The 227,633-nt window shown below is 65.5% G+C and carries 198 protein-coding genes, 3 tRNA genes and 9 pseudogenes (2 of these 210 only partly in view); 124 read left to right on the forward strand and 86 right to left on the reverse strand.

Annotated features, from left to right (window positions below):
* Both AC1DES_RS00800 and AC1DES_RS00805 read left to right on the forward strand, forming a co-directional pair.
* On the forward strand, positions 1 to 375 hold the 3' portion of the coding sequence (locus AC1DES_RS00800; protein WP_476893795.1) for a VOC family protein. 33 nt of this gene lie to the left of the window's left edge; 375 of the gene's 408 nt are visible here — the last part of the coding sequence; the start codon falls outside the window, past its left edge; it ends in the stop codon at positions 373 to 375.
* A gap of 142 nt (positions 376 to 517) precedes the next feature.
* The gene (locus AC1DES_RS00805; protein ID WP_476893796.1) at positions 518 to 877 is read left to right on the forward strand and encodes a hypothetical protein; all 360 of its coding nucleotides are present in this window, start codon (positions 518 to 520) and stop codon (positions 875 to 877) included.
* Between the two features lie 16 nt (positions 878 to 893).
* Here AC1DES_RS00805 and AC1DES_RS00810 read toward each other — a convergent pair whose 3' ends face one another.
* The 3 genes and pseudogenes from AC1DES_RS00810 to AC1DES_RS00820 all read right to left on the reverse strand — a co-directional run.
* The gene (locus AC1DES_RS00810; protein ID WP_476893797.1) at positions 894 to 1,499 is read right to left on the reverse strand and encodes a TetR/AcrR family transcriptional regulator; all 606 of its coding nucleotides are present in this window, start codon (positions 1,497 to 1,499) and stop codon (positions 894 to 896) included.
* A 91-nt stretch (positions 1,500 to 1,590) separates the two neighbouring features.
* Positions 1,591 to 2,931, reverse strand: coding sequence for an AMP-binding protein (locus AC1DES_RS00815; protein WP_476893798.1), 1,341 nt, complete (start codon positions 2,929 to 2,931; stop codon positions 1,591 to 1,593).
* A gap of 214 nt (positions 2,932 to 3,145) precedes the next feature.
* Positions 3,146 to 3,535: pseudogene (locus tag AC1DES_RS00820) on the reverse strand (hotdog fold thioesterase); the annotation flags it as partial.
* 212 nt (positions 3,536 to 3,747) lie between these two features.
* Here AC1DES_RS00820 and pta point away from each other — a divergent pair.
* Complete coding sequence (gene pta / locus AC1DES_RS00825; RefSeq protein ID WP_476893799.1) at positions 3,748 to 5,859, forward strand: phosphate acetyltransferase; 2,112 nt, start codon at positions 3,748 to 3,750, stop codon at positions 5,857 to 5,859.
* Between the two features lie 15 nt (positions 5,860 to 5,874).
* Here the strand turns inward: pta and AC1DES_RS00830 are convergent, their stop codons facing one another.
* On the reverse strand, positions 5,875 to 6,138 hold the full coding sequence (locus AC1DES_RS00830) for a hypothetical protein (RefSeq protein ID WP_476893800.1): 264 nt from the start codon (positions 6,136 to 6,138) through the stop codon (positions 5,875 to 5,877).
* A 210-nt stretch (positions 6,139 to 6,348) separates the two neighbouring features.
* On the opposite strand from AC1DES_RS00830, the gene AC1DES_RS00835 reads away from it, so the two are divergent.
* Together AC1DES_RS00835 and AC1DES_RS00840 are read left to right on the forward strand one after the other, a co-directional pair.
* Positions 6,349 to 7,518 carry an acetate kinase gene (locus tag AC1DES_RS00835; protein ID WP_476893801.1) on the forward strand — a complete coding sequence of 390 codons (1,170 nt, stop codon included), beginning with the start codon at positions 6,349 to 6,351 and terminating at the stop codon, positions 7,516 to 7,518.
* A gap of 60 nt (positions 7,519 to 7,578) precedes the next feature.
* Complete coding sequence (locus AC1DES_RS00840; protein ID WP_476893802.1) at positions 7,579 to 8,148, forward strand: GNAT family N-acetyltransferase; 570 nt, start codon at positions 7,579 to 7,581, stop codon at positions 8,146 to 8,148.
* A 96-nt stretch (positions 8,149 to 8,244) separates the two neighbouring features.
* Here the strand turns inward: AC1DES_RS00840 and AC1DES_RS00845 are convergent, their stop codons facing one another.
* The 3 genes from AC1DES_RS00845 to AC1DES_RS00855 all read right to left on the reverse strand — a co-directional run bounded on the left by AC1DES_RS00845 (position 8,245) and on the right by AC1DES_RS00855 (position 14,152).
* Positions 8,245 to 10,875, reverse strand: coding sequence for a hypothetical protein (locus AC1DES_RS00845; protein ID WP_476893803.1), 2,631 nt, complete (start codon positions 10,873 to 10,875; stop codon positions 8,245 to 8,247).
* Between the two features lie 7 nt (positions 10,876 to 10,882).
* Positions 10,883 to 11,656: a peptidoglycan-binding protein gene (locus tag AC1DES_RS00850; protein ID WP_476893804.1), complete on the reverse strand. Its 774-nt coding sequence runs from the start codon at positions 11,654 to 11,656 to the stop codon at positions 10,883 to 10,885.
* 279 nt (positions 11,657 to 11,935) lie between these two features.
* Positions 11,936 to 14,152, reverse strand: a complete 2,217-nt coding sequence (locus tag AC1DES_RS00855; protein WP_476893805.1) for a S9 family peptidase — start codon at positions 14,150 to 14,152, stop codon at positions 11,936 to 11,938.
* Positions 14,153 to 14,646: 494 nt separating this feature from the next.
* On the opposite strand from AC1DES_RS00855, the gene AC1DES_RS00860 reads away from it, so the two are divergent.
* Complete coding sequence (locus AC1DES_RS00860; protein WP_476893806.1) at positions 14,647 to 14,997, forward strand: hypothetical protein; 351 nt, start codon at positions 14,647 to 14,649, stop codon at positions 14,995 to 14,997.
* A gap of 20 nt (positions 14,998 to 15,017) precedes the next feature.
* On the opposite strand, the gene AC1DES_RS00865 is transcribed toward AC1DES_RS00860, so the two are convergent.
* Both AC1DES_RS00865 and AC1DES_RS00870 read right to left on the reverse strand, forming a co-directional pair.
* Complete coding sequence (locus AC1DES_RS00865; RefSeq protein ID WP_476893807.1) at positions 15,018 to 16,085, reverse strand: LCP family protein; 1,068 nt, start codon at positions 16,083 to 16,085, stop codon at positions 15,018 to 15,020.
* A gap of 86 nt (positions 16,086 to 16,171) precedes the next feature.
* Positions 16,172 to 16,804 (reverse strand): arsenate reductase/protein-tyrosine-phosphatase family protein, encoded by a 633-nt coding sequence (locus tag AC1DES_RS00870; RefSeq protein ID WP_476894207.1) that lies wholly within the window; start codon positions 16,802 to 16,804, stop codon positions 16,172 to 16,174.
* Positions 16,805 to 17,136: 332 nt separating this feature from the next.
* Here AC1DES_RS00870 and AC1DES_RS00875 point away from each other — a divergent pair, with 332 nt between their 5' ends.
* On the forward strand, positions 17,137 to 18,201 hold the full coding sequence (locus AC1DES_RS00875; RefSeq protein ID WP_476893808.1) for a S1C family serine protease: 1,065 nt from the start codon (positions 17,137 to 17,139) through the stop codon (positions 18,199 to 18,201).
* Between the two features lie 47 nt (positions 18,202 to 18,248).
* Here the strand turns inward: AC1DES_RS00875 and AC1DES_RS00880 are convergent, their stop codons facing one another.
* The 4 genes from AC1DES_RS00880 to AC1DES_RS00895 all read right to left on the reverse strand — a co-directional run bounded on the left by AC1DES_RS00880 (position 18,249) and on the right by AC1DES_RS00895 (position 22,663).
* Positions 18,249 to 20,066, reverse strand: a complete 1,818-nt coding sequence (locus AC1DES_RS00880; protein ID WP_476893809.1) for an Hsp70 family protein — start codon at positions 20,064 to 20,066, stop codon at positions 18,249 to 18,251.
* Positions 20,067 to 20,117: 51 nt separating this feature from the next.
* Entirely contained in the window at positions 20,118 to 20,411 is a 294-nt protein-coding gene (gene grpE / locus AC1DES_RS00885) for a nucleotide exchange factor GrpE (protein ID WP_476893810.1), read from the reverse strand.
* A gap of 85 nt (positions 20,412 to 20,496) precedes the next feature.
* Positions 20,497 to 22,311: a hypothetical protein gene (locus AC1DES_RS00890; protein WP_476893811.1), complete on the reverse strand. Its 1,815-nt coding sequence runs from the start codon at positions 22,309 to 22,311 to the stop codon at positions 20,497 to 20,499.
* Entirely contained in the window at positions 22,295 to 22,663 is a 369-nt protein-coding gene (locus AC1DES_RS00895; RefSeq protein WP_476893812.1) for a hypothetical protein, read from the reverse strand. The genes AC1DES_RS00890 and AC1DES_RS00895 overlap by 17 nt, the downstream gene beginning before the upstream one ends.
* Positions 22,664 to 22,796: 133 nt before the next feature.
* On the opposite strand from AC1DES_RS00895, the gene AC1DES_RS00900 reads away from it, so the two are divergent.
* A complete protein-coding gene (locus tag AC1DES_RS00900; RefSeq protein ID WP_476893813.1) occupies positions 22,797 to 23,315 on the forward strand; it encodes an RNA polymerase sigma factor in 519 nt (172 codons plus the stop codon).
* 11 nt (positions 23,316 to 23,326) lie between these two features.
* On the opposite strand, the gene AC1DES_RS00905 is transcribed toward AC1DES_RS00900, so the two are convergent.
* A complete protein-coding gene (locus AC1DES_RS00905; RefSeq protein ID WP_476893814.1) occupies positions 23,327 to 24,754 on the reverse strand; it encodes a dynamin family protein in 1,428 nt (475 codons plus the stop codon).
* Positions 24,755 to 24,920: 166 nt separating this feature from the next.
* Between AC1DES_RS00905 and AC1DES_RS00910 the strand changes: the two genes are divergently transcribed.
* The 8 genes from AC1DES_RS00910 (at position 24,921) to galU (ending at position 31,646) form a co-directional block, all read left to right on the forward strand.
* Positions 24,921 to 25,556 carry a hypothetical protein gene (locus tag AC1DES_RS00910; RefSeq protein ID WP_476893815.1) on the forward strand — a complete coding sequence of 212 codons (636 nt, stop codon included), beginning with the start codon at positions 24,921 to 24,923 and terminating at the stop codon, positions 25,554 to 25,556.
* A gap of 231 nt (positions 25,557 to 25,787) precedes the next feature.
* Positions 25,788 to 26,828 (forward strand): 1,2-phenylacetyl-CoA epoxidase subunit PaaA, encoded by a 1,041-nt coding sequence (gene paaA, locus AC1DES_RS00915; protein ID WP_476893816.1) that lies wholly within the window; start codon positions 25,788 to 25,790, stop codon positions 26,826 to 26,828.
* The gene (gene paaB, locus AC1DES_RS00920; protein ID WP_136321706.1) at positions 26,825 to 27,130 is read left to right on the forward strand and encodes a 1,2-phenylacetyl-CoA epoxidase subunit PaaB; all 306 of its coding nucleotides are present in this window, start codon (positions 26,825 to 26,827) and stop codon (positions 27,128 to 27,130) included. The genes paaA and paaB overlap by 4 nt, the downstream gene beginning before the upstream one ends.
* The gene (paaC, locus tag AC1DES_RS00925) at positions 27,127 to 28,059 is read left to right on the forward strand and encodes a 1,2-phenylacetyl-CoA epoxidase subunit PaaC (RefSeq protein WP_476893817.1); all 933 of its coding nucleotides are present in this window, start codon (positions 27,127 to 27,129) and stop codon (positions 28,057 to 28,059) included. Before paaB ends, paaC begins: the two co-directional genes overlap by 4 nt.
* Positions 28,060 to 28,070: 11 nt before the next feature.
* Positions 28,071 to 28,625 carry a 1,2-phenylacetyl-CoA epoxidase subunit PaaD gene (gene paaD / locus AC1DES_RS00930; RefSeq protein ID WP_476893818.1) on the forward strand — a complete coding sequence of 185 codons (555 nt, stop codon included), beginning with the start codon at positions 28,071 to 28,073 and terminating at the stop codon, positions 28,623 to 28,625.
* Positions 28,626 to 28,640: 15 nt separating this feature from the next.
* Positions 28,641 to 29,867 (forward strand): 1,2-phenylacetyl-CoA epoxidase subunit PaaE, encoded by a 1,227-nt coding sequence (paaE, locus tag AC1DES_RS00935; RefSeq protein ID WP_476893819.1) that lies wholly within the window; start codon positions 28,641 to 28,643, stop codon positions 29,865 to 29,867.
* Between the two features lie 24 nt (positions 29,868 to 29,891).
* A complete protein-coding gene (locus AC1DES_RS00940) occupies positions 29,892 to 30,671 on the forward strand; it encodes an enoyl-CoA hydratase/isomerase family protein (RefSeq protein ID WP_476893820.1) in 780 nt (259 codons plus the stop codon).
* A gap of 84 nt (positions 30,672 to 30,755) precedes the next feature.
* Entirely contained in the window at positions 30,756 to 31,646 is an 891-nt protein-coding gene (galU, locus tag AC1DES_RS00945; RefSeq protein WP_476893821.1) for a UTP--glucose-1-phosphate uridylyltransferase GalU, read from the forward strand.
* 21 nt (positions 31,647 to 31,667) lie between these two features.
* Here galU and AC1DES_RS00950 read toward each other — a convergent pair whose 3' ends face one another.
* From AC1DES_RS00950 to AC1DES_RS00985, 8 genes are all read right to left on the reverse strand, one after another.
* Positions 31,668 to 32,024 (reverse strand): VanZ family protein, encoded by a 357-nt coding sequence (locus AC1DES_RS00950; protein ID WP_476893822.1) that lies wholly within the window; start codon positions 32,022 to 32,024, stop codon positions 31,668 to 31,670.
* A gap of 202 nt (positions 32,025 to 32,226) precedes the next feature.
* Positions 32,227 to 32,832 carry an LPXTG cell wall anchor domain-containing protein gene (locus AC1DES_RS00955; RefSeq protein ID WP_476893823.1) on the reverse strand — a complete coding sequence of 202 codons (606 nt, stop codon included), beginning with the start codon at positions 32,830 to 32,832 and terminating at the stop codon, positions 32,227 to 32,229.
* A 172-nt stretch (positions 32,833 to 33,004) separates the two neighbouring features.
* Entirely contained in the window at positions 33,005 to 34,891 is a 1,887-nt protein-coding gene (locus tag AC1DES_RS00960) for a DUF4012 domain-containing protein (RefSeq protein WP_476893824.1), read from the reverse strand.
* A 3-nt stretch (positions 34,892 to 34,894) separates the two neighbouring features.
* Complete coding sequence (locus tag AC1DES_RS00965; protein ID WP_476893825.1) at positions 34,895 to 36,208, reverse strand: UDP-glucose dehydrogenase family protein; 1,314 nt, start codon at positions 36,206 to 36,208, stop codon at positions 34,895 to 34,897.
* A 45-nt stretch (positions 36,209 to 36,253) separates the two neighbouring features.
* Complete coding sequence (locus AC1DES_RS00970; RefSeq protein WP_476893826.1) at positions 36,254 to 37,690, reverse strand: sugar transferase; 1,437 nt, start codon at positions 37,688 to 37,690, stop codon at positions 36,254 to 36,256.
* A 56-nt stretch (positions 37,691 to 37,746) separates the two neighbouring features.
* Positions 37,747 to 38,721: a GDP-L-fucose synthase family protein gene (locus AC1DES_RS00975; RefSeq protein ID WP_476893827.1), complete on the reverse strand. Its 975-nt coding sequence runs from the start codon at positions 38,719 to 38,721 to the stop codon at positions 37,747 to 37,749.
* The gene (gene gmd, locus AC1DES_RS00980; RefSeq protein ID WP_476893828.1) at positions 38,721 to 39,749 is read right to left on the reverse strand and encodes a GDP-mannose 4,6-dehydratase; all 1,029 of its coding nucleotides are present in this window, start codon (positions 39,747 to 39,749) and stop codon (positions 38,721 to 38,723) included. The genes AC1DES_RS00975 and gmd overlap by 1 nt, the downstream gene beginning before the upstream one ends.
* A 50-nt stretch (positions 39,750 to 39,799) precedes the next feature.
* On the reverse strand, positions 39,800 to 41,044 hold the full coding sequence (locus tag AC1DES_RS00985; RefSeq protein ID WP_476893829.1) for a glycosyltransferase: 1,245 nt from the start codon (positions 41,042 to 41,044) through the stop codon (positions 39,800 to 39,802).
* A 707-nt stretch (positions 41,045 to 41,751) separates the two neighbouring features.
* Between AC1DES_RS00985 and AC1DES_RS00990 the strand changes: the two genes are divergently transcribed.
* From AC1DES_RS00990 to AC1DES_RS01000, 3 genes are all read left to right on the forward strand, one after another.
* On the forward strand, positions 41,752 to 42,615 hold the full coding sequence (locus AC1DES_RS00990; protein ID WP_476893830.1) for a glycosyltransferase family 2 protein: 864 nt from the start codon (positions 41,752 to 41,754) through the stop codon (positions 42,613 to 42,615).
* Positions 42,616 to 43,120: 505 nt separating this feature from the next.
* Positions 43,121 to 43,711, forward strand: coding sequence for a glycosyltransferase (locus AC1DES_RS00995; RefSeq protein ID WP_476894208.1), 591 nt, complete (start codon positions 43,121 to 43,123; stop codon positions 43,709 to 43,711).
* Positions 43,712 to 44,007: 296 nt separating this feature from the next.
* Positions 44,008 to 44,292: a DapH/DapD/GlmU-related protein gene (locus AC1DES_RS01000; protein ID WP_476894209.1), complete on the forward strand. Its 285-nt coding sequence runs from the start codon at positions 44,008 to 44,010 to the stop codon at positions 44,290 to 44,292.
* 141 nt (positions 44,293 to 44,433) lie between these two features.
* On the opposite strand, the gene AC1DES_RS01005 is transcribed toward AC1DES_RS01000, so the two are convergent.
* Positions 44,434 to 45,438: a transposase gene (locus AC1DES_RS01005; RefSeq protein ID WP_476893831.1), complete on the reverse strand. Its 1,005-nt coding sequence runs from the start codon at positions 45,436 to 45,438 to the stop codon at positions 44,434 to 44,436.
* Between the two features lie 111 nt (positions 45,439 to 45,549).
* Here AC1DES_RS01005 and istA point away from each other — a divergent pair.
* Together istA and AC1DES_RS01015 are read left to right on the forward strand one after the other, a co-directional pair.
* Positions 45,550 to 46,917, forward strand: a pseudogene (gene istA / locus AC1DES_RS01010) (IS21 family transposase); the annotation flags it as partial.
* A complete protein-coding gene (locus AC1DES_RS01015; RefSeq protein WP_476893832.1) occupies positions 46,914 to 47,663 on the forward strand; it encodes an ATP-binding protein in 750 nt (249 codons plus the stop codon). The pseudogene istA and the gene AC1DES_RS01015, both read left to right, overlap by 4 nt.
* 179 nt (positions 47,664 to 47,842) lie before the next feature.
* On the opposite strand, the gene AC1DES_RS01020 is transcribed toward AC1DES_RS01015, so the two are convergent.
* On the reverse strand, positions 47,843 to 49,135 hold the full coding sequence (locus tag AC1DES_RS01020; RefSeq protein WP_476893833.1) for an ISL3 family transposase: 1,293 nt from the start codon (positions 49,133 to 49,135) through the stop codon (positions 47,843 to 47,845).
* Between the two features lie 183 nt (positions 49,136 to 49,318).
* Positions 49,319 to 49,861: a helix-turn-helix domain-containing protein gene (locus AC1DES_RS01025; RefSeq protein ID WP_476893834.1), complete on the reverse strand. Its 543-nt coding sequence runs from the start codon at positions 49,859 to 49,861 to the stop codon at positions 49,319 to 49,321.
* A 121-nt stretch (positions 49,862 to 49,982) separates the two neighbouring features.
* Between AC1DES_RS01025 and AC1DES_RS01030 the strand changes: the two are divergent.
* Positions 49,983 to 50,249, forward strand: a pseudogene (locus AC1DES_RS01030) (ISL3 family transposase); the annotation flags it as partial.
* A 72-nt stretch (positions 50,250 to 50,321) separates the two neighbouring features.
* Here AC1DES_RS01030 and AC1DES_RS01035 read toward each other — a convergent pair.
* The 4 genes from AC1DES_RS01035 to AC1DES_RS01050 all read right to left on the reverse strand — a co-directional run bounded on the left by AC1DES_RS01035 (position 50,322) and on the right by AC1DES_RS01050 (position 55,682).
* Positions 50,322 to 51,548, reverse strand: coding sequence for an MATE family efflux transporter (locus AC1DES_RS01035; protein WP_476893835.1), 1,227 nt, complete (start codon positions 51,546 to 51,548; stop codon positions 50,322 to 50,324).
* 466 nt (positions 51,549 to 52,014) lie between these two features.
* Entirely contained in the window at positions 52,015 to 52,878 is an 864-nt protein-coding gene (locus AC1DES_RS01040; protein WP_476893836.1) for a glycosyltransferase, read from the reverse strand.
* Between the two features lie 212 nt (positions 52,879 to 53,090).
* Positions 53,091 to 53,981 (reverse strand): glycosyltransferase family protein, encoded by an 891-nt coding sequence (locus tag AC1DES_RS01045; RefSeq protein ID WP_476893837.1) that lies wholly within the window; start codon positions 53,979 to 53,981, stop codon positions 53,091 to 53,093.
* A gap of 186 nt (positions 53,982 to 54,167) precedes the next feature.
* Positions 54,168 to 55,682, reverse strand: a complete 1,515-nt coding sequence (locus AC1DES_RS01050; RefSeq protein ID WP_476893838.1) for a tyrosine-protein kinase domain-containing protein — start codon at positions 55,680 to 55,682, stop codon at positions 54,168 to 54,170.
* A 278-nt stretch (positions 55,683 to 55,960) separates the two neighbouring features.
* Between AC1DES_RS01050 and AC1DES_RS01055 the strand changes: the two genes are divergently transcribed.
* Positions 55,961 to 56,329, forward strand: coding sequence for a transposase (locus AC1DES_RS01055; RefSeq protein WP_476893839.1), 369 nt, complete (start codon positions 55,961 to 55,963; stop codon positions 56,327 to 56,329).
* 53 nt (positions 56,330 to 56,382) lie between these two features.
* Entirely contained in the window at positions 56,383 to 56,511 is a 129-nt protein-coding gene (locus tag AC1DES_RS01060) for a hypothetical protein (protein ID WP_476893840.1), read from the forward strand.
* On the opposite strand, the pseudogene AC1DES_RS01065 reads toward AC1DES_RS01060, so the two are convergent.
* A pseudogene (locus AC1DES_RS01065) lies at positions 56,457 to 56,716 on the reverse strand (transposase); the annotation flags it as partial. The gene AC1DES_RS01060 and the pseudogene AC1DES_RS01065 overlap by 55 nt on opposite strands.
* A 237-nt stretch (positions 56,717 to 56,953) precedes the next feature.
* Positions 56,954 to 57,418, reverse strand: a complete 465-nt coding sequence (locus AC1DES_RS01070; protein WP_476893841.1) for an Lrp/AsnC family transcriptional regulator — start codon at positions 57,416 to 57,418, stop codon at positions 56,954 to 56,956.
* A 158-nt stretch (positions 57,419 to 57,576) separates the two neighbouring features.
* On the opposite strand from AC1DES_RS01070, the gene pdhA reads away from it, so the two are divergent.
* The 4 genes from pdhA (at position 57,577) to AC1DES_RS01090 (ending at position 62,818) form a co-directional block, all read left to right on the forward strand.
* Entirely contained in the window at positions 57,577 to 58,818 is a 1,242-nt protein-coding gene (gene pdhA / locus AC1DES_RS01075) for a pyruvate dehydrogenase (acetyl-transferring) E1 component subunit alpha (RefSeq protein WP_476893842.1), read from the forward strand.
* Positions 58,815 to 59,927, forward strand: a complete 1,113-nt coding sequence (locus tag AC1DES_RS01080; RefSeq protein WP_476893843.1) for an alpha-ketoacid dehydrogenase subunit beta — start codon at positions 58,815 to 58,817, stop codon at positions 59,925 to 59,927. The genes pdhA and AC1DES_RS01080 overlap by 4 nt, the downstream gene beginning before the upstream one ends.
* 2 nt (positions 59,928 to 59,929) lie before the next feature.
* Entirely contained in the window at positions 59,930 to 61,378 is a 1,449-nt protein-coding gene (locus AC1DES_RS01085) for a dihydrolipoamide acetyltransferase family protein (protein ID WP_476893844.1), read from the forward strand.
* Between the two features lie 228 nt (positions 61,379 to 61,606).
* Complete coding sequence (locus tag AC1DES_RS01090) at positions 61,607 to 62,818, forward strand: hypothetical protein (protein ID WP_476893845.1); 1,212 nt, start codon at positions 61,607 to 61,609, stop codon at positions 62,816 to 62,818.
* 630 nt (positions 62,819 to 63,448) lie between these two features.
* Here AC1DES_RS01090 and AC1DES_RS01095 read toward each other — a convergent pair.
* The 3 genes and pseudogenes from AC1DES_RS01095 to AC1DES_RS01105 all read right to left on the reverse strand — a co-directional run bounded on the left by AC1DES_RS01095 (position 63,449) and on the right by AC1DES_RS01105 (position 66,275).
* Positions 63,449 to 64,595 (reverse strand): annotated as a pseudogene (locus AC1DES_RS01095) (IS3 family transposase).
* A 61-nt stretch (positions 64,596 to 64,656) separates the two neighbouring features.
* Entirely contained in the window at positions 64,657 to 64,938 is a 282-nt protein-coding gene (locus AC1DES_RS01100; protein WP_476893846.1) for a hypothetical protein, read from the reverse strand.
* Between the two features lie 137 nt (positions 64,939 to 65,075).
* Entirely contained in the window at positions 65,076 to 66,275 is a 1,200-nt protein-coding gene (locus tag AC1DES_RS01105) for an IS110 family RNA-guided transposase (RefSeq protein ID WP_476893847.1), read from the reverse strand.
* A gap of 318 nt (positions 66,276 to 66,593) precedes the next feature.
* Here AC1DES_RS01105 and AC1DES_RS01110 point away from each other — a divergent pair.
* The 7 genes and pseudogenes from AC1DES_RS01110 to AC1DES_RS01140 form a co-directional block, all read left to right on the forward strand.
* Positions 66,594 to 66,869: pseudogene (locus tag AC1DES_RS01110) on the forward strand (2-oxo acid dehydrogenase subunit E2); the annotation flags it as partial.
* Positions 66,870 to 67,450: 581 nt separating this feature from the next.
* Positions 67,451 to 68,245 carry a LysM peptidoglycan-binding domain-containing protein gene (locus AC1DES_RS01115; RefSeq protein WP_476893848.1) on the forward strand — a complete coding sequence of 265 codons (795 nt, stop codon included), beginning with the start codon at positions 67,451 to 67,453 and terminating at the stop codon, positions 68,243 to 68,245.
* 164 nt (positions 68,246 to 68,409) lie between these two features.
* The gene (locus AC1DES_RS01120; protein ID WP_476893849.1) at positions 68,410 to 68,604 is read left to right on the forward strand and encodes a hypothetical protein; all 195 of its coding nucleotides are present in this window, start codon (positions 68,410 to 68,412) and stop codon (positions 68,602 to 68,604) included.
* Between the two features lie 174 nt (positions 68,605 to 68,778).
* The gene (locus AC1DES_RS01125; protein ID WP_476893850.1) at positions 68,779 to 69,594 is read left to right on the forward strand and encodes an MBL fold metallo-hydrolase; all 816 of its coding nucleotides are present in this window, start codon (positions 68,779 to 68,781) and stop codon (positions 69,592 to 69,594) included.
* A 654-nt stretch (positions 69,595 to 70,248) separates the two neighbouring features.
* A complete protein-coding gene (locus AC1DES_RS01130; RefSeq protein WP_476893851.1) occupies positions 70,249 to 71,556 on the forward strand; it encodes a MinD/ParA family ATP-binding protein in 1,308 nt (435 codons plus the stop codon).
* A 74-nt stretch (positions 71,557 to 71,630) separates the two neighbouring features.
* Positions 71,631 to 72,368 carry a GAF and ANTAR domain-containing protein gene (locus AC1DES_RS01135; RefSeq protein ID WP_476893852.1) on the forward strand — a complete coding sequence of 246 codons (738 nt, stop codon included), beginning with the start codon at positions 71,631 to 71,633 and terminating at the stop codon, positions 72,366 to 72,368.
* Between the two features lie 101 nt (positions 72,369 to 72,469).
* Entirely contained in the window at positions 72,470 to 73,684 is a 1,215-nt protein-coding gene (locus AC1DES_RS01140; RefSeq protein ID WP_476893853.1) for an MFS transporter, read from the forward strand.
* Between the two features lie 6 nt (positions 73,685 to 73,690).
* On the opposite strand, the gene AC1DES_RS01145 is transcribed toward AC1DES_RS01140, so the two are convergent.
* Positions 73,691 to 74,920, reverse strand: a complete 1,230-nt coding sequence (locus tag AC1DES_RS01145; protein WP_476893854.1) for an aminotransferase class I/II-fold pyridoxal phosphate-dependent enzyme — start codon at positions 74,918 to 74,920, stop codon at positions 73,691 to 73,693.
* Positions 74,921 to 75,184: 264 nt separating this feature from the next.
* Complete coding sequence (locus tag AC1DES_RS01150) at positions 75,185 to 76,141, reverse strand: phosphatase PAP2 family protein (protein WP_476893855.1); 957 nt, start codon at positions 76,139 to 76,141, stop codon at positions 75,185 to 75,187.
* A gap of 119 nt (positions 76,142 to 76,260) precedes the next feature.
* Between AC1DES_RS01150 and AC1DES_RS01155 the strand changes: the two genes are divergently transcribed.
* On the forward strand, positions 76,261 to 77,643 hold the full coding sequence (locus AC1DES_RS01155) for a glycoside hydrolase family 32 protein (RefSeq protein ID WP_476893856.1): 1,383 nt from the start codon (positions 76,261 to 76,263) through the stop codon (positions 77,641 to 77,643).
* A gap of 1,235 nt (positions 77,644 to 78,878) precedes the next feature.
* Here AC1DES_RS01155 and AC1DES_RS01160 read toward each other — a convergent pair.
* Complete coding sequence (locus AC1DES_RS01160; RefSeq protein WP_476893857.1) at positions 78,879 to 80,639, reverse strand: hypothetical protein; 1,761 nt, start codon at positions 80,637 to 80,639, stop codon at positions 78,879 to 78,881.
* Positions 80,640 to 81,326: 687 nt separating this feature from the next.
* On the opposite strand from AC1DES_RS01160, the gene AC1DES_RS01165 reads away from it, so the two are divergent.
* The 5 genes from AC1DES_RS01165 to AC1DES_RS01185 all read left to right on the forward strand — a co-directional run bounded on the left by AC1DES_RS01165 (position 81,327) and on the right by AC1DES_RS01185 (position 87,656).
* Positions 81,327 to 82,388 (forward strand): LacI family DNA-binding transcriptional regulator, encoded by a 1,062-nt coding sequence (locus tag AC1DES_RS01165; protein WP_476893858.1) that lies wholly within the window; start codon positions 81,327 to 81,329, stop codon positions 82,386 to 82,388.
* A gap of 206 nt (positions 82,389 to 82,594) precedes the next feature.
* Entirely contained in the window at positions 82,595 to 83,848 is a 1,254-nt protein-coding gene (locus AC1DES_RS01170; RefSeq protein WP_476893859.1) for an ABC transporter substrate-binding protein, read from the forward strand.
* A 3-nt stretch (positions 83,849 to 83,851) separates the two neighbouring features.
* Positions 83,852 to 84,754: a carbohydrate ABC transporter permease gene (locus tag AC1DES_RS01175; RefSeq protein ID WP_476893860.1), complete on the forward strand. Its 903-nt coding sequence runs from the start codon at positions 83,852 to 83,854 to the stop codon at positions 84,752 to 84,754.
* A 131-nt stretch (positions 84,755 to 84,885) separates the two neighbouring features.
* Positions 84,886 to 85,668 (forward strand): carbohydrate ABC transporter permease, encoded by a 783-nt coding sequence (locus AC1DES_RS01180; protein ID WP_476893861.1) that lies wholly within the window; start codon positions 84,886 to 84,888, stop codon positions 85,666 to 85,668.
* Positions 85,669 to 85,859: 191 nt separating this feature from the next.
* The gene (locus tag AC1DES_RS01185; protein WP_476893862.1) at positions 85,860 to 87,656 is read left to right on the forward strand and encodes a class I mannose-6-phosphate isomerase; all 1,797 of its coding nucleotides are present in this window, start codon (positions 85,860 to 85,862) and stop codon (positions 87,654 to 87,656) included.
* 414 nt (positions 87,657 to 88,070) lie between these two features.
* Here the strand turns inward: AC1DES_RS01185 and AC1DES_RS01190 are convergent, their stop codons facing one another.
* From AC1DES_RS01190 to AC1DES_RS01200, 3 genes are all read right to left on the reverse strand, one after another.
* A complete protein-coding gene (locus AC1DES_RS01190) occupies positions 88,071 to 88,997 on the reverse strand; it encodes an ROK family protein (RefSeq protein WP_476893863.1) in 927 nt (308 codons plus the stop codon).
* 355 nt (positions 88,998 to 89,352) lie between these two features.
* Positions 89,353 to 91,434 (reverse strand): DUF5054 domain-containing protein, encoded by a 2,082-nt coding sequence (locus tag AC1DES_RS01195; protein WP_476893864.1) that lies wholly within the window; start codon positions 91,432 to 91,434, stop codon positions 89,353 to 89,355.
* A 515-nt stretch (positions 91,435 to 91,949) separates the two neighbouring features.
* Positions 91,950 to 92,741 (reverse strand): DeoR/GlpR family DNA-binding transcription regulator, encoded by a 792-nt coding sequence (locus AC1DES_RS01200; protein WP_476893865.1) that lies wholly within the window; start codon positions 92,739 to 92,741, stop codon positions 91,950 to 91,952.
* A gap of 100 nt (positions 92,742 to 92,841) precedes the next feature.
* Here AC1DES_RS01200 and AC1DES_RS01205 point away from each other — a divergent pair, with 100 nt between their 5' ends.
* From AC1DES_RS01205 to AC1DES_RS01215, 3 genes are read left to right on the forward strand one after another with little or no spacing between them, the layout of a single operon-like run.
* Positions 92,842 to 93,744, forward strand: a complete 903-nt coding sequence (locus AC1DES_RS01205; protein WP_476893866.1) for a PfkB family carbohydrate kinase — start codon at positions 92,842 to 92,844, stop codon at positions 93,742 to 93,744.
* Positions 93,741 to 94,676: an aldolase gene (locus tag AC1DES_RS01210; protein ID WP_476893867.1), complete on the forward strand. Its 936-nt coding sequence runs from the start codon at positions 93,741 to 93,743 to the stop codon at positions 94,674 to 94,676. Before AC1DES_RS01205 ends, AC1DES_RS01210 begins: the two co-directional genes overlap by 4 nt.
* On the forward strand, positions 94,673 to 95,665 hold the full coding sequence (locus tag AC1DES_RS01215) for a zinc-dependent alcohol dehydrogenase (protein WP_476893868.1): 993 nt from the start codon (positions 94,673 to 94,675) through the stop codon (positions 95,663 to 95,665). The genes AC1DES_RS01210 and AC1DES_RS01215 overlap by 4 nt, the downstream gene beginning before the upstream one ends.
* Before the next feature lie 551 nt (positions 95,666 to 96,216).
* Here the strand turns inward: AC1DES_RS01215 and AC1DES_RS01220 are convergent.
* From AC1DES_RS01220 to AC1DES_RS01260, 9 genes and pseudogenes are all read right to left on the reverse strand, one after another.
* The gene (locus AC1DES_RS01220) at positions 96,217 to 96,636 is read right to left on the reverse strand and encodes a transposase (RefSeq protein WP_476893869.1); all 420 of its coding nucleotides are present in this window, start codon (positions 96,634 to 96,636) and stop codon (positions 96,217 to 96,219) included.
* Positions 96,637 to 96,879: 243 nt separating this feature from the next.
* Positions 96,880 to 97,620 (reverse strand): TSUP family transporter, encoded by a 741-nt coding sequence (locus tag AC1DES_RS01225; RefSeq protein WP_476893870.1) that lies wholly within the window; start codon positions 97,618 to 97,620, stop codon positions 96,880 to 96,882.
* Between the two features lie 4 nt (positions 97,621 to 97,624).
* On the reverse strand, positions 97,625 to 99,055 hold the full coding sequence (locus AC1DES_RS01230; protein ID WP_476893871.1) for an NAD-dependent succinate-semialdehyde dehydrogenase: 1,431 nt from the start codon (positions 99,053 to 99,055) through the stop codon (positions 97,625 to 97,627).
* 288 nt (positions 99,056 to 99,343) lie between these two features.
* Positions 99,344 to 100,267, reverse strand: a complete 924-nt coding sequence (locus tag AC1DES_RS01235) for an SMP-30/gluconolactonase/LRE family protein (protein WP_476893872.1) — start codon at positions 100,265 to 100,267, stop codon at positions 99,344 to 99,346.
* Positions 100,267 to 101,205: a dihydrodipicolinate synthase family protein gene (locus tag AC1DES_RS01240; RefSeq protein ID WP_476893873.1), complete on the reverse strand. Its 939-nt coding sequence runs from the start codon at positions 101,203 to 101,205 to the stop codon at positions 100,267 to 100,269. The genes AC1DES_RS01235 and AC1DES_RS01240 overlap by 1 nt, the downstream gene beginning before the upstream one ends.
* On the reverse strand, positions 101,199 to 102,368 hold the full coding sequence (gene dgoD / locus AC1DES_RS01245; protein ID WP_476893874.1) for a galactonate dehydratase: 1,170 nt from the start codon (positions 102,366 to 102,368) through the stop codon (positions 101,199 to 101,201). Before dgoD ends, AC1DES_RS01240 begins: the two co-directional genes overlap by 7 nt.
* Positions 102,365 to 103,222: an SDR family NAD(P)-dependent oxidoreductase gene (locus tag AC1DES_RS01250; RefSeq protein ID WP_476893875.1), complete on the reverse strand. Its 858-nt coding sequence runs from the start codon at positions 103,220 to 103,222 to the stop codon at positions 102,365 to 102,367. Before AC1DES_RS01250 ends, dgoD begins: the two co-directional genes overlap by 4 nt.
* 508 nt (positions 103,223 to 103,730) lie before the next feature.
* Positions 103,731 to 103,877 (reverse strand): hypothetical protein, encoded by a 147-nt coding sequence (locus tag AC1DES_RS01255; protein WP_476894227.1) that lies wholly within the window; start codon positions 103,875 to 103,877, stop codon positions 103,731 to 103,733.
* A gap of 26 nt (positions 103,878 to 103,903) precedes the next feature.
* Positions 103,904 to 104,002: pseudogene (locus tag AC1DES_RS01260) on the reverse strand (IS481 family transposase); the annotation flags it as partial.
* Between the two features lie 418 nt (positions 104,003 to 104,420).
* Here AC1DES_RS01260 and AC1DES_RS01265 point away from each other — a divergent pair.
* From AC1DES_RS01265 to AC1DES_RS01295, 7 genes are all read left to right on the forward strand, one after another.
* The gene (locus AC1DES_RS01265) at positions 104,421 to 105,476 is read left to right on the forward strand and encodes an o-succinylbenzoate synthase (RefSeq protein ID WP_476893876.1); all 1,056 of its coding nucleotides are present in this window, start codon (positions 104,421 to 104,423) and stop codon (positions 105,474 to 105,476) included.
* 131 nt (positions 105,477 to 105,607) lie between these two features.
* Positions 105,608 to 106,132 carry a DUF6993 domain-containing protein gene (locus tag AC1DES_RS01270; RefSeq protein WP_476893877.1) on the forward strand — a complete coding sequence of 175 codons (525 nt, stop codon included), beginning with the start codon at positions 105,608 to 105,610 and terminating at the stop codon, positions 106,130 to 106,132.
* 155 nt (positions 106,133 to 106,287) lie between these two features.
* Complete coding sequence (locus AC1DES_RS01275) at positions 106,288 to 107,028, forward strand: class E sortase (RefSeq protein ID WP_476893878.1); 741 nt, start codon at positions 106,288 to 106,290, stop codon at positions 107,026 to 107,028.
* A 290-nt stretch (positions 107,029 to 107,318) separates the two neighbouring features.
* Positions 107,319 to 108,158 carry a COG4705 family protein gene (locus tag AC1DES_RS01280; RefSeq protein WP_476893879.1) on the forward strand — a complete coding sequence of 280 codons (840 nt, stop codon included), beginning with the start codon at positions 107,319 to 107,321 and terminating at the stop codon, positions 108,156 to 108,158.
* Positions 108,159 to 108,325: 167 nt separating this feature from the next.
* A complete protein-coding gene (gene argS / locus AC1DES_RS01285) occupies positions 108,326 to 110,179 on the forward strand; it encodes an arginine--tRNA ligase (RefSeq protein WP_476893880.1) in 1,854 nt (617 codons plus the stop codon).
* Complete coding sequence (menD, locus tag AC1DES_RS01290; RefSeq protein WP_476893881.1) at positions 110,176 to 111,909, forward strand: 2-succinyl-5-enolpyruvyl-6-hydroxy-3-cyclohexene-1-carboxylic-acid synthase; 1,734 nt, start codon at positions 110,176 to 110,178, stop codon at positions 111,907 to 111,909. The genes argS and menD overlap by 4 nt, the downstream gene beginning before the upstream one ends.
* 200 nt (positions 111,910 to 112,109) lie before the next feature.
* The gene (locus tag AC1DES_RS01295) at positions 112,110 to 113,063 is read left to right on the forward strand and encodes a hypothetical protein (RefSeq protein WP_476893882.1); all 954 of its coding nucleotides are present in this window, start codon (positions 112,110 to 112,112) and stop codon (positions 113,061 to 113,063) included.
* A 123-nt stretch (positions 113,064 to 113,186) separates the two neighbouring features.
* Here the strand turns inward: AC1DES_RS01295 and AC1DES_RS01300 are convergent, their stop codons facing one another.
* The 4 genes from AC1DES_RS01300 to AC1DES_RS01315 form a co-directional block, all read right to left on the reverse strand.
* Entirely contained in the window at positions 113,187 to 113,963 is a 777-nt protein-coding gene (locus AC1DES_RS01300; RefSeq protein WP_476893883.1) for an amino acid ABC transporter ATP-binding protein, read from the reverse strand.
* Complete coding sequence (locus tag AC1DES_RS01305; protein ID WP_476893884.1) at positions 113,960 to 114,931, reverse strand: amino acid ABC transporter permease; 972 nt, start codon at positions 114,929 to 114,931, stop codon at positions 113,960 to 113,962. The genes AC1DES_RS01300 and AC1DES_RS01305 overlap by 4 nt, the downstream gene beginning before the upstream one ends.
* 35 nt (positions 114,932 to 114,966) lie before the next feature.
* Entirely contained in the window at positions 114,967 to 115,920 is a 954-nt protein-coding gene (locus tag AC1DES_RS01310; protein WP_476893885.1) for an ABC transporter substrate-binding protein, read from the reverse strand.
* Between the two features lie 163 nt (positions 115,921 to 116,083).
* On the reverse strand, positions 116,084 to 117,442 hold the full coding sequence (locus AC1DES_RS01315) for an isochorismate synthase (protein ID WP_476893886.1): 1,359 nt from the start codon (positions 117,440 to 117,442) through the stop codon (positions 116,084 to 116,086).
* Between the two features lie 87 nt (positions 117,443 to 117,529).
* On the opposite strand from AC1DES_RS01315, the gene AC1DES_RS01320 reads away from it, so the two are divergent.
* From AC1DES_RS01320 to AC1DES_RS01340, 5 genes and pseudogenes are all read left to right on the forward strand, one after another.
* Positions 117,530 to 118,309, forward strand: a complete 780-nt coding sequence (locus tag AC1DES_RS01320) for a demethylmenaquinone methyltransferase (RefSeq protein WP_476894210.1) — start codon at positions 117,530 to 117,532, stop codon at positions 118,307 to 118,309.
* A 12-nt stretch (positions 118,310 to 118,321) separates the two neighbouring features.
* The gene (locus AC1DES_RS01325) at positions 118,322 to 119,740 is read left to right on the forward strand and encodes a geranylgeranyl reductase family protein (RefSeq protein WP_476893887.1); all 1,419 of its coding nucleotides are present in this window, start codon (positions 118,322 to 118,324) and stop codon (positions 119,738 to 119,740) included.
* Positions 119,737 to 120,837, forward strand: coding sequence for a polyprenyl synthetase family protein (locus AC1DES_RS01330; protein WP_476893888.1), 1,101 nt, complete (start codon positions 119,737 to 119,739; stop codon positions 120,835 to 120,837). The genes AC1DES_RS01325 and AC1DES_RS01330 overlap by 4 nt, the downstream gene beginning before the upstream one ends.
* A 626-nt stretch (positions 120,838 to 121,463) precedes the next feature.
* Positions 121,464 to 121,598, forward strand: a pseudogene (locus AC1DES_RS01335) (type IV toxin-antitoxin system AbiEi family antitoxin domain-containing protein); the annotation flags it as partial.
* A 204-nt stretch (positions 121,599 to 121,802) separates the two neighbouring features.
* Entirely contained in the window at positions 121,803 to 122,300 is a 498-nt protein-coding gene (locus AC1DES_RS01340) for an endonuclease domain-containing protein (protein ID WP_476894211.1), read from the forward strand.
* A gap of 530 nt (positions 122,301 to 122,830) precedes the next feature.
* Here the strand turns inward: AC1DES_RS01340 and AC1DES_RS01345 are convergent.
* Complete coding sequence (locus tag AC1DES_RS01345; RefSeq protein WP_476893889.1) at positions 122,831 to 123,259, reverse strand: hypothetical protein; 429 nt, start codon at positions 123,257 to 123,259, stop codon at positions 122,831 to 122,833.
* Between the two features lie 20 nt (positions 123,260 to 123,279).
* The gene (locus tag AC1DES_RS01350; protein WP_476893890.1) at positions 123,280 to 123,945 is read right to left on the reverse strand and encodes a trimeric intracellular cation channel family protein; all 666 of its coding nucleotides are present in this window, start codon (positions 123,943 to 123,945) and stop codon (positions 123,280 to 123,282) included.
* A gap of 61 nt (positions 123,946 to 124,006) precedes the next feature.
* On the opposite strand from AC1DES_RS01350, the gene AC1DES_RS01355 reads away from it, so the two are divergent.
* The 9 genes from AC1DES_RS01355 (at position 124,007) to AC1DES_RS01395 (ending at position 134,872) form a co-directional block, all read left to right on the forward strand.
* Positions 124,007 to 124,753, forward strand: coding sequence for a sirohydrochlorin chelatase (locus AC1DES_RS01355; protein WP_476893891.1), 747 nt, complete (start codon positions 124,007 to 124,009; stop codon positions 124,751 to 124,753).
* Positions 124,754 to 124,884: 131 nt separating this feature from the next.
* Entirely contained in the window at positions 124,885 to 126,633 is a 1,749-nt protein-coding gene (locus tag AC1DES_RS01360; RefSeq protein ID WP_476893892.1) for a nitrite/sulfite reductase, read from the forward strand.
* Positions 126,630 to 127,340, forward strand: a complete 711-nt coding sequence (locus AC1DES_RS01365; protein ID WP_476893893.1) for a phosphoadenylyl-sulfate reductase — start codon at positions 126,630 to 126,632, stop codon at positions 127,338 to 127,340. The genes AC1DES_RS01360 and AC1DES_RS01365 overlap by 4 nt, the downstream gene beginning before the upstream one ends.
* Positions 127,337 to 128,455, forward strand: coding sequence for a sulfate adenylyltransferase subunit CysD (gene cysD / locus AC1DES_RS01370; RefSeq protein WP_476893894.1), 1,119 nt, complete (start codon positions 127,337 to 127,339; stop codon positions 128,453 to 128,455). Before AC1DES_RS01365 ends, cysD begins: the two co-directional genes overlap by 4 nt.
* Positions 128,455 to 129,882 (forward strand): sulfate adenylyltransferase subunit 1, encoded by a 1,428-nt coding sequence (locus AC1DES_RS01375; RefSeq protein ID WP_476893895.1) that lies wholly within the window; start codon positions 128,455 to 128,457, stop codon positions 129,880 to 129,882. The genes cysD and AC1DES_RS01375 overlap by 1 nt, the downstream gene beginning before the upstream one ends.
* A gap of 192 nt (positions 129,883 to 130,074) precedes the next feature.
* The gene (locus AC1DES_RS01380; RefSeq protein ID WP_476893896.1) at positions 130,075 to 131,241 is read left to right on the forward strand and encodes an RtcB family protein; all 1,167 of its coding nucleotides are present in this window, start codon (positions 130,075 to 130,077) and stop codon (positions 131,239 to 131,241) included.
* Between the two features lie 695 nt (positions 131,242 to 131,936).
* Complete coding sequence (locus AC1DES_RS01385) at positions 131,937 to 133,139, forward strand: ABC transporter substrate-binding protein (RefSeq protein ID WP_476893897.1); 1,203 nt, start codon at positions 131,937 to 131,939, stop codon at positions 133,137 to 133,139.
* A gap of 67 nt (positions 133,140 to 133,206) precedes the next feature.
* Entirely contained in the window at positions 133,207 to 133,932 is a 726-nt protein-coding gene (locus AC1DES_RS01390; protein WP_476893898.1) for an ABC transporter ATP-binding protein, read from the forward strand.
* Positions 133,922 to 134,872 (forward strand): ABC transporter permease, encoded by a 951-nt coding sequence (locus AC1DES_RS01395; RefSeq protein WP_476893899.1) that lies wholly within the window; start codon positions 133,922 to 133,924, stop codon positions 134,870 to 134,872. Before AC1DES_RS01390 ends, AC1DES_RS01395 begins: the two co-directional genes overlap by 11 nt.
* Positions 134,873 to 135,128: 256 nt before the next feature.
* Here AC1DES_RS01395 and AC1DES_RS01400 read toward each other — a convergent pair whose 3' ends face one another.
* Positions 135,129 to 135,593 (reverse strand): RES domain-containing protein, encoded by a 465-nt coding sequence (locus tag AC1DES_RS01400; protein ID WP_476893900.1) that lies wholly within the window; start codon positions 135,591 to 135,593, stop codon positions 135,129 to 135,131.
* A 137-nt stretch (positions 135,594 to 135,730) separates the two neighbouring features.
* Here AC1DES_RS01400 and AC1DES_RS01405 point away from each other — a divergent pair, with 137 nt between their 5' ends.
* Both AC1DES_RS01405 and AC1DES_RS01410 read left to right on the forward strand, forming a co-directional pair.
* Positions 135,731 to 136,186, forward strand: coding sequence for an N-acetyltransferase family protein (locus AC1DES_RS01405; RefSeq protein WP_476893901.1), 456 nt, complete (start codon positions 135,731 to 135,733; stop codon positions 136,184 to 136,186).
* Between the two features lie 455 nt (positions 136,187 to 136,641).
* Positions 136,642 to 137,184: a hypothetical protein gene (locus AC1DES_RS01410; RefSeq protein WP_476893902.1), complete on the forward strand. Its 543-nt coding sequence runs from the start codon at positions 136,642 to 136,644 to the stop codon at positions 137,182 to 137,184.
* Positions 137,185 to 137,936: 752 nt separating this feature from the next.
* Here AC1DES_RS01410 and AC1DES_RS01415 read toward each other — a convergent pair.
* Positions 137,937 to 140,636 (reverse strand): RCC1 domain-containing protein, encoded by a 2,700-nt coding sequence (locus AC1DES_RS01415; RefSeq protein ID WP_476893903.1) that lies wholly within the window; start codon positions 140,634 to 140,636, stop codon positions 137,937 to 137,939.
* A gap of 181 nt (positions 140,637 to 140,817) precedes the next feature.
* On the opposite strand from AC1DES_RS01415, the gene AC1DES_RS01420 reads away from it, so the two are divergent.
* Both AC1DES_RS01420 and AC1DES_RS01425 read left to right on the forward strand, forming a co-directional pair.
* Entirely contained in the window at positions 140,818 to 141,222 is a 405-nt protein-coding gene (locus AC1DES_RS01420; protein WP_476893904.1) for a VOC family protein, read from the forward strand.
* Between the two features lie 363 nt (positions 141,223 to 141,585).
* On the forward strand, positions 141,586 to 141,963 hold the full coding sequence (locus tag AC1DES_RS01425) for a hypothetical protein (protein WP_476893905.1): 378 nt from the start codon (positions 141,586 to 141,588) through the stop codon (positions 141,961 to 141,963).
* 944 nt (positions 141,964 to 142,907) lie between these two features.
* On the opposite strand, the gene AC1DES_RS01430 is transcribed toward AC1DES_RS01425, so the two are convergent.
* The 3 genes from AC1DES_RS01430 to AC1DES_RS01440 form a co-directional block, all read right to left on the reverse strand.
* Complete coding sequence (locus tag AC1DES_RS01430; RefSeq protein WP_476893906.1) at positions 142,908 to 143,303, reverse strand: hypothetical protein; 396 nt, start codon at positions 143,301 to 143,303, stop codon at positions 142,908 to 142,910.
* Positions 143,304 to 143,460: 157 nt separating this feature from the next.
* Positions 143,461 to 144,240 carry a DUF4386 domain-containing protein gene (locus AC1DES_RS01435; RefSeq protein ID WP_476893907.1) on the reverse strand — a complete coding sequence of 260 codons (780 nt, stop codon included), beginning with the start codon at positions 144,238 to 144,240 and terminating at the stop codon, positions 143,461 to 143,463.
* A gap of 177 nt (positions 144,241 to 144,417) precedes the next feature.
* On the reverse strand, positions 144,418 to 145,137 hold the full coding sequence (locus AC1DES_RS01440; protein WP_476893908.1) for a DUF4389 domain-containing protein: 720 nt from the start codon (positions 145,135 to 145,137) through the stop codon (positions 144,418 to 144,420).
* 197 nt (positions 145,138 to 145,334) lie between these two features.
* Here AC1DES_RS01440 and AC1DES_RS01445 point away from each other — a divergent pair, with 197 nt between their 5' ends.
* From AC1DES_RS01445 to AC1DES_RS01455, 3 genes are all read left to right on the forward strand, one after another.
* Entirely contained in the window at positions 145,335 to 145,613 is a 279-nt protein-coding gene (locus AC1DES_RS01445) for a helix-turn-helix transcriptional regulator (protein ID WP_476893909.1), read from the forward strand.
* Positions 145,614 to 145,900: 287 nt separating this feature from the next.
* Positions 145,901 to 146,806 (forward strand): hypothetical protein, encoded by a 906-nt coding sequence (locus tag AC1DES_RS01450; RefSeq protein ID WP_476893910.1) that lies wholly within the window; start codon positions 145,901 to 145,903, stop codon positions 146,804 to 146,806.
* Positions 146,807 to 147,035: 229 nt separating this feature from the next.
* Positions 147,036 to 147,398, forward strand: coding sequence for an ASCH domain-containing protein (locus tag AC1DES_RS01455; protein WP_476893911.1), 363 nt, complete (start codon positions 147,036 to 147,038; stop codon positions 147,396 to 147,398).
* 1,189 nt (positions 147,399 to 148,587) lie between these two features.
* Here the strand turns inward: AC1DES_RS01455 and AC1DES_RS01460 are convergent.
* Positions 148,588 to 148,779, reverse strand: coding sequence for a hypothetical protein (locus AC1DES_RS01460; RefSeq protein WP_476893912.1), 192 nt, complete (start codon positions 148,777 to 148,779; stop codon positions 148,588 to 148,590).
* Positions 148,780 to 149,115: 336 nt separating this feature from the next.
* Between AC1DES_RS01460 and AC1DES_RS01465 the strand changes: the two genes are divergently transcribed.
* Positions 149,116 to 149,718 carry a GNAT family N-acetyltransferase gene (locus AC1DES_RS01465; RefSeq protein ID WP_476893913.1) on the forward strand — a complete coding sequence of 201 codons (603 nt, stop codon included), beginning with the start codon at positions 149,116 to 149,118 and terminating at the stop codon, positions 149,716 to 149,718.
* On the opposite strand, the gene AC1DES_RS01470 is transcribed toward AC1DES_RS01465, so the two are convergent.
* The gene (locus AC1DES_RS01470; RefSeq protein WP_476893914.1) at positions 149,699 to 150,631 is read right to left on the reverse strand and encodes an aminoglycoside phosphotransferase family protein; all 933 of its coding nucleotides are present in this window, start codon (positions 150,629 to 150,631) and stop codon (positions 149,699 to 149,701) included. The two genes, AC1DES_RS01465 and AC1DES_RS01470, sit on opposite strands and share 20 nt — an antisense overlap.
* 83 nt (positions 150,632 to 150,714) lie before the next feature.
* Here AC1DES_RS01470 and AC1DES_RS01475 point away from each other — a divergent pair, with 83 nt between their 5' ends.
* Positions 150,715 to 150,951 carry a hypothetical protein gene (locus AC1DES_RS01475; protein ID WP_476893915.1) on the forward strand — a complete coding sequence of 79 codons (237 nt, stop codon included), beginning with the start codon at positions 150,715 to 150,717 and terminating at the stop codon, positions 150,949 to 150,951.
* A 157-nt stretch (positions 150,952 to 151,108) separates the two neighbouring features.
* Here AC1DES_RS01475 and AC1DES_RS01480 read toward each other — a convergent pair whose 3' ends face one another.
* A complete protein-coding gene (locus AC1DES_RS01480; RefSeq protein ID WP_476893916.1) occupies positions 151,109 to 151,543 on the reverse strand; it encodes a bleomycin resistance protein in 435 nt (144 codons plus the stop codon).
* Between the two features lie 96 nt (positions 151,544 to 151,639).
* Between AC1DES_RS01480 and AC1DES_RS01485 the strand changes: the two genes are divergently transcribed.
* The 3 genes from AC1DES_RS01485 to AC1DES_RS01495 all read left to right on the forward strand — a co-directional run bounded on the left by AC1DES_RS01485 (position 151,640) and on the right by AC1DES_RS01495 (position 153,542).
* Positions 151,640 to 152,398, forward strand: coding sequence for a phosphotransferase (locus AC1DES_RS01485; protein WP_476893917.1), 759 nt, complete (start codon positions 151,640 to 151,642; stop codon positions 152,396 to 152,398).
* Positions 152,399 to 152,457: 59 nt separating this feature from the next.
* Complete coding sequence (locus AC1DES_RS01490; RefSeq protein WP_476893918.1) at positions 152,458 to 152,913, forward strand: N-acetyltransferase family protein; 456 nt, start codon at positions 152,458 to 152,460, stop codon at positions 152,911 to 152,913.
* Between the two features lie 104 nt (positions 152,914 to 153,017).
* The gene (locus AC1DES_RS01495; protein WP_476893919.1) at positions 153,018 to 153,542 is read left to right on the forward strand and encodes an N-acetyltransferase family protein; all 525 of its coding nucleotides are present in this window, start codon (positions 153,018 to 153,020) and stop codon (positions 153,540 to 153,542) included.
* 173 nt (positions 153,543 to 153,715) lie between these two features.
* Here AC1DES_RS01495 and AC1DES_RS01500 read toward each other — a convergent pair whose 3' ends face one another.
* Together AC1DES_RS01500 and AC1DES_RS01505 are read right to left on the reverse strand one after the other, a co-directional pair.
* Positions 153,716 to 153,988 carry a DNA gyrase subunit A gene (locus AC1DES_RS01500; RefSeq protein ID WP_476893920.1) on the reverse strand — a complete coding sequence of 91 codons (273 nt, stop codon included), beginning with the start codon at positions 153,986 to 153,988 and terminating at the stop codon, positions 153,716 to 153,718.
* Positions 153,989 to 154,184: 196 nt separating this feature from the next.
* Positions 154,185 to 155,299: pseudogene (locus AC1DES_RS01505) on the reverse strand (IS110 family RNA-guided transposase).
* A gap of 422 nt (positions 155,300 to 155,721) precedes the next feature.
* Here AC1DES_RS01505 and AC1DES_RS01510 point away from each other — a divergent pair.
* The 4 genes from AC1DES_RS01510 to AC1DES_RS01525 all read left to right on the forward strand — a co-directional run bounded on the left by AC1DES_RS01510 (position 155,722) and on the right by AC1DES_RS01525 (position 160,227).
* Entirely contained in the window at positions 155,722 to 156,018 is a 297-nt protein-coding gene (locus AC1DES_RS01510) for a putative quinol monooxygenase (RefSeq protein WP_226759316.1), read from the forward strand.
* Positions 156,019 to 156,308: 290 nt separating this feature from the next.
* The gene (gene cobA / locus AC1DES_RS01515) at positions 156,309 to 157,601 is read left to right on the forward strand and encodes a uroporphyrinogen-III C-methyltransferase (RefSeq protein WP_476893921.1); all 1,293 of its coding nucleotides are present in this window, start codon (positions 156,309 to 156,311) and stop codon (positions 157,599 to 157,601) included.
* Positions 157,602 to 157,698: 97 nt separating this feature from the next.
* Complete coding sequence (locus AC1DES_RS01520; protein ID WP_476893922.1) at positions 157,699 to 159,177, forward strand: FAD-dependent oxidoreductase; 1,479 nt, start codon at positions 157,699 to 157,701, stop codon at positions 159,175 to 159,177.
* A 60-nt stretch (positions 159,178 to 159,237) separates the two neighbouring features.
* Positions 159,238 to 160,227 carry a DNA topoisomerase IB gene (locus AC1DES_RS01525; RefSeq protein ID WP_476893923.1) on the forward strand — a complete coding sequence of 330 codons (990 nt, stop codon included), beginning with the start codon at positions 159,238 to 159,240 and terminating at the stop codon, positions 160,225 to 160,227.
* Positions 160,228 to 160,266: 39 nt separating this feature from the next.
* Here AC1DES_RS01525 and AC1DES_RS01530 read toward each other — a convergent pair whose 3' ends face one another.
* Positions 160,267 to 161,118, reverse strand: coding sequence for a DUF1206 domain-containing protein (locus AC1DES_RS01530; protein ID WP_476893924.1), 852 nt, complete (start codon positions 161,116 to 161,118; stop codon positions 160,267 to 160,269).
* A gap of 225 nt (positions 161,119 to 161,343) precedes the next feature.
* Here AC1DES_RS01530 and AC1DES_RS01535 point away from each other — a divergent pair, with 225 nt between their 5' ends.
* Positions 161,344 to 161,880, forward strand: a complete 537-nt coding sequence (locus AC1DES_RS01535; RefSeq protein WP_476893925.1) for a hypothetical protein — start codon at positions 161,344 to 161,346, stop codon at positions 161,878 to 161,880.
* A 177-nt stretch (positions 161,881 to 162,057) separates the two neighbouring features.
* Here AC1DES_RS01535 and AC1DES_RS01540 read toward each other — a convergent pair whose 3' ends face one another.
* The 3 genes from AC1DES_RS01540 to AC1DES_RS01550 all read right to left on the reverse strand — a co-directional run bounded on the left by AC1DES_RS01540 (position 162,058) and on the right by AC1DES_RS01550 (position 165,596).
* The gene (locus tag AC1DES_RS01540; protein ID WP_476893926.1) at positions 162,058 to 162,738 is read right to left on the reverse strand and encodes a FadR/GntR family transcriptional regulator; all 681 of its coding nucleotides are present in this window, start codon (positions 162,736 to 162,738) and stop codon (positions 162,058 to 162,060) included.
* Positions 162,735 to 164,042 (reverse strand): MFS transporter, encoded by a 1,308-nt coding sequence (locus AC1DES_RS01545; protein ID WP_476893927.1) that lies wholly within the window; start codon positions 164,040 to 164,042, stop codon positions 162,735 to 162,737. Before AC1DES_RS01545 ends, AC1DES_RS01540 begins: the two co-directional genes overlap by 4 nt.
* 111 nt (positions 164,043 to 164,153) lie before the next feature.
* Positions 164,154 to 165,596 (reverse strand): PucR family transcriptional regulator, encoded by a 1,443-nt coding sequence (locus AC1DES_RS01550; RefSeq protein WP_476893928.1) that lies wholly within the window; start codon positions 165,594 to 165,596, stop codon positions 164,154 to 164,156.
* Between the two features lie 167 nt (positions 165,597 to 165,763).
* On the opposite strand from AC1DES_RS01550, the gene AC1DES_RS01555 reads away from it, so the two are divergent.
* Positions 165,764 to 167,194, forward strand: a complete 1,431-nt coding sequence (locus tag AC1DES_RS01555; RefSeq protein WP_476893929.1) for a gamma-aminobutyraldehyde dehydrogenase — start codon at positions 165,764 to 165,766, stop codon at positions 167,192 to 167,194.
* Between the two features lie 147 nt (positions 167,195 to 167,341).
* Entirely contained in the window at positions 167,342 to 168,706 is a 1,365-nt protein-coding gene (gabT, locus tag AC1DES_RS01560; protein ID WP_476893930.1) for a 4-aminobutyrate--2-oxoglutarate transaminase, read from the forward strand.
* Positions 168,707 to 168,765: 59 nt separating this feature from the next.
* Here the strand turns inward: gabT and AC1DES_RS01565 are convergent, their stop codons facing one another.
* Entirely contained in the window at positions 168,766 to 169,560 is a 795-nt protein-coding gene (locus AC1DES_RS01565; RefSeq protein ID WP_476893931.1) for an AMIN-like domain-containing (lipo)protein, read from the reverse strand.
* A gap of 190 nt (positions 169,561 to 169,750) precedes the next feature.
* Here AC1DES_RS01565 and AC1DES_RS01570 point away from each other — a divergent pair, with 190 nt between their 5' ends.
* Positions 169,751 to 170,623 carry a universal stress protein gene (locus AC1DES_RS01570; protein WP_476893932.1) on the forward strand — a complete coding sequence of 291 codons (873 nt, stop codon included), beginning with the start codon at positions 169,751 to 169,753 and terminating at the stop codon, positions 170,621 to 170,623.
* Positions 170,624 to 170,642: 19 nt separating this feature from the next.
* On the opposite strand, the gene AC1DES_RS01575 is transcribed toward AC1DES_RS01570, so the two are convergent.
* The 4 genes from AC1DES_RS01575 to rarD form a co-directional block, all read right to left on the reverse strand.
* Positions 170,643 to 171,464, reverse strand: a complete 822-nt coding sequence (locus AC1DES_RS01575) for a methyltransferase domain-containing protein (RefSeq protein ID WP_476893933.1) — start codon at positions 171,462 to 171,464, stop codon at positions 170,643 to 170,645.
* Positions 171,461 to 173,041, reverse strand: coding sequence for a putative bifunctional diguanylate cyclase/phosphodiesterase (locus AC1DES_RS01580; protein ID WP_476893934.1), 1,581 nt, complete (start codon positions 173,039 to 173,041; stop codon positions 171,461 to 171,463). The genes AC1DES_RS01575 and AC1DES_RS01580 overlap by 4 nt, the downstream gene beginning before the upstream one ends.
* Positions 173,028 to 173,417, reverse strand: coding sequence for a DUF7793 family protein (locus AC1DES_RS01585; protein WP_476894212.1), 390 nt, complete (start codon positions 173,415 to 173,417; stop codon positions 173,028 to 173,030). The genes AC1DES_RS01580 and AC1DES_RS01585 overlap by 14 nt, the downstream gene beginning before the upstream one ends.
* Before the next feature lie 136 nt (positions 173,418 to 173,553).
* Complete coding sequence (rarD, locus tag AC1DES_RS01590) at positions 173,554 to 174,588, reverse strand: EamA family transporter RarD (protein WP_476894213.1); 1,035 nt, start codon at positions 174,586 to 174,588, stop codon at positions 173,554 to 173,556.
* Positions 174,589 to 174,753: 165 nt separating this feature from the next.
* Here rarD and AC1DES_RS01595 point away from each other — a divergent pair, with 165 nt between their 5' ends.
* The 4 genes from AC1DES_RS01595 to AC1DES_RS01610 all read left to right on the forward strand — a co-directional run bounded on the left by AC1DES_RS01595 (position 174,754) and on the right by AC1DES_RS01610 (position 179,676).
* On the forward strand, positions 174,754 to 176,223 hold the full coding sequence (locus tag AC1DES_RS01595) for an FAD-dependent oxidoreductase (protein WP_476893935.1): 1,470 nt from the start codon (positions 174,754 to 174,756) through the stop codon (positions 176,221 to 176,223).
* Positions 176,224 to 176,395: 172 nt separating this feature from the next.
* Positions 176,396 to 177,895, forward strand: coding sequence for an amidase (locus tag AC1DES_RS01600; RefSeq protein WP_476893936.1), 1,500 nt, complete (start codon positions 176,396 to 176,398; stop codon positions 177,893 to 177,895).
* Between the two features lie 12 nt (positions 177,896 to 177,907).
* On the forward strand, positions 177,908 to 178,195 hold the full coding sequence (locus tag AC1DES_RS01605) for a hypothetical protein (RefSeq protein WP_476893937.1): 288 nt from the start codon (positions 177,908 to 177,910) through the stop codon (positions 178,193 to 178,195).
* Between the two features lie 101 nt (positions 178,196 to 178,296).
* Positions 178,297 to 179,676 (forward strand): GAF domain-containing protein, encoded by a 1,380-nt coding sequence (locus tag AC1DES_RS01610; RefSeq protein WP_476893938.1) that lies wholly within the window; start codon positions 178,297 to 178,299, stop codon positions 179,674 to 179,676.
* 122 nt (positions 179,677 to 179,798) lie between these two features.
* Here the strand turns inward: AC1DES_RS01610 and AC1DES_RS01615 are convergent, their stop codons facing one another.
* Positions 179,799 to 183,116 (reverse strand): lamin tail domain-containing protein, encoded by a 3,318-nt coding sequence (locus tag AC1DES_RS01615; RefSeq protein WP_476893939.1) that lies wholly within the window; start codon positions 183,114 to 183,116, stop codon positions 179,799 to 179,801.
* 391 nt (positions 183,117 to 183,507) lie between these two features.
* Here AC1DES_RS01615 and exaC point away from each other — a divergent pair, with 391 nt between their 5' ends.
* The 4 genes from exaC (at position 183,508) to AC1DES_RS01635 (ending at position 188,009) form a co-directional block, all read left to right on the forward strand.
* On the forward strand, positions 183,508 to 185,031 hold the full coding sequence (gene exaC / locus AC1DES_RS01620) for an acetaldehyde dehydrogenase ExaC (protein ID WP_476893940.1): 1,524 nt from the start codon (positions 183,508 to 183,510) through the stop codon (positions 185,029 to 185,031).
* Positions 185,032 to 185,130: 99 nt separating this feature from the next.
* A complete protein-coding gene (locus tag AC1DES_RS01625; RefSeq protein WP_476893941.1) occupies positions 185,131 to 185,538 on the forward strand; it encodes a DUF779 domain-containing protein in 408 nt (135 codons plus the stop codon).
* A 152-nt stretch (positions 185,539 to 185,690) separates the two neighbouring features.
* Entirely contained in the window at positions 185,691 to 187,265 is a 1,575-nt protein-coding gene (locus AC1DES_RS01630) for an APC family permease (RefSeq protein ID WP_476893942.1), read from the forward strand.
* 138 nt (positions 187,266 to 187,403) lie between these two features.
* Positions 187,404 to 188,009 (forward strand): TetR/AcrR family transcriptional regulator, encoded by a 606-nt coding sequence (locus AC1DES_RS01635; RefSeq protein ID WP_476893943.1) that lies wholly within the window; start codon positions 187,404 to 187,406, stop codon positions 188,007 to 188,009.
* 6 nt (positions 188,010 to 188,015) lie between these two features.
* Here AC1DES_RS01635 and AC1DES_RS01640 read toward each other — a convergent pair whose 3' ends face one another.
* The 3 genes from AC1DES_RS01640 to AC1DES_RS01650 all read right to left on the reverse strand — a co-directional run bounded on the left by AC1DES_RS01640 (position 188,016) and on the right by AC1DES_RS01650 (position 190,864).
* Entirely contained in the window at positions 188,016 to 188,651 is a 636-nt protein-coding gene (locus AC1DES_RS01640) for a DUF2461 domain-containing protein (protein WP_476893944.1), read from the reverse strand.
* Positions 188,652 to 188,850: 199 nt separating this feature from the next.
* Positions 188,851 to 190,332 (reverse strand): catalase, encoded by a 1,482-nt coding sequence (locus AC1DES_RS01645; protein ID WP_476894214.1) that lies wholly within the window; start codon positions 190,330 to 190,332, stop codon positions 188,851 to 188,853.
* A 64-nt stretch (positions 190,333 to 190,396) separates the two neighbouring features.
* Positions 190,397 to 190,864, reverse strand: coding sequence for a Fur family transcriptional regulator (locus tag AC1DES_RS01650; RefSeq protein ID WP_476893945.1), 468 nt, complete (start codon positions 190,862 to 190,864; stop codon positions 190,397 to 190,399).
* Between the two features lie 102 nt (positions 190,865 to 190,966).
* On the opposite strand from AC1DES_RS01650, the gene AC1DES_RS01655 reads away from it, so the two are divergent.
* Both AC1DES_RS01655 and htpX read left to right on the forward strand, forming a co-directional pair.
* Positions 190,967 to 192,235, forward strand: a complete 1,269-nt coding sequence (locus tag AC1DES_RS01655; RefSeq protein ID WP_476893946.1) for an MFS transporter — start codon at positions 190,967 to 190,969, stop codon at positions 192,233 to 192,235.
* 64 nt (positions 192,236 to 192,299) lie between these two features.
* Positions 192,300 to 193,169, forward strand: coding sequence for a zinc metalloprotease HtpX (htpX, locus tag AC1DES_RS01660; RefSeq protein WP_476893947.1), 870 nt, complete (start codon positions 192,300 to 192,302; stop codon positions 193,167 to 193,169).
* A 114-nt stretch (positions 193,170 to 193,283) separates the two neighbouring features.
* Here the strand turns inward: htpX and AC1DES_RS01665 are convergent, their stop codons facing one another.
* Positions 193,284 to 193,775, reverse strand: coding sequence for a YajQ family cyclic di-GMP-binding protein (locus AC1DES_RS01665; RefSeq protein ID WP_476893948.1), 492 nt, complete (start codon positions 193,773 to 193,775; stop codon positions 193,284 to 193,286).
* Positions 193,776 to 193,975: 200 nt separating this feature from the next.
* On the opposite strand from AC1DES_RS01665, the gene AC1DES_RS01670 reads away from it, so the two are divergent.
* Positions 193,976 to 194,224: a hypothetical protein gene (locus AC1DES_RS01670; protein ID WP_476893949.1), complete on the forward strand. Its 249-nt coding sequence runs from the start codon at positions 193,976 to 193,978 to the stop codon at positions 194,222 to 194,224.
* 150 nt (positions 194,225 to 194,374) lie between these two features.
* Positions 194,375 to 194,456 (forward strand) — tRNA-Tyr (locus tag AC1DES_RS01675).
* A gap of 65 nt (positions 194,457 to 194,521) precedes the next feature.
* Here the strand turns inward: AC1DES_RS01675 and AC1DES_RS01680 are convergent.
* Positions 194,522 to 194,989, reverse strand: coding sequence for a sensor histidine kinase (locus AC1DES_RS01680; RefSeq protein ID WP_476893950.1), 468 nt, complete (start codon positions 194,987 to 194,989; stop codon positions 194,522 to 194,524).
* 178 nt (positions 194,990 to 195,167) lie between these two features.
* On the opposite strand from AC1DES_RS01680, the gene AC1DES_RS01685 reads away from it, so the two are divergent.
* From AC1DES_RS01685 to AC1DES_RS01700, 4 genes are all read left to right on the forward strand, one after another.
* Positions 195,168 to 195,773 carry a DinB family protein gene (locus tag AC1DES_RS01685; RefSeq protein WP_476893951.1) on the forward strand — a complete coding sequence of 202 codons (606 nt, stop codon included), beginning with the start codon at positions 195,168 to 195,170 and terminating at the stop codon, positions 195,771 to 195,773.
* Positions 195,774 to 195,898: 125 nt separating this feature from the next.
* Positions 195,899 to 196,075 carry a DUF1059 domain-containing protein gene (locus tag AC1DES_RS01690; RefSeq protein WP_476893952.1) on the forward strand — a complete coding sequence of 59 codons (177 nt, stop codon included), beginning with the start codon at positions 195,899 to 195,901 and terminating at the stop codon, positions 196,073 to 196,075.
* Entirely contained in the window at positions 196,072 to 197,220 is a 1,149-nt protein-coding gene (locus tag AC1DES_RS01695; RefSeq protein WP_476893953.1) for an EAL domain-containing protein, read from the forward strand. The genes AC1DES_RS01690 and AC1DES_RS01695 overlap by 4 nt, the downstream gene beginning before the upstream one ends.
* A 43-nt stretch (positions 197,221 to 197,263) precedes the next feature.
* Positions 197,264 to 197,965 carry a HEAT repeat domain-containing protein gene (locus AC1DES_RS01700; RefSeq protein WP_476893954.1) on the forward strand — a complete coding sequence of 234 codons (702 nt, stop codon included), beginning with the start codon at positions 197,264 to 197,266 and terminating at the stop codon, positions 197,963 to 197,965.
* A gap of 44 nt (positions 197,966 to 198,009) precedes the next feature.
* Here the strand turns inward: AC1DES_RS01700 and AC1DES_RS01705 are convergent, their stop codons facing one another.
* A complete protein-coding gene (locus AC1DES_RS01705; protein WP_476893955.1) occupies positions 198,010 to 198,447 on the reverse strand; it encodes a DUF1810 domain-containing protein in 438 nt (145 codons plus the stop codon).
* 129 nt (positions 198,448 to 198,576) lie between these two features.
* Between AC1DES_RS01705 and AC1DES_RS01710 the strand changes: the two genes are divergently transcribed.
* From AC1DES_RS01710 to AC1DES_RS01745, 8 genes are all read left to right on the forward strand, one after another.
* Entirely contained in the window at positions 198,577 to 199,524 is a 948-nt protein-coding gene (locus AC1DES_RS01710; RefSeq protein WP_476893956.1) for an ABC transporter ATP-binding protein, read from the forward strand.
* Positions 199,517 to 201,109 carry an ABC transporter permease gene (locus AC1DES_RS01715; RefSeq protein ID WP_476893957.1) on the forward strand — a complete coding sequence of 531 codons (1,593 nt, stop codon included), beginning with the start codon at positions 199,517 to 199,519 and terminating at the stop codon, positions 201,107 to 201,109. The genes AC1DES_RS01710 and AC1DES_RS01715 overlap by 8 nt, the downstream gene beginning before the upstream one ends.
* Positions 201,106 to 201,543, forward strand: a complete 438-nt coding sequence (locus tag AC1DES_RS01720; RefSeq protein ID WP_476893958.1) for a DUF1801 domain-containing protein — start codon at positions 201,106 to 201,108, stop codon at positions 201,541 to 201,543. Before AC1DES_RS01715 ends, AC1DES_RS01720 begins: the two co-directional genes overlap by 4 nt.
* A gap of 47 nt (positions 201,544 to 201,590) precedes the next feature.
* Positions 201,591 to 202,166 (forward strand): GNAT family N-acetyltransferase, encoded by a 576-nt coding sequence (locus AC1DES_RS01725; protein WP_476893959.1) that lies wholly within the window; start codon positions 201,591 to 201,593, stop codon positions 202,164 to 202,166.
* A 9-nt stretch (positions 202,167 to 202,175) separates the two neighbouring features.
* Positions 202,176 to 202,718: a GNAT family N-acetyltransferase gene (locus tag AC1DES_RS01730; protein WP_476893960.1), complete on the forward strand. Its 543-nt coding sequence runs from the start codon at positions 202,176 to 202,178 to the stop codon at positions 202,716 to 202,718.
* Positions 202,719 to 203,077: 359 nt separating this feature from the next.
* Positions 203,078 to 203,812, forward strand: coding sequence for a Type 1 glutamine amidotransferase-like domain-containing protein (locus tag AC1DES_RS01735; protein WP_476893961.1), 735 nt, complete (start codon positions 203,078 to 203,080; stop codon positions 203,810 to 203,812).
* A gap of 142 nt (positions 203,813 to 203,954) precedes the next feature.
* Positions 203,955 to 204,500 (forward strand): acyl-CoA thioesterase, encoded by a 546-nt coding sequence (locus AC1DES_RS01740; protein ID WP_476893962.1) that lies wholly within the window; start codon positions 203,955 to 203,957, stop codon positions 204,498 to 204,500.
* An 88-nt stretch (positions 204,501 to 204,588) separates the two neighbouring features.
* On the forward strand, positions 204,589 to 205,002 hold the full coding sequence (locus tag AC1DES_RS01745) for a thioredoxin family protein (RefSeq protein WP_476893963.1): 414 nt from the start codon (positions 204,589 to 204,591) through the stop codon (positions 205,000 to 205,002).
* A gap of 124 nt (positions 205,003 to 205,126) precedes the next feature.
* Here the strand turns inward: AC1DES_RS01745 and AC1DES_RS01750 are convergent, their stop codons facing one another.
* Complete coding sequence (locus AC1DES_RS01750; RefSeq protein ID WP_476893964.1) at positions 205,127 to 205,405, reverse strand: putative quinol monooxygenase; 279 nt, start codon at positions 205,403 to 205,405, stop codon at positions 205,127 to 205,129.
* Between the two features lie 102 nt (positions 205,406 to 205,507).
* Here AC1DES_RS01750 and AC1DES_RS01755 point away from each other — a divergent pair, with 102 nt between their 5' ends.
* Entirely contained in the window at positions 205,508 to 207,184 is a 1,677-nt protein-coding gene (locus AC1DES_RS01755; protein ID WP_476893965.1) for an AMP-binding protein, read from the forward strand.
* A gap of 153 nt (positions 207,185 to 207,337) precedes the next feature.
* Here the strand turns inward: AC1DES_RS01755 and AC1DES_RS01760 are convergent, their stop codons facing one another.
* On the reverse strand, positions 207,338 to 208,318 hold the full coding sequence (locus AC1DES_RS01760; protein WP_476893966.1) for a DNA-3-methyladenine glycosylase family protein: 981 nt from the start codon (positions 208,316 to 208,318) through the stop codon (positions 207,338 to 207,340).
* A gap of 173 nt (positions 208,319 to 208,491) precedes the next feature.
* On the opposite strand from AC1DES_RS01760, the gene AC1DES_RS01765 reads away from it, so the two are divergent.
* Positions 208,492 to 208,911: a VOC family protein gene (locus tag AC1DES_RS01765; protein ID WP_476893967.1), complete on the forward strand. Its 420-nt coding sequence runs from the start codon at positions 208,492 to 208,494 to the stop codon at positions 208,909 to 208,911.
* A gap of 28 nt (positions 208,912 to 208,939) precedes the next feature.
* Here the strand turns inward: AC1DES_RS01765 and AC1DES_RS01770 are convergent, their stop codons facing one another.
* Positions 208,940 to 210,118, reverse strand: coding sequence for an ArsB/NhaD family transporter (locus tag AC1DES_RS01770; protein WP_476894215.1), 1,179 nt, complete (start codon positions 210,116 to 210,118; stop codon positions 208,940 to 208,942).
* An 86-nt stretch (positions 210,119 to 210,204) separates the two neighbouring features.
* Here AC1DES_RS01770 and AC1DES_RS01775 point away from each other — a divergent pair, with 86 nt between their 5' ends.
* The 6 genes from AC1DES_RS01775 (at position 210,205) to AC1DES_RS01800 (ending at position 217,658) form a co-directional block, all read left to right on the forward strand.
* Positions 210,205 to 211,590: a cystathionine beta-synthase gene (locus AC1DES_RS01775; RefSeq protein WP_476893968.1), complete on the forward strand. Its 1,386-nt coding sequence runs from the start codon at positions 210,205 to 210,207 to the stop codon at positions 211,588 to 211,590.
* Between the two features lie 57 nt (positions 211,591 to 211,647).
* Positions 211,648 to 212,847: a cystathionine gamma-synthase gene (locus tag AC1DES_RS01780; RefSeq protein ID WP_476893969.1), complete on the forward strand. Its 1,200-nt coding sequence runs from the start codon at positions 211,648 to 211,650 to the stop codon at positions 212,845 to 212,847.
* 6 nt (positions 212,848 to 212,853) lie between these two features.
* A complete protein-coding gene (locus tag AC1DES_RS01785; protein WP_476893970.1) occupies positions 212,854 to 214,131 on the forward strand; it encodes a glycosyltransferase family 87 protein in 1,278 nt (425 codons plus the stop codon).
* 65 nt (positions 214,132 to 214,196) lie between these two features.
* On the forward strand, positions 214,197 to 214,751 hold the full coding sequence (locus tag AC1DES_RS01790; protein WP_476893971.1) for a winged helix-turn-helix transcriptional regulator: 555 nt from the start codon (positions 214,197 to 214,199) through the stop codon (positions 214,749 to 214,751).
* Positions 214,748 to 216,100, forward strand: coding sequence for an MFS transporter (locus AC1DES_RS01795; RefSeq protein WP_476893972.1), 1,353 nt, complete (start codon positions 214,748 to 214,750; stop codon positions 216,098 to 216,100). The genes AC1DES_RS01790 and AC1DES_RS01795 overlap by 4 nt, the downstream gene beginning before the upstream one ends.
* A 112-nt stretch (positions 216,101 to 216,212) precedes the next feature.
* Positions 216,213 to 217,658, forward strand: a complete 1,446-nt coding sequence (locus tag AC1DES_RS01800) for a glycosyltransferase 87 family protein (protein ID WP_476893973.1) — start codon at positions 216,213 to 216,215, stop codon at positions 217,656 to 217,658.
* Here AC1DES_RS01800 and AC1DES_RS01805 read toward each other — a convergent pair whose 3' ends face one another.
* Positions 217,659 to 218,849: an acyl-CoA dehydrogenase family protein gene (locus AC1DES_RS01805; protein WP_476893974.1), complete on the reverse strand. Its 1,191-nt coding sequence runs from the start codon at positions 218,847 to 218,849 to the stop codon at positions 217,659 to 217,661.
* Between the two features lie 217 nt (positions 218,850 to 219,066).
* Here AC1DES_RS01805 and AC1DES_RS01810 point away from each other — a divergent pair, with 217 nt between their 5' ends.
* The 7 genes from AC1DES_RS01810 to AC1DES_RS01840 all read left to right on the forward strand — a co-directional run bounded on the left by AC1DES_RS01810 (position 219,067) and on the right by AC1DES_RS01840 (position 227,559).
* On the forward strand, positions 219,067 to 219,720 hold the full coding sequence (locus AC1DES_RS01810) for an MOSC domain-containing protein (protein WP_476893975.1): 654 nt from the start codon (positions 219,067 to 219,069) through the stop codon (positions 219,718 to 219,720).
* Positions 219,721 to 220,174: 454 nt separating this feature from the next.
* The gene (locus tag AC1DES_RS01815) at positions 220,175 to 222,346 is read left to right on the forward strand and encodes a DEAD/DEAH box helicase (protein ID WP_476893976.1); all 2,172 of its coding nucleotides are present in this window, start codon (positions 220,175 to 220,177) and stop codon (positions 222,344 to 222,346) included.
* A 231-nt stretch (positions 222,347 to 222,577) separates the two neighbouring features.
* Positions 222,578 to 222,649, forward strand: a tRNA-Thr gene (locus tag AC1DES_RS01820).
* A 62-nt stretch (positions 222,650 to 222,711) separates the two neighbouring features.
* Positions 222,712 to 222,785: transfer RNA gene (locus tag AC1DES_RS01825), tRNA-Met, on the forward strand.
* A 366-nt stretch (positions 222,786 to 223,151) separates the two neighbouring features.
* Positions 223,152 to 225,281: an acyltransferase family protein gene (locus AC1DES_RS01830; RefSeq protein ID WP_476893977.1), complete on the forward strand. Its 2,130-nt coding sequence runs from the start codon at positions 223,152 to 223,154 to the stop codon at positions 225,279 to 225,281.
* A gap of 41 nt (positions 225,282 to 225,322) precedes the next feature.
* Positions 225,323 to 225,979 carry an NAD(P)H-binding protein gene (locus AC1DES_RS01835; RefSeq protein ID WP_476893978.1) on the forward strand — a complete coding sequence of 219 codons (657 nt, stop codon included), beginning with the start codon at positions 225,323 to 225,325 and terminating at the stop codon, positions 225,977 to 225,979.
* A gap of 8 nt (positions 225,980 to 225,987) precedes the next feature.
* A complete protein-coding gene (locus tag AC1DES_RS01840) occupies positions 225,988 to 227,559 on the forward strand; it encodes a Na+/H+ antiporter (RefSeq protein ID WP_476893979.1) in 1,572 nt (523 codons plus the stop codon).
* A gap of 14 nt (positions 227,560 to 227,573) precedes the next feature.
* Here the strand turns inward: AC1DES_RS01840 and AC1DES_RS01845 are convergent, their stop codons facing one another.
* Positions 227,574 to 227,633, reverse strand: the 3' portion of a protein-coding gene (locus tag AC1DES_RS01845) for an ROK family protein (protein ID WP_476894216.1). Its footprint extends 1,176 nt past the window's final position; the window shows 60 of its 1,236 coding nt (coding positions 1,177–1,236); its start codon lies off the right edge, out of view; its stop codon occupies positions 227,574 to 227,576.

A 227,633-nucleotide genomic window follows, 5' to 3' on the forward strand; every position in this document is an offset into this window, starting at 1 on the left:
CTGCCCGTGGATGACAGGGAGCGTGCCCGCCGTTTCTACGCGGAAACTCTTGGACTCCCTCACCGCGGCGTGGCGGAGGACGGCAGCGAGATGTTTGGCTCAGAAGGCGGCCCCATGCTGCAGCTGATGCCTGTCACGGATGGAAAGCATTCCGATCACACCACCCTGAGTTTCGAAGTCAGCGAGATCGAACGCACGGTACGGGAGATGGAGTCCAAGGGCGTGAAGTTCGAGGATTACGATCTCCCGGATCTCAAGACCGAGAATCACATTTGTACGACCGATTCGGAGAAGTGCGCCTGGTTCATGGACTCCGAGCACAATATTCTCTGCGTCCACGAGAACATCACCACAAAGGCTGACTACCAGCTCTGAAGTCCAGCTCCGGAGCCTGATCGGCGGACAGTAAGGCGTCCCGGCCCGCCCGGGGCGCCTTTTCGCTGCCCGGGGACCCGGTCGATGGTGTTCGGGGTACGCTGGGCTCATTTTCAACGCAGGCGGCAGGAGGTGCGCGGCCATGGGCAATCCAGCGGCGCGCGGCCGCAAAAGGGCGTGGCTGCCGCGTACCAGAATCGGCAAGGTGGCGCTGGGCCTGGACCTGGCCATGGTGGCCTTCCCGGTCTGGGTCCTGCCGTCGTGGTACCTCGTCACGTTCCTGGTGGGCGCCGGCGGCATGTTTGAGTCGCCCCGAGCGGTGGCGGCGAACAGCCTATTCCAGGCGGTCGTCGTGGCCGGGACCCTCGGGGTGAACCTGCTGGCTCTGCTCCGCGCCAAGGACCACGCGCTGCTTCTTGGCCTGGCTGTGGTGCTGCTGTGCGCCGTGATCGCCTACATGACCTGGTTTGCCGCCACCAAGGGTTTTCCGGGAGCCTTCTGACTGGCTCCTCGGGCCGTTAGCTCGGGGCGTGGAGGCCGTGGAACGCCATGGTGATGACGTCGTCGGCCAGTTTCTCGGGGGACAGGGAGCCGCCCGGCTTGTACCACTCCACGATCGAGTTGATCGTGCCGAAAAGAAGCCGCGTGACGGTGCGCGGATCGATGTCCTGGCGGAGCGAACCCTCGTCGCGGGCGGCCGAAATGAGGGCCGCCACCTTGTGGTCGAACGTGCGCCGGCGTTCCAGTGCGTCGCGCTCGATCTCGGTGTTGCCGCGCAGCCGCAGCAGCAGCGTAACGAACGGCAGCCGTTCCACGAGGACCGAGATCGTCTGGCGGACCACGAACTCCAGGCGCTCCTCGGCGGAGCCGTTCCGCGCCTCCGGCTTGTCCAGGATGGCCTCGAGACCGCCCAGGGCGTGGTCCAGGGCCAGTTTCAGGAGATCGCCTTTGGAGGGCACGTGGTGGTAGATCGCGGACTTGGAGATGCCCAGGTTCTCGGCAAGGATGCCCATCGAGGTGGCGTCGTAGCCGTGGCGGTTGAAGACGTCGACGGCGATGACCAGCACCGACTGCTGGTCATAGCCGGGGCGGCCGCGCTTGGTGGTGCTTGCTGTGCTGGGCATACTCGCTAGTTTCTCATGAACGGTCGGTCAGCCCGGCCAGGCCGCCCTTGGGGGACGGGACCGGCCAGGCTGCTGAACCTGCGGGACTGGCTCAGGCTTTCGGCCGCAGATCGTAGATCCGGCGCAGTTTGCCGTTGGAGCGTTCCAGCGTGCCCGGGTCGACGACGTCGACGGTGCAGGAGGAGCCGACGTGGATCTTGATCTGCTGCTGCAGGATCTTGGCGGCGGCCGCGCCGCCCTCGATCGTGACGGCGTCGCGGCGCTCGATCTTGACGGTCATCTGGTCCATCCGATGGCCCTCGGGCCGGGTGAGTTCGAGCTGGAAGTGCGGGCTGAGCTCCGGGATGCGCAGGGCGATTTCCTCGATCTGCGACGGGAACAGGTTCACGCCGCGCAGGATGATCATGTCGTCGCTCCGCCCGGTGATGCGGCCCATGCGGCGGTGCGCCGGACGCGCGGTGCCCGGCAGCAGCCGGGTGAGGTCCTTGGTGCGGTACCGGATGATCGGCAGCGCTTCCTTGGTGAGCGAGGTGAAAACCAGCTCGCCTGGTTCGCCGTCGCCCAGGACTGCGTCCACGCCGATGGCGGGGTTGAAGGCGTCGATGATCTCCGGGCGGAAGTGGTCCTCCCAGATGTGGCTGCCGTCCTGCGTTTCCACGGCCTCGCCGGCGACGCCGGGGCCCATGACCTCGGAGAGGCCGTAGATGTCGCAGGCCTTGATGTTCATGGTCATTTCCAGCTCATGCCGCATTTCCTCGGTCCACGGTTCGGCACCCAGCACGGCGTACTTCAGGGAGGTGGAGGCCGGGTCGATGCCCTGTTTGATCATGGCGTCGGCGATGGTCAGCAGGTACGTGGGGGTGGCCAGGATGGCGTCGGGCTTGAAGTCCTGGATGAGGGTGATCTGGCGTTCGGTCTGGCCGCCCGAGATCGGGATCACGGTGCAGCCCAAGGCCTCGGCGCCCGCGTGGGCGCCCAGGCCGCCGGTGAACAGGCCGTAGCCGTAGGCGTTGTGGACCTTCATGCCCGGACGGACGCCGGACGCGCGCAGCGACCGTGCCACGAGCTTGGCCCAGTCGGCGAGGTCCTTCTTCGTGTAGCCCACCACGGTGGCCCGGCCGGTGGTGCCGGAGCTCGCGTGGATGCGGGCCACCTCGTGCTGCGGCACGGCGAACATCCCGAAGGGGTACTCCAGGCGCAGGTCCTCCTTGGTGGTGAAGGGGAACTTTCCGAGGTCCGAGAGCTCGCGGAGGTCCGTGGGGTGGACGCCGGCCTCGTCGAACTTGCGCTTGTACAGGGGGACGCGGTCGTAGGCGTACGCCACGGTGTGCTGCAGGCGGCTGAGCTGCAATGCCTCGAGCTCGTCGCGGGAGATGGTTTCTTCGCGGTCCAGGACAGCATCACTGGTGGGGGCGACGGTTTCTTGGGTCATCTGGGGTTCCCTGTTTCTATTTCTTGGAGATGGTGCGGCTGCGGCCGCGGAACTCGGCGACGAGTTCGCCCGGGGCGACGTCGGTGGGGAGTTCGCCCGGGACCGTTGCGGTCGGGACGGTGGCGGTCGGGACGGTGGCGGTCGGGACGGTGGCGGTCGGGACGGTGGCGGCTTGAGCCGGGCCGGCGGGTGACGCCGTCGGCGTCGCAGGCGCACCTGCGCCCGGATCGGCGGCGTAGATCTGGATGTCGTAGAGGCCGCTGCGTCCGGTGCTGGCGCGGCGGTTGGCGACGGCGGTCAGGACCTGGCCGCGGAAGGCCGGCTTGAGGAAGTTGATGTCGACGCCGGAGGCCACGGTGATGGTGTCCTCGCCAGAGGGGTTCGGGCTGGCCGGGTTGCAGGCCAGCGCGAAGGCTGTGTCGCCGAAGGCGAAGATCATTCCGCCGTGGGCCATGCCGAATCCGTTGAGCATTTCCTGCCGGAGCGTCATGCGGATCGTGGCGTGTCCGTCGTCCAGCGCCACAACTTCGATGCCCATCCATTCCGAGGCGTAGTCGTCTTTCAGGATGGGGTGGGTGTCACCGGAAATCGTCAGTTCAGACATGCGTCATTGCCTCCAGCTTTATTTACCGAATGTTCATTAGGTAATCCCATTGTGATACCTGCTGTCAAGAGCCGGCGACCTCTACGCCCGTACTGCAGACACATTTCGGGACCAGTCCTGCGGGCAGGCTCCGGGCGTCATGGAGAAACCACGGAAACAAGTGGAAGTATGGAGGAACGGAGCACCACCACGACACGACCTAAGGGCGGATCATGGCCAAGGGGATTTACGTCAGCGCGACCACACCGGGATCCGGGAAGTCGCTCATAGCGCTGGGGCTGGCGGACACGCTGCACCGGCATGCGGACCGCATCGGCTTCTTCAAGCCGGTGGTTCACGGCAACGACGCCGCGGCGGACCCGATGGTGGCCCTGATGAAGGCCCGGTTCGATCTTGACGACCAGCGCTGCCGCGGCGGCCTGACGTTCGCCGAGGTCCGCGGGCTGCTGGCCGAGGGCAACAGGGCCGAGATCGACGCCCGCTGCGTCGAGATCTTCGCCGAGATGTCACGCCACTGCGATGTGGTGATCGTGGAGGGAACGGACCTCACCGGCCAGGACGCCGCCGTCGAATTTGACCTCAACGCCCGCCTCGCGAACAACCTGGCCGCCTCCATCGTGGCCGTCGTGGGCGCGAAGGGGCGGACCGTCGCGGAGGCGGCCGACGCCGTCGAGGTTGCCCGGAAGGAACTCCTCGCCGAACGCTGCACGCTCCTGGCAATCATGGTGAACCGGGCCGATCCGGAGGACCTGGACGGCATTGCCGCGGCCGTCCGCCCCGGCGCCTCGGGCCGGCCCGTGTACGTCCTGCCGGAGCTGGAGTCGATCGCCAGGCCGACCACCGGCGAGGTCGCCTCCGCGCTCGGCATTGGCCAGGTCGCCGGGCTGCCGGACCTGGAACGGGACGTGCATTCGGTCAAGGTGGCGGCCATGAACGTCGCCAACTTCCTGCATGTGCTCGACGACGGCGCCCTGGTGATCGTTCCCGGTGACCGGGCCGACGTGCTGGTCGCCTGCCTGGCGTCGTCCTTTTCGCCGGAGTTCCCGGTCCCGTCCGCACTGATCCTGACCGGCGGCCTGGCTCCCGATCCCACGATCTACTCGCTGCTGGCGCAGGCCCCGTTCCCGATCTTTGCCGCCCCGGACGACACCTACGTAACCGCCAAGCGGGTCTCCGAGGTCCGGAGCGAGATCTGGTCCGGGCACCGCCGCAAAGTGGCCTCCGCCCTGGGCCTGTGGGCCAAGCGCGTGGACGAGGCGGAGCTGCTGGAACGGCTGCACCTGCCCCGGCCGGAACGGATGACGCCGCTGCGGTTCCTGCACGACCTCATCGAGCGGGCCCGGCTGCAGCGCCGGCACATCGTCCTGCCGGAGGGGAACGACGTGCGGATCCTGCGGGCCGCCGAGATCCTGCACCGGCGGGACGTCTGCGATCTCACGATCCTGGGCAACGAGTCCGCGGTCCGGGAGCTGGCGTCCACCCAGGGCATCGACCTCTCCGGCATAAGCATCGTGGACCCCGCGACGTCGGGGCTGCGCCAGGAGTTTGCGGAGAGGTACGCGCAGCTGCGGGCACACAAGGGCGTGGACCTCGCCCGGGCGCTGGAGGCCATGCTGGATGGCAGCTACTTCGGCACCATGATGGTGCAGCTGGGCGTGGTGGACGGCATGGTATCCGGGGCCGCGCACACCACCGCCCACACCATCCGTCCCGCGCTGGAGTTCGTCAAGACGCGCGACGGCGTGAAGATCGTCTCGTCGGTGTTCCTGATGCTGATGCCGGACCGGGTCCTGGTGTACGGCGACTGCGCGGTCAATCCGGACCCGAACGCGGAGCAGCTGGCGGACATCGCGCTGGCCTCGGCCGAGACCGCGGCCCAGTTCGGCGTTGAGCCCCGCGTGGCCATGCTCTCCTACTCCACGGGAGGCTCCGGCACCGGCGAGGCGGTGGACAAAGTCCGGCAGGCCACCGAACTGGTGAAGGCGCGCCGTCCGGACCTTGCCGTCGAGGGCCCCATCCAGTACGACGCCGCCGTGGACGCCGCGATCGCCAAGTCCAAGATGCCCGGCTCGTCCGTCGCCGGGCAGGCCACCGTGTTCATCTTCCCGGACCTCAACACTGGCAACAACACCTACAAGGCCGTGCAGCAGTCCTCGGGGGCGGTCGCCGTCGGGCCCGTCCTGCAGGGACTGCGCAAACCGGTCAACGACCTCTCCCGCGGCTGCACCGTGGAGGACATCGTGAACACGGTGGCCATTACGGCGATCCAGGCCCAGTCCGTGGAATCCGCCACCGAGCCGGCACCGGCGGCTGTCCATGCATAGTCAGCTGTTCTCCCGTCAGCTGTTCTCCGGCTTCGCCGGGTTGTCGGGATCTTCCTGCTTGGCGGGCTCATCGGCCAGGCCCGCCGGCGTGAGATCCAGGTCCTCCAGATTCTCGGGGGCCTCAGCGGCTTCCCCGGTCTCGGCGGCCTTGAAGTTGCCGGTGTCGTCCAGGGCCGGGTTCGCGCCTTCGACGCCGGTGGGATCCGCTTTGCCGGCCCCGCTCTCCGGCTTGGTGCTCTCGGGCTCGGTGCTCTCTGGCTGGGTCGCGTCGTCAGTCATGGAAGTCCCTTCGTGAGTTGTCGAGGTGGTCCGCCGACTCTAGGCGCCCGCCGCGGCTTTCGCAACGGATTGGCGCGCTCGCCCGTCCGGCAAGAAACGGTCCGGCAATTTATAGTGGGTCCCATGGAGTGCTCCGCCAGGCTCCGGCGTGATGCCACTCCCGATGCGCCCACACGGGTTAGCGCAGAAGCCAAGGCGTAGGAGGCCCCCATGCTCGTGCTCGTTATCAACTCTGGCTCGTCCTCGCTCAAGTACCAGGTCCGCGACGTCGAGGCCGGAAGCGTGCTCGCCGAAGGACTGGTCGAGAAGATCGGAATGGGCAACGGCGGGGAGGGCGACGGCCAGATCGAGGGACCCCGCGACCACGCGGAGGCCCTGGAACTGGTGGACACCGAGATCCACGCCGCGCTGGGCGACCGTGCGCTCGACGCCGTCGGGCACCGCGTGGTGCACGGCGGGGAACGCTTCTCCGCCCCGGTCCTGATCAACAACGAGATCACCCGCGCCATCGAAAGGCTCAACCCTCTGGCGCCCCTGCACAACCCGGCGAACGTGCTCGGCATCCGCGCGATCTCGAAGAAGTGGCCTGACATGCCGCAGGTCGCGGTGTTCGATACTGCCTTCCACCGCACCCTGCCCGAGCATGCCTGGCGCTACGCGGTGCCGGACGAGCTCTATACCAACCACGGAATCCGCCGCTACGGCTTCCACGGCACCTCGCACGAATACGTCGCGCACCGGGCCGCGGCCCTGCTGGATGTCCCGCTGGACGAGTTCGACGCCGTCATAGCGCACCTCGGCAACGGCGCCTCCGTGACCGCGATCCGGGGCGGCCAGTCCGTTGACACCTCGATGGGCTTCACGCCGCTGGAGGGCCTCGTCATGGGCACCCGCTCCGGTGACCTGGACCCCTCCATCCTCGTCTTCCTTGGCCGGGCCGGCTGGTCCCCGGAGGACCTCGATGCCATGCTCAACCGCCAGTCCGGGCTCAAAGGCCTGGCCGGCAACAACGACATGCGCTCCGTCGTGGAAGCAGCCGAGGCCGGGGACGCCAAGGCGGCCATGGCGCTCGCCGTCGCCTCCTACCGGCTTGCGAAGTACATCGGCGGGTACCACGTGGCCGTCGGCGGGGCCAAGGCACTCGTGTTCACGGCGGGGATCGGCGAAAACTCGCACCAGTTCAGGACGCTCGTTGCGGAGCGGCTCGGCGCCCTGGGCGTGCAGCTCGACGCCGGCCTGAACCGTGAGCGGTCCAAGGAACCCCGGGTGATTTCCACACCCGGCTCGGCCCTGCCCGTGCTCGTGGTGCCCACGGACGAGGAACGCGCGATCGCCGAGGCAACTGCCGACGTCCTCACCCACCCGTCGACTGCTCCGTAGCGGCCCTTTTCGCGGCCCAAAACGGCACCTGCGGAGCAATCGATGGGTAGCCTTGGGGCCATGACGGAACTGAATCTTCCCCTCCGCACCGAACGGCTCGTGCTGCGCCGTTTCGCAGCCTCCGACCTCGACGCTTTCCACGCGTACCACTCGCTGCCCGAGACCGCCCGGTTCCTGCCGCGTGAGGCCAAGAGCTACACCCAGTCGATGGAGACGGTCGGCAAATACGCCAACTTCGAGTTTGAAAAGGAGGGCGACTGGGTTGCCCTGGCCATCGAGGCCGCCGACTCGCCCGGCCTCCTCGGTGAAGTGGTACTGAAGTGGCTGCCCGGTTGCGGGCAGGCCGAGATCGGCTGGAGCCTGGCCCCGCAGGCGCGCGGCCGGGGGATAGCCGCGGAGGCGGCCGGGGCGCTGCTCAAGCTCGGATTCGACGACCTCGGCTTCCACCGGATCGACGCCAAACTCGATGCCCTGAACACCGCCTCCGCCGCACTGTGCGAACGCCTCGGCATGCGCCTGGAGTCCACGCAGGTCGACAAGTGGCACTACAAGGGGGAGTGGGCCACGGAAGTGGTCTACGCCATCCTCGCGGAGGAGTGGCAGGCCCGGCAGCAGGTCTCCGGCGGCTGAACGCCTAAACGGCGCTCCTGCCCAGTTGCTGCTGCCCGGACCACCCCGGACCCAGGGAATCCCGCGGATCCATGGGCCCGGGCCCAGGTGCCAGGCCTAGGGAGCGGGAGGCGCCGTAGCGGTCGGGGCGGGCGACGCCGTTCCCGGTGCGGGAGCCGGCGCAGTCGCAGGTTCCGTACCCGTGCCCGCCCCCGTTCCTCCGGACGGCGCGGGCGGCGCGGACTGCGCAGGCTGCGCAGTCTGGGCCGGTGCCGGCGCTGCGGCCGTGCCGGCCGGAGCGGGTTCCATCGTGGGCGCTCCACCGGCCGGAGGGGCCTGCTCCGTGACGCCCGGCGACGGCGCCGCAGTGCTCCCCGGCGTGGGTTGCGTGGTTGCGCCCGGCGTCTGGGACGTACCCGGGGCCGTGCCCTTGGTGGCGCTGGGGTCGGCCTTGATGACCTCCACGATCTGTGCCTTGAAGGCGCTCAACCGGTCCTGGATTTCCGCGAGCGGGACGTTGCGCAGGTTCCGGCCGAAGTCGGCGATCTGCTGCCACAGCGCGTCCAGCTTTGTCATGCCATCGGCGCTCAACGGGCCGTCGAGGGTCAGGACCAGCTGGCTCGCCAGGGCATAGGTCAGGCATCGGACGCAGTTGTAGTTCGCGGCCGCGGAGAGGTTCTCCGGGACGATCACATCAGTCTGGCCCACGATCAGGACCACCTGGAAGCCCACCGCTACGGCAGCACAATCGGCGCAGCTGGCGAAGGCGTAGGCCTCGTTGCGGGTCTGGACGTCCTGGCCGTCGTCGGCCCAGACCAGCGCAAAGGCAACGTCATAGGTCACCGATCCGTTAGTGGTGTTGACCGCCAGCGCCTGGTTGTTGCCCTCTTGAGGTGCGGGGGGCTTGTCGAACGGGAAGACCCAGGAAGGGGCAGGCGGCGCAGCCGGTGAGGAACCCGCAGCACCCGCCGGAGCGGCCGCGCCGGACTGTCTCGGGACGAGGACCATGCTCAGCTGGGGGTCTTCGCGGGTAGGCTTCCTGGCATCCTTTGGCCACAGGGCGACGGTCCGGCCGGCCTGGCCCTCCTTCATCCGGCCCGCGGAGGATGCCGGGAAGATGGCGGTGGTGGCGTCGGACAGGGTGCCGCGCTCATAGGACTGGACCGGACGGTACGTCTCGGCGCCGGGCCACCAGGCCCAGGCGAGACCCGCGATCAAGGCAGCGATTGCGGCGACCGCGGTCCCTCGCTGGAGGGCCTTGCCCCGGGTCCTTGTCCACAGTCCGGTGACGAACTGGCGGACCAGGCGCAGCAGGATGTAGAAGATGCCAAGGATCGGGAGGGCGATGCACGCGATCGCGATTATCCGCACGGCGGCGTCGGCAAAGTCCCCGGTGGAGACGCTGTGGGAGAGCATGGCCTGCTGTTTCCAGCCGTTGTCCCAGGCAGTGCCCAGCACGCGCGGCAGGGTGAGCACCATGGTCGCCATGCTGAACACCAGCAGGGGCACCGTCACCAGGACCCAGATCGTGACGACTGCCCGGGCCCAGGGCTTGAGGAGCTGGGCCTCGGGGTCGGTCCGGCGCCACGGCAGCAGGCCCAGCAGGGTGGGTTCGATCCGCTGGAAGAGGTCCGGGACCCCGGTGGCGTCGGCCAGGATGTGGTAGCCGTCGAAGCGGACCATGGGCATGAGCTGCCGCACCATCTGCAGGATTTGGGTGACCACCACCAGCAGCAGGGCGTCGTAGCCGGTGGCCCACCAGATGCCCATGATGGCTACGGCCACGATCGCATTGAAGTACAGGCCGCCGAGGTCGGTGCGGATCCGGCCGCCCCGGCCCAGCCGGTAGGAATCCGTGACGTCGGTGTAGAACGCAGGCCACATCAGGTACAGGCCAGTGCCCATGGCCCCGGGGGTGGCTCCGCCGCGGCGGGCGGCGGCGGCGTGGCCGAATTCATGGAAGCCGGCCGAGAGCACCGTGACCGCCAGGATCAGCAGCACCAGGCCCGGGTTGGCGAATGCTTCATGGGTGGCCGAGGCGAGGCCCTTGACCATGAGCACCCACCAGCAGGAGGCCAGGAAGGCGGCCGTCACGGCCACAACGATCAACGGGTTGAACAGCCTGGCGAACGGGGCCGTGAGCTTCCGGGTGCGTTCCGGATCCGTGACCGAGTACCGGAAGCGCATGCCCAGAAGCGGGTTGGACTTCCTGACTTCGGGCTGGGAACCGTCAGCGAGCTGCAGCAGCCCCAGCGGCAGGAGCTGTGAGGTGATCAGGGTCTGGACGTTCTCCGCGCTGACCAGTTTTCCGAAGCCGTTGCTGGCGTGTTCGGCAATGGAGTCCAGGCCACGGCGGCCGTCGATCGCCTCGAGGACCAGGTAGAGCAGCCGGGTGAGCTGGATCGTCTGGCCGTCGGCGCGGCGCACCAGGGACGGGGCCTCCTTGTAGCCCGAGCCCTTCGTCTCGCCGAGGAGCTGGACGCCGTCCGCCCGGACAGGAACAGGTTTTTGGGCGAGCGCCACCACCGACGCCGGATGGGCCGCCGACGCCGGATCGGCAGCGTGCGCCGGATGGGCCGCCGACGCCGGATGCGCCGGATGCGCCGCAGGTGCCGGATGCGCCGCAGGTGCGCCGGGAACAGCGCCGGCAGGCGCGCCGGATACGGCGTCGCCGGGTACTTCGCCGCCGGGCGCGGAAGAACCCGGAGGGCCGTCCTGCCGGGACGGCCCTCCGTGCAGAGTGCTCATCTAGGTGCTACTGCTTCAGGGTGGACTGCTGGTCCGCCGAGGACGTGGCGTTGCCGTGGATGTCCTGGTTGATGATGGCGTCCTGGTGGGCAACAGCGTATGCGTTGCTGTCGATCGAGCCGATGTTCGCTCCGACGGCCGCGTCGATGGGTGCTGCGACGTTGGCGTTGGCAGCAACGGCCCCGTTGATGGGTGCTGCGATGCCCGCGTTGGCGTCCAGGTTCACATTGACGTTAAGAAGGTTGCCGTTGAGGGCTCCAGCGGCACCCGCGCCCGCCGCACCCAGGTCCGGGGTGGTGCCCTGCGGCAGGACGCCGCCGGGGACGAGACCGCCGTCGGTGGTGCCGGCCGGAACGGTGCCGGCCGGAACAGTGGCAGCCGGAGCCGCTGCCGCAGCGGCGGGATCCGTCGTTGCCGGGTCCGTCGTGGCGGGAGCGGCCGAGGCGTCGGTGCCCGTGCCCTGGTCGATGCCGCTGTCCTGCACGGAATGCGCCGTGGCGTCGCCGGTGATGCCCTGGTTGATGAGGGTTCCCTGATCGGCCAGCGCCTGGGATTCGGATCCGAACGAAAGGACGTTCGCGGACGCGCCGGCGTCAATCGGTGCGGCGACGTTTGCATTGGCCGCGACGCCGAGGTCGATCGGTGCCGCAGCGCTGATGCCCAGGTTCAGGTCCGCGTTCAGGTCCAGTACGGACGCCACTTCCTTGTCCGGCAGGGCGGTTCCGCCCTGGGACATGAGTTCTTCGTCGGACAATGCGGCCATTTCCCGCTCAACGCTCATAAGAAACTCCATCTCCGGCACCTTGGTGCCCGGTCACAGTGCTCCGACGCCCCGCCCCCAGCGGACGGGTTTTACGTCGAAATGCCTATCATGCCAGTAAATAGTAAGCATGATGACCATTTATGCGATAGAGGGCTCCCGGACATCGGATGTCCCTGGTCCGGCCGGGTCCAGCCAAGAGTGGCGCCGCGCCGCCGGATAGCCCCATCGATTGCTCCGCAACGGCCCTTATGGGCGACCAAAAGGGCGCCTACGGAGCAATCGATGGGGTAACGGGTCTTACCGAACTCCGGCGCCCGGCAGCAGCGAGGTGGCGCCGAGTGAATCCGCGACAAACGCGTAATCCCAGGCCCGTTCGCGCCACTGCACGTAACGGCCTGAGCCTCCGCCGTGGCCGCCTTCCATCTCGATCTTCAGAACGATCGGCTCGCTGCCGGTGTTGACCTCGCGCAGCCGCTGCACCCATTTGGCGGGCTCCACGTAGAGCACCCGAGTGTCATTGAACGAGGTCACCGCGGCGATTTTAGGGTAGGCCACCGCGCGGACGTTTTCGTACGGCGTGTACGACTTCATGTAGGCGTACACGGAAGGGTCCGTGATGGGGTTTCCCCATTCCTCCCATTCGAGGGCGGAGAGCGGCAGTTCGGGGTCCAGGATGGTGGTAAGCGCGTCCACGAACGGAACTGCAGCAACAACCGCCGCATACTTTTCCGGGGCCAGGTTGGCGACGGCGCCCATCAGCAGGCCGCCGGCGGAGCCGCCCATGGCCGCGATCCGGGCAGGATCCACCCAGCCCGAGGCCGCCAGCCAGTCCGTGGCGGCGATGAAGTCGGTGAACGTGTTCTTCTTGCGCAGTTTCTTGCCGTCGTCGTACCAGTGCCGGCCCAGCTCGCCGCCGCCGCGGATGTGCGCGATGACGAACACGATTCCCCGGTCCAGCAGGGAGAGCCGGGGGATCCCGAACCCCGGATCCATGCTCATTTCGTAGGAGCCGTAGCCGTACACGAGGCCGGCCGCCGTCGAATCCTTTTGCACGGAGGCGTGGCGCAGGACGGAGAGCGGGATCCGGGTCCCGTCCTCCGCGGTGGCCCATTCCCGCGTGGCGACATAGTCGGAGGCACTGTAGCCGCCGAGCACCGGGCTTTCCTTGCGCAGCAGGAGTTCGCCCGCCGGCTGCTCCGGGGTGGGCAGCACGAAGTCGTAGACCCTGGAAGGGGTGAAGTACGAGGTGTAGCCCATGCGAATCACGGGGGCCTCGTAGTCGGAGCCCGCGACGCCGGCCGTGTACAGCTCCTCCTCGAAGGATGGCTCCACCGGTGCGCCCTGCTCAGCGCTGCCCAGCCCTGCCAAAGCGATGACCTGCACGCGCTCGATCGTGTCCTTGCGGACGGAGACGATGAGGTGCGTCGAGGTTACCCCGGCACCGTTGACGCGCACCTGGTCGGAATGCGCGACGACGGTGGTCCAGTGCTGCTCGACGAGCGGCTTGGCGAGTTCGGCCGGGTCCACGAGGGAGACCATGGAGTTGATGGCGTCCCTGTTGTGGGTCAGCAGGATCTGCTCTGTCTTCCCGCCCTGCGGGCCGGCCAGGAGGAACGGTTCGGCCTCGTACAGGATGCGTTCGTCCCGGGAGATCACGGTGCGGAGCCCGGCGTCGGGGGCGTCGAAGCGCAGCAGCCGCGTTTCGCTGAATTCTGAACAGCCGATGCTCAGCACGAGGTGGCGCCGGTCGGCGGAGAGTTCGAAGCCCAGCCACATGGCGACGTCGTCCTCCTGGTACACCACCTCATCCTCGGCGACCGGCGTGCCAAGCACGTGCGACTTCACCTGGTACGGCCGCCACGAGTCGTCCACGACCGTGTAGAAGATGCGCGTGCCGTCGGGGGAGAAGGAGATTCCGTAGAAGACGTTCTCGATGACGTCCGGGAGGAGCTCGCCGCTCCGCAGATCCTTGACGCGCAGCGTGAAGCGCTCATCGCCGGCGTTGTCCACCGCGTAGGCGTAGAGGTTCCCGTCGATGGTGGTGGCAGCCCCGCCGACGGCGAAGAACGGTTTGCCCTCGGCTTCGACGTTGCCGTCCAGCAGGATTTCTTCCCCGGGGATATCGACGCCGACCTCGACGGCGGGCGGAGTCCAGTCCGCGACGCGGTCCCCGGTGTCCTGGCCGCGCACGCGGCAATGGATGCCGTACTCCTTGCCCTCGACCGAGCGGGTGTAGTACCACCAGCCGTCCTTGCGGTTGGGGACGGAGAGGTCGGTCTCCTGGGTGCGGCTCTTGATCTCCTGGAAGACGGCCTCACGCAGCGGCTCCTGGTGGGCGGTCACTGCCTCCTGGTAGGCATTTTCTGCCTTGAGCAGTGCCACGACCTCAGCCGATTCCTTGTCCCGCAGCCACTCGTAGTTGTCTTCGAACTCGTCACCGTGGTGGGTGCGCACGGTGCGGACCTTCTTGGCGACGGGAGGCTGCGGGGATGGCTGCACGGGAGTCTGGGTCATGGACCCAATATATAAACGTATTCACCTGCGGGCGGTCCGCGTTCGCTACCGGGGTATCGCGTCGAGATCCCGGTCCGCGTAGTGCCGGCCGGAATTGCCGCACGGGGCCCGGAAAGACAGGTAATGGCTACTCGCGCGGAGGCTGTATCGGGTCAATAGCCTTGGCTTGTCGGCCGCTGGTCATCCTGTCCCCCGAAGGGGCCAGGCGGCAGGACAGGGGCCCGGAAATCAGCCGGACCGCATTGAGCGGGGCCGGCGGTGACAAGCCTTATGAGACCGAGGCTTCCCCAGGCACCGCCGGCCCTCAATGCGGCATACCCGCCGCTGCGGCAGAGCGGTACAGCAGCGTGTGCCTCCAGGCAAGGGCTGCCGCCGTTCATAACGCGGGGTTTCCGGATATGACGGTAAATGTTGCCTACGTCACATCCGCTCCCTAGGCTGGGAACCGGCCGCAGCGTCGCGGCCGGCACCAAAATGCGTGACAGGGGAAGCATTTGAATGACAAGCTCAAGGTTCTTGTACGGCTCGACCTCGATTGCGGAGAAGCGGAAGTAGCAGCCCAAGGCCATGTGACGGCGAAAAGCCTCCAGGCCCTGTATGTGGTTGTGAAGCGGGCCAACAACCTCAGGGAAGGCCTCCACCTGGTTCTGGATGTAAGCCATGCCCGCGTGGAAGCGGCCGCCCTCGAGCAGCTGCACGCGTGTTCGGAATCCCACCATCTGCCCGCTTCCATCGATCCGCTGCAGTCGGAGTGCAGGCTCAGCATCCTGGCTCCTGCCGAGGACGTCGCCACTTTCGGGTTTACCTCAGGGACCAGGGCCGCAGCCCTCCGCCTGGCGGCGTAGTCCGCCTCGGTTTCCGTGGCTCAGTTGCCATGTTCGAAGCCGTTGGCGGCCACATAATCTGCCAGCTTGCCGTCGGCCAGTGCGGCAGAAATCGCGGCGATCGCGGCGTTGTCCGGGAGCACAATGGACTGGCCGTCCGCTGAAAATCCGGTGCCGGCCGTGGGCAGCGTGAAGAACACGCCGTCCTCCGGGCGCAGGCCGCGGAGGCTTGACCCGAGTCTGACCAGGGTTTCAGCAGTGAAGCCCTGGTCCACGCTCATGAACGGAAGCACCGAGACCACCATGTTGCGGACGGTGTCGCGACTTCCCAGCGTGCCCGCGCTCATGGCCTTGGCAATGACGGAGCGCAGGAACTGCTGCTGGTCGCGCACCCGCTGGTAATCGCCGTCGGGAAATGCGTAGCGTTCGCGGACGAAATCCAGCGCCGCGGCGCCGTCCAGCCTGTTGACCCCGGCAGGGAACGCACGGCCGCCCGGGAGTGAGGACGTGAACGGCACTTGGACGTCCACATCGATCCCGCCAAGTGCGTCGGTCAGGCCCTTGAACCCCTCGAAGTCCACCATGACGGTGTGGTCGATGTGCAGCTTAAACATGGATTCCACGGTCCTGACCGCCAGCGGTATGCCGCCAAGCCCTAGTGCGGCGTTGATCTTGGACGGCCCGTGGCCGGGGATGTCCACCCACAAGTCACGCATGATGGAAATGCCGTAGATCCCCTGCCGGCCCGCAGGGACGTGGACCAGCATGATGGCGTCCGAACGCTGGTCGGCCGGTGTGCCGGCGGCGGCCTGGGCTTCCTGCTGGCGTGCGTCCGCGCGGCTGTCGCTGCCCAACAGCAGGATGTTCAGATCGACGGCGGGAGGCTCCGGGGTGGGGGAGGGGGCCGGGCTTGCCGAGGGCTCCGCGGACGGGGTGGCCGCCGTCTGGGCTTGCTGCGGCTCGTCGGCGCGGGGCCGGGTGAGCACGTACGCCCCGATGGCGAGCGCAAGGGCCAGCGCCGCTGCAAGCGCCACCAGCATTCGACGGCGGCGCGTCCGTCCGGGTTTCGGCGCGGACCGTACCCTTGCGGGATCTGGCGGGGTGACCATAAGCGGACGCTACCACCGCCGGATGGTGGGGCAAAGAGACGCGCTGCCCCTACGCCCGCCGCCCCGGCAAAGGCCCGACGGCCGCGTCAGCTGTGGAGCCGGGCGAACCGCAGGATGGTGCGGATGGCCGGCGCGAGCTCGTCCTCCATCTGCCAGTAGATTTCCTGGCCGCGGCGGTAGGGGTCAATGACGTCGTTGTCCGAGGCGTCCGCGGCTAGCGCCAGATGCCGGACGGAGGCCGCACGGGCCGGAAGCCCGCGCCACACGGCAGGCAGATCGGCCGGGGCGGGCGCTGTACCGTCGCGCTGCTCCAGGATTTCCAGCATCCGGGCAAACTCACGGATCGTCAGCGTCCGTTTCAGCAGGGAAGCGTCCATCTGCAACACTTCGCCGCGGTGCTTGGCGGCCATCGTCAGCACCAGATCGGTGTCGCGCAGGATAGCCGGGGTCAGCTGCCTGGCCGCAAAGCCGTCGGGCGTTCCGCCGTAGGTCCGGATCATGTCAGCCGAGAGCGGCTGGACCGGTTCTCCCACCATGGCCCTTGTCCCGGCGCTCCGCACGCGGAAGGCGCCCGGTTGCACCTGGTCCAGACCGGCCTGGAGCAGGCGCTCTGCGACGGGGGAGCGGCAAATGTTTCCGGTACAGACGGTGAGGATCCGGATGGGCAATGACGCTGCATCGCTCTTGGCTTCCGGCTCGGGGATTCGTGGCTGCCACATAGGGTCCGAGTCTATCCCCGCCGCTGCGATCGTGATTTCCTCGATCAGCGAGACATCGAGCTGGGCACCTTCGGCAGTCAGTGCGGGCGTCGCTCGCGACCCCCGCACCCTATTGCCTTCCATTCCGAATACATGATAATGAGTCATCGCCCAGTAGCGGTCTCCAGGAGGAAATCATGGAACCACACACGTCCGGCCAGGCGCTCCCGCGGTACATTGCGGTGTTTGGGGTCATAGCGCTGCTAGTCACAGGGTGTCAGCCACCTGGCACGCCGGGTCAACCACCCTCATCCCCGTCCTCAGCCAGCGCCTCTGCTGGGCCGCCTGCGGACATGCATCACATGGATGGCGGAGTCGCTACGGCTGACCCCCTGCCGTCAGGCGCGCAGAATCCGGCCGACTTAACCCCACAACAGTTGTACGCGATCGGCGAAAAGTCGGTGTTCTCGATTGAGGGACGCCGGCCCGATGACTTCATCGGATCTGGCACCGGCTTTCTCGTGGACAAAGAAGGCTCGATGGGTGTCACCAACGCGCACGTGGTAGCAGGTCTCTCGGCCATCTCGGGTCGCTTTAACACCGGGGAGAAGGCGGCCCTCCATGTGATCGCTTCAGACCCGTGCACCGATCTTGCAGTCGTTCACTTCTCGTCCGAATTGCCGCCGCAGGCTGAGGCTCTCATCTTCGGCAACTCGTCCGAGGTCATGCCGGGCGATTCAGTTGCCGTGCTCGGCTACCCGGCCACTCTTACCCAGAATCCTGCGGAGCAGAAACTGGTGATCACCTCGGGTCTGGTAAACGCGACAAAGGTGCCGGCGAGGCCGGCCGGGTTGCCTGAATACGCAGAAACCATCCAGCACGGGGCAACCGTTAACCCCGGAAACTCCGGTGGCCCCTTGCTGGACCACCATGGCCGTCTCGTCGGGATAAACACCTTGATCAACTTCGGCTCGCGGGATCAACCCGCGCAGGGCCAGTACTACTCCATATCGAGCGATTCGGCCAAGCGGGAGATCGTCGACAAGCTGCTGAAGGGTGATTCCCCGAACAACATGGGATGGGCGGTCGAGGAGTATTACCCCGGATACTTCGCGGGCCTGGACAGCACCCGGGGTCCTGCCCTTGACGCCCAGCTGGCGCAGGCGGGAGTCAAGGGAGGTCTCTACGTCAAGGCTGTTGATCCCGGCTCGGGAGCCAGCAAGGCCGGGATCAAGACGGGCATGCTGCTGACGAGATTGCAGAACACCTCCGTCGCTAGCCTCCAAGAGATGTGCGCCATCGCTGAGTCCATCCTCCCCGGTTCAGCCGCAGAGGTTGATGGACTCAATCTCCTCTCGGACCCGGCTCATTTCGGACAGCAGTTCCATGTGGAGTTCGCTGTGCCTGGGAAGCACTGAAACCACAACGCCCAACGCCGGGCGGGAGGACCGTCCGGCCACCGGGCCTACTGGTGCCACCAGTCATAAAGCTTCGGGAGATCGGCGTCCTTGGACTCGGCCGATACCATCATGAGTGATTCATCGTCGGTCCAGATCAGGTAGTTCATATCCGCCTCGGATGCACTGAGGACGCGTCCCTTGACCGTCTGCGCCTTGTCATCCGTCAGGTGCCACGTCTCCCATCCGGGAGGCTTCGTCGCCGATCGCGGGGAGGCGTTGAACCGTTTGATGGCCTCGTCGAACGCCGCCGTCAGTGACTGGGGGGACGGGTAGCCGTAGACGTTCACCGCGGGACGTTCGGATGAGCTGAATTTGCTGTCGGCGTTCGGGTCGCAGATGAGGCCGGAGCTGGCTCCGGCCAGGTCCTTTTTGGCGACACAGGTATCCGGGGACACGCGTCCCATGCGTGCGACGTTGGTGAGCAGGTTACACTCACCAGCCCGCAAGTCCGGCCGTTCCTTGCCCGCGCATTCCCTGGCCGGCGTCACAGTGGTTCCCTTTGATGCCGGCGGGGACGGCGGCGGTGTCCCTCCTCCGGAACCCAGCGCTAACGCTGCAACAAGGACTGCCACCGAGGCGGCCACTCCGCCTCCGATCAGCACTTTCTGGGGCAGACCTCTGGAACGGTGCTTTCGGCTGGAGGCCTGATTTCCGGCCGGACCGCGGGCCGGTGCCTTAGCCTTCAGACCGGGCACATCGACCGGTTCGGTGCCGGCGCCGGTACCGGTGCCTCCGGACGCGGGCGCCTCCAGCGCGCCGATGCTGGTGACTTGCTTCGGATCGCCCATCAGCCCGAGCTTCATAGGCAAGATCTCACTGAGCTTGGCCTGGAGGGCCGGAATGTGGCTGGATCCGCCTGTGAGGTAGACCCTGTGCAGTAGTTCCGCCGATGGCAGGGCCTCCTGGATGACGCGTTGAACGAGGTCCGTCGCCCTGGCTAGCTCCTGTTCAATCAGCTGCTCAAACTCGGCGCGCGTGACCGTACAGACCCACTCGTGCTCCCCCGAACGTACGCCGATGGGGGCTGAACCGTGAAAGCTCAGGGCATGTTTGGCCTCTCGGATCTGGTCGCGAAGCACGGCTCGGTCTGCGCCGGAATGCTCCGATGCCAGGCCTTTCAGCAGTTCGTTCTTGCCTTCAGCGGCCAGCTGCGAGTACACCCAGCGCTCCAGCTGGGCATCAAAGTCGTGGCCGCCCAGGGGGTCGATTCCGCCTGATGCGACGACGTGGAAGCCGGGCCCGTCCGGCGTCTGTGCAAGTTCGAGCACGGCAGCGTCACAGGTGCCGCCCCCGAAATCCAGCACGGTGACGTATGCTCCCGGGCCGACGTCGGAAGTGTCTGCGTAATGCCAGCCGGCCGCCACGGGTTCGGGCATCAGGAGGATGCTCTCCTCGGGTATGCCCGCCTTAAGGGCGGCAGCTGCCAGACGTCCCTTCAGGTATTCGTCCCAAGCTTCCGGATGGGTCAGAACCACCTGGACCGGGGGGCCGCCGCCCATGAACCGGATGGCCTGGCCAACAATGAACTCCAACACCGCCGCGACAAGGTCCACGGGATCGCAGATGTCGCCCCCCAAGACCACTGCTTCCTCGCCCAGGCGCCGCTTAGGCGTTGGTTCGAAGGCAGCCGGATAGATACCCGAGATTCGGAGGGCTGCTTCCCCAGTGAGGATTTCGCCGTTATAGGCAGCCACGCAGGAAGGGATGGCGTCAGAGCGGGCTCCCAACCGCAGGGCATGCACGCCGCCATTGTCTGGCGCGACGGCGGCAGCCGAGTTTGACGTGCCAAAGTCGATGGCCAGGCGCCAGGGGAGTCTCTCCATAGCAGATCCGCCTTCCTTCGTTGTGGCTGGAGTTTCTGGTCCATTGATGTTTCATCTGGTCTCATCCTTGTACACCTCAACCTCGGCCGGGCGCAGCACTCCGTCGTCCGAGCGCCAACCTGGCCTGAGGACCCGGGCAATCCGGAAGACCAGGCTTGGCGACGGTGCCGCGACCCCGGCGACCCCGTTATGCAGCCCGACGTCGAAAGGATCGCCCGGATCGGGGGTGATGGGCGTGATGCCAACAGCCCGAAGGGACTTTTGGACGTGGGCCCTCACCACGTCGCTGGAGGACAGGTCGTAGGTTCCCACGAGAGCCTGCAGCAGGATTTTGTAGTGTTGCACATCGGCGGCGTCTGGGGTTGCGTTCGTGAGTTTCTCCTGGGTTCGATGGCGGCTGCTGGGGCCGGGTTGTAGGCGAAGAATTCCGTCAGGGCCGGCGGAGGTTTGCCAGGCTGGCGTCAATGTCGGTCAGTAGTTTGTCGATCATGGCCACGTCGTGTTTCAGCGCGTCGATCCGCTGCATGGACGCTTGGGCAGAAAGTTGCTCCTGGGCCTGGCACTCTTGGATAAGTTGCTGCAGATGCGCCAGGGAATCCTGCAGTTTCGCGCGGTATGTCACGACGATTTCCGGTTTCAGATGACGGAGCCGTGAATCCAAGTAGTCCGAGATGACGGCACGCTCACTCTGTGCCAGTCGCGGAATTTCCGTCAGGAGGCGCGTTTTTTCCTGCATGTTCGGGCGGTAGTACCGGTTGACGGCATACCATCCGCCTGCCCCCGCTACCGTAAGCGGGATGCCCACGGCGGCAATCGGGATGCCAAACAGAACGCCGCCCATGCCCAAGGCGGGAAGCAGGGCGGCGACCGACCTTCCCATGCTGGATCCCATGACCAGGGACATGGCAACTGCGGGGTCGAATCCGCCGTGGTGCTTTTCGCTGCCCATATGGGGACTGGCTGCCGGGCGCTCATCCGACGCCAGGAGGTCGTGCAGCACCGCCGGAAACGGAATTTCCTGGAACAACACATGCAACAGCTCGCCGAGCTGTTCCTCGGCATCATCGATGACGTCAGCGCGGAGCACCAGGAGATCGGCGAAGATGTCGTTCGTAAGTTGCTGCGTCAACTTCCCCATCCGAAAACTTGGCATCGACTGGACGCGGCTTCGCCACTGGGCAGCCCAGTCGTCAAGCTTTGCAACTACAGTGCGCATCACGCCGGCACGCAGGTCCCCGAGGTCCCGCTCCAGATCCAAAGTCCAGCGCTGCTGTTGTTCTTTCAGCTCGGACAGCCGCTGCCTTTGGGCCATGATGCCCGCCCGCGCTTCGGCGGGGGCCTCGGTTATGGCCAATTGGGTCAGCAGAGCCTGCCGGTCTACGTCGAGGACGGTGCGCGCAAGCCGGAGGGCATTGGCTGTTGGGGCAGCGCCGGCGCGGGCGAGCTCCCGCTTCAGGGCCTGGACCAGACGCGAGAGTCCTGAGGCGATAAAGAGGCCCTCGCGCACGCTGGGGTCCGTCGCGGAGTTGGCTGCCTTGGCGATGACGGGCGAAACGCCGAGGACGAACGAGTCGGCCAGCCGTGGAATGCGGGCCCTGAGCAGTGCCGCATTTCCCGCCACGACGTCCTGCCAGGAGCCCGGGTAGAGATCCGTTTTGGTGACGACCACCCCAACTGATTCCACTTGGGCGGAGCATTGCTCCAGATAAGCAATCTCTGCACTCGAGAGCAGCGCACCGGCGTCCGTGACAAAGACCGCCACGGATGCCGCCTCAAGAATCTTCAGGTTCAAGAGCGATTGGGGCGCTGTCAGCCCTCCCGCGCTGGGGGCGTCGAGCAGAATCACTTCACCCAGCAACCCGTTGTGCGTTTCCAGTTCAACGCCAATGGGGTGGTCCGCCGCACGGTCCGCTGAACGGGAGCCATCCGGATAGACCCAGACGGTGCCGGCACCGTTGCCGCCTTCCGTGGCCGGATTGATCACCCGGTAGAGCGCCAGTCCACCTTCTTCGCCGCCGGTATCGTCCAGCTCTGGGACCAGCAGGTTGACCAAGGAGGATTTGCCTCTCCCGCTTTCCCCGAGAAATACGACGACGGGGGTGCTGCTGGTACCGGTGGCTTGCCGGATGATCCGGTCCGCGGCATCCGCGCGTCCCGCGGATCGCAGCACCCGCGTGGACGTACTGAGCACCGCCCTGGCCGAGTTCAAGGCAGACAGCTGCTGCGATTCAGTATCCGGCGTCATCACCGGTACCCGTAAATCCGTCGCCACTGTCCGTAAGTCCGTGGCCGCTGTCGGGGATTCCGTCCCCGGCATCGTGGCCGCCGTCCGGGCCTCCGTTCCCGTCGTCCCAGGCGGTGCCCGCAGAACTGTCATCGTGCGTCGTCGGGTGGGAGTCGACGGCATGGTCGTCGTTTGGCAGGAAGTCCACGGCCGGATCCAGCACCATGCCCGGCCCGGCAGATTCCGCGAAAGCATCGTCCGGGACGTCGTCCTGGTCAGGATGGGTGAACGCAGCGTCCAGGGCGCGTTCCCAGACGGATTCCGGCGGTCCCCCGGGGACCAGCAGCATGTCCTTGAATGATATTTCAGGCATCTCAGCGCTCATTTCAGATTTCCATCGGGTAGGGGTAGTCGAACATTTCGGTCAGGTCTAGAGTGGCCCCTATATCGGCTAGTGCGGGGGGCACGGCGACCTGAACCCAAGCGGGGGACCTATGGACGCGACCGTGGCCCAGAAGCAACTCTTGGATGCCGCCATCCGGGGAGATGCGAAATCTTTTGAGGCTTTGGCAACTCAGTACCGGACCATGATCTGGTCTGTGTGCCTGCGGATTACCGGGAACACTTACGACGCCGAAGATGCCCTTCAGGACACCCTGCTGGCTGCCTGGCGCGGCATGGCGCGGTTTCGCCGTGAATCCGGTTTCGGGACCTGGGTGTACCGGATTGCGGCCAATGCGGCGTTGGGCATCGTCCGGTCGAGACGGAGCACGGAGATCGAGGTCAACGACGCTTTCGCCCCGGAACGTGACTTCGCGGAAAAGCTCGCGGAGGCTGACCTTGTCCAGCAGACGCTGAAGACCATGCCCGTGGACCTCCGCGTGGCCCTCGTGCTCCGGGAGCTGTGCGATTACACCTATGCGCAGATCGGAGAATACCAGGGCGTGGGTGTCCCTACGGTAAAGAGCAGGATCAGCCGGGCGCGCCAGGCTTTCGAGGCAGCGGTTGCCACGGGTCCCCGCTGATGCCGGGCCGGTCATGGCCGGGTCCCGGCAGTTCCGGAGCGGATGAGCAGGGAACGCGCTATTACCCTGGCAGCCCGCGCCTCTGCACCGGTTGACGCTGTGCCGACCATCGATTGGTAGTGCGCGGCCAGCCCCAGGTAGCCGCTGCCTTCGCGCGCCGTCGGCAGGACTGCCTCCAGGTCGGCATCTGGCTGTGTCAGGTGCTGCAGAACCGCTACGAATTCGTGCCCCGGCGCAGCGGCCCTCAGCAGGTCCAGCGCGGCTTCTTCCTGCAGGCGGTGAAACGCCGGTGCATGCCTTGCCGATTCGATCAGTCGCCGCGCTTCAGGCCGCCAGGACTGGGAGCGCGCCGCGGCGAGGAGGCCGGTGAGCAGTTCTTCCACCCGGGCAATCCCGGCCGGGCCTGTCACTGCGGTCTGCAGGGTCCGCTCCAGCTGGGCCAGCCCCGACCGTTCGTGCAGCCACTCGGTGAGTTGGCCGGCAGAACCGCAGTGTCCCCTCCCGTACCTGATCCCGTACGCTCCGATCAGCCCGGTGAGCCGCCGAAAATCCTCCATGGGCATGCCGGGGGGAGGGCCAAGATGTTCGGCAAACTGGAGGTGGGGATCGTCCGAGCCCTGAAGCAGGCGAAGGTTCCGCACATCCTGCTCCCGTAAGACCCCGGTCCTTACAGTTTCGGCGAGCAGACCGGAGACTGGAAGGACGGCGGTGAGCGCCGGCATCCTGCCGGCGAGTGCAGCCGCTGCCCTCGTTGCCTCGTCCACCGGCTCTGGGCTGTGCCACGGACCTCCGCCATAGTTATCGGCATGCGCCACGAGGCCAATGACAGGCGCTGGTCCGTGGCCCGGCCGGCTGGCGTGCCGGTCCCTGAAACGGGCAATGAACTCCACATCGTCCGGGCGGAAAGAATCCCGGATGAGGTACAGCAGCGCGTCCGGGCCCCCCTGGGGATCCCGGCCCCCGAGGATCCGGGACTCGGTCCTTGCGGAGTTGTCCGTCACCGCGGAGCCCAGCCCGGGGGTATCCACGATCGTGACGGGCCGCAGGGCCGCAGCCTGCACGTAGACCCGCAGGTAATGGATGGTCTCGGGCCGGATGGTCCCGATCACGGGCCCGGAGTCGCCGAGCGGAATCGGCGTCAATTGCCCTGAGTCCAGCACGGCTTCCGCGCGGGCCGGTGCGCCGTACACATAGCAGCAAAGCAGGGCGGTAGTTTCCTGGGCCGAGGTGGGCGCCAGTTTGGCGCCGACCAGGCTGTTTACCAGCGTCGACTTGCCCGTGTTCACCCGGCCCGCCACAGCGATGACGGCCGGCCTTCGCAGGGCGCTTCGGAGGTCGTCAAGCACCGGCGCCGCGGACAGCCCGAGCATTGATTCGACGTCGTCCAACAACTGCTCTGCACTGGAGCGCAGATCTTCGTAGCTAGTAAAAGCGTCCATCGCAAACCTCCTTCCGGACGAATCTCCTTGTCAGTTTGATGCGCCAGCGGCCGGGAAAGTTCCCGGAAAATTCAAGTCTTTTTCAGGGAACTTTCCCGGGGGGCGGGGCCTCTAATCATCATCAGCAAATAAGGAAGACCCACTTCCGCTTCCGAAGGAGATCATCATGTCACTGGAAAACTACTCCTGGACCGACAACAACGGCGACGGTCAGGGCGACGTCGGCACGGCAGACCTCAATGGCGACGGCCGGATCGACTCGGTTGCCGTCGACTCGAATTACGACGGCCGGATTGACGGTTTCGCCGACGACTCGAACTACGACGGCGTTTTCGACACGTACCGCCTCGACGGCAACGGGGACGGGTACACGGAAACCATGGTCCAGGACGGTAACCAGGACGGAGTCGTCGACAGCCTCAGCGTTGATTCAAACGGCGACGGCGTCTTCGACGCCACGGTCCTCGACCACGACCAAAACGGAGTTGGCGAAACCGTGCTGATTGACCGGAACGGTGACGGCATCGCGGACGTAACCTTCACGGACGAAAACCAGGACGGACAGCTGGACTACTACACGACGCCGGAGTCCGGTGACGTCATGTTCATGCTGGATGGGCCTACTGCGGTGGTGGGAGGTTCCACGACCGGAGGGCCTTGGGACCAGTTGCTCAATAGCCCTGCCGTGAAGAACGACCCTGCGGGTTTTGCCAAGTTCTCTGACCTCGTGAAAGCCCAAAGCGAGATCGGCACGCTGTGGGCGCTGCCGGACAATTTCGAACTCGTGAAGCGCCTGCCATAGAGCCGGCAATATGGCCCGGGCGCTGCCCGGCCGAAGGGAGGGGTGCGCACAAGGTGCGCATCCCTCCCTTCGTGCGCGCCTTGTGCGCGGGGCGGCTTCCGACGCCGCCATCTGAACGCCGTCGCGCCAGCAGCGAGGCTGGCATGACCAGGTGCTTGACGCATCTCCCGCCTTCCGCATATCCTGAACGAACGGTCGGTAATTATTTATCGGAAACGCATAGGAGCAACCATGGCATCGCAGACCCTGCAGTCAGTGCCCGCCGAGCCCTCTCCGGCCCGGCACGAAACGCGGCATGAACAGAGCCTCGAGGACGTGGCCCGGCGTGACGCCGAAGGCCAGGCCTACTTTGACAAGGTCATGGCGGAGGATTCGCGGATCGAGCCGCGCGACTGGATGCCCGCGGCCTACCGCAAGACCCTGCTGCGCCAGATCTCGCAGCACGCGCACTCGGAGATCATCGGCATGCAGCCGGAAGCCAACTGGATCTCCCGCGCCCCGAGCCTGAAGCGCAAGGCCATCCTCATGGCCAAGGTCCAGGACGAGGCGGGCCACGGCCTGTACCTGTACTCCGCCGCCGAAACCCTCGGCCAGCCGCGGGATCAGATGATGCAGGACCTGATGGACGGCAAGGCCAAGTACTCCTCCATCTTCAACTACCCGGCCCGGACGTGGGCGGACATGGGCGCGATCGGCTGGATGGTCGACGGCGCCGCGATCGCCAACCAGGTGCCGCTGTGCCGCGCCTCCTTCGGCCCCTACGGTCGGGCCATGGTCCGTGTGTGCAAGGAAGAATCCTTCCACCAGCGCCAGGGCTTCGAGATCCTGCTGGAACTTTCCCACGGCACGCCCGAGCAGAAGCAGATGGCCCAGGAGGCCGTGAACCGCTGGTACGCCCCGGCGCTGATGATGTTCGGCCCGCCGGATGATGATTCACCCAACTCCAAGCAGTCGATGGCCTGGAACATCAAGCGTTTCAGCAACGACGAACTCCGAAACCGCTTCGTCGGCATGATGGTGGAGCAGGTCAGGGTCCTCGGGCTGACGCTGCCGGACAAGGACATCCGCTTCAACGAGGAAACGAAGAAATGGGAACACGGCCCGCTGGACTGGGATGAATTCCACGAGGTCCTCGCCGGCCGCGGCCCCTGCAACGCCCAGCGCCTGGAACGGCGCCGCGAAGCTCACCAGAACGGCGCCTGGGTGCGCGAAGCCGCAGCGGCCTACGCGGACAAGCAGGCAAAGAAGCAAGCAGAGAAGGTATCCGCATGACCACCCCCGAACCCCACGCAGGCAACGTCTGGCCGATCTGGGAAGTCTTCGTCCGCTCCAGCCGCGGCCTGTCGCACGTCCACGCCGGGTCACTGCACGCCCCTGACGCGGCGATGGCCCTGCGCAATGCCCGAGACCTCTACACCCGCCGCAACGAGGGCGTGTCCATTTGGGTTGTCCCGGCAGACGCGATCGCCTCGAGTGATCCGGACTCGAAGGGCGCGTTCTTTGAGTCACCCCAGGGCAAGGACTACCGCCACGCGACGTATTACACCAAGAGCGAGGGCGTGAAGCACCTGTGAGCACCCCCGAAGCAGCCACCCAGACAAACGACGCGCACGACGGCGGCCACGGGGACATCTCCGTCGGCGTCAAGGGCGCCAGCGGCAGCGGCGAGGCCACGGCCAGCGCCACCCGCATCACGCCGGGCAACGCGCTGCGCCCGGAAGACATCGCCCTGGCCGTCAGCCGCGGCACCGCCAAGCCGAGCGAGGACGTCGCCGAACTCGCCCTGCGCCTGGGCGATGACGCCCTGATCCTCGCCCAGCGCCTCGGCCACTGGATCTCCCGCGCACCCGAGCTTGAAGAAGACATCGCGCTGGGCAACATCGCGCTGGACCAGTTGGGACACGCCCGGTCCTTCCTCAGCTACGCCGGCGGACTGGACGGCCGGAGCGAGGACGAGCTCGCCTACTTCCGCCGCGAGCCGGAATTCCGCTCGGTCCAGATCTTCGAACAGCCCAACGGCGACTTCGCACACACGATCGCCCGGCAGTTCGTCGTGAGCTACTACCAGTTCGAGCTCTACCGCCGGCTTGCCCAGTCCACGGACGCCACCCTGGCCGGGATCGCCGCCAAGGCCGTCAAGGAAGTGGACTACCACCGCGACCACAGCGCCCAGTGGGTCCTGCGCCTTGCGCTCGGCACGGACGAGTCCCGCCAGCGCATGATCCACGCGTTCAGGACCATCTGGCCGTACGTGGACGAGCTCTTCCGCGGTGACGAGCTCACCGGCCGCCTCAGCGCCTCCGGTGCCGGCGTCGAGCCTTCCAGCCTGCGGGCGGACTTTGACCGCCTGACCGGCGAGGTCCTCGCCGAAGCGGAACTTGAGGTCCCGCAGGTGCGGCCGGCCCCCGGGGGCGGCCGCCGCGGCCTGCACTCGGAGCACCTCGGGTACATCCTCGCGGAAATGCAGGTGCTCGCCCGCGAGTACCCCGGAGCGAGCTGGTAAGGAACATGGACATGTACGTCAGCCACCCGACGGCCGGCACCGGCACTTTGGCGGATCACCCCACTGCCGAGGAGAAGGCACGGGCCATCGCCGCAACCGTCTGTGATCCCGAGATCCCGGTCCTCACTATTGAGGACCTGGGCATCCTGCGCAGCGTCCGGCTGTACGACGACGGCGGCATGGTTCCCGCCGTGCAGGTCACCATCACGCCCACGTACTCCGGCTGCCCGGCGATGGACGCGATCCGGGATGACCTCACGGCGGCCTTCCGGCGGGAAGGCTACCCGAGCGTCAATGTGGAGCTCGTACTCTCCCCGGCGTGGACGACCGACTGGATGAGCGACTCCGGCAAGGCCAAGCTGGAGGAGTACGGCATCGCGCCGCCGTCCGGCCACTCGGCCGCCATGCGGCATTCCGGGCCGGTCCGCCTGTCCCTGGCCGTCAAATGCCCGCAGTGTTCCTCGCTGAACACCAAGGAACTCACCCGCTTCGGTTCCACCTCCTGCAAGGCCCTCTACGTGTGCCAGGACTGCAAGGAACCGTTCGACTACTTCAAAGTTTTGTAAGGAACAGGTGCCCCCATGACTGTTGTCCGCCAGACCGCCGCCGAGTCGGCCGCAGCCACCGGTCGCCGTCGCGCGTCCTTCCACTCGCTGACCGTGGACGAAGTCCGCCGGCTCACCGACGACGCCATCGAGGTCACGTTCGGGGTACCGGCCGCACTCGCAGGACAGTTCGACTACCTCCCGGGCCAGTACGTTGCCCTGCGGACCACGCTGCCGGATGAAGACGGCGAGCCGCACGAGATCCGCCGCAGCTACTCCATCTGCGCCGAACCCCGGAGCTTTGCGGACGGCAGCAGCGAAATCAGAGTCGCCATCAAGAAGGACCTCGGCGGGCTGTTCTCCACCTGGGCCAACGCCGAGCTCAAGGCCGGGGACGCCCTGGACGTCATGAGCCCCATGGGCGCGTTCGTCTCCAAGCACGGCCGCGACGGCAAGGCGATCGAACAAAATGTGATGACCTCGATGAATGATCCGAAGGACCTCGCGGGGGAGCCGGGATCATTTGTCGCCATCGCCGCCGGTTCCGGCATCACCCCCGTCATCGCCATCGCCAGGACACTGCTGGCGGCGCACCCGGACACGCGCTTTGACCTGATCTACGCCAACAAGGCGGCGATGGACGTCATGTTCCTCGAAGAACTGGCCGACCTCAAGGACAAGTATCCGGCCCGCTTGGCGCTGCACCACGTACTGTCCCGCGAACAGCGCATCGCGCCCCTGCTGAGCGGCCGGATCGACGCCGAGAAGCTCCAAGCGCTCCTTGGCGCGGCCATCCACGCGGACGACATCGACGAGTGGTTCCTGTGCGGGCCCTTCGAGCTCGTGCAGCTGTGCCGCGACACCCTTGCCGCCCGCGGCGTGAAGCCCGAGCACATCCGCTTTGAGTTGTTCACCTCCGGCAAGCCCGACCGGCCCGAGGGCAATATCGGCCGCCCTGTCATTGCCGACGAGTCCAAGGACACGTACAAGATCACGTTCAAGCTGGACGGGCTGCAGGGCGAGGTTGCCAGCCCCACCCATGCCCGCGAATCCATCCTCAACGCGGCCCTGCGGGTCCGCCCGGACGTTCCCTTCGCGTGCGCCGGCGGCGTCTGCGGCACGTGCCGCGCCAAGGTGGTCACCGGTGCGGTCACGATGGACGAGAACTATGCGCTGGAGCAGGATGAACTGGACAAGGGCTATGTCCTGACCTGCCAGTCGCACCCCACCACCCCGGAAGTCACCGTCGACTTCGACGTCTAGGCCTTTTCCCATCCAAGGAGCTCCATGATTTCCCTCTCCATCGCCGGCGGCATCGCCGAGGTCGTCCTCAATGCGCCCCACAAACTGAATTCGCTCGACGAGCAGGCGCTGGCGGATTTGGCACAGGCGTACGACGACGCCGCTGCCGCCGCCGCCCGCGGGGAGGTGCGGGCGCTGCTGCTCCGCGGTGAGGGGCGCGCCTTCTGCGCGGGCCGCGACATCGCGGGAGTCACACCGGAGGACGACGACGCGCAGGCCTACCTCGGCGGGCTCGTCCAGCCCCTGCTGAAGAAGCTGAGCGCCTTCCCCGCCCCGACCTTTGCGGCGGCCCAGGGCGCCTGCCTCGGCGTGGGCCTCGGGCTGCTGCTCGCCACGGACGTGGTGTACGTCGCGGAGAACGCGAAGTTCGGTTCGCCCTTCGCCAAGTTGGGCGCCACCCTCGATTCCGGCGGGCACTGGTACTTCACCGAGCGCCTCGGCATGCACCGGACCCTGGACCTGATCTACACGGCCGAGCTCATGAGCGGCGCGGAGGCCGTGGCACAGGGAATGTTCAGCAGGGCCATGCCGTCGGCTGAACTGCTGGACGCCACCCGGGCCATCATCGCGACCGTGGCCGCGGGCGCCACCGGCGCGTTCAACGCCAGCAAGGAACTCGTGGCCCATATCCGGGACCAGCGGCTGGGCCTCTGGGAAGCCATGGAGGAAGAGAACGCCGAGCAGGCGCGGCTGTGCAAGAGCGAGGACTACGCCGAGGGTTTCCGCGCTTTCCAGGAAAAGCGCAGCCCGGTCTTCAAGGGCTAGGCGCCGGGGGAGGACAGCGGGTCCGGATACTTGTCTTTCGGTGCAGGCATTCTCATTTTGAATGCCCACTTGTAAGGTTCGGTTATGACTCTGGGGAACTCTATACGAAAAGCCGTCATTCCTGCCGCCGGATTGGGCACTCGCTTCCTGCCCGCCACGAAGGCGATGCCCAAGGAAATGCTGCCGGTCGTCGATCAGCCTGCCATCCAGTACGTGGTGCAGGAAGCGGTCAATGCCGGCCTCACTGATCTCCTCATGATCACAGGACGCAACAAGCGCTCCCTGGAGGACCATTTCGACCGTGAACCGACCCTGGAGCGCACGCTGGAGTTGAAGGGCGATACGGCCCGCCTGAACGCCGTGCAGGAGGCCTCCGGACTCGGGCCCCTCCACTACGTGCGGCAGGGCGAGGCGAAAGGCCTGGGACATGCGGTCTTGTGCGCGCGCCAGCATGTGGGCGACGAGCCCTTCGCCGTGCTGCTGGGCGACGACCTGATCGACGAGCGGGACGAGTTGCTCACCCTCATGATGGATGTCCAGGCGCGGACCGGCGGCTCGGTGGTCGCCTTGATCGAGGTGGATCCCTGCCAGATCAGTGCTTATGGCTGTGCAGACATCACGGCCGTGGCGGGCGAGAACTACGTCCGGGTCAACCGTCTGGTGGAGAAGCCGTCCGTAGCGGAGGCCCCGTCGAACCTGGCTGTGATCGGCCGGTACGTGCTCCACCCCGCAGTCTTTGACGTCCTGGAGCGGACGGAGCCCGGCCGCGGCGGAGAAATCCAGCTGACGGACGCGCTCCAGACCCTGGCGGTCGCTGGCGGCGATGGGCCCGGGGTCTTCGGGGTTGTCTTCAAGGGCCGCCGCTATGACACCGGGGACAAACTCAGCTACCTGAAGGCCGTTATAACGCTCGCCTCCGAGCGGGCTGAGTTCGGCGAGGAGCTCAGGATCTGGATGAAGGATTTCCTCGACTAGCAGGTCACTTTTCGGGCAGGCTCAGCGCTGAGGGTGCTGGGCCTGTTTTCGTTGGCGGAGACGGAATGCTGCCGCCACCGCCACGGCTCCTATGACAGCTCCCGTTGAGTTAGTGACAACATCAACGAGGGTCGAAAAACGGTTGTGAAGAAACAGCAGCTGCCCTAGCTCCATGCAGCCGGAGACAGCTGTTCCGAGTGCGGCGTTCTGCCACCACTGTTTTTTCGGGAATGCCAATGAGGCTGCGATGCCGAAGGGGATGAAGAGCGCGACATTCGCGGACTTTTCGACGAACGGGTAATCAATCCAGCCGGGGATGCCGAGGGCGTGGAGGAAGGCCAATATTTCTGCAAGTCCGCCTTGGATGGGCTGATCCACCGGAGTGGGCCAAAACCCAATGAGCGCCAGGAAGGCGAAGGACCCGGCCAAGACTCCACGCCAGAACCTGGGTTTGTCTAAAAGCGTCACATGGGCCTCTTGCCGGGGTCTTCGTGCGTTGTCGTCGGGAAATGCAAAAGGTGGGTGGTTCTCCGGTTTCCCGGAGAACCACCCACCTCCTTTGTGCTTAGTGTTTCAGTGCTTACGCAGCGGCTTCAGCCTTGGCGCGGCGGCGAACCACAACTACCGACGTAACGCCTGCAGCCAGTGCGCCTGCGCCCACGAGGGACCAGAGAACCAGGCTGGCGTCCGCACCGGTGTTGGCGAGGGCAGTGCCGCCGCCGGTGTTGGCCAAACCGGTGCCCGTGCCGACTGCGGCACCGGCCACAGTCACGCTTGCGTTCGCGGTGTGACCCGAGGTCTGGCCGGTTGCGGCCAGCGCGTACGTTCCGGCGTCGCTGATGTTCATCGGAAACGCGAAGTTTCCGTTGGCGTCGGCCTTGGTGCTGAACGTCTGCGGTGCCATCGGCAGGTTGATCTTGACGGGGGCGGCCATGCTGGCGCCGCCACCGGAGAAGCCGCCGCCGATTGCCTGCGGAGCGCGGGTCAGCGTGACCGTGATGGTGATGGTTTCACCGGCCAGGAAGCCCGTGCCGGAGAACGTGAAGGTCGCGCCGGGTGCAACGGTTCCATCGGAAACCGTGCCCTGCGACGGAGCGGCCGGGTAAGGAGTTTGTGCCATTGCCGGCACTGCGCCGGCGAGTGCGATGGATCCTGCGAGTGCTATTACTGCAAGTGACTTCTTCAAGTGTCCCCCTGAGACCGTAAATTCGAATTTTCACGTGATGTGGAGATTTCCGAGTCCCCCCGAGTGGCCTCAAGGCTGAAATCTCATTTGTTAAGCCCAAGCAGACGATAGCACCCTTAACGGGTGTTACCAAAGTGAGTGGAGTCGTCTTTACCTACTGTTAACATTGCGGCTATTTCCCCGAGCCGCATTCGGCCGGTTTTGAGTCCAAAACAACGTCCTTAACGTCCTGGACGGAGGGCGTGACAACCACGTTAGGTTCCGTGTGCTGGACAATCTTCCCGAATGTCAGCTCCACCGTGCTGCTCTGGCCCGGTGCCAGGGTGAGGGTCACAGATCCCACCGGTCTGTTGGCGTGCTGGTTAGCCGCAAAGCTCACTTTCTTGCCATCGATCATGGCCGTCATCACGTTAGCTTGGACGGGGCCGTAGGCAATGACGTTCGTCTGGACTGTTCCCGCCGGAACGCCGAAGTCGCCGCCGCCGGTGACATACGCAGGAAGTGACGCTGCTGCGTCCGCAGGGGCCGTGTTGGTGCTGGTGATGCGGACCTTGACCTGCCCGTAGGCATCGCCTGTGCACTCCTGGACGAGCTGCACAGTGCGCTTGACGTAGTAGTCCATCTTTGCGCCGGTGCCATCGTTGAAGTAGACGCCGAACTGTGCAGGAGTGACGCTGGGGCCTGCGATGGATCCGCTCACAGGATATTTCGCAATAACTGACTGTTCGTCACCAATGCCGGACCAGACGAGGACGCGGCCCTCCGCCGTTCCGCGCGAGAGGCCTTCGATCAGGCCCTTGGCTTCTCCCTTTCCGCTTGAAAGGGCTGCGAAGATTTCCTTTGCCACCCCGGCGAAGTACAGGTCCTGAAGTTGGGGCTGTGCGATTTTGGCGTAAACGTCGGAAAGCAGCGTCGGCACAACATTCTTGCCGTTCAGCTCAGCCGGCAGGCCGGTCTTGGTCAACGCAAGCAATTCTGGACTGGTGATCTTTACCGGCCCGGTCGCGTCGAGGACATAACCCAGCGCCACGGGATCCAAGGAAATCACCCCGTCCACGTGCTGGCCGGTCTTTTTCTCCCACATGGCCTGCGCCGTGCTGGCCGCGGTGGGGAAGTCCGGCGTCAGGTTGACGTCCTGCATGTACATGCCCAAGCGTGTGGAGTAGATCTGCTGCTGCTCCGGATCCACCGGCAACGTCGGGGACATGATCCCCACCTCGGCTGCGCTGCTCTGCGTGCCCAGCGTCAGCTTGCCCTTGTCCAGCGTGAGAACCGCCAGCGCTCCGGGAATGCCTCCGGATGCCCGGGTCTCAGCGTTGTTCTGGATCATGAGCAGATAGTTCCGTTGCCCGTCCGCTCCCAACATGCCGGGCGCGATATTTGCGATGCTCGCCGAGGCATCCAAGGCTCCGGTCACGGCCTGCAGCTGCTCCCGCGCGCGCGTCAGCGGTTCAGCTACTTGCGGCCAGAGACTGCCGGCATCGATGTTGCCCAGCCGTTCGGCAGAGGCCCGGACGGCGTGGGCTGCGGCCGAAACACTGGGGGAGGCGCCGCGGATGGGACCGAGGTCCGTTCCCCCGCTGCTTGGCAGCAGGCTGTCCCAATTGAGGGATTCAAACACCTTCACCAGCGGTGCGACACCCAATGTGGAGACATCGTCGGCTGAACGGGCAACTTCAGCGACGGCGCTGAAGTTCGCGCCGAGTCCGGGGACGGCCGACGCCAAGGTCCAGAGCGGATCCCCTGCAGCCGCGCGGGCCGCCGTTGTGTGGGAGCGCAGCTGTTCAACGGTGGCGCTGGCCTCCCGCTGCTTGTTGCCGGCAATGTCCTCCTTGAGCACGGGGATGAGCTGGTTCGAGGCTTCAAGTTCAGTCTTGATAATGCTAGCCCTGGAGCCGAGCCACGCCGCGGCTGCAACGGCCAGGATGACCACGACGGCGAGCGAGGCCAGGCCGATAATCAATCGACGACGGCGGATTCGGCGAGGGGTTGTGCCCTTGCGGTCCCGTGGTGCGGGGCCCGAGGCGCCGGCTTCCGGGAAGTTCTTGGTGTCGGTCATGGCCTACGGACGCCCAAGTCCGCGGTAGGTCCATCCGGCCGCGCGCCATTTTGCGGCGTCAAGCACGTTGCGGCCGTCAAGGATCCGGGGAGAACCCACCATCCCGGCAAGTTCGTAGGGGTCCAGGGCGCGGTATTGCGACCATTCGGTGAGGAGCAGCAAAGCATCTGCTTGCTGTATCGCCTCGTCGGTATCGAATTCATAATGCAACTCCGGGAATCTTTTGGCGGCGTTTGGTAGCGCCTTCGGGTCGGTAACCGTGACTACGGCTCCTTGGAGTTGGAGTTGGGCGGCAATGCTCAGCGCGGGTGAATCCCGTACATCGTCGCTCTCTGGTTTGAATGCCGCTCCCAACACGGCGATTCGTTGCCCCATCAAGGTTCCGCCGCAGAGCTCTCTTGCGAGTTCCACGACCCGTGTCCTTCGCCGCATGTTGATCGCATCAACTTCCCGGAGAAACGTCAGAGCTTGGTCCGCGCCCAGCTCGCCTGCACGGGCCATGAACGCCCGGATGTCCTTGGGCAGGCATCCTCCGCCGAACCCAATTCCTGCGTTGAGGAATTTCCGGCCGATGCGGTCATCCAGGCCGATTGCGTCGGCCAGCTGGGTGACGTCCGCGCCAGCAGCTTCGCAGACCTCAGCCATGGCGTTGATGAAGGAGATCTTGGTGGCGAGAAATGAATTGGCGGCTGTCTTGACTAGTTCCGCGGTTGCCAAGTCCGTCACCAGCCGCGGCGTGCCGGCGGACAGGGGCACGGCATAGACCTCGTCAAGAATTGCCACGGCCGGATGCTCTTCGAAGCCGCTCTCTACGCCGTAGACGAAGCGGTCGGGCTGCAGGGTGTCAGAAACTGCGTGGCCTTCACGAAGGAACTCCGGGTTCCACGCTAGATGCGCCGTTGGATCAACGTCCCGGACCAGTTCTGCGAGCCGTGCGGCCGTACCCACTGGAACCGTGGACTTTCCGACGACGACATTGCCGGGCTGGAGGTGGGGGAGAAGCGCGACGGTCGCGGCGTCAACGTAGCTCATGTCAGCACCGTTTTCGCCTTTCAGCTGCGGGGTGCCCACACAAATAAAGTGGACGGCGCTTCCCGTAGCGGCCGCCATGTCCGTAGTAAACGTCAGCCGCCCAGTTCTTTGGACGTCGCGAAGTAAGTCAGCCAGTCCAGGCTCGTAGAACGGTGCTTCCGCCTGGGACAGCTCGGAAATTTTCCGCTCATCGACGTCGATGCCCACTACCTCGTGGCCGAGTTTGGCCATGCAGGCAGCATGGACAGCACCCAGATACCCGCAACCAATGACTGAAATGCGCATGCTACTTCGTTCCTTCCCCTGAGGGGTTTTTAATGCCGGTGCTGTTTAGTACGCGCCCGTGCGGCCGAAGACAGCCCGAAGGGTCCGCAGAAGGATGATCAAATCGCCGGCTAGCGACCAATTCTCGACGTAGTAGAGGTCCAATCTGACCGCATCCTGCCACGACAGATTCGAGCGGCCGCTTACTTGCCACAACCCTGTGAGGCCTGGCTTCACGAGCAGACGGCGGCGCACGTCTTGTTCGTACGCCTCGACTTCCGATGGCAGCGGTGGCCGAGGACCCACGAGGCTCATGGATCCGGCAACAATGTTGAACAGCTGAGGAAGCTCATCCAAACTGAACTTCCGCAGCACAGCGCCGACGCGGGTGACTCTTGGATCGTTCTTCATCTTGAAGAGCACGCCCGTTCCTTCGTTGTAGGCAGCGAGACCTTCAAGTTGTTGTTCCGCATCAACGCCCATTGAGCGGAATTTGAGCATTCCGAAACGTGCGCCTTCGATTCCCACGCGCTCCTGTTTGAAGAGGACGGGGCCGGGACTGTCCAGCTTGACGGCAAGGGCCACGCACGCCATGACCGGGGACGCCACGATGATCATGGCCGTGGCGGCCAAGATGTCGAACAGACGCTTGGCCACCCCCTGGCCGCCCTCCAACGCGGGCGTTGTGACGTGAATCAGTGGCAGCCCGGCAACCTGCTGGGTATGGATGCGTGGGCCCGCGATATCGGTCAGGGCCGGAGCCATGATGAGGCCGATGTTTCGGGCGGCCAGTTCCCAGCCCAAGTGCCGCAGCGTCTGGGGATGCAGCTGGACTCCTGCGGACACGGCCACCGCGTCGGCGCTGCAGGCGTTGATGGCCGCCAATATCGATGCAGTGTCCGGGCGGTGGCCAAGAATCGGGAGGCCGGACTCCGGTTCGGCATCGAGTCCATCGTGGGCGCCTGGAGTGTAGGCAGCCACGGGCAAATAGCCGGCGCCTTTGGCGCGCTCCAGGGATGAGGCAAGGTGCGCCACGGAGCTTGGGCCTCCGACGAGCAACAACCGTGACATGCTCCGGCCCCCCTGGCGCTCGACGTTCAGGTGCTGTCTAAGGAGCCAGCGTGACAAGAGGAGGCCGCCCAGTCCGACGGGCAGCGCGATCCCAACGTATCCGCGGGCCGTGTCCATCCGGAGGACATAGGAGAATGTGGCAACCAATCCAAAGAGCCACAGCGACGCAGCGGCGACCCTCTTATACTCGTCGGGTCCAGCGCCGAGAATGCGGCTTTGCCTGCTGTTCCATCCGCCGAGCATCAGCCACCAGGCGATGGCCAGAGCGACGGAGACCCAAGTGTAGTTGAAGTCCTGGCCGGAAACAGCAGCGCCGGGTTCTACGCCAAACCGCACGACGTATGCCCCGATAATGGCCCAGGTGACCACGAAGGCATCCACGGCGCCCAGGAGGCGGGAGGTGCGCCTCCGCCAATGCGCGTCTCCGCTCAACTGAATTCCCCCAACTTGTTCAATGTACTTCGCGGACCCGCCATGCGCGGCGTCGGCTAGCTCCGTATGGTCGCCATGTTCGCCCGGTACCACTGCACCGTCTCCCGGGTGCCCTCATCGAGCCCGATCGACGCGGTCCAGCCGGCTTCGGCGAGTTTGGAAACATCAAGGAGCTTGCGCGGTGTGCCGTCCGGCTTGGAGGAATCCCACTCGATGGCTCCCTGATATCCGACAGCTTCAGCCACAATCGACGCGAGTTCCTTGATGGTGACGTCGGTTCCGGTGCCGACGTTCACTTGTGACGGTCCGTCATAGTGTTCGAGCAGGTGAAGGCAGGCCGTGGCCATGTCATCGACGTGGAGGAACTCTCGGCGCGGGGAGCCGCTGCCCCAGTTCGTCACACTCGTAGCCCCGGATCTGGCGGCTTCGTCGTAGCGGCGAATGAGGGCGGGCAGCACGTGCGAACCTTCCGGCGAGAAATTGTCCCCCGGCCCGTAGAGATTGGTAGGCATCGCGGAGATCCATGGAAGGCCGTACTGGCGGCGGGTCGCCTGGACATGCATGATGCCAGCGATCTTGGCGATGGCGTACGCGTCGTTCGTCGGTTCCAGGTGTCCGGTGAGGAGCGCGTCTTCCCGGATTGGCTGCTCGGCGAATTTCGGGTAGATGCACGATGAACCGAGGAACAAGAGCCTTTCGACGCCGTGCTCGCGCGCGGCATCGAGGACGTTGACCTGGATTCGCAGGTTGTCGCTGAGAAAGTCCACCGGATGCGTATTGTTGGCGAGGATCCCGCCGACTTTGGCTGCTGCAAGGACCACATAGCGCGGGTTGGTCTCTGCAAAAAAGGCAAAAACGTCATCGCGATTCTTCAGGTCCAGTTCCGAAGAGGACCGTCCTACGAGGTTCGTGAAGCCCTCTGCCTCTAGGTTCCGCCAGATCGCGGAGCCGACGAGTCCGCGGTGGCCGGCGACATAGAACTTTGACGAACGTTCCAGTTTGGCCGGAACGAAATTGATTTCCGCGGTCACTAGTTCTTCCAACTGTCGAGACTCACGCTGTCAATCCAGTGATTGCCGGCGTGTTTGAGGGCTTCAATGTCTGCGTCCACCATGATGCGTGCCAGCTCCGGTGTGTGAACGGAGGCCTTCCAGCCCAGTTTTTCCTGGGCCTTTGAGGCGTCTCCTACCAGGGCGTCGACTTCGGTGGGGCGCAGGTAGCGCTCGTCGAAGCGCACGTGGTTCTCCCAATTGAGGCCTGCATGCTCGAACGAGATCTGCAGGAAATCCCGGACGGTGTAGTTGCCGCCGGTTGCGAGGACAAAGTCATCGGGCTCATCGGCCTGGAGCATGCGCCACATGCCTTCCACGTATTCTGCTGCGTATCCCCAGTCACGCACGGCGTCGAGGTTTCCCATGTAGAGCAGATCCTGTTTTCCGGCCTTGATGGCCGCCACTGCGCGCGTGATCTTGCGGGTCACGAACGTCTCCCCGCGTCGGGGCGATTCATGGTTGAAGAGGATGCCGTTGACCGCGAACATGCCGTAGGCCTCACGGTAGTTCTTGGTGATCCAGTAGCTGTAGACCTTGGCTGCCCCGTAGGGGGACCGCGGGTAGAACGGGGTTTCTTCGTTCTGCGGGGGAGGGGTGGCACCGAACATTTCAGACGACGACGCCTGGTAGAACTTGGTCTCGATCCCTGACATGCGCACTGCCTCAAGGAGGCGGATCGTCCCGACCCCGGTGGTGTCCGCGGTGTGCTCCGGTTCGTCGAATGACACCCGGACATGGGACTGGGCCGCCAGGTTGTAGACCTCGTCCGGCTTGATCTGGGCCAGCAGGGTGACCAGCCGTGCACCGTCGCTCAGATCACCGTAGTGAAGGAATAGCCTGGCTTCGGGATCGTGCGAATCGACGTACAGGTGGTCTACACGTGCCGTATTGAATGTAGAGGCCCGGCGGATGAGGCCGTGCACCTCGTAGCCCTTTGACAGCAGGAGTTCGGCCAAGTAGGAGCCGTCCTGTCCTGTGATGCCGGTGATCAGCGCGCGCGTAGCCATGGAACCCCCATAAAAAAGTAAACTTGGTGTGGCAAAAAGAGTCGCCCGGCCTATCGGCCGTGCGACGATGCCAGACGTGTAATGAAGTCATCATAGTCGCCCACGGCGGCTGTTTCGGACAATATTTCATTTCTGAATCGGAGACCGTTGGTGCCGAGGGACGCGGCACCTTCCCGATCGCGGCCAAGCTCTTCCGCAGCTTCAAGGAGCGCTTCCGGAGCGGCGGCATCGATCCTGATGCCGCCGCGGGACGCGCTAATTTCCATGGCGGTGACGCTTCCGCCATCCGTGGCCGCAATCACAGGAACTCCGGCGTTGAAATACGAGGTTAGTTTGCTCGGGACCGCCATGTCCTTGACGCCGGGCAGTTCATTAACCAGAAGGACGTCAGCGGTGGCCAAGGCTAGCTGAAACTCCTCGGCCGGTAGCGGCGCGACGAATTGGATGTGGGTGATCCCTTCGGCGCTCTCTTGAAGCCTCTTGCGTTGGTTTCCGTCACCCATGAGGACGAATTTCACTTTGCTGTTTCGCTCCTGCGCCAAGCGGGCGGCTTCGACGACGTTTTCCAGCCCCTGCTTCTTGCCCATATTTCCGGCGTGGAGGACCACCACATCGTCCGCAGCCCATCCGAGCCGGGCACGGATCTGTTCGTTCCCGGACGCCCGAGACGGGGGGAGATGCGTCCAGTTGCGAATGACCTTTGTAGCTTCGGGCGGTACTCCCAGGGAGTTGACGATGTACTCGCGGAAACGGTCATGGATCACCACGACACCATCCGTGGAGCGCAAGATCAAGGATTCAACCTTGCCTATGAGTCCTCCAAGCTTCTTGCCTCCTGTCCCCGTCTCGACCACGCCGAGACTGTAGAGGTCCTGGACCCACAGTCCAACCGCTGGCCGGCGTGGGCTGAGGCGTACACGGAGAAGGGCGAGGGCGGATGCGAACAGTGCCGGGCTGACCATCAAAACCACGTCAGGCCTACCCCAGTGCGCAAAGACCAGGCGCAAACCGAAGCTGAGTTCCATGTGCATCCGGTGAACTGCGGTTGGGGCGGTAGGTATGAAGTGCCTGCGCCGCTTGACGCTCACTCCGCCCATCAACTCATCGTGAGACCAGCCGCTGTACCCTTCCTTCAGCTGCCATTCGGGGTAATGGGGGTAGCCCGTGATCACCCGGACGGTGTGGCCCGCAGCGACGAGCCCTTCGGCCAGGCTGGCCGTGTACGGCGCGTTGCCAGTGGGTTCAGGGGCGTAGTTCAGGCCGAGCACTGTGATGCGCAGTTTTGGTTGGTTCACAGGTGCAACAATAGTGCGAAACGTCTATATCAGACCAAGTCATAGACACACAGGGGAGCAAACGAGCGCCGATGGAATCAACATGAACATGTCACCGAGGGTTATTGATCTGTCCCGCGCGCCAGGGGAGCGGGCAGCCTGGGATCGGCCGAAGGCAGTGGTCTATCTCTGGGCAGCGGTTGAACTGATTTTCGTTACCAATCCGTGGCAGGTGAATTCCGGTCTTAGAGCCGCGGTTCTTCGCCTATTCGGCGCGCACATTGGAAAAGGCGTCATCATGAGACCAAGGACGAGAGTCAAGTTTCCATGGAAGTTAAAGATCGGAGACCGTTCTTGGATCGGAGAAGGCGTGTGGATTCATAACCAGGATGAAGTAGTTATTGGTCATGACACTGTCATTTCGCAGGAAACCATGATCACGACTGGGAGCCACGCACATAGGCGCGATATGGCGTTAATCACAAAGCCAGTGAGAATCGGGGATGGTGTCTGGATAACTGCCAGATGTCTTGTGACTGGGGGTGTTTCTATTGGCGACTCAGCACTAATCAAGCCCATGACCCTCGTGTCGGGCGATGTTGGACCCAATTTGATCGTGGGGTCTGGCCCTTCCAAGATTGAGGGCCCCCGATTCACTAGCAGCTAGTAAATTGGAAACAAGCAGCGAAAAAAGTAAAAGCCAGCATAATTTACTAAGGACTGTCAGTATGAAATCCACTAAATTGCCAGTTTCTGTCCTCGTTCAGACTAAAAACGAGGAGGCTGGGATTGGTCATTGTCTTGAAAATCTGGCCGCTTTTGATGAAGTCATTGTCGTGGACTCGAATAGTACGGACCGAACCAAGGATATTTGTTCAGCTCTTGGCGTTCCTGTAGTTAATTTCACTTGGAACAAAAGATATCCAAAGAAGAAGCAGTGGCAATTGGATAATGTTCCCACGCGGAATCAATGGGTCCTGTTCCTAGATGCCGACGAGTCGCCCACTGTCGAACTTTTGGAATCAATCAGGTCTTTGGTTTGTTCGCAGCAAGCCGTCGCGATTGCTGCATGTGACGTGGAGTTAGATTATGTTTTCGCAGGGCGTGTATTGAAATACGGACACCGTGTTGTGAAACGGGTCCTCTTGAATCGTGAGTTCGTCCGCTATGCAGAAATTGATGACTTGAATGCCCCCGGAATGGGAGAACTCGAGGGGCACTATCAACCAGAGGCTTCTGGCCGTGTGCTGAAAATTGCTGGGAGACTCGTCCACGAAGATAAGGACCCTGTTCGGACATGGTTCGACAGGCACAACCGATACTCAGATTGGGAAGCTTACCTGCGGACTAATCCGCACACAATGGAAGCGACAAGGAGTAGGCGGAGTCTCCAAGGCCGAATCTTCGATGCTGTTCCCCTCAAGCCGCTGGCGTTCTTTCTTTACTCTTACGTCTTGCGAGGGGGACTCTGCGATGGCCGCGCGGGTCTCGACTACGCCATTGCTTTGTCGACATACTACTGGCAGATTGGGCTCAAAGTTCGCGAGCTCAGAGCATCGATCCGAAAGGGGCAAGTTAGTGAGCGACTCTAATGGTCCGAAATTTGTTCTTTTCCTGGCTGTATTACCCGCCTACAGGCTAGAGTGCGTTCGGCTGGTCAGAGAGCAGCTGGGTGAATCGGTCAAATTACTTGTGAGTGCTGCGCATTTGGACTCGTCTGTGAAGACAGGGATACCAGCGAGCTATTTTCAGCGAGTAAGCATGCTCAGGTTAGTCCGGAACCGTGCATTCATTCAAGTGACATCCAGTCCCGTGGTCCTGACGGCGGACGCAGTTATTGTGGACCTTAACCCGCGAAGTCTTACTGCTTGGTGGATCTTGCTCGTGCGACGAACGTTGGGGAGGAGGACGCTGGTGTGGGGGCATATCCATCCGCAGGCAGGTGCCGGTGCGCGGAGTGCAAGGCTCCGAATAGCCATGAGGAAGCTTGCGCAAGGAACCATTTCGTACACTTATAACGACATGCAGAAAGCGCGAACAGATCTGCCGGGACGTCCGGTTTGGGTGGCACCGAATGCCCTCTACCGAAGCGCCGACATGGTCCCAGGGCTGGATAGTCTGAAGACAGAAAGGACCGATTTACTCTACGTCGGTCGATTTGTGAACGCCAAGAAGGTTGAGTTGTTGGTGGAAGGGTTCGCAATTGCGGCGGAGTCGAATGAGAATATTCGGCTTCGGCTAGTTGGGAGCGGGCACGCGGAGGAGTCTATCCAGGCCCTCGTGAGCCGTCTAGGAATCTGCGGCAAAGTCACCTTCGACGGTTGGGTCGAGGGTGCCGACAGACTCCGTTCAGTGTATGCGAACGCGTTCTGCAGCGTGTCCCCAGGATTCGCGGGCTTGGGGTTGACGCAGAGTCTCGGGTTTGGAGTGCCAATGATTGTGGCCGATGAAGAACCACACTCGCCAGAGATTGAGCTTGCAGACTCGGGCGGGGTGACGTGGTTCTCCTCCAACTCGCCACACGGACTTGCAAGCGCAATAGCCGAATCTTGGGCCCGACGCCACCAAGTTCCAGATATTCATTTATCGGAATTTATTAGAAACAGATATTCGGCTGAGTCGATGGCCAATGGAATAATCGATGCGCTTCTGAATCGGAAGCACGACGGGAATGATACTGAGGTCTGATGAGAGTTAGCAACGCCGCCAAAAGTACTGGGCTCCCTCGTTCATTGGTCAAAATTGCTCGAATAGTCTCAAGGAGACTTGCGGTCCACGAAAACGTCACAATTGGGCAAGAGCTCAGGGCGGGGCGAGGATCGGTGATTAGCTCCCCCCACGGTCTCGTAATTGGCAACTGCGTCTCAGTGGGTCCCCGATCCATTATCCAAGTGGATGGAGAAATCTGTGATTACGCGCTCATTGGCATGGGCGTCCAAATAGTCGGACGAGATGATCATGCAATCGATGAAATAGGCGTTCCTATGTGTGAAGCGACGCGTACCTCGGAGCGGGTGGGGACGCAACGAGACGTCGTGACGATTGGTCGGGACGTCTGGATAGGGGGCGGGAGTGTAGTCCTAAGCGGTTTGTCGATTGGAGAAGGAGCCATCGTTGCCGCGGGTGCCGTGGTCACCAAGGACGTACCCGCTTTCTCCATAGTTGGGGGAAATCCTGCACAGATTCTCGGGCAGAGATTCGCCAACGATGAAGAGCGCACGTCACATTCACGCGCCCTGGACTACCGCCAGAGGCGGAGTGGGTTCTAGTGAACCGTTGGTTCTCACATGGTTGGATGTAGGGCATCATCGTCCGATGGCTGCATCAGGACTGCGGGACCGCCGCCGGTTCTATTGACTCCTTGGCCTATCGAACTGGTGTTCATGGAAAGTTGTGGTCATGCTAGCGGCTTATGGGGCCTCCGCAGATGACACGGCTTGGAGTTTGCCGGTCGGGTCGTCGGCGGCGAAGACCTCAGCCAGGCGGTGGGCCGCCTTCTCGGAGAGCGCGCCGCCAGCCCGCAGGAGCAACATCCGGTGCGCCCAGGCCTTGTCGACGCCGCGGCCGCGGCGGCCCTTGACCTGCTGGGAGAGGTTCTGCCGGGCCTCTGTCACAGCCTGATTGGCCAGGGAGACCAGATGAAAATGATCGACCGCGACAGCGGTGCGCGGCAGCCACATCCTCAGGGCTTTCCGGAATGCGGCCGAGGGGTCGATTGCGACGACCTGCACGCCCAGCCGCCAGTCCAGCGGCCGGGCGAAGAGCCAGTCGCCGACGCCCCTGTGGTCCCGGCCATCGACCACGCCCAGGACCTGTCCGGTGTCCAGGTCAACGATGGTCGTCATCCACGGCTCGTGCCGGATCCACGAGCTGGAGCCGGGGTCGCGGAAGAACCGCACGGACCGGAACCGGTGCTCGTCGATGCCCAGCATCCGCGGACTGAGCTCATCCACGTTCGGCAGGGTGAGGAGACAGGCTTCGGTCAGCGCGGCCCGGACCGTCCACCACGAGACCCCGAACGCGGCCGCCGTCTCCGAGACGGCACGGCCGGACCGGATGACCGCGTCAACGACCTGGTCCCGGAGCCAGCCGGTGGACCGCGCACGGCGGGGGACCTGGGTGGTGGATTCGAAGAACGAGAGCCGCGGGCAGGCAGGTTCCTCGCAGTACCAGCGGTACTTGGACCAGAGGACCTCCACGGCCCCGGCCACGGGAATGTCGCGGATCCGCTGGAAGCGGCGTTCCTTCCGCCGCGTCGCAACGACACCGCAGCTCGGGCACCCCGGTGGCTGGTCCGTTTCCACAACGACCCGGCGCCTGCCGTCGTCCAGAACGGTCGCGGAGATGACGCGGTAGTCAGGCAGATTGAAGATGCTGGTGGCAGCGTCGCACGCCACAACGATAGGCTCAGTCAAGGCTCGTGGTCCTGTCCCTGGTTGAATGCTTAGACACACTCATCCCAGCAGGGCCACGGGCCCCTTTTATAGCTACGACACGGAATCAATTCCCCACGAACCACGAAGAGCCTGTTTCCCGGTCGCGGGGTGCGGGAGAGCGTGTTCGCGCAGCCGGACTGGGTCCAGGTGCACCGTGAGCTGGCCAGGGTCGGGGTGACGTTGAAGCTGCTGCACCAGGAGTATCTCGACGGGTGCAGTCGGACCGGGCAGGCGGCGATGAGTTATGACCGGTTCTGCAGGCTTTACGGCGATTACGCCAACGTCACTGGCGCGTCGTCCCGGGTCGGCCATAAGGCCGGCCGCAGCGTCGAGGTCGACTGGTCCGGGCCGACGATGCAGCTCGTTGACCCGGCAACGGGAGAGGTCTCGAAGGTGTATTTGTTCGTCGCGTGCCTGCCGTTCAGCAGGTATGCGTTCGTGGAGGCGACGTTGGATATGCGGCAGGAGTCGTGGCTGCGCGCGCATGCGGGTATGTTCGCATTCTTCGGCGGCACGGTCCCCCGGCTCGTCCCCGACAACCTCAAGACCGGGGTGATCTCTCACCCGCGCGAGGGCGAAGTCGTCCTCAATGACGCCTATCGCGAGATGGCGGCGCATTATTCGGCGGCGGTACTCCCGGGCCGGGTGCGGCACCCGAGAGACAAAGCCAGTGTCGAAAACACTGTCTCCCACGTCGCCACCTGGGTGATTGCGGGTCTGAGACAGGAGCAGTTCACGTCCCTGGTGCAGCTGCGGGCCCGGATTCGGGAGCAGATCGACGCCTACAACCGACAGCCGTTCCAGAAGCGGGAGGGCTCCCGGCTGAGCGTGTTCACGGCCGAGGAGAAGCCGCTGCTGCAACCGTTGCCGGCGGCGACGTTCGAGATCAGCACCTGGACCTATGGGCGCAAAGTAGGCCGGAACGGACACGTGGTCTGGGCAAAAAACTTCTACTCCGTCCCGTTCACCCACATCGGCGCGCAAGTTGATCTTCGCGTCACGGACACCATGGTCGAGATCTATCGGGGTGATGAGCGCCTGACCAGCCACCTGCTGCTGCCCGTGACGACGACGAATCAGTATCGGACGAACGAAGCCGACCTTCCCGAGGGGCACAGCTGGCAAGCCTGGGACCGGGCCCGGATCGACGCCTGGGCGTTACGGATGGGACCGGCGACCGGGACCGTGATCGAGAAGATCTTCGAGTCTGTCCGCATCGAGGAGGCCGGCTACGACCCGGCCCTGGCGGTCCTGCGCCTGTCTCGCAGGTTCTCACCAGCCCGGGTGGAAGCCGCATGCCAGCTCGCGCTGCGCGGGCCGATACGATCGCCCCGTTACGCCCACCTGAGGCCGATCCTGGACACCGGGCAGGATAAGACCGGGCACGTCGAGGACCCTGATGACGAAGATGGCGGATACGTGCGCGGCAGCTCCTACTACGCAGGAGGGACCCGATGAGCCGTCTGGACACGGAAACCAAACGCAAGCTGCGGGAGATGAACGCGGGCGAGCTGCTGGAGGCCATCGATACCCAAGACGAGACGCTGAGCATCAGCCTGCCGTTCGAAGACCGTATCCGGCTGGTCGTCGACGACGCCTACGCGTCGTTCACCCATGCCAAAGTCACCGGCCTGATCCGGCGGGCGGGGCTGCGCTACCCGAACGCTGACCTGCGCCGCATCGACCTCCTTGACGAGCGAGGTCTTGACCGGCCGCTGTTGAGCCAGCTCGGCACTTGCTCGTTCGTGGCCCGGCAGCAGAAGGTTGTCTTCCAAGGGTTCACCGGGTCGGGGAAGTCCTACCTGGGATGCGCGATTGCTAAACGCGCATGCGAACACCGCATCCGCGCGCATTACGTCCGCATGCCCGACCTCGAGGAAGCCTGGGTCGCCGCCCAGGACACCCTTGGCGGATCCGGCAAGTTCCTGCGCAAATATGCGGCGTTTACCCTGCTGGTCATTGATGAGGGGCTGCTGGATCGACCCACGGAATCGATGCGCACCATGCTGCTGGAACTGATGGAACGCCGCTACGGGGAGACGTCAACAGTGTTCTGCACCCAGTACTCCCAGAAGGACTGGCACCAGCGGCTCGGCTCCGGCGTTCACGCCGACGCGATCATGGACCGGATCATCCACAACACGATCTGGGTCGAGACAGGCAGCTACAACATGCGCGAGCACACGGCACTCGTAACCGCCTAGCAACCGTCACGGAGGGCGTCAGCGGCGCCAGGCCACGCAACCGCTGGCGCTCTCTCGCACGAAGCCCGGCGCTGAACCACACGAACATGTGGCGCTCAAAGCTTCAAATACTCAAGCAGGGCCACGGGCCCCTTTTTTGGCTCTTCACGGTTCATGGGGAATGGGTTCCCGGATGAGTGTCATGCCGCCGTCCGGACGGCACTTCTCATGAGAATAACCGATTTGTAATTGCCAGGGTTCCGGTAGCCGCGCGCGGTGCGTTTGATGTGTTTGATGCCGGTGTTGTTGGCCTCGACTTTTCCCGTGGTGGCGCCGGTGACGATGAGGACTCCAATCTCCTTCCACCATCGGCACACGGTCCGGTAGAGCTTGTTCGTCTCCGGCCGTGCGGCGGCCTCAACAAGGACTTTGAGGTCCTCCTTCGCGGTGGCGGCGTCGGAGAGGGAGCTCGTGCGCAGCAGTATCCGCAACTGCTCCTTGACCTTCCACACCGATTCAAGCTTGCCGGTCGGGTCGTCGGTGGCGAAGACTTCCGCCAGGCGGTGTGCCGCGTTCCCGGTGAGAGTGTCGCCGGCTCGCAGGAGCAGCATTCGATGGGCCCAAGCCTTGTCCACGCCGCGGCCGCGGCGGCCCTTGACCTGCTGGGACAGGTTTTGCCTGGCCTCGGTCATGGCCTGGTTGCCAAGGGAGACGAGGTGGAAATGATCAACCGCGACGGCGGTGCGTGGAAGCCACATCCTCAACGCCTTCCGGAACGCCGCCGACGGGTCGATCGCCACGACCTGCACGCCCAGACGCCAGGCCAGGGGGCGAGCGAAGAGCCAGTCTCCGACGCCCTTGTGGTCCCGGCCATCGACGACGCCCAGGACCTGTCCGGTGTCCAGGTCAACGATGGTTGTCATCCACGGCTCGTGCCGGATCCACGAGCTGGAGCCGGAGTCGCGGAAGAACCGCACGGACCGGAACCGGTGTTCATCGATGCCCAGCATCCGCGGACTGAGCTGATCCACATCGGGCAGGGTGAGCAGGCAGGCCTCGTTCAACGAGGCTCGGACCGTCCACCACGAGACTCCGAACGCGGCCGCCGTCTCCGAGACGGCACGGCCGGACCGGATGACCGCGTCAACGACCTGGTCCCGGAGCCGGCCGGTGGACCGCGCACGGCGGGGGACCTGGGTGGTGGATTCGAAGAACGAGAGCCGCGGGCAGGCAGGTTCCTCGCAGTACCAGCGGCACTTGGACCAGAGGACCTCCACGGCCCCGGCCACGGGAATGTCGCGGATCCGCTGGAGACGCCGCTCTTTCCGCCGCGATGCCACGACACCGCAGGTGGGGCAGCCCGGGGGCTGGTCGGTTTCGACAATGATCCGGCGCCGGCCATCAGCCAGCAGACTGGCGGAGATGACGCGGTAGTCGGGCAGGTTGAAGATGCTGGTGGCAGCGTCAGGCGCCACCCCGGTAGGCTCGTTCAAGGCTCGTGGTCCTGTCCCTGGTTGAATGCTTAGACACACTCATCCCAGCAGGGCCACGGGCCCCTTTTTTAGCTACGACACGGAATCATTTCCCCACCAACCACGAAGAGCCCCTTTTTTAGCTACGACACGGAATCATTTCCCCACCAACCACGAAGAGCCCTCATACCGGATCCACGACGTTTAGCCAGGGTCACGGAAGTACCGCACGGACCGGAACCGGTGTTCATCGATGCCCAGCATCCGCGGACTGAGCTCATCCACGTCCGGCAGAGTGAGGACGCAGGCTTCTGTCAGCGCGGCACGGACCAACCACCAGGACACCGCGAACGCGGCAGCGGTCTCGGACACGGCCCGTCCGGACCGGACGACAGCATCAACGACGTGGTCGCGAAGCCGGGTTGTGGACCGGGCACGGCGCGGGACCTGGGAGGTGGATTCAAAGAACGAGAGCCGGTGACACTCGGGTTCCTCGCAGTGCCAGCGGTACTTAGACCAGAGCACCTCCACGGCGCCGGCCACGGGAATGTCGCGGATCCGCTGGAAGCGCCGTTCCTTCCGCCGCGTCGCCACCACACCGCAGATGGGGCAGCCCGGAGGCTGATCGGTTTCAACGATGATCTGGCGCCGGCCATCAGTAAGCACGGTGGCCGAAATGACGCTGTAGTCGGGCAGGTTGAAGATGCTGGTGGCAGCGTCGGCGGCCGCCCCGGTAGGCTCAGTCAAGGCTCGTGGTCCTGTTCCTGGTTGAATGCCAGACACACTCATCCCAGCAGGGCCACGGGCCCCTTTTTTAGCTACGACACGGAATCAATTCCCCACCAACCTTGAAGAGCCGGTGATCGCGTCGTTCCCGACCTGCCCCATCCCGGAAGTCGCCCGCCTCGGCCGGACACTCAAACAATGGAAAGCCGCGATCCTGGCCTACTTCGACACCAGCGGCGCCTCCAACGGACCCACCGAAGCGATCAACGGCGTCATCGAAACCACCCGCAGAATCGCCCGCGGCTTCCGCAACTTCACCAACTACCGGCTCAGATGTCTACTCGCAGCCGGCGGCCACCGACCCTACCGGGCGAAACAACCAACCATGCCTAAATGCGAAGGGCCCTAAATCCTAAGGCCGAGAGGGGTAGTCCGGTGGGAATGACAATGCTGAGAATTTTAGGATTCAGCTTGGGAACAGTTATCGCCTCAAAATTTGAGTCACGCGCATGACGCCCGGGACGAGTTGAAATATTATTACGCCGCTTGCCGTTGCTAATAACGGACCGGACGCGCCGAGGAATGGAGTGGCCCACCAGCCCACTCCAATAGTCCAAAAACTCAACAATACGATACAGACAGCTTGGAACCAAAGCCCCGATGTGTCAGTCAAGAACATTCCGGGAACCTGTTGCAGACCCTGGACGAATAACAGTGCCGAGGCTGCAATTAACACATTGGATTCGAGTTCTATCTTCCCGTGAGAGACAATACTTCCAATCCACGAGCCAAAGCCGCTAAGAAATAACGCGAACGCGGCGCCCAGCAAACCAAGAACAATCGCACTATGTACGACGGTTCTAGACTGGGATTTGCCGTCGCTGCGTCCCCGGGAGAATACGGGCCACAGGCTCGTTGCAGCGACCGATATAAAAGACCAGAGCGGTAAATAAAACTGCATGGTAAGGCTATATTCAGAAAGTTCCAAGGGGCTAGATCTTAGGGAAAGCAATATTCGATGGGTCTGAAAGGCAAGAGGTATGCCAATCATAATTAAGATCATAGGGGTGGCCTGACGAAAAAGGCCACTTACTACTACCGACTTATAGTCATCCACGATGCGCGGATTGGGGCTCAGCATTCTCCGCGCCGAGATATAGGCTGTTGCCGCACCCACGAAACTCGCTGCGGCAGGGCAGACGGCGAGAAAAATAGGGTTCACTGGTGTGAGGGACATCAGCCAAGTGAACGACAGCGCGCTCAAACTTGTGACGATGGCGATTGCCACTCCGATGTGATTCTTGCCGAGTCCGACTAGAACTCTTTGGCCGAGCCCGAGGGGAATCGATAGGCCGAAAATTGCGATCACGAGAGATGTCACTAAATTAATATCTTTTACCGACGTGTCTGCGAGACCTAATAAGTCTCCCCATGAGAAAAATATTGTACCAGTGGGCGATAGTAGAAGCACCACAACCATTGGAATCAGTAGTTTCTTCGTCGCGGTGCGCAGCACCGCCTTTCGTCGACGCGCGTCGGTGGTACCGGAAATTTCGTTAATTACCGCTGCCCCTAACCCCAAATCTGCAAATGGGACGAGCTGGGCAATTGTGGAAATCAACGCGATAATGCCGAATAGTAATCCACCGGCTGATTGAACAACAATAGAAGTCGTCAATAGGGCTGTCGCGGCCGTAATTGGGAACACTATTATCCTTGTTAGCAAGCTCTTCCCCATGGGGCCCGCTATCGACATTGATGTCTCACTCTCAAAATCTCACTCGGCATTACTTACTGAAATCCTAGGTCGCGAATTATCGATTCCGGCTTCGCTATTTCTTATCCACTCAACTCGCAAGTGCCATCCTGTTGGGCTCTGGGTACCGAAAAGGATGCGGTGGCTGTCGACCAGGGCGCGCGCAAACTGACTTCACGCGACTATTGCAATAGAGGAAGCCCAATCCCCGAACTTTTTCGAATATAGCCGTTGCGGAACGTTCATGTACCGCGAGAAAACCAGTAAAAGCCTACTACCCGCGCATCGAGGTGATTCTATCGACACCTCGATCTGAGCCGCCACTCCGATACAGGAACCCTCCTACACATGTCAATCCGTTCTATATTGGCTTCGGGCGTGGGGCTAAGGGCGCCTAGGTATTCGCGTATCCGGGCAGTCAGGTCGCTTGGTTGCTGACGATATCCTCGTCTGGTGCTCCATGGGCAACCGTGTACGGTCGTCCATTCAACGTAGCAGGCGATCCATATGGCCATCGACGGATCAGCGCGTAGATCATCCGGTCAGATATTAGTGTCAGTCGCCTTATCATTGGGTAAAACTTTCCAGCATGGCGGCCGCGAATCCGTTCCCCTTCGTCGGCGCCGTTCTCCCCTTTCGTGACGGTGATGTTCGAGTCGTGCATGCGGAAAGCAGCTACCTCCCGCCGCACGTAGGAAAAGGAACCGCAGTCCAGAAGACGTGAGAACAAGTCTTGATCCATTGCTGACCTGAAGGATTCGTCAATGCCGCCTGCGGAAATCACGAACGATCTCCGCAGCAGGCTCCCTTGTTGTGGGACCAAATTCTTGCCGTATTGCAAGTACCACGCGGCGAATCGCCCAGGCCTTTGTAGCCACAGGGAACCTCCGTCGGCGTCTATGTAGCGAACTGCGCCGTACACCATAGCTATGTTGGGACTAGCAGCCAAGGCCGCGCTTGTTGCTGCTAGCGAGCCCGGGGCCAGGAGATCGTCGTCTCCGAGCCAGGTGACAAATTCGGCTCCGCCGGCGTCTTTCCATCCTTCATTAATTGCGACAGAGAGCCCCTTTTGGTCGCACTCGACTAACTCAACCCCGAGGGCCGAGCAGAGAGATCCGAGCGATGCATGAGACGGCGCTACGACGCGCACTCTAACGTTGACGCCCTCTTGGCTGAGTATGGACCGAATGCTAGCGCGCAGCCAGCCTTTCCGGGTACCAAGTGTGGGAACTACTACGAGAATTAACGGGGGCAACCAATACTCCAAGTTTGATAGGGTCATTTGCGATAGTATAAAAAGTCTGCAATCTAAGTCATATATTTCCTCGCTCTATCGCTCCGCTTCTCTACGTTAGAAAGAGGCAGTGACTCTAGGTTCGACACCAGACTGCGCTTGGGGAAGCGAATAATTCTCTCTTGCCCATCGGAAAGCATTCAGACAGAGGTCTCCGGCGGTTAGTCGGGCGCGGCTCTCGATTTTCGCTCCTCCAAGCGTCAACTGAGCGGGGGCAGCTTGCCCAAAAGATCGAAATGTTCCATAACCGCTCTGAATTGCAGATCATTCTGACCGGCCTGAACGTTTTCGTGGTGCAATGCCGTCTTTTGGGATGAGCGGACAACCGGAAAGTTTCCGGACGCCCAGCCGATTTTAGCTACGGGTGTCCCTTTAAGAAGCGTCATCGCCTTAAACCAAATGTCATCCGTCGTCGGGCAAAGCTTCATCGCCAACTTTTCGTCGACCGCTATGGCCGGCAGTGCTCCAGGCGGGTACAGTACACCGCCCATGCCCGTCAGGAAGACAAGTGTGGACGGCGTATCAGGACGAGCCCGGGACCATCGGATGTAAGGCGCGACTTCCGTGCCTTCCCTGCGTATCGATGCGCCCCGGTGTCCCAGAACGTAGTCGGGCCTTTCGTGGTGTGCGTTTACAAGTTTTTTGAACCAAGTGCGGGGATAAATGACGTCGTCGTCGGCCGTCACAATGACCTTGTCGGCATAATTATCGAGCAGAGGTATCAATTTCTTAAAGCTTCGTATGTTGCCGTCATGGAAAATGATCTTCAGTCCGCGACGAACAAAGGCTGAGACGCTTGGCGGGACTCGGTCGTCAGGGAATTCTTCCTTTGACAGGACCAGCACAATTTGCTCTGGTCGAACTTTTTGCCGATATATTGACTCTAAAGTTATCCAAAGGGTCTCGATCCGTCCCGGGTACGACGTCAAACTCACAATGACTCCGGGTTCCATTCGGCCTGGGCGAAATAAACCAGCCGGTAAACGGACTGTGAGATTCGCCACTAGCAGGCGTCCCGCACGGCCAACTCTTGCCAGAGATCGTTTGACAGATGTTGATAGGCCTCTCAACCGCACTTCTGATTTGATCATCTTAAAAACCTATCTGCGGGGTTCGCAAGCCAAAACGCTGTAATTGCAAGTAGCGATGATCGTGGCCGACGATTAGAACTCCGGCGGCACACATGGAGGTTAATACTTGCGACACAAGAGGGTGGGCAGGGCCGAGATACTGACCAGTTGGCGGTCGCGATTAGCTCGCACTTTTAACTCGGGCATCTACTCATGATCCAATTTGGGCTCAAGAAAGCGCCGGGCTGGTTGTGGAGCTGAGGCCAAAATCGCGCGATCGAATTCGTCAAAGTCATTACTGGAGTAAGGACGGTCTTCTGGCGCATGCAGGCTCCCAGAGGAGACCTTTCTGCCAGGCTTGGTTGTAGCGGCGTCGACGTGGCTGTAGTAACCATATGAATATGCATCAGGTCCCCTAGCGGGAAGCCGGTTCAGCACGATTCCCAGAATGTTCGAGCCGACCAATTCCAAAGCACCAATAGATTTCTTGAGATCCTGTTGACGAAGTTTTTGGGATCCGACTATCACTACGACGCCTCCAACATGCTGTGATAAGACGGCCGCGTCTGTGACAGGCAGCAACGGTGGGGCATCAACCACGACGGTGTCGAAAGCTTGCTCGAGACGAAGGATTAGGTCTTTCATTTCGGCAGAGCCAAGAAGCTCGCTCGGGTTTGGCGGTATCTGACCGGAAGTCAGAACATAGAGGTTGTCGTCGCCCCATGGCTGAAGCAAGTCGTTGATATCGGCTCGCCCGACCAGTGCCGTCGTGAGTCCAGCGCTGCGGTCCAGACCCAGATACTCGCTAATCATCGGTCGTCTTAGGTCGGCATCAATCAGACAAACGGATTGGCCGGCCTGGGCGAGGGCGATGGCCAAGTTTGTTGCGGTCGTGCTCTTGCCCTCGCCAGGGAGCGACGAAGTAACCAGCACGGTCTTGGCCTTGTCTGAAACGTTGGCAAACTGCAGATTGGTTCGCAACTGACGGAACGACTCCGCTCGGGGACTTTGCGGGCCCGCCTGGGTCAGTAGGGGCTTCTTAGCGGCATCTTGGTCATAAGAAATGCCGCCCAACAGCGGGGCGGTTGTCACATCTCGGAGATCGGCCTCACCTCGTATTCGCGTGTCGAGTGTTGTTCTCAACACGGAGGCGAGAACCCCGATGGCAAGTCCGATAAGGAGTCCTAGAATTAGGTTCAGGCGGGTGTTCGGGCTAGATGGTGAAGCCGGCGCCGTCGCTGGGTTTATGACCGAGAGACTTACTGGCGACGAATCACCAACTTTTGGTTTTTCGAGTCTGTCAACCCCGCTAATGAGACTACTTGCGACCGCCTGAGCGATTGCCGCCGCCTGCACGGGGGATTCATCCACAACGGAAATGTTAATGAGAACCGTATTTAGGTCCGTACTTGCCTTCACGCGATCGGACAGCTGCTCTGCAGTCAATGAGAGCCCCAAAGTGTCTATTGCCGGCTGAAGCACCATGGGGGAGTTGACCGTCTTGACGTAAGACTGAACCCGCGCTTGACCGAACGTGTTGCCCTGCTGGAGCTCCTGGATGGACCCGGAACCCTGTATAGCGACAAACAGCTGAGTCTCAGCGGTGTATGTAGGCTTGGCGAGCACGGACACCATTCCTCCGGCGAGGAGGCCTGCCAGCGTCGCTGCAACGATCAAGATCCAGTTTCGTCGCAGAATGCGCAGATAGTCGCGTAAGTCCAAACCGGTTTCCCCCTGTGTCGATTACCGGGAAGACCTAGCGGCCCATTCCCCTGAACGGCGGTATCGCACGCTCTCGCCAATTGTACCTGTGGAATTTCGAGTTCGCCTTCGATGGTCACATGTGTGCCGGGCTCGAGCTCGAAGTCACATAGCGGTTTCGACTGGGCTATAGGTCATGTCGGGTGCATGCCGCGGGCTCTGTGTCGACGGGTGTTCTGAAGGGTCTGTGCGGTGGCGGTATGTTGTTGCCTGCTCCGTTGCGGTTCCCGGGTGCCGCAATGACGCTTCCGACCTCGGCGGATGCCCGGGGTGAGGTGTACTACTGCTGTGAGAGACAGTTTGAAAGGATTGTGCCCTTTTCCTCCCGTCCCAGTTGTTCCGATGAGTTCAAAACCGACGCTGTGAATCTTGTCATTGCCTCTGGCCGTTCGCCCGCCTCAGTTGCCCCCGAGCTGGGGATCTCCGTTGCGGCGCTGAAGCGGTGCGTGCAGCTGCATCGGGAAGTGGAGGCCGGGGCCGGCGGCAGGCCTGATGATCCGTTGGATCCCTCGAATTACAAGGCGTTGGAGGCACGGCTGCGGGAGCTGGAAAGGGAGAATGATTTCCTGAAAGAAGTTCCGGCGCTCTTCGCCCAAGAACAACGGTAGAGGACCTCTACCGCCTTGTTCAGGAGAAGAACGCCGGATTCCCTGTCACCTCGATGTGCGCCCGGCTGGGCATTCCGCGGGTCTCGTACTACCGGTGGCGGGACCAGGAAGAATCACCGACGGCTGCCCGCGGCATGGCCAGACCCACGTCCCTCGCCGAAGTCCCGAGAGTCTTCGGATAGGGCCCGCTCCGGGCGTTAGGCAGGAACCGCCCGACCGGATCACCCTTGTCATAACCCAGGTACCCGGACAGCTCGGCCTGCAGCCCGCGTTCCAGCGAGGCCTTGATCAGCTGCTGGATGAAGCCGTCTCTGCCATCGAGTTCCAACTGCCCGAATCGATCTGCGCCAGTTCATCAAAGGCGCCGGAGGCCTTCAAAGCATCCATGCTCCCGGCCGCAACCGCCCTGCGGCCCAGCTCCTCAGGGAGCAGTTCACGGGGTTCATTCATAGCCACAATGATTCTCCGATTAATCAATGACTACAGCCCTCCTGCACAAAGTATCTGACACCCCCTCCCGTTCGGAAAGTGCACATGTTCGACTGGATCAACGACAAACAGGACTGGCAGCTGGCCCTGGACCAGCACGGGCCCGACCGGACCGACACATGGGTCGTCAACGCCTTACCGCGTATCTACATCCTCGAACACCAAAAACGTCTGGGTGTCCAGCACCCCCGGCATGGACTGAAGCTGGTCGAAGATCACCCGGCGCAGGTCGATGTTGTCCACGGCGCGCACCAGCAGGATGACGTCGAAGTCCCCGCCCACCAGGGCGATGTGGTGCACCTCGGGGATGGTCCGCAGCAGTTCGCGCAGTTCCCGCCAGGAATGCTGCCGGACTTTCAGCGTCACATACGCCGAGGACTTAAGGCCCGCCTTAATGGGGTCCACGAGTGCCGTGAACTTGGTCAAGACGCCCTCGCCCGTCAGCCGGGCGATCCTTGTGTAGGCGTGGGCGCGCGAAATGTGGACGTTCTCTGCCACCTGCGTCACGGACATCCGGCCGTCCCTGGTCAGCTCGGCAATGATGTTCCGATCCACATCATCCAGCGGGACCGCCGCCTGTTCGGACTCAGGGTCTGCCATTTGTCTTCAACTCCCGCCGGTAATCCAGCTCACACTTACAATCTGTCTTCCAGATTTGGCCCAAATTTTGGACTTCTCCACGATTTCTCCCGGAGGTGGATACGAAACATCGCCCGGGCCATACTGGGAAAGACTAGTGGCTACAGAAGGACGGACCAATGACGATCTCCGCAGACCACACTGCGCACCACCCCGAGGCGGGCGAGCCGGCGGAAAACGCGGCAGGCACCATGCCCGGCCAGGGGGCAGAAGACGCCGCCAGCGAGGCCGTGCGCAAGTTCGGCATCACGGTCGAGGACTACATGCTGCCCGCCCGGCACCAGATCCAGATGGTGGGCCCGGACGGCACCCTGAACCCGCACACCGAGCAGGGCACCCAGCCCGGCCACGAGTACAGCCTGCCCAGCGAGGCGGAACTGCTGGCCGCCTACGAACAGCTCGTCGTCGGACGCCGCGTCAACGACCAGAACTCAGCCCTCGTCCGCCAGGGCCGGATGGCCGTCTACCCCTCCAGCCACGGCCAAGAGGCCTGCCAGGTCGCCGCTGCGCTGTGCCTGTCCGAGGGCGACTGGATGTTCCCGACTTACCGCGACTCCGTGGCCGTCATGGCCCGTGGCGTCGACCCTGTCCAGACCATGACGCTCTTCCGGGGCGACTGGCACGGCGGCTACAACCCGGCCGAGCACAAGGTGGGCATCCAGTGCACGCCGCTGACCACCCAGCTGCTGCACGGCGTCGGCGTGGCCCACGCCGCCAAGTTGCGCGGCGAGGACACCGTGGTCCTGGCCATGTGCGGCGACGGAGCCACCAGTGAAGGCGACTTCCACGAGGCCCTGAACTTCGCCGCCGTGTTCCACCTCCCCGTGGTCTTCTTCGTCCAGAACAACCAGTACGCCATCTCGGTGCCGCTCGCGCACCAGTCGGTCGCACCGTCGCTCGCCCACAAGGCCGTGGGCTACGGCATGGCCGGTGAACGCGTGGACGGCAACGACATCGTCGCCCTCCTCGCCGTGCTGGGCCGCGCCGTCAAGCTGGCCCGGGAAGGGTCCGGCCCGCTCCTGGTCGAGGCCCACACCTACCGCATGCAGGCCCACACCAACGCCGACGACGCCACCCGCTACCGCCAGGACAGCGAGGTGGCAGAATGGGTCGCCAAGGACCCGCTGAGCCGGATGAAGAAGTATCTGACCGACCGCGGGGTGCTCGATGACGACGTCGCCGCCCGGATCGCCGACAAGGCCGAGGCCGTTGCCACCCAGCTCCGCGAAGGCCTGGGCGAAGACGTCCCGGTGGACCCGCAGGACCTCTTCAAGCACGTTTTCTCCACCCCCACTCCGCAGCTGAAGGAACAGTCCGCCATGCTCGCCGACGAGCTCGCCCGGGAAGAGGCCGCGAAATGAGCCCCACCATCACCACCTCGTCCGAGGCGAACGGCAACGTCAGCGCCGCGACCGCCCGCGCCGCCGCCAAGGCAGCGGCCACCGCCGCAGAGACCGGACCCCAGAGCATCACACTGGCCAAGGCGCTGAACACCGCGATGGCCGACGCCATGCACGCGGACCCCTCGGTTCTGGTCTTCGGCGAGGACGTCGGCATGCTCGGCGGCGTGTTCCGCATCACTGACGGGCTGACCAAGACGTTCGGGAAGACCCGCTGCTTCGACACCCCGCTGGCGGAGTCCGGCATTGTGGGGATGGCCGTGGGCATGGCCATGAACGGCATGCGCCCGGTCATCGAAATGCAGTTCGACGCCTTCGCGTACCCTGCCTTCGAACAGATCGTCAGCCACGTGGCCAAGATGCACAACCGCACCAAGGGCGCTGTGAAGCTGCCCATCGTGATCCGGGTCCCGTACGCGGGCGGCATCGGGGGAGTGGAGCACCACTGCGACTCCTCCGAGGCCTACTATGCCCACACAGCAGGTCTCAAAGTCTTCACCCCGGCCACGGTCGCGGACGGCTACCGCATGCTCCGCGAAGCAATCGACTCCGATGATCCTGTGATGTTCATGGAGCCGAAAAAGCTTTACTGGTCCAAGGACCAGGTGGACCTGGACGCGCTGCGGGCCGAGCATGCGGCGAACACCGAAAGCGGGACCTCCTCGGAGGGCCGCGCCGCCGTCGCCCGCCCCGGCACCGACGCCACGCTGATCGCCTACGGCCCCTCCGTCCCGACGGCACTCGCGGCCGCTGCAGCGGCCGCCGAGGAAGGCCGGTCGCTGGAAGTGGTCGACGTCCGCTCGATCGTGCCGTTCGACGACGAGACGGTCTGCGCCTCGGTCCGCAAGACCGGCCGCGCCGTGGTCATCGCCGAAGCCCACGGCTTTGCCTCCGTGTCTTCCGAGATCGTGGCCCGGGTCCAGGAGCGCTGCTTCCACTACCTGGCCGCGCCAATCCGGCGCGTTACCGGCTTCGATGTGCCGTACCCGGCGCCGAAGCTTGAGCACTACTATCTGCCCGGCGTGGACCGCATCCTCGACGCCGTTGACGACCTCCAGTGGGAAGACTGACCATGAGCGAACCGAAAGTATTCCTCCTTCCGGACCTGGGCGAAGGGCTCACCGAAGCCGAGCTCGTCAGCTGGCTCGTGAAGGTGGGCGACGAAATCCGCGTCGACCAGCCGATCGCCGAGGTCGAGACCGCCAAGTCCATGGTGGAGGTGCCCTCCCCGTACGCCGGCACCGTCGCCGTCCTGCACGGCGAGCCCGGCCAGACGCTCGACGTCGGCAAGCCGCTGATCTCGGTGACGCCGGCCGGCTCCCGCGTTCCCAATGAGATCACCCGCGATGATGCCGAGTCCGCTGCTGACGTCGCGGCCGAGGTCTACCGCGAGGAAGAAAAAGCCGGCTCCGGCAACGTCCTCATCGGGTACGGAACCCCCGGCGGGCACGGGGTTGCCCGACGGACCCGGGCCCCGAAGCGTCCGGAGGCCTCTCCCGTTGAGGCGCTTGGTGCTGACACCACGGTGTCGGCCCAGGAGAAGGCCGCCGATGACCTGCTGCTGATGCGGACCCGCGTTCCCGGGAAGCTGGGCGCCGTTATTTCCCCGCTGGTCCGGAAAATGGCCCGCGATCATGGAGTTGACTTGGGGGGACTCCAGGGATCGGGTGCCAGCGGACTCATCATGCGCCGCGACGTCGAGGCCGTGATCAAGCCCGCCGCCGCAGTGGAGCCCGTCGCCACCGGACGGCCCGCGGCGCTGGCAAGTTCAACAACCGGCGACACCGACGCCCGCACCGGCCTGGGCATTGCCGGGCGGACGGCCGTCCGCGGCGTGCGCAAGGCCGTGGCTGCGAACATGACGCGCAGCCGGTCCGAGATCCCCGAAGCCACCGTGTGGGTGGATGTGGACGCCACGGCGCTCGTGGAGATGCGTGCGGCGCTGAAGAAGGCGGACCCGCACGACACGCCGGGGCTGCTTGCGTTCATCGCCCGCTTCGTCACCGCCGGGCTGAAGAAGTTCCCGGAGCTGAACACGCGGGTCGTCACCACCGAGGACACCGCCGGCGGCGCCATGCAGGAGATCGTCGCGTTTGACGGGGTCAACCTTGGCTTCGCGGCGCAGACCGACCGCGGACTCATGGTCCCGTCCGTGCGCAACGCGGACAAGCTCAGCGCCCGCGAACTGGACGCCGAGATCCGCCGGCTCACCGCCGTCGTCCGCGAGGGCAAGGCGACCCCTGCGGAACTGGGCAGCGGCACCTTCACCCTGAACAACTACGGTGTTTTCGGGGTGGACGGTTCCGCCGCGATCATCAACCACCCGGAGGTGGGGATCCTGGGTGTCGGCCGGATCATCGACAAGCCCTGGGTGGTCAACGGGGAACTCGCCGTCCGCAAGGTTACCGAGCTGACGCTCACGTTCGACCACCGCGTCTGTGACGGCGGAACGGCCGGCGGGTTCCTGCGCTACGTGGCCGACGCCATCGAGAATCCGGGGACCGTGCTGGCGGATATGTAAGAACGAAAGAACGGGATGCGCCTCACACCGTCTTGGCTAATCGCCATGGGCGTCGGGAACATTGGCGGACGTCGTCACTTAACCGGTCTTTAGTGACCGTAGACTTAGCCGGTACGCCCGCAGAGTGCCAAGCGGGCACCCGGGGACGATGCGAGGTATTCAGGAATGGCGACAACTTCCGTGCGGCCAGTACATATTCCCGCTAAACCACGGGATAAGCGATGGTTCTTGGAGACAGCCATCGGCGTCACGCTTCTAGCAGCGATCAGCTTCAGAGGATTTGGCTGGGCTACCGCACTTGAGATTTGCGCGGCCGCCATTATTTTCCTGCTCATATCGTGGGCGTGGAAGCACCAAGACATGCGACGGTTCCTGGTAACTATCGTGCTCTGGCTCGCATCCATAGTGGTCTCGGACCAAATCCACAGCGTTGGTGTGCGCGACACCCTGAGCAGCCTCGCTCTGCCTGCATTGCTGGGGCTAAGCACTTTGATGCTCGGCTGGATCGCGAGGGGCAGCCGCACTCAGCTCCGGGCAGTGATCATTGGGGCCGTGTTGTCCCATCTGATCTTTGTTCTCGCCAACGGAACTACTGACTATGACGTGAATCCATGGAAGTATGGGCTGGCGCTGCCCATAACCCTGCTGGCACTGGCGCTGGTGGCCGGCCCCACCAAGGCGTCTTCTGCCCTTTCCGGTGCAGTGCTGGCAGTTTCAGCGGCTTACAGCTTCTTCAACGGCTTCCGCAGCATGGCCGGCATAGCTCTCGCAGCCCTTGTGATCATGCTAGTGATGCGGCGCCCTCGGAAACCCGGCCGGAAGCATCCGATGATCAAGCTATTCCTTGGCTTGCTGGTGTTTGTCTACGCGAGTTACGGGCTCTACGCATTGGCTGCCAGCGATGGCCTGCTGCCTTCTGAGGCAGCCGCAAAATATCAGACGCAGATCCAGGAGGGAAACCTGCTGGTTGCAGCCCGGCCCGAGATCGTCGGGTCCCTTTATGCTGTTGGCTCCGCCCCGCTTTTTGGCCTGGGCACGCATGGTCACCTAGACCCGGATTCGCAGACTTCAGCGCTTAATCTGCTTTACAACTCGGGCGCCATGATAGCCAAGGAGCAGCAGATACGGCTGTTCGGCGACGGTGTCAACAGCCATTCGCTACTCTTTTCGGGATGGACGTTGTCAGGAGTTCTTGGGGCGCTCCCATGGGCCTTCATGATCTACCTTGGGATGCGTGCGATAGCACATCGGAGGCCTGGTGGGGAGCTACTGCCCCTGTCGGTTTTCTGGGCACTCGCGGCTTCATGGGACATCCTGTTTTCCCCCTACCAGCCTCACCTTCACGTCGTCTTGGCCGCATTTGTTGTGCTCGTGACATGGAAGGAGCCGGACGAAATTCACTCGGTCTCTACTCTTCCCGCCAAGCTGACCATAACCTAGCCGGACGAGTACAATCCGCCCCCTCTCCATCGTTGGAGAGCGCGGCTCTTAGGTGTCCGGACCTTTGCGCCTTGAAGATGCCTACGCGGTCCAGCTTGTACGTGCCTTCGGTCATGTAAATCCCGAGCAACACCGCCGTGTCCCCGTCTGATGGGACTACAAACGACGGTGTGCGGAACACCCCGGTCCGGTCAAAGACTGGGTAGTTTTGGCTGACTTGCAAAATAGCCCAGTCATCGGAACGCGGCCCACTTGCTGTCAGGGCAGTAGCTGTGGAAAGGATCAATCCCAAACCGCTCGTGCCGCCACGGGGATTGGGGCAATGCGGATGCATCGTACTCCACGGTGGCGTATACGGTGTCACCAGGCATGATGGTGCCAGCAGCGTAAGGGTATGAGAACGCTTCAATCTGACCCTTCGAACCTGGCTGGGACGACCATCTTCTGCCATTTGCCCGGGATGGTATCCGTGCGTGTTTCACCGGAAATGGTCTGCGTGGTGTACCGGTCCATGATTGCACCCAGCCTGACGGCGGGCCAGCGGTCATGTCGGTGGCGAGTCGGAGCGTGTTCCAGTTCTGCATGAGGTTGCTGGACCCGTTGGTTGGGCCCCCGTTAGCAGTCCAGCGTCTATGCGATATCTGATTGGATTTCTTGCGTCCAGTTTTCCCAGTAGCGTTTCGGCGTCATGCCGTCCAGGGATCCGTGGGGCCGTTCATGATTGTAGATAGCTTTCCATTCCTCGGCCAAATACTTCGCTTCGGCCATGCTGTCCATGATTTCTCCGGAGAGTTGTTCCCTTCTGAATTGGGCGTTGAAGGATTCGATGAAACCGTTCTGCCAGGGTGATCCCGGGTCGATGAAGGCAGTGTCGACCCCGGCCGTGTTGCACCACTCGATCAGGGCGGCGGCGGTGAATTCCGGGCCGTTGTCACACCTGACGTAGGTCGGAGCGGTGCCGGTTTCGGCGATGATGTTCTCCAGAACTGCGACCACGTCCGTGGCTTTGAATGACCGGCGCGGGATGATCGCCAACGCGGTCCGGGTGTATTCGTCGAGACGAAAGAAGAAGCGGATGTTCCGGCCGCAGGAGGTCACATCCGATTGGAAGTCGAAGCTGACCACGTGCATCGGGTACTCGGCGGTGAGGCGCTTCTGCTCCCCGGCGCCGGGCCCGGTCCGGCGCTTCTTCCGCGCCCTGGTTTACAGACCAGGCCTTCGTCGCGCCAGAGCCGGCGCACCCGCTTCCTGTTCAGCGCCACGCCGCCCCACTCCGGCTGGGCCAGCAGATGCCAGCGCACCTTCCGCCAACCCCATGCCGGATGCTTGCCGGCGACTGCGCGCAGGGCTGCACGAAGCCGGGCTTCCTCGACACCCATGTCGGGCTTCTTTTTGCGGAACGCGGACCGGTTCTGCCCAATGACCTTGCAGGCGAAGCGTTCGGACGCCCCGAACTTCTCCACCGCCATGCGCACGGCACGGCGGCGGGGTTCGGGGCTCAGAATTTTCCCTTGGCCACCTCGTTGAGGATGTCGATGGCCAGTTCCTTCTCCGCCAGCAGCCGCTTGAGGCGGGCGTTCTCCTTCTCCAGCTCCTTCGTCCACTTGGACGCCTCGGCGTTCTTCTCTGACCCGTACTGGTTCAGCCAGCGGTACCAGGTCGCTTCGGTGACTTGGAGCTCCCTGATGACCTCGACCATCGGGCGCCCGTCATTGAGCATTTTCTGGCCCTGCCGGACCGTGGCGATGACCTGCTCGGGGGTGTGTCTGCGTGCCATGATTCGTGAATTTCCTCCTGTGTCCATTCTCGGACACGAAACTCACACAAACACTGGACTTCTATCTGGGGACCCAACCACCGTCAATTTTTTCTGCTGTGGACAGGTCGAACGATGCCGGAACAAGCCCCGATATGACAGTGGCAAGCTCCCGCCCTGCGATGCCTGCGCCCGTAGCCGTGAAGCGGATATTGTCTGTTGAATCGATCGCCGTTACGTCCGTGCGGGCGGTTGCCAGACCAGGGGCGACGATGGTGGAGAAGCAGCCAATGACGGCGAGGTTGCGGCGCGTGCGTCCCTGAGCCCTCATCCACTGGTTCAGGATCAGTGTGTCATTCTGCATGGTCCCGGTATAGCTGAGCCGGGACGGGTTAGTCCCGGTCAATATACGGATTCCCCCAGCATCGATGGCGTTCCAGAAGGCGGTCAGGTTCGCTTGGGTTGTGGCCAGGATCGGGGGGGGTGTCCCTATGCTTTTGGTCAAGCGGCCTGGGGAGTCTCTGCCTGGTCGAGAGTTCCGTTCTTGAGCATGGCGAAGATGACGTCGCAGCGGCGGCGGGCCAGGCAGATGACGGCGGCGTTGTGTTTCTTTCCTTGGGCGCGTTTCCGGTCGTAGTAGGCCTTTGAGAGCGGGTCGTGGCAGGACGCTATCCAGGCGGATCTGAACAGGGCGTTCTTGAGTTGTTTGTTGCCGGAGCGGGCCGGGAATTCGCCGCGGATGGAGGTGCCGGAGCGGCGGGTGACGGGTGCGATGCCGGCGTATGCGGCGAGGTGCCCGGCGGTTTTGAAGCTGCTCGCGTCGCCGATGGTCAGGAGTATCGTCGCTGCGGTCTTGATGCCGACTCCCGGCATGGACATCAAGACCCGGGAAAGAGGGAAGTCATCGAGGAGTTTTTCGACTTCGGCGGCGACGATCGTGCGCTGGTGTTTGAGTTCCTGAATCTGGGCGGCAACGCGGGGGATGACGAGCTCGACGGCTTCGGTTCCGGCGACCGTCACGGTCTGTTCTCCGAGCGCGGCAAAGATGGCGTCGATGAGTTTGGCCGGGTCCTTCCGGCTGTGGTGGCGGGCCCAGCGCAGCACGTTGGTGCGGCCTGCGGTGCGCAGGCCCGTGGGACCGGCGTATTTGATGAGCAGGTCCAGGACCAGTGGTCGGGTGAGGACCGTGCCGGGAAAGGCGCGTTCCAGAGCCGGGAAGATCTGCAGCAGCAGGGACCGAAGCCGGTTGATCGCCCGGGTGCATTCGTGGGTCAGGTCGGCGTCAAACCCGGAGAGCACCTTCAGCGCCGAGAGGACCTCGCTGTCCCGGTCAACGGCCCGCAGCGCGTGAGGCATCGCCCTGGCCGTCTCGGCGATGATGAACGCGTCCCGGGCATCCGTTTTTGAATTCCCGGGATACAGATCCGCCGCTTTGCGCATCGCCAGGCCCGGCAGGTAGGCGACCTCGCAGCCGCAATCCCGGGCCACCGCCACGGGCAGCGCCCCGACGGTGTTGGGCTGGTCCACGACCATCAGCACGTTCCCATGCTGCTGCAACGTCGTGAAAAGCTCCCGAAGCCGGGCTTCATCCTGCGGCAGCGGCTTATCAAAAAGGCGTTCGCCGGCGCGGCTCAGCGCAGTGGCGTGGTGTTCGCTCTTGCCGACATCAAGTCCGCAGTAAACATCGAATCCCTGATCCATACTGGCGCTCCTTTGCACCACTATATGGCCGCAGTCACGACACCCGATGCCGGCACCCACGTTACGAAGAGACCTGAACCCGCTGGCCCGGGCCTTGTCCCTATCAGCGGTCAACAAGTGCCTCCGGACCCGGCGACAACACCCCCCGGATCATCAATGACAGGGCAGGAAAGTCATACCGGGTCCAGCGACCATGTCCCCGGCCATCGGGAACCCAATAAATGTAACGGGGCGGTCGCCTTGCCCTCGCGGACGACGGCGGTGAGCCGACGGCTCTCGGCCTCCAGCTCGCGGGCGCTGAGCTTGTCGGCATCCGTGGAGCTGGGGAGCGGCACGTTAAACCTGAACAACTACGGCGTGTTCGGTGTGGACGGTTCCGCCGCGATCATCAACCACCCGGAGGTGGGGATCCTCGGTGTCGGCCGGATCATCGACAAGCCCTGGGTGGTCAACGGGGAACTCGCGGTCCGCAAGGTCACCGAGCTGACGCTGACCTTCGACCGCCGGGTCTGTGATGGCGGGACGGCCGGCGGTTTCCTGCGCTACGTGGCGGACGCGATCGAGAACCCGGGGACCGTGCTGGCAGACATGTGAGGCTGCGTCAAGTAGCGACCCGGTGCGAATAATGGAGACAGCCGGAACTCTGCTTCGGGAATTTCCGGTTCAATTGTTACGCGAGCACTGGCAACATTCTGCTCAGTGTGGGCGAAGTTGTTCGATGATCGTGTTCTTCTTGGAGAACACCATGCGGCACAGGGGGTCGCATCCTCCGACATTTCTTCGGCACTTCGGCACCATGCGCGTAGCCCGATCCCGGATACCGGGTAATTCGCCAGGATCATTGAGGCGCGGGCTACGCGTGTGAAGCAAATTCCGCGTCCCTAGACTCGGCATTAATCCGGCGCTGGGCCCGGGCTATCCCTAACCGCATCTTGGACCATAGGCCATCGGGTCTGGACCGAACAGTCTGGACACCTTGAGCGGGATTCCAGGATATGGTCTCCGGTTAGCCGCCGAGTCACGGGATCGGGCTGGTTCAGATGGACCCGAAGGAAAATGCGCTTCCGAGAAGCCGCCGGTTTGCACGAAATACTCTCACTCTGCTGATCACCACTGCAGGCCTCCTGCTCGTATGTGCCATGGCAGGGTTCCTGGCGATTCAACCGGCCGCTCGAATGACGGTTGCAGCGACCACTCAGAGCCCTTCGGCCACAAGCGTGGAGCCCACGAAAGACCCTCCGGCCCCGGCCCCGAGCTCTCCGGCTGCCGCTGTCCCGGCGACCACACCCGAGGCCGTTCCTGAGGAGGTCCCGCCTCCGGCTGCCGACGATACGGGAGCCGTCCCAGCTGCGGTGGTGGAGCCCGCGCCCGCAGCCGTGCCGGACGGGGCCGCATCAAGTGCACCTGCCACCAACGAGTACGTGGTGGCGCCCGGCGATACCGTCAGTGCCATCGCAACCCGTTTCGGTGTCGATGCCTACCAGATGCTTGCCGCCAACGGGCTGGGCGTGTACACCCTGATCTTCCCCGGCCAGACGCTGAAACTTTCGGGCCCTCCACTCGATGTTCCTGCACCTGCTCCCGAGCTCACAGTTCCCTATCAAACCACAGCTGTGCCGGCGGCCGCCGCTGTCGCTCCGACGGTCCGGACCATCTACGTCGCCGGAGCAGGAGGCCAGGCCATGGTGGACCGCTGCATCGGCCCGATCCACTTCACCCCGACAGACGCATACTCGCTGTTCATCACCGAACACGACTTTTGCGGAGGATGGGCGCGCTTCTCCGGGATTTGGGTCGGTGAGACGGTGGCCATCCCCGGCTTCGGAACCTATACGGCCACGGGCCGCGGGCAGGTTCCCCAGAACGGAACCACCAACGACGTTGCCGCCGTGTTCGGCGGCTTCCCCCGGGCGATCCTGCAGACGTGCATCCCGGGAACGAACCAGATGCTGCTCATCGCACTGAACTAGCCCTGATTTCTTCGCGTGCAGCCCGGATGATTGCCATGCCCTGAGGCGCCGTCCGCACGGGAACTGCCGCCGCCGCGCAAGCCTGAGGATCCAAGTATTGTCCGGGCCAAAGACAAGTAGTTGGCACTCTGACCCCGTCTCAAACCAAACGATAGCTTCGGCAAATGACGACAAACAGCATGCCGGGGCGGAACCTGGCCAGCGCGCACCCATCGAAGGCGGCCAACGTGAGTGGACACTATGAACCGTACGTCAAACGCGAGCTCCGCCGGCGTCGGCTCCACGCGATGGCCTACGTGGGCCTGGCCCTGTTGGCCGCCGTGACCGCCGTCGTTGTGGTCATGGCACTGCAGCGTTAGCGGCGGCCCCGCGACGAGTGCGAGAGAACCAGCACTGGCCACCGGCCGGGCGTTGGTCCTCCCGCGCGAATTCCGGGGTGGTGTTCAGCCGTTGCCTCCAGCGAATTGCCAGCGGTGCGTTGGTAGAATCGAGGCCAGAACACCGCAACGCCCACGCCGGAATACGGAGATTTAATGTCACGATGGCTCGAGGTTGGCCCCGACAACTACGTGTTGACAACCCAAGGTTCCCTGCTCAACACCGGCCTGGTTGTCGGCACCGAACGCGCCATGGTGATTGACACCGGCGGCGGGCCCCGGCAGGGCCGGGAGATCCTCGATGCCGTGCGTGAAAAGACCCAGCTGCCGCTCGTCGTCGTCAATACCCACGCCCACTTCGACCACTTCTTCGGCAACGCGGTCTTCGCCGAGGACGGGGCCGCGGAGTTCTGGGCGCACCAGAACTGCGCCTCGGAGATCGAGGACAACGGCGACAGCCAGCGCCCCCTCGTCGCCGTCGAGGAGCCGGAAATGGCCGTCGGGGATGGCAGCAACGTCGAGCTCGTCGTGCCGAACGCCATCGTCAAGGACCAGCCTGTCCTTGTCGATCTCGGCGGCCTTAACGCAACTCTTTTCTATCTGGGACGCGGGCACACCGACGGGGATCTGCTGGTGGGGACGGCCACCACCCTCTACGCGGGCGATCTGGTGGAACAAGGCTCGCATCCGTCCTTCGAGGACTCCTACCCAGAGGAATGGGCCGATGCGTTGCGGCATCTCTCCGCGCTGCGCCACCGCTACGAATTCCTGATTCCGGGGCACGGAGAGCCGTGCAGCGACCAGTTCGTCAAGACCATGGCCAACACCATGACCACGGCGGTGCGGCAGGCGACCCAGGCCACCCGGGAAACCCCCGACGACGCCACCAAGGCCATCCCGATCCTCCCGTACGGTCCGGAACAGTCCCGGTGGTTCATCAAGCGGCTGCAGGAGACGCGGGCCCACCACTGAGCCGCTGCCTGCGGCTGACACCCTCCGTGTTTCCGGGTAACCTCACCGAGGCAAACACTAGGAAGTGCAAGGATTTCCTCAGGGTTTCCTGAAGACGTCAATGCTCGGGTATCTTGGTCCGGTCCTACGGTAACTTCTTGGGGGGAGATCAGGATCTCACCAAGCTTTTCAATTCTCGTTAGCGCTCAGCTCGCCCGGTGGATGGGGATCCGCGGCACGCCACAGACGATGTCGCTGAATCCAGGAGGTCTCACCTGTGACTTTGCTCGACTATTTCCTTGCCCTGTCCGCTTTGCTGGGGATCCTTATGCTTCCCGGTGCTGTTTTCTACGCGATGCTTCGGCTCAAACGCCGGCGCCTTGCACCCACCCCTCAACACCAGGAGCCTTGACCGTGCCGTACCTCGACATCAACCCCCACCGTTCGCGCCCCAAGTGGCCTGCGTACGTGGGCCTGGTGGTCCTGGCCGTAGCCACGGCCGCTATCGTCGTGCTGGCGCTCGGCATCCTCTAGCTCGGTCAATACGCAACCCTTTTCCCCGCTCCGCAACGCTTCCTTGTCGGGGGCCGATGCGTCTTGCGCCTAGACTTGCTCTTTGGACCTATTCAAACGAGCGCCGCAGCGGTCTGCGCTGTCAGTCCTAGGGGAACACTTATGCCGGAACCGGTGGACAACACTTCTGCTAACGCTGCCCTCGAGGCGGAGCTACCCGAGCTCCGGCGACGGCGGGACCGCCGGCGCGATGACTCCGACCCCCCGACAGGAACCATGCCAAGCATCTCGCCCGACGACGTCGACACCCCGGTGGCCAGCACGGTCCGCAGCGGATCCTGGGCCGAAGCCGCAGCCGCCGCGGACGCGACCCAGGCTCCAGCGCGGGCCGCCACCGGCCGCACTGCTCCTGATCCGGCTCCGCCGCTTCCCCCGCGTGCAGCCATGCCCGCCGCGCCCGAAACGGCCCCCTCCGTGCCCGCCCAGCCCGCACGCTCCACCCGGTCGGCCAGCCGGGCGGCGGCCCTGGCCTCGGGCCCGGTGCCCGACTTCATCAGCTCCCCGGGCCTGTTCGTCCGGGAACAAAAGCCACGCCCCGTCGGCGGCGTCCGCGGCGCCCTCTACAAGCTCACCGGCGGCGGCCTGAACCTTGGCCCGAGCGCCCGCCAGCGGGAAGAGGACGAGCTCGCCCGGCGCATCTCGCGGCAGCTCCAGGGCAGCTACAACACGGCCGTCCTGAGCCTGAAGGGCGGTATCGGCAAGACCTCCACGACCGTCGGCGTCGGGCTGACCCTCGCCGAGTTCCGCGGGGATCCGCCGTGCGCGATCGACGCGAACCCCGACTCCGGTGATCTCGTGGAGCGTGCGCTCGGCGAGGGCATCTACCAGCAGCAGACCCCGCGCACCATCACGGATCTGCTCAAGAACATCGAGTCCGTCGACTCCCTCACGGCACTGGCACGGTACATGCACCACGCCGGCCGGCTGCACCTGATCGCCGGCGAGCAGGACCCCGAGGTCTCCGACTCGCTGACCGCCGAAGAGTACCTGCGGATCCGCAAGCTCATCTCCGGCTACTATTCCGTGGCCCTGACCGACTGCGGCACCGGCGTCACCCACAATGCGATGAGCGGCATCCTGCAGTCCGCGGACAACCTCATCATCGCGGCGGGCTACGCCGTCAGCGGTGCCAAGCGCGCCCGCAGCACGCTGCACTGGCTCGCCAGCCACGGCTACGAGGAACTGGCGCGCAACGCCGTCGTCGTCATCACGGACAAGGACGAAGTCTCGTCACGGGTGGACAAGGATGCGATCGAGGACCACTTGTCCGGTATCTGCCGCCAGCTGATCGCGGTTCCGCATGACCGCGGAGTGGCCGACGGCGACCTCGTCACCCTGGATGTGCTTCGACCGGAAACGCGCCGCGCCTACCGTGAGATTGCGGCCGCGATCGTGGACGGGTACGCCTAGCCAGCGACTGCGCCGACGGCGTAACGGCGGCGATCCGTGTTGTGTGCCCTTCGGGCGCCGCTTTACATTTAGGCATGGCCAACAACTACGCCGGGGACGAATCCGCCCTGCACCTTCAGGACCTTCTCATGGGGACGGAGAGCGTCGAGGACTTCCTGGGCCGTCTCGCGGAGTTCTCCGCAGCCACACTGAGCAAGATGGTCGGTGCCGAGATCGAGTGCGGCGTGACGCTCCAGCGCCGGAAGCGGACCATGACGGTCGCCGGCAGCAGTCCGCGGGCCCTCACGCTTGACCGGATTGAGCAGGCCCTCGGCGAGGGGCCCTGCATCGAGGCCTTGCGGACCAAAAGCGTGATCCTGCTGGCCGATGTCAGCACGGACCCCCGGTGGCCCGCCTACCAGCGGCAGCTCGCGGAACACGGCTGCCGGAGCACGCTCGGGGTGCCGCTGGAGATCGGTGAGGACGCGGCCGCCGCATTGAATTTCTTCGGCGCGGACACGGGGCTTTTTACCGAGCAAATCATCACCGAGGCCGCAGGATTCGCGGACCTTGCCGGCCGCGCCCTGCGCCTGGCAGTCAGGATTGGAACTGTCCAGTCCCGGGCCGAGGACCTGCAGGCCGCCATGGAAAACCGCACGTCCATCGATCTTGCCTGCGGGGTCATCATGGCCCAAAACCGCTGCTCCCAGGACGAGGCCATGGCCATCCTTACCCGCGTCTCCAGCAACCGGAACCAAAAGCTCCGGGCCGTCGCCGCGGAAGTGCTGCGGAACCTCACCAGCGGCGACGTCCATACCCACTTCGACGCCTAGCCGGTTGGCCGGCGCGGTGACGAGGTTGGCCGGCACGCTGGAGCCACGGGTGTCGCCTTGGGTGCGCCACGGGTTGGTCCGCCAGCCCTAGGATGAAGGGGATGACCACTACACGCCAAGCTTCCTTCAGCCTCCGCAGCATCGCCGTCCCCGCCTTCGGCCCGGCGCTGCTGTTCAGTATCGGCGAAGGGGCGATCCTGCCGGTGGTCGCCTTGTCCGCCCGCGACCTGGGCGCCTCCGTGGCCGTCGCAGCCCTGATCGTCACGCTGATCGGCCTCGGCTCCTGGTTCTTCAACCTGCCGGCGTCGCTCATCACGCTGAAATTCGGCGAACGCTGGGCGATCGTGGGCGCCGCCGTCGCCAGCGCCTTCGCACTCGCGGCAGCAGCCATCTCGCCCTTCGTCCCCGCGGGCCTGTGGCTACTGGCAGCGGCGATGGTCGTCGTCGGGATGGCCGCGAGCGTATTCAGCCTGGCCCGGCAGAAGTACCTGACGGAAGCGGTGCCGGTGCTCCTGCGGGCGCGGGCCCTGTCCACGCTTGGCGGCGTCAACCGGATCGGCATCTTCATCGGGCCCTTCATCGGCGCCGCCGTGATGCACTTCTCCGGCATCACCGGCGCGTACTGGACCGGCGTCGTGGCCATGGCGGCCGCGGCGGCGCTGTCCGTGACCATCCCCGATCTGGTCGCGCATCCGGCACCGGCGGACGGCGTTCCCATGCAGCAGCCCACGCTCCGCAGCGTCGCCGTTTCCCATTCCGGGGTGTTCCTGACCGTGGGGATGGGCGTGCTGCTGCTGAGCGCGATCCGGGCCTCCCGCCAAGTGGTGATCCCGCTGTGGGCCGAGCACCTGGGCATGGACGCCACCCAGGCGTCCCTCATCTACGGAATCTCCGGCGCGATCGACATGCTGGTCTTCTATCCGGCAGGAAAGCTGATGGACCGCAAGGGCCGGCAGTGGGTTGCGGTGCCGTCCAACATCATCATGGGCGCCGCCATGTTCCTGATCCCGCTGAGCACCGGCTTCGCAAGCCTGATGCTGGCGGCGCTCCTGATCGGCTTCGGCAACGGGATCAGTTCCGGGCTGAACATGACCCTCGGGGCCGACTTTTCGCCCGACAACGGCCGCGGCCAGTTCCTGGGAATCTGGCGGTTCATGGCCGACGCCGGCGCCACCGGCGGTCCCGTGCTCCTGTCAGGCGTCACCGCCATAGCCTCGCTCGGGGCCGGCGTGGCCGCCACCGGCGTGCTCGGCTTCGCTGCCGCCGCCGTCTTCGCCGTCACCATTCCCCGGCTCAAGCACCGCCGGAACTACTGACCCCGTTCACAGCGCCCCAGCACTGCCCTGGCTTCCCTGCTCGCTGCGCGCGATTGCCGCGGCGAACACCGGGAGGCTGCGCTCGATCATCTCCTGGCTGGCCGTCAGCGATATCCGGAAATAGCCCGGGGTTTCGAACAGGACACCCGGCAGCACGAACACCCCGTCTTCCGCCAGCGCGTCAACGAACGCCTCGTCGTCGGCGACGGGGGAGTGGACGAACAGGTAGAACGAGCCCTCCGGCGACTGGAGCCGGTATCCCATCCCGGTCAGCGCATCCACGAGGAGGTCGCGCTTTCGCCGCAGCTCTTCGATGTCGATCGAGAACTGCTCCAGCAGCGGCAGGGCGTACTGCATGAGGGCATTAGGGTAGATCCAGCCCAGCGCCATTTGGAGCGCCGCCAGCACCTCCCGGAGACCGTGGCGGTCCGGCATGGCCGGCGGCAACGCGAGGTAGCCGATCCGCTGTCCCGGCGCGAGATGGGTCTTCCCGAGGGTGTAGGAGATCACCGTGTACGGGTACAACTCGGCCGGGCTGTGGAACCGGGTCCCGTCGAAGACAATCCGGCTGTAGGCCTCATCGGAGAGAATGTAGATCCTGCGTCCGTTGCGGACGGATGCCTCCTCCAGCAGCGCGGCGAGTTTGGCGAGCTCGGTCGGCGGATAGATCCGGCCCGTCGGGTTGTTCGGCGTATTGATGATGACCATCCGCGTCCGCGGGGAAATTGCCGCGCCGATGGCCGCCAGATCGAGGTCGAACGTCTCGGGGTCGACCCTGACTTTGACGGGGACCAGCCCGGCCTCGATGAGCAGGGGCTCGTAGAAGAACCACGGCGGAAGGCTGAAAATGACCTCGTCGCCGGGGTCGGCGACCGCCTTCAACGCCAGGGGAATCGCTGTGAAGGCGCCGGTCGTCAGGAAAACGTCCTCGTCCTCGAACGGCAGGCCGAGGAGGCGGTGCAGCGAGGCCGCGGCCGCCGCCCGCGCCTCGGCAACATTGGTCTTGTAGGCAAACCACTGCGCGTTGCGGGGTGTCAGCACGGTCCTCAGCGACTCGACATACCGCTCGGGCGGCATCTGCTGGGGATTGCCGAACGCGAAGTCGCAGATGCCGGGCTCGTTCTGGTGCCGGGCGAAGGCCGAGGATTCCAGGAACTCGGTGATTCTGCGCTGCGATGGCACCGACGCGATCGCCTTCGCCCGTGCTGACGCCGTTGCCCCGCCGCCTTCGTTCATGCCGCTTCCGTTCATGCCGCAGCCCCCTGCTCGTCAATACAGCTGGTGTGCCAGCGCGCTGCTGAGCCAGTGGAGGCTGTGGTTCGACCCATTGTGGCCTCGCGGATTCGCACTGTAAAGGGCACTGCGGGGAGGGGAGGGGCGACGCGCATCCTGCTCCTCGACGCGCAAATGCCCTGACGCTCCAGGAATTCCGGGTGCGACAGGGCATTTGCGCAGCGACAGGTCTTTTGCGCGTCGCCGGGCACCCGCTCGGCCGTGCCGTCAGCCCAGCGGTGCGTCCCGCCGTCGGACCGCGTGTCCGAACAGCCACATTCCCGCAACCGTCGCGAGGTACCCGGCGATGACGATCAGCGAGGTTCCGGCCCAGAAGTAGTTGGTGGTGCTGCCTTCCTGGCCCGGGCCCGGTGCAATCTTCAGCAGGGAATACGCGGCCACGGCGGCCGAGGCGAGACCCGCCAGCACGGGAAGCGCGACCCACAGCCGGGCTGCGGCCCAATGCTCCCCGTAACCTTCCCAGACGTTCCAGCTCGGGCCTGTGCGGATGATCAGCCAGCCGGCGGGAAGCATGAAGGCGCCCACCACCAGGAATGCCGCGACGACGTCGGCGGGCCGGTGCCACTGGTTGATCAAGGTGGACACCCCGGTGGCGACGGCGAAGCTGCCGCCCAGGAAGCCGGCCAGGGGCCGCCAGCGGGGAGACACCATGAGGAACACCGCGGCCGCGGCCGACGCCGCCATGGTGGTGTGGCCGGAGGGCAGCGAATTGAGCTCCAGTGTCTGGATGCCGCGGTCCGGCCGGACCGGTACCAGGTCTTTGAGGACCTGCGTGGCCACGTTCGCGCCCACACAGGCCGCGACGGCGATGCCGGCGGCGGCCCACCGGCGCCGCAGCACGGTGACGAAGAGGACCACGATCGTGGAAATCAGCACGGACAGTGCGGGCAGCCAGTCGAGGAGCCCGGTGGCGGCCTTGCCGGCGGTCCCGTTGAGGCCTGCGGATTCCACGAGCGCCGATTCGTCGATGAACTGGCCCGTGGTGGTGCGCACGAAGAAGTAGTACGTGACGGCCAGCGCGGCGACGCAGCCCAGCGTCGCCAGCAGGAACAGGGTCCCGGTGCCGCGTCCGGGGATCCGCTGCTGGCGTGCCGGGGCGCGCGTCGGAGCCTGCGGGTACTCCGCAGACGGGTCCGTGCTGGTGCGTTCCTGCCGAAAAATCATCGCTAACAGGTTCCCACAGAACTCTGCGAGCCGCCTGACCGGTCCGGATGGGGCGTCGCGGCAAGGATTCCCGGCATCGTCGCTGCGACAGCGGTTCCCCGCGCGGGTAGTCTGTGGCCATGGACATGGTGGCCAGCCATCCCGACGCAGCTTTCCCGCGGTTCCATCCGAGACCCGCGGCGGGCTGGATCAGTGATCCCTGCGGACTGAGCTACGTTGGCGGCCGCTATCACGTGTTCTTCCAGTTCAACCCGGAATCGGCGCGTCACCACGCGATCTGCTGGGGGCACCTGAGTTCGACCGACCTCCTCCGGTGGATGGAAGAACCCGTCGCGCTCCGGCCGCAGCCCGGCGGCCCTGATGCGCTCGGCTGCTGGACGGGTGTGGTCACTGACGACGGCGGCGTTCCGGTCGCCGCGTACTCGGGCGGCGTCGAACCGGGCGGGCAGTCCCCGGTGGTGCTCGCGAGCGCCGTCGAGGCCCTCACCGTCTGGCGGCAGGACGGCCACGTGGCCGCGGCGGCACCCCGGGAGCCACCGCTCACCGAGGTGCGGGATCCGTACATTTTCCGCTTTCAGGGCCGCCGTTTCGCCATCCAGGGCGCGGGCCTGGCCTCCGGTCATGCGGCTGTGCTGCTCTACAGCGTCGACGACATCCGGGCCTGGAAATACGAAGGCATCTGGCTCACGTCCAGGAACGAAGTCGCGGCCCGGCATCTTCCCGCGGGGATCTGGGCGTGTCCCCAGCTGGTGCGGGTCCCGGATTCATCCGGCGCGGAAACGTGGCTGTTGATGGCCTCGCTGCGGCGCTCCCCGGACCCCCCGACGCCGGCCGGGCGCCCCGGCGCCGACCCCCAGACGCCGGCCGGGCACTCCGGCGGGGTCGGCTACCTGCTCGGATCCCTCGCCGCGGACTCCTCCACCGAGTTGCCGGTCTATGTGCCGGACTCCGGAGGCAGGGCGGACCTCGGACCCGACTTCTATGCCCCGCAGATTCTGTCGCTCCCGGACCGGGCCCTGTTGTGGGGCTGGTCCGCTGAGGCGAGGAGCAGTGCGGAACGGGTCGGACGCAGCCAGCAGGAGATCGACGATGCCGGCTGGGCCGGGGTGCTGACGTTCCCGCGACGGCTGATGGTGCATGGCGGCGTGCTTGCCGTCGAACCGGCGGCCGAACTTGCCGTCTTGAGGGGCCGGCAGCTGTTCACGAGCGCCGCCGGAACCCTTCCCCTGCCGGCACACGCCGAAGCCGCGGTCACCGGCGGAGAGGGCGGACTCCGGCTGGTCCTCGTTTCGTCGACGCAGCGCCGCACGGTCTTCGCCGATACCGTCGCCGGCGGGGACGAGCTCCGGATCTTCGTCGATTCCTCGGTGGTGGAGGTCTACCGCCACGGATCCGTGGCCGCGACCGTGCGCGAATACCCAGCGGCCGGGGAGGAGTGGCAGCTCGAGTTGCCCCATGGCGCGGCGGCCGACGTCTGGGAACTCCGGCATCCGGGCAAGTGACGGCCGACGGCGGTAAGTGGCGTGCCCGGCATCCGGGCAAAGACAGGTAGCGACTACTCGTGCCCGGCCGGCGTGAGGTTCGTAGAGTCGTACTCAACGGTTGGTTTTATCACCGGAACACGCTCCTTGAGCGGGGCCGGCAGCGACGAGTCACCTGAACCCAGGGTCTCACCCCCAGTCGCGCCGGCCCATCAAGGCGCCTACGGGCCTCCTGCGAGGTTACCTACCGGGCCTGCGGACTGGTCTGTGGATCACAGTGTTAAGCGACGGTGTCTTCGTAGCGCTAAATGTCGCCCTGGCGCCCGTAGGTTGGTCCCCATGTTGGCCGGTCTATCGTAAGCAGCGCTTCAGTGGCCATGCGCTTGTGGAGCCTTCGATCCAGTCGCCTCTGGGGCAGGGTCAGCGCGGTGTTTCGTGGCAGCGCCGCCTGGGACGGCTTCGTCCTGGTACTCCCGGACCTGCTAAGGGGGCTACGGCTACGCGCCAAGCCACGCCCCGTCCGTGTCCGGGGGCAAGGGCACCGGACTATGGCAGCGGAACACCAGTGTTGCCGGTTGGAGGGCCTTGCATGCGTGCGGTCCCGACGAAGGCGGCAGCAATGGTGACCACGCTACGATTGCCATCCGCACGCACGACTGCGGCTGCCAGGTAACGACGTCGGATCCGGAAGTCCTTGCCGAATTAAGCACGTCGGCTCGAAGGATGGGAAGTAAACCGCGCCAGGTGACCGAATCGGACAGGGGTTGTTCGTCCTCCCCATACACGATGACGACAACGCCGCTGTCTGACGTCAGTTTCAGCCGCTGGCCGTTATTGGAACCTAACTATCCAGCTGAACGTGTGCCTCAGCAGCGGTCGGCACCCCGGTCCACTCCAGTTATCGTTACTACGCCACGTGAGGCGGCGGCAGGCGTAACCTGCGCGAGGGCTTTCTCCGGGACGGGGCATCCTCAAATGAATGAAGCTCCGGCGGGATGGTTTCATCCAGCCGGAGCTTCATTATTTGAGACTTCAATGATCAGGCGGGTTCATCCTTGTCATCCCCGACCCCGGACCAGACAGAGAGCCGGAAGGCACTGGACGCCCCAGCGACAACGGTCGCCGTCACCGCCTGCAGCTATGGCACGTACATGACCGAGGACCAGGCCGTCCTACCTTCGCACCAGCCCCTCACGACCAGGGCATGCTCGGACTTCGCATCTGTGGGGTGTCGTTACTCTTCGGCTCCCCCTCACCTATCGGTGGAACCGTATGACGGCGGCAGTGGTCGCTCGAACGTTCAATGCGAGATGGCCCCGGACAACAGGACTGAGCGGAGCCCACTTTCCCTGCCACGGGCCACTGTTTGTGATCGCCTCGCCTCCGATCGTTGCGGTCTCCGATGTAGGATCTCCTGGCTCACCCGATTCGAGGATGAGAACTGCCGCTTCGGTCCACCCGAAGTTTCGGGGTTCGATATTTACCCGCGCGTCGGTGGCGCCGGCACCGTGGGTCTTGTTGATCACGGTCACGTAGAGATCGCGATCGTCTCCGACTGCGTACGCGGTCACGTTGACTTCCGGGGGCTTGGCCATCTTGATCGGCTTCACTCGTCCCTGCGCACCCAGATCGAATGCCTTGATGGCATATCCCTTGGGGCTGACTCGGTAGCCGCCGCATCCCGATGGGCCGCAGGAGCCGGCGAGGGGAGTGTAGGTTCCGAGTGCGGGAGTGATGGTGTCGGTGTAGATCCATTGCTTGTTGTGGAAGTTCACTCCACTCACACCCCGGGCTGCCCACCAGTGCATGTAGTCAAGTGCCCACAGGGCGGCGGCGAACCTATCGCTGGCCCCTGGAACGCCCGTCAAATAGTCGTTTGATTCGGACAGCCGGACGGGCAGTCCTGCAGCGACCGTCGGCGAGACGATGCGCTTGTCCAGCCAGGGTAAGGGGGCGTATGAGGTGACGTCGGATCCGGATCCCGCGGGTTGCGTGCCGATCTGGTCGCTTTCGACCCACTCCCGGGACAGCATGTTGTCGATCGCTTGGGCAGCGGTCGTACTCAGTGGACTGCCGCCCACGTAGACATGCTGTGTTGCGTCCTTGATACGGCGTGAAGCGAGTTCATCCTCGGCGAACTTCTGGGTCCAGGAGATACCAGAGACGGCATCCGGGGTGAAGGTTACATAGGGCACACCGCCACGAGTACCGTAATTGCCAGTGTCCGGACCTGAGATCAATGCGCCAGGCGCAGCGTCTTGGACAGCGGCCGCGAACCTTCGCCAGTCCTCCAGGTAGGACGGATATGCCGAACCTGGGGTTCCCGGGGTAGTTTCGAAGATCGCTGGATCGCCAACGTGGAACGAGTGCCAGTCAGTTTCATTGCCAATCGAGAACGAACTGAGGGCGCCGCTGTAGCGCTGCCAGATGTATCGGGCGGCCGCCGCGTCGTCAGACACAAGGTCCGGAATTGGCTGGTTCGACGGATTGTAGAGGCGCATACCGTAGCTCACGGATGTATTCGCCGCGGCGGCGAACTGGAACAGCTTATCTATACCTGTGTAGCCATCGGGGCCGGTGCCCGGCGGGATCTGCTGGTCTGCCGTCCCGGCGCCTACACGGACGTTCCTGATACCTGCGTTCTGGAAGAGCGTAACCAACTCGGTGTTATCCGGGCTGAAAAAATATCCGGGAACCCCTGCGTTGCCCGGATTCAGCGCGCCACGTTCGAAGCTCAACCCCGTGAAGTCGCGTGGTATCAGGCGGCCGGTGGCGGCCCCGTCCACGACCAGATTGACGGGGGCGCCCACGGCCCCTGACGAGCCGCCGGGGGAGGCTGCCGCGGCCGAAGCGGTTGCCGGCAGCATCGCGCCCACTGCCAGGAGGCTGCTGCCGCGCAAAAAATTGCGGCGCGGAAAACCAGGCGCCTTCGCCATCTCCGAGCCATGGCCCGCTGCGCGGGACGAGTGCTGTTCCTCTGTCTGGTCTGCATTGTCAGAATTGTCGGATGAGTACATGCCAGCCTCCTTGAAGGCCTAGGTGTTTGGGTGAGTTCGTCAACGCGACGGGAAAGCGGGCGGCATGAATTCGTTGTTGGTAACGTTAACAGCCACCTTGGTGCGTTACTCTAATCCGCCCCTAAGCACCGCCGCAACCCCCTTTGACGGCTTGATGGCAAGGCTCCTCCTGAGGGAGGCCGGCCCCGATGTGCGCTCATCGCGACTGGACCGCTTCGCTGCCCACCGCGAGCCTTAGGCTCCCGACCGTGCCGTTTGTCTTCCCGGCCGTAGGACTCATGCCCCTCCGGCAACTTGCTGCACCGACCGCAAGGAGCGCGGTCCGGGTGCGCAGAACCCCTGCGGGTTGGCAGAAGCGGGGACGGCTCAGGGCATGACGGCAGCGCCAATCGAAGCTGAGCCGCTCCGGCCGTGTCGGTCTCCAAGGTTCACGCCTCACGGGCGAGGGCGGCGACATCGCGACCCGGGACCCGGACTGTTCGACATCTAATCCGCCCGCTCCGCGCTCCACCGAGGCCCGCGACGAATCTCGCCAGAAGGGGCACCACGCCGCCCTGCATCGGGCAGTTGCCGGGGGATAGCTCGCGAGCAGGATGTCCGCGAATCGCCTCGCTTCATGGCGGGGTCTGCCCAGGCCGGACGATACCGACTCCCGTCCGAAGCCGCAGCTGGTATAGCGTTCCACTTATGCAGAAGACCGGAACGGACGACGGTACGCCAGCGCGACGTCGCCAAAGCTCGCGGCCCACGGTCCAGGACGTGGCGCTTCGCGCGGATGTGAGCCCCATGACGGTTTCGCGGGTACTCTCCGGGGGCAAGAATGTGAGGCCTCCAGTGCGCGAACGGGTCGAACAGGCTGTCGCCGAGCTGGGCTACCACAGGAACGAGAACGCGCGCAGTCTCCGCCCGGGGCATCGATCAGGCTTGATCGGCGTAGTCATCACCAATATCGCGAATCCCTACTATGCCGACATGCAGCAGGGCATAGAGGAGGTGGCAACGGCGCATTCGCGAAGAATTCTGGTTGGCAATTCACGCGAGGACGTGAGCCTCGAGCAGCAGCTGGTTGCCGACTTCCTCGGCAGACGCGTCGAGGGACTCATTGTGGTGCCGGCCGGTCCGGGCCCGAGCGAGCACCTTTCCGCAGCTTCACTGTCCGGGACCCCCTTGGTGCTCGCTTCCCGCGCCGTGGCCGGTCTGGATGCCGACACGGTTCTGATCGACGACGTGGGGGGAGCATTCCAAGCGACCGCGCTGCTGCTCGCGGAAGGGCATCGGCGCATCGCATTCCTCGGTAACCGCAACTCGCTGTTTACCGGACGCCGTCGCTACCAAGGATTCCGTCAAGCGCACAAGGCACACGGGGTTGCCGTCGTTCCAGAGCTCCTCCGGACCGGCCAGCAAGACGTGAAGTCTGCTGAGAAGGCCATGCTTGAGCTTCTCGCCCTGAAGGAGCCGCCGACCGCCGTCTTCAGCGCCAACAACCGCAATACGGTTGGAGCCATTCGTGCCATCGTGTCAGTCCGTCGGGAATCCCCCGGTGCCAGCAGCGCGGCTGCGCAGAAAATCCGCCTCTTCGGGTTCGACTCCTTCGAATTCGCGGACCTGTCGCCGGTGCCCCTCTCGATCGTCGCACACGACCCACGCGACCTCGGGCGCCAGGTGGCGAGCCTGCTGTTCGAGCGCATCGATGGAACCGTCGAGGGGCACCCCCCGCGCTACATCGAACTCCCGGTGTCGCTCGAATGAGTACGCCCTCCGTCCCGAAGCCCCGGGGCGAAGACTTTCCCCTGCCGGGGCCCGTCGTGTTCCGAATCCCCCAGGTGTCGAATGCCGGCAACCGTGGGTGCGGACGGCTCTCAATTCCAATCTCTGATATCCATTGTGGTCGGGCCTGCCCCGTGTTAGCTTATTTCTGGTAACGATACCAACCCTCGGAACAAGGGAGTTCGCAAGTGAGGCTTCGGAAATTTCTCGCATCTATCGCAGTACTGGCGGTCGCGGGCGGCGCGTTGACAGCGTGCTCCTCCGCCGGCGCTCCAAACGCATCAACCGGCAAGCTGAACTTTGCCAACGACAAGAACTGGAAATTCGGCGACTTGTCGGACCTCTCCAACAAGAACATCCAGATCAGCCTGGATCCGAAGACGTATCTCCCCGAGACGGCCTACACCGCATTCGTGAAGCAGTCCCTCCGGACGTCCGAGGCGCCGGGCATGTTCACGTGGCACACCGGAGATCAGCTCAAGCAGCTCGTTGACCAGAACCTGGTGGCAGACACCTCCAGCATTTGGGACAAGGCCGTCACCGACGGTGATGTCTCGTCCGCGATCAAGGATCTGTACACGGTGAACGGCAAGCAGTATTGCACGCCTATTAGCGTGGACGACTGGGTGATGTATTACGACAAGCAGACCTTTGCGAAGTACAACCTCACACCGCCCACGACTTGGGACGACATGATGAAGGATGCGGCCGTCCTCAAGGACCACGGTGTCTCACCTTTCTGGAGTTCGGGAGGCACTTGGTCGTTCGTCTGGTTCCAGATCCTTGTCGCCGGGACGGACTTGCAACTCTACAAGGACCTCTCGTCGGGCAAGGCGTCCTATACGGACCCCCGGGTGGTCTCCATCATGAACCAGTGGCTCGAGATGGAGAAGGAAGGCTACTTTAGCGACCCGGGCTCTAAGACCGCTCCTGCAACGCAAATGAAGGACGGGAACGTCGCCATGATCCCGTACGGGACGTGGTTCTCTACCACCCTTGACCAAGTCGGCCTCAAGAGCGGCACGGACTGGGGCGTCTTCACCATTCCCGCCACCAAGAGCCAGGGCGGCGCGGCGCCGGTCGCGATCGAGACTTCCGCCACGTGTGCAACCGAACACTCGACCCAGCGAGACCTCGGCCTTAAGTACTCACAGTGGTGGATGGGCGCCGAAGCCCAGACCGCGTGGTCGAAACAGCAGGGAAACCTGCCCTTCAATCCCAAGGCCCAGGCCTCGACCACGACCTTCCAGGATCTAGGCAAGGAACTCTCCGACACGGCGAAGTACCAGTTCTATGTGCGCTACTACGACGCGACGCCCACACCGGTTCTCACTGCGGCACTCGACCAATTCACAGGATTCATGACGAATCCGGGAGATCCGGCAAAATATCTTCAGGGCATCCAGAGCGCTGCGGACACCTACTGGGCAGCGAGCAAGTAAGCGGTGGCCCGATCCTCGACGAACTACCAGCGCGCCGCATGGGCATTCGTAGGACCAGGTGCCGCGGTGGTTGTCCTGGTCCTCTATCTCCCGGTCGTCTACACCGTCATCCTTAGCTTCACGAAGTATGACGGCCTTATCAGTCCGCAATTCGTCGGCCTGGCCAATTACGGCACGATGTTCACCGACCCTGCCTTCCTGACGTCCCTGACAAATACCGCCATCTGGGTGCTTGGAACCTTGCTCGTCCCAGTGGGGGCGGGCCTGGCTGTCGCGTCGCTTTCGTTCGGGCTGAAATGGGCGGCGTTCCTGCGCATCCCATTCCTGCTGCCCTACGCCCTCTCAGGGGTCGGAGTGGGCGTCGTATTCGGCTTCATCCTGCAGAACGGGGGGGCACTTTCCCAGGCGCTGGCCTTCTTCCAGCTGCCCGGCGCAGACACGCGATGGCTCTCGGACGCGCCGGGGAACACGCTCGTCATGATCCTTGCCGCAGCCTGGCAGGGGGCAGGAGTGAACGCTCTCCTTTTCACCGTCGGACTGCAGTCAATCCCGAAGGAACCCCTCGAAGCCGCTCGCATTGATGGAGCGACGGGTTGGACGCTGTTCCGGACGATGATCTGGCCCCTCCTCCGCCCTTCTACGACTGTCGTGGTCGGACTGGCCATCGTCAACAGCCTGAAGACGTTCGACATCGTCCAGACGATGACTCAAGGAGGTCCCAACCGAGTCTCCGAGACACTTGCCGTGACGATGTATAAGGACACCTTCGTGAACAGCTACTACGGCCTCGGATCGGCTGTCGCCATATTCCTTAGCATCATCACCGTGGCGGCCTCGCTGATCTACCTTCGCAGGCAACTGGCCATAGGCGACTCTACCGGAGCGCGGAAAGGGGCCCGAGCATGATTTCTCAGCTATCTAGCGCCAACGTATCCCAGGTATCTTTGCAGGCAGCCGAGCACAAGCAAGCCCACCGGAGTGCCGAAAAAGGCCGGAAACTGGTCTCCGGAATAATCCGACCAGCAATCCTGGCGATCATGGGACTGCTCTGGCTGGTTCCCGTGTACCTGCTCCTTGCCAACGCCGGCAAGTCCGACGCCGACTACTCCGGCGATCAACTCTGGCTTCCGGGCAATATCGCCGACCTTGGGGCGAATCTGGGTAAAGTTCTGACCACCACCGACGTGCCCGCGGGCCTGGGAGCCAGCCTCGTCTATTCGGTGGCCGCACCGCTCATTGCGGTGGTACTGGGCGCGGCCATCGGATTCGCCGTTGTGGTGCTCAAACTCAAGCATGGATTCGCATGGTTCTTCGTAGTCTTCTGCGGCAGCGTATTCCCCTTGCAGATGATGGTGATCCCGTGGTTCGACGTCTACGCCCGAACCGGACTGTACGACACGACCGGCGGCATGATAGCTGTCTACTCGGCCGTGACTCTGCCCTTCTCAGCATTTGTGATGCGCAACTTCTTCAGTGGCATCGCCGAAACCGTCTTCGAGGCCGCGGTGGTCGATGGAGCCAGCGCGTGGCAGATCTTCACCCGCATATTCCTGCCGATGTCGACCAGCGCCCTTGCCGTCGTCTTCATCCTGCAGGCGACCTGGGTATGGAACGACCTCCTGGTTTCGCTGATCCTGACGCAGAGCCCTTCAACTCGGCCGGTCATGCCGCTACTCAACGCACTGCAGTCAGTCGAAGGAGGAGGCCCCGGCTACACCGTCGTCCTTACTGCAGCGCTTCTGGTCTCCGTTCCTACCGCTGCCCTGTTCCTGCTCAGTCAGAAGTTCTTCCAGCGAGGGCTCTCCCTCGGCCAGTACTGACCCACCCCAAGGATTACCCGACCGGTGGGCCGCCTGAAGGCCATGAATCGCCGATGATAGGCGTCCCGACCTGTAGCCGAACAGGGACGCGCAGGCCCCGCGGCAGGGGAAAAGGCCAAATGGTAACGTTAACATCTCTTCGGCTTGGACAAGCTGAAGGGTGAAAGCTCTGAGAACACGAGGATGCCCATATGAAGAGTCCAACGGAGAGCGCGAGCAAGTACCTGCCCGGCCTGGTGCCATCAGGACTGTACGACAAGGCGCCGGTCATCCGGATCCCGGGAGGTCACGAAGCGTGGGCGGGGGAACATGCCTGGCGGGTCCTGCGCGAGGAGGTTGGCGCCGGGCGGTCCACGATTGCCATCGATACTTACCCGGGAACCGACGTGCCCGCGCTCATCGCTGCGTTGGAGGCGGCGATCCCCGACGCCCTCGTTCTCGATTTCGAGTCCGAGGCGGCGCTGCCAAAGGAAGAGATTGAGGCGCTAATCGCTGACAATCTCACCGATGACCGCGTCTTCGGGGTCTTGAGCCACCGTAGTCTCGAGGAGTTCTACAGCCCTGCACGCCTTGCAGCCCTGGCGAGACGTATCGCTTCTGCCGAGACTCCCGTGCTGCTCGTGGGCTGGGGTGCTGCACTGACACCGCATTCGTTCGACCGGCTCGTCCTTGCAGACATGGCCCGTTGGGAGATCCAGCGCCGACAGCGCGCCGGGGCGCCCAACTGGAGGGCCGACAACGGAGAGCAAGAAGCGCTGCTCAAATTCAAACGCGGCTACTTCGTCGACTGGAGGATCGCCGACCGGCACAAACGCACGTTATTGGACCGTTTGGACTATGTGCTCGACACCAACGGGCCCATTGCTGAGGCCAAGCTCATACGCGCAAGCACCTTCAACCTGGGAATGAGCATGGCCGCCACCCAGCCGTTCCGCGTCGTCCCCTTCTTCGACCCCGGTGTCTGGGGAGGACAGTGGATGCGGGAAGTATGCGGACTCGAGGACCGGCAGAATTACGCCTGGTGCTTCGACTGCGTTCCGGAGGAAAACAGCGTCCTTCTCGAGGTCAGTGGTCAGGTGGTCGAGCTTCCCGCCATCGACGTCGTCTTCTGCCATCCGCGAGAGCTACTCGGAAAAAAGACTTTCGACCGCTTCGGCGCTGAATTCCCGATACGCTTCGACATGCTCGACACCATGGAGGGGGGAAACCTCTCCCTTCAGGTGCACCCGCTGACAGAGTACATCCAGAACACTTTCGGGATGCACTACACCCAGGACGAGAGCTATTACCTCCTCGACGCCTCGGACGACGCTGTTGTCTACCTTGGGCTCCGCGACGGCATCGACCGTGATGAGATGGCGGCCGACCTTCGTTCGGCTGCGGCAGGGGAGCAACCGTTCCCGGTCCAACGCTTTGTGAACAGCTTTCCGGCCCGCAAGCACGACCATTTCTCGATTCCTGCAGGTACGGTGCACTGCTCGGGGGAGAACTCGATGGTGCTTGAGATATCGGCCACGCCATACATTTTCACGTTCAAGATGTGGGACTGGGGGCGCGTGGGCCTCGACGGCGTTCCCCGTCCAATTCATGTCGACCATGCTCTGAACAACATCGACTGGAACCGCAACACCCAGTGGACCGACGAGAATTTGATCGGCCAAGTCAGAGAGGTCGGCCGGGGGCCCGATTGGATCGAGGAACAGACGGGCCTGCACGAGCTGGAGTTCCTTGAGGTGAGACGGCACTGGTTCACCGGAACTGTGCAGCACGACACCCAGGGCACCCTGAATGTTCTCAACTTGGTCGAGGGCGCGCAGGCCATTGTCGAGAGCCCCGTCGACGCGTTTGAACCCTTTGTCGTTCATTATGCCGAAACCTTCATTGTCCCGGCAGCGGTCGGCGCCTATACTGTTCGTCCGCACGGCCCCGGTGAAGGACAGCGGCTGGGGACAGTGAAGGCATCCGTGCGGGGGACCACGACGGACTGACTGCTGCCGCGGCTCGGTCCCCAGCTCGACACGGGAAGGTCGAACGCGCTGCGACCGACCTCGGTAGGTGAAGGTCGGGCAAGTGCGGCTCGTGCAAGCTCAGTGAAGTCGTGGTCTGTAGTCTGTCTGCCAGGGTCTGGGATGCGACCAAACGTCGGACCTGGTTCAGGGAACCCAGGGGCGGCATCCGGACAAGACCGCCGGGCGTCAGCGACACCGGCGCGGTAGCCGGCCGCATGCGGGCAGCTCGCGGGTCCGGCCTTCAGCAATGTGATCGCATCCGACGCCGAAGATACCAGGGAGGCTGACCTCGCCGCCCTGGTAGCATGTCCGGATCAACCGGGGCAGGGCCCAGGCTCTGGCTCGGGTCCGGGGCGCGGAGTTCGGCTGGCGGGCTCCCTCGGTCAGCGAATCTCAGTCGCCGCCGCTTGGAAGAGCTCGGTCTCCTGCCCGCAGGACCCAGTCGGCCGCACCGACGAGCGGTGCGCTGTCGAGCAAGCGGGATCTGCGGAGTGCAGGCGGCCTCCCGCGCGGCCCATTTGTCTCGGTGATCGCCTCCCGTAGAGGCGCCTCGAGGAGGTCCCAGGAGCGCGACATCGACCCGCCGATGACGACCTCGTCTGCGGCGAATCGCTGGAACCATGGCGCGAGGGCGCTGCCCAGTTCTCGCATTGCCGTATCAAGGACCTGGAGAGCGTCTCTGTCGCCTGTCCGCGCTGCGTCCGCGATGGCCCGGACGTTGCAATGCGATCCGGTCGCTGCGGCGTAGGCATTCTGTATAGCATCGGTGGACACGGTCTCTTCAAGCGGGCGCGCCCCGATCTGCAGAAGATGGACCCAGCCTTTCGGTGGGACCGTTGGGCTGTCCTCAACGGGGCGACCGTTTTCGAGGAAGACAGACCCTACTCCGGTCCCGAGCGTGATGCACACGAGGCGCGCGGGCCGGTGGACGGACGAAGTCCACTCTCCGATTCCGTAGGCAACCGCATCGTTCAAAAATCCGATCCGGTCCGGTTCCGTGGACACGGCCGCCGAGAAGGCGGCGCGAAGGTCGACGTCTTGCAGCGACTGGAACTTGCCCACCCCCTCGAACGTCCCCGCACCCCGCCCGTAGTCGAACGGCCCTGGCAGCGCGATGGCCCAGTCGAGGCCCGGCGGCGGCTCCAGTCCCTGGATCGTTCCGAGGATGCTTCCGAGGAGCTGGGGAAGGGGCGCTTGGGAATCCAGGTCACCGCCGGCCCGCCGGGTCATGACCAGACTGCCGGCCGTGAGCTCGAAGAGGGCCGCAGTGGCATGCGACCCGCCAATATCGACAGCGGCAACGACACGACCAGCGTTCATTTCAACATTCCTTTAAGCAAGTGTCCCCGGAAGGCTGACGCACGACCTCGGATGTTAGCAACTTTCAACGATATCGCCCTGGGCGAAGTCTGCGTCCAGGCATCGAAGAGCCCTGGTTCCAATCGGCCACTGACACTTCAAAGCTCAGCCAAAAAGACCCGCCACCGCCACCGGCGCCGGCAGGCCCCAGACGCCCTGGCCGGCCCGGGGCCGCCACCCGCTCGACTACCGCGCGGGTGGCGTTACCCCGGAGGCCATGAGCTCCGCCCGCGAGACGGTTCACTACGTGCTGGATGAAGTTCCAGAACAATGAATCTGGTGGATACTCGCGGGTGTGGCTACAGCATCAACGGATTCACGACGTGAGGTCGAGAGTGAAGCGATATTTCATATCCTCGTCGAACCACATGCGGAAGTTCGTTCCCCAAACATTGTTGTGCAGGTTGAAATGGAATCCGTTCTCCAAGTCCGCGAACGTGTTGTCGAACTGCAGCAGCCGCGGTGCACCTGGGGCGACGACAGGGGCGTCCAGGGTCGTCAGAGAGACCTGGCCGTCACTTCCGCGGTAATGCAGGCCGTGGCCGACGGAGTGCAGTGAACGGTTTCCGTTCCGGACGACCGAGAGGGGACTCACGCGGGTGCCCAGTTTGTCCATGTGCCAGAGGTTGGGGTTTCCGACCTTGGGGCAGAATGAGAACCAGCTTGCTTCAGGAAGCCGATTTGCCTCCTTACCGAATGTCTTCAGCTCGATATCGATGGCATTCGATTCCTCTCGGAGCCGATAGGTGACCTCGATTTCCCGCGGAGCACCGAAATCAGAGACGGCGTGCTCCGGCATGGCGCATCGTACTGAGATGCCTTCTCCGTCACCCGCTGGCGTCCGGGAGATGCCGACGAGGCTCGGGCGGAGGACGGCGTGCCGGGGTTCGGGGGAAGAATACTCGATCCCTGGTTTGCCAAAGTCTGCAAGAACCCATGCGGTATTGATTTCCGTGGTCCGGCAGTAATCGCGGATCCACCGCTGGTACTCGGCGAGCCCGAACGTCTCGTAGCGATACTCACCGAGTCGATGGTGCTCGTCAGCCCACACTCGGCCGCTGGAATCCAGAAGCGACACGATCGAGCCGTCGGGCCCGAACCGGAGAGTGAACTGGCCGAGTTGATACTCCTCAAGGGGGCCCGCCGCGATGGTTGCCTCAGGGTTCCGCCGGGGCGTGAGATTATCCAGGGACCGCTGCGCCTCATTCCGCTTCTCGGGCGCAAGCGCCTCGAGGGCCGCGTCGATGTAACCCCGCTTCTCCTCCCACGAGCGTTCGAGAGCGCTGTAGGAATAAGAGTCCAGCGGCTCTTCGTCAGAGCGCTGCAGAGCGAACGAGTAAATATCGTGTGCGAGCCGCGGTTTGATCACATCCCGTTCGTGTGCGGCGCCGAACGCTGCCTTGGAGTAGCTCACGAAATCAGGAAGGAACCTCTTGGTGTCCGCGCCCCAAGTGTGCTCGGCCACCAAGAGCAGGTTGTCGTGAAAGGCGTTGTATTCGGTGGTGCCCGGGGTGATTGTCCCCTCGGCGAGCCAGCGATCTCGCAGCCTGAAGAGTTCGCGCATGCGTGCTACCAGGAACGGGTCGCTTGCGACACCGTGAATCCACGAGTCGCCTATTTCTTCCTCGACCACCGGAAGAGTGTGCCGCACCTCCCAGAGCCGCTCCGCGAACGCGTCGAGCGTGGAAGCTTTGATCTCGGCTCCCGGGTACCGCCGCTTGAGGAGCACGAAGAGGTCGTCCACGTCGGCTGCGGTCGGAGGCCCCAAATTGTCGCTGGTGTGGGCGACGTACAGTGCATCGGCGAGGCCCGGGACGGTGAGCGCTTCCCCGGGCCGCGCGGCTCCGTAGGCGGCGTCGTAGTTCATGACGATCTCCTCCCCGCCGGGAGCACGCCAGAGGAACGTCCGAGGGACCTCGGGCATGGCAGAACCCGAATTCACCCCGATATGCATATATTTCAGGCCGGAGCGGGCCATGACCGGCACGAGGCCAAGCGTGTGTCCTGGTACGTCCGTCATCTTGGCGGCAATCGTGCTTTTGCCGAACTCGGCATCCAGTGAACGCGCAATGGAGATCCCGTACTCCAGCAGCCTTTCATCCATCAGCTCACTGTGGGAAGAACAGGGGAGCCCGTGCCACGCAATATGCCCGTCGCGAATGGCCTTTTCCATTAGCTCGCGCTGCTCGGCCGGCACGTTGGCCAGATAATGCCGGATGAGCCATGATCCGGTCGTCCACACGAACCGTTCCGGTCCGCCGCGGGCGGCCAACTGATTGGCCAGCGCTATCGCGCTGGGGATGTAGTGGTCAATGTACTTTCGAATGACGGTCGGCGCGTAGTCGGTGAACCCTAGGTCGAGGTGCGTCTTGTAGACGACGTGAACAGTTTCAATCATGCGCGGTCCCATCCCTTGGTCGAGCTTTTCGAGTGCTGCAAGTGAATCTGACAATGGTCTTTGGTGAAGACCAGCAAGCTTTTGGTAACGATACCATCGGGTACTTTTCCGTACAAGGATTTCTGGGCACCCGGTTTCCGGAGTTGGAAACCTCTGGGCAAGGTCCCGTGAGTTCAATCCGCCTCGCCTGTGCCCGGCCGCACTTCGGGCCAGCTGCCGACAGTCGTGACCAGGTGCCGGGCCGGTGCGGGAGCATGGCGCCTGAGCAGTCCCGGCCTTGCCGGTTCCCTGCTGCCGGCGGACTATCCGGCGCTCCGCAGATACCTGGGGAGAAACTCGCGGCCAGTGGCGTCGCGTGGTTCGCAGAGAGCGGGCCTGCCGCCATAAGGCCGCATGTTCCCACCTGCGCGACGTCCCCACGTCCTCATCGGGAAGTACGACGAGACGCGGGGCGCCAAGCTCCTGCTCCGGCGGGAGGCTGGCAACGATGCAGGTGGAAAGCGCCGCCCGGAACGCTAGTGCGCCAGAATGAAGGGAACTCCGGAGCGCTGGAGCTCGGCGGCCGCGTCGGCTGCCGGCTCGGTGTCGCTGATGATGAAGTCGACTTCGGACAACTCGCACAGCCGGACCGGGGCCGAGCCTGCAAATTTGGTTGAGTCGACCAGCAGGACGATGCGATCGGCCATGGCCATCATCGCCCGCTTGGTCGGTCGTTCGATGCCCGTATCGACATAGACCCCGCGGGCGTCGACGGCTGCAGCACCCAGGAAAAGGGTCCTCACGCGCAGGGATTCGGCCGCCTGGACGGAGAGCGGACCAACCAGCGCCTGACTCTCAACGGCCAGCTCCCCCCCAAGCATGAGCACCGAGAGATTCGGCCTGCTCAGGGACAGTTGCAGGACGGGAACCGAATTGGTCACCACAGTTACAGGTGCCTCGACGTCTATCGCCTCGGCCACGGCAAAGGCTGTCGTCCCCGCATCGAGGGCAACGGTGTCTCCCGCTTGGATGAATTCCAAAGCTCGCCGGGCGATAGTGCGCTTGGCGTCCGAGGCGACTCGTGCCCGCGCCACAAAGTCCGAGGTGCGGAGCGTTCCGTGGGTGAGTGTGGCACCTCCGTGCACCAGTCGAACGTCGCCGTCCTTGGCCATCTGACGAAGGTCCCGGCGGACGGTCATGTCGGAGACCGCAAGTTCATCGGCGAGAGTCCGCACCGAGACGTAGCCGCGAAGTTCAAGTACCGAGGCGATGCGCGATCGGCGCTCCAGCGGCGGAAGCCCGGCAGCAGCTGCAGTCTGGGACATCATTAGCACTCCTTCCGGGTGGAATGATGATACCAGATCAGGTTATGGCTTAATAAGAACACGCAATGTTAGACTTCCAACATATCTCGGAAGGGAAACAAGAATGCCCCTCAAGTTGGTGTTCGTCGGAACCGCCGCGTACGACACAGTGGCTCTGGTCCCCCGATATCCTCATAACGATGAGCGGATCGTTGCGGAGGCGATCATATCCGGTGGCGGCGGTCCGGCTGCGACTGCGGCCGTCGCCGCAGCGCGTCTCGGGGCTGACGTGAGCCTGATCGCCCCGGTCGGAGACGACGACGAAGGACATAGGGTGCGCCAAGGCCTCGAGGAAGAAGGGGTGGATGTCTCGCTCGTGTGGTTCGAGAGGGACCGCCAGACGCAGACCACTCTGGTCACTTGCTCGCGGGACACCGCCACCCGGGCGATCGTCACCCGTTACGCTAGGCCGTTCACGCTGGGTGAGGAGGCCCGTGCCGCTGTCTTGGAGGCCGACTGGGTCCATGCCGACCACCTCGGATGGCCGGCGGTGACGAAAGGCCTGAAGGGGATCAATAAGAAGGACCGGCCGCTACTGAGTGTCGATCCCGGTAACAGCATCGTCGGTGACGACGAGGGGCTGTGCCAGATCCAAGACGTCCAGCTGTACGCACCTCCGCTGATTCGGATGCAGACCGACCTCGGTCATAATCCACGAGAGATTTTGGCAGCATGCCCCGCCGAAACGGCGGTCGCCACGATGGGGCCCGCCGGATCCGTCGGACGCACCAGGGACGGGCTGTTCCTTCGGGTGCCCGGATACAGCATCCCCGACCTGCAGACCACCCTCGGCGCCGGCGACGTATTCCACGGCGCTCTGGTCACCGCGTTCAGCAGGGGGGACAGCCTCGGCCAGGCCCTTCGCTACGCCAATGCCGTCGCGGCCCTCTCCTGCCGAGGAATCGACGGCCGCTCGGCAATACCAAACCACCAAGAAGCCCACCGATTCATCAAGGAGAGCCTGTGAACAACCCAACAACCGATCCGACCGCCCCGCTCCGCCGACCTTCGGGTGCGTTCGCGATGCTGGCACTCGACCAGCGGGAGGCCATGCGGCTGATGTTCGCCGGCGACGCTTCGCCGGAAGCCGACGGCACCGCGCCTGCGTGGGTGGACGAGCAGTTTCCCGACTCCATGCTCACTGAGTTCAAGCTCGAAGCCACCCGGATCCTGTCCCCCTACGCTTCTGCTGTCCTCCTCGACAAGCAGTTCTCCCTCGACGCGGCGGTCGAGCAAAACGTCGTGGCCCCTGGATGCGCCCTGATTGCCGGCGCCGACCTCTTCATCCCGGGCAACGGAGAACCGGTCACGAGCGTTGTCATCGACCCGGACGTCGACCCCGAGACCGTCCGCAGGCAAGGCGCGGTCGCTATGAAGCTGCTCGTCGTCTGGCGCGAGGATGAACCCGCGGAACAGCGGATCGCCATGGTTAAGGATTTCGTCCAGAGCTGCCGCGCACACGGGCTCGTCAGCATCATCGAACCGGTGGCGAAGGCCCCCCGCCGAGGAGGTGAATGGGACTGGAACAGCGACGTACTCAAGGCCGCCCAGGAACTCGGGGATCTCGGTGCAGACCTATACAAGGCAGAAGTGCCTCGAAAAGGCCACGGCCCTGATGATGAAATCCTCGCCGACTGCCGGGCCCTCGACGGCGCAATTACATCCCCCTGGGTAGTACTCTCCAGCGGAGTCCCCGCGGACGAATTCCCCCGTGCGGTCAAATTGGCATGCCTCGCCGGTGCCTCGGGGTTCCTCGCCGGCAGAGCAGTATGGCGCACTTGCATCAATGCCGAGGACCGTACTCGCGCGCTCCAGGAAGACGGCTTACAGCGCCTCCAACTTCTCGCCACGATCGCTGACGGCATCGTCCAGGAACGCACGGTCGGAGCCCGCTCATGATCGTAAAGGAAGTCCGCTTCACCGGTATCGACGAGGTCCAAGTGATGGAGGTCGAAGAGGAACTGAGCCCCGGCCCGGACGAGCTGCTGGTGGCGCCTCTCCGAGTGGGCATCTGCGGCTCCGACCTGCACCTCCTTCACGGAAAGCATCCGTTCATGAAGCCCCCGGTCGTGACAGGACACGAGATGGTTGGACAGGTTCTTGCCGCTGGAGCAGGCCACCAGGAGCTGGTCGGGTGCCAAGTTCTGGTCAACCCTCTAGTCGTCCCGCTGCGATCCGCGGGCAGCTGGCGTGAAACGGTCAACTATCAGGAAGATGCCAAGGTCATGGGCTTCCGGCTTCCTGGGCTGGCCCGCACGAGATGCATCATCCCGGCTGCACAGGCCCACCCGATCCCCGCGGGGCTCGACCCGAGCACAGCGGTCTTCGCGGAGCCGCTCGCCGCCGGCCTGCACGCGGTGCGGCGGGCCGGCGGCCGTCTCGACGACATCCTGATCATCGGAGGAGGGACCATCGGACTCTGCGTGCTCCTTGCAGCGCGCGCACTCGGTGCACGCAGCATCACCGTCATAGAACCCATAGCCAGCAAGCGCAACGTCGCCCGCGGCCTCGGTGCCGATCAGGCTTTCTCCCCAGATGACATGCCAGAGCTGAGCGGCTTCGGCGCCAGCTTCGACTGCGTTTCGACGCCCAGGACGCTTAGGACGGCCATCGACGCCACCGTCGGCGGCGGTGCGGTTGTGGCCGTTGGAGTTCCGCGCGAGCAATCATGGGACATCCCGTTGGCCCGCATGCAGCGTTTCGAGGTCGACCTGCTCGGCAGCGGGATGTACACCGCGGAGGACATCAACGACGCCATCTCGCGGCTCGCTAGGGGGGAGATCGACGTGGCCCCGCTTCTTTCTGGGATATTCCCACTCTCTGCAGCCGAGGACGCCTACCGGGCCGCGGCCCAGCCCGAAACCATCAAGACCCTGCTCGAAATCTGACCCAGCCGATGTTCCCGAGGTTCCGCCCGTGAGCGCCGGGAACATCGGGCCTTCCTTGCAAGGGAAACGGCAATGCTGTCGCCGCCGACCAGAACTGCGGCGGAACAAACCGAACCTCCCTGGATTTTCGGGACCCTGAAGGTGGAATGCCCGTCCCGGGCATTGCTCCCGTGATGCACAATAGCCCATCGTGGGCGGCCAGGGTGGCGGTCAATTCTGGTCACCTGGGCGCCGCCGTCGTGCCTGGGCGCACATCTCACGTGGCTGGCCGCGACTCGGCGAAGGCTGAAATTGACTACCTGAGCCGTTAGTTTTTACCTTGGGCGAGATGCCTTGGGGACGATCTGTGCTGAGCTGGAGATTTGCCCGATCTCGGCTCCGCCCGTGCGTCCTTTGGGGGAGTCCCTATGCTTTTGGTCAAGCTACTTGGGGAGTTTCTTCCTTTGTAGCGGATTCCGTTCTTGAACATGGTGATAATGACGTCGCAGCGGCGCCGGGCGAGGCAGATGGTGGCTGCGATGTGTTTCGTGCCTTGGACTCATGGCACGAGACTATCCATGCGGATTTGAACAGCGCGTTCTTGAGTTCTTCATTGCCCGAGCGTGCGCGGAATTCACCGCGGATGGCGATGCCGGGGCGGCGGGTGACGGGGCGTTGCCGGCGTAGGCGGCGGGGTGAGCGGCGGTTTTGAAGCTGCTCGCGTCGCCAATGGTCAGGAGTATCGTCGCCGCGGTCTTGATGCCGACTCCCGGCATGGACCTCAATACCCGGAAAGAGGGGAGCCGTCGAGGAGCTTTTCGACTTCGCCCGCCATGATGGTGCCCTAGCGTTTGAGTTCCTTGATCTGGGCGGCAACGCGCGAAATGACGAGTTCGACGACTTCCGTACCTGCGACCAGTCACGGTCCGCTCTCCGAGCGCGGTAAAGATTGCGTCAACGAGTCCGAAGTAAACGTCAAAGCCCCGATCCATACTGGCGCTCCTTTGCACCGCAATATGGCCGCAGTAACGACACCCGCTGCGGGCTCCCACTTTCGAAGAGGCCTGGAGCCGTGGGAGCCGCCTTGTCCCTATCAGCGGTCAACAAGTGCCTCCGAACCAGGCGACAACGCCCCCGGGATCATCACCGACCGGGCAGGAAAGCCATGTTGGGTCCAGCGACCATGTCCCGACGGTCGGGACCAAATCGATGCAAAAGGGGAGACCTGAACCGGCTCAGTGGACGAGGTCTGAGATCCCCCGCACGATCGTGGCCGCCGATCCAACATAGGCCAGGATGAGCATGAGCCGGCGGGCAGTATGGAGACCGGTTCTTTGGGCGAGAAAATCGCCAGCGAAGAGCCCTCCGAGAATCGCGGCAAAGATCAGCGCCCAGACTCCGATGGACAGGTCCGGGGCCGAGGACGGGCTGGCCAGGAGCTTGGCGCCGATGGAGGCTACCCCGATTGTGAGGAAGTAAGGCTGCATCGTGGCGGCGAACTCTGTCTGTCGCCACCGGGTAGTGATGGCGTAGACGCTGAGAGCGGGGCCGCCGACTCCTGCGGTCGCGTTCATGAAGCCGCTCACCGAGCCGGCGACCAGGAGGGTTCTCGCTCCTGGTCGTCGGCGTGACGCGCCCATTGCTGTGGCCGTTGCCAGTCCCGCAATCACGGTGGCGCCGACGAAGACCTCGAGCCAGGGGGCGGGCACGTGCTGAACGGCCACGGCTCCGGGCACGATGCCGACTAGAGCTGCTGGGACGAGCAGCAGGTACTTCTTCCACTCCACATGGGCGAGGACGCGCACGAGCACCATGGCCGCCGTGAGCGCTCCGCAGACGTTCACCAGGATCACGCCCGTCACAGGGCCGGCGATCAGGACGATGAACGGGGCGGCCACGAGGGCGAAGCCCATCCCGGTGATCCGTTGGAGCAGGGAACCTGTGAAGATCGCGACAATGAGCAGGAGAGTCTCCATGGTGTCACGGGCGCCAGGCGAGGTAGCGAGTATCGAGGAATTCCTCCAGACCCTCCGAGGCTCCTTCACGGCCCAGTCCCGACTGCTTCACACCGCCTAGCGGGGCGAACGCCACGGAGGGCACTGGGTCGTTGATGCCGACGATGCCTGCCTCGACCTTCTCCCCGAAGATCCAAGAGCGAGATGGGCTGCTGGTCCACACATAGGCTGCCAGTCCCATCTCCGTCGAATTCGCCATAGTGAGTGCTTCGTCATCAGTGCGGAATCGGACGATACCCGCGGCGGGGCCGAAGACTTCGGAGGTAAGAAGGGGCGCGTCCTCCGGAACGTCCGCCACGAGGGCGGGAGCGACGTACGAGCCGACGCCTGGGATCTCCTGCGGAGAGGTAAGGAGGACCCCTCCGCGTGCGACCGCGTCCTCGACGAGCTCCATCACGGCCCGGGCGCGCGCGATGTCGATGACGGGGCCCAGGCCTGGCATCTCGTTGCCGGCATCTGGAACCCCGTGACCCAGAGTGAGAGCGTCGAAGCGGGACGCGAGGCGTGCACCGAATTCCTCGGCCACGCTCTCGTGGACCAGGAACCGGTTCGCCGCGACGCAGGACTGGCCTGTGTTCCGCAGCTTGGCGGTGACAGCGCCTTCCACGGCAGCATCGAGGTCCGCGTCACCGAAAACGATGAACGGCGCGTTGCCGCCGAGTTCGAGCAGCGGCCGCACGATACGCGCGGCACCCTGCGCCATAAGCGCTGAGCCCACCTCGGTAGATCCCGTGAAGCTCATGATACGGACCGCAGGGTGATCCAGGAGTCCGGCTGTCACTTCCCGCGAGGGCCCGTGGACAAGGTTCACGACCCCGTCAGGCACTCCCGCGTCGATGAGGACGCGGAAGAGTTCCGTTGCGGCCAATGGTGATTTTTCGGAGACCCGCGCGACGACTGTACATCCTGCGGCCAGCATCGGCGCGAGCTTGCGGGCCTGGATGGATACGGGGAAGTTCCATGGCGTGAGACTTAGTGCTACTCCAGCAGGACGGCGTATCGCGAGATGTCGCCGCCCGGTCGCCTCAGGGGCCCGAACGGAGCCTCCGACGCGGCGGGCCTCCTCTGCGAACCAACGGAAGTACTCGACAGCGAAACTGACTTCGGCTTCGGCCTCGGGGAGGAGTTTGCCGGCCTCTCGGGCCAGAGTGCGGGCAAGGTCGGGCTTGCGCTCGGCGAGGATATCGGCAGCATCGCGGAGGATGTCGCCGCGCTTCCTTCCAGTCAATTCGGACCAGGCGTCAAAAGACTTTGCTGCCGAATCGGCTGCCCTAAGGGCCTCCTTACGGCCGCCCCAAGCGACTTCCCCGACAGGAGTGCCGAGGCCCGGGTCGAGGACGGGACGCGTAGCCGCGCTCGACTCCCAGCGGCCGGCGATCAAGTGTTCGGCATGCATGGAATTTTCCTTTTCATTAAAGTGGGCCCCACCGGGCTGACGCGGACGCGAAGACCTCGTCCACGAAGTAATACGTTCTCTCGAGCCCGCTCGAAGGGGCTAGCCCGGTTCAGCGGCTTCGGCCTAGGTTCCTTGCTGTCTTGGGCGCAGCTGCCGCGGCGGCCTGTCTCGATGAAGTTGTCCTCTTCGACAGTCCGTCTGTCCTGCGCGCGAAACGACAGGACACATGCGATCGTGTCGACGGTGCGGAAACTGTAGGAGGCCAGGCCTCTCGCTGATGCTCCTCCGTCATGCGATGCACCCCGGCCGGCGATTGGACCGGCTCGGCGTCCCGAACCGGTGACTTGGGGCGCCGCGGGCGCCCGTCCCGGTGAGTCGAAAGATCGCTCCTGCGTGCGGCCAGTCGGGAAGTTCCTCGGGGGTCGCCGGCCACTGACCGGTTGTGATGTAGAGATCGGAGAAATCCGGGCCGCCGAAGGTGCAGCTTGTGACGACCGGTGCAGGAACGTCCACGTGGTACTGAAGGCGGCCCCGCCGGTCGTAGCAGCGCACCGCGCGACCCCGTGCCATCGCCACCCAGAGGTTCCCATCCGCGTCCATCGTCATTCCGTCCGGACGCCCCTTCACCTCGTGGAGGTCAACGACCACCCGCCTTGACCGGGCTTCGATCTCGCCCGTCTCCAGGTCGTAGGCGAAGGCATCGACGCTTTCAAGGAAGGTGTCTATGTAGTACAGGGTGTGGCCGTCCGGACTCCACGACAGGCCGTTAGAGAGGGTCACATTGCCAAGCACCCGACGGATTCGCCCGCCGGCCTGCGGGCCCGGCTCCAGGCTGAAGAGCGCGGACGCACCCTGAGTGAGCGGCTCAGTCAGGGTGCCGGCGAGGTATCGGCCTGAGGGGTCGCACGCGCCGTCGTTCATCCGGTCGCCTTCGCGCACGGTGTGCCATGCAGTGAAGGAGGCCGTCTCTTCATCGATTCCTCCCACACTCATCCCCACCGCCCCGACGAGGCCCCCGTCCTCGCGCAGGGCCACAGAGCCGACAGGCTGGTCCAGAGCGAAGGACTGGTCAACCGATGTTGTCGGATCGAAGCGATGAACCTGCCGCCGGTGAACGTCGACCCAGAGGAGCGTGCCCGTGCGGTCGTCCCAGACGGGGCTCTCCCCTAAGGACGCGCCAGACTCTAGGACCGGCTCCAGCGAGGTGTGCATCAGTGCGCACCGAGTCTTGCGACGCGGAGAGCCTCCACTGACAGCAGGTCTTCTCTCATTCGACGGATGGCGTCCTCGCTTAGCGGACTAGCGGGAGCCACGGGCACAGGGGAGCAGAGCCCAGCGATGGACAGGGCAGCCTTCCAGCCCGAGGGTGGAGTGCCCTTTCGGCAGACGGCTACGATGTCGATGAGGTGTCGCTGCAGTGTGAGCGCCTCCGGAAGGTCCGTCGAGACGAGCTCGAGCATGCGCACGCCCAGTTCAGGGACGAGGTTAGCACTCGCTGCGATGGAGCCGTCCGCGCCGGCCAGCGCGCTGGCCACCAGCAGCGTGTCGGTGCCTGTGTAGACGCGGAAGTAGTTCGCCAGCTCGCTCTGACCGGTCTGTAGCAACTGAACGGCCTGCACTGCGGCCTGCAGATACTCGAGGTCCCGGCTGCTGTCCTTGAGCCCCACAATGTTGCCGTGGGTGGCCAACCGTCCCACGAGCGACGGGGGCAGCGGGACGCGCGTGAAGGCGGGGATGTTGTAGAGGACGATCGGGACGGGTGACCTGTCGGCGAGTCCACGGTAGAAGCCTTCGATCTCGGCATCTGACATCGGGAAGTAGGCCGGAGGCGCGACGAGGGCAGCGCGCGCTCCGAGGTCGCCGAGCTTCCTCAGTTCCATCTCGGCGTCGGGAACGGCGGAGACTGGGACGCCCGGGATCACCGGAAGGGCTCCGGCTCGAGCGATCACACGACCCGTCACGGAGAGGCGCTCACGGACGGTGAGCCGGGCACCCTCTCCTGTCGACCCGCACGGGGAGATGCCGACGATTCCCCCCGCGACGACGTGATCGACCAGACGATCCAAGGCGACGAGGTCGAGTTCGCCAGCCGTCGTCATTGGTGTTGCGAGGGCGACCAGCGCCCCCGAAGGCAGAGTTGGACTTACCATTCCGCGATCCTTCCGTCCTGGTGCCGCCACTGGGGGTCGCGCAGCTCCCACTGCGCCGACGCCCGCACGGCTTCCTCGTTGATGTCGATGCCCAGTCCGGGCCTGGAGTTGAGTGCAAGATGCCCCTCGATTGGCTGCAGGGGGCCGGGGTCGCGCACGTAGTCGAACATCTCCGCGGGAGGGAGGCCCTCGTAGCCTTGGTTGTAGTGGAGGCCCACGCTCTGCTCCTGGACCACGACGTTGGCCGTGGAGAATCCCACCTGCAGCGACGCCGCCAGGGAGATCGGGCCGTTCGGGCAGTGCGGTGCGACCGCGACGTCGTAGGCCTCCGCCATGTGCGCGATCTTAGCGAGCTCGAAGATGCCCGTGAGGGAGACGTCCGGCTGAACGATGTCAACGACACCTTGCCGGAAGAGCTCCCGGAACTGGGTGCGGTGCACGAGACGCTCTCCAGCGGCGATGGGAATTGAGCAGTCCGGACTGAGAATATGGCGCAATTCGCTTTCGAACCCCGGGCCGAGCGGTTCCTCGATCCAGGCGAGGTGGAAAGGCTCGAGTTCGCGAACCAGGACCTTCACCATCGCGCGATGGACCCTCCCGTGGAAGTCCAAGGCGATCTCGACGCCGTCGCCCACCGCGTCGCGGATGCTCGCCACTCGGTCCACGACCTCGCTGACCCGCGCCCGCGTTTCGATGTGGTCGAACTCCTCCGTCGCGTTCATCTTGACCATGGTGAAGCCCTGCTTCATTCGCTGGCGGGTGTGCTCAACGACGTCATGGGGTCGGTCCCCGCCTACCCAGGCGTAGAGGCGCGTGCGTTCGCGGACAGCGCCACCCAGAAATTCGTAAACGGGAAGCCCGTAGCGGTGCCCCTTGATATCCCAGAGCGCCTGCTCGATGCCGGCGGCGGCCGATGCGACCGCGCTCGTGCCGCGGAAGAACCCGCCGTGCCCCATCCTGAGCGCAAGCTCCCCGATGCGATCGGGGTCCGCTCCGGAGACGTTGAGGGCAAGGTCCTCAACCGCCCCGACGACGGCGTTCGCCCGCTTCGGCACGATGGCTTCGCCCCAGCCCACGAGCCCCTGCGCGGTCGCGACCCGGATGAGCAGCCAGCGAGGCGCCACGAGGTAGGGCGTCACGGAGGCTATCTTGTCCCGGTTCACTTCGACATTCCTTCCACGCGGGGCCCGGAAGCGCCGAAGGGTGAGGACGCCCGCGAGTTCAATCCCTCGGCGAGGGGATCTGTCTTCCTGCTCAGGCTGCGGCCGCCGTCCACCGTGACGGTCGACCCTGTGATGAAGCCCGCATCGGCGGAGCCGAGGAAGGCGACGGCTCCCGCGACGTCCTCAGGGAGGCCTGCTCGCGGAAGCAGCCACGGCTGGCTTACGTCATGCATGGCCGAGCCGAGCCCGACATGCTCGCGCTCCTCGGCCATGCCCGCTGTCTGGATGACCCCCGGGACCACGGCGTTGACACGGATCCCATAAGGGCCAAGCTCGATAGCGAGGGACCGGGTCAGGGCCGAGACGCCACCTTTGCTCGCGACGTAAGAGACGTGGGCGGGCAGCGGCAGGCGCTCCTGGATAGTGGCGAGGTTTACGATGGCTCCGCCGCCGTCGAGCATCGCGCGGGCAGCGTCCCGAGCAAGGAACGCCGACGCGGTCAAATTGGTCTCGATCACCCGGTCCCAGTCCTCCTCCGTCAGGTCGAGCAGGCTGAGTCTGGCACCGATGTCGGCCGCGTTGTTCACGAGGAAGTCCAGACGGCCCCAAGCCTCGAGGGTCTTCGCCACCAACTCATTCCGCTGGCTGCGGTCAGCGAGGTCCGCGCACTCGAATTGGCACTGACCGCCCTGCTCGTGGATCTCTGCGGCCGCCGCCGCACCGGCGTTCCGGTCCCGGTCGACAAAAGTAACGGCCCACCCGTTGCGGACGAGTCGTTCGACGATCGCGCGGCCAATTCCGCTGGCACCGCCTGTGACGAGAGCGACGGGGAGGGATGATCTGGTTTTCTGCACAGGCGGCCCTGCCTTTCAGGAAGTAGTTCTGGACAGACGTCTGCTGATGGCGCCCTTGCGGACGCGGTAAGGGGAGCGGCCGCTGGTGAGCCGAGATAGCTGCTCTCCTGCGGGTGGAAACACACCAAGCGGCGGACGGGATGCTCCCGACTCCCGTGAGGTGGAACACATGATGTAAGTACTATCACATGAAGTGTTGGGTTTCCAACAAGGTTTGGTGATATTCAGGCGTACGGTGTCTGCGCTGACGGTCGGCGTCGGTCATGCGTTGCCTCAAGCGGGGAAGAGCAGCATCAATCACCTCGATGAGAACACCGACGCGTGGCCCGGTGCACGTCGGTCGCGCTGCACACTGCATCGACACTCCCGAGGATGGGCGGCAGGTCTTCAGCCCCAGCCACTGTGGCGGCCCGGCTGTAATACGTAGTGCAGAAGTTCGGCCCGCAGTTTGTCGCGACCTTGGGGCTGTCCCCCGGAATTTTTTCAAGCTGAACGGTACCAACGGTAGTTAGGCGGCTGACTGTTCGATTTTGTCTTTGGGTTGGTTGATCCACGCGGGTCCGGGGAGCGAGAGGATTTTGGGGTAGGACGTCGTGAAGCGTTCGGGGTGTTTGGCACGGGCTGAAGAGAGGGCTGCCGAGCGTTCTTTGGCCACGGCGGCGGCGTGAGCGGACGCGAGGAACGATCCTTCATGCCGTCCCAGCCGTGCTCCAGACAGCGCCGGAACCACCGGGGCGCGCAGGTCCGGGAAACACCCATTTCCTTGGCCACGTAGGCCACGTTGGGCGACGGCCCGCGCTCGCAGCTGCAGGTCTAGCTATCCATGTAGCCTTCAAGGAGCGTGGTCGTTGATATATAACTGGACCTCGGATGCAGATGGCATACGACATGTGGGAATCGATGCAGGCGTTGCCGACCAGCCCTTGCCAGGTACGTGCTCGTCGTGTGCTCTGCTTTGTCTAGTACCTCGTAGAAGAGTGCCGCAAAAAGGGCTCCTCGAGTAGCTCCCGGTCCCAGCCTGGCCTAGCGCCGATTCCGTCGAGAATCGGCAAACAACTGCGCGAAGACTTGCCCGTAAGCCGGCCGACCGCCGTGCTGCGGACCCCCCAACTGGCCTTCCACGTGCCAGCCAGATTGGTGCCACCCAGATTGGCACCACCCAAACTGGGGCCCGCCGAGTCGCCGGTAGAGTGCAATTATGCCCACCGAAGCCGCCGCCGCCCCCGATCCCTTGGGAATCGACGTGGGGCCTCTCCCTGACCTGGACGAACTCCTCGCCGGCGCCCATGTGGTCAGTTTGCCGATGCGCGTGAAATTCCGCGGCATCTTGCAGCGCGAGGCCCTGCTGCTCCGCGGCCCGCTGGGCTGGGGGGAGTTTTGCCCCTTTCCCGAATATGCCGACGCGGAGGCCTCCCGCTGGCTTGCCTCCGCGGTCGAAGCCGGCTGGCTGGGCTTCCCCGAACCCCTGCGCGACACCATCCCCGTCAACGCCACGGTGCCCGCGGTGCCAGCGGACCGTGTGCCGGAAATCCTCGCCCGCTTCGGCCGGGTGGACGTCGTCAAGGTCAAAGTGGCCGAGCCCGGCCAGAGTCTCGACGACGACGCCGCCCGGGTGGAGGCCGTCCGCGCGGCACTCCCGGACGCGGCCATCCGCGTGGATGCCAACGGCGGCTGGGACGTCGCTGAGGCCGTCGACGCACTGACCCGGCTCGCCGTCGTCGGCCTGGAATACGCCGAACAGCCGGTGCCGGACATCGACGGCCTGGCCGAGGTTCGGCGCCGGCTGCGGGCTGCCGGGGTCCCCGTGCTCATCGCCGCGGACGAGAGCGTGCGCAAGGAGGATGACCCGCTCAAGGTTGCCCGCGCCGGCGCGGCCGACCTGATTGTCGTCAAGGTGGCACCGCTCGGCGGCGTCCGGCGCGCCCTGGACATCGTGGCCAAGGCGGGCCTCCCCGCCGTCGTCAGTTCGGCGCTGGACACCTCGGTGGGGATCCGCGCCGGCCTGGCGCTCGCCGCCGCGCTCCCCGAACTTCCCTACGCGTGCGGGCTCGGAACGGTGTCCCTGTTTGCCGCCGACGTCACCCGGGACTCCCTGGTCCCCGACGACGGCGGCATCCGCCTCCGCGACGTCACCCCCGACCCCGGTCTGCTGGCGGCCCATGCCGCCGCCCCGGACCGCCGGGACTGGTGGCTGGACCGGCTGCGGCGCGTCCATGCGGTGCTGGCCGCGGGGCAACGGCCTCCCCGACAGTGACGTTCGCAGTCCGTAACGTTCGCAGTCCGTGACGCCCCGGCAACCTGGCGACCGCCGGGCGGGCTCCTGCCAACGCCGCCCGGCGCGGAGCAGCACCCAACGGGCCCGATCCGATATGACAAGATGTTCCAATGACTTCCCGCCACGCTGAACGGCTCCGCAAAAACAGCCGCCGTTGGGGCGCTGGTCCGGCCTGCATGGCCTTGCTGATCATGATGGGCGTCGCTGGGTGTTCGGCCCCGGCTGCCCTGCCGTCCTCCGCCGCGCCGAGTACCGTGGCAACGCCCGGGGTGACGGCGTCGCCGTCGGGTCCGTCCCGGAGCGTTCCGGAGGCCGCGAGCACGGCGTCCCCAACAGCAGCGGCGGAGGACGCTCTGCACAAGGTGCAGGTCGCTTTGCAGGCGTTGGCTCGATCGACCCCGCAGCCGAGCCGGGAGCAGGTGCTGGCGAGCCTTTCCGGCGCTGGGTTTGCCCCGGCCGCCGTGGAGGTTGCCGCGTCGCGGACACCGACGGGGCTGGCCGTGGACGCGGTGGAAGCCGGAGTGCTGAGCGGGGGGCAATGCGTGATGGCGCAGATCCGGTCCGGAAACCTGGAAACATCGGTGTTGCCGGCTCTGACGAACGGGCGCTGCTTCATTGGCCGGGTTGACGGCTAGTTTGGCGCGTTCAGTGGTGTTCAGACGGAGATCCAGCGTGCCGCCGGGAGCGGCGCTGACAATCGGGACGGTTCGGCAACAGGAGTGGAATGTCTAGGGTACTGAGCCGAGGCTCCGAGGTTCGGGCAGGAACGAAACCCGCCCGACGGAGCCGCATGTTGGTGATCGTGCAGATCGTGGGTGAACTGCTCATAACCGCCGGCGTGATCGCCCTTCTCTTCGTCGCCTGGGAACTGTGGTGGACAAACGTTGAAGCCGATGCCGTCCAGGGGGCCGCCGTGAAACAGTTTGTCCAGGAGCACCCGGCACCCGCCACGACGGTCCAGCCCCCGACGGCGGCTGGCGGCACTCCAGCGGCGTCGGCGCTGCCGTCGGCCCCGCCGGTGGGCGCGGCGCCGGGCCACGGCCAGGCAATCGGTGTCATCTACATCCCCCGGCTCGGAGCCGACTACAGCAGGCCGGTCATCGAGGGCACCAGCCAGGATGTCCTGGACACGCTCGGCCTGGGCCACTACCAGGGGACGGCGATGCCGGGCGGCGTGGGGAACTTCGTGCTGGCTGGCCACCGTCAGACCCACGGCGCTGTGCTCGACAACATCCATACGCTCGTGCCCGGCGACAAGATCTATGTCCAGACTGCCGACGGGTTCTACACGTACGTCTTCCGGAACCAGGAGATCGTGCTGCCGGACCGGACGGATGTCCTGGCGCCGGTGCCGACTGAGCCCGGCGCAAAGCCCGAGCAAAGAATCCTGACCCTGACCAGCTGCAATCCGCGCTTTGGGTCCCAGGAGCGCATCATCGCCTACTCCGTCTTCGATTCATTCCAGCCGCTCAGTGCCGGACCGCCGGCGGCCATCGCCAAACAGCTTGCCGACCTGCAGGGAAAGGGCTAAACAATGTACGGCTGGGTTTTTCGACACCTTCCCGGGCCTCTTTGGGTTAGGACGGCCATTTCCGTGGCCATCCTCGCGGGGGTCCTGGTTGGGCTGGTTCAGGTGGTCTTCCCGTGGATTGCCGACGTGACCAATCTGACCAACGCAACCGTCGGGTAGGACCGGGCGCGGTCTTCGGACGCACAGCCGGAGTAGCTGCGACGGGTGCGTGCGGTGCCGGCTGCAACTGCGGGGTGGCGGGCCCAGTCCTTGAGTCGGGAACGCCAAGGTTCATCTGCGAGAATCCCTCCATGACTGAGCCGGTTCAAGAACTCCTCCACAACAGCGTCCAGACGACCCGCCAACCCCGCGGCTTTCGTCGCGGCGCCGGGTATGCCGCCAGCAAGGTCCCGGAAGTCTCGGCCTACTTCTGGATCACCAAAGTACTCACTACAGGGATGGGCGAGACGACCTCGGATTTTTTGGTTACCCGGCTCGATCCCATGATCGCGGTCGCGCTCGGGGCGGCAGGACTGATCATCACGCTGGTGTTGCAGTTCGCCGTCCGGCGTTATGTTCCCTGGATCTACTGGTCCGCCGTCGTAATGGTCAGCGTCGTCGGCACCATGGCCGCCGACGTCGTCCACGTGGGGCTCGGCGTGCCGTATGCGGCATCGACGGCGTTCTTCGCGGTGGTCCTCGCCGTCGTCTTCCTGGTGTGGCACCGCACGGAACGAACGCTGTCCATCCACAGCATCCGTTCACCGCGGCGGGAATTCTTCTATTGGTCAGCCGTCATGACCACCTTCGCCCTCGGAACGGCCGCGGGGGACCTCACCGCCATGACGCTGCAGCTCGGATATCTTCCCTCGGCATTTCTGTTTGCGGCGATTATCGCGGTTCCGGCCATCGCCTGCTGGCGGCTGGGGCTGAACCCCGTCCTCGGGTTCTGGTTTGCCTACGTCACCACACGGCCCCTGGGGGCTTCTGTGGCCGACTGGATGGCAGTCTCCCCGGTCCGCGGCGGACTCGACTGGGGTTCCGGACCCGTCAGCCTCGGATGGGCCGCAGCCATCCTCGGATTCGTCGCCTACCTCGCCGTTACCGGCAAGGACGTCCAACGCGAAGACGCCCCCTCGGGCCGCCGATAGCGGCACTCCCAGGGAGCATGGTGCCTGCCCAGCGGCCGGCGGCGCAGCCGGCCCGGGCCCGGGCGGCCGGCGGCGGTGGGCTGGACTCCGCGGCGGCGAGGGCTGGTGTCCGGCTCCGGGGGAGCCCCCGGGGAACTGATCATCAGCCGAACTGATAATTTGGGACTGTGAATAATCCGGCCGAATTGGTTGTCCCCAGAGTCCAGGCTGCTATTGCCAGCGCGTTCGGCGAAGAATTCCGGCAGACGGACCCGGTGATCAGGCCCTCGCAGTTCGCGGACATCCAGATCAACGCCGCCATGGCCCTCGCCAAGAGAGTCGGACTGCCGCCGCGGGACGCCGCCGCGCGGATCGTGGACGCCCTGGACATCGACGGCATCTGCACCACGGCAGAGATCTCCGGACCGGGCTTCATCAATCTCACGTTCGACGGCACGTGGATCGAGGAACTGCTCAATGCACAGGCCGCCGGTGCCGCATCCCTGGCAGCGGCCTCTCCTGCAGAGGCAGCCTTAGGCGCAGCGCAAGGCGCCGCCGAAGCGCAGGGGCAGCGCGTCGTCGTCGACTATTCCTCTCCGAATGTGGCCAAGGAAATGCACGTGGGGCACCTGCGCACCACCGTGGTCGGGGACAGCCTGGTGAAGGTCCTCGAAGCGCTGGGGGACACCGTCATCCGGCAGAACCACATCGGCGACTGGGGCACGCCCTTTGGCATGCTGATCGAGCACTGGCTGGAGATCGGCGAGGACTCCCCGGAGGCCGCGCTGCTGGTGGATGACCCGAGCGCGTTCTACCAGGCGGCCCGGACGAAGTTCGACGCTTCCGCCACGGACGAGGACGGCTTCGCGACCCGTGCCCGGCTCCGCGTCGTGGCGCTCCAGGGCGGGGACCAGGAAACCTTTGCAGTGTGGCAGCGGCTCGTGGCGCAGTCAAAGCGCTACTTCAACGCCATCTACTCGATGCTGGGCATCAGCCTCACCGACGACCACATCGCCGGCGAAAGCTCCTACGACGCCCATCTGGCACAACTGTGCCAGGAACTGGAGGACCGCGGAATCGCACGGGTCAGCGACGGCGCCCTCTGCACCTTCCCCGCCGGCTTTACCGGGCGCGACGGCCAGCCGCTGCCCCTCATCATCCGCAAGTCCGACGGCGGCTACGGGTACGGCACCACAGACCTCGCCACCATCCGGTACCGCGTCCGCGACCTCTCGGCCGACCGCGTCCTCTACGTCGTGGGCGCCCCGCAGAACGTCCACCTGCGCATGGTCATGGCAACAGCGCGCGACGCCGGCTGGCTGCCGGACACCGTGGAGGCCACACACGTGCAGATCGGCAACGTGCTGGGCGAGGACGGCAAGATCCTGAAGTCCCGCTCCGGTGCCCCGGTGAAGCTCATGGCCCTCCTGGAGGAGGCCGTGGACCGCGCCCGTGCCGTCATCGACGCCAGCCGTCCCGAGCTGACCGAGGCGGAGCGTGCCGTGACGGCCCGCCAGGTGGGGATCGGCGCCGTCAAGTACGCCGACCTGTCCACGGGCCATGACACCGAGTACGTCTTCGACTTCGACCGCATGCTGGCCCTGACCGGCAACACCGGACCCTACGTGCAGTATGCCGCCGCGAGGATCCGGTCCATCCTGCGCAAGGCCGGCGTGCTGGAGCTCCACACTGGTGCCGGCAGCGGGGGCGCCGGCGCCGGGGATGCCGGCAGCGGGGGTGCCGGCGCCACCGGTGTGGCCGCGGCGATCGCCGTCGTCGAGCCTGCCGAACGCGCGCTCGCCCTTCACCTCTTGGAATACGGCGCCACGCTGCGCAAAGTGGGCGAAGCGCTTGAGCCGCACCGCCTCTGCGGCTACCTGTTTGAGCTCGCCCAACTGTTCACCGCCTTCTACGATCAGTGCCCGGTTCTGAAGGCCGAGGAATCGGTCCGGGAGTCACGGCTTGCCCTGTGCGCCCTGGCCCTGCGGCGGCTGTCCAACGGCCTGGAACTGCTGGGCATCGAGACGCCGGAGAACATGTGACAGCGCCGGACTCCGCCGACGCTGGCGGCGCTGGCGCCCTGGGATCCGTCGCCGCCGCACGCCTGGCCGTCGACTCGCTGCTCCAGGCCGGGGTGCGCTACGTAGTGGTTGCGCCCGGCTCACGGTCCGCCCCGATGGCCTACGCCCTGGCCGAGGCCGCCGCCGCCGGCCGGGTGGAGCTGCTGGTCCGGATCGACGAACGCTCCGCCGGGTTCACGGCGCTCGGCCTGGCCCTGGCAACCGGGGCGCCCGCGGCAGTGCTGACAACGTCGGGGACCGCCGTCGGAAATCTCCTGCCGGCGGTCATGGAAGCGAATCACGCCGCCGTGCCGCTCGTCGTCATCTCCGCGGACCGGCCCCAGGAGCTGCGCGGGACCGGCGCCAACCAGACCACGATCCAGCTGGACCTCTTCGGCGAGCACGTCCGCTTCGCCGTCGACGTGCCCGCCGGCAGCGACCCGCAGCGCGCCGTGGAGACAGCACTGAGCGCCGCGACCGGGGCCTTCGAGGACTCCCCGCCGGGACCGGTGCAGCTGAATCTGGCCTTCCGCGACCCCCTCGTGCCGGCGCCCGGGGAGGCGCTTCCTGCCGAGTCGGGGCGCCGGGTCTACCGGGCCGCCCATGTCCCGCTGGCCCTGGACTTTCCGGCGGCCTCCGCTGCCCTGCCTGAGCGGCGCACCGTCGTCCTTGCCGGGCACGACGCCGGGCCGGTCGCGGAGGCGTTTGCCCGTGCGCACGGCCTGCCGCTGCTCGCCGAACCCTCGTCCAATGCCCGGTTCGGGCCCAACGCGGTGGGGCCGTACCGGCTGCTGCTGGAACATTTCGGGCCGGATTCCCCGCAGCCGATCGAACGCGTGGTCCTGTTCGGCCGGCCCACGCTCTCCCGGCCGGTCAGTGAGCTGCTGGCGCGTGCGGACGTCCCCTCGGCCCTTTACCAGCCGGTTCCCGTGGCCTGGTACGAACCCGGCCGCCGCACCGAGCTGCCGCTGGAGAACCTGGCGGACCTCGGAGACTTTGCCGGCCGCGGTTCCCCGGCCTGGCTGGATGCCTGGCTCCTGGCCGGCGCCGCAGCACAGCACGCGGTGGACCTCGTCCTGTCAGGGACCCCCGCCGCAACCGGCCCGTCCGTGGGCGCGCTGGTCTGGGCGCACGCCCGCGGCCAGCTCGTGCTCGGATCCTCCAACGGCATCCGGGACGTCGACCTCGCCGGTGCACCCTCGCCGGAACCGCGCGCCACGGTCTTCGCAAACCGGGGCCTGGCCGGGATCGACGGCACCACGGCCACCGCTACCGGCATTGCCCTGGGCGGCCGCCAGGAAACCACGGTGCTGATGGGGGACGTCACGTTCCTGCACGACGCCGGCGGGCTTCTGCTCGGGGCAGGGGAAGCCGTGCCCGCCCTGCGGATCGTGGTGCTTAACGATGCCGGCGGGGCCATCTTCGGGCTCCTGGAACACGGCGCGGTCGAGGCGGCCGGCCGCTACGGTGACGCCGTCGAACGCCTTTTCGGCACCCCGCACAGTGTGGATATTGTGGCACTCGCGGCGGCGTACGGCGTCGCCCACCGCGTGGTCGGCACGACGGCGGGACTCGCCGAGGCGCTCGGCGAGCCGGTGATGGGCCGCAGCATTGTTGAGGTCCGCACTGACAGGCACGGACTCAGGGAGCTGCACCGCCGCATCCGGGCCGCCGTCGGAGCCGCGGTCTCCGGCGTTCCCGCCACGGACTGACGCACTCTTCGCTGGGTCCGGGCGACGCGCTTTGGGCCGGGCGACGCGCTGCGTGCCCGGCGACGCGCAAAATACCCCACGCCGCCGGAATTCCTCGGCGCCAGGTAATTTGCGCGTCGCGGAGCACAAGCTGCGTCGGATTATCCACATGGCCGCGGCAGGGCATCGAATTGGTGTCCGCGGGCTGGGATCTTGGGTCCATGAACGAGTTGCCCAGACTGATATTGGCCCGTGAGCACATCCAGCAAGGCCTGACGCCGAAACAGCTGGCCGCCAAGTGCAGCTCCGGAGTGCTCGTCCGAATCCGGCACGGCGTATACGTCGACCGGACGTCCTGGCAGGCACTGGAGGAGTGGGAACGGCACCGCGTCCGGGTCAGCGCCGCGGCCGAGATGTTGATGGCGCCGACGGTTTTCGGCCGGCACTCGGCGGCCTCCGTCTGGAAGATTCCAACCATCGGTCGCCGCCACCCTGTCTGCGCCCTGACCACGCAGAACGACGGCGGGCGCTCGCGTGCCGGGATCAAGAGGCACTACGCCGCACCGGCCGGGTTGGAGGTCGTCCGGCGCGAAGGGCTTCTGGTCACCGGGAGGGTGCGGACCGTGCTGGACCTTGCCGCGTTCGCGCCGTTTGCGGAAGCGGTCGTTCCGCTGGACCATGTGCTCAAGGCAGACCGGGTCCAGGGTCTGCCGGCGCTCACGAAAGACACGCTCCTGGCTGGGATCGACGGCAACTACACCGCGGCTGCGGAACGGCGGATCCGGGTGGCGGTGGACTTCGCCGACGCGCGTTCGGGCTCGGCGGGGGAGTCCTACGGCCGGGCCCTGATGTGGATAGCCGGATTCGAACCGCCCGCGCTCCAGCACGAAATCCGTGACCACTCCGGGACCGCGGGCTACACGGACTACTACTGGGATACTGCCCGGGTGGCCGGTGAGTTCGACGGCGTCGTGAAGTACCTGAAGCCCGAGTACCTGAGGGGCCGGACCCCTTCGCAGGCCGTCGTCGACGAAAAGCTGAGGGAGGACCGCATCAGGGCCTCGGGGATCGGGGTCATCCGCTGGGTCTGGGCCGATCTGATGGCCGCCGGACAGCTGGAACGCAAGCTTGTCGCGGCGGGTGTGCCCCGCCGTCGTGCCCGCACTGCGCAGTGATTAGGACGCGCACCTTGCCCCTCGACGCGCAAATGCCCTGTCGCTACCGGAATTCCGGCAGCGACAGGGCATTTGCGCGTCGCCAGGCGATGTGCGCGTCGACAGATGGTTTGCGCGTCGGAACTACAGCACCCGGCTCAGGAACTCCTTGGTGCGCACATGCTGGGGGTTGGCGAGAACCTCGCGGGGATCGCCCGTTTCCACCACCACACCGCCGTCCATGAACGTCAGCCGGTCGCCCACTTCCCGGGCAAAGCCGATCTCGTGGGTCACCACGATCATGGTCATGCCCGACTTGGCGAGGTCTTTCATGACGTTCAGGACGTCGCCCACGAGCTCGGGGTCCAGCGCGGACGTGGGCTCGTCGAAGAGCATGAGTTCCGGATCCATGGCCAGGGCCCGGGCGATCGCCACCCGCTGCTGCTGGCCGCCGGAAAGCTGCGACGGATAGTGGTCGGCGCGGTCCGCCAGGCCCACCCGGTCCAGGAGCTCCAGGGCCCTCTTCCTGGCCGTTTCGCGGGACTGGCCCTTGACCTGGACCGGCGCTTCCATGATGTTGTACAGCGCGGTCTTGTGCGGGAACAGGTTGAACCGCTGGAACACCATGCCGATTTCGCGGCGCTGGGCGGCGATTTCCTTGGTCTTGAGGTCGTGGAGCCGGCCGTTGACCTCGCGGTAGCCGATCAGCTGGCCGCCCACGGAGATCCGGCCCGCGCTGATGGTCTCCAGCAGGTTTACGCACCGGAGCATGGTGGACTTGCCGGACCCGGACGGGCCGATCACCACGGACACCTCGCCCTGGTTGACCTCCAGGTCGATGCCGCGCAGCACGTGGTGCTGGCCGTAGTACTTGTGAAGGCCTTCGATCCGCACCAGCGGCTTCTCAGCTGTGATCGTCACTTTGCCTCCTCCTCGGGGAAGTCCATCTTCAGGGCCGTCTCCGCCTCGGCGCTCGGCGCCACAGCGGCGGCTGCCTTGGCGGCGGCCGGGTTGATCGCGGCAGGAGCCAGGTTGTCCACACCCTTGCCGTAGTAGGCCTCAATGTAGTGCTGGCCCACCATCAGCAGGCTGGTGATGACGAGGTACCAGATGGCCGCCACGATCAGCAGCGGCACGGGCAGATACGTCCGGTTGGCCAGGGTGTTCGTGGCAAACGTCAGATCCAGGGTGAACGGCACGGCCAGGACCAGGGACGTGGTCTTCAGCATACCGATGGTCTCGTTGCCGGTCGGCGGCACAATGACGCGCATGGCCTGCGGCAGGATGATCCGCCACATGATCTTGGTCTTGCCCATGCCCAGGGCCTCGGCGGCTTCCATCTGGCCGCGGTCCACGGACTTGAGGCCGGCCCGGAAGATCTCGGCAAGGTAGGCGGACTCATTCAGGCCCAGGCCCAGGATGGCCGCCGCCAGCGCGGTGATGACCGCGCTGGTGTCCATGCTGAACAGCTGGGGGCCGAACGGCACGCCGGCGCTGATCTTGGGATAAAGGACCGCGATCAGGCCCCAGAAGATCAGCTGGGTGTACACGGGGGTTCCGCGGAAGAACCATACCCAGGCCCAGCTGGACCAACGGAAGACCGGGTTCTCCGACTGGCGCATGAACGCCAGGAGGATGGCAAGTACGATGGCCAGGACCATCGAGGCTACTGTCAGGATCAGCGTCCAGCCGACGCCCTGGACCACTTTGACGTCAAGGATGTAGGTCCCGACGATGTCCCAGCGGAAGTTGGGGTTCGTGACCAGGCTCTGGACGAAGAGGGCCAGCACGCCGAGGATGATGATCGCGCTGATCCACCGGCCCGGATGCCGCACCGGGACCGCGTTGTTCAGTACCGGAGCTGCGGGGGTCTGCTGGTGGTCGTCCATCTGAGCACCTGATTTGTGGCTGGTAGCGGGAAGACTCAAGATCCGGCCGCCGGGTTGACCTCGGACTTGGTGAGGGCGCCGTCAGCGTTGCCCCACCCTGCCAGGATCTTCTTGTAGGAACCGTTCTCCATGAGCTTGGTGACGGTCTTCTGGATGACGTCGGCCCAGGCAGTGTCGGACTTGGCCACGGCGATGCCCTCGGGAGCAGCGTCATAGACGTCGCCGAGCTTCTCGATCTGGCCGTTGGTCTGGGTGACGGCGTAGCCAATGATCGGCGAATCGGCTGCCATGGCGTCGATGCTGCCGTTGACCAGCCGGGTGGTGATGTCCGTCTGGGTCTTGAGCGTGATCACGTTGATGGGCTGCTTGCCCTCCGCAGTGCATTTCTTGTTGCGGCCGGCGACATCGGGGTCCTCCTGCGTGGTTCCGGTCTGGACACCGATGGACTTGCCGCAGATGTCATCCAGGGAGAACTTCTTCGGGTTGCCCTTCTGCACGGCCCAGGCGGTCCCGGCGTTGAAGTAGCTGACCATGTTCACGGCGCTGAGCCGCTCGGCGTTGATGGTGAAGGAGGAGATGCCGAGGTCGTACTTCGGGCCCAGCGCCGGAAGGATGCCGGTGAACTCGGCGGTCTGCACCTGGACCTTCAGTCCCAGCGTGGCACCGATGGCCTTGGCGATGTCGACGTCGTAACCGACGGGGGTCTGTCCGTCGGTGCCGAGGAATTCCGCCGGGGCGTAGCTGGTGTCTGCTCCCACCGTCAGGGTGCCCTTGGCCTTGATGGCCGCGGGGACCATGGCCGCCAGGGCATCGTCCTTCTGGATAGTGGTGGGGTCAAAGCTGGCATTGGCGCTGCCGGACGGCGAGGCCGCGCTTGACGGGCCGGTTTCGGAGGCGTTGGTGCAGGCCGTGAGGGCCAATGCACCGACTGCGAGCACGGTGGCGGCCTTGAGCTTCGAGCTGCTCAGGAGCGAACGGGAAATCTGCATTTTCTTACCTTTTGTTTCAGGAGGGATGCGAAAACAAGTCGGTTCATAGTGTATCGCCGAACAAGAGATGTACGTCACAGAAAACTAAGTTTCACTATTGGATAACTAATTGGGGGTGAAAAGCAAGGGTTCCATGCGGGGCCATGTCTGCAATCCCGGACTTCTAGCTGTTGATGCCCAGCGATTCGAGCATCGGCCGGAACTTGGCCCAAGTTTCCGCGAGCTCGGCCTCGGGCACCGAGCCTTCGACGATGCCGCAGCCTGCATACAGCCGGACCGTCTGCTGCGATTCGATGACCGCGCCGCGCAGCGCGATGCCCCATTCGCCGTTGCCGGCAGCGTCGAGCCAGCCCACCGGTCCGGCATAGGGGCCGCGGTCCAGGTGTTCGAGTTTCCGGATGAGGGCCCCCGCCACGGTGGTCGGCGTCCCGCACACGGCGGCCGTGGGGTGCAGCGCGTTGATCAGCGCGAGGCAGGTGGGTACGTGCCCCTCCACCTCGGTCAGTTCGGCTTTCACATCCGAGGCCAGATGCCACACGTTCGGCAGTTCCAGGATGAACGGCTCGCTGTGGGCGTTCATCGCCTCGGAGAACGGGGCCAGCTGGGTGGTGAGCGACTGGATCGCAATGTCGTGTTCGTGCCGCTGCTTTTCGGAGCCGGCCAGCACGCGCTCGGCGAATTCCAGCGGCGAGCCGGCCATCCCCTCAGCGTCGCGGCGGTCCAGCGTCCCGGCCAGGACCCGGGCCTGGGCCGTGCGCCCCTCCACCTGGATCAGCATTTCGGGCGTGGAACCGACTAGGCCGTCGACGCCGTAGGTCCAGCATTCGCGGTAGCGCACGGCAAGCTGGCGCAGGATCTCGGCGGAGTTCACGCCGTCGGGCACGGTGGCGACGATATCGCGGGCCAGAACCAGCTTCTCCAGGGCGCCCGTGCGGATCTCCGCGACGCCCGCGGCCACGGCCGCCATCCAGTCCGCTTCGTTCAGTGAACCGGTGCTCAGGCTCGCTGCCGTCGGGTCAGCAGGGTCAGCGGGGGCGCCGGGGTCAGCGGGGACGACGTCGGATCCGGCCGCTGCGTCGGTCGCGGCGGGGGGTGCCTCCAGCCAGCGCTCCAGCGCCGCCCGGGCGCCTGCTTCGGTGAGTTCGCCGTCGTCGAACGTCAACTGGGTGAGCCAGGCGTTGCCGTCACGGAGTCCCACAACGATTTCGGGGACGATCAGCCGGGACTCATGCGCGGAAACCTTGGAGAAGGCGAAGGAGCCGAAGGCCACGGGGCCGGTACCGGGGCAGTCCACGGCGTCTTCGACGTCGGCCTCGAGGACCAGGTGGCGCCACCAGATGTCCGCTTCCAGGAAGCGCTCGGGGCCGGTGGCCGTGAAGCGGGCGATCTCCCCGAAACCCACCAGGCCGGCTTCGCGGCGGGTCCAGCAGAGGAGGTCGTCCCGGACCAGAAACGACGGCAGCCCCCCGGGGAATGTGTCTGCATCGAGGGGGACTGTCAAGGTACGGAACGTGCTCGTCATGATGAGACAACACTACTCCCGCCCCGGCCTGCGGCCCTGTTCAGCGCGTGGTTCGTGGGGGAGCCGATCATTTGAGACAATGTCATGGTGAACCGAGCATCCTTGGATAAGCGTCCCGACGAAGTAGCCACGATGTTTGACGACGTGGCCCCCAAATACGACGTCGTCAACGATGTCCTGTCCATGGGCCAGACCCGCCGCTGGCGCCGGATCGTGGTCGAGGCCATGGGCGTGTCGGCCGGCCAGCGCGTGCTGGACCTCGCCGCCGGCACCGGAACCTCCAGCGAGCCGTATGCCGACGCCGGCATCGATGTCATCGCCTGCGACTTCTCCCTCGGCATGCTCAAGGTCGGCAAGCGCCGCCGCCCGGACATCGACTTCATCGCCGGGGACGCCACCCGCCTGCCGTTCGCCGACAACACCTTTGATGCCAGCACCATCTCCTTCGGACTGCGCAACGTCAACGAGCCCAAGAAGGCCCTGGCCGAGATGCTCCGGGTCACCAAGCCCGGCGGCAAGGTGGTCATCGCGGAGTTCTCCCAGCCCGTCGTGCCGCTGTGGCGCACCATGTACACGGAGTACCTCATGCGGGCCCTGCCGGCCATCGCCGTCAAGGTCTCCTCCAACCCGGACGCCTACGTCTACCTCGCCGAGTCCATCCGCGCCTGGCCGGACCAGGACCACCTGGCCGCCTGGCTGCAGGAAGCCGGCTGGGAATCCGTGACCTACCGCAACCTGAGCGGCGGAATCGTCGCCGTGCACCGCGCCCAGAAGCCGGCCGGCCCGGCTGCCGGCGCGGCCGCACTCGCCGCCCACACGGGTCCCGTTGCCAAGCTGCGCCGCAACATCACCCGGCCCGCGCGTTAGCTGATACCTGCCGTGAAAGTACTGATCGTCGGAGCAGGCCCGGCCGGGTCCACCGCCGCCTACTACCTTGCGCGGGCCGGCGTCGATGTCACGGTGCTGGAGAAGACCAGCTTCCCCCGCGAGAAGGTCTGCGGCGACGGCCTCACGCCGCGTGCCGTCCGCGAAATCCAGAAGCTCGGGCTCCCGCATCCGGAAGCCGACGGCTGGCGCCGGAACAAGGGCCTGCGCCTGATCGCCGGCGGCCGCACGATCGAGCTTCCCTGGCCCGAGGTCTCCGATTTCCCCCAGTACGGGCTGATCCGCACCCGCCTGGGCTTCGACGAGGAACTGGCCCGGCACGCCCAGTCCGCGGGCGCCGTCGTGCTGGAACGCCACAGCGTCACCGAAGCTCTGCGTTCCGACGACGGCCGGGTCACCGGGGTCCGGGCCGCGCTGCTGGACGAATCCGGCCGCAAGAGCGGCGAGACGCGCGACTTCAGCGCCGACGTCGTCCTCGCCGCCGACGGAAACTCCAGCCGCACCGCGGTGTCCCTGGGCATCCGGAAGCGCGATGACCGCCCGCTCGGCGTCGCCGTCCGCACGTACTTCACCAGCCCGCGGCACGACGACGACTGGATGGAAGGCTGGCTGGAGCTTCGTTCGCCGGCTTCCCACGCCTCGCACGCTCGGCGCGGGGCCCGCGCCGGCTCTCTTGGCCGCGACGGCAAGCTCCTGCCCGGCTACGGCTGGGTGTTCGGCGTCGGCGACGGCACCTCCAACGTCGGGCTGGGCATCCTGAACTCCTCCAAGGACTTCGGCAAGCTCGACTACAAACAGGTCCTGCGCGAATGGACCGCCGGGATGCCCGCAGAGTGGGGCTTCACGCCGGAGAACCAGGTCGGCGAAATCCGCGGCGCCGCGCTGCCCATGGGCTTCAACCGCACGCCCCACTACTCGCCTGGCCTGCTGCTCCTCGGCGACGCCGGCGGCATGGTTTCCCCGTTCAACGGCGAGGGCATCTCCTACGCCATGGAATCGGCCCGGTTCGCGGCCGAGTTCATCATCGACGGCGCCGCACGGCAGCGCGCCGGCGCTTGGGCCTCCGGCTCCGCGGCCGACGCCCACCTTTCCCGGTACGCGGACTATGTGCGGGACCAGTGGGGCTCGCATTTCACGCTGGGCCGGGCCTTCGCAGCCCTGATCGGCAAACCTGCAGTGATGAAACTGGCCCTCCGGACGGGCATGCCCATCCCTGTGCTGATGCGGTTCGTCGTGCGGATGCTGGCCAACCTCACGGATCCTGCGGCGAAAAGCTTCGAAGACCGCGTCATCCGGATGCTCGAACTGCTTGCCCCCGCCACGTCCAACCAGGCACTGTCCAGCGCGGACAGCTCTTCGCACTCCAGCACCAACTCCGCGGTTTCCGCAACAAAAGTTAGGGTTAACCCGTGACCAACTCCGCAGACCAAAGCTGGACGCACGCCGGGCACGGCCTGCCGGGCGCTGAACCCGACCTCAACACCACCGCGATTGCCACCGGGCTCCAGCTGCCGGCCGGGTTCGCGGCCATCGCGGGGGACCCGGAACTGGGCCCCGCGCTCACCACCAATCTCGCGCGGGTGGAAAAGAAGCTGCGCGAAGCCATCGCCAACTCCGATCCGCTGGCGGACGCAACGTCGCGTCACCTCGTGGAAGCCGGCGGCAAGCGTATCCGGCCCCTCCTGACGCTGCTCTGCGCCCACCTTGGCGACGCCTCCCTGCCCGCTGTGGTGCAGGCCGCCGTCGTCGTTGAACTGACGCACCTCGCGACCCTGTACCACGACGACGTCATGGACTCCGCTCCCTTCCGCCGCGGCGCCCCCACGGCGCACGAGGTGTGGGGCAACTCCGTGGCGGTCCTCACCGGGGACCTGATCTTCGCCCGGGCGTCGATCCTGGTCTCCGAGCTCGGATCCCGCGCGCTCGGCATCCAGGCGCGCACCTTCGAGCGGCTGTGCCTGGGCCAGCTCCACGAGACGGTCGGACCGCGGCCGGACGAGGACCCGGTGGAGCACTACCTCTCCGTCATCGCAGACAAGACCGGCTCGCTCGTGGCCGCCTCCGGGCAGCTCGGCGCGATCTTCTCCGGCGCCGACGAGGCTTACGAAGCCCTGCTCGTCGAATACGGCGAGAAAGTGGGCGTCGCCTTCCAGCTGGCCGACGACGTCATCGACGTCACCGGTATCAAGGTCAAATCCGGAAAGTCCCCGGGCACGGACCTGCGCGAAGGCGTTCCGACCCTGCCGGTGTTGCTGCTGCGCAACGCCGCCCGCGACGGCGACCAGTCCGCCGTCGAGCTGCTGCAGCTGATCGACGGCGACCTCAGCTCGGACGAGGCTCTCGCCGCAGCTGTGGCCGGACTGCGCGAACACCCCGTCACCGCCCAGTCCTGGATTGTGGCACGCACCTGGGCCGACGAGGCCATCGCCGCCCTCGCCCCGCTGCCCGAGGGCGTCGTGAAGGCGTCGCTGACCAGCTTCGCCCGGGCCGTGGTGGAACGCAGCAGCTAAGCGCCTCCGCCGTCGACGTCGGTCCGCGACGGCACAGCCGTTTTGCCGCCGACGAGCGGGTTCTGCCGGTCTGGTGCCCGCGTTAAGGTCTGGTGCCCGCGTTAAACGGAATGGCCCCGGTTCTTCACAACGTTCGAGTCTTCCGTTGTGTGGAACCGGGGCCATTTCTCCGTTCGCATCAGGTCCACCGGAGGCATTTGATGAACCTAAGAAAGAGACTATGACAGTTTTGTCATGCTGTCTAGCGGTTTTGTAAATTGATTGACAGGGGTTTCCTGGCCGGGGCTTACGCCTTCCCGGGGCACTTTGAGTGCCTCTGAGCCCTTGCCCGGCTGGTCCGCGGGCGTTTCCGTGCCTAAGTTCCCCTCGGCCGGGCCTGGGTTGTCTGGCGGCATGCCTTTCCCCAATTGATCCCGCAGCATACCGGCGGCAGAGTGCTCCTCGGCCGCGCAGTTTGTTGGCTGGCACGGCCGCGGTCCAACACAGCTGTGCGGGGCCCGGCGGCCCCGGGGCGCTTTGCCAGTGTCCATCCGCCCTGGCCGTGTCAGGGTTTGTTCGGCCAGTCGTTTTCCACATATCCCAGCCGCGGTCGGCCCGACGGGCCTTCGGCAGGGCACATTGGCGGAATGAACGTTGCCAATTATCTTGCCGCACGGGGAGGCACCGCCACCGCTGCTGACCTTGGAAAGGCCGGACTGAGCCGCCACCGGATATCCACAGCCGTGGCAGACGGGACCATAGTGCGAATTCGCCGCGGTCAATACGGACTGCCGCAGGATCCCAGCGCATACCGGGCCGCGTGCGAAGTGAAGGGGCTGCTGACTTGCTTGTCGGCGGCTCCGGACTACGGTTTGTGGACTTTGGTGCCGGCGCAACGCCTGCATGTGTGTGTCGGCCACCGGACGGCGCCGCCCGACTCCATGGCACATGGCCGTTGCCGGCATCCTCGACACCCGTGGCTACCTGTGGCCGGACTAGCAGACGTCCTGATCCACGCACTCCACTGCCTTCCTGAGCTGGAAGCCCTAGTCATGGTGCAGTGTGCTGTGGGACGCGGAGACATCAGCCTGGCTTTCCTGCGCAGCAAACTCGGAGGTAACCGAAATGGCCGGGCAAGGGCGGTGCTGGACCTGGTCATTCCCAGGGCCGATTCGCCGCTGGAAGTTCTGGCAAACACCGCGTTTTGCCGGGCCGGCCTGTATGTCCGACGGCATGTGGAGATCCCCGGGGTGGGCGAGGTGGACTTTCTTGTTGAGGACTTCCTCGTGGTGGAAACGGACGGCGAATCGCATCTAGCGCCCGGGCAGGTGAAGAAAGACCGCGGGCGGAACAACGCGAGCATCGTCGGCGGCTACCTGGTTCTCAGGTTCGGCTACGACCTCGTGGTCCACCACCCCGAGAGGATGCTTGCGCAGGTCCTCGCGGTGCTGGAGTTGTGGCGTCGGGGTGGCTTCCACCCGTGAAGAGCCGGCCGTGGTGGCCGTCTGGGGGTGGCCGTCTGGGCCCGTGATACTCCAGCAGCGACGGTCGCGGCCGCCGTCCGGGGGATACTTTGACACCTGACTCGGGATTTCTGGGCTCAGTGGCGGTGTGTTCGTGCCAAAGTGCCCCCGGGCGGTCGGAGGTTGTCATCAGGGACGTGTGCTGCGAATGAAGTTCAGATTGAGGGGAGACCCCGGGGTAGGCGTCTTTCAGGTCGAACCCGCTGGAGAGGATCGAGACTAGCCGGCGCCACACCAGGGCCTCAGAAGTGATGCCGCCCCTGTACCGCGAGGACATTTGAGACTGACGGCCTGTCTCGTTGCGGGTTGTCGACCGGTAGGTGGAAGCCGCCGTCCGGGGCTACATTGGCGCATCAACCGGGGATTCCCGGGCCAGGCGTCGGCGTGTCCGTGTCAAAGTGCCCCCGGACCGCCAAGCCCCCGGACCGCCCGGACCGCCGAGCCCCCGCCGAGCCCCCGCGAAGCCCCCGCCAAGCCCGGGGGAGGAACGGCTAGTCCTCGTCCTCGTCGTTGAAGGCCCACTCAAACATGTCAAACACGAACTCGGAGAACGTGCCCTCTTCGCTCTTCCACTGGCCGCGGGCATTGTTGCGGCGCCACACGATGGGATCCGGAACCCCCAGGTCCCCGACACGGAAGCCCCAGGTGAACTGCTCTTCCTCGTCCTCGAGGAACATCAGGAAGCCCTCGTCGTCGACTTCGAGCTCTTCGGGGTCCCAAAAGTAGTGGTAGGCCTCCATGAGGTCCTCGCAGCCGCCGAGGGCCTGGTAGAACTCGCGCAGCACCAGCGGGATTTCGAACTGGTGCTCGGCGAGGGCCGAGTCGAGCTCGTCAGCCGGGAGGCCGTCTTCTTCCTGCCATTCGTCTTCGAGATACTTCGGGACAAGCGCGCGGAATTTCTCGAGGAACATGTCAGTCATGCTCTTATCCTAGCCAATTCTCAGCTGTCGGATTCCGCAGGGTCCAGGCCGAGACGGTGCCAGCCGCGGACCGCCAGGGGAACGTACCAGTGACGCCGCCAGGCCGTGACCCGGAACGCGAAAACCACGGCCGCAACGGCGCTTGCCGTCACCGCATTGAAGGCGCCGGAAATGGACAGGACCGCCGTCAGGGCCGCCCCCACGAACGCCGGCAGCGCATAAAGATCCTTGGGGTCGAACAGCCGGGGTACCTCATTGGCCGTGATGTCCCGCAGCAGGCCCCCGCCCACCGCCGTCGTGACCCCCAGCAGGACCGCCGCGAGGGGGTTCATCCCCGCGGCGAGGGCCTTCAACGTGCCGGTGATGCAGAACAGGGCGAGCCCGCCGGCGTCGAACAGGACCAGCAGCGAGGTGTAGCGCTGGAGGCCGGAGAACAGGAAGTACACCAGCACCGCGGCGAGCAGCGGCGGGGCCAGATAGGCCGGGTTCGTGAACGCTGCGGGCGGCCCGGCGTTGAGGATGATGTCCCGGATGACGCCCCCGCCGAGGCTGACCACCGACGCCAGCAGGACGGAGCCAATAATGTCGAACTGCTTGCGCGCCGCGAGCAGCGAACCCGAGACGGCGAAGAAGAAGACGCCGGCGAGGTCAAGCCAGACCAGGACAAGGCTGAAGGAAAAAGTCATGGAGCGTCCCGGTCGATAGCAAGGGGGCGGATAGGGCGGCTCCAAGGTTACGCTAACGGCTATGAATAGCCCCATCCTGATCGCCTGCGCCCACGGCACCTCCAGCCCGCTCGGAGCCGCGGAGGTCAACGCGCTCCGGGACGGCATCGCCGCACTGCGCCCCGGGCTCGACGTCCGCGAGGCCTACGTCGACGTGCAGGACCCCGACTTGCCGGCCGTCGTGGCGGGCCTTCCGGAGGGGGCGGCCGCCGTCGTGGTGCCGCTGCTGCTCAGTGTGGGCTACCACGTGAAGGTGGATATCGCGCGGGCGGTCAAGAGTAGGCCGGACACGTTCGCGGCCGCCCCGCTGGGGCCGGACCCGCGGCTTGCGGCCCTGCTGGACGTCCGGCTCCGGGAAGCTGGCGTCAAGGGCGAAGACGCCGTGGTCCTCGCCGCTGCGGGGTCCTCCGACCCCGCGGCAGCGCAGAATGTCGAGGAACTCGCAGGCCAGCTCCGCGCCCTGCGTTCCAACCGCGTCGTCGCCGCGTACGGCGCTTCCGCCACCCCCTCAGTGCCCGACGCCGTGGCCATGCTCCGCGAGGAGGCGGCGGGCGGCGCCGGAGCGGGGAAGTCGGCAGGGGGAGTGGACGTGGGCGGACGCGTCGTGATTGCCTCCTACCTCCTCGCCCCCGGCTTCTTCCACGACCAGCTGGCCAAGGCCGGCGCGGACCTCGTCACGGCCGCGCTCCTGCCCTCGCCGGTGCTTGCCGAGATCGCCCTGGAACGCTACGACGCGGCGCTCGCAGCCGCGCCCCGGTCCCCGGCCTGAAGCGCCGAAACCATGCACAGCAACCCCGCCGGTTCAAGGCTCGCCGGGGCTTCGTGACGAAATGTTGCCCTAGGTGACCTGTTGTTTCCGACCCTTTGTGACGGCCTTCCGGCCGCCCCTACAGTCGATGCATGACTGATACAGCTCTAGCCGGAGCGTCCCTGGACCAGGCTGCCGGAGGCCGCACCACGCGCCCCACGTCCCGCCCCGCAGCGAAGCCCCACGGGCAGTGGAAAGTGGACGGCACGGCGCCGCTGAACGCCAACGAAACCTGGAAACAGGAAGACAACGGCCTGAACGTCCGCGAGCGCATCGAGTCCGTGTATTCCAAGCACGGCTTCGATTCCATCGACGGCACGGACCTGCACGGCCGCTTCCGCTGGTGGGGGCTCTACACGCAGCGCAAGCCCGGGATCGACGGCGGCAAGACCGCCACGCTCGAGCCCCACGAGCTTGAGGACAAGTACTTCATGCTCCGCGTCAGGATCGACGGCGGCGCCCTCACCACCGGGCAGCTGCGCGTCATCGGCCAGATCTCCGTGGACTTCGCCCGTGACTCCGCGGACCTCACGGACCGCCAGAACATCCAGCTGCACTGGATCCGGGTGGAGGACGTGCCGGAAATCTGGCGCCGGCTCGAGGCCGTGGGCCTGTCCACCACGGAAGCCTGCGGCGATGTTCCCCGCGTCATCCTGGGCTCCCCGGTCGCCGGTATCGCCAAGGACGAGATCATCGACCCCACGCCGCTCATCCAGGAACTGGCCGAGCGCTTCATCGGCGATCCCGAGCTGGCGAACCTGCCCCGCAAGTACAAGACCGCCATCACCGGCCACCCCAGCCAGGATGTGGTCCACGAGATCAACGACTTCGGCCTGGTGGGCATGGTCCACCCCGAACTCGGCGTCGGCTATGACCTCTGGGTGGGCGGCGCGCTCGCCACGAACCCGATGCTCGCCAAGCGCCTGGGCGCGTTCGTCAGGCCCGAGGAAGCCGCCGAGGTCTGGCTCGGCGTCACAAGCATCTTCCGGGACTACGGCTACCGGCGCATGCGCACCAAGGCCCGCCTGAAGTTCCTGCTCGCAGACTGGGGACCGGAGAAATTCCGGCAGATCCTCGAGGACGAGTACCTCGGCTACAAACTCTCCGACGGTCCGGCCGCGCCCAAACCCACCACCCCCGGAGACCACATCGGCGTGCACGAGCAGAAGGACGGCAAGTTCTTCATCGGCGCCACCCCGCTGGCCGGCCGCCTCGCCGGCAGCCAGCTAGTCAAGCTCGCCGACACCCTGGAAGCCCGCGGCTCACTGCGGCTGCGCACCACTCCGCACCAGAAGATTGTGGTCCTGGACGTGCCCAAGGACGAGGTGGAGCCGCTCGTGGCCGAACTGGACGCACTGGGCCTCTCCGCCCGGCCGTCCGTGTTCCGCCGCGGCACCATCGCCTGCACCGGGATCGAGTACTGCAAACTCGCCATCGTCGAAACCAAGGTCACGGCCGCCACCGCCGTCGCCGAGCTGGAACGCCGCCTCGCCGACCTCTCGGACAGCGGCCAGCTGCCCCACGCGCTGTCCCTGCACATCAACGGCTGCCCCAACTCCTGCGCCCGCATCCAGACCGCGGACATCGGGCTCAAGGGCATGATGCTGCCCACGCCCGACGGCGACCCCACCCCCGGCTTCCAGGTCCACCTCGGCGGCGGGCTGGCTTCCTCGGACCGCGAGGAAGCAGGTTTGGGCCGTACCGTCCGCGGCCTCAAGGTCTACGTCGAGGACCTCCCCGACTACGTGGAGCGTGTTGTCCGGAAGTTCGTCGCCGACCGCGCCGAGGGCCAGACCTTCGCGGAGTGGGCCCACGCCGCGGAAGAGGGTGATCTCCAGTGAGCGTTGCACTCCGCACCCATGCCGAGCTCAAGGCACTCGCCGAGGCCGGCGCCGCCGAACTCGGCTGGGACGCCCCGGCCCGGGACGTCATCGCCTGGGTGGCCCGGAACTTCGAGCTGCCCGCGCTCGCCGTCGCGTGCTCCATGGCCGACGCCGTCCTGCCGGCGCTCGTCGCGGACCAGCTACCCGGCGTCGACGTCCTGTTCCTCGAGACCGGCTACCACTTCCCGGAAACCTACGCGACGCGCGACGCGGTGGCAGCGAACCTGCACGTCAACGTCGTGGACGTCCTGCCGGAAAACACCGTGGAGCAACAGGACCGGCTCCTGGGCAAGGACCTGTTCGCCCGAGACCCGGCCCAGTGCTGCGCCCTGCGCAAGGTGGCGCCGCTGCGGCGAACCCTCGCCGGCTACGAGCTCTGGTTCACCGGCGTGCGCCGCGACGAGGCGCCCACCCGCACCAACACGCCGCTGGTCACCTGGGACGAGGCCAACGGCCTGGTCAAGGTCAACCCGGTGGCGGCGTGGAGCTTCGACCAGGTGGTGCAGTACTCCGACGACAGCTTCCTCCCCGTCAACCCGCTGCTTTCACAGGGCTACCCGTCCATTGGCTGCCAGCCCTGCACCCGCAAGGTGGCGCCCGGCGATGACCCCCGCGCCGGACGCTGGGCAGGAACCGACAAGACAGAATGCGGACTTCACGTATGAGCAACTTGAGCACGACGACGATGGTCACCACCGCCTCCACAGCAGATGCCGCCCCCGTCACCAACGAGGACCTGGAGCTGTCTGGGCTGGACAACGAGGCTGCTGGGACGCCGATTGCCGCCCCGGGAGTGGCATCGGGCCTGTCGGAGCCGCGCGCTGGGCTGATCGAAGATCAGCCGCGCGGCGCAGGGGCGGGGGCGGCAATCGGCGTCGCAGCCCCGGGCCGCCTCTCCAGCCTCGACACTCTGGAATCGGAAGCGATTCACATCATCCGCGAGGTTGTCGCCGAGTTTGAGAAGCCGGCGCTGCTGTTCTCCGGCGGCAAGGACTCTGTGGTCATGCTGCACCTGGCCACGAAGGCCTTCTGGCCCGGCAAAGTGCCGTTCCCGGTGCTGCACGTGGACACCGGGCACAACTTCCCCGAAGTCATCGAGTTCCGCGACCGGACCGTCGAACGGCTGGGTCTCAAGCTCGTCGTCGGCTCCGTCCAGGACTTCATCGATTCCGGTGAGCTGGCCGAGCGCGCGGACGGCACGCGCAACCCGCTGCAGACCGTCCCGCTGCTGGACGCGATCCAGCGCAACAAGTTCGACGCCGTGTTTGGCGGCGGCCGCCGCGACGAGGACAAGGCCCGGGCCAAGGAACGGATCCTGAGCCTGCGCGACGAGTTTGGCCAGTGGGACCCGCGCAACCAGCGCCCCGAGCTGTGGAACCTGTACAACGGCCGGCACACCGTGGGCCAGCACGTCCGGGCCTTCCCGATCAGCAACTGGACCGAACTGGATGTGTGGCGCTACATCGAGCGCGAAAACATCGACCTGCCGGGCCTCTACTACGCGCACGAGCGCGAGGTCTTTGCCCGCGACGGCATGTGGCGCGCCGTGGGCGAGGTTTCCCAACCGCTCGACCACGAGGACGTCATCACCAAGACCGTCCGCTACCGGACCGTCGGCGACATGTCCTGCACCGGCGCCGTCGCATCGGGCGCCGCCACGGTGCGCGAGGTCGTCATTGAGGTTGCCGCCTCCACCATCACCGAACGTGGCGCCACCCGGGCCGATGACCGGATCTCCGAGGCCGCCATGGAAGACCGCAAGAAGGACGGCTATTTCTAATGAGCACTGACACTTTCCTCAGCGCCCCGGACCTGGCTTCCGCGGCGCTGCCCACCACCTTGTTCCGCTTCGCCACCGCCGGTTCCGTCGATGACGGCAAGTCCACCCTGGTGGGCCGGCTGCTGCACGACTCGAAGGCGATCCTCGCCGACCAGCTCGACGCCGTCGCCCGCACCTCAGCGGACCGCGGCTTCGGCGGTTCGGCCGGCGGGATCGACCTCGCCCTGCTGACTGACGGTCTCCGCGCGGAACGGGAACAGGGCATCACCATCGATGTCGCCTACCGCTACTTCGCCACGGACCGCCGCAGCTTCATCCTCGCGGACTGCCCCGGGCACGTGCAGTACACCAAGAACACGGTGACCGGCGCGTCCACCGCGGATGCCGTCGTCGTGCTCATCGACGCCCGCAAGGGTGTCCTGGAGCAGACCCGCCGGCACCTGTCCGTGCTGCAGCTGCTGCGCGTGGCGCACGTAATCGTCGCCGTGAACAAGATCGACCTCGTGGACTTCAGCGAGGACGTATTCCGCGAAATCGAGGCGGACGTCCAGCAGGTGGGGCGCGAGCTCGGCCTCGGGCGTGAAGAACCACATACCGGCGGCATCGCCGATCTTTTCGTCATCCCCGTGTCCGCGCTTGACGGCGACAACGTCGTGGACCGCTCGGACCGCACGTCCTGGTACGAGGGTCCGGCGCTGCTGGAAGTCCTCGAGACCTTGCCGGCCGCCGACGAGCTCGAGAGCCACCTGGAGAGCTTCCGGTTCCCCGTGCAGCTGGTCGTCCGGCCGCAGGGCGCCCTGGCTCCCGACGCCGTCGCCGGCGGACTGGACGCGGAGGCGTACCGGGATTACCGGGCCTACGCCGGCCAGATCACCGAAGGCTCGGTGAAGCTGGGGGACCAGGTCAGCGTCCTGACCCCGGGCCAGGCCCCGCGCACCACCACCGTGACCGGCATCGACTTTGCCGGCCGCGAACTCGACGAGGCCGTCGCGCCGCAGTCCGTGGCCCTGCGCCTGGCCGACGAGTTCGACGTCGCCCGCGGTGACACGATTGCGGCCGCCGGGACGATCCGGGAGGCCTCGGCCGATCTGTACGCGGCCCTGTGCTGGCTGTCCCCGAAGCCGCTGCGCGAGGGCGCCAAGGTGCTGGTCAAGCACGGCACCCGGACCGTCCAGGCCCTCGTCCGGAACGTCACCGGCAAAGTGGACCTCGCGAGCTTCGGCCTGGAGCCCACCACCATGCTGGAACTCAACGACATCGGCCACGCCCAGCTCCGGCTCGCGGCCCCGCTGCCGCTGGAGAACTACCTGCACCACCGGCGCACGGGCGCGTTCCTGGTGATCGACCCGCTGGACGGCAACACGCTCGCCGCAGGCCTGGTCAACGACCACCCCGGCGACCACGAGGACGAGCGCTACTCGATCTAACGCCGAGGTCGCCCGGACGCCGCGAGGTCGCCGGACGCCGCGAGGTCGCCCGGACGCCGCGAGGTCGCCGGAAATGCACGAGGTCGCCGGAAACATACGGCGACCTCGTGCGTTTCCCGCGAACCCGGCGTCCGGCGGTGTCCTTGCCACCCTGCCGCCGGACCGCGATCATCGTCATGGGAGGGCAGACCGGTGGAAGTCATGAACAGCCGGCTCATCAGCTGGGCATCGATCCTGGATGACGCGACCCGCGACCAGGCCCTGGCCACGGCAACGCTGCCCATCATCTATCCGCATCTGGCGCTGATGCCGGACGCCCACCTGGGTCTGGGCGCCACCGTCGGATCCGTCATCCCCACCCTTGGCGCCGTCATCCCCTCGGCCGTGGGCGTTGACATCGGCTGCGGCATGATCGCCGTCCGCACGCAGTATGCACTCAAAGAGTTGCCCAAGGACCGGAAACCGCTGCGGGAGGGCATCGAGCACGCCATCCCGCTGTCCGCCGGCCACGTCAACCGCAGAATCAGCCCCACCGCCGCACCCCGGATTGCCGAACTGCGGCGCATGGCAGCCGGCGCGCACTTCGACCCCGCCCGGTACGCCGCGAACTGGGCGCTCCAACTGGGATCGCTGGGCTCGGGCAGCCACTTCATCGAGGTGTGCGCGGATGAAACCGACGCCGTCTGGCTGTTCCTGCATTCGGGTTCCCGCGGCGTCGGCAACAAGCTCGCGCAGCGGCACATCGGCGAGGCCCGGAGCATGACGACGAGCCAGCACATCGCCCTGCCGCACCCGGACCTGGCCTACCTCAAAGAGGGCACCCCGGAATTCGACCGTTACATCCGGGAGCTCCGCTGGGCCCAGCACTTCGCCCTCCTGAACCGCGAGGAGATGATGGACCGGGTGGTCCGGCAGTTTGAACTCTGGATCGGCGGCTCCGTCCGCGAGGCCGAACGGATCAACTGCCACCACAACTTCACCGCGAAGGAATGGCATTACGGCAAGTCCGTCTGGGTCTCGCGCAAGGGGGCCATCCGGGCCGAAGCGGGGGACCCCGGGCTGATTCCCGGTTCCATGGGCACCGCGTCGTACGTCGTTGTCGGGCTGGGGAACCGAGTGTCCCTGAACTCCTCGCCGCACGGCGCCGGGCGGGAATACTCACGGAACGCCGCGAAGAAGGCCTTTTCCCTGGCCCAGCTGAAGACCGCCATGCGGGGCATCGAATTCCGTCCCAGCGAGGCCTTCATCGACGAGATCCCGGCGGCCTACAAACCCATCGACCAGGTGATGCGCGACTCCGCGGACCTCGTCAAAATACGGCACAAGCACCGGCAACTCGTCAACGTTAAAGGCAACTGATCCGGTGATGAGCCCTATCGCGGCCCCGCATATGACGCTGCATGAACCCGTGTGCCCCCGGGTTTCCGGGCCGTTGAACCGTGAACACGGCAGTCCCGATGGTGAACCAAGGACAACGACGGATCGGCTCACCAACGGCCCCCGCGACGAGTTCCGGGGGCCGAACAACATCATCCGCTCCAGCGAAGCAGCGGTATTCAACGGGAGCCACCTCCCCGGCCGTTCTGCGGAGCAACTGGCCCATGGACGGACGGTGCCCGCAGATTGCACCGCAATGCGAACCAGGACGAGGGGACCATCGGGGGCTGGGCCCAAGATTTTCTGAAGGTCCCGTACTTAGCGTCGGCCATATGGGGAATTACCAACTCGGCTCTCACCAGCGCTATCGGAAGCGGTTCGCACAACAGCGGCGCCCGAAGCTCCTCTCCTCCGCGGCACTGTGCGCCTTGGCCGCGGGACCGTGACGGTGGGAAACAGGCTGCCGTCTTCTGGCGCCCTATGTGACGTTCCATGAACCCGCGTGACCCCCGGTTTCCGGACCGTTGAACCGCGTTCATGACGCTCCCTAAGGTGAATGAATGACGACAAAGGACTGGTTCCCCGACCTCCCCCGCAGGGACTCGCAGGGGCGATGTCGCCGGCGCTGACCATCCAGCCCGGCAATTCCGCACACACCCCAGAACAGGACTTCACCCATGTCACGCACCCCCGAAAACCCCGTGCCCGGCTCGCAGCCTGGCAGCCAGCACGGCACCCAGCCCGGCATCACCCGGATCGTCGCTGGCAAGACCGCCAAACCCAAGCGCAAGCGCACGCTGGAGATCGGCCTGGCCGCAGGGCTTGTGCTCCTGATCGGAGCGGGCGCCGCTGTAGCATCCTCGCTGTCCCGCAGCCCGGAAACTGCTTCGGCGGCAGCCGCCACGGACAGCGGTCCGGCCGCCGAGCTCAAGCTCGGGTACTTCGGCAACATCACGCACGCCCCGGCCCTCGTGGGGGTCAGTAAGGGCCTGTTCGCCAAGAGCCTGGGCGCGACCAAGCTCAGCACCCAGGTCTTCAACGCCGGCCCCGCCGCGATCGAAGCCCTCAATGCCGGCGCCATCGACGCCACCTACATCGGGCCCAACCCGGCCATCAACTCCTACGTCAAGAGCAAGGGCGAATCCATCAGCATCATCGCCGGTGCCGCTTCCGGCGGAGCGCAGTTGGTGGTCAGGCCAGGGATCACCTCGGCCGCGGATCTGAAGGGCAAGACGCTCGCGACGCCGCAGCTCGGCGGCACGCAGGACGTGGCCCTCCGCGCCTGGCTCGGCAAGCAGGGCTTCAAGACGAACACTGACGGCAGCGGCGACGTCGCCATCAACCCCAGTGAGAACGCCCAGACCCTGAAGTTGTTCCAGGACGGAAAGCTCGACGGCGCGTGGCTGCCGGAGCCCTGGGCCTCCCGCCTGGTGCTCCAGGCCGGAGCGAAGGTCCTCGTCGATGAAAAGGACCTGTGGGACAAGGGCGAATTCACCACCACCGTCCTGATCGTCAACAAGAAGTTCGCGGCCGACCACCCGGCCACGGTATTGGCACTGCTGAAGGGCCACGTCGAATCCGTGGACTGGCTCAACTCCGCGCCCGCAGCGGAGAAGGCCAGCGTCCTCAACGCCGCGCTCAAGGCATCCGCCGGGTCCGCGCTGCCGGCCGACGTCATCGACCGGTCCCTGAAAAACATTGTCTTCACCGTCGATCCGCTTGCCGGAACGTATAAGAAGCTGCTCCAGGACGGGGTGGACGCCGGCACCACCAAGCAGGCCGACATCAACGGCATTTGCGACCTCACGGCACTGAACAGCGTCCTGGCAACGAATGCCGCCGGCACCAGGGCCTCCGCGGGCGGGCTGGGCAAGGACTAGTCCTGCGCCCGGTCCCACCCGTCATCCGTTCCACCCACCCCTGACCCACCAAGCTAAGGACCTGACCATGCCAGTCGTACTGGAACACCTGGGCAAGCGCTTCGGCGACGGCGACCCGGTGCTGGACGACGTCAACGCCGCCATCGGGCAGGGCGAGTTCGTCGCCCTGCTCGGTGCGTCCGGCTGCGGCAAGTCCACCCTGCTCAACATCATGGCGGGACTGGAGGCTCCGACGTCGGGAGCCCTGGAGGTGCCCAGCGACGGCGCCGCCTTCATGTTCCAGGACGCGGCGCTGTTCCCCTGGCTGACCGCGCGGGAGAACATCGAGCTGGCCCTGAAGCTGCGCGGCGTCGGAAAGTCCGGGCGCCGGGTGAAGGCCAACGAACTCCTGGACCTCGTGCACCTGGGCGGCGCGGGGGACAAACGCCCGCATGAGCTCTCCGGCGGAATGCGACAGCGCGTGGCCTTGGCCCGTTCGCTGGCCCAGGACCGGCAGCTGCTCCTCATGGACGAGCCGTTCGCGGCTCTGGACGCCATCACCCGCGACCTGCTCCATGACGAACTGGAACGGATCTGGAAGGAAACCGGCCGCACCATCGTCTTCGTCACCCACAACGTCCGCGAAGCCGTCCGCCTGGGCCAGCGCGTGCTCCTGCTCTCCTCCCGGCCCGGCCGCGTCGTGCAGGAATGGCACGTCACCGAAGAACACCGCACCGACGCCGGACTGGCCGGCCAGCTGACCGGCGTCATCACGGCCAGGCTACGCGAGGAGATCCGCCGCCATGCCAAGTAACCAACTCCCCGTAGCCGAAGCCGCAGCGGAAGCCCCGGCCGAGACGCGCAAAGTTCACGCAGCCCTGACCCGGTCCTCCACCGGCACGGAGGACCTGCGCGAGCTTGAATCCGGCCTGGATTCCCTGCAGTCCGACACCGACCGCAAGGCCCGCATCGACTGGAGCCGGATCCTGCTGCCGGTCGCCGCCTTAGCGGTTGTCCTTGTCGCCTGGCAGTTCTACGTGTCCCTGGGTTTCAAACGGCGCGACCTCGTGCCCGGCCCGCTGGACGTGCTTGGCCAGATGGGGACGCTCTGGAACGAAGGGAAAGCCCAGCAAGCCATGTGGACATCGCTGCAGCGCGGCGTCGTGGGCTTCCTGATCAGCGTGGTGATCGCAACTCCGGTGGGGCTCCTGCTGGCGCAGGTGGCGCCGCTGCGCCGGGCGTTCGGGCCGCTGATCTCGGGCCTGCAGGTGCTGCCCTCGGTGGCATGGGTTCCGGCCGCGATCATCTGGTTCGGGCTGACGGACGGAACCGTGTACTTCGTGGTGTTCATGGGCGCGATCCCCTCCATCATCAACGGGCTGATTTCCGGTGTGGACCAGATCCCGCCGCAGTACCGCAGCGTCGGCACGGTCCTGGGTGCGTCCCGGCTCCAGCTCGCCACGCAGATCATCCTGCCGGCGGCGCTGCCCGGCTATCTGGGCGGCCTCAAGCAGGGCTGGGCGTTCTCCTGGCGCTCCCTCATGGCCGCGGAGATCATCGCCGTCGGGGGATCCATCGGCTTCGGCCTCGGCTCCCTGCTCGACCAGGGCCGCGTCCTGTCGGACATGACCACGGTGATGACCGCCATCGTGCTGATCCTCGCCGTCGGCATCCTGATCGAACTGCTGGTGTTTGGCCCGATCGAGAAGCGGCTGCTCCGGCGCCGCGGCCTGCTGGCCGGAAGCACCCGCTAGCGACTTCCATAGCAACGCGGGGTCACATGCCGCCCATTTTCCTCAGGTTTATGGGCCGTGCGTGACCCCGCGACGCTTCTATGTCTGTCAAACGGCTGGAAAAGGGTACGGCGCGGACCGGTGGAGAGGCGGCTTTGGTGACCGGCCAGCTTTCCCTCTCCCCCCGTTGTTTTGGCTGCTGGCGAAGCTTGCGGAGCTGTGGCCGACGGAGACCTGTCTACCCGCGGGGCAAGGGGCGGGAAATTCCCGGAGGAAATCAGCGACGAAGGAGCGCCGCAGGGAAATTCCTGCACCGATCGATTAGTCCGCAGGCCCCAACGCGCTCAAGGGCCTCGCGTACTCTCCACGAGGAGGGTGACCCGCCGTTGGAAACGACGTTCTGCCAGTCCGCCGCGGCGTCCGCGGGATCAATCCCGATCACGCTCAAGGCCTCGTGATCCCGAAGATCAACAATCCGGTCGGCCTCAACGTCGAATCGCAATACCTCAAATTCGGGGGTGCGCTCGTTGGAGTGGGCAATCATTGCTGCTGCGACACCCTCACGTGAGGAGCTCAGGTAAAGCGTCGGGACGTCCCGGCGTGAATACCGCCACGCCGACCGGGACCCCTCCAACGCGGCATCCCGGTAGGCAGGATCAACAGCGCGATAGAAGCTTCCTGTCACTGTCCGCATTACTGCATCATCGACCTTGACGATTGGTTCGGCGCGGTGCATAACCATGGCTTCCTGCCCCCTGGGTCTCAACGTACATGCCGAGCCTCTCACGGCCAGTGGTGAATCTTTCAACGATTCCCGGTAAGGAATTCACTTACAGGCAGGAACCAGGGTCGTTTCGGCTCGCCTTGTACGCTGTGGCCATGCAGATTCGTGAAGCCACCCCGGATGACCTGGGGCAAGTGTTAGCACTCTGTGATGCCAGCGGCCGAACCCACTGGACCAGCGAGATGATCGCGCCCAGGAACGACCGCGTCGTGTTGGTGGCGTTCATACAGGGCGAGGTAGCCGGCGTGGCCAAAACACATTTCCACGCGGGTTCCGACGGCAACTCTCCCGCGGGCTACTATCTTGGGGGCGTGGTGGTCGCTCCGGCATTTCGCCGGCGAGGAGCCGGTTCTTCCCTTACCCGGGCGAGACTGGATTGGATCTGGCTCCGAGCCTCGACCGCCTACTACTTCACAAACGAACACAACACGGCATCGATCAGAATGCACGAGACTCTCAATTTCCGGCCACTCGCCCGATACACGAAGATCCGCGGAGTCACCGCGGACGACGGGCGGTCTGAGCTCATTCTCTTCGAGGCGTCCCGGTAGGCGATCCCTGAGTGGGTCGTTTTCAATCGGGAGGCGATATGAAGTTAAGCTGTTTGCCTTCCGCGGACGATCTGCGGCAGTGTGGGTGGAATTGAGGCGGCGGTTTCGCCGAATTGTGATGTGGCGGGCCGGCCGGGCTTTCAGTTGCGGGCCGGCCTCCACCGCCGATACCAATGGGATTCCCCAGACCCACACCGGACGCACGGTGACACCGAGCGCCAGATCTCCTTCCGTTTCGGCGTTTCGGAGCAGGCGACTTTGGAATAGACAAATTGCTCACCGTTACCGACCGCGTTTAGTTGGTTTCACGAGCCTGGTTTTGGAAGTTGGACTGACCAAACCCCGCTACAAATGACCGCCCTGAAACGACCGATCAGGCCGTCGCCCGGTATAGGCTCTGCTAGTTGGGGGCAGCCAAGGAGCGCTCCTGCATACGCCAGAAAGAAGCGCCCCTTATGAGCAATAACCATCACTCCTCCTATCAGCAACCGTGGCCCGCACAACCTTCGGGGCCGCAGCGTCCGGTCGGGATGCTCTCCCCGCAGGACGCTCAAAAGTCCCAACGCTGGCGGCTCATCCTGGGGTGCACGTCACTGGCCCTCGCCCTCTTCTCTGGCTTTTACGCCTACACGAACATCGCCTCAGTCATCCGCGCGAAGAATGCCGTTGAAGCCTCCGGCGGCTACGTCTCGGAGAGCGCCATGACCCTCGCCATTGCGATCATCGGGGTCTTCTGCATCCTTGCCATCGCCTACACCGGCATCGGGGCCTGGAACATCGCAGCCCGACGCTCCACAGCCAAATCTCCGCTCATCGCCGCGATCATCCTGGCAGCCACGGCCTTCATCCTCATCGTCGTCAACATGACAACCAAATCGACCGGGGGGACCCAGATCAGCGGGCTCGGCCTAAACGCACTCATCCTTTCCCGGGCCCTCATCGTCTTGCGGCTGAAGAACACGACTGCTTATCCCGCAGTCCCCGACTGGACCAACTGACAAGCGTCACATCACGAGCCGCGCCATGGATTCCCTAGATTCGAAGCACCAACGGATGCGGCTCTATTTGAAAGGCCATGAGCATATTGGGTGATGTCAGATACATTCCTCCCGAACAATGGGACACTCTCCCAGTGCAGCCGCCCTCGGGAGTGTGGCACCGTCGGGCGGTCCCGTGGATCGTGTCCGTTCTCGCTACAGGCGCGGTCATGGTTATCGCAACAGTGCTTATTGTGGCATTTCGGGCACAAACAATCGCCTGGATCATTTGGATCCCGATATCCTTTATCTTCATTGAAGGCGCCCCAATACTCGTGATCAGCATCAAGGCATCGGTGCCCTACTCGCGGGAACGGAAGCTCGGTTACACCACTTGGCCTGACTCGCGTAGGAAATAGCCAGAAGGATGCCGCCGCCCGAAATATTATGGCCGGCGAGCCAGCGTTCGAACAGTCAAAGGTATTGTTGGCCGCGGACAGGTCCCGCATGCGCTGCTGCTCCGCTGCACGTCTACGCGAGCAGTCAGACGCCGGTCGGTTGGCAACGGTAATTGCGGCTTAGCGCAGTCCTTTCAGGACATACCCGAATAGTCGCCTCTCGGCATTCCCGACATCGCTTCCTCATTCGCACGGTGAGGGATCCCTTGCGGGCTGCACCCTGCGCCAAATAGCGCTGTGAGAACGCCGCCATTTATCGCTGAAAGTCACACCCCCGGTGGCAGACTCGTTACGGCGGAGCGGTTCCGGACTGAGCTAGCCGACCTTAGCTCCGGTGGCCGGGGACCAGGTGATGCGGCCGCCCTGGTAGTCCTGGACGGTGCTGCCGGTTCCGGTGGAGTACTCCTCGGTGGTGGGGTAGCGCAGCCGTCCGGTGAGGAATCCGGTGGCCGCCCAGGCCTGGCGGATGGCCCCCATGGACAGGTGCGCCCCGGTGTCCGGGGACCAGATGATCGCCCCGCCCTGGTAGTCCTGGTAGCACCCGCCTCCGGGCTGGCCGCACTGGACATCCGTGGTCGGGTAGCGCATGGGCCCGGTCAGGTATCCCGAGAGCCCCCATCTGCCGCGGATGGCCCCGGTGGACAGGTGGGCGCCGCCGGCCGGGGACCAGATGATCGCCCCGCCCTGATAGTCCTGGTAGCAGCCACCCCCGGGCTGGCCACACTGGACATCAGAGGCCGGGTATCCCATGGGCCCGGTGAGGAACCCGGTCGATCCCCACTTCGTCCGGATCGGCCCGGTCGACAGGTGGGCGCCGGTGTCCGTGGACCAGATAATCGCCCCGCCCTGGTAGTCCTGGTAGCACCCGCCGCCGGCTTGGCCGCACTCGACATCCGAGGTCGGGTATCCCATGGGCCCGGTGAGGAACCCGGTCGATCCCCACTTCGTCCGGGTCGGCCCGCTGGAGGCGTGCGCGAAGGTGGCCGCGGACCAGATGATCGCCCCGCCCTGGAAGTCCTGGTAGCAGCCGCCGCCGGGCTGCCCGCACGTGAGGTCAGCGACCGGGTAGCCCAGGGGCCCCGTCTCCGCTCCGTGGACGGCCCAGGCGGTGTAAACGTCCCCGGAGGTGGAGTGGGCTCCGGTGGTCGGGGACCACCGGACCTGTCCGTTCCGGTACTGCTGGTAGCAGCCGCCGCCGGCCTGCCCGCAGGTGACGGGCGAGTCCTGGGATCCCAGGTAGGGATCGTTCGCGGCGGCCGTCTGGATTGCTGTTGCGGCCGGTTCGTAGGTCACATTGAAGGTGAGGGTCGTGAGGTCGACGCCCGTCCCGAGAGCATTGCCGTATCTGGTGTCGGCAAGGTTCCGGGCCAGGTCATAGAACTGGGCGGCTTCTACCTGGTATTGACCCGCAGGCCAGGCGCGGCCATCGACAGGCGCTGCGGCGGCCAGACCCGAGGACGTTGTTCCCGTCGTCGTTGAGCCCGCTGAGCTGATGTATATGAGGGTACGATCTGGCGCGCGCACCCAGAAGCTCATGCTGTCGACCTGGTTTTCATCAGTGGCCGTCCAGCGGATTTGGGGGACGTCCCCTACCCTAAGCGTGGTCGGTGACTCCAAGGAAACCGATGTGAGGACGGGCGGCGTGGAGTCCGCAGAGGTATCGCCGACTTGGACGGGGATGGTGGTGGCGTTGGTGGTGGCGCCGTTGCCGAGCTGCCCGTGTTTGTTGTCGCCCCAGGCACGGACCGTTCCGTCCGCGAGCAGGGCGCCGGTGGTGAATTCCATGGGCCTCGTGGTCGAGACGGCCGTGACGCCGGTCAGGCCGGTGACCTGGACGGGGACCCTTGAGGTGGTTGTGGTGCCATTCCCGACCTGGCCGGCAGGGTTGTAGCCCCAGGCGCGGACGGTCCCGTCCTGCATTACGGCGTAGGTGGTGTTGTCCGCGGCCGCCAGCGCTCTGACCCCGGTGAGGCCGGTGACCTGGACTGGGACGCTGCCGTCGTAAATGAAACCGCCGCCGAGGCCGCCGTTGGAGTTGTTGCCCCAGGCGCGGACGGTCCCGTCCTGCATCAGGGCATAGGCGGTGAACGACGCGGTCGCCAGCCCTGTGACTCCGGTGAGGCCGGTGACCTGGACGGGGACGCTGCTGCCGGGACCGTAGGTGCCGATGCCGAGCGCCCCGTAGTTGTTGAAGCCCCAGGCACGGACGGTGCCGTCCTGCAGGAGGGCGTAGGCGGTGTTGTCAGTGCACGCGATCGATGTGGCGCCGGTCAGGCCCGTAACCTGGACCGGGACATTGCTGTCGGCGGTAGTGCCGTTCCCCAGCTGCCCGGCGTAGTTCCATCCCCAGGACCGTACCGTACCGTCCTGGAGCAGGGCGTACGTGGTCTTGCCCGTGCTGGTGATCATCCTGACGCCGGTGAGGCCGGAGATCTGGGCGGGGGGAACCCTGCTGTTGGTCGTGGTGCCGTTGCCGAGCTCGCCGTAGTGGCTGGCGCCCCAGTCCCAGACCGTGCCGTCCTGCAACAGGGCGTACGAGGTACTTTCAGTAGCGGTGATCGAGGTGACGCCCGTGGGGCCGGGCACCTGGACCGGGACGCTGTTGTAGTTGGTCCCGATCCCCAGCTGGTTGTAGCCCCAGGTCCGTACTGTCCCGTCCTGCAGCAGGGCGTAGGCGGTGTGGTAACTCGTCGTTACGGCCGTGACGCTGGTGAGCCCGGTGACCTGGACGGGGACGTTGCTGTCGGTCGTGGTGCCGTTGCCAAGCTCCCCGCGGGTGCCGTTGCCCCAGGCCCTGACGGTTCCGTCGGTCATGAGCGCGTACTGCGTCTGGGCGCCACTGGCTATGGCCTTGACGCCTGTCAGTCCCGCCGGGGATGCAGGGGCGGCGGGAGCGAGGGCCGTAGCGGCCCTGACCGCAGCACCAGCGACGGAGGATGCGGCGGCCGCAGCCGCGGATGCAGGGAGAACGGCGCCGCCGCAGGCCAAGACCAGCGTAGAAAGGACTGTGAGCACGGCAGTCGTTAAGGAATATGGCAATGTTTTGGCCGTGTGCATGAAACCCCCAAAAAGATGCACCCACGGCAGGACTTGCCGTCTTTTCGGCACAAAATAACACGTCGTCGCCACGAAACCAATGAATGTCCACATTTCGGTGGCCGGCCTACCGGATCTGGAGGCATGAAAGACTCACAATGTGAACGATGACTCCAACGGTGCCCTGCACCATATTGAACTGTGGGTACCTAACCTCAAGCGAGCCAAGGATGAATGGGGTTGGATCTTGTCCCGCTTGGGATACGAGAATTATCAGAACTGGAGCAACGGGATCAGCTGGCGGCGGGCTCCCACCTACATAGTCGTCGAAGAATCACCGGACTTGAGCAGCCGAGAACATCAGCGCACTGCGCCCGGGCTGAATCACCTGGCATTCGGGGCCGGGAGCCGAGAAGATGTAGACGCTCTGGCTGGGGAGAGCGCGCATCACGGCTGGAGCCCGTTGTTCGCGGACAAGTACCCGAACGCCGGCGGGCCCGAACACTACGCCGCTTATCTCGTGAACTCCGATGGCTTCGAACTAGAACTCGTTGCCACCGTGTAGGAACGCCGGCTCAGTCAGAACGCCCGCTCAGGGTTCCGTAAGTGGAACGGCAAAACCGCCATGTCAGGCTGCGAATTAACCGCCATTCCGGGCTAACAGTCACACAGCATTCGTATGGGATTTTTCGCGGCGGGGGAGCGAGCCGAGGGTGTCGCGACGAGGGACCGTCTAACGGGCGGTCGCAACCTGGGGCCGGCCCACCGATGTCATATTCCGAAGTCGTCTGCACGGAACGTCAGGAGTCCTCTGCACTACGGGCTCATCTGGGGCGGGGCGGGTCGAGCAAGGATCCAGCGGGGCCGCCTGATTGGTGGTGCGGTTTGGCTAATTCGTTGGTGAGGCGTGCATGCCACAATGAGGCCCATGACTCGAATCCTCATGATCGGCATCCACGCGCGAGCCCTCGACTCTAGCAAGCTGCCTCCTGGCCTCGACGAGGCCACGATGACCGAACGGATCGAAGCGGGGTTCGGGGCCACTACGGCCGCCGGCTTCGACGCCGTCAACTGCCTGATCGGCACCTCCCCGGACGAGGCCGAAGCAGAGATTCGCTCGGCGTTCGGACGTGATCGTTTCGGCCTCGTGATGATCGGGGGCGGCATCAGGATGATCCCGGAGTACACCGAGCTCTTCGAACGGATCATTAACGTGTGCAATGCGGAATCGCCCGGAATCACCTTCTGCTTCAACACATCGCCCGAGACGACTCTGGACGCGTTGGAGCGTCACGCCCAGCCGTGAACGTCTGCGACGCGATCCGGTGCGTCGACTAGCCTCGGCGTTTCGTGTCGGCGGTCATGAGATGCGCCTCTGCTCACGTGCGGCTGCGATGTATTGGGAATAGGTGCTCGCCTTACGGGCACTGTTGCGACGCGGAGCGACCAAAAAACGCCGCCACAGAGCGACCAACTCCACACGTGCAGTGTTTCGTGCAAAGGTCAGTGTCGGCGTTCCGCGAATTGGCGCGGCGTCAGGAGCCGCGGACGATGCGGTGTGGCCAGCGCACGAATACGAGCGTTACTGGTCACGCTCACTCGCGGCGGCGCCCGGTAAAGGATCCCCTTACGGGACAGCTGAATCCCTGTGTCGCATAACCTCAGCGCCTCAAATCCCAAGGGTTTCGAGACAACTACCCTTGGCGGTCTTCCTGCTGAGTCGCTATCGTGACCCACGGTCGGTTCCGATGCGTACAAAGATCTTTCCCCAAGGATGAAGCGTTTTGCTAGAGCAAACCTCTGGGCGTTCATGGGGGCGCTTGTTGCATCAGGGTTCATTCGACCCTGGTTGGGGTTCTGGCCAACAGTCCTGCTGGCGCTGGTGCTGCTGCCGTCGTCATACCTTTCGGCCTTTCTGCCAGGCGCGAACGCAAGGAGTTGGAGGCGCAACGTCGGGCTGACAACTGAGGCGACGAGTTGGGGTGGGGGATACGTAGATGCTCACGGTCAGCAGCAGGGAAGCGGGAGCGATGAGGGCCGAGGCCCTATCGGGATCCAAACATCCCAGGGCGAAATCCATGACCGGGTCCAGGAGCAAACCGACTTCAAAGACGATGTAGGTGGTCGCGGTAGCAAGTGCTGCCCAGAACCCGAGCATGAGCGCCGGGCGAGAAGGCTGATCGCCGCTGGTGCCCATGTCGACCCGGGACACCGGGTGGCGGGAAACAGTCACCTTCCTCGGTTCCTCCCTTAGCTCATGACTTGTTGTTCGACCCACCGTTCTAGCGGTGGCACGAGCAGCAGCGCCGCCACGAGGGCGACCATCAGTACGTGCACGAAAGCATTCCATGCGGTCGTTCCGATTGTCTCGCCGGCGCCTACCGCGGCAAACCAGTATGGCAAGAGGGCAAGAAGCCCAAGTCCAGCGGAGGCGAGTGCAGGGTATTCCCACCAGTTCCAGCTGTCGAACAATCCCCAGGTCGCGACGCAGAAGCCGAGGACGGTCAGCAAGGAAAGAACCATCGTAATGTTCCACAAGGCACCGGAGGTATCCTGGCCGCGAGTAGCGAAAGTGGGAGTGAGCCAGAGCCAGCTGCTTCCGGCCATCAGCAGCGCGATCCCCCCAAGGTTGCGAAGAGTGAACATGGTCAAACCTTTTGGTCGTTTAACTATTGGAAGATTGGTCAGGCTCGCAGACACCCGGGAGCCTGCCTCGGGTCGTACCACCCCTTGCACCACCCATGTGTCAGGAAAGCCGCGAGAAATAGTCCCGATGATCCGGGCTGTCGTCGGCAGGCCTCGCTCAGCCCGGGAACCCGGAGTGGTTGCCGGTCGATGTGGGGCCAGTGGTCAGAGGCGTTGGCCTGAAGCCCTTGACGATCAGATAGATGCCCAGGGACAGTTCGAACACGGCCACGGGCAGTGCGGCAAGAACGGCGATCGGGGACACCGCGCCATAGGCGCCGAAGTAGATCGCGACGTCGGAAGCCAGGAGCAGCGGGGCGCCGATGAATGCGATGATCGGCAGGATCCGGGGCACCAGGGCGGAGCGGTAGAGCACGTAGCCCAGCAGAAGGTCGCAGGCCACGGGCATCAGGCTTTGGGAGAGCAGGAATGTCCAGTTGTAGGTTGCCATAAGGCTATGACTCATCGTGACCAGTGAGGCAGAGTCCGTGCCGGTGGTGCCGGCAACGTCGTTCCGCAGGGTGAGGATCGTGAGCAGGCTGACGACGCTGACGAAGATGAGGCAGGTTTCCAGGAGTCGGGCGGCCACGAGCCCCAGGGCTGCGGTTTGGCTGACTCGCTTGGCGACCGGGTACAGCACTACGGCGGTGCTGATGCCTGCCAGGCCGACGACGACCTCGGACAGGGCTCCCCACTGCACCCCCGTGGCACTGCCGGCGCCCAGGACGAAGGCGCCTGGGTCATCCTTCACGGCTTTGTACAGCGCGAGGGTGGGGATGGAGACAAACGTGAGCACGTACAGGATGCCGGCGGCCAGCGAGATTCGCCTCATTGGGTGCATTCGGCGCCGCTGGGCGGGTCCTCGGACCGGCGGGTTGATATGGGTGTTGGCCGTCATGACGTACTCCTTCGAAGGTGGGTTGCTCCGGGTTGTGAGAATCGCGCTGCACGGCGCCGGGTGTGGTGGGAGAAAATGATGGGTGGAAGGCCACTGTCATTCAGGTTCGAAGCGGTTCGTGAAGCTGTTCACTTCTGGCTTGTCGGTGCCCGCCACTTCAACCGTGTTTGGACTCTTTTAGGTCGTCGGCAGCGGATTCGGCCCGAGCATGATGGAGGCGTCTGCGCTTGGCGGTGGTTCGCTGCCACCCATGTCGAGCCGGAGCGGCGGATATTGGTCGGTCATCAGCGCCGCGTAGGCGGTGACGCGGAACACCCAGCGGTTCATGCCCATGACGAGGTCGAACACGCCGCGGGGGTAGCGGCCGGCGAACAACAGGACGAGACCGGCGATGCAGACCAGCAGGCCGATCAGGCCACTGCCGTAAGCCCAGGCGTTTCCATCACGCACCTGGTTATAGCCGCCGAAGGCGGCTCCGGTGAACACACAGACAATCAGGTAGTGCGGGAGCGCGAGCAGCCACCATTTCACCAACACGAGTCCGCGTGAAAGCGACTGCGGGTACTCAACGGACAGCCGTGCCGGGTAGTCCGGATCGTCGGCCAGCGTGAACGGGGGATAGTCGTCTGTGCCCAGCGCACTGTAGGAGTAGAAGCTGACCCGCCACGTCCAGCGCAGCACGCCGACGTTGAAGTCAAAAATTGCCCGCGGATAGCGTCCGGTGAACAAGATTGCGAAGAATGCCACGACCGACAGCACCAGGAAAACGATCCACAGGAAGAACAAAACAATGATGTGAGGGATGATCAGCAGCCATTTGACGAGCCATAGCCAACGGCTCAGGCGCGGGGAACGCTCCCCGTCGAGAACGAGCGGGTATGAAGTTAGTTGTGCCATGAGAAGTCCTTCCTTGAGCTGTAAACCGTTGCCCTGACCGGGGCGTCGGCGTTACAGCGGCGGGCGGGGTCTCTCCAGTTCGGCCAGGTCCGCGACTCTGTCGACGGTGGGGTTCTTACGCCGATACCCGCAACGGTAGGACGGTATATGGGACAGGTCAATAGGGACATGTCCTCCATGACAGCTATTATGGAGACATGGCTGAATGGGGCTTTCTGACTAATCACCTGCATGCGCTTTACTGCGTCGCGCGACACCCCGGGATCCGGATCCGGGAGGTCGCCGAAAGCGTGGGGGTCCAGGAGCGGGCGGCGCACCGTCTCGTTTCGGATTTGGTCGAGGGCGGTTACTTGACTCGTCGCCGGGTCGGGAGCCGCAACTTCTACGACCTGCATCCGAACCAGCCGATACGCCGTGAAGGTCTGGACGAGGTCGCGGTCGGTGAAATTCTCGACGTCCTCCTCAAGCGGGAGTGAGAAAAGGCAACCCAACACCCGCCCTCAACGGTCACGCTGAATCAAACTGCCATAGCCAGCGGAGACTCAGTGATCTCCGAGTGCTCTGTTCGCCAGGACTGGGTTCCCTACTACAATCACGGTGAGGCCCACAGCGGCATCAAATGCCAATCACTTCATCGAACGCGTGCACAACCTCAATGGGGGTTACAGCTAGTTCAGTAACGGTGTCCGGTAAGGGATCCGCAAATGAAACAGGCCTGATCCGGGGGTCTGACGGTATCCACTGCCGTGCTTATGCTGTCCGTATGGGTAGCTGGGGTACTGCGATTTTTTCTGATGACGTGGCCGCTGATGTGCGTGCGGACTGGCGAGAAGGGATTCTCGACAGAATTCCGCCCGAACAACTGACGGCAAAGCTCATCAATTCTTATGCGGCCCAGGCGGACGACCCTGACGAGGGTGTGGTTTTTTGGCTTGCCCTGGCCGCAGCCCAGCATGAGACCGGTCGACTCCGTCCCGACGTGCGGGAGAAGGCACTGGACATCCTTGACCGCGGGGGCGACGTTGCCCGCTGGGAAGAGGAGGATGCTGGCTTGGCGAAACAGCGCCAGCAAGTGCTGAACAGGCTACGGACTAAACTCGCCGGACCGCAGCCGGCACCGAAAGACTTGAAGCTTCAGGTGCCGTATGGTGTGGAGTTTTCCGTTGGTGATGCTGTGCTGCTGAAGTCTCCGGGCGGCAAGCGCGCGATCGCGGTGGTGGTCGGGCATGAACCCGGCTGGCCAAAAGGAACCGAAAACCCGGTGGTGGAACTGCTGCTATGGGAGGACACAGGGGAGCTGCCGACGCAAGAGTTCATGGCCACCGCGCCGCCCCTGTATACCGACAGCGAAGTTCCCAATCCTGTCAGACAGGGACCGGCCAGGATACGCCCGAACTTGTTTAGTGTTTTCACAGCGCAGAAAGCCTCAGTGTTCAACGCGGACATCGGTGAGGTGATCGCCCAGGGCATCACCCGGCCTCCGGCAGGCGATTACCGCGATGGGTCGGTGATGAGTGGCGAAGTCATCCTTTCGGCGGTCCAATGGAAGTGGTTCGGCGTGTTCATGGACCAACCCCGTTACGAGGCGATGCGTGAGCTGACTCGTACCCATACACGCCGGCAAAGCAAGCGGTGGCCGAATCTCTTCAAAAAAGGTGGCCTCTCATAACCAATGAGGCCATGCAGCATTCCCCCAACAAGATTGGCCCACTGCGCCGCCTTCGAAAGCGCCCGTTCAACGATCCTTTACCGGGCACTAGAACGTACCCCTAGGACTCACCCTGGATGACCGCGCTAACCTTCGTGCTGGGCAACCAGCCGTGACCATGCCGGAGCCGCCACCTCAGTCGGACGCTGAGAAGTAACCACTCAAGGGGGGAAAGCTTAGGATTTTCAGCATGCTATCTCCAGACGAAATTGCTGGTCTGCCGGTCGAAGAGTACGGGTTTCCGGGCCCTCTGCGAAATGCACTCGTGGACGCGATCCTTGACGGACGGAAGACGAGCACGACCTCTCTTGTCGTCCAATACGAGCTAGACGACGAGCCGTTGCCCGTCGTTGGCGAACGCGGCGTGGTCCTTGATTCGTCAGGGCGGCCCGTCTGCATCACGGAAGTTACCGAGGTTCGCGTAGTGCCCCTTGGCGCCGTTGATGCAGCTCACGCGGTCGACGAAGGCGAGGGTTACCAGGCAGTCTCCGACTGGCGTGCAGGGCACGAGGAATTCTGGCATAGCCCCCCCCTTTCGTGCCGCCATGCGTGATCCCACCTTTACGGTCTCGGACTCGACGGAAGCTGTTTTAGTGGGCTTCTGTGTCCCCGTCCAGCACTAAACTCCCGGCAAAAAGTCCGGCCTAACGAGTGCACGGTAAAGGATCCCTTGGCGGGCGGGGTGGTTGGTACCGGACACAAGCCGCTTACTGTTGTTGGTTGGAACGAGACCTTTGCGCATTCAGGCAGTACTTTGGGCGCACATACTAAGCCGACTGGGGAGACGCAGGCCGATGGAGCCTTATCGAAGTAATGTCGGCATCGAGTACCGGACAATCCGAGCCACGATACCGCTCGTAGAACTCACCGCGACCTCAGAGAAGCTCCATTTTAGGTTTAGGTTCGGCCTTGGGCTCATTTTCGGACCATGGCACTTCCGCAGGGAACACGTATTCGAGGTGTTCACGACACGCGGACTATTTTCCACGCGAATCCACATCCGCGGGGAAGGCTTTGAAATCTATGTCTATGCGTCACCTCCGGAACCGCTGCTCCTAACTCTCGAGGAACTCGGCTACCCAGTGGACTGGATCATGCGACGATGACAGCGCCGGAACGTGCGGTGGGTTCGGGTGCCCGGTGAAGGATCCCTGAGTGGCTCGTTTTCAGTCTGGAAGCGGCGTGAAGTTAAGCGGGTAGGCCTGCGGCGGACGATCTGCGGCAGTGTGGGTGGACTTGGGGCGGCGGTTTAGCCGAATTGAGATGTGGCGGGCATGCCGGGCTTCCAGTTACGGGCCGGCCTCCAACCTACCGACGGTATATCGAGGGCCACCCCCTGCTTCAAGTTCCGGCGATCGCGAGCCCTTGAACGAAGTAGTGCCGACAACCGAAGGACGGCGATCGTGAGGTAGATGACGAGCGTCAGACCGAAGACGCTCATAGGAATGTAGAAGAACGGGCTTGATACTTTGGGCCGGGTCGATAATACGGTAGCGACCATAGCAAGGGCTTCCACTACGAAAATGGCCTTGAACAGCAAGAAGAAGTTCCCAAACCTGTTCCAGTAATACAGGGACTCTCTTCCGTATTTTCCCGAAGCTATCAGGCGATCGAAATACGTCATCGCGGCGGGGTCAGCTGCGGACGGTTTTGACGGTTCCAGAAGGACCTCGGCTTGGTTGGGAGTGGCGTTGTTCGGTTGACGGTCACGATAGCAAATACTACGAACAGCAACGACGTGGTCAATCGAGGAGGACGATGTCGTGGCGAAGCAATGGGGCGAGAGAGAGCGGAAGCATCATCGAGCGGCGTCCAATTACGTCGAGGTCTTGTCCACTGCGGATGTCGGTAAATCGATCTGCGTCGACGGCCTGAGAGACTAACGATTTGAAGTACAGGCCCCGCCAGGAGCCGCCACGGATGAACGTCTGCACGACCAGAGCGATCGTAAACAATCATCAAATCGTCACCTTCGAGGTAGACGTACCCCTCCATAACACTGCCGTCAATCGAAGTGAGGGGATCCCCCACAATGATTTCGACTCGGTCATCGGCCATTATTAACGGAAGCAGGGCGGCACAGGCCTCCGGTTGCCACGCTTTCGGCCACGAGATTGACTCCATGGCACCATCCTTCCTCACGCTTGGGTCCGCCTAGCCTGCGCCCGTTAGCCGGTCCCGCACCGGACGTCTCCACTGGTTGTATCCATGTGCACGGTGAGGGATCCGCTTACGGGCGAGGTTCTGAAAGTTCCTGACAAACTAGCCGCATGACCACGATCTTCACGCATAAGCCGACAATCGAGGGCCGACGCGTCAAACTGCGACCGGTTCAGGCTCAGGACGCACCTACAATGCATCGGATACTTCAGGACGCCGAAGCCGCAATTCTGACCGGAACAGTGCACTCCAGCAGGCAGACGACGCTGCCTTGGACTGTTGATGACCTCCGCGTGACGTACGAACGCTGGAGCTCCGCTGATGACCGTCTCGTCCTCGCCGTGATCGATCAGGCGACGGACGCGATGGTTGGAGAAGTCGTGCTCAACGACTGGAACGAGTTGAATCGCTCCTGCGGCTTCCGCACTTTCCTTGGCGCCGAAGGCCGCGGCCGAGGGCTTGGCAGTGAGGCGACCGAGCTGATTGTCCGGCACGGCATACACGAGCTTGGTCTTCACCGAATAGCTCTTGAGGTTTATGCCTTCAACCCGCGCGCCCGGCATGTCTATGAGAAAGTAGGATTTCGCTACGAAGGAACGGGCCGGGACGCACTGTGGTTCGACGAGCAATGGATTGACGTTCACTACATGTCGATTCTTGAAACCGACGTACCACTGAGTCGTAGAGGATCGGCTAACGGGCGCCTGGACTAGCGGAGGTAAGCGCCGAAAGTACTGGGTCATTGAGGATGCGCGCCAAGGTGGCCTGCCCAAGCGCGCTCATCCTTGGGTTCGTCTCCCGGTAGTACCACACCAGGCCCATCGCCTGCTGGAATGCCCATGCGGCTCCGCGCCACCACTCAAGGTCACCGCAAGCCAGCTCACTGCGGAGGAGTGACCTCCTCTCGTCATCGAGCATGTGCCATGCGGCGACAAGATCGAGAGATGGGTCAGCCGGAGCGAACCCCCCGCCATCCAGCACGCCAACCAATCGGCCGTCCTCAACGAGGAGATTACCGGGAATCAAATCACCGTGCGTCATCACCACGGTGTCAGCATTAGGCAAGCTCCGGAATTCCGCCCAGAGTGCGCGGAGCCGATCGACCGGAAGGAGTCCATCACTTTCTCGGAAACAGGCTTCCATCCACGCGTCAGAGCCATGAAGGTCTCCACCACGCCCAGAGCCGGCGAAATGGCGTCCCTTCGTGTCGGCAGCGCGAAGCGAACGTATGAGGTCCACGACGTCATGGGCAAACATTTCGGAGTGCGCTAAGTCGTGGGGTGTTGCAACTGCCCCGTGGATCCAGGTCTGAACAGTCCACGGCAATGGATAGCCGTAACCCGGATCGCCCATGGCAACAGGCGCCGGTGTCGCGACCGGACAACATGCGGCCAACTCGCGCATTGCCGCAGCTTCCCGGGCGAGCTCCGCCCTCATATCGGTTGGATCGGCGGAGCGCAGCGGGAATCGTGCCGTAAGGTCGGCACCGATTCGAAAAATGGCGTTCACTGTGCCGTCCGTTGTGATGCGACGGACACATTCAAGGCGCCATTCCGGAAACTGGTCGATGATCAGCCGACGAGCGACTTGCTCGTCAATGTGCAACTCATCGTCGTGCATAGCCATGCTGGCTACGTTAGCTGCTTTGCGCGAACGTCCCAGTGGAGGTTCCTCTAACGGCCAGTTTGGCGCCGTGCCAAGATAAGGCCATGCGCATTGAAGAGTGGTGGCCAAAGGTGGACCCGTCAACCCAGCAATGGTTGATCAACAACAACGGCGACGTCGTACCGCCGAACATTCTGGATCAGATCATGGCTGTGGCAGGCGCACCGACGGCAGATTCTTCCTGGATTGGGGACAACGCTCCGGAGGGATTTTTCCTCTCGGATGAGGCAATCGACTGGATCGAGGAAACGGCAAACGATGAGGTTTCTGAGGACGAGTAGTTGATCCGTGTCGGGTCAACCGAATCGCCGGACTGCTTACCATGGCCTCACCCTAGCGGCACGTTCAGCGATCCCGCTGGAGGGAACCCTCTACGGGACACGTGGTGGCCGTCGCATCCGACGGTCATACTCTGCGACTGGCTCCACGCCCGGGGATCTAGATATGTGGGGCGGGGCGGCGGCCGCGAGTTGACTGGAAACGTATTAGGTAGCCGTCCGGATCGCTAACGAGGAACTGCTCCACCCCGGCCTCCTCGTTGCCGATGCGGTACCACTTCGTCTCGGGCTGCATAAGGACATCGATCCCGGCACTCGCTAGCGCTTTAGATAGCAGTGTTGTGTTGGGGACGTTGATCTGAAAGTTGATGCCGCGGCCATGGGGAGCCTCCAATGGGCCCGTAATCCAGTTCCGGCCGACCCCGATTTGCTCAAGCATCAGGTGAGCAACACCGAGAGCGATGTATGCAAAGCGCTCCTCAGGTCGCGAGTAAAGCACCTCAAATCCACAAACATCGCACCAGAATGCAAGGCTGCGATCTAGATCAACGACCAAGAGCTCGGGAACAAGCGCTGGTTCGAGGCTTTGAGTCATGCACCTATAGTCGCACTGCCCGTAAGTCAGTGAGGATGTAGGTGGCATCACCTGCTGGCTTACGGGCAGCCGACTTTCGAAAGCTAGTCTTTAGCTGTGAAAGACGAGGAAGTCCTCAACGGAGGCAATGCCAGCGGAGTGGTTATGCGTGTGGGGTCAACAGTCCGCAAGCCGTGGACCGATGCAACCCCTAGTGTCCTCGCCTTCATGACAGCAGTTCGGGAGGCGGGTGTCGATGTCCCCTCTATCCTCGGCCAGGATGAGCAGGGTAGGCAGGTCACCGAGTTCATTCCAGGGTGGCTTGCGCTCGATTCGGATCCACTCACACATTCGGAACTCGGTCGGGTCGGAGCGATGGTGCGAGCCATTCACGACGCGAGCGAAGCATTCACGCCCGACCCTGCCGCGGCGTGGATCACCGCGATTCCCAGCCCCGGCGAAGAGCTAATTTGCCACAACGACCTTGCCCCGTGGAACCTCATCATCGGCGAACGATGGACCTTTATCGACTGGGACGCTGCCGCGCCGAGCACCCGGCTTTGGGACCTCGCCTATGCCGCCCAAGCCTTCACGCTCTCCAACACCCAGCAGGCCCCCACGGAAGCGGCACAGAATCTCGCGGCATTCGTGGATGGCTATGCAGCAGACGCTGGCCTGCGAGCCGACCTGCCTGCCGCGATGCATCGCCGGGCCGCGGCCATGTATAACCTCCTGAGGTCTTCTAACGAGGCAGATAAGGAGCCATGGGGCACGATGTATGCCAGTGGGCACGGTGACCATTGGAGAGCAGCAACTCAATACGCGGGGCAGCATCAGTCCATCTGGGCGGAAGCGCTCTCACCACCAACACGTTGACGGATCGGCTAGCGGGCAGGAACGATGGAGCGGTTCGGCTCGCCCAGTACGCTCTGTCCATGCAGATTCGTGAATCGACCCTGGACGACCTGGGACATGTGAATGTCGTCTGTGATGCCAGCGACCGGGCACGCTGGACCGGTGAGATGATCGCCCCAGGGAGCGACCGCGTCGTATTGGTGGCTGTCACGCAAGGCGAGATCGTCGGCGTAGCCAAAACGCGTCTCCACCAGGATCCGGAAGGCAGCGCTCCCGCAGGCCACTATCTCGGGGGCGTGGTGGTCGCTCCCGGGTTCCGCCGGCGAGGAGTGGGTTCTGCCCTCACCCGGGCGAGATTGGAATGGATCTGGTCTCGGGCTTCGATCGCTTACTACTTTACGAACGAACACAACACGGCATCCATCAGAATGCACGAGACTCTCGGTTTCGGGCCGGTCGCCCGATCCTCGGAGGTTCGCGGAGTGACCGCGGACGACGGTCGGTCCGAGCTCATTCTCTTCGAGGCGTCCCGATAAGCGATCGTCTTGCGGACGGCTTCGAGGTGAAAATTCGTGACCGGCGATGCGTTGTGCCGAGTCAGATTCTCTACTGAGCCGCTCTATCCCTGTTGAATAGGCAGATGACGACGATTGAGATTCGCTCTGCCAAAGATCGGGACATACAGGACCTCGCGCTGGTACACGTCCACGCGTGGCAGTGGGCCTACCGCGGACTAATCTCGGATGTCGTTCTAGAAGGACTCAATGCTGATCAGCGAGCCGCAAGCTGGAACCAAATGCTGCACGAGGAGATGCTTCCTCGTCCTTTGGTCGCCGTGGCTAGCGGGGCCATCGTTGGCTTCGTCCACGCAGACACCAGCCGGAATAATGACGCCGACGCGCTAACCGGAGAGGTGACTGCCCTGTACCTCGTTCGGGACCACGTTGGTGCGGGAGTCGGACGTCAGTTATGGGACGCGGCACTCAATCAGCTACGCAACAGCGGCCACACCGCACTCACCGTTTGGGTTCTCGAGGCGAATCAGCGTGGGAGGCACTTCTACCAACGGATGGGCATGACAATGGATGGCACCATCAAAGAACAGACGATGGGCGGTTCCGTACTAACCGAAGTACGGTACCAATCCTCGTTGAGTGCGTTGTGAGCGGTGTGCCATCGAGGATCCCTGAACGTACACCGCTAAAGTCTGCCTGATCCAGACACGTCTCTACCGAGGGAGGTACTCATCCAGAACGCGGTGAGTGTCAGTATCTCTGCACGTTTGCGGGTGCCGTTCCCAGTTGTTCGCCGGTGACGAAAACGGATTCCTCCTAGTCCTCAGCGATCATCGGACAGCTGCGATCTAAGTTCTGCTGCCCGGGAAGCGAGCCTGTGACGCTGGTCTCGGGTGAGCCTTCTGACTTGCAGGTCGAGGACTGCACGGCTTCCCAACTCGCCCACACCCAACAGCTGGCCCACGCCACGTCTTGCTTCGTCCACGTTCTCTGAGTCCTCAATCATCTGGAAGACCTCGTCACGTCGATCCATCGCCCGCAGTAGAGCATCGATGATCATCAGTTCTTCCCTCGTGTGCCGCTCGTCCTCATCCATGCGGCGATCCTTGCACGACGGGAGTCCTTGGGGCACTACGTCCATTAGGGATCGGCTTGCGGGCGCTACGCATTTGCAGCCCAGCTGTCACGTATCGCTAGTGCGAGACAGTCAGGTCGCCTCCGTTAGCCCCCAGGAATTCCGCAGCGGGAGTTAGACCGAAGCCCGGCATGCTCAACCGCACCTTCATGCGCTCTTATTGCGGGAAGGGATTTGCCCCGGCAATGTGGGTTGAGGCCGTTCCCGCGGTGGCGTAAAGGGAGTTGAGTTGGCGGTAGAGGGTTCGGGCGATGTAGCGCTTGAGGGATCTGCGGATTTCGCGGTAGCTGCGGGCCTTCTTGGGTGCGTCTGGTGACGTAGTCGCGGGTTCCGGGGTCATGGGCCATCCGGGTCATGGTGATGGTGTGCAAGCCTCTGTTGAGGCGCCTATCACCGCCCCGGTTGAGCCTGTGCCTGACAGTGTTGCCGCTTGAGGCTGGCAAGGGACTCACCCCTGCCAGCGATGCAAAGGCAGCTTCGCTGCGAACCCTTCCTGGATGCGACCAAGCTGTCAGGACAGCAGCGACCGTGACAGCCCCAGCGCCCACCATCTCCAACAGCGGCGCAGCGGGGCTTTCCTGGATCAGCTCTGTCATGCGCTTGTGGTTCGCAGCCAGCTGGGTGGTCACTTCGAGAACGCGGCGCGCCAACCGAACTGCTTCCTCGCGCGCGATCGATAGTTCGATCTGCTCCTGTCGTTCCCGCCATCGGGTGATCGTGGCGATCTGGGCGGGAACCAGAGGTTTACGAGCGTCAATTCCCAGATCGTGTGCCCGGAGTAAGGCGATGAGTGCATTGACATTCATTGTTCGTTCCCGGGTCAACTGATCCCGTGCTGCGCTCAGGATCCTGAGTCCGGCGCGGGTTCCTTCATCCCTGCGCGGGGCGCGGAGCTGGGACTCCTCTATGGCCAGGACTGCGGTTCCGATGGCGGCGGCGTCCAGCGGGTCGGATTTACCGATTCCCCGGCGCCCGCGGGCGTTCATCCGGGGAGCTTCGGCGACGTCGCAGCCGGCATCGGCTCCTACGGGCCAGACGTGCCCCCTAGGAGCCGATACCCTCGACGGCCCATAGACAGGCCATGTCGCCGTCGGTCCGTCGGCCTACCCAGGCAAGTGCGCGGGAAATCCCTGCCAGGGTGGTCGGGAACTGTTCGCACGCGATCTGTCGCTTGGTGCTGGCCTCGATGATGGCGTACGTGTGTGTGCGGGCGTGACAGTCCACGCCGACGACGAACGGGCGGGTCTGCGCAACGATAGTCAACGCGGCCACCCTCCTTCCTTTCGAACGGGCAAGACTGGTCGCATCACGACCGGCACTGACCTGGGAAGAGTCACTTCGAGGCAATACTGTGATGAGCCACAACCTCCAAAGGCTGGGCAAGCTTCTAATCAAGCCACCGACGTGGGACAGGTCAACGCCGGCCGCTCCACCCGGCGCGGACAAGTCGGGGGAAACGCACCCTCGCGGGGGCAATTGTTTATTCGAGTCACGCGCCAGGCAGAACGACCGGCATCCACACTGCCAGCTAGTCCCAGACCAACCACAGTAAGACTCACATTGTTCTTTGCTGCCCCAGGGATCGGGGCCCGGTCCGGCCCCTCGTGACGCCTTGTCCGGACCCCGGGACGAGCCTAGACTCGCGACTATAGGCCGGTTTTCGGCCAATCCCGCCCAATTCTGAGGAGACAGCCGTGGCGCCAAAATACGGAGTGCTGGCACTGGTCGAAGCCAAGCCGGGGAAGGAGCAGGATGTCTGGGACTTCCTCAACGGCGGCCGCGACATCGTCCTGACGGAGCCCGGCACCCGGACCTGGTACGCCTTCCGGGTCAACGAGAACACGTTCGGCATCTTTGACACCTTTGACACCGAGGCGGACCGGCAGGCCCACCTCGACGGAGCCATCCCCGCGGCCCTTGGCCAGCACGGCCCGGCCATGCTGGCCAAGGACCCCGACATCAAACTGATCGAGCTCATCGCGGTGAAATAGGTCGATGGCCGCCCAGCCGCCGGCCGAACGGGGGCACATTGACACGGACACGCCGTCATTTGAGCCCGAAGTGGCTGTTCCGGCCGTCGAAGTGCCCCCGGCCGTCGAAGTGCCCGCGGACGGCGACAGGGACGGCGACAGGGACGGCGACAGGGACGGCGACAGGGGACCCAGGGCGCCGTCCGGACCGCACCCAGATGACGAACAACTATGTGACGCGGCGTTACCCTGCGTGAACGGGTGTTTCCGCCGCCGTTGTTGGTCCCGCACGCCGCGCCTATCGTCGATGCATGGCAATTCAGGACATTTACCCCACCGCGCTGCGCCTGCTCGGCCGCCCCGTGCTGGTCGTCGGCGGCGGCCCGGTCGCCGCACGGCGCGCCAAGGGGCTGCTCGACGCCGGCGCCCGCGTCACGGTGGTGGCGCCGCTGGCGTCCCCGGCCCTGCGTGAACTTGCCGATGCCGGGCTCCTGACCTGGGAGCAGCGCCCCTACCGGCCGTCCGACGTCGACGGCGCCTGGTTCGTCCAGACCGCCACCGGCGACGCCGCCGTGGACGCGCAGGTCTCAGCCGACGCCGAGGGGCAGCGGATCTGGTGCGTCAACGCCTCCGACCACGAAGCCTCCGCCGCCTGGACCCCCGCCGTCGCCGTCGTGGACGACATCAAGATCGCCGTGAACGCCGGGGGAGACCCGCGCCGCGCCATGGCCCTGCGCGACGCCGTCGCCACTGCCCTCGAAACAGGAGACCTGCCGCTGCGCCGGCGGCGGGCCCGGACCGATCCGTCCGCCGGCTCCGTTGCCCTGGTGGGCGGAGGCCCCGGCGACACCGGGCTCATCACGGTCCGCGGCCGGCGGCTCCTGGGCCAGGCCGACGTCGTGATCGCGGACCGCCTGGGCCCGCGCGAGCTCCTCGCGGAACTCGCGCCCGATGTCCGCGTAATCGAGGTCGGCAAGACCCCCGGCCACCACCCCGTGCCGCAACAAGAGATCAACGCCATCCTCGTGGCAGAAGCCCGGCAGGGCCACCGCGTGGTCCGGCTCAAGGGCGGGGACCCCTACGTCCTGGGCCGCGGCGGCGAGGAAGCCGAATTCTGCCGCCAGCACGGCGTCGAGGTGGAAGTGGTTCCCGGCGTCACGTCGGCGATCTCCGTCCCCGCCGCCGCCGGCATTCCCGTCACGCACCGCGGACTGGCCAAGGGCTTCAGCGTAGTGACCGGCCACGAGGAGCTGTCCGAGGTCCCCGCCCGCGCCGATCACACGATCGTCCTGCTCATGGGCGTGGGCCAGCTCCGGGATTCCGCCGACTCCCTGGCACGCGCCGGTTTGCCTCAGGGGACACCTGTTGGCATCGTAGAGAATGGTTACCTGCCGAACCAGCGGGTCACCATCGGAACCCTGGGGACCATCGCAGACCAGGCGGAGGACGTCGGCGTCGCGAATCCGGCCGTGATCGTGATCGGCGACGTCGTCCGCGTCAGCCCGTACGCGCCGTCGCACTTCAAGACCGCCGATTACAGCACCACCTCCCCGAACGCCCCCCGTACATCCCGCACCACCAGGACCCGCGTACTGACCCCGTAGCCCCACCCAACTAGCTCGCAGCAGGGGCCGTTTTGAGCCCTCAAAACGGCCCTAAGTGCGAGTCAGTTGGGCCGTGACAGAAAAAAGGAACACAGCCGTGTCAACAAGCACCCCCGTAGGAACCGCCGCCCGCCCGCTGCGCGTCGCCGTCGTCGGCTCCGGCCCCGCCGGTGTCTACGCCGCGGACATCCTGACCAAGAGCGAGGCGGTCAAGAGCGGCGAGCTCACCGTCAGCATCGACCTCTTCGACCGCTACCCGGCACCCTACGGCCTGATCCGCTACGGCGTGGCGCCGGACCACCCCCGCATCAAGGGGATCGTCAACGCCCTGCACAAGGTCCTGGACCGGGGCGACATCCGCTTCTTCGGCAACGTGGACTACGGCACGGACCTCTCCATCGAGGACCTGCGCACGCACTACGACGCCGTCATCTTCGCCACCGGCGCCATCAAGGACGCGGACCTGAACATTCCGGGCATCGAACTCGAGGGCTCCTTCGGCGGCGCCGACTTCGTCTCCTGGTACGACGGGCACCCGGACGTGTCCCGCGACTGGCCGCTGGAGGCCAAGGAAATCGCCGTGATCGGCAACGGCAACGTGGCCCTGGACGTGGCCCGCATGCTCTCCAAGCACGCCGATGACCTCCTGGTCTCGGAGATCCCGGACAACGTCTACCGCGCCTTGAAGGATTCCCCGGTCACGGACGTGCACGTCTTCGGCCGCCGCGGCCCCGCCCAGGTCAAGTTCACCCCGCTGGAACTGCGCGAACTCTCCCATTCCAAGGACGTCGACATCATCCTCTACGCCGAGGACTTCGAGTTCGACGCCGAATCCGACCGCCAGATCCAGACCAACAACCAGACCAAAACCATGGTGGGCACGCTCACCAACTGGATCGCCGAGCAGCCCGAGGACCTCTCCGAGCTCACAGCCTCCCGCCGCCTGCACCTGCACTTCCTGCACAGCCCGGTGGAGGTGTACGGGGACAATACCGGCGACGCCGGCGCGCCCGGCCGCGTCGCCGGTATCAAGTTTGAGCGCACGGAACTGGACGGCACGGGCAACGCCCGCGGCACCGGCGAGTTCGTCGACTACCCGGTCCAGGCCGTCTACCGCGCGATCGGCTACTTCGGCTCCGCCCTGCCCGAGGTCGAATTCGACCACAAGAAGGGCGTTGTGCCGAACGACGGCGGCCGTGTCCTCGATGCCTCCGGCGCCCACGTGCCGGGGATTTACGCGACCGGCTGGATCAAGCGCGGTCCGGTGGGGCTCATCGGCCACACCAAGGGCGATGCCCTGGAAACCGTGACCTACCTTCTGGAAGACCGCGAAAACCTCCCGGTTGCGGAGGCACCCGCCGAAAGTGCCGTCGTCGAGCTCCTGGAAAGCCGCGGCGTGCAGTTCACCAGCTGGGAGGGCTGGCTGGCGCTGGACGCCCACGAACTCGCCCTCGGAGCCGAGGCGACGGCCGCCGGCGGTTCGCACGGCGTCGCGGTGGCCCGTGAGCGCATCAAGGTGGTCCCGCGTCAGGCCATGGTTGCCATCTCCCGCGACGGCGTGGCTGCGCAGGTCTGAGCTCCCGCCACTGTCTGGGGACTGGCGAAAAGCAGGGCTGTAGTCAGTAGGCTTACCGTCATGAGGCTCCGTCACAGCAACGCGTCCGGCCGCGGATACCGCCGGGTCCCGGCCGGGACCGGGTTCAGCTACAAGGACCTGGACGGCTCAACGCTGCCCGCCGGGCCCGTGCGCGAACGGCTGGAAAGCATCGGCATCCCGCCGGCGTGGACGGACGTGTGGATAGCGCCCTACGACAACGGCCACATCCAGGCGACCGGACTCGACGCCGTGGGCCGGCGGCAGTACATCTACCATCCGGGCTGGCGGGAGCGGAAAGACCGGCTGAAGTTCGACCGTGCCCTGCAGCTCGCGGAAACCCTGCCGGCCGCGCGCCGGCTCGTGACCATGGACCTGCGTTCCGAGGGGCTGACGCGGGAACGGGTGCTCGCGGCCGCGTTCCGGATGCTGGACAGCGGATCGCTGCGGGTCGGTTCCGAACGGTACACCAACGAAAACGGCAGCCACGGCCTGGCTACGTTGCTCTGCGCCCATGTGGGGGTGAGGAAGGACGAGCTCAGGCTCAGCTTCCCCGCCAAGAGCGGGAAGACTTGGGATTCGCGGATCGCCGACGCCGACCTCGCCGCCGTCGTACGGCTGCTCAAGCGCCGCGGCGGGAACGCCAGGCTGCTGGCCTACAAGGATGGCCGCAGCTGGCATCCGGTCTCCAGCGCGGATATCAACGCGTACGTGAAGGAGCGGACAGGCGGCGATTTCACGGCCAAGGACTTCCGCACCCTCCGCGGGACTGTGGCGGCAGCGACCAGCCTGGCCCAGAGCGGGCCGCAGCGGCAGGTCTCCGCCCGGAAGCGCGCCGTCAGCCGGGCCATGCAGGACGCGGCGGCGGTCCTGGGGAACACGCCGTCGATCGCGCGGAAGAGCTATGTGGACCCCCGCATCCTGGACCATTTCGCGGCCGGGGACACCGTTGACCCGAAACGGCTCGCCTCCGCCGAGTCCGAGGTGCGGGCCCTGCTGTACCGCGAAGGCGACGTCGTATCCCTGCGGTGAGCTGCACTCGCGCTGCGATTCGGTTGGGCGGAGCCGCCCCTACATCCGGCCAAACCGGGCCCGGACCAGCGCAAAGACGCCGTACGCCACGAAACCGGCGCCGATCGCCAGGAGCAGGTAGGGGCCGAGGGCCTGGTCCCGCAACGCCTTGAGGCTGCCGTCCAGGCCCGTGGAGGATCCGGGGTTGTTCGTGGCCGCGGCCACCACGAACAGCAAGCCGGCCAGGATCAGCGCTGCCCCTTTGGCGGCGTGACCGGCCACGCCGAGGGCGCTGATCAGCTTGCCCCGGCGGGTTCCCTCGAAACGGTGCAGCTCCTCCTTGAACTTCTTTCCGAAGCCCTTGACGATGAAGTACACGCCGATCCCGATAATCGTCAGGCCCAACGCAATGAGCAGGGGAGCGCCGAGGGGACGGTTCATGACGGATTCGCTGAAGTCCCGGGTGGAATCGCCGGAATCGCTCCGGACGCCCGCGGCGAAGCTGGCAAACGTGAACCCGAGGCTGCCGTAGGCGATGCTGAGGAAGCCGGAGGAGATGAGCTTGCCCAGCCGTTCACCGCGCGGAAGATGACGGGCCCGCAGCGTGGCTTCACTCAGCTGCCAGAGCGACAGCCCGGCACACCCGAGCAGCCCGGCCCACATCACGGCCGGGCCCCAGGGGGTTGCCGCGAGCTGTTCAATGGCGCCCGTGGGCTCCGCCTGGCCTTGCGCACCGAAAGCCAGCTCAATGGCAATCGCGCCGATGATGATGTGAAGGAGCGCCATTACGGCGAAGCCGGCACGCGCGAGGATGTCGAGTGCCGTGCTGTTCGAGGCCGCCTCCGCGGTGGCGGCGGCTGCGCCGGCGGCTTCCCCTATTCCGGTGGCCTTGTCCGGCGTTTTTCCCGTCATGGCTGTGCCTCGAAACCTCATCCCGTCCGCGGAGCGGGCGTCCGGGTGCAATGGCGCTGATTCTACGCTGTTCAGCACCCGGCCGACCTCTCTGCTATCAACTTTTTCCTAAGTGTGCTTACCATAGCGGAGACATGGCTTCTTGGGGCCATGACGCTCGCGGGCGGTGCAGGCCACGCGCCCGCGGCGATTCCGGATTCGATCACAGACGATAGGAAGCTCAACATGGCAGGTAATCTCGTTGCCCGATCCATCCACGACCTCACCGCGGGCGCCTGGTTCGGCGGTTCACTGATGGGCGCCATCGGGCTGAATGGCGCGACGGCGGAAGCCAAGGACCCGGCCGAACGCACCCGGCTGTCGAGCCTGGGGTGGAAGAAGTGGGCCCCGTTCCAGACGGCCGCCTTCGGAGCGCACTTCCTCTCCGGACTGGCCGTCGTGTGGGAGAACAAGGGCCGGATGGCCAAGCAGGACGGCGTCACCCGGCTCACCGTCTACAAATCCATCGTCACCCTCGTCGGTGCCGCAGTCACCCTCTACGCAGGCGTGCAGGGCGCCAAGGTGGACAAACTGGCCGCCGAGGGCGCTGAAGGCGCCACCGAGCCCAAGCATGGCGCCTCTGAAGAGCTCCGCTCCGCGCAGCAGCAGCTGAAGATCCTGCAGTGGGCCATCCCGGTCTTCGCCGGCTGGGTCATCATCCTTGGTGCCAAGCACGGCGAGATGCAGCGTCCTAAGAACGTATTCCAGGGTCTCGCGCGTTAGATCCCGGCTCGCCGGGTTTCGGCCGCACGCTGGATCCAGGCCGTACGACGAAGGCCTCCGGGCGGAACGAAGGTTCCGGCCGGAGGCCTTTGTCGTGCTCGGGCGGCGTTTTGCTGCGGCCCGCGGCCGCCGCCTGGAGCAAGGTCTACCGCAGGGGCGACGCAGAACTAACCTCGGCTAGTCCTGGAGCCACTCCGCGCAGGAGTTCAGGTTCCGGTTGACGCTGTCGACGGCGGCGGCCTCGTCGCGTGTCTCAATGGCATCCACCAGCTCGCCGTGGCCTTCGTGGGGGAGGCCGTTGAAGCCGCCGCGGCGCTGTTGCCGCAGCAGGTCATTGTGGAAGACCTCGCCGAAGCTGACGTACAGCTCGTGCAGCAGGGGATTTCCCGACGCCTGCGCCACCAGAACGTGGAAGTCCCAATCGGCCCGTCCCCAGGCGGCAAAGTCCCCGGAGAGCCAGGCTGCGCGTCGTTGCTCCAGGAGCCCGCGCATGGCGGCGACGTCGCCGGCCGTCGCATGGCGGGCGGCGAGCCTGGCGGCCTGGGTGTCCAGCCCCACGCGGACTTCAAGGATGTGCTCCTGGGTGTGGTCCCGGTACATGCGCTGGGCGGCGCCGGACATTTCGCTCGTGGCACGAACATACGTGCCGTCACCGCGGCGGACCTCCAGCATGCCGCTGTGCGCCAGCGCCTTGATGGCCTCGCGAAGCGTTCCGCGGGAGACCCCCAGGACAGCCATCAGCTCGGGCTCGGCCGGGATCCGCCGCTGCAGCGGCCATTCCCCCGAATGGATGAGTTCGCGCAGCTTGGCGGTGATTTCCTCGACCAGCGGCGGCCGGTGCGACGCGGTGAGTGTCATCGCGGCGTCCTTTCGGCGGACTCCGGGGAAGTGCGCCGGAGCTGCGCGGGCGGCGGGGTTGCGGGCCGCGGGTGCGTCGGCTTCAGGTCTTTGGGGCGGCCCGTGAGGAGGTGCCCGACCACGACCTGGCCGAGGGCCACGGCCAGCAGCAGTGCCAGGGGCAGAGTCCAGGAGTTGGTGGCGCTGTGCAGCAGGCCCATGCCGAAGGGCCCGGCGGTCGCCAGCAGATACCCGGCCGACTGGGCCACGGTGGACAGCGCGGTGGTCTCCGCGGTGGTGCGCCCGCTGCGGCTGATCATCACCATGACCAGCGGGAAGATGCCGAGCCCGAAACCCAACAGCACCGCCGTCAGGGGGGCCCAGCCGACCGGCAGGACCAGCATCGCGAGGACGCCGAGCGCCATTGTCACGGTGGCCAGATAAAACGCGGTCCGCAGCATCCGCGGGCGCGAGCCGATGGCGACCAGCACCATGCCGGCGGGGACAGAGACGAGCTGCATGAGCCCGAACATCAGCCCGCTGCCGGAGGCCGTGAGTCCCATCGTGGCCAGCATGTAGGGGAACCAGCTCAGGACGGAGTAGGCCAGGAGCGCCTGCACCGTGAAGCCAAGGGTGATCAGCGCGCCCGTGCGGGTCCGCAGCAGGGGCCACGGGGAAATCCGGGCGGCCTTGACCGTGGAGGCGTTGCGGTGGGCGTGCACGGCGATCGGCAGGAAGCCGAGGCAGGCGCACAAGGCCAGGAGGCCGATTGACCCGACCCCCGCGGAGGGCGATCCCAGTGCCTGTGCCACGGGGACGATCAGCACGGCGGTGACGGTGGCGCCCGTGGTCATGGTCACCGTGTACAGGGCCGTCATGAGGGACGTGCGGTCCGCGAAGTGCACCCGGATGAACGCGGGCATCGCCACGTTGCAGATGGCCAGCCCCGACATGCCCGCCACGGTCCCGGCGAGCAGCATCCCGGTGGAGGGAATGCCCCGGAGCAGGAGACCCGCGGCCAGCATCACGAGCGACAGCAGGATGGACTTTTCGAGACCGAGGTGGCGGGTGAGCCAGGATGTGGCGGCCCCTGCCACCGCGAAACACAGTGTGGGAATCGACGGGAGCAGGGCGGCGATCAGGGGCCCGTAGCCCAGGGTGGCCTGGAGGTCGTGGAAGAGTGCGGCCGAACCCGTGATGCCGGCGCGCAGGTTCAGGCCGATCAGCACGAGCGCGACGACACCGGCAACAATGACGCCGCGCGGGCGGCCGACGCCGGGGGGAGCTGTCTGGGGAAGGGCGGAGACCGCCGTGCTGCTAGCCATTGTTAAAGGTTAGACGTTTGACGTTTGGGCCCTAGCCTTTAGTGGCGAAGATCTCGGAAAGTGACAACGGAGACGACGCCAGGAAGCAAGGCGGGGAGGAGGGGTCCGGTGTCAGCGCGGGTGGCGCGCACCCAGCCGCTGCACGGCCAGCGCCAGCCAGAGCTGGACCCGGTCCTGCGTCTGGGCCGGGTCGTACCCGGTGAGCTCGGTGATCTGGGCCAGCCGGTAGCGGACGGTATTCCGGTGCAGGGTGAGCTCCTCGGCGACGGCAGCCACCGAGCCGTTGTTGTTGAGGTAGCTCTCCAGCGTGGTCATGAGCTCGGCCCCGTGCGCGGCATCGAAGGTCCGGAGCGGATTCAGGGACTCGTTGGCCATGTCCGCCAGCGGAACGTCCTCGCTGGCCAGCAGCAGCGACGTCAGGCTCAGCCGTTCGGGCTCGTTGACCGGCAGTCCGTGGCTGGCGGCGTCGCGGGCCTCGAAGTAGCTCCAGCGCAGGCCGTTCGGCTTTGTGTAGGCCCCCCCGATGCCGATCGTGGCGTGGATTCCGGCCTCGGCCAGATGGTCGCTGAGGCTCCTGGCGAGGGCAATGGCGCCGCTGCCGTCGTCGGGGACCACCGCTACCAGGTCCTTCCCGACGACGGCGCTCACCGCCTTCTCGAGCGGCTGCGGCAGCGAGGAAGCGCTCAGCTGCTTTTGGTGGGGCGCGGATTCGGCCAGGAGGACCACGTTCTTGCGGGTCGTGTTGATGCCGACACCCGCGAGCCGCCGGGCGGCTTCGCTGGCCTCCAGGGTCCCGTGGATCACGTCCTCCAGGACCTGCCCGGCGAGGGCCCGCTGGGCCTGGCGCTGCTTGACCATGTTGTTGAGCTCGACGCTGATCAGGTTCTGCGCATAGCTGACGATTCCTGTGTCCTCGAAGGGCTGCTTCACCCAGAGTGTGCAGGCATCGCGGCGGCCGGTGGGGATGGGGTAGGACGCCCAGCCTTCGGCCGTGGGGGCGGCGCGGCCGGGCATGCTGTTGTAGAGCTGGGCGGTGAACTGGGTGAGGACGATCTCGGTGCGCAGCATGGAGCCCAGGTGCTTCAGGAGTTCGGCGAGACCGCCCCCGGTCAGCAGGGCCCGGGCCAGGATCTGGTGCCCGGCGATGAGGCGTTCGAGTTTGGCGAAGTGGTCCGCGGACTGGGCGTCGGCCACGAGCTTGCCGATGGCGATGAACGGCGTCTCGTACGGCACCTCCACCACGGGCAGCCCCCAGCGGTTGGCCTCGGCGATCAGGGCAGGCGGCACGGCGTCGTGCGTCAGGCCGATCCCGAAACCGATCCCCACCGCGCCGGCGCGCTGGACCTGGCGGACGAAGCGGCGCTGCTCCGGGGCGCTCTTGAGCCGCATCCCGGTTGTCAGGATCAGTTCCCCGCCGTTGAGGAAGCGCTGCGGATCCTCCTGCTCGGTGACGGCCACCCAGAGAATGTCCTGGTGCCAGGTGGTCTCGGCGAGGCCGGCCTTGGTGAGTTTGAGGGACGGAACCCCCAGCAATGCGGCGAGTGAAATGGCCATGGATTCAGGATAGCCGCGCGCTGGACAAGCGCACTAAAAGCACCGAAGGACGGTGTGCAGGTGCCTATTCCCTGGCTTGGCCGGCTGGCATAGGCTCGTGAGCAGTCGCACGTCCGCTCATCATGTACTGACTGAGTACGAGAACAGCACGAAAGAGGTTGTACACCGTGGTTCAAACCTTGCAGAACTTCATCAACGGCGAGTTCGTCACCCCCGCCGGAACCGGGATGCTGGACATCGTCAACCCCACAAACGGTGACGTCGTGGCGAAATCGCCCATCTCCGTGCTGGCCGACGTCGACGCCGCCATGTCGGCCGCGAAAGACGCCTTCAAGACCTGGAAGCACACGACGCCGGGGCAGCGCCAGCTCATGCTGCTCAAGCTCGCCGACGCCGTCGAGGCCAACAGCGACGAGCTTGTCGAGGCCCAGCACCGCAACACCGGCCAGGTCCGGTCCCTCATTGCCTCCGAGGAAGTCGCCGCCGGCGCCGACCAGCTGCGCTTCTTCGCCGGTGCCGCCCGCATCATGGAAGGCAAGTCCGCCGGCGAGTACTTCGAAGGCCACACCTCCTACGTCCGGCGCGAACCCATTGGCGTCGTCGCCCAGGTGGCGCCGTGGAACTACCCCTTCCTCATGGCCATCTGGAAGATCGGCCCCGCCCTGGCCGCCGGCAACACCGTGGTGCTCAAGCCCTCCGACACCACCCCGGAATCCACCCTGGTGCTGGCCCGGCTGGCCGGCGGGATCTTCCCCGCCGGCGTGCTGAACGTCATCCTCGGCACCGGCGAGACCGGCGCCATGATGGTGGAGCACAAGGTCCCCGGCCTCGTCTCGATCACCGGATCCGTCCGGGCCGGCATCGCCGTCGCCTCGGGCGCCGCCAAGGGCCTCAAACGCGCCCACCTGGAGCTCGGCGGGAAGGCCCCCGCGGTGGTGTTCGCGGACGCCGACATCAAGAAGAGTGCCGCGGCCATCGCCGAGTTCGCCTTCTTCAACGCCGGCCAGGACTGCACGGCGATCGCCCGCGTGCTGGTCCAGGACGCCGCCTATGACGATCTCATCGCCGCCCTCGTGGAGCACACGAAGACCCTCCGCACCGGCTCCCAGAACGACGAGGACAACTACTTCGGCCCGCTCAACAACGTCAACCACTTCAATTCGGTGGCGTCCGTCGTCGAGCACCTGCCGGCGAACTGCAGGATCGAGACCGGCGGGCACCGCGCGGGGGAGAAGGGCTTCTTCTTCGAGCCGACCATCGTCACCGGCGCCAAGCAGAGCGATGACATTGTCCAGAAGGAAACGTTCGGCCCGGTCATCACGGTGCAGAAGTTCAGCACCGAGCACGAGGCCGTGGAAATGGCGAACGACGTCGACTACGCCCTGGCCTCCAGCGTCTGGACGACGAACCACGGCACCGCGATGCGCCTGAGCCGGGACCTCGACTTCGGCGCGGTCTGGATCAACACCCACATCCTCCTCACCGCCGAAATGCCGCACGGAGGCTTCAAGCAGTCCGGCTACGGCAAGGACCTGTCCATGTACGGCGTCGAGGACTACACCCGCATCAAGCACGTCATGAGCGCGTTGGACGCATAACACCGATGCATAACGCCGACGCATAACGCCGATGCATAACGCCGACGCATAACGCCGTCGCGTGGTCCCCACCGGCGCCCTAACCTCGCTCCGCTTCGGCCAGGGAACCCTGCCGGCGTGGCCCCCTTCAGTCAAGAAAGGCTTTCCATGACCACCACCGCACATGACATCACCTACCGGCTTGAGCAGAAGCGCCGCGTCCAGGCCGACTTCCCGGGCCCCAAGTCCCTCGCCCTGACCGAACGCCGCAAGGCCGTGGTCGCCGCGGGCGTCGCGTCCAGCGTTCCCGTGTTCGTCGCCGACGCCGACGGCGGCATCATCCACGACGTCGACGGCAACTCCTTCATCGACCTCGGCGCCGGCATCGCCGTGACCAGCGTTGGCGCGTCCGACCCCGCCGTCGTCGGCGCCGTGAAGGAAGCCGTGGAGCACTTCACCCACACCTGCTTCATGGTCACTCCCTACGAAGGCTATGTCGCCGTCGCCGAGCAGCTGAACCGCCTGACCCCGGGCGGCCACGAGAAGCGCACGGTGCTCTTCAACTCCGGCGCCGAAGCTGTCGAAAACGCCGTCAAGGTGGCCCGCCTGGCCACCGGCCGGGACGCCGTCGTCGCCTTTGACCACGCCTACCACGGCCGCACCAACCTGACCATGGCCCTGACCGCCAAGGCGATGCCGTACAAAACCAACTTCGGCCCGTTCGCGCCCGAGGTCTACCGCATGCCGATGAGCTACCCGTTCCGCGAGGAAAACCCGGAGATCACCGGTGCCGAGGCCGCGAAGCGCGCCATCACCATGATCGAAAAGCAGATCGGCGGCGAGCAGGTCGCCGCGATCATCATCGAACCGATCCAGGGCGAGGGTGGCTTCATCGTCCCCGCGGACGGGTTCCTGCCCGCACTCGCTGCCTGGGCCAAGGACAAGGGCATCGTCTTCATCGCCGATGAGGTCCAGTCCGGCTTCTGCCGCACGGGCGAGTGGTTCGCCGTGAACCACGAAGGCGTCATCCCGGATATCATCACCATGGCCAAGGGCATCGCCGGCGGCATGCCGCTCTCGGCCATCACCGGCCGGGCGGACCTCCTCGACGCCGTCCACCCGGGGGGCCTCGGCGGCACCTACGGCGGGAACCCGGTGGCCTGCGCCGCCGCCCTGGCCGCCATCGGCTCGATGGAACAGTACGACCTCAACGCCCGGGCCCGGCACATCGAGGACATTGCCCTCGGCAAGCTGCGCGACCTCGCCACAGCGCTTGGTGACAGTTCCGTGATCGGTGACGTCCGCGGCCGCGGCGCGATGCTGGCCATCGAGCTGGTCCAGCCGGGCTCGAAGGAACCCAACCCGGAGCTGACCAAGGCCGTCGCAGCCGCCTGCCTCAAGGAGGGCGTCATCATCCTCACCTGCGGCACCTACGGCAACGTCATCCGGCTCCTGCCGCCGCTGGTCATCAGCGACGAACTCCTGCTGGACGGCCTCGAGGTCCTGGCAGCCGCCATCAAGGCCAACGCGTAACGATTGACGAGCAGAGCCGCGGACGGTAAGTCCGCGGCTCTGCCGTTGTTCCGGGTGCGCTATTTCCAGGCTGCTGCGTCGAGCTGGACCGCGACGACGTACAGGTGCTGGCCTTGCTCGATCTTCTCGACCTCATAGACGCGGACCTTGGTCTGCGGGACGGTCCCGACCGGACGGCCGACGCCGATCCCGTAGCTGAGAACGCCCTCGAAGTCACCGGCCGGGGCGAAGCTCGTCAGGGCCTTGTATCCGATGGCAGGGGCCGGTGAGTTCTTGATGGTGCTCCCCGTGCCGTCCGCGGTGTGGGCCTGGGCGCCGTGGAACACGACCTTCAGGATGCTGCCGCTGCCAGGCAACGGAATCGGCAGGCCGCTACCGTCGGCGAGCAGCGCGGGGACGAACCCGACGTCGTAGCTGGGGAAGCCGCCGTTGAACCGGAAGCTCAGCTGGTCATACGGCGGGGCGTCGGAGGGATGCTGGCCTGCGCCGATGCTGTAGAGCGTGGGCAGCGGAGCGGCCGGCGGAGGCGCGATGGGCACAGCGTTCTGGTGGTCCGTGTGGAACGACGTCCCCTGGCCGGGCCAGGACCAGTCGTGCGTGATCGTGGAGGAAATCACAGTGTCACCTGACTGCGGGGGCGCCGTCTCGTCCGAATCGGCGGGTACCGTGGCCGACGCCGGCGGGCTCCCCGGGGCTGGGGACGTGGCGGTGGCCGAGGACGTGGCTGAGGCCGTCGGGCTGCTTGCGCCGGGTTGCGGCGCGGACGGTGTGCAGGCCGAGAGGACCAGCAGGAGGGTCAGGGTTCCCAACCCGGCATTCCTCGCCCCGGGTATGCGGCTGGCGATGGCATTCATGGCTGGCTCCCCTCGATGGGTCCAGCCTAGGCACGGAAGATTGCCCTGCTCAGGGCCATAAGTCACCCCTATTCGGGCCCGCGCTGGGCTAGAGTCGTTCCTACCACTGCAGGAACGCAGACCGGCCGACGTCGCCCGGCACCCCCGGAGCAAGGCTGGCTTCTGCCCCAGACCCGTAAGGGGTTCATACATGCGATACGTAGTTGGCTACACCCCCGGCGAACGCGGCGCAGACGCCGTTGCCCTGGCCTCGGCCATGGCCCGCGCCCAGGGGGCGCACCTCGACCTGGTCTATGTGGTGGACCGGCGCACGCCCTACGTGGCCATGAACCCCGAGGGACGCCGAGTCAGCGCCGCCGAGCAGCAGGTGCTCACGGCCGAGCGCCAGGGCCTGGCCATTGTTCCCGAGGGCCTGGAGGCGCGGTTCCACGTCCGGCAGGCGGACTCGTTCGCCGCGGGCCTCATCGATGCGGCCGTGGAATACAAGGCCGGCCTGATCGTCGTCGGCGCCGCGAACAACGGCATCTTCAAGCGGTACTCCGTCGGCAGCGTGGCCAACGCCCTGCTGCACGCCGCGCCGGTACCGGTGGCGCTCGCCCCCCGCGGCTACCGCCACACGGAGCCCATCACCCGGCTGACCCTCGCCGTCGGCCAGCGCGCCGGAGCGGAGGCCGCGATCGACGTCGCGATCGAATCCGCGAAACGCCGCGGCGTACCGCTGCGGCTCGTCTCGCTTGTCGAGCTCGACGCCGAGGGGGACGGCGGGGAGAACATCAATGCCGCCCACATCCACGCCAACACCGTCCTCGCCGCAGCCGCCAACCGGTTGCCCGAAGGACACCATGTCAGTGTCGAAGTGGCGCACGGCCGTACCATCGAGGAAGCGATCGATGACCTTGAGTGGGACGACGGGGAAATCATGATCGTGGGTTCCTCCCGCCTGGCGGAAAAGAACAAGCTCTTCATTGGCAGCACGGCCAACAAGGTGCTCCGGGCCCTGCCCGTCCCGATGGTCGTGGTCCCGCGTGACTACGAGCGGGTCGATACCGTTCCGGAGGACTGACCGACCGGACCGGGCCGCCCTAGGCCTTGCGCCGGGCCAGGACCGCCCAGTAGCCGGGAACCCGGCCCGGGGGACCGCCCGGTTCCATCGGCACGGTGTCCAGGCCGGCGGGTCCCTCGGCGACCAGTGCCCAGCGCGCTTCCGGGAACACCCGGGACCTCTCCGCCGGGCCGAAATGCCCCGGCTTGGGGAGGGTGGAGATCGCCTGGCGCAGCGGGCCCGGGATCCGGAGACCGGAGGCGCCGAGTCCACGCAGGTAGTTCAAGGCGCCGCCCGGGACGTTGGACTCGACCAGGTAGATCCGGCCCTGGGAGCCGAGCAGCGACTCGATTGAGCGGACAAGCCGCCTCTGCCGGCGACGGCTCAGGACGTGGAACACGCCGCGGACAAAGACGTTGACGTCGCCCAGCTCGCGTGAGAGGGCCGTGACTGCCCCCTCCTGCGTGGCATCGAGCGCCCGGAACGTCAGCCGCGTCATGTCTGGATTCGCTGTTCCGGCGGCTGCCACCGCCGCCCGGGAGACATCAATCCCCACCACGGACGGGAAGACCTCGGTCAGTCTCCGCGAGATCGAGCCGTGGCCGCAACCGATGTCGACGACGGGAAGGGCGGTATTCAGTCTGCCGGCGGCCAGCTCAAGATGCCGGTCGGTTTCCTCGCCCCGGGCCGCATTCCAGATGACGGGTTCGCTGAGGGAGCCTTCCGAAATGCCGAGCCAGAACGCATCCCAAAGCCTGTCCGGGTGGCGGGGGACACGGAAGGACAACGCTGCAACCCGGGCGGTCAGGCGGACATTATCCGCGGCCCGGCGCAGGCCGCCGGACCGGACAGTTCCGCTCATGCACCCGCCCCGTCCGCGACGCCCGCCCCGTCCGCGACGCCCGCCCCGTCCGCGACGCCCGCGACGCCCGCGCCGCTCAACAAGGCGGTCATACCCGCCGCGGGCAGGGGCCGGCTGAAGAAATAGCCCTGGCCAAATTCGCAGTTCAACCGGCGCAGCTTCTCCGCCTGCTCAGGGTGTTCGATGCCCTCTGCCACGGCGCCGAGTCCGGCGGAATGGATAAGCTGCAGGATGGCCGCGACAAACCCCTCCTGCTGGCGGTCCGTGGCCACGGCATCGATGAGGGACTTGTCGATCTTGGCTCGTTCGGCCGGAAGTGCGCGCAGGTAGCTGATGGACGAATAGCCCGTGCCGAAGTCGTCGATTTCGATCGCGATGCCCAGTTCATTGAGGGACTTCATGGTGGCCGCGACTTCCGGGCCGCCGCGCATGATGGCCGTCTCCGTGATCTCGATGGCGATGTCAGTGGGGTCCACGTGGTGCAGCGCCAGGAGCCCCTGGACATAGGGGGCCAGATCGACATGGTGGAGGTCGGCCGGTGAGAGATTGATGTGGGTACTGAAGCTGGCCGGAAGCCCGGGCCCGTCCTTCCAGCGGCCGGTCTGCGCGATGGCGTTCCGGAGGACCCAGTGGCCGATTTCCACTGTAAGTCCGGCTTCATCGGCGGCGTCCAGGAAGGATTCGGGTGACAGCAGTCCCAGAGCCGGATGGCGCCAGCGGATCAGGGCCTCGGCCCCTGCGATCCCGCCGCTGCGAAGGTCCACGATCGGCTGGTAGTGGAGTTCGAGCTCGTCGGAGGCCAGCGCCGTCCTGAGCTCCGACACCAGATGGACCCGCTCTTTGGCCGCTTCATGCATGGCTTTGGAATAGACCAGGAGGCTGTCCCTGCCGAGCTTCTTTGCCTCGTGCATCGCGATGTTGGCGTCCCGGATGAGTTCCTCGCCGCCCAGCCCCTGTTCGCCCAGCCGCACGCCTGTTCCCGCCGTCAGCGCGACGGCGATGCCGCCGGCAACGATCCTGTCCTTCAGCGTCTCGCTCAGCCGGGAGGCGATCTGCACTATGGCCTCGGGCTCATGGTCCACGACAAGGACGGCGAACTCGTCGCCGCTGAGCCGGGCAATGACGTGCGGCGGCCCCACCACGGCGCTGAGCCGGAGGGCAGCCTCCTTGAGGACGGCGTCTCCCGCGGCATGGCCCAGGCTGTCGTTGATCAAGCGGAACGAGTCGAGGTCCAGAAGGATAAGGCCGGGCCGGCTTCCTCCGGCGTCCACGGCTTCAGCGACTTTTTCGCGCAGCAGTGAGGGGCTTGCCAGCCCGGTGAGCTCGTCAGTATTGATGACCCGCCGCAGTTCCGCCTTGGCCGCTTCCAGCAGGGCAGTGCGTTCGATCACGCGTTCTTCCAGGCTCTCGTACATGCTCTGGAGCTCTTCCGCGAGCAGGTTGATGCCTGTGGTTACGGCGTCGATACCGTCCCGGGCCGGCGAAACTTGCAGGCGGTTCGAGAGGCCGCCCGACGATAGTAAGACAATGCCGTCCACGAGTTCTTCGAGGCGGCGGTCGTCCTCAGATCCCGTCATCGCCGTGCGAGGCCAGCCAGCGGATCGCCTCGTCGTTGCTGGTGAAGAATCTCGTAGGCACGGGGGCGGAGTTGACGCCCAGGAAGAAGTTGGCGAGGACCCGGTCAACAGCCGACGTCCCCAGCAGCGCGATTGCCGACGCGTCGCAGCGTTGGGAAAAGACGGTACGCGCGGCCCGGCTGACTGATTCCGTGGTGGCCATATCGATCAGCAGCGGCGTCGGCCGCCCTCCGCACAACTCGTTGACGCGGTCCATGGCCCGCTGGGCGTCCGGCGCGTCGATCACGACGCCCCGGCCCCAGACAAGGTGCAGGAAGCCGTTGGCGTCGAAGTCAAGGGAAGCGATGTCGGCGTCGCCCGGGCTGTCAAAATCCATGTCTGGCACCAGCAATCCTATTTCCGGCTCAAAGGGTCCACTCAAGATGAGACTAACCCACCGAGCGGCCCCGGCGAACCTGGGACAGCGGGTGACCTCAGCCGCTGACCTCAGCCGGTGCAATCACTAGGTGACCTCAGACGGTGGCGCGGGCCAGTTTCCGGATCACGGAGTTCTTCCGCGCCGTGATGAGCATATCCATGGTCAGCACGAGGAGCGCCAGCCACACGACGCCGAAACCGATCCAGCGGTCCGGGGTCATAGCTTCCTTGAAGACGGTGAGGGCCACTATGAACTGCAATACAGGGGCGAAGTACTGCAGCAGGCCGATCGTTGTCATGGGCAGGCGGCGGGCGGAAGCGCCGAAGAACAGCAGGGGCACGGCCGTGATGATGCCGGACGCCGCCAGCAGCCAGAAGTGCCCGGCCCCATTGGTCCCCAGGGTGTCTGTTCCGCTGGCGGCGAGGACGATCATGGTGGCCGCAGCGAGCGGCGCCAGCACGATGGTCTCAACCGAGAGGCTCGTGACCGCGTCCGCCCGGGGCCCCACGCGCTTCTTGACGAAGCCGTACAGCCCAAAGCTCAGGGCCAGCGTGAGCGCGATCCAGGGAAGTTTCCCATAGGAGACCGTCAGCACGCCGACAGCGATGAAGCCGATGACGACCGCTGCCCACTGGAGCGGCCGGAGCTTTTCCTTGAGGACAACCACGCCCAGCAAAACGGAGACCAGGGGGTTGATGAAGTAGCCGAGCGAGGCCTCCACGGCCTGTCCGGTGGTCACGCCGTAGGTGTAGGTCAGCCAGTTCACCGCTATCAGCCCGGCGGCGATGGACAACGGCCCGATCACTGAACGGTTCCGGAACGCGGTCCCGAGCACCCGCCATGAGCGCGTGACCGTGACCAGCAGGACGCAGAACAGCAGGGACCAGACCACCCGGTTGGCCACAATCTCGACGGCGCCGGCCGGGTGCAGCACGAAGAAGTACAGGGGAAGCAGACCCCAGAGGCCGTAGGCGCCGATCCCGAACAGGATCCCTGCCGTCGTCTCCTGGTCCACGGCTTTGAGGGCGGACGGCGGCCGGGGCGAGGCGCCTCCGGCGGGTGCCGGGGCACTCGGGGCGGTCAGCGGGGCTGGGGACAGGGATCCGTCGGGTTTAGGCACAAGATCAATAACACCACCCCGCGGGCCCCTATTCCTGCCATCGGGACGGCGCCGGTAGCCCGGATCCCTGCGATCTCAGTCACGGCGGGCCCCACGTGATCCTGCGGACATTTAGAATAAGGGACTGTGCGCTGCATGTAGTGGCGCAGCCGCCAAGATCCAGAAGGGCTCCCGGTGTCCAACTCGGCCGAATCGACGTCCCCGCGTCAGTCCAAACGACCCCTCCGCGTCGCGATCGTCGGCGCCGGACCGGCCGGCGTCTACGCCGCGGACATCCTGACGAAATCCAATGAGGTCAAGGACGGCGATTTCGAGGTCAGCATCGACCTTTTCGAGGCGTACCCTGCCCCGTACGGGCTGATCCGCTACGGCGTGGCGCCGGACCACCCCCGGATCAAGGGGATCGTCAACGCTTTGCACAAGGTCCTGGACCGGGGCGATATCCGGTTCCTGGGCAACGTGACCTACGGCCGCGACCTGAGCCTGCATGACTTCCGGGCCTTTTATGACGCCGTGATTTTCTCTACCGGCGCCATCAAGGACGCGGACCTGAACATTCCGGGCATCGAACTCGAGGGCTCCTTCGGCGGCGCCGACTTCGTCTCCTGGTACGACGGGCACCCGGATGTCTCCCGCGACTGGCCGCTGGAGGCCAAGGAAATCGCCGTGATCGGCAACGGCAACGTCGCCCTGGACGTGGCCCGCATGCTCTCCAAGCACGCCGATGACCTCCTGGCCACGGAGATCCCGGACAACGTCTACCGCGCCTTGAAGGATTCCCCGGTCACGGACGTGCACGTCTTCGGCCGCCGCGGCCCCGCCCAGGTCAAGTTCACCCCGCTGGAACTGCGCGAACTCAGCCATGCCAAGGACGTGGACATCGTGCTGTATCCGGAAGACTTCGAATTTGATGAAGCCTCCGACGAGGCCATCCGCAGCAACAACCAGACCAGGACCATGGTCAACACCCTCACCAACTGGCTGGTGGAGGAACATGCCGAGGCCGAGGTCCCGTCCTCCCGGCGGCTGCACCTGCACTTCCTGCACAGCCCTGTCGAGATCTACGACGCCGAGGGGAGCACGTCCGGTCCGGGCAAGGTCGCCGGAATCAAGTTCGAACGCATGCAGCTCGACGGTACCGGCAACGTTAAGGGCACGGGGGAGTTCCTCGACTACCCGGTCCAGGCCGTCTACCGTGCGATCGGCTACCATGGCTCGCCCCTGGATGAGCTGGAGTATGACGCCCGCCGCGGTGTCGTTCCGAATGAGGGCGGCCGCGTCCTCGACGCCGCGGGTAACCCGGTCCCCGGCATCTACGCCACCGGCTGGATCAAGCGCGGGCCCGTGGGGCTGATCGGCCACACGAAGGGCGACGCGCTGGAGACCATCGGATTCCTGCTGGAGGACCGGCTGACGCTGCCTCCGGCGCAGAACCCGGACCCGCAGGCCATCATCGACCTGCTCGAAGAGCGCGGGATCGATTACACCACGTGGGAAGGATGGATCAAGCTTGACGCCCATGAGCTCGCCCTCGGCGCGGAGTGGACTGCGGCCGGCGACGGCAACAGCGTCGAGCGGGAGCGCATCAAGGTTGTGCCACGCGAGGATATGGTCGAGATTTCCCGCGGCGAACCTGCGCCGTAGCTGAAGCACCGTAGCTGAAGCCGGCCGGCAGTGCCAGGTCAGCGTTAGGCGGCCACCTGCCTGCCGGCTGGCGGGACCTGTCCCCGGACGCCGCCCGGACGTAGAATTTTCACGCACAAGGACTGCCGCGGCGGACGCCATCCCGCCGTGATCCCCGGGCCCGGAGGTAACGGTGGATGAAGAACTCCGCTGGATGGATGCCACAGAGCAGGCCGATCTGGTCCGCTCCGGCCAGGTCAGCGCTGCTGAACTCCTCGCCGAGGCGCGGGACCGGCTCAGGCAACTCAATCCCGTCCTGAATGCCGTAGTCGTTGAGCTCGACAGCGAATCCCCGGACTCCATGCAGGACGCCGCGCCGGAATCCGGCGCGCAGGGCGTCGGAACCGCGGCTGAATCGCCCTCCGGCACCCCCGAGTCCGACGGGCCCCCGTTTCCGGGCGTGCCGTTCCTCGTCAAGGACCTGGCGCTGGAAATCGCCGGGACGCCGTTCTCCGAGGGCTCCCGCTGGCTTGCCGGGAGCGTCTCACGCCACGACCAGGAGCTCGCGCGGCGCTTCCGCCGGGCGGGGCTCGCCATCATCGGCAAGACCAACACCTGCGAGTTCGGCCTAAGCCCGCACTGCGAACCGCTGCTGTATGGGGCCACGCACAATCCCTGGGACCTGTCCCTCTCCACGAGCGGATCGAGCGGCGGTTCGGCAGCCGCCGTCGCAGCCGGAATTGTCCCGATGGCGCACGGCAACGACCTCGGCGGCTCACTGCGCTACCCGGCGGCGTGGTGCGGACTGTTCGGTCTGAAACCGACCCGGGGGAGGGTGCCGCTGGGCCCGGAATACGGGGACGTCGTCGGCGGCCTCGCGGCCGAATTCGCCTTGACCCGCACAGTCCGTGACGCCGCGGCGCTGCTGGACGCCGTCGCAGGTCCGGCTCCCGGGGACCCTTACTGGGCTCCGCCGCAGCCGTGCCCCTACCTGGCCGAGACCGTGACGCCGCCCGGACGGCTGCGGATCGCCGCGACGGCCACCCCCAACAGCGGCCAGACGGTCCATCCTGACTACCTGCGCACCTTCGACGAGACCGTGGACCTGCTGGGCGGCCTCGGCCACGACGTCGAGGAGGCCCGCCCCGAACCCCTGGACCGGGCCGGACACCGGGCCATCCGGGCCGTTTACGCCGCCGCAGCCGCCTGGATCGAGGGGTATTGGACGCGCCGGCTCGGCCGCGGGCCGGAACCGGGCGAGCTGGAGCCGTACACCGAGGTCCTGTTCGGGCGCGGCCGCAAGGTCAGCGCTGGAGACTACCTGCAGGGCGTCGAGGAGCTGCAGCGGTTCAGCCGGAGTGTTGCAGCGTTCTTCCGGGTTTACGATCTCTGGCTGACGCCTACGGTGGGCTGGCCGCCGCTGCCCCTCGGTGCGCTGACGGCGACGGCGGAGGACCCCGTCCGCGGGGAGAGGGAGGCCGGCCGCCTCCTGATGTTCGACGGCGAGTACGCCAACATCACGGGCAACCCGGCCATGTCCGTTCCGCTGGGCGCTGATTCCGCAGGGCTTCCCGTCGGCATGTCGTTCCTCGCCGGCTTCGGTGCCGAGGGGACCCTGTTCCGGCTGGCCGCCCAGCTGGAACAGGCCAGGCCCTGGACGGGGCGACGGCCTGCACTCAAGCAATCCATGTGAGGGAGACAGAGAATGTATCTGGGAATGTACAGCTTCCGCGGGGCACCCGCGGAGCTTCTTGCCGGCCACGACCGAATGCTGGCCCTCCTGCCCGCGGGCCAGCTGGAACTGCATCTGTGCGTGCAGACAGAGGACGGCATCGCCGTCCTGGACACGTGCCCGAGCAGGGAAGTCTTTGACCGATTCAGCAGCGGCCGGGTATTCGGGGAGCTTGTCGCGGCCGCCGGCCTGCCCCGCCCCGAGATCCAGCATCTGGGCGAGATCAAGAGTTACGTCCTGCCGCCGGAGGCCACCCCCTAAGGGCAGCCGGACGGTCCGTTTCCAAACTCGCCGCACGGAACTAGACTGGGCCGGACGAGGCTGCCACCGGCAGGCCGCCGCGCCCGTCCGGTGGGAGTTCAATGAGGAATGCGATCCATCCGGCAGCACTGTTACCGCCAGCAGGCGGAGTCACCGCAGCGCTGCGCCAGAAGTATGCCAGCGCGGGCCACGAACAGCTCGGGGGCGCGGACTTCCCCGGCGCGCAGCAGCTGCCAGGGCTCAGTAGCCTGATCCAGGAGTCGTGGCGGCGCTCCGCTCAGCTGCACGCCAATCCGGACAACCCGGAGGCTCCGCTGGCCATGGACCGCGACGAGCTGGAGGAATACCGGCGGCAGCATCCCCTGGCCGCGATCATGCCCGTGATCCACAAGCTCCTGGTGCTGCCCAGCCTCGACAGCGGGATGCTGGTGGCGGTAGGCGACGAAGTGGGCCGGCTGCTCTGGGTGGAGGGCGACGTCGCCCTGCAGCGCCGGGCCGAGGGCATGATGTTCGTCCCGGGGGCAGACTGGTCCGAGGCGACCGTGGGCACCAGCGCCCCGGGCACCGCCCTGGCCCTGGGCCGCGGTATCCAGATCGCGGGTGCCGAACACTACAAACGATCCGTCCACCCGTGGAGCTGCACGGCCGTGCCGTTCCACGACCCGGATTCCGGCGCGCTGCTCGGCGTCGTCGACATCACCGGGACGGAATCCGCGGTGGCACCGCACACGCTATCCCTCGTGGAAGCCACCGTTGCCGCTGCCCAGGCCCATCTGCGCGTGGAGCGGCTGCAGCTGGCCGCGGCGCGGCAGGCCTCCCCGGCCCGGCGCCGGAGCCCGGCATCCGCCGCAAAGTCCAGCCCGCAGAAGGGAACCGGCAGCCTCTACCGCAACAGCCTGCAACTGCTGGGCCGCGACCAGGCCCTGCTCAGCATCGACGGCCGCACCGTCTCCCTGTCCGCCCGGCACAGCGAGATCCTGGCCCTGCTCAGCACGCATCCCGCAGGGCTGAACGCCGAGGAGCTCTGCACCCTGCTGTACCCGGGCGAGGCCTCCACCATGACGCTGAGGGCCGAGATGGTGCGGCTGCGCAAAGTCCTCGAACAGCTCAGCCCTGATGCGGTCCCGGAGTCGCGGCCCTACCGCCTGCCGCTGGACGTGGTTCCGGATTCGGGCCAGGTCCTCGACTGCCTGCAGCGCGGCGCACACCGGATAGCGCTGGAAATCTACCGGGGAGCCGTCCTGCCCCGTTCCGAGGCCCCCGGCATCGTCGAACTGCGGACCCGGGTCTCTTCCCTGCTCCGGGAAGCGGTGCTGACCGACGGCAGCGCCGAGTCGCTCCTGCGGTACGCCGGGCTTCCCGAGGCGAGGGACGACGTCGGGGTCCGGCTCGCGGCGCTGAAACTGCTGCCGCCCCGCTCGCCCAAACGGGCCGCCATCGTCGCTGATCTGGAACGGCTCGAAGCCGAACTCGGCGCCTGAGCCGGAAGTCTCCGGGTCCCGGTCGTGGGCACAAAGAGCGCGATCCAGATCGCTATGGTGCGCGCAGAAGTCCCCGCCGGCGTCGTCTGCGCCGGCGGGGACTTCGTGTTGGTGCCGTATGGCTAGTTGGTGTGCCCGGCCCAGAGGTCGTCGAAGSTGACGGTCAGCGGGTTCGGCATGCCGATGGTGCTGAGGTAGCTGTAGATGCCGATTCCACCGGCGCTCTGCAGTGCGGCCGTGCTGTCGGTCGTGCTCAGCTGCCAGTTCGCCGGCTCCGCGGTACCCACCTTCCAGACCTTCGCCCGGATGGTGGTTGGTGAGGTTCCGGTAACCTGCAGACGGAACTGGAGCCGGTCCCCGGAATTGAACGTCATCCCGGACACGGTCGCGGCGCTCATGTTGGTATCCGTGCTGCGCGTCAGATGCAGGCTCACCGCGCCGGCGGAATTAACCACCACCCGCGCACCATAGGTAGCCGCACCCACGCGGCGGCCGATCAGGCCGGTGTAGATGCTGCTGGCGGTCGGCCGGTTGAAGCCGATCGTTGCCCGCACCTCCGTATCAGTGGAGGACACACCGTCAAGGTAGGCGTAGCGGTTGGACATAGCAGGGCTGGCAATCGTGGCCGCACTGCCGTTGACAGCGAAGTTCGCCGCCGTCCCGGACAATGTCCAGGGACCTCCCGTTTCCGCCGTCCCCAGGCCACCGCTGACCGTGCGGGTAAACGTGTCCTGAGCCAGGACACCGCCCGCCGGCGGCGCGGCAACACTCACCGGATGGCTGACCGTGCCCTTAGCGCCGCCGTTATCCGTCACGGTCAGGGTGACCGTATACGTCCCGTCGGCAGCATAGGTATGGCTCGCCGTCACCCCGGTCCCGGTCCCGCCGTCACCGAAGTCCCATGCGTACGAGGCGATCGTCCCGTCCGAGTCCGTCGAACCGGCCCCGTTCACATTCGCCGTCAACCCGCTCACCCCACTCGTGAATGCCGCCACCGGCGCCGCATTCGACGGCGTCCCCTTCGTGTTCTCCAGTCCGGGTGTGCCGCCGGTGGTGGACGTCGCGGTCCAGTTCTCCGCAACAGAGTTGTCCGCCGTCGGCGAGGTCAGCTCCAGCGAGGGCCCGGTGCCGTCGGCCGCAGTGGCCCACGGCGCCTGGTTGGAGTAGGTGACGGAATCCACCACCCGAGTGCCGTCGCGCAACACAACGGCCTCGCCGCCGTCGTCGAGGGTGCCCGTGAACGTGCCGCCCACCAAGCGGTTCGCCCCGGTGTAGGCCAGCCGGAACGCCTTGTCATTCGCCACGAACACCACGCGGCCCCCGGCCGGAATCACCGTCCCGGGCTGGATCTTCAGGCCGACCGCATCAATCGTCCAGCCTGAGATGTCCACCGCCGTGCTGCCCGGATTGGCCAGCTCGATGTATTCCCCGCCCGTTCCGGCCGGGTGGTACTGGATCTCGTTGACCACCACATTCGCATCGGCAGCCTGTGTTGTGGGCACCGGCAGTCCCGGTCCCGTGTTGCCGTTGACCGCGTTGCGGCGATCCGCCAGGCCTGCCAGGAAAGCGGTCCGCGCCGACGCCGGCGTGTACCCGCCCCACTTGGCCCGGTCCAGGTTCCAGTCCGGCGTGGTCTGGGCCGAAATCGCATCCCACTGCGCCTCGTACTGCCCGGCCGGAAGGAACTGGTCGGCCAGGGTACGCAGCCGCCGGAAGTACATGTCCCTGATCTCCGGGTAGCTGAGCATGGCCTGCGTGAAATTGTTCGAGGTATCCGGGGTCAGGAAGAGCCCCTTGCCGTCCGAGGAGGGGGTGGTGAAGATCCAGTTCAGGTCCCACTGCCACATCTCCCACCGGCCGGTCCCGTCCGTGTCCCGCGCCAGCCACCAGTTGTACCAGCCGCTGTCCTGATGCCGGATGATCGAGTTGATGGCCATATAGTTGACCAGCTCCGGTACGTTCACATTCTGGTAGATCCACGCCTGCTGCGCCGCTGAGGGCGACGCGTCAACGGTGTTGGACAGGGTCCAGACGTCGGAGAAGTCCTCATCCTTGCGGGACTTCTTTTCCAGCCAGCCCGAGGCCTCGAGCGCGGCCGGCGACGACGTTGCGCCCACGCTGCCGCCGTCGCCCTTGTAGATCGCCCAGCTCGAGACGCCCTGATTGTCCCGCCAGCGGCCGTCCTCGGTTTCCATGATCCGGCCCAGGCTCCAGAAGCTGCCGTTGCGCTGGGTGCGGACCGGGATGATGTTCAGGGCCCGGTCGCCGCCGGCCTTTACGGTCGCCCAGCCGACGTCGGCGAAGTTGTCCGCGTAGTTCTGGAGCGCAAATTCATCCAGAGGGTAGGGCAGCTGGCCCCCCAGATCGAAAAGGTAGCCCTTGGGGAGATTGACCTTCCAGCTCACTTTCGCCATGCTGCGGGAGGTATTGCCGCGCACGCTCATCTGGGCCCCGTCGACGACCTGGCCGTTGTAGGACCAGACCGCAGCCCCCTGGAAGTTGTCGTAGCGGTGGTTGGCCAGAATGTCGTTGTACACGGCGTCATCCATGAACCATTCAATGACCGGAAGGGTGCTGCTGACGGCGGAGTTCAGCACAACCACGCCGCGGTAGCGCACCGAGTCGCTCGCTGCCGGCTCCGAGTAGGGGGTGCCTCCCGCGGAGGCATCGATCCGGTAACGGATCAGGCTGCCCCCGCTCTGGCCCGGAATGGTCCCGGAATACACCCCGTCGCCAGCCCCGCCGGGGCTGGCCGCGTCGTCGACGAACGGAACGACGACGTCGGCACCGAACAGCACCTTGTACGTGAGTTGAGCGGTGGAGCCTGGGCGGAGCCGAGCCGAGACGGCCACCGGCTGGCTGTCGGCCGGCCGGGCCGGTGTCGCCTTGAGTTCCGTGACGACCGGGGCAGGCCCCGTCCCGTCGATCGAGTTCCTGGCCCCGGGGGTCCCGCCCGCAGCGAGGCTTGGGCCCCAGCTGTCGGGCAGCGCGTTGTCCAAGGTCAGGTCGCGCAGCTCCAGTGTGGGACCGGTCCCGTCAGGCGTTGATGGCCAGGGCGCCGTGTCTGCATACGTGACGGTGTCCACGACGTTCAGCGCCGTGTCGACCAGCGTCACCGCTTCGCCGCCGTTGCTGAGGTTGCCGCCGTAGACGGCATTCGGGGCGAACCCGTGCGTGGTCTGGAATTGGGAGGCGTCCTTCGCGACCACGAAGTAACCGTTGGCGGGGACCACGGTGCCCGCTGCGAAAACCGCCGTAACACCGGCGGTGAAGGACCATCCAGAAATGTCCAGCGGAGCGCCCGACGTGTTGGTCAGTTCCAGGAAGTCGTCGGTATCCAGATCCGATCCGGAATGATAGTTCAGCTCGGAGATCACCATCCCGCCCGACGTCGCCGCAGTCGCCGGGACGGCCAGCGAGACCACGAAGGTGCTGGCCATCGCAGACGCCAATGCAATGGCCGACGCTACGCGGAATCCTTTTCCTATTGCTTTTCTTGCCGTTCTTACCACCATGCCAAGAGCCTCCTCAAAGAAGGTGTGAGCGTCGTGGTGAGAAGTAGGACGCCCACGCCGCAACAGCATGCGGCGTCACGCTGAGTATCGGAGTGGGCTCCGGGGGTGTCCATAGGTACTGGGGTGCCGGAGGTAAGTACTAGCGGGCTGGGCCGGCCCCTTCTGGATGTTGGCCCCGCGCCGTGTGATCCGGCGTGATCCGGCTCACACTGTTGCAACCTGCTCGCAACCTCCCCGCTCCTAGGCTGGTGCCAGCGGCGGCCGCAGAACACCTGGCCGCTCCCGCCATCCACCCTGCACAGCAAAGGAGCTAGCAATGACTGTCTACGCACAGCCCGGTACCGAGGGCTCGAAGGTCACCTTCAAGGACCGCTACGAAAACTGGATCGGCGGCGAATGGGTTGCCCCGGTCAAGGGCCAGTACTTCGAAAACATCACCCCGGTGACCGGCAAAGCCTTCTGCGAGGTCGCCCGCGGCACGGCCGAGGACATTGAGCTCGCCCTGGACGCCGCACACAAGGTCGCCCCGTCCTGGGGCAAGACCTCCGTGGCCGAGCGTGCCGCCATCCTGAACAAGATCGCCGACCGCATCGACGAGAATCTGGAGATGCTCGCCGTCGCCGAGTCCTGGGACAACGGCAAGCCGATCCGCGAAACCCTCAACGCCGACATCCCGCTCGCCGCGGACCACTTCCGCTACTTCGCCTCCGCGGTCCGCGCCCAGGAAGGCCGGCTGTCCCAGCTCGACGAGGACACCACCGCCTACCACTACCACGAGCCGCTCGGCGTTGTCGGCCAGATCATCCCCTGGAACTTCCCGATCCTGATGGCCGTCTGGAAGCTCGCCCCGGCACTCGCCGCCGGCAACGCCGTCGTCCTCAAGCCGGCCGAGCAGACCCCGTCCTCGATCCTGGTCCTGATGGAACTTATCGGCGACCTGCTGCCGGCCGGCGTCCTGAACGTCGTCAACGGCTTCGGCGTCGAGGCCGGCAAGCCGCTGGCCTCGAGCCCGCGGATCCGCAAGATCGCGTTCACCGGCGAAACCTCCACCGGCCGCCTGATCAGCCAGTACGCCAGCCAGAACCTGATCCCGGTGACGCTGGAACTGGGCGGCAAGAGCCCCAACATCTTCTTCAACGATGTCGCCGACTCCAACGACGCTTTCTACGACAAGGCACAGGAAGGCTTCACGCTCTTCGCCTTCAACCAGGGCGAAGTCTGCACCTGCCCCTCCCGCGCCCTCATCCAGGAAGACATCTACGACTCCTTCATGGCCGACGCCGTGGCCCGGGTCGAGAAGATCATCCAGGGCAACCCGCTGGACACCGAAACCCAGCTTGGGGCCCAGGCCTCCAACGACCAGCTGGAAAAGATCCTCTCCTACATCGACATCGGCAAGCAGGAGGGCGCCAAAATCCTCACAGGCGGCGCCCGGGCCGAAATGCCCGGAGACCTGGCCGGCGGCTACTACGTCCAGCCGACCATTTTCGAAGGCCACAACAAGATGCGGATCTTCCAGGAGGAAATCTTCGGCCCGGTGGTGTCCGTGACGCGCTTCAGCGACTACAACGACGCGATGGGCATTGCCAACGACACCCTGTACGGCCTCGGCGCCGGCGTCTGGTCCCGTAACGGCAACGTCGCCTACCGCGCCGGCCGTGAGATCCAGGCCGGCCGCGTGTGGGTGAACAACTACCACGCATACCCGGCAGGCGCTGCGTTCGGCGGCTACAAGTCCTCCGGCATCGGACGTGAGAACCACGCGATGATGCTGGACCACTACCAGCAGACCAAGAACCTCCTGGTCAGCTACAACGAGAACAAGCTCGGCTTCTTCTAAGCCGCACCAAACCCGGGCGGGGCGGATCACGATGGATCCGCCCCGCCTACCGTTTTCCACCGGCGCCCCCGGCACCCAACGACCCCAGGAGAAGCCCCGATGCCACAGACCAAACTCGACGCCGCCGTGACCGTTCCCGGCGAGGACTTCTCCCGGGTGGCGCTCACACCCGAGGCGATTGGATTGCTGCGCAAACTGTGGCTCCAGCACGGCCCGCTCATGTTCCACCAGTCCGGGGGGTGCTGCGATGGTTCCTCGCCGATGTGCTATCCGGCAGGGGAGTTCATCACGGGGGACTCGGATGTGCTGCTCGGCCTGTTCGATATTTCCGACGGACTGCAGCCCCAGCCGCTGGAGTTCTGGATGTCCAGGGAGCAGTTCAACTACTGGAGCCACACGCACCTGACGGTGGACGTGGTCCCGGGCCGGGGAAGCGGCTTCTCGGTCGAGGCGCCCGAAGGCAAGCGGTTCCTGATCCGGTCCAGGCTCATGGACTGGCCGGTCTAGGCAGGGTGCCGGGCCGATGCGGGGCTGTGCCGGAAGTCCTGCGCAGCCCAGCATTTAGTCTCATTATGTGAGACAAAAATGGCCGTCCAGTGGATGGACACTACGATAGATAGGTCTGTTTCCAACAAGTTACCGAGATTGTGGAATTTCCTATGAACTTATTCCGGACCAAATCTATCGAGCAGTCCATGTCTGACGCCGAAGAACCCGGACGCAAGCTCAAGCGGTCGTTGAGCAGCTGGGACCTCATGATCATGGGCGTCGCCGTTGCCGTCGGCGCCGGTATCTTTTCCGTCGGTGCCAAGGCCGCCGCGAATTTCGCCGGCCCGGCAGTGACCATTTCCTTCGCCATCGCCGCCGTCACCTGCGCGCTCGCCATCATGTGCTACGCCGAGTTTGCCACGGCGATCCCTGTGGCCGGCTCCGCCTACGTCTTCACCTACGCCACGATGGGCGAACTGCTGGCCTGGATCATCGGCTGGAACCTGATCCTTGAGCTGTTCACAGCCGGCGCGGTGATCGCCAAATACTGGGGCATCTACCTCAGCAAGGTGTTCGCGCTGATGGGCGTGGACATTCCGCCGTCGATCTCCCTCGGCGGGGTGGACCTCTACTGGGGCGCCTTCCTCATCGTTGCCGTCTTCACCGTGCTGCTGGTGCTCGGCACCAAGCTCTCCGCCCGGGTCGGCAACGTCTTCACGCTGATCAAGATCGCCGTGGTCCTCTTCGTCATTGTTGTCGGCTTCAGCTACATGAAGACCGAGAACTTCGCACCGTTCGTGCCCACCTCGGTGCCCACCGGCGGTACCGGAACCGCCGACGTCCTCAAGCAGTCCTTCTTCGGCTTCCTCACCGGGGCCGCCCCCGCGCAGTACGGAACGATGGGCATCTTCGCCGGCGCCGCCCTGGTCTTCTTCGCCTTCATCGGCTTCGACGTCGTCGCCACCTCGGCCGAAGAAGTCAAGAACCCGCAAAAGACGCTTCCTCGCGGCATTTTCGGGGGCCTGGCAATCGTCACAGTGCTCTACATCCTGGTCTCGCTTGCGCTGACCGGCATGGTGTCCTACACCAAGCTGGCCGAGGCCGAGAACCCGACGCTGACCACCGCCTTCGAGGCCGTGGGAAACACCGACGCCGCGAAGGTCATCGCCTTCGGCTCGCTCGTAGGCCTCACCACCGTGATCATGGTGCTCCTCATGGGCCTCTCCCGCGTGGTGCTGGCCATGAGCCGCGACGGGCTGCTGCCGCGCTCGCTGTCCAAGACCAGCACCATCCGCGCGACGCCGGTCCGCCTGCAGATCATCTGCGGTGCCGCAGTGGCGTTTGTCGCGGGGCTGACCAAGGTGGATTTGCTGGAGGAAATGATTAACATCGGCACGCTGTCCGCGTTCGTCATGGTCAGCCTGGGCATCCTGGTGCTGCGGAAGAAGCGCCCGGACCTGAAACCGGCATTCCGCGTCCCGTTCGGCAAAGTGCTCCCGGTTGTCTCGGCAGTTCTCTGCCTCTACCTCATGACGAACCTTGCCGTCGAGACCTGGATCTTCTTCGCAGGCTGGCTCGTCATCGGCGTTATCATCTACTTCTCCTACGGTCAGCGCCACTCCCGCCTGAACGAAAAGTTCGCCGGGGCCAGGGCTTCTGTGGAGGGCACTGGCGGCAAGCGCGGGGACGACGCCGTGGAGCCTGCGGCTGCGGACAACAACGAGGACGCATTCACCCGCTCCTGAATCTGAAACAACCGGAGTCGCCGGATGCGCGCCAATTCGCCGGAAAATTCCGGCGAATTGGCGCGCATCCGGCGATTTCCGCGTTTTGGCGGGATCCTGCAGGAGCGGACCGACGCTGCCGCTCCCTATGATGGACCCATGGCCCGACCGGCACGACCGGAACGCAAATCAGAGTTGCTGAACGCGATTCTGGACTACCTCATGGACAAGACGCTGGCGGAGCTGACCTTCCGGAGCCTCGCGGAGGGCCTCGGCGTCAGCAGCTACGTGCTGGTGTACCACTTCGGCCATCGGGAACAGCTGGTGAATGAGATCATCCGCTCGATCGAATCCCGGCTGGACAGCATCCGCGCCACTGACGTCCGCGATATTGACAGGGAGGCCTGGGGAGCGTTCCTGCTGGAGTCGTGGCGGTGGACAATGGCGCAGCGCAACCGCCATCTGGCGAGGCTCGAATTCGAGGCGACAGCCCAGGACGTCGTGGCGGCCGCCCCGCGCGGAACCGGGCAGGAGCACTTCCGGATGCTGCATGAGAAGGCCCGCAACTGGCTGATGATCCAGGGTGTCCGCGAGGAGTTCGCGGACACCGATGCCCGGCTCTTCACCGCCGCATTCTATGGACTGCAGTTCGACTTCGTCGTCAACAACAAGCCCGAGGAAGCCAGTAAGGCCTTCGATCTGATGATGCTGGTCTTCTTCAACAACCTCGACCGGCGCCTTGCCGCGGACGGCCAGCACCCCTGACCCGCCTCACAGGGGCGCGTAGCGGCCGATCCACTCCACGAGGGGCCGCAGCTCTTCCCAGCGCCGCGCCACTTCATCTGCTGCCCCGGGCGTCGCGAGCCAGTCGGGCTGGCCCACGTTCACGCCGGCCGTGATGGATTTGTGTTTGAGCAGTTCTGCCCGCGGATGGTCCTTGTCGAAGCCCCGGGGGACGGTCTTCAAACTATCGCCCTCCACCGCGAAGCCGGCAGCCTCAACCCCTTGCACGATGGCCTGCAACGCCTCGCCACTGGCCGGGGAATCGACTGCGACGCGGTAACGCGTCACCTGGGCCGGCGTGTGGGCGTGGCAGCCGCCGCCGATCAGAAGGCCGTCCGCACTGAGCTGGAGGTAGAAACCCACGCCTTCCGCAACCGACGCAAAGGCGCCCTGGGCAGTCTTGTAGGGGGACTTGTCCGGCGAGAACCGGATGTCCCTGTTCGGGCGGAAAAGTTTGGGCTCGCCGAAGCGCGGCTCCAGCTCGGCAAGCAGCAGGGTGAGCGGCACCTTGACGGCGGCGTCGTAGGTGGCCTTGTGATCCAGCCACCATTCACGGTTGTTGTTCTCTTCAAGGTCGGAATAGAACCGGAAGGCGGCATCCGGAATGCCTGCGAATGAGGTCATGCCTGAATCCTAGGGACGCAGGAGTTCCCTTGGCGAGTGGCGGGGAGCCTATGTGGAAAACGACAGAACGCCCCGCCACGGTGAACCGTGACGGGGCGTTCCGGCAGCCAGCCTGAACGGCCCGGCCCTGCAGGCCTGGTCGGTCTGCGCGAAGGCCGAACAGCCAGCCCCAAGGACAGGCCGCTCGGCAGCAGGGCGACTAGACCTTGTTGGCGGCCTCGGCGTCGGACTCGAGCTGGCCGGCACCCAGGTTGGCGCGCAGCTTGGCGCCGAATTCGGCGTCGACGTTGGTCCAGTACTGGATGGCGCGTTCCTTGATGCTGGCGTTCTTGACGCCGCTGACGGCACCGGTGACGGTGTCCAGCAGGCGGGCCTTCTCACCGTCGTTGTACACCTCGCGGTACAAAGTGCCGGCCTGGCCGAAGTCGCCGTCCTCAGCGTGCAGGGAGTGCGCGGAGAGCGTCAGTTCGCCGTCGTTCTCCCAGCCGCCGCCTGCAACACCGGGCTCCACGGCAGCCGGGCCGCCGAAGGAGTTGGGCGCGTACACGGGGACGGACGGGGCGTTGAAGTGGAAGCGCCCCTGGCCGTCGTGGCTGTAGTTGTTGACCTGGCTCTGCGGCAGGTTCACCGGGAGCTGGGCGTGGTTGGTTCCGACGCGGTAGCGGTGGGCGTCCGCGTAGGAGAAGATGCGGGCCTGCAGCATCTTATCCGGGGAGGCGGCGATGCCGGGCACGAAGTTCGACGGCGCAAACGTGGCCTGCTCGATCTGCGCGAAGTAGTTCTCCGGGTTCTTGTTCAGCTCCATGGTGCCGACCTTGATCAGCGGGTAGTCGCTGTGGGGCCAGACCTTGGTGAGGTCGAACGGGTTGAAGCGGTAGGTCTTGGCGTCCTCATACGGCATGACCTGGACGTGCAGGTCCCAGGACGGGAAGTTGCCGGCGGCAATGTTCTCCTGGAGGTCGCGGATGTAGAAGTCGCCGTCCGCGCCGGCCAGTGCCTCAGCCTGATCGCCGGTCATGGACTTGACGCCCTGGTTGGACTTGAAGTGGTACTTGACCCAGAAGCGCTCGCCCCCGGCATTGATCCACTGGTAGGTGTGCGAGCCGTAGCCCTGCATTTCGCGCCAGGATGCCGGCAGGCCGCGGTCGCCCATGAGCCACGTCACCTGGTGCGCGGACTCGGGGGACAGGGTCCAGAAGTCCCACTGCATGTCGGCGTCGCGCAGGTGGGTGCCCGGGAGGCGCTTCTGCGAGTGGATGAAGTCCGGGAACTTGATGCCGTCGCGGATGAAGAACACCGGAGTGTTGTTGCCCACGAGGTCGTAGTTGCCCTCGGTGGTGTAGAACTTCACGGCAAAACCACGGGGGTCGCGCAAAGTGTCGGCGGAGCCTGCCTCGCCGGCGACGGAGGAGAACCGGATGAGCATGTCCGTTTCGGTACCCGGCTGGAACAGGGCGGCCTTCGTGTACTTCGAGACGTCTTCGGAGGTCTTGAAGGTGCCGAACGCGCCGCCGCCCTTGGCATGCACCACACGCTCCGGCACGCGCTCGCGGTTGAACTGGGCGAGCTTTTCGATCAGGTAGTGGTCGGTCAGGACGATGGCGCCGTCAGCGCCAACCGTCTGGGAGTGCGCGTCGGATGTGACCGGAGCGCCCGACTGCGTCGTTGAGCGGGCAGGCATGGACACGGCGGGTGAGATGGGCGCATAAATGTTCGCTGTCATCGTTCTCCTTGGGTTGGGTTTCTTAGTTTCGTTCGGAGGGAAGTTGTTGGGTGCGCTGGCAGTCCTGGCAGATGCCCTGGTACATGACGTCCGCGATCTGGATGGTCATCGGCCTGGCATTCTCGTCCCAGTGCGGGGTAAGGCAGGGGGCGTGGCCGACTGCGCATTCGACGTCCTCGACCCGGCCGCAGCTGATGCAGACGGCGTGGTGGTGGTTGTCTCCCACCCGCGTTTCATACAGGGCGGGGGAGTGCGGGGGCTCGAACCGACGGAGCATCTGCAGTTCGGTGAGGTCGCCCAGGACCACGTAGACGGACTGGGCGGTGAGCTCGGGCAGTTCCCGCCGGGCGGCCGCCAGAATGGCCTCTGCCGGGGAATGCGGGTGGTGTTCGACGGCGGCCAGCACCGCCAGGCGCTGTTTCGTCACCCGGCGCCCGTGGGCATGCAGGGCGGTGGCCCATGCTTCGTGGGTGCCCGGGGAATCCGTCATGCCCCCATTCAAGCACTTATTGTGATCAGCTCACAATAAGGCAACACTAAGTGCGTCTGCCCACGTCACAGGGCTCGGCCCGCTCGCCGCTAGAGTTGCCGGGTGGGAAAATTTCTGGCGGACATCACGCCGTTGCGCGAAAGTCCGGCCTTCCGCCGGCTGCTGCTGGGGTCAGCGGTCTCGGCCCTGGGCAGCCAGCTGACCCTCGTGGCCGTGAGCCTGGAAGTGTACCGGCTGACCCAGGACAGCCTCTACGTGGGCCTGCTCAGCATCTTCGCCCTCGTTCCGCTAGTGTTCGGCGGCCTCCTCGGCGGATCCATCGCGGACGCCCATGACCGCCGGAAGGTGGCACTCCTTGCCACGTCCGTGCTCTGGGTGACCACCGCCTGCCTGGCCCTGCAGTCGTGGCTGCACTTGGGCAATGTGTGGTTCCTTTATTTGCTTGTGGCCGTGCAAAGCGGTGCCCAGGCCATCAACCAGCCGGCCCGCAGCGCGATCATCCCCGTGCTGGTCCGCAAGGAATTGCTGCCAGCGGCCAACGCCCTGAACATGATGAGCTTCGGGCTGACCATGACCGCAGGGCCGCTGCTGGCCGGCGTGCTCGTGGCCTGGATCGGCTTTGGCTGGACGTACACGATCGACGTCGTGAGCTTCGCGTTCGCCGTCTGGGCGCTCCTGAAGCTGCCGCCCATGCCGCCTGGTCAGCACGCGCGCCCGGCGGGGCTGCGTTCCGTCGTCGAGGGCTTCCGTTTCCTCGGCACCCGGCCGAACCTGCGGATGACCTTCATCATCGACCTCGTGGCCATGATCTTCGCGCAGCCGCGGGCGCTCCTGCCCGCGATCGGCGCACTGATGATCGGCGGCGGGGAGGCCACTGTGGGCATCCTGCTGGCCTCCACGGCCGTGGGCGCATTCCTGGCCGGGCTGTTCTCCGGGCCCTTGGGCGCCGTCTGCCGCCAGGGGGCCGCGGTGGTGTGGTCCGTGATGGGCTGGGGTGCCTCGATTGCCGGCTTTGGCCTGGTGGTGGTCCTTGCCGGCCGCTCCGGCGGCGGAGCCACGCTGTGGCTGCTGCCGGCCGCCCTGTGCTGCGCGCTCGCGGGCATCGCCGATTCCGTCAGCGCCGTTTTCCGGACCACCATTTTGCAGTCCTCCACCCCTGACCACCTGCGCGGACGGCTGCAGGGCGTATTCGTGGTCGTGGTGGCCGGCGGCCCGCGGATCGGGGACATGCTTGCAGGCGGTGCAACTAAACTTTTGAGTGAGGGCTGGGTCCTGCTGGTGGGCGGGCTGCTGTGCGTCGCGGTGGCGTGGACAGTTGCACACCTGCAGTCGGGCTTCCTGCAGTATGACGCGCGGAACCCGGTCCCCTGACGGTTCGTTTCCTTATTGAATGATCCCGGACAACCGTGCCCGGGAGAATGGCCTGGGAGGAACAGTGCATCAGCATCACAACGGACTGAAAACCGCGGCCCTTTTCGGGGTGCTGTGGGCGGTGTTGCTTGCCTTGGGTGCGCTGATCGGAGCGAGCACGCGCAGCGTGGCCCCCATCTGGATCATGGCCCTGGTCGGGGTGGGCACCACGGCGTACGGGTACTGGAACAGCGACAAGATCGCCATCCGGTCCATGCAGGCCTACCCGGTGACGGAGGCCGAGGTGCCGCAGCTGTACCAGATCGTCCGGGAACTCTCCGTCCGGGCCAACCAGCCGATGCCGCGGATCTACCTCTCGCCCACCATGGCCCCGAACGCCTTTGCTACCGGCCGGAACCCGCAAAACGCTGCGGTGTGCTGCACCGAAGGCATCCTCAGGCTCCTCGACGCCCGCGAACTCCGGGGGGTGCTGGGGCACGAGCTCATGCACGTCTATAACCGGGACATCCTGACGTCCTCGGTGGCGGCCGCCGTCGCCGGTGTCATCACGTCTGTGGGGCAGATGCTGCTGTTCTTCGGCGGCGGTGACCGGCGCAACGGAAATCCGTTGGCCATGATTGCCATGGCGTTGCTGGCACCGTTTGCCGCGTCGCTGATCCAGATGGCCATCTCCCGCACCCGGGAGTTCGACGCCGACGAGGACGGTTCGTCACTCACCGGCGATCCGCTGGCGCTCGCCTCAGCCCTGCGCAAGATCGAGCAGGGCGTGCAGCTGGCGCCCCTGCCCCAGGACCAGCGGCTCGTGAACGCCTCGCACCTGATGATTGCCAACCCGTTCCGCGGCGGCGCCATGGTCAAGCTGTTTTCGACACACCCGCCGATGAGTGAACGGATCGGCCGCCTGGAGCGCATGGCGGGCCGGCCGCTGCTCTAGCCATTGTGCGACGCGCAAATAGGCTGGCGACGCGCAAATGGGCTGGCGCACACGGTATTCCGGTGTCGCTAGCCCATTTGCGCGTCGAGGGAAATTTTGCGTGTCGCCCGGTGCTTAGCTGCGGAAGTTCACGAATTGCAGATCGGCTTCGTCGAAGCCCTTCAGGATGTTCATGGTCTCCTGCAGGTCATCGCGGGACTTGGACGTCACGCGCAGCTCGTCGCCCTGGATCTGGGACTTGACGGACTTGGGGGCCTCGTCGCGGATGAGCTTGTTGATCTTCTTGGCCAAGTCCTGGGCGATGCCTTCCTTGATGGTGGCTTCGAGCCGGAACTCCTTGCCGGAAGCGTAGGGCTCGCCCGTGTCCAGGGACTTCAGCGAGATGCCGCGGCGGATGAGCTTTGACTGCAGTACGTCCAGGACGGCAAGCACGCGCTCTTCGGAGTTGGCCTTCATCAGGATCTTCTCGCCACTGAAGTCAACCTCTGCGCCTACGCCCTTGAAGTCGTAGCGCTGGACCAGTTCCTTCTGCGCCTGGTTCAGCGCGTTGGCGACTTCCTGCTTGTCTACCTTGCTGACGACGTCGAATGTGGATTCGCCTGCCATGACTGTCCTCCTGATGATTGCCGGGTGCCTGTTGAAAGGCCGAGATGTCTGCATTCCAGACTAGTACGGATGCCCTCGTGTGTGTTGGCCGGCCGAGACAACCACGTTTCACAGTCCGCTCAAAGCTGAAGCAGGGCGGGAACGAAGCTTTCCCGGCCAGAGTTGCAGGGGTTGGAAGAGTTCTTCGAAAGGCACAGCTCATGCACCGCAACGCCGTCCGCTACGTCACCCGCTCGACCGCCGCCGCCACTATGGCCGCGGCGGTGACCTCCGTGGCCGCAGCCGCGTTGGCAGGCTCCATCATCCTTAGCCCGGCCGCCGATGCGTCGGCCCGGATGGAGGGTGTCCACGCGGACCTGGCCCGCGCGGTGCAGCTTAACCAGGTCACAGAGGCGCAGGCGGCGCGGTTTGAAACGAAACTCGCCGGCCGCATCCTTGGAGAAGCCTGATATTCCGGGGTTTTTGGGCCGGCCGGGCGCCGATTCGATTCTTCGGCGGAAGTTCTGTAAAGTTGTCTTGCCCGCGGTTGCTGGAAGCGGAACGGACTGGAAACAGGCGTTCTAGCCAAAGAAGCCGCGAGTGATCTTCTTTTGAAGTTCGGCAGATTACCCGAGCGGCCAAAGGGGGCTGACTGTAAATCAGCTGGCAACGCCTACGGGGGTTCGAATCCCTCATCTGCCACCCTTGGAAAAGCCTCCGGAACCGACAGGTTCCGGAGGCTTTTCTTTTGATCAGGCCTATGCGGTCTAGTCGAGGGGCAGCGTTATCGTCACGGACGTTCCAGAAGCGGACGACTCGATAGTCATGTGACCGCCGGCGACGTCCACAGCGAGGCGCATGAGGCGCAGGCCCATGCCGGAATGCCTGCCGATGGTGGCTGACGCCATGTCGAACCCGCCGCCGTTGTCGCTCACTTTGAGCTGGACGGCGTGGCTGACGCAGCCCAGCCTGACCGTCACCGATGAGGCTTCCGTGAATTTGTAGATGTTGCTAAGGAGTTCCTGCGCCGCCCGGTAGAGCAGCGTTGCGGACTGCCGGTCCACTTCCATTCCGTGGTGCGGAGTCTCGAAATGCACCGCTGTCCCGCGTTCCTGGAGGGGAAGGGTTATCCGGTGAATCGCGCCGGCCACGCCAAGAGCATGGAAATCGACCGGATGCGTATCAGTGAGAACCCCACGTACGGCGACCACTTCGTCGCTTAGTAGTGATTTCATAGTGCTACTGTGCACGCGCCTCCTTGGCTTTTCCTTGTGCATTCCCTTCCTGCCGGCCCCCCGGGTGGAGGGGGCCGGGGTCGGCTGACGCTCTCTTCCGCGCAGGGCCGCCAACGTAGTGACGCCGGTCGGTTTCGGAGGCCCCCGCAACCGGCGGCCGTTCGGTATAGTGCCCGTCATGGATGACACGTTGGACGGGAAGGCGATTCTGCACCGGTACCTGAGCACCCGGCGCGCCGACCTCCTGGGAAAACTCGACGGGCTCGACGAGTACGACGCCCGCAGGCCGCTCACACCGTCCGGAACCAACCTGCTGGGCCTGGTCAAACATGTGGCGAGCGTTGAACTGGGGTACTTCGGCGAGGTCTTCGGACGGCCCAGCAGCGTCGAGCTGCCGTGGCTGGCGGACGGGGCCGAGCCGGGCGCCGACATGTGGGCAACTCCGGATGAGACGCGCGAGCAGATCATCGAGCTGCACCGGACGGCCGCAGCCCACAGCGACGCCACAATCGACGCCCTTCCGCTGGACGCGCCGGGTGAGGTTCCGTGGTGGCCGGAAGAGCGGCGGCACGTGAGCCTGCACCAGATTCTGGTGCACATGTGCGTTGAGACTGCCCATCACCTCGGACACGCCGACATCCTCCGCGAGCTGATCGACGGAACTGCCGGACAGCGCCCCGGCGATCCCAACCTCTCCCAGCGGAACCCGGCGGAGTGGGCCGGGCATCGGGCCGCGATCGAGGCTGCTGCGCGTTCCGCGCAGTCGTCGGCCAGGCGGACGTAGAGGACCCAGGGAACCTTAACCCGGCAAGACCGGCAACACCGGCGCGTTTCGTTCGGAGAATCTCCGCGTTCGCGCGGACGCCGGAGTAGGGTGGTGCAGTTCGCCGTCGAATCTGAGGAGCAAAAGTGAAGTCGTTTGCCTGTGGTGATGTAGTGCCCGGTTGCGAGGCCCGCTGGGTCTGTAGCACGGACGATGAAATCCTGGTCAACGTTGCCGCGCACGCCGCGTCGGCCCACGGACTGGTCGAGCTGCCCGCGGACCTCGTCCAGTCGGTCCATAAAGCCATCGTTCCGGTTAGTTGATTCCTGCGGCAGACGGCTCGCCTCCCGGCTCCGGCGCGTCCACGGCTCCGGACTGGGAAGAGCTCCTGGCGGCCGCCTGCCGCGGCGAAGGCCTGGCCGCGGCCTACCAGCCCATTGTCGACACCGCGCGCGGCACGGTTGTCGGGTACGAGGCACTTGCGCGGTTCCCCGGCTTCGCAGAGAAGAACCCGGAAGTGTGGTTCGCAGCCGCGCGCTCCCACGGGAAGGCTGCGGCGCTGGAAACGGCCGCCCTGCGGACCGCGCTCAGGCACCGGGCGACGCTGCCGGCCAATTGCTTCCTGACCCTGAACATCTCGCCGAAACTGCTGTCCACGGAGAGCATCCGCAGCGTGTGGCGGCAGGAAGGGTCCCTGGGCGGGCTGGTCATCGAACTGACCGAACAAACCCCGATTGACTCCTACGTGGAGCTCGAGCCGGACCTCAACCAGTTGCGCGCCGCCGGCGCGCTGATCGCCGTCGACGACGCCGGAGCCGGCTATGCGGGGTTGCGGCACCTGCTGGCCCTGCGGCCCTCGTTGATCAAGATTGACCGCGACCTCATCCAGGACGTCGACCGCGACGAAGCCAAGCGCGCCCTGGTCAGCATGCTCGGAACGTTTGCCAGCCGTGTTGACGCGTGGATCCTCGCCGAGGGCGTGGAGCGTGTGGAGGAGCTCGACGCCCTCGTTTCGCTCGGTGTTCCGCTGGTTCAAGGCTATTGCCTGGCGCGCCCGGGCCCGCCTTGGGCGCAACTCGATGTGGACCTGGCCCACCGGCTGGCCTCGCAGCGGCCCGTGGTCCACAAGACCGTTGTCCGGGACGTCCTGGAACCGGCGTCGACGGCTCACAGCGTAGCTGCGGCGGCGGAAGCATTCGCCGCAAACCCCGCTTTGCAGTCAATGGTGCTGATCGGGGACCATTTGCGGCCCATTTCGGTACTGGACGCGGACATGGCGTCCCTGGGCATGGTGAGCCCGGGGATGCGCGTGAACCTCGATACACCGATCAGCGAAGCGCTGGAGCGGTCGATGACGCGGGTCCGGGCCAGCCGGTTCGAGCCATTGCTGGTGACGGACAACGCGGGCCGGTTCGCCGGCATCGCACGCATGGAACGCATGATCACGGCGCTCACAGCTACCGGATAGCAGACCCCTCGCGCAAAAGCGCCTGCCACATGGATACTGGCGGATGAGCAAGATCAATGATCATCGGGCCGCACTGGCGCGCCTGGATGACTGGATGCCCTACCTGAACGCCAACAGCGGGCTGCCGGGGCCACGCGGGAACCTGGAGCTTGTCGCTGCCTGCGGGGAGGAATCCGACGTCGCGCGAGCAGAAAACCTCATCGCCAGCGGCGATGAGTTCGCAACTGTGTGCGGTCTGGTGTCGCTCGGCCGGCACCTGGGGTCCGGCGATGACAGGCACGTCGATATGCTGCATTCACGGGCCGCTGATCCCCGTTGGCGGGTGCGGGAAGGCGTCGCCATGGCACTGCAGCGGGCGGGCGACGACGATCCGGAGAGAGCTTTCACGCTGGCCGATTCCTGGGCCCGAGACCCGGATCCGCTCGTACGGCGCGCCGCCGTCGCGGCCGTCTGCGAGCCGCGACTCCTGCACAACCCGGCATACGCGCTCCGGGCGCTCGCCCTTCTGCGCGACGTGACGACGGATCTGGCAAATACACCTGACATTGACCGCCGGTCGCCGCCGGTGCGCACACTCCGCCAGGCCCTCGGCTACGGGTGGAGCGTCGCCGTCGCGGCCCTCCCGGCCGAAGGCATGCCTATGTTCGCGCAGTTGGGCCGGAGCCCGGATCCCGATGTTGCCTGGATCGACCGGGAGAACCGCAAGAAGGCACGGCTCAAGCGGCTAGTGGACGGTCAGCCCTGACATTTCCGCCGGAACTGCCCCTGGATGCGGACTTTCCCCAGGGTTCAGCCCTGGCCGCCGAGGAGCTGGTCGGTGGCGGGATCGGGCACGCCGCCGAAATACTGGGCCAGGACCGCCCGGAAGACCGGTTCCTCCGGGGCCGCCCGCAGAAACAACGTCATCGAGGAATGCAGCTTCCGTGCGTCGATGCCGCCGAAGACGCGGACTGCGGTCAGCCCTTCGAGGGCAGCGACGGTTCCAGCACTTTCCAATAACCGCGGACCCAGCACCGGGTGCCGAAGATAGGCCCTAGCCTCGTCCAGGGAGGAAATGGCGTACTTCCGGGAGGTCGCGCTCTGCCCCAGGCCCTCGATCTGGGGGAAGACGAACCACATCCAATGGCTGCTCTTGGATCCGGCCCGGAGTTCCGTGATGGCGCGCCGGTATGTTCCGCCCGAGTCCTGGGCGGTCGCGAACCGTTCGAGGTTGTACGGGTCCTCCATGGTTGCTTCCTTCCTCGGTCTGGTCCTCGGCCGGATTCTCGGCCTGGTTCACGGCCGCAGATATGGGCTGTGCCGGTCAGGCTCCCCTGGCATGTTCCCATTTTGCGGGCCGGGCGTATCGTATCCCCTATGGCGAGCGTCCTGGAAATGGTCGGCGTGGTGAAGCGGTTCGGGCCGGTGACAGCCCTGAACGGCTTGGATTTTTCCGTCGAGGCAGGCGAGGTCCATGGGTTCCTGGGGCCCAACGGTTCGGGCAAGTCCACAACGATCCGGCTGCTGTTGGGGATGCTCCGTTGCAACGCGGGCTCGATCCGGGTGCTGGGCAGGGATCCCTGGCGTGACGTCGCCACCGTGCATCGGCGGCTCGCTTACGTTCCCGGCGATGTCGCGCTGTGGCCCAACCTGACCGGCGGCGAGGTGATCGACCTCCTCGGACGGCTCCAGGGCGGACAGGACGCTGCCCGCCGCAGCCGTCTGCTGGACATCTTCGACTTGGACCCGACCAAGAAATCCCGTGCCTACTCCAAGGGCAACCGCCAGAAAGTGGCACTGATTGCAGCGCTGGCCACCGACGCCGAGCTCTTCCTGCTGGATGAGCCCACCAGCGGGTTGGACCCCCTGATGGAGGACGCGTTCCGCCGTTGCGTCCGGGACCTGCGGGACCAGGGCCGCACCGTGCTTCTGAGCAGCCACATCCTGAGCGAGGCGGAAGCCCTCTCGGACCGCGTCAGCATCATCCGCGAGGGCCGGGTGGTGGACACCGGCAGGCTCGAACAGCTGAGGCACCTGACCCGGACCTCGGTTACCGCCGACGTTGCGGCCGTGCCCCAGGGCTTGGATGCGCTGCCCGGGGTCCACGACGTCGTCATTGCCAACCACCGGGTCAGTGCCCAGGTCGAACCCTCCGGACTGGCCCCGCTGATGCGGGCGCTGACCGACGTCGGACTCCTCGCGCTGACCAGCCAGCCGCCGACGCTCGAGGACCTTTTCCTGCGCCACTACGGACCCGCGGGCCGGTCACCGCACGCACCCCCGCCGGTGCCCGCGGCGCACGCGGGACAGTCCGACGATGCGTGAAACCCTGGCCGGAACCGGTGTCCTGATCCGGCTCGGCCTGCGGCGGGACCGCTGGCTGCTGCCAGCCTGGATCATCGGGTTCGCCGCGACCACCTACTCCACGGCCGTGGCCGGAGCGGAGCTGTACCCCGACGTCGGAAGCCGGGTCGAGGCGGCCACCGCCCTCAACGCCACCGCATCCCTGGTCGCGCTGTTCGGCCGGATCTACGACCCCGCGTCGCTCGGTGCCCTGTCCCTGATCAAGTACACCGCCTTCATGGCCGCCATCCTCGCGGTCCTCATGGTCGTCATCACCGTCCGGCACACCCGCAGCGATGAAGAATCGGGACGGTTGGAACTGCTCGGCGGCGGAAGGCTGGGGCGCGATGCCCCGCTCGCCGCGGCCCTCGTGATCAGCTGGGGTGCCAGCCTGGTGCTCGGGCTGGTGACCGCCGTGTCCCTGGCCGCGGGCGGGCTTCCGGCCGCCGGGTCCCTCGCGTTCGGGCTGGGCTGGGCGTTCACCGGGATGGCGTTCAGCGCGGTCGCCGGGGTGGCGGCACAGCTGACCTCCAGCGCCCGGGCCGCGACCGGACTCAGCGTCGGGGTCGTCGCCGTGACCTATGCGCTCCGGGCTGTGGGCGACCTCGCCGAACCCGGACCGTCCGCGTTGTCCTGGCTGTCACCGATCGGCTGGAACCAGCAGATCCGTGCCTTCGCCGGGGACCGCTGGTGGGTGTTGGCCCTGCCGCTGGCGCTCTGCGTGGCCCTCGTGCCGGTAGCCCTTGCGCTCCGGGCACGGCGCGACCTCGGCTCTGGCCTGCGCGAGGAACGCCCTGGCCCGGCCCGGGGCTCGCTCAACGGTGTCCGGGACCTGGCCGTCCGGCTGCAGTTCCGCGTCCTGCTGTCCTGGTCCGTGGCGTTCGTCGTGTTCGGGGTGGTGATCGGTTCGCTGGTCAGCAACGTCGCGGATCTGCTGAGTTCCGCCAACGCCCAGGACCTGGTCAAGACGCTGGGCGGCAGCCAGGCGATGACCGACGCGTTCATGACCGCTGAAGTCGGCATCATGGGCCTCCTTGCCTCGGCCTACGGACTGTCCGCCACCGCCCGCCTGCGCGAAGAAGAAACAGCGGGCCATGTCGAGGCGCTGCTGGGTACCGCCACCACCCGGACACGCTGGGCCACGAGCCACTTCGCGATGGCCGTGGCCGGAGTCGCGCTGCTGATGCTGCTCGCTGGTGTGTCGGTCGGCGCCGGCGCCGCGGTAGCCCTGGCGGATGGCAGCCAGTTCGGGCGGGTCACGCTGGCCGCCGTCGCCCAGATCCCTGCGGCCTGGGTCCTGGCCGCGGCTGTGCTGGCCGTGTTCGGCTGGGCACCGCGGCTCACCGGCGCGGTCTGGGGACTGCTGCTCGCCTTCGTGGCACTGGGGGAGTTCGGCGTGCTGTGGAACGCGCCCGAGTGGCTGATGGACCTCTCCCCGTTCCGCCACTCACCGCTGCTTCCCGTGGATTCCAGCGCCGTCGGCCCGCTGCTGGGCCTCACTGCGGCCGCGGCGGCGCTCGCCGCACTGGGCTATGCCGGCTGGCGCCACCGGGACCTGGCCGCATGAGCGGGGCGGACAGCTCCGGGAGTACTACGGGCTCAAACCGGGATTCCAGGGTTGATACGTTCATCGCAGCCCTGCCGGGCTGGCAGCAGGACATCTGCCGCCACGTCCGAGAGCTGGTGCACGCCGCGGACCCGGCGGTCGCTGAAACGATCAAACGCACCACGCAGCCCTACTTTGTGCTGGACGGCAACATTTGCGCCCTCCTGGCCGCCAAGGACCACGTGAACGTCTTCCTGTACGACGGCGGTATCGTTCCGGATCCGGAGGGCATCATCACCGCCGGGCACGACAACAAGACCGCCCGCACCGTCGCCTTCCGGCAGGGCGAGGCCATCAACGCGCCGGCCCTGACGGAGATATTCCGGCAAATCATCGCGAACAACCGCGCGGGGGGCTGGCGGAAGCTCAAGGACGGCGGTCCGGCGTCCCGCTGAGCGTACCGGAGGCGCCGGAGCCTGTCTGCCATGATGGCGGGATGGACATGACCGAAAAACCCTGGACGTCCGGGTCCGCCGCGGCCCTCGAACTTGTGCAACTTCCTCCCGCCGTGCTGAACGCGCTCGCCGACGGCGATCTGGACGCTGCGCGCGCCGTGACGGCCCTCGACCTGACGCCCTACCTTGCGGGCGCCGAATGCGTCGGCACCTGGCGGAGGCGCCGGGACCAGATTGCCCGGCGTCCCGCCGACGCGGCGTGGGTGACGCGGCTCGTGGTCGAGAAGGATGCCGGCCAGCTGGTGGGCCGGGCCGGCTTCCACGGGCCGCCAGACGGAGCCGGCATGGTCGAGATCGGCTATTCGATCGACCCCGTGCACCGCCGCCGGGGCCACGCCCGGGGTGCCCTCGTGATCCTCCTGGCGACGGCGAAGCGTCACCCGGGCGTCGCCGTCGTCCGGGCCACGGTGCGTCCGGACAATCTCCCCTCCCGGCAGCTGTTGGACCAGTACGGGTTCCGCGAAGTGGGGGAGCAGTGGGACGACGAGGACGGTCTGGAGACGATTCTCGAAGTGCCGGCGAAGGGTTTGGCGGCGATTGAAGCTGGCCGCGACGCCCGCTAGAGTCTGCGGATGACTCAGATGAGCACCACTTTGACGGGCACTGTCCGGATCCGGGTGCTGCGCAGATCCGACGCAGAGCGACTGAGCGCCGCCTACCGGCGGAACCGGGAGCACCTGGCACCTTGGGAGCCTGTGCGGGCCGAAGAGTTTTTTACTGCCGCGGGGCAGGCCGCCAGCATCGACGCGAAACTCGCTTTGTTCATCTCCGGTTCGGACGTCCCATGGGTCCTGTTGGACGGTGATGTGGCCATCGGCGTCATGAACGTGAGCGGCATTGTCCGCGGACCGTTCCTCAGCGGTCACCTCGGATACTGGGTGGACAAGGATGTCACGGGCCGCGGAATCGGTTCGGCCGCGGTCGAGTTCGCTGTGGAGGCCGCACGCGACGAGCTCGGGCTGCACCGGCTACAGGCCGCGACCCTCCCGCACAACGCAGCCTCCCAGAAGATCCTGAAGCGGGCCGGGTTCGAGGAGATCGGGCCGGCCCGCGACTACCTCAGGATCGCCGGGTCGTGGCAGGACCACATCCTGTACCAGCGCATCCTGTCCTGACGCACGTAGATGCCCTCGAGCTCCAGAGGGCGGGGGCGGTCGTCGTCGCGCCCGGCTCCCGCGGATGCCCAGCCGACGATGTCCGTGCCGTCACAGGCCACCCATACATCCGGCGCTGCCGCGTCGAGGAGTTCCCGCCATTTCGTCTCCCTGGGACCTTGTTCAAGTCCTGCCAGGGTCTCCGCCGGCAGCAGGCGGGCGTAGCATTCCCGCCAGGCCAGGCCTGGACGTGGACGTGGGCGATGCCGGCGGCGTCGTCGACGACGGCCCGGACTGCGAGGTGTTGCGTCACCCGGCGAGGCTACTACGGCACGACAACGGCCATTGCCAGCCGCGCCGATCCGGGTACCTTGATAGCCATGAGCATCTTCCTCGTAGGCGGCGGCCCTGACACCGTGACCACGCCCGTGATCTTCGACCGGTTCACGGAAGAGGCCCGTGCGCAGGCCGCGGCAGGCGGGAGTGAAATTCCGCGGATTGCCGTGGTGCTGGTGGACCACGAAGGCAGCTCGGCGTACTTCCTGCCGGCCTACCTGCAGCCGATCGAAGCCAGGACCGCGTGTGAGGTAAACGTCGTGCTGCTCCGGCCCGGCGGTGCGGCAGATCCGGCAGTGTTCAACGGAGTTGACGCGATCGTCGTCGGGGGCGGCCCCACCCCAGTCTACCTCACCGGTTTGGCGGACTCCGCGGAAGCCATCAGGGGGGCCGTCGCGGCCGGCGCGCCGTATCTTGGTTTCTCCGCAGGGGCCATGATCGCGCCGCAGCGGGCCATTATCGGCGGCTACCGGGTCGGCGGCGTGGAGGTCTGCGCCGAGGAATGCTCGGAAGGCCTCGATGAACTGGACGTCCGCGACGGCCTGGGCCTGGTGCCCTACGCCGTCGACGTGCACGCCGCCCAGGCGGGCACCCTCAGCCGGGCCGCGGCCGCCGTGGTCCGCGGTCTCGTGGACAAAGCCGCGGCCGTGGACGAGAACACCGCGCTGGTGCTGCCCCACGCGGATCCGCACGAGCAGCGCGTCATCGGCACGGGCAACTGCTGGATGATCCGCGGTCCCGGGCACAAAGCCACTCTCTCGATGCTGCCTGCCGTCTGACCCGGCCGTCTGACCCTGCCGTCTGACCCGGCCGTCTGACCCTGCCGGGTGACCCGGCACGGCCGGTGTCCGGCATCACCGGAGAAGGCGCCGGAAGAGGCACCCCTTGGCGACGTAGTTACTGGCAAGTAACATTGTGCGCATGCATCTGCTGCTGCGCACCCTCATCCTGCTGTTCACGTCCTCCCGGCGCCCGCCGCTGAGCATCTGGGACACGTCGTCCTTGCCGCTCCGGGTCCTGCCGACCGATATCGACATCGCGCTGCATGTCAACAACGGCATGTATTTCTCGCTGATGGACCTGGGCCGGTTCGACCTCATGGCCCGCAGCGGAGTGTGGAAGAAGATGCGCCGCCGCGGTTGGAGCCCGGTGGCCGCGGGGGAGACCATCGCCTTCCGCCGTTCCCTGCAGCTGTGGCAGCAGTACACGATCGAATCCAGGATCATCGGACTTGATGCGAAGGCCATCTACTTCGAGCAGCGCATGGTGGTCGACGGCGAGATCTACGCCCGCGCCCACATCGCCACGCGACTGGTGTGCAAGGGGAAGCCGGTCAGCCAAGAGGAGATCATCCGCGAATTCGGCGCCCCGCCGGCGCATCTGGAATTGCCCGGGTGGATCCACGAATGGCGCGAAGCCAACGCGCTGCCCGGCGCCCGCCGTCCCGCGCCGCACGTCTGGGCCTGAGTCCGGGCCCGGGGATGGCGCGTCCGGCCGGGTGAGCCATCAGCGAAATGCGGGGGACATCCCGGACGGCCTCGCGTACCGTTGACTCATGGCAACCGTAGACATTACAGGTGAACAGTTCGCAGCTACCGTCGAGGACAACGACATCGTCCTCGTCGATTTTTGGGCCGAATGGTGTGGCCCGTGCAAGCAGTTCGGACCCACATACTCAGCCGTTTCCGAGAAGCACCCGGACGTGGTGTTCTCCAAGGTGGACACCGAGGCAGAGCAGCAGCTCGCCGCGGAGGCAGGCATCACGTCCATCCCGACGCTGATGGCCTTCCGCGAAAAGGTGCTGGTGTTTTCCCAGCCGGGCGCGCTGAACGCCCAGCAGCTCGAACAAGTGGTTGACGCCGTCAAGGCCCTGGACATGGACGAGGTCCACGCGCATGTGGCGCGCTCGCAGGCTGAGGCTGCCGCCGCGGCGGGCACGCAGGACGGATCGCAGATCCCGGAGGCCTAAGCCGCTTTTCCGGACGGCTTCACAACTTCCGGACGGCTCCACAAACAACGCGGGGTCCCTTCGCGCCCAGGATCTTCGGATCAATCGGCGCGAAGTGACCCCGCGTTGTTCGGTCGGGGAGCTGCTAGGGCTTCTCGAGTTTGACGGGTTCGGCCAGCAGCGCGCTCAGGGACTCATTGAGATCCTGGACCGCCGTGCCCTTGGAGTGCTTGTCCAGCTCCTCCTGCGAGGCCCACTGCTCGGTCAGCACCAGCTTGTCCTCGGTGGCTTCGGTGAGTTCGTACCGGATGCAGCCGGGCTCGTTGACCACCTCGTCGATGGCGATTTCCAGGGCGAGCTTCACGCGGAAGAATTCGCCCTCGTTGGGGATGAAGGTGGCCAGCAAGTCAATGGGTGCGCTCATGGGTTTCACCCTACCGGGCAGCGGCCTCGGTTTCCTGAAGATTTCATAGGACTTCCTACCTTTGGTCTTCTTTTGCCGCCGCTCTGTTGGTAGCGTCACAGAATGCTTGCTTACACAGCCGGGGACACTGACGTCCCGCTGCTCGAGGAAACCATCGGCGAGAACTTCGAGCGCGTCGTGGCCCGGTTCCCGTTCCACGACGCCCTGATCGAGGCTGCGGCGGTCCCGGGAGAAGAGGCCCGGCGATGGAGTTACACCAAGTTGAACGACGACGTCGACCGCCTCGCCCGTGCGCTGCTCGCACTGGGCGTCGCCAAGGGCGAACGGATCGGCGTCTGGAGTCCGAACTGCGCCGAGTGGACGATCCTGCAATATGCGACGGCGAAGATCGGTGCGATCCTGGTCAACGTCAACCCCGCGTACCGCAGCCACGAGCTGGAGTTCGTGGTCAAGCAGAATGGCATGCGGATGCTGGTTTGTGCGCCGTCGGAGAAGAACAGCGACTACACGGGGATGGCCCGGCAGGCGTTGGCGGCATGCCCGGAACTGCGCGAGCTGATCTTCCTCCCGGATGCCGGCGCCGAAGGGCTCAGCGCCGGCGACCCTGAAAATGAGGCGGAGCGGACGTACGCCGAGCTGCTCAAGCGGGCCGACGACGTCGGGCATCCGGCGCTGAAGGCCCGCATGGCCGAACTGGACCCGCACGACGCGATCAACCTGCAGTACACCTCCGGTACCACGGGCTTCCCCAAGGGCGCCACCCTCACGCACCACAACATCCTCAACAACGGCTACTCGATCGGCGAGCAGCTCGGCTACACCGAGCACGACCGGGTGGTGATCCCGGTGCCGTTCTACCACTGCTTCGGCATGGTGATCGGGAACCTCAACGCCCTCAGCCACGGTGCCGCCACCATCATTCCGGGCCGGGGATTCACTCCTGCCGCGGCCCTGGAAGCTGTACAGGATTTCGGCGGGACCTCCCTGTACGGAGTGCCGACCATGTTTATTGCCGAGCTCGCCCTGCCGGATTTCGCCTCCTACGACCTCTCGACGCTGCGTACCGGCGTCATGGCCGGCTCGCTGTGCCCCATCGAGGTGATGAACAGGGTCATCTCGGAGATGAATATGACGGACGTGGCCATCTGCTACGGGATGACGGAAACCTCACCGGTATCCACAATGACCCGCAGCGTCGACACCATGGCCCAGCGCACCGAAACCGTGGGCCAGACCATGCCGAATTTGGAGAGCCGGATTGTGGACCCGGTGACGGGAGAAGTGTTGGAGCGCGGCGGGATCGGCGAGCTCTGCACGCGCGGCTACGCCGTGATGCGGGGGTACTGGAACCAGCCGGACAAGACGGCCGAGGCGATCGACGCCGACGGCTGGATGCATACCGGGGACCTGGCCCGCATGGACGATGGCGGGTACATCGTGATCGAGGGCCGGATCAAGGACATGGTGATCCGCGGCGGCGAGAACGTCTATCCGCGCGAAATCGAGGAATTCCTCTACACCCATCCGGATATCCAGGACGTGCAGGTGATCGGCGTCCCGGACGAACGCTACGGCGAGGAGCTCATGGCCTGCGTGATCCTCAAGCCCGGCGCGGAACCCTTGGATGCCGCGCGCCTGGCGGAGTTCTGCCGGGGGAAGCTGGCGCACTACAAGATCCCGCGCTACGTGGATGTGCGCGAAAGCTTCCCGATGACAGTCTCCGGCAAGATCCGCAAGGTGGACATGCGCCAGGAAGCCGTGACCCGGCTGGGCCTCTAGACCTTGCCCGGCCGGGGGCCGGGTCTTGTTTCGCGGCGGGATGGTTCTTCCGGGGGCACTTTGGTTGCAATGTTCGACGCCGGCGCCCTGGTTGGCGGTGCGTCCGCGTCAAAGAGCCCCCGGAGCGCGGCCAGCCCCGACGGTTTCGGGCGGTCAGTGGCCTCGGTGGTCCTGGATGGTCATGCGCGGACCGAAAGTCGGTTTGCGGAAACCGCTGAGCCCCAGCATGCGGACCACGCGCTGCCGGTGGCCGGCCCATGGCGCCAGCAGCCGCAGCATGCCCGCGTCATCCGTGCGCCGCCCGGTCAAGGCCGCACCCACGTACGCCGCCAGATGGTAGTCGCCCACCGCAATCGAATCCGGACAGCCGTGCGTCCGCTGCACCACCTCGGCTGCCGTCCAGACGCCGATCCCGGGGATGGCCTGCATCTTCGTGGCGGCCTCCACGGCAGGCAGGGCGGCGAGCCGTTCAAGGGCGACGGCGGAGCGCAGCGCGCGCATGATGGTCGCCGAGCGCTGGGGCCCCACCCCGGCCTTGTGCCATTCCCAGGACGGGATCCGCAGCCATTGCTCGGGCGTGGGCTGGATGACCAGGTTGGCGGGGGCGGCCGTGCCCGCGCCGGGCGCCGCCGTCCCGAAGCGGTACATCAGGTAGCGGTAGCCGCGCCGTGCCTCGATGACGGTGACTTTCTGTTCCAGGATGGTCGGCACGAGCGAGTCGATCATGCGGCCGGTGGCCGGCAGGCGGACGGTGAGGTTCCGGCGCCGGGCGTCAACCACGATGCGGGGGAGCGTGGCCTGGAACGCCGGCTCGTCGAAGGCTGACCAGTCGTCGTCGCGGCCGAGCAGCCGGGGGACGGAGTCCATGGCGTCGTCGGCGCCCGGACCCCAGCCCTGGGCGTCGATGAACGGCGCGGAGTCCGGGCCGCCGGCCGTAAGGCGCAGGGTGGCCGGGCCGGCCGGGGTCGTGAAGGCCAGCCAGACACCGTCCGGGGCAACGCGGATCGCAGGGTCGCCGTGGCCCCTGCGGAGCGTCCCGAGCGTCTGCATGAGGTCGAACGGTCCGTCCGGGTGCCACCGCAACGAGGCGTCCGCCGAGGCGGCCAAGCCGGCGGGGACGTCTGCGATGGTCATTCGACCATGTTCCCATGTGCGCCGGGCAGCGGCGGAAACGGGCCGCAGGATGCGGCCACAGAACCGCGTGCCAATCTGCACTCCCCCGCCGGGGGTCCGAAGACTAGAATCCGGTTGTGGCGCGGACCGCCCGTGCCTGCTTTTTGAGGCCGTGGGATTGTCAGGTGGTTGCGATGGCTGGTGGAGTTGTGCATTTTGAGATTCCCGCGGACGACGAGAACCGTGCGCGGGAGTTCTACCGCTCGGCGTTCGGATGGGGTTTCCAGGTCATGCCTGAGATGGAATATAGCCTCGCCATGACCACTCCGGTGGACGAACACGGCCGGCCTGCCACCACCGGATCCATCAATGGCGGCCTGTACCGGCGCAGCGGCGAGCTGACCGCTCCCGTGGTCACGGTCGACGTCGAGGACATCGATGCGGCGCTGGCCAGGATCGGCGCCCTTGGCGGCTCCGTTCTCCGGGAAAAGATGGAAGTCCCCGGGATGGGATGGAACGCGTACTTCAAGGACACGGAGGGAAACGTGGTCGGCCTGTGGCAGAACGCCGTGCCAGAGGGCGGCGGCGCAGGAGCGAACGACATCGGCGCTTGAATTGCGGCCTGAATTGCGGCGCCCGGAGTCAGTGCCTGCCCGTCACCAGCCACAGCGCCACGACGGCGAGCGGGACCGTGAGGACGACGGCGGAGAGGCCGGCCAGCGCGAAGCCACCCCAGCGGATCTCCACGTTCAGCGTGCGGAGCCGTTCGTGCCACAGCAAGGTGGCCAGGGACGCCCACGGGGTCACCAGCGGGCCAAGGTTGACCCCGATCAGGAGGGCCGCCAGCCGCGCCGGCGATCCGCCCACAGGCTCCAGCGCCAGGTAGGCCGGCAGGTTGTTGACCACGTTGGAGGCCCCTGCGCCCAGCCCGGCAAGCTGCAGCAACGCCGGCAGGCTTTCCCCCGAGCCGGCGATACCGGAGAGGAACCGCGTCAGCCCGTTGGCATGTAGAGCCTCCACCACCATGAATAACCCCGAGGTCAGCATGAGCGGCCGCCACGGGATCATGGACCAGCGCAATGACTCGCGGCGCCGCCAGAGGAACAACCCCAGAAGGACCGCCGCCGCGGCCAGGGCCGGGAACTGCACCGGCACGCCGGACACAAGAGCCGGCAGCAGCACCGCCATGACGCCGGCCGCTGAAAACAGCAGCACCCGGTCCCGCACCTTGTGGACAGGCTGCGGCCCATACCCGCCGCGGAGGTCTTTCCGGAACGCCAGCCAGAGCAGCGCCAGCGGCACCAGGATGCCCACAAGTGCGGGCGCCCAGACCAGCCCCGCGAAGGCGGCGGGGCTCAGTTTAAGTCGGTCCTGCGCGAGAAGGTTGGTCAGGTTGGAGACCGGCAGCAGCAGCGACGCCGTGTTGGCCAGCCAAATGGTGGTCAGCGCGAACGGCAGCGGCGGAATGCGGGCGTGGATTGCGAGCAGCACGACGACGGGAGTCACCAGCACCGCCGTCGTATCCAGCGACAAGAATACCGTGGAGACCGTGGCCAGGGCGATGACGAGCAGCCACAGCAGCAAAACCCGGCCGCGGCCCAGGGCGGCGAGGCGCTCCGTGACCACCCGGAAGAGCCCGGCGTCGTCCACCAGTTCTGTCACGAGGGACATGGCCACGACGAACGTCAGCACCGGCACCGTGCGGGCGGCCAGCTCCTGGAAGGCCCGGACCGGGAGCAGTCCGGACACCAGTGCGGCGACCCCGGCCAGCAGCATGCCCGCGGGCAACGCGTAGCTCCTGAGCCTCTTCAGCCAAGCCATACTCTTCACGGCCCAATCGTCGCACCTGCCGGGCCGCGGCGCCGCGCCGACGTGCCCGAGGCTGCGGAGACGGTAACTTTGTACCTATGAAGTACGCCCAGTCCGTTCTGGACCTCATCGGCAATACGCCGCTCGTCAAACTCAACCACGTGACCGACGGTATCGCCGCCACCGTCCTCGTGAAGCTGGAATACCTGAACCCCGGCGGTTCCATCAAGGACCGGATCGCGGCGAAGATGGTCGAGGAAGCCGAACGCACAGGCAAGCTCCTGCCCGGCGGAACCATTGTGGAGCCCACCTCCGGCAACACCGGAGTCGGCCTGGCCCTCGTGGCGCAGCAGAAGGGCTACCGCTGCATCTTCGTGGTCCCGGACAAAGTGGGCGAGGACAAGCGGGCCGTGCTTCAGGCGTACGGGGCCGAAGTGGTGGTCACCCCCACCGCCGTCCCGCCGGACAGCCCGCAAAGCTACTACGGAGTCTCGGACCGGCTCGTCACCGAAATCCCCGGGGCCTATAAGCCGGACCAGTTCTCCAACCCGGCCGCCCCGGCCAGCCACTATGAATCCACCGGCCCGGAGATCTGGAACGACACGGACGGCAAGATCACCCACTGCGTGATCGGCGCAGGTACCGGCGGCACCATCACCGGCACCGGGCGGTACCTCAAGGAAGTCTCCGCAGACCGGCCCGCAGCCGAGGGCGGTGTCGTCAAGATCATCGGCGCGGACCCCGCGGGGTCGGTCTACTCCGGCGGCACGGGCCGGCCGTACTTCGTCGAGGGCGTCGGCGAGGACATGTGGCCGGCCAACTATGACAAGTCCGTCCCGGACGACGTCATCGCCGTGAGCGACGCCGATTCCTTCACGATGACCCGGCGGCTGGCCCGCGAGGAAGGCCTGCTCGTGGGCGGGTCCTCCGGCATGGCCGTCGTCGCCGCGCTGCAGACCGCGCAGGACCTGCCGGCGGACGCCGTCGTCGTCGTCATCCTGCCGGACTCCGGCCGCGGCTACCTGGCCAAGATCTTCAACGACCAGTGGATGCGGTCCTACGGGTTCCTGGCCAGCGGGGATGAAGCCTCCGTGGGCGAGATCCTCAAGGCCAAGACCGGAGAACTGCCGGACCTGGTCCACATCCACCCCAACGAGAGCGTCCGCGACGTCATCAACATCATGAACGAGTACGGCGTCTCGCACATCCCGGTGCTCTCCCAGGAGCCTCCGGTGGTGATGGGCGAGGTCCTCGGCGCCGTGGATGAACGCACCCTGACCGCCAAGCTTTTCCGCGGCGAGGCCAAACTCTCCGATAAGATCTCCGAACACATGGAGGCGCGGCTGCCCGTGATCGGCTCACTTGAATCGATCTCGACGGCCCGCGAACTCCTCTCCGACGCCGACACCCTCATGGTGACGTTCGTCGGCGCCCCCGTGGGCATCCTGACCCGCCACGACCTCCTCGCCTACCTCAGCAACTGACCCGCCGGCCGGTTCCGCCCTCGCGGCGGTTCCGGCCACCGGCCGAAAGGATTCCACATGTCTTTGCCAGAAAAAACAGGTTTCAACACCCGCGCCGTCCATGCCGGCCAGGCCTTCGAACCGCGCACCGGTGCCGTGGTCCCGCCCGTGCACTTCTCCTCCACCTACGCCCAGGACGGGATCGGCGGCCTTCGTGCCGGCTATGAGTACGGCCGGGGCACCAACCCCACCCGTGACTCGCTGCAGGAACAGCTGGCCGCACTCGAAGGCGGGTCCGCCGCGTTCTCCTTCAGCTCCGGCCTCGCCGCCGAGGACTCCATGATCCGCGCCCTGACCCGGCCCGGCGACCACATCGTGCTCGGCAACGACGCCTACGGCGGAACCTACCGCCTGATCAGCCGCGTGCTGGGGGAGTGGGGCATCGGCAACACCCCGGTGGACATGTCCAACCTTGACGCCGTGGCCTCCGCCATCGCAGCCGGAGGCGCGTCCGGAGTCGCAGCCGGCGGCAAGACCCGCCTGGTGTGGGTGGAGACGCCGTCGAACCCGATGATGAAAATCACCGACATCGAGGCCCTCGCCAAGCTGGCGCACGACGCCGGAGCCCTCCTGGTCGTGGACAACACCTTCGCCTCGCCGTACCTGCAGAACCCGCTCGCGCTCGGCGCAGACGTCGTCGTGCACTCGACCACGAAGTACATCGGCGGGCACTCCGACGTCGTCGGCGGGGCGATCATCGTCAACGACGCCGAGCTGGCCGAGAAGATCGGCTTCGTGCAGTTCGCCGTGGGCGCCGTGTCCGGCCCGATGGACGCCTTCCTGACCACCCGTGGCCTGAAGACCCTCGGTGTCCGGATGGACCGCCACAGCGACAACGCCCAGGCCGTGGCCGAATGGCTGCTGCAGCGTCCCGAAGTCGAAGCCGTCCTGTACCCGGGCCTGCCCTCGCACCCCGGCCACGAGCTGGCCAAAAAGCAGATGAAGAAGTTCGGCGGGATGATCTCCGTGCAGTTCAAGGGCGGCGAGGCCGCTGCGCGCAAGGTGGCCGAATCGACCTCCGTGTTCACCCTGGCCGAGTCCCTGGGCGGCATCGAATCCCTGATGAACTACCCCTCGGAAATGACGCATGCCTCGGTCAAGGGCACAGAACTGGCCGTCCCGGTGAACCTGATCCGGCTCTCCTGCGGCATCGAGGACGTCGAGGACCTCATCGCCGACCTCGAGCACGCCCTCTCAACCCTCGAGACAGGCAACTAACAACCCGTGACGATCACCATCAGGGCCACGGCCTCCACCACGCGCGGCCGGCTTGCGACGGCGGCCGGCGCGCTCGCCGTCGTGGCGGCCCTGGTGGTGCTGTACTCCGCGTATATCCCGCTCATGAACGACTTCGAGGTCTACTTCTACGGCGGCAGCCGCGTGCTGCAGACCGGGGAGACAGGCGTCAACGAACTGTATGCGATCCGGGACGGGCTGCCGTTCACGTACCCGCCGTTTGCGGCGCTGCTGTTCGCGGCCCTGGCATCCCTCGGCCAGGGCGCCGGCAGCCTGGTGTTCATCGGCGCGGCACTGCTGGGCGCCGCGGTTGTCTCGGCCTGGCTGGCACGGCACTACTTCCGGCTCGGCGGCTGGCGAGACGCCTTTGCGGACTGGCGGTTCCGGGCCGTGGCGCAGGCCGGAACCGCGGCGATCCTGCTGCTGGGACCCTGGCGGGACACCTTCGACTTCGGCCAGATCAACATCATCCTGATGGGCCTGATCCTGGCGGACTTTGCGCTCCACGGAAAGTCGCGGGCGCGGGAGATCCGCTGGCCGGCCGGGCTCCTGATCGGCATCGCGGCCGGCATCAAGCTGACCCCGCTCGCGTTCGGGCTGTATTTCCTGGTCCGGCGGGACTTCAGGGCCCTCGGCTGGATGGCTGCGGGGTTCTTTGGCTCCATCGCCCTGGCCTGGGCGCTGCTGCCCACGGCATCGGTGACGTTCTGGACCAAAATCCTGCCGGACACCGGGCGGATCGGCGGTCCGGCCTACGTCGATAACCTCTCGGTCAAGGGCCTGCTGCTGCACCTGGGACTGCCCGATTCCGGCCTGACCAGCGTGGTGTGGCTCGTGCTGGCCCTGGTCCTGGCCGCGGTCGCGGCGCTCGTCATCCAATGGGCCGTCGCCGCGGAGGAGAACTTCGTGGCCGTGTCCGCCACCGCCGTGCTGATGCTGCTGGTCAGTCCCGTGTCCTGGTCCCACCACTGGGTGTGGATGGCCGTGGCGCTGCCGTGCATGGGATTCGCCATCCACCGTGTCCCGTCCCGGGACGGCAAGATGCGCCTCGCCGGCTGGATCATCGTCGCTTTCTCCGCCATGGCCTTCTACCTGACGCCAAAATACCTTGCCGTCATGGCAGGAGCGCAGGTCTGGGGCAAGGATCCGCAGACCCAATGGCAGCTCATCGCCGCCAGCCTGGGCGTTGTGTGCGGCATGGCGATGCTGGTCTACTGGGCGCTGGCCTACCGGCCGTCCCGCGCCGCGCTGCGCACGACCATCTAGCCGGGGCTGCATCCCGGCGCGAAGACCCCTAGCTTTCTTCAAGAGAGTCAGCTAAAGTCTTCCGCATGGCACTCCGATCAGACTGGTCCCAGCGGAACTGCAGCATGGCCCGCGGCCTCGACATCCTCGGCGACCCGTGGAGCATGCTCGTTCTTCGCGAGGTTTTCTTCGGCAACGGCCGCTTTGAGGCCATGAAGGCCCGCCTGGGCGCGGCCGATTCCGTGCTCACCAAACGGCTCGCGGCACTCGTGGACGCCGGGCTGCTCGCCCGCCGGCCGTACAGCGACGACGGCCGCACCCGGCACGAGTATGTCCTCACCGTCACAGGCGAGGACGCGTTGCCGGTGCTCAACGCCGTCGTTCTCTGGGCCGAAAAGCACCTACCCGCGCCGTCCGAACAGGCGCACATGTATGTCATCCACCGCGGCTGCGGGGAACGCACGTCCGCCGCGGACAGTTGCACCGCCTGCGGGGAGCGGCTGACAGCGGAGAACACCAGCTGGCACAGCCTCAGCCGCACACCGGAGCCCGTGCCCCTGGCCACGGCCCCCTCGGGCGACCGGTCCCGTCCCGCCAAGCAGTCCCGCGCCGCCGCCCAGCAGAAGGGAACCGCCGCATGAGCGCCCCCGAACCCACCCGGCGCACCGCGCCCGCACGCCGCCGGATCCATCCGGCCTGGGTCGTGGCCGCCGTCGCGTTCCTCGCACTCGTCGGCGCCGCAGGTTTCCGGGCAGCGCCCGGCGTGCTGATGGTGCCGCTGCAGAATGAATTCGGCTGGTCCACCACAGTCCTCTCGGCAGCCGTCAGCATCAATCTGGTGCTCTTCGGGCTCACGGCACCGTTCGCCGCCGCCCTCATGGAACGCTTCGGCGTCCGCGCCGTCACCTCCGTTGCCCTCGTGCTGATCGGCGCGGGCAGCGCGCTGACGGTGCTGGTCAACCAGTCGTGGCAGATCCTGTTGACGTGGGGGCTGCTGATCGGGCTGGGGACAGGATCCATGGCACTCGTCTTCGCCGCGACCATCGCCAACACCTGGTTCGCCAAGAGCCGCGGCCTGGTGATCGGGATCCTCACGGCCGGGAGCGCCGCAGGGCAGCTGGTCTTCCTGCCGTTCATCGCTGTCCTGGCCCAGGATCCGGGCTGGAGGCAGGCCTCTTTGCTGATTGCCGCCGGCGCGCTGGCCGTGGTGCCGCTCGTGCTGAAGTTCCTGAAGAACTCACCCGCCGACGTCGGGGTGTTGCCGTACGGGGCGGAGCCCGCCGTTGAAGGGGACGGGGAGCAGCTGACCAATGCGGGGACCGCAGCGGAAAACGTTCCGGAAGCCGCGGAACCCCGCCGCAATGCCGCCGTCCGGGCGCTGCAGGTGCTCAAACGGGCCAGCAAGGTGCGGACATTCTGGGCCCTCGTGGCCGGCTTCGCCATCTGCGGGGCCACCACCAACGGTCTGATCGGCACCCACTTCATCCCCTCCGCCCACGACCACGGGATGACCGAAACCACGGCCGCCGGGCTGCTCGCCGTCGTCGGGATTTTCGACATCCTCGGGACCATCGCGTCGGGCTGGCTCACGGACCGCTTTAATCCGAGGATTCTGCTCGCCGTCTACTACCAGTTCCGCGGGATCGGGCTGCTCGTGCTTCCTTTGCTGCTCAGCGCCACCGTCCAGCCCAGCATGATCGTGTTCGTGGTCATCTACGGCCTGGATTGGGTGGCTACGGTGCCGCCCACTGCCGCCATCTGCCGCCAGGTCTTCGGCGCCGACGGCAGCGTCGTCTTCGGTTGGGTGTTCGCGGCGCACCAGTTCGGTGCAGCCGCGGCCGCCTTGGCGGCCGGAGCCATCCGCGACGCCACCGGCCAGTACACCTACGCCTGGTTCGCCGCGGCGGCCATGTGCACGATCGCCGCAGTGATCAGCGCGACGATCCGCAGGGATGCAAGCAAGCGGGAGGCAGTGCCGGTCCCCGCCTGACCGGGCCTGCCTCTGTAGGATGATTTCTCGAGGAGGGGTTCCAACCTCCTTCTTCGGCGGGCCGCAGCTTGCCCTCGCAGTGAGAAGCAGCAGCCAAGTTTGGGGGAAACCGATGGCAGGGCCCGACGCCGAAGATACCTGTCCGCCAGCTGCCCGGACCGGCACCGACGGGGGCCGGGGGCCAGACCCAACCAGCCGTCCGGCACGGACTCAACCGGCAGGGACCCAACCGGCACGGACCCTTCGGTTCGCCGCGCGGCTGACGGGCTGGGTCCCGACCGCTCATCTGCTGCGGCTTGCGACGTTCCTGGCCCTGGCCGCCGTGGCACTCGCCGTGTTGACATGGCTGGGCGCCTGGTCCAAACAGGGCCTCGACTTCAGCGTCTACTGGCATGGCGGGAAGATTCTCAACGACGCCGGCCCGACGCCGTCGGACCTCTACCGCGGCAATATCGACTGGGCCGGCGGCCCTAAGCTGATGTTCACCTATCCGCCGTTCGCCGCACTGATCTTCAGCCTGCTGGCCCGGCTGCCCGAAAAGGTGGCACTGAACTACTTCAACGCCGCCGGGGCCGTTCTGGCCGTAGCGGTTGCCGTGCGTGGAGTCCGGTACTGGAACGGGCAGGCGGACTGGCGGAGCAGTTACCGGCTCCCGGGCAACCGCTGGGCTGCGGCCGTGATGGTCCTTGCCGTGCTGAACCTGGGGCCGTGGCGCGAAACCCTCGCCTTCGGCCAGGTCAACATCCTGCTAATGGGCCTCGTGGCGGTGGACCTCCTGGCGAACAACCGGCGCTGGGCCCGCGGATTTCCCGGGAGCGGGTTCCTCGTGGGCGTCGCCGCCGGCATCAAGCTCACGCCGCTGGTGTTCGGGCTGTACTTCCTGATGCGGAAGGACTGGCGCGGACTCCTGGGCATGGGCGCCGGATTCGCCGCTACCGTGCTGGCCGGGTGGCTGCTGCGGCCCGCCGAATCCCTGCAGTTCTGGCTGGAGATCCTGCCGGACACTTCAAGGATGGGGGGTGCCGGTTACGTGGACAACCTGTCCCTCAAGGGCGCCCTGCTGCATTTCGGAGTCCCCGAAACGGCCGTCACCGTTCCGTGGCTGCTGTTGAGCATGCTCACCGTGGGGCTGGCCGCGGTGATCATCAGGACCGCCAGCCATCAGGGCGCCCGAATCGTGGCTATTTCCACGACCGCGCTTACCATGCTGCTGATCAGCCCTGTCTCCTGGTCGCACCACTGGGTCTGGATGGCAGCCGTACTTCCGGCGTTTGCCTGGACGCTGCGCGAGACCCCGCAACGGCTCCGGGGCTTGCGGTGGCTCCTGGGCGGTGTGCTGGGCGTCTCCGTCATTGTGTTCTTCTTCTCGCCAAAGACCATCGGCCTGGCGTTCGGCGCGGAGAACCTGGACGTCCAGACACCCGGGCTCTGGATCATGGCCTCCAGTGCCGGCGTGTTCTGCGCCCTGGCCATCATGGTGTGCTGGCTGCTTGCCCTTCGGCACGGCTCCCTTGCCGAGGCCATTGATGCGCAGGAGGTCCAGGGCGCCGAAGGATAGTCAGCGGAACGCGGCCAGCCCGGTGATGTGCTGTCCGAGGATCAGGGTGTGGACCTCATCCGTGCCCTCATAGGTCCGCACCGACTCCAGGTTGGCGGCATGCCGCAGCGGCGAATAGTCCAGGGTGATCCCGTTCCCGCCCAGGATGGTGCGAGCCTCGCGGGCGATCCCGATCGCTTCCCGCACGTTGTTAAGCTTGCCCAGCGAGATCTGCTCGGGGCGGAGCGTGCCCGCGTCCTTGAGCCGTCCCAGCTGGAGCGCCAGAAGCGTGCCCTTCTGGATTTCCAGGAGCATGTTCACCAGTTTCTCCTGCGTCAGCTGGTACCCGGCCAGCGGCCTGCCGAACTGCAGCCGCTCCTGGGAATACTTCAAGGCCGCCTCGTAGGAGTCCCGTGCCGCACCCATGGCTCCCCAGGCGATCCCGTAGCGCGCCTCATTCAGGCAGCTGAACGGGCCCCGCAGCCCCCGGGCGGCCGGGAGCAGTGCCTCAGGACCCAGCCGGACGGCGTCGAAAGTGACATCGCACTGGATGGAGGCGCGCATCGAGAGCTTCTGCCCGATCGGGGCCGCGGTCACTCCCGGAGTGCCGGCGGGGACGAGGAAGCCGTGGACGCCGTCGTCGGTCATCGCCCACACCACCAGCACGTCCGCCACGGACGCCAGCCCGATCCACCGCTTCGCACCGTCCAGGATCCAGCCGGCGCCTTCGCCCGTGCCGTCGCGGCGGGCAAAAGTCTGCATCGACGCGGGGTCGGATCCGGCGGTCGGCTCCGTCAGCGCGAAGCTGCCGATCAGCTCGCCGGCGGCCATCCGGGGAAGCCACTGCTGCTTCTGCTCCTCCGATCCCCACTTATGGATGGCCGTCATGGCCAGGGACCCCTGCACGGAGACGAAGGTGCGGATTCCGGAATCGCCGGCCTCCAGCTCCATCGCTGCCAGTCCGTATTCAACGGCGGAGCGGCCGGGGCAGCCGTAGCCCTCCAGATGCATGCCGAGCACCCCGAGTTCGCCCAGCTCCGGCGCCAGCTCGAGGGGGAACACGCCGGCGTCGTACCAGTCCGCGATCCCCGGGCGGATCCGCTGGTTGGTGAAATCGCGGACCCGCTCCCTGACGGCCAGCTCCTCGGCGCTCAGCAGGGAATCGATCGCCAGGACGTCGGATACATCGGTACTTTCGGCATCGTTGCTCATTCCAGCATCCTAATCGTGCCCGTGGAGCCCGGCCGCGGCGCTCCTTCCCGGTTGCTTCCGGTAGGCCTGCCAGATCCGGCAGGAATCGCCGGTGTCGCACGGACTTTCCGGGTTGACCGACAAAGCAACCGGGGAGGAGCGCGGCCGCGAGGGGGCTTCGGGAGGAGCGCCCGTCCCCGGCAGGCCGGCCGCGGAGCCGCAGGCCTACACTGGTGCCATGGATACCGCATCTGTGCTTGCCGTCTGCCGGGTTCACCAGCTGCTTGAGGATTCGGGCAGCGTGGGCGTGACCGCGATCGACAGACGTTCCGTGGACGGTCCCGTGAGGGTGCACAAGCTGGGCCTTCACGGCGATATCCAGGCGAGCCGGATCCATCACGGCGGCGAAGACCAGGCGCTGTACGCATATTCCCAAGCCGACGCCGATTACTGGGCGGCCGAGCTCGGGCGGGAACTGCCGCCGGGCATCTTCGGGGAGAACCTGCGGATTGCCGGTATTGATGCCTCCGACGCCGTAATCGGGGAGCGCTGGAAGATAGGACTGGACGTCGAGGTGGAAGTGACCTCGCCCCGCATTCCCTGCGCAACGTTCCAGCGGCGCATGGGGGAGCCGCAGTGGGTCAAGAGATTTGGGGACGCCGGGAGGGTGGGCGCCTACCTCCGGGTTGTCCGGACGGGCAGCATCCAGGCCGGTGACCACATCCACCGGATCTTCGTGCCGACCCACGGCGTCACTATCGCCAAATGGTTCACCGATCCCACCCTTGAGGCCATGGAAGCACTCAGGGACGCCGACGCCGACGGCGAAATCCGTCTCCAGCCCGAGTACCACGAGGAATTCGACAGGCTGCAGCGCCGGTTGGGCGCCTAACCCGCCTCGTCCGGCGCGCACAGTTCCGACGGCACAACGCCACATAGCCGCCGACCCGCCGGATCTGGGTGCCTGTGTGCGCAAGCTCACCGCGGTCGCGGGGCCACCGGGTTACCCATGCGCGGATCCATGCCTTACACTTGAAATATCCCCCACTCCGGAAATCCCTTATTTCCTGCCCAATTCTTGAGGCAAGACTGGTAAGTGTTGGGGCCCGCGCAATTGAGATGCGGGCATTTTCATAGGGAGAGCCGGCTAAAGAAAACGCTGTACAGACTGCTGGGATAGCAGCCAAGAGATGCAGCGGGAAGTCCTGCCACGGGATTGCGAAAGCGCCGGGCTTCTATGTGACCGGCCGGTCAAAGTATGCCCGGCACCTTAGTGTCACGCGTACTGCGGCTCCGCTCACCTCGGGTTGTGCCGCTTGGCCCCTATGGATGAGGAAATTTCACCTATGCCCGAAAATCAGAACAACTCCGTCGACACCGAAAACACCCAGGCCGACGTCGAGACTTCTGAAACGGCTGCACCCGCAGCCGGCTCCGCCCCGGAATTCACCGAGGCGCCTGCTAACACCGAGGCTCCGGCCGCTGCCGAGGCTGCCCCGCAGGCCGACACCAAGACGGAACCCAAAACCGAAGCCAAGGCTGTCCCGGCCAAGGACGAGGACGCCAAGGACGAGGACGCCGAAGAAGAAGGCGTCAAGTTCGTTGACCTAGGCATCGACGGCCGTGTCCTGGCCGCCCTGCAGGATGTTGGCTACGAGAAGCCGTCCCCGATTCAGGCAGCAACCATCCCGTTGCTGCTCGAAGGCCGCGACGTCGTGGGCCTGGCCCAGACGGGTACCGGTAAGACTGCAGCATTCGCAGTACCGGCGCTCTCCCGCCTGGCCGAGCTCCACGACCTCAACGGACCGTCACGCAAGACCCAGGCCCTGGTCCTGGCTCCCACCCGTGAGCTGGCCCTCCAGGTTGCCGAAGCTTTCACCTCCTATGCCAAGCACATCGACGACTTCACCGTCCTTCCGGTCTACGGCGGCTCGGCCTACGGTCCCCAGCTGGCCGGCCTGCGCCGCGGCGCCCAGGTTGTCGTCGGTACCCCGGGCCGTGTCATCGACCACATCTCCAAGGGTTCCCTGGACCTGTCCGAGCTCCAGTACCTGGTGCTGGACGAGGCTGACGAGATGCTCCGCATGGGCTTCGCCGAAGACGTGGAGCAGATCTTCCAGCAGACCCCCGCGGGCCGCCAGGTTGCGTTGTTCTCCGCCACGATGCCGAGCCAGATCCGCCGTCTGTCCAAGCAGTACCTGAATAACCCGGCCGAGGTGCAGGTCAAGTCCAAGACCACGACCGGCGCCAACACGCGCCAGCGCTACCTGCAGGTCATGGGCCCGCACAAGCTCGACGCTCTGACCCGCATCCTCGAGGTCGAAGAGTTCGAAGGCGTCATCGCCTTCGTGCGGACCAAAATGGCCACCGAGGATCTCGCCGACAAGCTGCGTTCACGCGGCTTCCAGGCTGCCGCCATCAACGGTGACATCCCGCAGCAGCAGCGTGAGCGCACGGTTGAGGCCCTGCGTGACGGCAAGATCGACATCCTGGTCGCCACCGACGTCGCCGCCCGAGGTCTCGACGTCGAGCGCGTCAGCCACGTGGTCAACTACGACATCCCGCACGACACGGAGTCCTACGTCCACCGCATCGGCCGCACCGGCCGCGCGGGCCGTTCCGGCGACGCGATCCTGTTCATGACGCCGCGGGAGAAGTACCTGCTGCGTTCCATCGAGAAGGCCACGCGCCAGCCGGTGGAGCAGATGCACCTGCCCACCGCCGAGTCGGTCAACACGCTGCGCCTGGGCAAGTTCGCTGAGAAGATCACCGAGACCCTCGCGTCCGAGGACGTGGCAGCCTTCCGCGACCTCATCGCTTCCTACGAGGAAGAGCACAACGTCCCGGCGTCGGAGATCGCTGCCGCACTGGCCGTCATGGCCCAGGGCGGCCAGCCGCTCCTGGTCAAGGAACTGCCCGCAGCTCCTGAATTCCAGAAGCGCGAGCGCGCCAAGGACGGGTTCGGCTCACGCGGGCCGACCCGCACCCTGACCGAGGGCAACGCCACCTACCGGATCGCCGTCGGACGCCGTCAGCGCGTCATGCCGGGCTCCATCGTTGGCGCCATCGCCAACGAGGGCGGCATCTCCTCGGCCCAGATCGGCGGCATCGACATCCGTGCGGACCACTCCCTCGTGGAGCTGCCGGCGGACCTGAGCGCCGACCAGCTGAAGGCTCTGTCCCGCACCCGGATCGGCGGCGAGCTGATCCACCTCGAGCTGGACAACGGCCGCAAGCCTTCGGGCGAACGTGGCAGCTACCAGGGTGGCGGCCAGGGCGGCAGCCGCGGCGGCTACTCCGGCGGCGAGCGTGGCGGCAACTTCAAGGGCAACGGCGGCTTCAAGCGCGAATTCCGCAAGAGCGACGGCGAGCGCGGCGGCTATGCCGGCGGCGGCGAGCGGTCCTCCGCGGACCGTGGCGGACGCTCCTTCAGCGACCGCGCCGAGCGCGGCGTCTCCTCCGACGCGGCCCGCAAGCCGCGCACTGAAGGTGGCTTCAAGCCCCGGAACAAGTGGTAACCACTAGTTCCTAGCTTCTGAGAACGGGCCGGCACCAAGCCGGCCCGTTCTTGTTTAAGTTCGCTTCGTCACACCTTCCGTTCCGGCCCGCCGCCTGTCCAAGGCCGTGGGCGTTTTCTGGCCCGTTTGCGCCCGTCTTTCAGGCGTTTTCACGACGGTTCCGGGGCGTTGTGGGCTGTCTCGTCGCCGATTTGTTGGTGGGCCAATCTTCCGGTAAAGTATTTACTCGTTGCCCCCCTAGCTCAGTGGTAGAGCGCGTTCTTGGTAAGAACGAGGTCACCGGATCGATTCCGGTGGGGGGCTCTGAATGAGGGCCTGTGTCAAGGCGGTTTTTGACCGGCTTCGCGCAGGTTTTCCTCATTTATGGCGGTGTAGCTCAGTTGGTTAGAGCGCACGACTCATAATCGTGAGGTCGGGAGATCGAGCCTCCCCACCGCTACAGAACAGATCCCGCAGGCCCAGCCTGCGGGATCTTTTTTGTCTCCCGGCTACCCGCGTTGAGCTGTCACTCGGCGTCGTTTTGAGCGTCCAGAACGACACCGCCTGATAGCGCAACGTGTGCCGGGGGAGACGTTGCGTGGCCGACGCGCTCGGCCTGCTAGGCCAAGACGGCCGCTCACGTATGATTATCGATTGTTGCCTGCCCTTAGTGGCAGCGCCTGTGCCCGCCGGCCGTTTGGCCGCGCGGATGAGAGTGCGCACACCATGAAGATTGTTTGGAATCGCTGTGCCTTACGACTGAGTTCTTTCTTCAGTCGGGGCGTTGTATGCCGTTCACCGTCCGATGGCTGCGTCGAAAGGAATCATGTCAGTATCGGTTGATCTACCGGACGGCAATCCGGCCTCTCCGTCCCGAACAAGGGCCGGCACGGCACGCCGGCCCGGTTTCAGGACTGATATCCAGGCGTTGAGGGCAGTTGCCGTCGGGCTGGTGGTCCTCAATCACCTTTGGCCCCAGCGTCTCTCCGGCGGTTACGTCGGCGTGGATGTCTTCTTTGTTATTTCCGGTTTCCTGATCACCTCACACCTTGCGAAGGAACTTCGGGCCAGCGGCCGAATACGACTAGCGGCTTTCTACGCCCGCCGTGTCAGGCGCCTCATTCCGGCGGCCTTCTTGGTTCTCATCACGTCTTTGCTGCTCGCCGGGATTCTGCTGCCTTATACGCGGTGGAACGCAACGATCCAGGAAGTTCTCGGAAGTACCTTCTATATTGAGAACTGGTTGTTGGCCGCCAAATCGGTGAACTACTCTGCGATGAACGACTCCGCGACGGTGGCACAGCACTTCTGGTCGCTTTCAGTTGAGGAACAGTTCTACTTGTTGTGGCCGCTCGGGCTGGTGGGCCTCTACGCAGCTGCCCGGAAAATGCGGAGGTCGTCGCAATCGGTTCTCATCGTCGGCATAGGCGTAGCGACCGCAGGCACCCTGATCTGCAGCGTCTACATCACCGCCGTGGCGCCCAGCCAAGCCTATTTCGTGACCCCGGTCCGGGTGTGGGAGTTCGGGATCGGTGCTTTGGTTGCGCTGGCTGGTTCTCAGAGGGCCCTCGCGGAAAGGGTGGGAAACCTCGGCTCGTTGGCCGGGTTCGTCTTAATTCTCGCGAGCGCCGCAGTTTTCGGCCGCAACACGCCATTTCCCGGGTGGACGGCGATGCTGCCGGCGGTGGGAACTGCACTGGTGATTCTCGCCGGGTCGGGCGAAAAGCGGTTGTGGCACAGCCGCATGACGGGGGCAAGGCCGGTCCAGTTCTTGGGGACCATTTCCTATTCACTTTATCTGTGGCATTGGCCGCTCATAGTTGTTGCGCCTTACCTCGCCGGAGCAGACCTGAACACCGGCATCAAGTTCCTGGTGTTGGTCTCCGCGATTGTGGCGGCGTGGCTGACCAAAGTTCTCGTCGAAGACAAGTGGATTGAACGGAGGGCGAGCGACGGGCGAACCGGCCCGATCTTCCTCCGTCTGGGTGCGGGCATGGTCGCCGTGTCATTGGTCGCAATGGGACTGGGCGTGCTGGGGGTTCAAAAGGCTGACAATGCCAGTGCGCTGGCGGAGAGACTGGCAGCCAACCCATGCCACGGGCCCTCAGTGGTGGATCGCGTGGACGACTGCGGCAATCCGTTCACTGGGCCTGTCGCGTTGCCCGATATGGGGCCACCGAACTCCTACGCACAGTTCCCGGACGAATGTCCGACCAATGACAACACCCTCAAGGACGGACTCTCGGGCCACCCTGCCTCGTGCGACCTCTCGGGCGGCGACCCCAAGGCCGAGACGGTCTGGCTCGTGGGGGACTCTCACGCGCAGCAATGGCAGACAGCCATATTCGAAGTTGCCAAGGAACGCCACTGGAAGCTGAAATGGAGCTACTTTGGGGGGTGCCCGGTTGTTGATGCTCCGTACCGCGGTTATGAAGGTCAAGTCGCCGAGCCGGCCAAGAAGGCAAGCTGCGAAATATGGAGTCAAACTGTGGCGACCGCAGTTGAGCGGGACAGGCCCAGCAAAGTTTTCGTCGGCACGTTCGCCTCCGCGGAACAGATCGACGACGCAAGCGGACGGTCCCAGCTGGTCCAATACGCGGAGGGGTTCTCCAAGTATTGGAAGCGCTGGCTCGAAGCGGGCGCCGTCGTATTGCCAATTTTCGATCCCCCGCAGAACGGGGCCGTCCGCAGCGCCGACTGTCTCGCCATCCATGCTGCGGATCCGGTGAACTGCGCTGTTGCCAAGGACAAAGCACTTCCGCCGGACCCGCTTCTGGCCGCCGTTCAGAAACTTAACAATCCCAAGGTGCGTCCTGTGGATCTGCATGGGTATTTTTGCGACGACCTCAAGTGCTACTCCGCCGTCGGCGGAGTCTCCGTGTACTACGACGCCGATCACCTGAACAGGGAGGTCATCCGGGGGCTCACTCCGGCGTTTGCCAAGCAAGTCGGCTGAACTGCGGGCTTGTCGGGTTCGGCGTGGGAGAGAATGGGTCCATGACGCGAATCGCAATCATTGGCGGCCACGGCAAAGTGGCTTTAAAACTGTCCAGGACGCTCACGGAGGACGGCCAGGACGTCACGTCCTTCATCCGAAACCCGGACCAGGCGGCCGACGTCGCGGCCACCGGCGCCACCCCGGCTGTTCTCGACGTCGAAAACTCGACGACGGCGGAGCTCGCCGATGCCCTGCGGAACCACGACGCCGTCGTGTGGTCCGCCGGTGCCGGCGGCGGCAGCCCCGAGCGGACCTACGCCGTGGACCGGGACGCCGCCATCCGCTCCATGGATGCCGCGGCTGAGGCCGGCGTCGGTCGCTACGTCATGGTCTCTTACTTTGGCGCCGGGCCGGACCATGGAGTGCCTGCGGACAACGGCTTCTTCGCCTATGCCGAGGCCAAGGCTGCCGCGGACGCCTACCTGCGTGCGACCGATCTTCACTGGACGATCCTCGGACCCGGTGCGCTGACGGACGGGCCCGGCAACGGAATGATCGACGTGGACCCGGCGGACCCCTCGGCCGGCACCGGCACGGCGCGGGCCAACGTAGCCCTTGTTGCCGCCGCGGTACTCGGGCTTCCGGAAACCATCGGGCGCACCATCGAGTTCAGGGACGGCACCCTGCCGCTTGCGGCAGCCCTGCAGCAGGGATAGCCCGCCATATGGACCAGCTGGCACTCATTGTTGGGCTGCTGCTTGCCACGGTAGTGGCCGTGGGTGCGGGGGACAGGCTGCGGCTGCCGTACCCGGTGCTGATGCTGATTCTGGCCGCTTCGCTGACCTTTATTCCAGGCTTCCCTGAGATCGAGATTCCGCCCGAACTGATCCTTCCCATCTTCCTTCCGCCGCTGCTCTTCGCCACGGCGCAGCGCAGCTCATGGGCCGTGTTCCGGGTCCGCTGGCGCACCCTCCTGATGCTCGCCGTCGCACTGGTGGTCATCTCGACCGCGGTGGTGGCCGGCGCTGCCTGGCTCATGATCCCGGGTATCGGCGTCCCGGCGGCGATCGCGCTCGGCGCCATGGTGGCCCCGCCGGATCCGGTGGCCGTGGACTCCATCGCGGGCCGCGTCCACATGCCCCGGCGCCTCATCAACGTGCTGCAGAGCGAGGGCCTCTTCAACGACGCTGCTGCCATTGTGATCTTCCAGGCGGCAGTAGCCGCCACCGTGTCGGGCACCAGGATCGCCTCCGACGTCGTCTTCCAGTTCGTTCTGGGGGCGGCGATTGCGGTGCTCGTAGGCATCGGCATGGGCTGGCTTACGAACCTGATCACGCGGCTGGTGACGTCAATGGTGGCCCGCAGCGCCGTCACCCTCGTGGTGCCGTTCGCCGCCTACATCCTTGCCGAAGAGATGCACGCCTCGGGCGTGATCGCCGTCGTCGTGACCGCACTGGAGATGCAGCGCCACTCCCGGCCGCAGGACGCCGCCGAGAGGGTGACCCGCACCGCCTTCTGGGACGTGGTGGAACTGCTGATAACAGGGCTGGCGTTCGGGCTCGTGGGGCTGGAAGTCCGGCGGGTGATCCGCGAGGAAGGCAGCGCCGTCGTCGGCATGGTCGGGGCCGCCGTCGTGGTCTGCGGGCTCGTGTTCGCCGTGCGCTTCGGGTGGCTGGCTTTGATGTCCGGCCTGTCGCGGGCCCGGAAGGACGTCCTGCGCCCCACATCCGCCAAGGAGGTCCTGGTTCTTACCTGGTGCGGAATGCGGGGCCTCGCCACGCTGGCGTTGGCGCTGGCACTCCCGCTGACCCTGGCGGACGGAACGCCTTTCCCGGCCCGCAGCGAATTGCTGGTGATCGCCTGCGCGGTCCTGCTGGCCACCCTTGTCCTGCCGGGCCTGACGCTGCCTTGGCTGATGCGCGTCCTGAAGGCTTCCGAGGACGGCTCGGAGGAGCGCGATGCTGCTCGGCTCCTGGCCCGCCGCGCCCAGCAGGCGGCGATCGCGGCGCTCAAGGACGACGAACTCATGAAGGAGCTGCCGCCGGAAAAGGTGGCGCTGGTCAAGGAGAAGATGACCCGGCTGCACGCCGAACTGCTGGACGGCAGCCTCAAGAACGAAAGCGTGGGGGAGAAGCGCAGGCGCGGCCGTGAACTCGCCATAGCCGTTCAGACGATCGCGCTGGACGCGGCCCGGCAGGAAGTGCTGGGGGCACGGAACGAACCGGGCATGGACCCCGAGGTTGCGGACCGGGTGCTGCGGCAGCTGGACCTGCGCACCATGATCATGCCGGAGTGACGGTGCCGCACTGGTCACGCGGCAGGCGGCAGCTTCAGTTCCAGGGCGTTGGCCTCGACGTAGTCAAGGGCATG

The sequence above is a fragment of the Arthrobacter sp. 05T442 genome, assembly GCF_056395945.1.

What these genes read in the sequence shown, in the direction of transcription:
- AC1DES_RS01395 (WP_476893899.1), top strand. Translation starts at nt 133,922, where the DNA reads ATGCCAAGTAACCAACTCCCCGTAGCCGAAGCCGCAGCGGAAGCCCCG.
- AC1DES_RS01155 (WP_476893856.1), top strand. Translation starts at nt 76,261, where the DNA reads ATGGACATGGTGGCCAGCCATCCCGACGCAGCTTTCCCGCGGTTCCAT.
- paaA (WP_476893816.1), top strand. Translation starts at nt 25,788, where the DNA reads ATGGCATCGCAGACCCTGCAGTCAGTGCCCGCCGAGCCCTCTCCGGCC.
- AC1DES_RS01490 (WP_476893918.1), top strand. Translation starts at nt 152,458, where the DNA reads ATGCAGATTCGTGAATCGACCCTGGACGACCTGGGACATGTGAATGTC.
- AC1DES_RS01230 (WP_476893871.1), bottom strand. Translation starts at nt 99,055, where the DNA reads ATGCATGCCGAACACTTGATCGCCGGCCGCTGGGAGTCGAGCGCGGCT.
- AC1DES_RS01085 (WP_476893844.1), top strand. Translation starts at nt 59,930, where the DNA reads ATGAGCGAACCGAAAGTATTCCTCCTTCCGGACCTGGGCGAAGGGCTC.
- AC1DES_RS01385 (WP_476893897.1), top strand. Translation starts at nt 131,937, where the DNA reads ATGTCACGCACCCCCGAAAACCCCGTGCCCGGCTCGCAGCCTGGCAGC.
- AC1DES_RS01120 (WP_476893849.1), top strand. Translation starts at nt 68,410, where the DNA reads ATGACGACAAACAGCATGCCGGGGCGGAACCTGGCCAGCGCGCACCCA.
- AC1DES_RS01605 (WP_476893937.1), top strand. Translation starts at nt 177,908, where the DNA reads ATGTATCTGGGAATGTACAGCTTCCGCGGGGCACCCGCGGAGCTTCTT.
- AC1DES_RS01575 (WP_476893933.1), bottom strand. Translation starts at nt 171,464, where the DNA reads ATGAGCGGAACTGTCCGGTCCGGCGGCCTGCGCCGGGCCGCGGATAAT.
- AC1DES_RS01810 (WP_476893975.1), top strand. Translation starts at nt 219,067, where the DNA reads ATGGATACCGCATCTGTGCTTGCCGTCTGCCGGGTTCACCAGCTGCTT.
- AC1DES_RS01240 (WP_476893873.1), bottom strand. Translation starts at nt 101,205, where the DNA reads ATGGTAAGTCCAACTCTGCCTTCGGGGGCGCTGGTCGCCCTCGCAACA.
- AC1DES_RS01455 (WP_476893911.1), top strand. Translation starts at nt 147,036, where the DNA reads ATGCTATCTCCAGACGAAATTGCTGGTCTGCCGGTCGAAGAGTACGGG.
- AC1DES_RS01220 (WP_476893869.1), bottom strand. Translation starts at nt 96,636, where the DNA reads ATGGATCGGGGCTTTGACGTTTACTTCGGACTCGTTGACGCAATCTTT.
- AC1DES_RS01795 (WP_476893972.1), top strand. Translation starts at nt 214,748, where the DNA reads ATGAGCGCCCCCGAACCCACCCGGCGCACCGCGCCCGCACGCCGCCGG.
- AC1DES_RS01645 (WP_476894214.1), bottom strand. Translation starts at nt 190,332, where the DNA reads ATGCCTGCCCGCTCAACGACGCAGTCGGGCGCTCCGGTCACATCCGAC.
- AC1DES_RS01185 (WP_476893862.1), top strand. Translation starts at nt 85,860, where the DNA reads ATGAAGAGTCCAACGGAGAGCGCGAGCAAGTACCTGCCCGGCCTGGTG.
- AC1DES_RS01430 (WP_476893906.1), bottom strand. Translation starts at nt 143,303, where the DNA reads ATGTTCACTCTTCGCAACCTTGGGGGGATCGCGCTGCTGATGGCCGGA.
- AC1DES_RS00830 (WP_476893800.1), bottom strand. Translation starts at nt 6,138, where the DNA reads ATGACTGACGACGCGACCCAGCCAGAGAGCACCGAGCCCGAGAGCACC.
- AC1DES_RS01445 (WP_476893909.1), top strand. Translation starts at nt 145,335, where the DNA reads ATGGCTGAATGGGGCTTTCTGACTAATCACCTGCATGCGCTTTACTGC.
- AC1DES_RS01830 (WP_476893977.1), top strand. Translation starts at nt 223,152, where the DNA reads ATGTCAGTATCGGTTGATCTACCGGACGGCAATCCGGCCTCTCCGTCC.
- AC1DES_RS01350 (WP_476893890.1), bottom strand. Translation starts at nt 123,945, where the DNA reads ATGACTTTTTCCTTCAGCCTTGTCCTGGTCTGGCTTGACCTCGCCGGC.
- AC1DES_RS01375 (WP_476893895.1), top strand. Translation starts at nt 128,455, where the DNA reads ATGAGCACTGACACTTTCCTCAGCGCCCCGGACCTGGCTTCCGCGGCG.
- AC1DES_RS00880 (WP_476893809.1), bottom strand. Translation starts at nt 20,066, where the DNA reads ATGGAGAGACTCCCCTGGCGCCTGGCCATCGACTTTGGCACGTCAAAC.
- AC1DES_RS01530 (WP_476893924.1), bottom strand. Translation starts at nt 161,118, where the DNA reads ATGACGGGAAAAACGCCGGACAAGGCCACCGGAATAGGGGAAGCCGCC.
- AC1DES_RS01755 (WP_476893965.1), top strand. Translation starts at nt 205,508, where the DNA reads ATGCTTGCTTACACAGCCGGGGACACTGACGTCCCGCTGCTCGAGGAA.
- AC1DES_RS01270 (WP_476893877.1), top strand. Translation starts at nt 105,608, where the DNA reads ATGACTTCCCGCCACGCTGAACGGCTCCGCAAAAACAGCCGCCGTTGG.
- AC1DES_RS01545 (WP_476893927.1), bottom strand. Translation starts at nt 164,042, where the DNA reads ATGGCTAGCAGCACGGCGGTCTCCGCCCTTCCCCAGACAGCTCCCCCC.
- AC1DES_RS01235 (WP_476893872.1), bottom strand. Translation starts at nt 100,267, where the DNA reads ATGCACACCTCGCTGGAGCCGGTCCTAGAGTCTGGCGCGTCCTTAGGG.
- AC1DES_RS00855 (WP_476893805.1), bottom strand. Translation starts at nt 14,152, where the DNA reads ATGACCCAGACTCCCGTGCAGCCATCCCCGCAGCCTCCCGTCGCCAAG.
- AC1DES_RS01770 (WP_476894215.1), bottom strand. Translation starts at nt 210,118, where the DNA reads ATGGCTTGGCTGAAGAGGCTCAGGAGCTACGCGTTGCCCGCGGGCATG.
- AC1DES_RS01070 (WP_476893841.1), bottom strand. Translation starts at nt 57,418, where the DNA reads ATGGCAGACCCTGAGTCCGAACAGGCGGCGGTCCCGCTGGATGATGTG.
- AC1DES_RS01610 (WP_476893938.1), top strand. Translation starts at nt 178,297, where the DNA reads ATGAGGAATGCGATCCATCCGGCAGCACTGTTACCGCCAGCAGGCGGA.
- AC1DES_RS01360 (WP_476893892.1), top strand. Translation starts at nt 124,885, where the DNA reads ATGACTGATACAGCTCTAGCCGGAGCGTCCCTGGACCAGGCTGCCGGA.
- AC1DES_RS01015 (WP_476893832.1), top strand. Translation starts at nt 46,914, where the DNA reads ATGAGCCGTCTGGACACGGAAACCAAACGCAAGCTGCGGGAGATGAAC.
- exaC (WP_476893940.1), top strand. Translation starts at nt 183,508, where the DNA reads ATGACTGTCTACGCACAGCCCGGTACCGAGGGCTCGAAGGTCACCTTC.
- AC1DES_RS00840 (WP_476893802.1), top strand. Translation starts at nt 7,579, where the DNA reads ATGACGGAACTGAATCTTCCCCTCCGCACCGAACGGCTCGTGCTGCGC.
- AC1DES_RS01775 (WP_476893968.1), top strand. Translation starts at nt 210,205, where the DNA reads ATGAAGTACGCCCAGTCCGTTCTGGACCTCATCGGCAATACGCCGCTC.
- AC1DES_RS01345 (WP_476893889.1), bottom strand. Translation starts at nt 123,259, where the DNA reads ATGACTGACATGTTCCTCGAGAAATTCCGCGCGCTTGTCCCGAAGTAT.
- AC1DES_RS01145 (WP_476893854.1), bottom strand. Translation starts at nt 74,920, where the DNA reads ATGAACGAAGGCGGCGGGGCAACGGCGTCAGCACGGGCGAAGGCGATC.
- AC1DES_RS01355 (WP_476893891.1), top strand. Translation starts at nt 124,007, where the DNA reads ATGAATAGCCCCATCCTGATCGCCTGCGCCCACGGCACCTCCAGCCCG.
- AC1DES_RS01570 (WP_476893932.1), top strand. Translation starts at nt 169,751, where the DNA reads ATGCGATACGTAGTTGGCTACACCCCCGGCGAACGCGGCGCAGACGCC.
- AC1DES_RS01760 (WP_476893966.1), bottom strand. Translation starts at nt 208,318, where the DNA reads ATGACCATCGCAGACGTCCCCGCCGGCTTGGCCGCCTCGGCGGACGCC.
- AC1DES_RS01130 (WP_476893851.1), top strand. Translation starts at nt 70,249, where the DNA reads ATGCCGGAACCGGTGGACAACACTTCTGCTAACGCTGCCCTCGAGGCG.
- AC1DES_RS01115 (WP_476893848.1), top strand. Translation starts at nt 67,451, where the DNA reads ATGACGGTTGCAGCGACCACTCAGAGCCCTTCGGCCACAAGCGTGGAG.
- AC1DES_RS01475 (WP_476893915.1), top strand. Translation starts at nt 150,715, where the DNA reads ATGCGCATTGAAGAGTGGTGGCCAAAGGTGGACCCGTCAACCCAGCAA.
- AC1DES_RS00990 (WP_476893830.1), top strand. Translation starts at nt 41,752, where the DNA reads ATGAAATCCACTAAATTGCCAGTTTCTGTCCTCGTTCAGACTAAAAAC.
- AC1DES_RS01470 (WP_476893914.1), bottom strand. Translation starts at nt 150,631, where the DNA reads ATGGCTATGCACGACGATGAGTTGCACATTGACGAGCAAGTCGCTCGT.
- cysD (WP_476893894.1), top strand. Translation starts at nt 127,337, where the DNA reads ATGAGCAACTTGAGCACGACGACGATGGTCACCACCGCCTCCACAGCA.
- AC1DES_RS00995 (WP_476894208.1), top strand. Translation starts at nt 43,121, where the DNA reads ATGGTCCCAGGGCTGGATAGTCTGAAGACAGAAAGGACCGATTTACTC.
- AC1DES_RS01745 (WP_476893963.1), top strand. Translation starts at nt 204,589, where the DNA reads ATGGCAACCGTAGACATTACAGGTGAACAGTTCGCAGCTACCGTCGAG.
- AC1DES_RS00865 (WP_476893807.1), bottom strand. Translation starts at nt 16,085, where the DNA reads ATGGTCACCCCGCCAGATCCCGCAAGGGTACGGTCCGCGCCGAAACCC.
- AC1DES_RS01735 (WP_476893961.1), top strand. Translation starts at nt 203,078, where the DNA reads ATGAGCATCTTCCTCGTAGGCGGCGGCCCTGACACCGTGACCACGCCC.
- AC1DES_RS01425 (WP_476893905.1), top strand. Translation starts at nt 141,586, where the DNA reads ATGACTCGAATCCTCATGATCGGCATCCACGCGCGAGCCCTCGACTCT.
- AC1DES_RS01480 (WP_476893916.1), bottom strand. Translation starts at nt 151,543, where the DNA reads ATGACTCAAAGCCTCGAACCAGCGCTTGTTCCCGAGCTCTTGGTCGTT.
- AC1DES_RS01835 (WP_476893978.1), top strand. Translation starts at nt 225,323, where the DNA reads ATGACGCGAATCGCAATCATTGGCGGCCACGGCAAAGTGGCTTTAAAA.
- AC1DES_RS01665 (WP_476893948.1), bottom strand. Translation starts at nt 193,775, where the DNA reads ATGGCAGGCGAATCCACATTCGACGTCGTCAGCAAGGTAGACAAGCAG.
- AC1DES_RS01625 (WP_476893941.1), top strand. Translation starts at nt 185,131, where the DNA reads ATGCCACAGACCAAACTCGACGCCGCCGTGACCGTTCCCGGCGAGGAC.
- AC1DES_RS01465 (WP_476893913.1), top strand. Translation starts at nt 149,116, where the DNA reads ATGACCACGATCTTCACGCATAAGCCGACAATCGAGGGCCGACGCGTC.
- AC1DES_RS01815 (WP_476893976.1), top strand. Translation starts at nt 220,175, where the DNA reads ATGCCCGAAAATCAGAACAACTCCGTCGACACCGAAAACACCCAGGCC.
- AC1DES_RS01725 (WP_476893959.1), top strand. Translation starts at nt 201,591, where the DNA reads ATGACCGAAAAACCCTGGACGTCCGGGTCCGCCGCGGCCCTCGAACTT.
- AC1DES_RS01585 (WP_476894212.1), bottom strand. Translation starts at nt 173,417, where the DNA reads ATGGATTTTGACAGCCCGGGCGACGCCGACATCGCTTCCCTTGACTTC.
- AC1DES_RS01140 (WP_476893853.1), top strand. Translation starts at nt 72,470, where the DNA reads ATGACCACTACACGCCAAGCTTCCTTCAGCCTCCGCAGCATCGCCGTC.
- AC1DES_RS00835 (WP_476893801.1), top strand. Translation starts at nt 6,349, where the DNA reads ATGCTCGTGCTCGTTATCAACTCTGGCTCGTCCTCGCTCAAGTACCAG.
- AC1DES_RS01000 (WP_476894209.1), top strand. Translation starts at nt 44,008, where the DNA reads ATGTGTGAAGCGACGCGTACCTCGGAGCGGGTGGGGACGCAACGAGAC.
- AC1DES_RS01435 (WP_476893907.1), bottom strand. Translation starts at nt 144,240, where the DNA reads ATGACGGCCAACACCCATATCAACCCGCCGGTCCGAGGACCCGCCCAG.
- pdhA (WP_476893842.1), top strand. Translation starts at nt 57,577, where the DNA reads ATGACGATCTCCGCAGACCACACTGCGCACCACCCCGAGGCGGGCGAG.
- AC1DES_RS01550 (WP_476893928.1), bottom strand. Translation starts at nt 165,596, where the DNA reads ATGGCCATTTCACTCGCCGCATTGCTGGGGGTTCCGTCCCTCAAACTC.
- AC1DES_RS01410 (WP_476893902.1), top strand. Translation starts at nt 136,642, where the DNA reads ATGAGCAATAACCATCACTCCTCCTATCAGCAACCGTGGCCCGCACAA.
- AC1DES_RS01680 (WP_476893950.1), bottom strand. Translation starts at nt 194,989, where the DNA reads ATGAAATCACTACTAAGCGACGAAGTGGTCGCCGTACGTGGGGTTCTC.
- galU (WP_476893821.1), top strand. Translation starts at nt 30,756, where the DNA reads ATGACTCTGGGGAACTCTATACGAAAAGCCGTCATTCCTGCCGCCGGA.
- AC1DES_RS01225 (WP_476893870.1), bottom strand. Translation starts at nt 97,620, where the DNA reads ATGGAGACTCTCCTGCTCATTGTCGCGATCTTCACAGGTTCCCTGCTC.
- AC1DES_RS01160 (WP_476893857.1), bottom strand. Translation starts at nt 80,639, where the DNA reads ATGTACTCATCCGACAATTCTGACAATGCAGACCAGACAGAGGAACAG.
- AC1DES_RS00850 (WP_476893804.1), bottom strand. Translation starts at nt 11,656, where the DNA reads ATGAGCGTTGAGCGGGAAATGGCCGCATTGTCCGACGAAGAACTCATG.
- AC1DES_RS01135 (WP_476893852.1), top strand. Translation starts at nt 71,631, where the DNA reads ATGGCCAACAACTACGCCGGGGACGAATCCGCCCTGCACCTTCAGGAC.
- AC1DES_RS01215 (WP_476893868.1), top strand. Translation starts at nt 94,673, where the DNA reads ATGATCGTAAAGGAAGTCCGCTTCACCGGTATCGACGAGGTCCAAGTG.
- AC1DES_RS01165 (WP_476893858.1), top strand. Translation starts at nt 81,327, where the DNA reads ATGCAGAAGACCGGAACGGACGACGGTACGCCAGCGCGACGTCGCCAA.
- AC1DES_RS01150 (WP_476893855.1), bottom strand. Translation starts at nt 76,141, where the DNA reads ATGATTTTTCGGCAGGAACGCACCAGCACGGACCCGTCTGCGGAGTAC.
- AC1DES_RS01200 (WP_476893865.1), bottom strand. Translation starts at nt 92,741, where the DNA reads ATGATGTCCCAGACTGCAGCTGCTGCCGGGCTTCCGCCGCTGGAGCGC.
- AC1DES_RS00960 (WP_476893824.1), bottom strand. Translation starts at nt 34,891, where the DNA reads ATGACCGACACCAAGAACTTCCCGGAAGCCGGCGCCTCGGGCCCCGCA.
- AC1DES_RS01730 (WP_476893960.1), top strand. Translation starts at nt 202,176, where the DNA reads ATGACTCAGATGAGCACCACTTTGACGGGCACTGTCCGGATCCGGGTG.
- cobA (WP_476893921.1), top strand. Translation starts at nt 156,309, where the DNA reads ATGGCAATTCAGGACATTTACCCCACCGCGCTGCGCCTGCTCGGCCGC.
- AC1DES_RS01305 (WP_476893884.1), bottom strand. Translation starts at nt 114,931, where the DNA reads ATGGACGACCACCAGCAGACCCCCGCAGCTCCGGTACTGAACAACGCG.
- AC1DES_RS00910 (WP_476893815.1), top strand. Translation starts at nt 24,921, where the DNA reads ATGTCACTGGAAAACTACTCCTGGACCGACAACAACGGCGACGGTCAG.
- AC1DES_RS01580 (WP_476893934.1), bottom strand. Translation starts at nt 173,041, where the DNA reads ATGACGGGATCTGAGGACGACCGCCGCCTCGAAGAACTCGTGGACGGC.
- AC1DES_RS01635 (WP_476893943.1), top strand. Translation starts at nt 187,404, where the DNA reads ATGGCCCGACCGGCACGACCGGAACGCAAATCAGAGTTGCTGAACGCG.
- AC1DES_RS00890 (WP_476893811.1), bottom strand. Translation starts at nt 22,311, where the DNA reads ATGACGCCGGATACTGAATCGCAGCAGCTGTCTGCCTTGAACTCGGCC.
- AC1DES_RS01190 (WP_476893863.1), bottom strand. Translation starts at nt 88,997, where the DNA reads ATGAACGCTGGTCGTGTCGTTGCCGCTGTCGATATTGGCGGGTCGCAT.
- AC1DES_RS01100 (WP_476893846.1), bottom strand. Translation starts at nt 64,938, where the DNA reads ATGCAGAATGACACACTGATCCTGAACCAGTGGATGAGGGCTCAGGGA.
- AC1DES_RS01765 (WP_476893967.1), top strand. Translation starts at nt 208,492, where the DNA reads ATGGCTGGTGGAGTTGTGCATTTTGAGATTCCCGCGGACGACGAGAAC.
- AC1DES_RS01800 (WP_476893973.1), top strand. Translation starts at nt 216,213, where the DNA reads ATGGCAGGGCCCGACGCCGAAGATACCTGTCCGCCAGCTGCCCGGACC.
- AC1DES_RS00965 (WP_476893825.1), bottom strand. Translation starts at nt 36,208, where the DNA reads ATGCGCATTTCAGTCATTGGTTGCGGGTATCTGGGTGCTGTCCATGCT.
- AC1DES_RS01390 (WP_476893898.1), top strand. Translation starts at nt 133,207, where the DNA reads ATGCCAGTCGTACTGGAACACCTGGGCAAGCGCTTCGGCGACGGCGAC.
- AC1DES_RS01180 (WP_476893861.1), top strand. Translation starts at nt 84,886, where the DNA reads ATGGGACTGCTCTGGCTGGTTCCCGTGTACCTGCTCCTTGCCAACGCC.
- AC1DES_RS01805 (WP_476893974.1), bottom strand. Translation starts at nt 218,849, where the DNA reads ATGAGCAACGATGCCGAAAGTACCGATGTATCCGACGTCCTGGCGATC.
- AC1DES_RS00845 (WP_476893803.1), bottom strand. Translation starts at nt 10,875, where the DNA reads ATGAGCACTCTGCACGGAGGGCCGTCCCGGCAGGACGGCCCTCCGGGT.
- AC1DES_RS01295 (WP_476893882.1), top strand. Translation starts at nt 112,110, where the DNA reads ATGAACGAGTTGCCCAGACTGATATTGGCCCGTGAGCACATCCAGCAA.
- AC1DES_RS01685 (WP_476893951.1), top strand. Translation starts at nt 195,168, where the DNA reads ATGGATGACACGTTGGACGGGAAGGCGATTCTGCACCGGTACCTGAGC.
- AC1DES_RS01495 (WP_476893919.1), top strand. Translation starts at nt 153,018, where the DNA reads ATGACGACGATTGAGATTCGCTCTGCCAAAGATCGGGACATACAGGAC.
- AC1DES_RS01500 (WP_476893920.1), bottom strand. Translation starts at nt 153,988, where the DNA reads ATGGATGAGGACGAGCGGCACACGAGGGAAGAACTGATGATCATCGAT.
- AC1DES_RS01040 (WP_476893836.1), bottom strand. Translation starts at nt 52,878, where the DNA reads ATGACCCTATCAAACTTGGAGTATTGGTTGCCCCCGTTAATTCTCGTA.
- AC1DES_RS01315 (WP_476893886.1), bottom strand. Translation starts at nt 117,442, where the DNA reads ATGACGAGCACGTTCCGTACCTTGACAGTCCCCCTCGATGCAGACACA.
- AC1DES_RS00905 (WP_476893814.1), bottom strand. Translation starts at nt 24,754, where the DNA reads ATGGACGCTTTTACTAGCTACGAAGATCTGCGCTCCAGTGCAGAGCAG.
- AC1DES_RS01780 (WP_476893969.1), top strand. Translation starts at nt 211,648, where the DNA reads ATGTCTTTGCCAGAAAAAACAGGTTTCAACACCCGCGCCGTCCATGCC.
- AC1DES_RS00810 (WP_476893797.1), bottom strand. Translation starts at nt 1,499, where the DNA reads ATGCCCAGCACAGCAAGCACCACCAAGCGCGGCCGCCCCGGCTATGAC.
- AC1DES_RS01440 (WP_476893908.1), bottom strand. Translation starts at nt 145,137, where the DNA reads ATGGCACAACTAACTTCATACCCGCTCGTTCTCGACGGGGAGCGTTCC.
- paaD (WP_476893818.1), top strand. Translation starts at nt 28,071, where the DNA reads ATGTACGTCAGCCACCCGACGGCCGGCACCGGCACTTTGGCGGATCAC.
- AC1DES_RS01060 (WP_476893840.1), top strand. Translation starts at nt 56,383, where the DNA reads ATGTGCGCCCGGCTGGGCATTCCGCGGGTCTCGTACTACCGGTGGCGG.
- AC1DES_RS01310 (WP_476893885.1), bottom strand. Translation starts at nt 115,920, where the DNA reads ATGCAGATTTCCCGTTCGCTCCTGAGCAGCTCGAAGCTCAAGGCCGCC.
- AC1DES_RS01105 (WP_476893847.1), bottom strand. Translation starts at nt 66,275, where the DNA reads ATGGATCAGGGATTCGATGTTTACTGCGGACTTGATGTCGGCAAGAGC.
- AC1DES_RS01275 (WP_476893878.1), top strand. Translation starts at nt 106,288, where the DNA reads ATGTTGGTGATCGTGCAGATCGTGGGTGAACTGCTCATAACCGCCGGC.
- AC1DES_RS01630 (WP_476893942.1), top strand. Translation starts at nt 185,691, where the DNA reads ATGAACTTATTCCGGACCAAATCTATCGAGCAGTCCATGTCTGACGCC.
- AC1DES_RS00805 (WP_476893796.1), top strand. Translation starts at nt 518, where the DNA reads ATGGGCAATCCAGCGGCGCGCGGCCGCAAAAGGGCGTGGCTGCCGCGT.
- gmd (WP_476893828.1), bottom strand. Translation starts at nt 39,749, where the DNA reads ATGGCTACGCGCGCGCTGATCACCGGCATCACAGGACAGGACGGCTCC.
- AC1DES_RS01540 (WP_476893926.1), bottom strand. Translation starts at nt 162,738, where the DNA reads ATGACACTCACCGCGTCGCACCGGCCGCCGCTGGTCGAGGAAATCACC.
- AC1DES_RS01705 (WP_476893955.1), bottom strand. Translation starts at nt 198,447, where the DNA reads ATGGAGGACCCGTACAACCTCGAACGGTTCGCGACCGCCCAGGACTCG.
- AC1DES_RS01045 (WP_476893837.1), bottom strand. Translation starts at nt 53,981, where the DNA reads ATGATCAAATCAGAAGTGCGGTTGAGAGGCCTATCAACATCTGTCAAA.
- AC1DES_RS01450 (WP_476893910.1), top strand. Translation starts at nt 145,901, where the DNA reads ATGGGTAGCTGGGGTACTGCGATTTTTTCTGATGACGTGGCCGCTGAT.
- AC1DES_RS01650 (WP_476893945.1), bottom strand. Translation starts at nt 190,864, where the DNA reads ATGACGGATTCCCCGGGCACCCACGAAGCATGGGCCACCGCCCTGCAT.
- AC1DES_RS01565 (WP_476893931.1), bottom strand. Translation starts at nt 169,560, where the DNA reads ATGAATGCCATCGCCAGCCGCATACCCGGGGCGAGGAATGCCGGGTTG.
- AC1DES_RS01670 (WP_476893949.1), top strand. Translation starts at nt 193,976, where the DNA reads ATGCACCGCAACGCCGTCCGCTACGTCACCCGCTCGACCGCCGCCGCC.
- AC1DES_RS01840 (WP_476893979.1), top strand. Translation starts at nt 225,988, where the DNA reads ATGGACCAGCTGGCACTCATTGTTGGGCTGCTGCTTGCCACGGTAGTG.
- AC1DES_RS01055 (WP_476893839.1), top strand. Translation starts at nt 55,961, where the DNA reads ATGACGCTTCCGACCTCGGCGGATGCCCGGGGTGAGGTGTACTACTGC.
- AC1DES_RS01525 (WP_476893923.1), top strand. Translation starts at nt 159,238, where the DNA reads ATGAGGCTCCGTCACAGCAACGCGTCCGGCCGCGGATACCGCCGGGTC.
- AC1DES_RS01740 (WP_476893962.1), top strand. Translation starts at nt 203,955, where the DNA reads ATGCATCTGCTGCTGCGCACCCTCATCCTGCTGTTCACGTCCTCCCGG.
- AC1DES_RS01205 (WP_476893866.1), top strand. Translation starts at nt 92,842, where the DNA reads ATGCCCCTCAAGTTGGTGTTCGTCGGAACCGCCGCGTACGACACAGTG.
- AC1DES_RS01750 (WP_476893964.1), bottom strand. Translation starts at nt 205,405, where the DNA reads ATGAGCGCACCCATTGACTTGCTGGCCACCTTCATCCCCAACGAGGGC.
- AC1DES_RS01265 (WP_476893876.1), top strand. Translation starts at nt 104,421, where the DNA reads ATGCCCACCGAAGCCGCCGCCGCCCCCGATCCCTTGGGAATCGACGTG.
- AC1DES_RS01700 (WP_476893954.1), top strand. Translation starts at nt 197,264, where the DNA reads ATGAGCAAGATCAATGATCATCGGGCCGCACTGGCGCGCCTGGATGAC.
- gabT (WP_476893930.1), top strand. Translation starts at nt 167,342, where the DNA reads ATGACCACCACCGCACATGACATCACCTACCGGCTTGAGCAGAAGCGC.
- AC1DES_RS00870 (WP_476894207.1), bottom strand. Translation starts at nt 16,804, where the DNA reads ATGTGGCAGCCACGAATCCCCGAGCCGGAAGCCAAGAGCGATGCAGCG.
- paaE (WP_476893819.1), top strand. Translation starts at nt 28,641, where the DNA reads ATGACTGTTGTCCGCCAGACCGCCGCCGAGTCGGCCGCAGCCACCGGT.
- paaB (WP_136321706.1), top strand. Translation starts at nt 26,825, where the DNA reads ATGACCACCCCCGAACCCCACGCAGGCAACGTCTGGCCGATCTGGGAA.
- AC1DES_RS01280 (WP_476893879.1), top strand. Translation starts at nt 107,319, where the DNA reads ATGACTGAGCCGGTTCAAGAACTCCTCCACAACAGCGTCCAGACGACC.
- AC1DES_RS01080 (WP_476893843.1), top strand. Translation starts at nt 58,815, where the DNA reads ATGAGCCCCACCATCACCACCTCGTCCGAGGCGAACGGCAACGTCAGC.
- AC1DES_RS00815 (WP_476893798.1), bottom strand. Translation starts at nt 2,931, where the DNA reads ATGACCCAAGAAACCGTCGCCCCCACCAGTGATGCTGTCCTGGACCGC.
- AC1DES_RS01715 (WP_476893957.1), top strand. Translation starts at nt 199,517, where the DNA reads ATGCGTGAAACCCTGGCCGGAACCGGTGTCCTGATCCGGCTCGGCCTG.
- AC1DES_RS01400 (WP_476893900.1), bottom strand. Translation starts at nt 135,593, where the DNA reads ATGGTTATGCACCGCGCCGAACCAATCGTCAAGGTCGATGATGCAGTA.
- AC1DES_RS00895 (WP_476893812.1), bottom strand. Translation starts at nt 22,663, where the DNA reads ATGCCTGAAATATCATTCAAGGACATGCTGCTGGTCCCCGGGGGACCG.
- AC1DES_RS01535 (WP_476893925.1), top strand. Translation starts at nt 161,344, where the DNA reads ATGGCAGGTAATCTCGTTGCCCGATCCATCCACGACCTCACCGCGGGC.
- AC1DES_RS00875 (WP_476893808.1), top strand. Translation starts at nt 17,137, where the DNA reads ATGCATCACATGGATGGCGGAGTCGCTACGGCTGACCCCCTGCCGTCA.
- AC1DES_RS01720 (WP_476893958.1), top strand. Translation starts at nt 201,106, where the DNA reads ATGAGCGGGGCGGACAGCTCCGGGAGTACTACGGGCTCAAACCGGGAT.
- AC1DES_RS01790 (WP_476893971.1), top strand. Translation starts at nt 214,197, where the DNA reads ATGGCACTCCGATCAGACTGGTCCCAGCGGAACTGCAGCATGGCCCGC.
- AC1DES_RS00940 (WP_476893820.1), top strand. Translation starts at nt 29,892, where the DNA reads ATGATTTCCCTCTCCATCGCCGGCGGCATCGCCGAGGTCGTCCTCAAT.
- AC1DES_RS01640 (WP_476893944.1), bottom strand. Translation starts at nt 188,651, where the DNA reads ATGACCTCATTCGCAGGCATTCCGGATGCCGCCTTCCGGTTCTATTCC.
- AC1DES_RS01125 (WP_476893850.1), top strand. Translation starts at nt 68,779, where the DNA reads ATGTCACGATGGCTCGAGGTTGGCCCCGACAACTACGTGTTGACAACC.
- AC1DES_RS01195 (WP_476893864.1), bottom strand. Translation starts at nt 91,434, where the DNA reads ATGATTGAAACTGTTCACGTCGTCTACAAGACGCACCTCGACCTAGGG.
- AC1DES_RS01710 (WP_476893956.1), top strand. Translation starts at nt 198,577, where the DNA reads ATGGCGAGCGTCCTGGAAATGGTCGGCGTGGTGAAGCGGTTCGGGCCG.
- pta (WP_476893799.1), top strand. Translation starts at nt 3,748, where the DNA reads ATGGCCAAGGGGATTTACGTCAGCGCGACCACACCGGGATCCGGGAAG.
- AC1DES_RS01405 (WP_476893901.1), top strand. Translation starts at nt 135,731, where the DNA reads ATGCAGATTCGTGAAGCCACCCCGGATGACCTGGGGCAAGTGTTAGCA.